The organism is Selenomonas bovis DSM 23594 (assembly GCF_000381005.1).
Lineage (GTDB): Bacteria > Bacillota > Negativicutes > Selenomonadales > Selenomonadaceae > Selenomonas_C > Selenomonas_C bovis.
The window spans coordinates 57319-288004 of record NZ_KB908379.1; the positions used below are offsets into that span (position 1 = coordinate 57319).

At 60.5% G+C, this 230686-nt stretch carries 208 protein-coding genes, 8 tRNA genes, 1 pseudogene, 3 riboswitches and 1 other annotated feature (2 of these 221 running past the window's edge); of the genes and pseudogenes, 31 read left to right on the top strand and 186 right to left on the bottom strand.

Annotation, left to right across the window (positions count from 1 at the left end):
• The 38 genes from lon to argC form a co-directional block, all read right to left on the bottom strand.
• Positions 1-1232, bottom strand: the 5' portion of a protein-coding gene (gene lon, locus F599_RS0100295; RefSeq protein ID WP_019541539.1) for an endopeptidase La. It extends 1120 nt beyond the left edge of the window; only the first 1232 of its 2352 coding nucleotides appear in the window; it begins with the start codon at positions 1230-1232; its stop codon lies off the left edge, out of view.
• 230 nt (positions 1233-1462) lie between these two features.
• Positions 1463-2737 carry an ATP-dependent Clp protease ATP-binding subunit ClpX gene (gene clpX, locus F599_RS0100300; protein ID WP_019541540.1) on the bottom strand — a complete coding sequence of 425 codons (1275 nt, stop codon included), beginning with the start codon at positions 2735-2737 and terminating at the stop codon, positions 1463-1465.
• Between the two features lie 11 nt (positions 2738-2748).
• Positions 2749-3369 (bottom strand): ATP-dependent Clp endopeptidase proteolytic subunit ClpP, encoded by a 621-nt coding sequence (gene clpP / locus F599_RS0100305; protein WP_033368875.1) that lies wholly within the window; start codon positions 3367-3369, stop codon positions 2749-2751.
• A 21-nt stretch (positions 3370-3390) separates the two neighbouring features.
• On the bottom strand, positions 3391-4686 hold the full coding sequence (gene tig / locus F599_RS0100310) for a trigger factor (protein ID WP_019541542.1): 1296 nt from the start codon (positions 4684-4686) through the stop codon (positions 3391-3393).
• A gap of 177 nt (positions 4687-4863) precedes the next feature.
• A complete protein-coding gene (locus F599_RS0100315; RefSeq protein ID WP_019541543.1) occupies positions 4864-5472 on the bottom strand; it encodes a GerMN domain-containing protein in 609 nt (202 codons plus the stop codon).
• Between the two features lie 11 nt (positions 5473-5483).
• Positions 5484-6557 carry an N-acetylmuramoyl-L-alanine amidase family protein gene (locus tag F599_RS0100320; RefSeq protein WP_019541544.1) on the bottom strand — a complete coding sequence of 358 codons (1074 nt, stop codon included), beginning with the start codon at positions 6555-6557 and terminating at the stop codon, positions 5484-5486.
• Between the two features lie 6 nt (positions 6558-6563).
• Positions 6564-6770 carry a DUF3006 domain-containing protein gene (locus F599_RS0100325; RefSeq protein WP_019541545.1) on the bottom strand — a complete coding sequence of 69 codons (207 nt, stop codon included), beginning with the start codon at positions 6768-6770 and terminating at the stop codon, positions 6564-6566.
• Complete coding sequence (locus tag F599_RS0100330; RefSeq protein ID WP_019541546.1) at positions 6767-7720, bottom strand: ComEC/Rec2 family competence protein; 954 nt, start codon at positions 7718-7720, stop codon at positions 6767-6769. Before F599_RS0100330 ends, F599_RS0100325 begins: the two co-directional genes overlap by 4 nt.
• A 29-nt stretch (positions 7721-7749) precedes the next feature.
• Complete coding sequence (locus F599_RS0100335) at positions 7750-8559, bottom strand: Cof-type HAD-IIB family hydrolase (RefSeq protein ID WP_019541547.1); 810 nt, start codon at positions 8557-8559, stop codon at positions 7750-7752.
• Between the two features lie 204 nt (positions 8560-8763).
• Complete coding sequence (locus F599_RS0100340) at positions 8764-9282, bottom strand: cysteine hydrolase family protein (RefSeq protein WP_019541548.1); 519 nt, start codon at positions 9280-9282, stop codon at positions 8764-8766.
• A gap of 239 nt (positions 9283-9521) precedes the next feature.
• On the bottom strand, positions 9522-10352 hold the full coding sequence (locus F599_RS0100345) for a GNAT family N-acetyltransferase (protein WP_169337798.1): 831 nt from the start codon (positions 10350-10352) through the stop codon (positions 9522-9524).
• A 22-nt stretch (positions 10353-10374) separates the two neighbouring features.
• Positions 10375-11196, bottom strand: coding sequence for a formyltransferase family protein (locus tag F599_RS14660; protein WP_019541550.1), 822 nt, complete (start codon positions 11194-11196; stop codon positions 10375-10377).
• A 216-nt stretch (positions 11197-11412) separates the two neighbouring features.
• Positions 11413-12048, bottom strand: a complete 636-nt coding sequence (locus F599_RS0100355; protein ID WP_019541551.1) for a NeuD/PglB/VioB family sugar acetyltransferase — start codon at positions 12046-12048, stop codon at positions 11413-11415.
• 51 nt (positions 12049-12099) lie between these two features.
• The gene (locus F599_RS0100360) at positions 12100-12855 is read right to left on the bottom strand and encodes an SDR family NAD(P)-dependent oxidoreductase (protein ID WP_019541552.1); all 756 of its coding nucleotides are present in this window, start codon (positions 12853-12855) and stop codon (positions 12100-12102) included.
• Between the two features lie 23 nt (positions 12856-12878).
• A complete protein-coding gene (locus tag F599_RS13295; RefSeq protein ID WP_019541553.1) occupies positions 12879-13922 on the bottom strand; it encodes a 3-oxoacyl-ACP synthase III family protein in 1044 nt (347 codons plus the stop codon).
• Complete coding sequence (locus F599_RS0100370; protein WP_019541554.1) at positions 13919-14155, bottom strand: hypothetical protein; 237 nt, start codon at positions 14153-14155, stop codon at positions 13919-13921. Before F599_RS0100370 ends, F599_RS13295 begins: the two co-directional genes overlap by 4 nt.
• A 25-nt stretch (positions 14156-14180) precedes the next feature.
• Positions 14181-14396 (bottom strand): hypothetical protein, encoded by a 216-nt coding sequence (locus tag F599_RS0100375; RefSeq protein ID WP_019541555.1) that lies wholly within the window; start codon positions 14394-14396, stop codon positions 14181-14183.
• Between the two features lie 22 nt (positions 14397-14418).
• Positions 14419-15348: an FkbM family methyltransferase gene (locus tag F599_RS15000; RefSeq protein WP_169337799.1), complete on the bottom strand. Its 930-nt coding sequence runs from the start codon at positions 15346-15348 to the stop codon at positions 14419-14421.
• Positions 15349-15549: 201 nt separating this feature from the next.
• A complete protein-coding gene (locus F599_RS0100390) occupies positions 15550-16398 on the bottom strand; it encodes an AAC(3) family N-acetyltransferase (RefSeq protein WP_019541558.1) in 849 nt (282 codons plus the stop codon).
• A gap of 11 nt (positions 16399-16409) precedes the next feature.
• Complete coding sequence (locus F599_RS0100395) at positions 16410-17162, bottom strand: SDR family NAD(P)-dependent oxidoreductase (RefSeq protein WP_026327707.1); 753 nt, start codon at positions 17160-17162, stop codon at positions 16410-16412.
• A 28-nt stretch (positions 17163-17190) separates the two neighbouring features.
• Positions 17191-17811 carry an SDR family oxidoreductase gene (locus F599_RS0100400; protein ID WP_081626289.1) on the bottom strand — a complete coding sequence of 207 codons (621 nt, stop codon included), beginning with the start codon at positions 17809-17811 and terminating at the stop codon, positions 17191-17193.
• A complete protein-coding gene (locus F599_RS15430; protein WP_020700425.1) occupies positions 17790-17945 on the bottom strand; it encodes an SDR family NAD(P)-dependent oxidoreductase in 156 nt (51 codons plus the stop codon). Before F599_RS15430 ends, F599_RS0100400 begins: the two co-directional genes overlap by 22 nt.
• Positions 17946-17947: 2 nt before the next feature.
• Positions 17948-19012 carry a 3-oxoacyl-ACP synthase III family protein gene (locus tag F599_RS0100410; protein WP_019541561.1) on the bottom strand — a complete coding sequence of 355 codons (1065 nt, stop codon included), beginning with the start codon at positions 19010-19012 and terminating at the stop codon, positions 17948-17950.
• Complete coding sequence (locus F599_RS0100415) at positions 19012-19242, bottom strand: acyl carrier protein (RefSeq protein ID WP_019541562.1); 231 nt, start codon at positions 19240-19242, stop codon at positions 19012-19014. The genes F599_RS0100410 and F599_RS0100415 overlap by 1 nt, the downstream gene beginning before the upstream one ends.
• A 19-nt stretch (positions 19243-19261) precedes the next feature.
• Positions 19262-20608: an ANL family adenylate-forming protein gene (locus F599_RS0100420; RefSeq protein ID WP_019541563.1), complete on the bottom strand. Its 1347-nt coding sequence runs from the start codon at positions 20606-20608 to the stop codon at positions 19262-19264.
• Between the two features lies 1 nt (position 20609).
• On the bottom strand, positions 20610-21308 hold the full coding sequence (locus F599_RS0100425) for an SDR family NAD(P)-dependent oxidoreductase (RefSeq protein WP_019541564.1): 699 nt from the start codon (positions 21306-21308) through the stop codon (positions 20610-20612).
• The gene (locus tag F599_RS0100430) at positions 21305-21598 is read right to left on the bottom strand and encodes a hypothetical protein (RefSeq protein WP_019541565.1); all 294 of its coding nucleotides are present in this window, start codon (positions 21596-21598) and stop codon (positions 21305-21307) included. The genes F599_RS0100425 and F599_RS0100430 overlap by 4 nt, the downstream gene beginning before the upstream one ends.
• Complete coding sequence (locus F599_RS0100435) at positions 21579-22535, bottom strand: GNAT family N-acetyltransferase (RefSeq protein WP_169337800.1); 957 nt, start codon at positions 22533-22535, stop codon at positions 21579-21581. Before F599_RS0100435 ends, F599_RS0100430 begins: the two co-directional genes overlap by 20 nt.
• On the bottom strand, positions 22438-23205 hold the full coding sequence (locus F599_RS0100440) for a formyltransferase family protein (RefSeq protein WP_019541567.1): 768 nt from the start codon (positions 23203-23205) through the stop codon (positions 22438-22440). The genes F599_RS0100435 and F599_RS0100440 overlap by 98 nt, the downstream gene beginning before the upstream one ends.
• A gap of 61 nt (positions 23206-23266) precedes the next feature.
• Positions 23267-23668 (bottom strand): AMP-binding enzyme, encoded by a 402-nt coding sequence (locus F599_RS0100445; RefSeq protein ID WP_019541568.1) that lies wholly within the window; start codon positions 23666-23668, stop codon positions 23267-23269.
• 85 nt (positions 23669-23753) lie between these two features.
• Complete coding sequence (locus F599_RS0100450) at positions 23754-25277, bottom strand: amino acid adenylation domain-containing protein (RefSeq protein ID WP_019541569.1); 1524 nt, start codon at positions 25275-25277, stop codon at positions 23754-23756.
• A gap of 454 nt (positions 25278-25731) precedes the next feature.
• Complete coding sequence (argH, locus tag F599_RS0100455) at positions 25732-27150, bottom strand: argininosuccinate lyase (protein WP_019541570.1); 1419 nt, start codon at positions 27148-27150, stop codon at positions 25732-25734.
• Complete coding sequence (locus tag F599_RS0100460; protein ID WP_019541571.1) at positions 27147-28361, bottom strand: argininosuccinate synthase; 1215 nt, start codon at positions 28359-28361, stop codon at positions 27147-27149. Before F599_RS0100460 ends, argH begins: the two co-directional genes overlap by 4 nt.
• A 23-nt stretch (positions 28362-28384) precedes the next feature.
• Positions 28385-29317 carry an ornithine carbamoyltransferase gene (gene argF, locus F599_RS0100465; RefSeq protein WP_019541572.1) on the bottom strand — a complete coding sequence of 311 codons (933 nt, stop codon included), beginning with the start codon at positions 29315-29317 and terminating at the stop codon, positions 28385-28387.
• A gap of 87 nt (positions 29318-29404) precedes the next feature.
• The gene (locus F599_RS0100470; protein WP_019541573.1) at positions 29405-30604 is read right to left on the bottom strand and encodes an acetylornithine transaminase; all 1200 of its coding nucleotides are present in this window, start codon (positions 30602-30604) and stop codon (positions 29405-29407) included.
• Positions 30605-30618: 14 nt separating this feature from the next.
• A complete protein-coding gene (gene argB / locus F599_RS0100475) occupies positions 30619-31503 on the bottom strand; it encodes an acetylglutamate kinase (protein ID WP_019541574.1) in 885 nt (294 codons plus the stop codon).
• A gap of 14 nt (positions 31504-31517) precedes the next feature.
• Entirely contained in the window at positions 31518-32729 is a 1212-nt protein-coding gene (gene argJ / locus F599_RS0100480) for a bifunctional glutamate N-acetyltransferase/amino-acid acetyltransferase ArgJ (protein WP_019541575.1), read from the bottom strand.
• A gap of 52 nt (positions 32730-32781) precedes the next feature.
• Complete coding sequence (argC, locus tag F599_RS0100485; protein ID WP_019541576.1) at positions 32782-33816, bottom strand: N-acetyl-gamma-glutamyl-phosphate reductase; 1035 nt, start codon at positions 33814-33816, stop codon at positions 32782-32784.
• Between the two features lie 156 nt (positions 33817-33972).
• Here argC and F599_RS0100490 point away from each other — a divergent pair, with 156 nt between their 5' ends.
• Positions 33973-34809, top strand: coding sequence for a transglycosylase domain-containing protein (locus F599_RS0100490; RefSeq protein WP_019541577.1), 837 nt, complete (start codon positions 33973-33975; stop codon positions 34807-34809).
• A 130-nt stretch (positions 34810-34939) separates the two neighbouring features.
• On the opposite strand, the gene F599_RS0100495 is transcribed toward F599_RS0100490, so the two are convergent.
• From F599_RS0100495 to F599_RS0100545, 11 genes are all read right to left on the bottom strand, one after another.
• Positions 34940-35515: a hypothetical protein gene (locus tag F599_RS0100495; protein ID WP_019541578.1), complete on the bottom strand. Its 576-nt coding sequence runs from the start codon at positions 35513-35515 to the stop codon at positions 34940-34942.
• Between the two features lie 413 nt (positions 35516-35928).
• The gene (sdaAA, locus tag F599_RS0100500; protein WP_019541579.1) at positions 35929-36807 is read right to left on the bottom strand and encodes an L-serine ammonia-lyase, iron-sulfur-dependent, subunit alpha; all 879 of its coding nucleotides are present in this window, start codon (positions 36805-36807) and stop codon (positions 35929-35931) included.
• Positions 36808-36816: 9 nt separating this feature from the next.
• On the bottom strand, positions 36817-37482 hold the full coding sequence (sdaAB, locus tag F599_RS0100505) for an L-serine ammonia-lyase, iron-sulfur-dependent subunit beta (RefSeq protein WP_019541580.1): 666 nt from the start codon (positions 37480-37482) through the stop codon (positions 36817-36819).
• Positions 37483-37757: 275 nt separating this feature from the next.
• Positions 37758-38645 carry a 4-hydroxy-tetrahydrodipicolinate synthase gene (gene dapA, locus F599_RS0100510; RefSeq protein WP_019541581.1) on the bottom strand — a complete coding sequence of 296 codons (888 nt, stop codon included), beginning with the start codon at positions 38643-38645 and terminating at the stop codon, positions 37758-37760.
• 157 nt (positions 38646-38802) lie between these two features.
• Entirely contained in the window at positions 38803-41721 is a 2919-nt protein-coding gene (locus F599_RS0100515; protein ID WP_019541582.1) for an insulinase family protein, read from the bottom strand.
• Positions 41722-41966: 245 nt separating this feature from the next.
• Positions 41967-42043: transfer RNA gene (locus F599_RS0100520), tRNA-Pro, on the bottom strand.
• A gap of 121 nt (positions 42044-42164) precedes the next feature.
• Positions 42165-45689, bottom strand: a complete 3525-nt coding sequence (nifJ, locus tag F599_RS0100525) for a pyruvate:ferredoxin (flavodoxin) oxidoreductase (protein ID WP_019541583.1) — start codon at positions 45687-45689, stop codon at positions 42165-42167.
• A gap of 62 nt (positions 45690-45751) precedes the next feature.
• Complete coding sequence (locus F599_RS0100530) at positions 45752-47188, bottom strand: amino acid permease (RefSeq protein WP_019541584.1); 1437 nt, start codon at positions 47186-47188, stop codon at positions 45752-45754.
• Positions 47189-47415: 227 nt separating this feature from the next.
• On the bottom strand, positions 47416-47607 hold the full coding sequence (locus tag F599_RS0100535) for a type II toxin-antitoxin system Phd/YefM family antitoxin (RefSeq protein WP_019541585.1): 192 nt from the start codon (positions 47605-47607) through the stop codon (positions 47416-47418).
• 13 nt (positions 47608-47620) lie between these two features.
• Positions 47621-48574 carry a magnesium transporter CorA family protein gene (locus F599_RS0100540; RefSeq protein WP_019541586.1) on the bottom strand — a complete coding sequence of 318 codons (954 nt, stop codon included), beginning with the start codon at positions 48572-48574 and terminating at the stop codon, positions 47621-47623.
• 226 nt (positions 48575-48800) lie between these two features.
• Complete coding sequence (locus tag F599_RS0100545) at positions 48801-49292, bottom strand: HD domain-containing protein (RefSeq protein ID WP_019541587.1); 492 nt, start codon at positions 49290-49292, stop codon at positions 48801-48803.
• Between the two features lie 217 nt (positions 49293-49509).
• Between F599_RS0100545 and F599_RS0100550 the strand changes: the two genes are divergently transcribed.
• Together F599_RS0100550 and F599_RS0100555 are read left to right on the top strand one after the other, a co-directional pair.
• Positions 49510-51057: a purple acid phosphatase family protein gene (locus F599_RS0100550; protein ID WP_019541588.1), complete on the top strand. Its 1548-nt coding sequence runs from the start codon at positions 49510-49512 to the stop codon at positions 51055-51057.
• A gap of 129 nt (positions 51058-51186) precedes the next feature.
• Positions 51187-52302, top strand: a complete 1116-nt coding sequence (locus F599_RS0100555; RefSeq protein ID WP_019541589.1) for a YibE/F family protein — start codon at positions 51187-51189, stop codon at positions 52300-52302.
• Here F599_RS0100555 and hslO read toward each other — a convergent pair.
• From hslO to F599_RS0100665, 22 genes are all read right to left on the bottom strand, one after another.
• Positions 52250-53128, bottom strand: a complete 879-nt coding sequence (gene hslO / locus F599_RS0100560) for an Hsp33 family molecular chaperone HslO (RefSeq protein ID WP_019541590.1) — start codon at positions 53126-53128, stop codon at positions 52250-52252. The two genes, F599_RS0100555 and hslO, sit on opposite strands and share 53 nt — an antisense overlap.
• 102 nt (positions 53129-53230) lie before the next feature.
• Complete coding sequence (gene yfcE, locus F599_RS0100565) at positions 53231-53788, bottom strand: phosphodiesterase (protein ID WP_019541591.1); 558 nt, start codon at positions 53786-53788, stop codon at positions 53231-53233.
• 16 nt (positions 53789-53804) lie between these two features.
• Positions 53805-54272: a 6,7-dimethyl-8-ribityllumazine synthase gene (gene ribH, locus F599_RS0100570; protein WP_019541592.1), complete on the bottom strand. Its 468-nt coding sequence runs from the start codon at positions 54270-54272 to the stop codon at positions 53805-53807.
• Between the two features lie 130 nt (positions 54273-54402).
• On the bottom strand, positions 54403-55614 hold the full coding sequence (locus tag F599_RS0100575) for a bifunctional 3,4-dihydroxy-2-butanone-4-phosphate synthase/GTP cyclohydrolase II (protein ID WP_019541593.1): 1212 nt from the start codon (positions 55612-55614) through the stop codon (positions 54403-54405).
• A gap of 12 nt (positions 55615-55626) precedes the next feature.
• Entirely contained in the window at positions 55627-56277 is a 651-nt protein-coding gene (locus F599_RS0100580; protein ID WP_019541594.1) for a riboflavin synthase, read from the bottom strand.
• A 9-nt stretch (positions 56278-56286) separates the two neighbouring features.
• Entirely contained in the window at positions 56287-57384 is a 1098-nt protein-coding gene (gene ribD, locus F599_RS0100585; RefSeq protein WP_019541595.1) for a bifunctional diaminohydroxyphosphoribosylaminopyrimidine deaminase/5-amino-6-(5-phosphoribosylamino)uracil reductase RibD, read from the bottom strand.
• Between the two features lie 131 nt (positions 57385-57515).
• Positions 57516-57632, bottom strand: a riboswitch (FMN riboswitch).
• An 83-nt stretch (positions 57633-57715) separates the two neighbouring features.
• Positions 57716-58639 (bottom strand): UDP-N-acetylmuramate dehydrogenase, encoded by a 924-nt coding sequence (gene murB / locus F599_RS0100590; RefSeq protein WP_019541596.1) that lies wholly within the window; start codon positions 58637-58639, stop codon positions 57716-57718.
• Between the two features lie 11 nt (positions 58640-58650).
• On the bottom strand, positions 58651-59133 hold the full coding sequence (gene trmL / locus F599_RS0100595; protein WP_026327712.1) for a tRNA (uridine(34)/cytosine(34)/5-carboxymethylaminomethyluridine(34)-2'-O)-methyltransferase TrmL: 483 nt from the start codon (positions 59131-59133) through the stop codon (positions 58651-58653).
• A 53-nt stretch (positions 59134-59186) separates the two neighbouring features.
• Entirely contained in the window at positions 59187-59918 is a 732-nt protein-coding gene (locus F599_RS0100600) for a 7-carboxy-7-deazaguanine synthase QueE (protein ID WP_019541598.1), read from the bottom strand.
• A 78-nt stretch (positions 59919-59996) separates the two neighbouring features.
• A complete protein-coding gene (queD, locus tag F599_RS0100605) occupies positions 59997-60380 on the bottom strand; it encodes a 6-carboxytetrahydropterin synthase QueD (protein ID WP_019541599.1) in 384 nt (127 codons plus the stop codon).
• Between the two features lie 9 nt (positions 60381-60389).
• Positions 60390-61658 carry a glycosyltransferase family 2 protein gene (locus F599_RS0100610; protein ID WP_019541600.1) on the bottom strand — a complete coding sequence of 423 codons (1269 nt, stop codon included), beginning with the start codon at positions 61656-61658 and terminating at the stop codon, positions 60390-60392.
• Between the two features lie 3 nt (positions 61659-61661).
• Positions 61662-62372, bottom strand: a complete 711-nt coding sequence (pssA, locus tag F599_RS0100615) for a CDP-diacylglycerol--serine O-phosphatidyltransferase (protein ID WP_019541601.1) — start codon at positions 62370-62372, stop codon at positions 61662-61664.
• Positions 62369-63061, bottom strand: coding sequence for a phosphatidylserine decarboxylase (locus F599_RS0100620; protein WP_051081639.1), 693 nt, complete (start codon positions 63059-63061; stop codon positions 62369-62371). Before F599_RS0100620 ends, pssA begins: the two co-directional genes overlap by 4 nt.
• A gap of 143 nt (positions 63062-63204) precedes the next feature.
• Positions 63205-63888, bottom strand: coding sequence for a WecB/TagA/CpsF family glycosyltransferase (locus tag F599_RS0100625; RefSeq protein ID WP_420902053.1), 684 nt, complete (start codon positions 63886-63888; stop codon positions 63205-63207).
• Between the two features lie 253 nt (positions 63889-64141).
• The gene (gene aspS / locus F599_RS0100630) at positions 64142-65947 is read right to left on the bottom strand and encodes an aspartate--tRNA ligase (RefSeq protein ID WP_026327713.1); all 1806 of its coding nucleotides are present in this window, start codon (positions 65945-65947) and stop codon (positions 64142-64144) included.
• Positions 65948-65976: 29 nt separating this feature from the next.
• Positions 65977-67245: a histidine--tRNA ligase gene (gene hisS / locus F599_RS0100635; protein WP_019541605.1), complete on the bottom strand. Its 1269-nt coding sequence runs from the start codon at positions 67243-67245 to the stop codon at positions 65977-65979.
• Between the two features lie 12 nt (positions 67246-67257).
• On the bottom strand, positions 67258-68763 hold the full coding sequence (gene hemZ / locus F599_RS0100640) for a coproporphyrinogen dehydrogenase HemZ (RefSeq protein WP_019541606.1): 1506 nt from the start codon (positions 68761-68763) through the stop codon (positions 67258-67260).
• A complete protein-coding gene (locus tag F599_RS0100645) occupies positions 68760-69212 on the bottom strand; it encodes a Fur family transcriptional regulator (RefSeq protein WP_019541607.1) in 453 nt (150 codons plus the stop codon). The genes hemZ and F599_RS0100645 overlap by 4 nt, the downstream gene beginning before the upstream one ends.
• Positions 69213-69326: 114 nt before the next feature.
• Entirely contained in the window at positions 69327-71549 is a 2223-nt protein-coding gene (locus tag F599_RS0100650) for a RelA/SpoT family protein (protein WP_019541608.1), read from the bottom strand.
• Between the two features lie 98 nt (positions 71550-71647).
• Entirely contained in the window at positions 71648-73627 is a 1980-nt protein-coding gene (gene recJ, locus F599_RS0100655; protein WP_019541609.1) for a single-stranded-DNA-specific exonuclease RecJ, read from the bottom strand.
• 168 nt (positions 73628-73795) lie between these two features.
• Complete coding sequence (locus F599_RS0100660) at positions 73796-75466, bottom strand: hypothetical protein (protein ID WP_019541610.1); 1671 nt, start codon at positions 75464-75466, stop codon at positions 73796-73798.
• A gap of 94 nt (positions 75467-75560) precedes the next feature.
• Positions 75561-76463, bottom strand: a complete 903-nt coding sequence (locus F599_RS0100665) for an ATP-binding protein (RefSeq protein ID WP_019541611.1) — start codon at positions 76461-76463, stop codon at positions 75561-75563.
• A 238-nt stretch (positions 76464-76701) separates the two neighbouring features.
• Between F599_RS0100665 and F599_RS0100670 the strand changes: the two genes are divergently transcribed.
• The 11 genes from F599_RS0100670 (at position 76702) to F599_RS0100720 (ending at position 88860) form a co-directional block, all read left to right on the top strand.
• A complete protein-coding gene (locus tag F599_RS0100670; RefSeq protein ID WP_019541612.1) occupies positions 76702-77466 on the top strand; it encodes a nucleotide-binding protein in 765 nt (254 codons plus the stop codon).
• A 120-nt stretch (positions 77467-77586) separates the two neighbouring features.
• Positions 77587-78909: a nitrogenase component 1 gene (locus F599_RS0100675; protein ID WP_019541613.1), complete on the top strand. Its 1323-nt coding sequence runs from the start codon at positions 77587-77589 to the stop codon at positions 78907-78909.
• Positions 78906-80006 carry a nitrogenase component 1 gene (locus tag F599_RS0100680; RefSeq protein ID WP_019541614.1) on the top strand — a complete coding sequence of 367 codons (1101 nt, stop codon included), beginning with the start codon at positions 78906-78908 and terminating at the stop codon, positions 80004-80006. The genes F599_RS0100675 and F599_RS0100680 overlap by 4 nt, the downstream gene beginning before the upstream one ends.
• A gap of 38 nt (positions 80007-80044) precedes the next feature.
• Positions 80045-82405, top strand: coding sequence for a carbamoyltransferase HypF (gene hypF / locus F599_RS0100685; protein ID WP_019541615.1), 2361 nt, complete (start codon positions 80045-80047; stop codon positions 82403-82405).
• Positions 82406-82474: 69 nt separating this feature from the next.
• On the top strand, positions 82475-82702 hold the full coding sequence (locus tag F599_RS0100690) for a HypC/HybG/HupF family hydrogenase formation chaperone (RefSeq protein ID WP_019541616.1): 228 nt from the start codon (positions 82475-82477) through the stop codon (positions 82700-82702).
• On the top strand, positions 82699-83796 hold the full coding sequence (gene hypD, locus F599_RS0100695; protein WP_019541617.1) for a hydrogenase formation protein HypD: 1098 nt from the start codon (positions 82699-82701) through the stop codon (positions 83794-83796). The genes F599_RS0100690 and hypD overlap by 4 nt, the downstream gene beginning before the upstream one ends.
• Positions 83789-84805 carry a hydrogenase expression/formation protein HypE gene (hypE, locus tag F599_RS0100700; RefSeq protein WP_019541618.1) on the top strand — a complete coding sequence of 339 codons (1017 nt, stop codon included), beginning with the start codon at positions 83789-83791 and terminating at the stop codon, positions 84803-84805. The genes hypD and hypE overlap by 8 nt, the downstream gene beginning before the upstream one ends.
• 154 nt (positions 84806-84959) lie before the next feature.
• Positions 84960-86303, top strand: a complete 1344-nt coding sequence (locus F599_RS0100705; RefSeq protein ID WP_019541619.1) for a nitrogenase component 1 — start codon at positions 84960-84962, stop codon at positions 86301-86303.
• The gene (locus F599_RS13300; protein WP_019541620.1) at positions 86291-87688 is read left to right on the top strand and encodes a nitrogenase component 1; all 1398 of its coding nucleotides are present in this window, start codon (positions 86291-86293) and stop codon (positions 87686-87688) included. The genes F599_RS0100705 and F599_RS13300 overlap by 13 nt, the downstream gene beginning before the upstream one ends.
• Positions 87685-87987, top strand: coding sequence for a hypothetical protein (locus F599_RS0100715; protein WP_019541621.1), 303 nt, complete (start codon positions 87685-87687; stop codon positions 87985-87987). Before F599_RS13300 ends, F599_RS0100715 begins: the two co-directional genes overlap by 4 nt.
• Positions 87988-88044: 57 nt before the next feature.
• Entirely contained in the window at positions 88045-88860 is an 816-nt protein-coding gene (locus F599_RS0100720) for a tRNA 2-thiocytidine biosynthesis TtcA family protein (RefSeq protein ID WP_019541622.1), read from the top strand.
• Positions 88861-89056: 196 nt separating this feature from the next.
• On the opposite strand, the gene dtd is transcribed toward F599_RS0100720, so the two are convergent.
• From dtd to F599_RS0100750, 6 genes are all read right to left on the bottom strand, one after another.
• The gene (gene dtd, locus F599_RS0100725) at positions 89057-89491 is read right to left on the bottom strand and encodes a D-aminoacyl-tRNA deacylase (RefSeq protein WP_019541623.1); all 435 of its coding nucleotides are present in this window, start codon (positions 89489-89491) and stop codon (positions 89057-89059) included.
• The gene (locus tag F599_RS0100730; protein WP_019541624.1) at positions 89491-91161 is read right to left on the bottom strand and encodes a 2-isopropylmalate synthase; all 1671 of its coding nucleotides are present in this window, start codon (positions 91159-91161) and stop codon (positions 89491-89493) included. Before F599_RS0100730 ends, dtd begins: the two co-directional genes overlap by 1 nt.
• A gap of 39 nt (positions 91162-91200) precedes the next feature.
• Positions 91201-91442, bottom strand: a binding site (T-box leader).
• 116 nt (positions 91443-91558) lie between these two features.
• On the bottom strand, positions 91559-92122 hold the full coding sequence (locus F599_RS0100735; RefSeq protein WP_019541625.1) for an acyl-CoA thioesterase: 564 nt from the start codon (positions 92120-92122) through the stop codon (positions 91559-91561).
• A gap of 57 nt (positions 92123-92179) precedes the next feature.
• Positions 92180-92731 (bottom strand): phosphoribosyltransferase family protein, encoded by a 552-nt coding sequence (locus tag F599_RS0100740; protein ID WP_019541626.1) that lies wholly within the window; start codon positions 92729-92731, stop codon positions 92180-92182.
• A 225-nt stretch (positions 92732-92956) separates the two neighbouring features.
• The gene (locus tag F599_RS15305; protein WP_156021898.1) at positions 92957-93841 is read right to left on the bottom strand and encodes a hypothetical protein; all 885 of its coding nucleotides are present in this window, start codon (positions 93839-93841) and stop codon (positions 92957-92959) included.
• A 46-nt stretch (positions 93842-93887) separates the two neighbouring features.
• Positions 93888-95957 carry a polyribonucleotide nucleotidyltransferase gene (locus tag F599_RS0100750; RefSeq protein WP_019541628.1) on the bottom strand — a complete coding sequence of 690 codons (2070 nt, stop codon included), beginning with the start codon at positions 95955-95957 and terminating at the stop codon, positions 93888-93890.
• 379 nt (positions 95958-96336) lie between these two features.
• On the opposite strand from F599_RS0100750, the gene F599_RS0100755 reads away from it, so the two are divergent.
• The 5 genes from F599_RS0100755 (at position 96337) to F599_RS0100775 (ending at position 101551) form a co-directional block, all read left to right on the top strand.
• Positions 96337-96666, top strand: coding sequence for an EscU/YscU/HrcU family type III secretion system export apparatus switch protein (locus F599_RS0100755; protein WP_051081640.1), 330 nt, complete (start codon positions 96337-96339; stop codon positions 96664-96666).
• Complete coding sequence (locus tag F599_RS0100760) at positions 96663-97025, top strand: YraN family protein (RefSeq protein ID WP_019541630.1); 363 nt, start codon at positions 96663-96665, stop codon at positions 97023-97025. Before F599_RS0100755 ends, F599_RS0100760 begins: the two co-directional genes overlap by 4 nt.
• Before the next feature lie 11 nt (positions 97026-97036).
• On the top strand, positions 97037-98569 hold the full coding sequence (locus tag F599_RS0100765; protein ID WP_019541631.1) for a YifB family Mg chelatase-like AAA ATPase: 1533 nt from the start codon (positions 97037-97039) through the stop codon (positions 98567-98569).
• 349 nt (positions 98570-98918) lie between these two features.
• The gene (gene priA, locus F599_RS0100770; RefSeq protein WP_033368902.1) at positions 98919-101390 is read left to right on the top strand and encodes a replication restart helicase PriA; all 2472 of its coding nucleotides are present in this window, start codon (positions 98919-98921) and stop codon (positions 101388-101390) included.
• An 84-nt stretch (positions 101391-101474) separates the two neighbouring features.
• Positions 101475-101551 (top strand) — tRNA-Pro (locus F599_RS0100775).
• 215 nt (positions 101552-101766) lie between these two features.
• Here F599_RS0100775 and F599_RS0100780 read toward each other — a convergent pair.
• The 8 genes from F599_RS0100780 to F599_RS0100815 form a co-directional block, all read right to left on the bottom strand.
• On the bottom strand, positions 101767-104430 hold the full coding sequence (locus F599_RS0100780; RefSeq protein ID WP_019541633.1) for a DNA translocase FtsK: 2664 nt from the start codon (positions 104428-104430) through the stop codon (positions 101767-101769).
• A 79-nt stretch (positions 104431-104509) separates the two neighbouring features.
• Positions 104510-105787: an amidohydrolase gene (locus F599_RS0100785; protein ID WP_019541634.1), complete on the bottom strand. Its 1278-nt coding sequence runs from the start codon at positions 105785-105787 to the stop codon at positions 104510-104512.
• Positions 105788-105894: 107 nt separating this feature from the next.
• Positions 105895-107136 carry an adenosylhomocysteinase gene (locus F599_RS0100790; RefSeq protein ID WP_026327715.1) on the bottom strand — a complete coding sequence of 414 codons (1242 nt, stop codon included), beginning with the start codon at positions 107134-107136 and terminating at the stop codon, positions 105895-105897.
• Positions 107137-107324: 188 nt separating this feature from the next.
• A complete protein-coding gene (gene surE, locus F599_RS0100795; RefSeq protein WP_019541636.1) occupies positions 107325-108083 on the bottom strand; it encodes a 5'/3'-nucleotidase SurE in 759 nt (252 codons plus the stop codon).
• A 4-nt stretch (positions 108084-108087) separates the two neighbouring features.
• Positions 108088-109041 carry a DUF2156 domain-containing protein gene (locus F599_RS0100800; protein WP_019541637.1) on the bottom strand — a complete coding sequence of 318 codons (954 nt, stop codon included), beginning with the start codon at positions 109039-109041 and terminating at the stop codon, positions 108088-108090.
• 139 nt (positions 109042-109180) lie between these two features.
• Positions 109181-109654: a lysozyme family protein gene (locus F599_RS0100805; RefSeq protein WP_156021899.1), complete on the bottom strand. Its 474-nt coding sequence runs from the start codon at positions 109652-109654 to the stop codon at positions 109181-109183.
• Positions 109651-110064, bottom strand: coding sequence for a peptide deformylase (locus F599_RS0100810; protein ID WP_019541639.1), 414 nt, complete (start codon positions 110062-110064; stop codon positions 109651-109653). Before F599_RS0100810 ends, F599_RS0100805 begins: the two co-directional genes overlap by 4 nt.
• 79 nt (positions 110065-110143) lie before the next feature.
• Complete coding sequence (locus F599_RS0100815) at positions 110144-111247, bottom strand: M48 family metallopeptidase (RefSeq protein WP_019541640.1); 1104 nt, start codon at positions 111245-111247, stop codon at positions 110144-110146.
• Positions 111248-111471: 224 nt separating this feature from the next.
• On the opposite strand from F599_RS0100815, the gene F599_RS0100820 reads away from it, so the two are divergent.
• Both F599_RS0100820 and F599_RS15710 read left to right on the top strand, forming a co-directional pair.
• Positions 111472-111918 carry a CBS domain-containing protein gene (locus tag F599_RS0100820; RefSeq protein ID WP_019541641.1) on the top strand — a complete coding sequence of 149 codons (447 nt, stop codon included), beginning with the start codon at positions 111472-111474 and terminating at the stop codon, positions 111916-111918.
• Positions 111919-111966: 48 nt separating this feature from the next.
• Complete coding sequence (locus F599_RS15710; RefSeq protein ID WP_020700429.1) at positions 111967-113133, top strand: D-alanyl-D-alanine carboxypeptidase family protein; 1167 nt, start codon at positions 111967-111969, stop codon at positions 113131-113133.
• Between the two features lie 65 nt (positions 113134-113198).
• On the opposite strand, the gene F599_RS0100830 is transcribed toward F599_RS15710, so the two are convergent.
• Complete coding sequence (locus tag F599_RS0100830) at positions 113199-113423, bottom strand: hypothetical protein (protein WP_019541643.1); 225 nt, start codon at positions 113421-113423, stop codon at positions 113199-113201.
• A gap of 218 nt (positions 113424-113641) precedes the next feature.
• Here F599_RS0100830 and F599_RS0100835 point away from each other — a divergent pair, with 218 nt between their 5' ends.
• Entirely contained in the window at positions 113642-114691 is a 1050-nt protein-coding gene (locus F599_RS0100835) for an AI-2E family transporter (protein WP_019541644.1), read from the top strand.
• A 58-nt stretch (positions 114692-114749) separates the two neighbouring features.
• Here F599_RS0100835 and F599_RS0100840 read toward each other — a convergent pair whose 3' ends face one another.
• From F599_RS0100840 to F599_RS0100850, 3 genes are all read right to left on the bottom strand, one after another.
• Positions 114750-115130, bottom strand: a complete 381-nt coding sequence (locus tag F599_RS0100840) for a universal stress protein (RefSeq protein ID WP_019541645.1) — start codon at positions 115128-115130, stop codon at positions 114750-114752.
• 171 nt (positions 115131-115301) lie between these two features.
• On the bottom strand, positions 115302-116609 hold the full coding sequence (gene thiC / locus F599_RS0100845) for a phosphomethylpyrimidine synthase ThiC (protein WP_019541646.1): 1308 nt from the start codon (positions 116607-116609) through the stop codon (positions 115302-115304).
• Between the two features lie 53 nt (positions 116610-116662).
• A riboswitch (TPP riboswitch) is annotated at positions 116663-116850 on the bottom strand.
• Positions 116851-117161: 311 nt separating this feature from the next.
• Positions 117162-117515: an ASCH domain-containing protein gene (locus tag F599_RS0100850; protein WP_026327717.1), complete on the bottom strand. Its 354-nt coding sequence runs from the start codon at positions 117513-117515 to the stop codon at positions 117162-117164.
• 521 nt (positions 117516-118036) lie between these two features.
• On the opposite strand from F599_RS0100850, the gene F599_RS0100860 reads away from it, so the two are divergent.
• Positions 118037-118112, top strand: a tRNA-Ala gene (locus tag F599_RS0100860).
• A 94-nt stretch (positions 118113-118206) separates the two neighbouring features.
• On the opposite strand, the gene F599_RS15815 is transcribed toward F599_RS0100860, so the two are convergent.
• The 15 genes from F599_RS15815 to F599_RS0100935 all read right to left on the bottom strand — a co-directional run bounded on the left by F599_RS15815 (position 118207) and on the right by F599_RS0100935 (position 129731).
• Complete coding sequence (locus tag F599_RS15815; RefSeq protein WP_019541650.1) at positions 118207-119208, bottom strand: O-acetyl-ADP-ribose deacetylase; 1002 nt, start codon at positions 119206-119208, stop codon at positions 118207-118209.
• A gap of 226 nt (positions 119209-119434) precedes the next feature.
• Complete coding sequence (locus F599_RS0100870) at positions 119435-120649, bottom strand: L-lactate MFS transporter (RefSeq protein ID WP_026327719.1); 1215 nt, start codon at positions 120647-120649, stop codon at positions 119435-119437.
• 72 nt (positions 120650-120721) lie between these two features.
• A riboswitch (ZMP/ZTP riboswitch) is annotated at positions 120722-120806 on the bottom strand.
• Between the two features lie 115 nt (positions 120807-120921).
• Entirely contained in the window at positions 120922-122889 is a 1968-nt protein-coding gene (gene ftsH, locus F599_RS0100875; protein ID WP_019541652.1) for an ATP-dependent zinc metalloprotease FtsH, read from the bottom strand.
• A 16-nt stretch (positions 122890-122905) separates the two neighbouring features.
• Complete coding sequence (locus tag F599_RS0100880; RefSeq protein WP_019541653.1) at positions 122906-123739, bottom strand: Asp23/Gls24 family envelope stress response protein; 834 nt, start codon at positions 123737-123739, stop codon at positions 122906-122908.
• Positions 123740-123788: 49 nt separating this feature from the next.
• On the bottom strand, positions 123789-124613 hold the full coding sequence (locus F599_RS0100885; RefSeq protein ID WP_019541654.1) for a PHP domain-containing protein: 825 nt from the start codon (positions 124611-124613) through the stop codon (positions 123789-123791).
• 22 nt (positions 124614-124635) lie between these two features.
• Complete coding sequence (locus F599_RS0100890; protein ID WP_019541655.1) at positions 124636-124896, bottom strand: stage V sporulation protein S; 261 nt, start codon at positions 124894-124896, stop codon at positions 124636-124638.
• A gap of 336 nt (positions 124897-125232) precedes the next feature.
• Positions 125233-126021: a TIGR00282 family metallophosphoesterase gene (locus F599_RS0100895; RefSeq protein WP_019541656.1), complete on the bottom strand. Its 789-nt coding sequence runs from the start codon at positions 126019-126021 to the stop codon at positions 125233-125235.
• A 17-nt stretch (positions 126022-126038) separates the two neighbouring features.
• Entirely contained in the window at positions 126039-126569 is a 531-nt protein-coding gene (locus tag F599_RS0100900) for a hypothetical protein (protein WP_019541657.1), read from the bottom strand.
• Between the two features lie 62 nt (positions 126570-126631).
• Positions 126632-128167, bottom strand: coding sequence for a ribonuclease Y (rny, locus tag F599_RS0100905; protein ID WP_420902054.1), 1536 nt, complete (start codon positions 128165-128167; stop codon positions 126632-126634).
• Positions 128168-128291: 124 nt separating this feature from the next.
• Positions 128292-129200 (bottom strand): hypothetical protein, encoded by a 909-nt coding sequence (locus F599_RS0100910; RefSeq protein ID WP_019541659.1) that lies wholly within the window; start codon positions 129198-129200, stop codon positions 128292-128294.
• A gap of 65 nt (positions 129201-129265) precedes the next feature.
• Positions 129266-129339, bottom strand: a tRNA-Cys gene (locus tag F599_RS0100915).
• An 80-nt stretch (positions 129340-129419) separates the two neighbouring features.
• A tRNA-Gly gene (locus tag F599_RS0100920) sits at positions 129420-129494 on the bottom strand.
• Between the two features lie 3 nt (positions 129495-129497).
• Positions 129498-129571, bottom strand: a tRNA-Cys gene (locus F599_RS0100925).
• Positions 129572-129577: 6 nt separating this feature from the next.
• Positions 129578-129652, bottom strand: a tRNA-Gly gene (locus tag F599_RS0100930).
• Between the two features lie 2 nt (positions 129653-129654).
• Positions 129655-129731: transfer RNA gene (locus F599_RS0100935), tRNA-Asp, on the bottom strand.
• 419 nt (positions 129732-130150) lie between these two features.
• Here F599_RS0100935 and F599_RS0100940 point away from each other — a divergent pair.
• Positions 130151-130414: a hypothetical protein gene (locus F599_RS0100940; RefSeq protein ID WP_156021901.1), complete on the top strand. Its 264-nt coding sequence runs from the start codon at positions 130151-130153 to the stop codon at positions 130412-130414.
• 143 nt (positions 130415-130557) lie between these two features.
• On the opposite strand, the gene F599_RS0100945 is transcribed toward F599_RS0100940, so the two are convergent.
• From F599_RS0100945 to F599_RS0101010, 14 genes are all read right to left on the bottom strand, one after another.
• Positions 130558-132000, bottom strand: coding sequence for an Rne/Rng family ribonuclease (locus tag F599_RS0100945; RefSeq protein WP_019541661.1), 1443 nt, complete (start codon positions 131998-132000; stop codon positions 130558-130560).
• A gap of 200 nt (positions 132001-132200) precedes the next feature.
• The gene (locus F599_RS0100950; protein ID WP_019541662.1) at positions 132201-134828 is read right to left on the bottom strand and encodes a TIGR03960 family B12-binding radical SAM protein; all 2628 of its coding nucleotides are present in this window, start codon (positions 134826-134828) and stop codon (positions 132201-132203) included.
• A 21-nt stretch (positions 134829-134849) separates the two neighbouring features.
• A complete protein-coding gene (gene rodA, locus F599_RS0100955; protein ID WP_033368910.1) occupies positions 134850-135929 on the bottom strand; it encodes a rod shape-determining protein RodA in 1080 nt (359 codons plus the stop codon).
• Positions 135930-135949: 20 nt separating this feature from the next.
• The gene (gene minE / locus F599_RS0100960; RefSeq protein WP_019541664.1) at positions 135950-136219 is read right to left on the bottom strand and encodes a cell division topological specificity factor MinE; all 270 of its coding nucleotides are present in this window, start codon (positions 136217-136219) and stop codon (positions 135950-135952) included.
• Positions 136220-136234: 15 nt separating this feature from the next.
• Positions 136235-137023 carry a septum site-determining protein MinD gene (gene minD / locus F599_RS0100965; RefSeq protein ID WP_019541665.1) on the bottom strand — a complete coding sequence of 263 codons (789 nt, stop codon included), beginning with the start codon at positions 137021-137023 and terminating at the stop codon, positions 136235-136237.
• 8 nt (positions 137024-137031) lie between these two features.
• Complete coding sequence (gene minC / locus F599_RS0100970) at positions 137032-137703, bottom strand: septum site-determining protein MinC (RefSeq protein WP_019541666.1); 672 nt, start codon at positions 137701-137703, stop codon at positions 137032-137034.
• Positions 137704-137776: 73 nt separating this feature from the next.
• On the bottom strand, positions 137777-139591 hold the full coding sequence (gene mrdA, locus F599_RS0100975) for a penicillin-binding protein 2 (RefSeq protein ID WP_019541667.1): 1815 nt from the start codon (positions 139589-139591) through the stop codon (positions 137777-137779).
• A 75-nt stretch (positions 139592-139666) separates the two neighbouring features.
• Positions 139667-140164 carry a rod shape-determining protein MreD gene (gene mreD, locus F599_RS0100980; protein ID WP_019541668.1) on the bottom strand — a complete coding sequence of 166 codons (498 nt, stop codon included), beginning with the start codon at positions 140162-140164 and terminating at the stop codon, positions 139667-139669.
• Positions 140161-141156 carry a rod shape-determining protein MreC gene (gene mreC, locus F599_RS0100985; RefSeq protein ID WP_019541669.1) on the bottom strand — a complete coding sequence of 332 codons (996 nt, stop codon included), beginning with the start codon at positions 141154-141156 and terminating at the stop codon, positions 140161-140163. Before mreC ends, mreD begins: the two co-directional genes overlap by 4 nt.
• Before the next feature lies 1 nt (position 141157).
• Positions 141158-142198, bottom strand: a complete 1041-nt coding sequence (locus tag F599_RS0100990; protein WP_026327721.1) for a rod shape-determining protein — start codon at positions 142196-142198, stop codon at positions 141158-141160.
• A gap of 71 nt (positions 142199-142269) precedes the next feature.
• On the bottom strand, positions 142270-142959 hold the full coding sequence (radC, locus tag F599_RS0100995; RefSeq protein ID WP_019541671.1) for a RadC family protein: 690 nt from the start codon (positions 142957-142959) through the stop codon (positions 142270-142272).
• Positions 142925-143524: a Maf family protein gene (locus tag F599_RS0101000; protein ID WP_019541672.1), complete on the bottom strand. Its 600-nt coding sequence runs from the start codon at positions 143522-143524 to the stop codon at positions 142925-142927. The genes radC and F599_RS0101000 overlap by 35 nt, the downstream gene beginning before the upstream one ends.
• A 12-nt stretch (positions 143525-143536) precedes the next feature.
• Positions 143537-143806: a DUF4321 domain-containing protein gene (locus F599_RS0101005; RefSeq protein WP_020700431.1), complete on the bottom strand. Its 270-nt coding sequence runs from the start codon at positions 143804-143806 to the stop codon at positions 143537-143539.
• A 166-nt stretch (positions 143807-143972) separates the two neighbouring features.
• Positions 143973-147380 carry a DNA polymerase III subunit alpha gene (locus F599_RS0101010; protein WP_026327722.1) on the bottom strand — a complete coding sequence of 1136 codons (3408 nt, stop codon included), beginning with the start codon at positions 147378-147380 and terminating at the stop codon, positions 143973-143975.
• Positions 147381-147470: 90 nt separating this feature from the next.
• On the opposite strand from F599_RS0101010, the gene F599_RS0101015 reads away from it, so the two are divergent.
• On the top strand, positions 147471-147779 hold the full coding sequence (locus F599_RS0101015; RefSeq protein ID WP_019541675.1) for a hypothetical protein: 309 nt from the start codon (positions 147471-147473) through the stop codon (positions 147777-147779).
• Positions 147780-147863: 84 nt separating this feature from the next.
• On the opposite strand, the gene F599_RS0101020 is transcribed toward F599_RS0101015, so the two are convergent.
• From F599_RS0101020 to F599_RS0101070, 11 genes are all read right to left on the bottom strand, one after another.
• Positions 147864-149528 (bottom strand): ribonuclease J, encoded by a 1665-nt coding sequence (locus tag F599_RS0101020; RefSeq protein ID WP_019541676.1) that lies wholly within the window; start codon positions 149526-149528, stop codon positions 147864-147866.
• Between the two features lie 381 nt (positions 149529-149909).
• Positions 149910-150722, bottom strand: a complete 813-nt coding sequence (locus tag F599_RS0101025) for a class I SAM-dependent methyltransferase (protein WP_019541677.1) — start codon at positions 150720-150722, stop codon at positions 149910-149912.
• A 37-nt stretch (positions 150723-150759) separates the two neighbouring features.
• The gene (mutL, locus tag F599_RS0101030) at positions 150760-152697 is read right to left on the bottom strand and encodes a DNA mismatch repair endonuclease MutL (RefSeq protein ID WP_019541678.1); all 1938 of its coding nucleotides are present in this window, start codon (positions 152695-152697) and stop codon (positions 150760-150762) included.
• Entirely contained in the window at positions 152694-155282 is a 2589-nt protein-coding gene (gene mutS, locus F599_RS0101035; protein ID WP_019541679.1) for a DNA mismatch repair protein MutS, read from the bottom strand. The genes mutL and mutS overlap by 4 nt, the downstream gene beginning before the upstream one ends.
• 102 nt (positions 155283-155384) lie before the next feature.
• The gene (miaB, locus tag F599_RS0101040; RefSeq protein WP_019541680.1) at positions 155385-156725 is read right to left on the bottom strand and encodes a tRNA (N6-isopentenyl adenosine(37)-C2)-methylthiotransferase MiaB; all 1341 of its coding nucleotides are present in this window, start codon (positions 156723-156725) and stop codon (positions 155385-155387) included.
• Positions 156726-157132: 407 nt separating this feature from the next.
• A complete protein-coding gene (tet(W), locus tag F599_RS0101045; protein WP_019541681.1) occupies positions 157133-159052 on the bottom strand; it encodes a tetracycline resistance ribosomal protection protein Tet(W) in 1920 nt (639 codons plus the stop codon).
• Between the two features lie 508 nt (positions 159053-159560).
• Positions 159561-160904: a plasmid recombination protein gene (locus F599_RS0101050; RefSeq protein WP_019541682.1), complete on the bottom strand. Its 1344-nt coding sequence runs from the start codon at positions 160902-160904 to the stop codon at positions 159561-159563.
• Positions 160905-161224: 320 nt separating this feature from the next.
• Positions 161225-162379, bottom strand: a complete 1155-nt coding sequence (locus F599_RS0101055) for a helicase RepA family protein (protein ID WP_019541683.1) — start codon at positions 162377-162379, stop codon at positions 161225-161227.
• Between the two features lie 7 nt (positions 162380-162386).
• Positions 162387-162707 (bottom strand): plasmid mobilization protein, encoded by a 321-nt coding sequence (locus F599_RS0101060; RefSeq protein WP_019541684.1) that lies wholly within the window; start codon positions 162705-162707, stop codon positions 162387-162389.
• A complete protein-coding gene (locus tag F599_RS0101065) occupies positions 162707-163783 on the bottom strand; it encodes a site-specific integrase (RefSeq protein ID WP_019541685.1) in 1077 nt (358 codons plus the stop codon). Before F599_RS0101065 ends, F599_RS0101060 begins: the two co-directional genes overlap by 1 nt.
• The gene (locus F599_RS0101070) at positions 163784-163972 is read right to left on the bottom strand and encodes a helix-turn-helix transcriptional regulator (RefSeq protein WP_016412724.1); all 189 of its coding nucleotides are present in this window, start codon (positions 163970-163972) and stop codon (positions 163784-163786) included.
• 189 nt (positions 163973-164161) lie between these two features.
• Between F599_RS0101070 and F599_RS0101075 the strand changes: the two genes are divergently transcribed.
• On the top strand, positions 164162-164695 hold the full coding sequence (locus F599_RS0101075) for a helix-turn-helix domain-containing protein (protein WP_019541686.1): 534 nt from the start codon (positions 164162-164164) through the stop codon (positions 164693-164695).
• A gap of 210 nt (positions 164696-164905) precedes the next feature.
• Here the strand turns inward: F599_RS0101075 and guaA are convergent, their stop codons facing one another.
• From guaA to F599_RS0101095, 4 genes are all read right to left on the bottom strand, one after another.
• Complete coding sequence (gene guaA / locus F599_RS0101080) at positions 164906-166459, bottom strand: glutamine-hydrolyzing GMP synthase (protein WP_019541687.1); 1554 nt, start codon at positions 166457-166459, stop codon at positions 164906-164908.
• A gap of 185 nt (positions 166460-166644) precedes the next feature.
• Complete coding sequence (locus F599_RS0101085; RefSeq protein WP_026327724.1) at positions 166645-168363, bottom strand: methyl-accepting chemotaxis protein; 1719 nt, start codon at positions 168361-168363, stop codon at positions 166645-166647.
• 118 nt (positions 168364-168481) lie between these two features.
• Complete coding sequence (locus F599_RS0101090) at positions 168482-169522, bottom strand: phosphatase domain-containing putative toxin (RefSeq protein ID WP_019541689.1); 1041 nt, start codon at positions 169520-169522, stop codon at positions 168482-168484.
• A gap of 133 nt (positions 169523-169655) precedes the next feature.
• On the bottom strand, positions 169656-169907 hold the full coding sequence (locus F599_RS0101095; protein WP_019541690.1) for a hypothetical protein: 252 nt from the start codon (positions 169905-169907) through the stop codon (positions 169656-169658).
• Between the two features lie 814 nt (positions 169908-170721).
• On the opposite strand from F599_RS0101095, the gene trpD reads away from it, so the two are divergent.
• Positions 170722-171738 carry an anthranilate phosphoribosyltransferase gene (gene trpD, locus F599_RS0101100; protein WP_019541691.1) on the top strand — a complete coding sequence of 339 codons (1017 nt, stop codon included), beginning with the start codon at positions 170722-170724 and terminating at the stop codon, positions 171736-171738.
• A 127-nt stretch (positions 171739-171865) separates the two neighbouring features.
• Here the strand turns inward: trpD and F599_RS16135 are convergent, their stop codons facing one another.
• From F599_RS16135 to F599_RS0101125, 4 genes are all read right to left on the bottom strand, one after another.
• Entirely contained in the window at positions 171866-173527 is a 1662-nt protein-coding gene (locus F599_RS16135; RefSeq protein WP_211209059.1) for a hypothetical protein, read from the bottom strand.
• Positions 173469-174797, bottom strand: a complete 1329-nt coding sequence (locus F599_RS0101110) for a ShlB/FhaC/HecB family hemolysin secretion/activation protein (RefSeq protein WP_169337801.1) — start codon at positions 174795-174797, stop codon at positions 173469-173471. Before F599_RS0101110 ends, F599_RS16135 begins: the two co-directional genes overlap by 59 nt.
• Positions 174798-175280: 483 nt before the next feature.
• Positions 175281-175616, bottom strand: coding sequence for a hypothetical protein (locus F599_RS0101120; RefSeq protein ID WP_019541693.1), 336 nt, complete (start codon positions 175614-175616; stop codon positions 175281-175283).
• Between the two features lie 34 nt (positions 175617-175650).
• The gene (locus tag F599_RS0101125) at positions 175651-176190 is read right to left on the bottom strand and encodes a peptidoglycan recognition protein family protein (RefSeq protein ID WP_240950734.1); all 540 of its coding nucleotides are present in this window, start codon (positions 176188-176190) and stop codon (positions 175651-175653) included.
• A 487-nt stretch (positions 176191-176677) separates the two neighbouring features.
• Here F599_RS0101125 and F599_RS0101135 point away from each other — a divergent pair, with 487 nt between their 5' ends.
• Positions 176678-177433 carry a DeoR/GlpR family DNA-binding transcription regulator gene (locus tag F599_RS0101135; protein WP_019541695.1) on the top strand — a complete coding sequence of 252 codons (756 nt, stop codon included), beginning with the start codon at positions 176678-176680 and terminating at the stop codon, positions 177431-177433.
• An 88-nt stretch (positions 177434-177521) separates the two neighbouring features.
• Here the strand turns inward: F599_RS0101135 and F599_RS0101140 are convergent, their stop codons facing one another.
• From F599_RS0101140 to F599_RS0101190, 11 genes are all read right to left on the bottom strand, one after another.
• Positions 177522-178154 carry a YigZ family protein gene (locus tag F599_RS0101140; RefSeq protein ID WP_033368920.1) on the bottom strand — a complete coding sequence of 211 codons (633 nt, stop codon included), beginning with the start codon at positions 178152-178154 and terminating at the stop codon, positions 177522-177524.
• A gap of 171 nt (positions 178155-178325) precedes the next feature.
• On the bottom strand, positions 178326-179948 hold the full coding sequence (groL, locus tag F599_RS0101145) for a chaperonin GroEL (RefSeq protein ID WP_019541697.1): 1623 nt from the start codon (positions 179946-179948) through the stop codon (positions 178326-178328).
• Positions 179949-180005: 57 nt separating this feature from the next.
• Positions 180006-180287, bottom strand: a complete 282-nt coding sequence (gene groES, locus F599_RS0101150; RefSeq protein WP_026327726.1) for a co-chaperone GroES — start codon at positions 180285-180287, stop codon at positions 180006-180008.
• Between the two features lie 132 nt (positions 180288-180419).
• A complete protein-coding gene (locus F599_RS0101155; RefSeq protein WP_019541699.1) occupies positions 180420-181001 on the bottom strand; it encodes an ANTAR domain-containing response regulator in 582 nt (193 codons plus the stop codon).
• A gap of 148 nt (positions 181002-181149) precedes the next feature.
• Positions 181150-182562, bottom strand: coding sequence for a sensor histidine kinase (locus tag F599_RS0101160; RefSeq protein ID WP_019541700.1), 1413 nt, complete (start codon positions 182560-182562; stop codon positions 181150-181152).
• A 12-nt stretch (positions 182563-182574) separates the two neighbouring features.
• Entirely contained in the window at positions 182575-183600 is a 1026-nt protein-coding gene (gene tsaD, locus F599_RS0101165; RefSeq protein WP_033368883.1) for a tRNA (adenosine(37)-N6)-threonylcarbamoyltransferase complex transferase subunit TsaD, read from the bottom strand.
• A 490-nt stretch (positions 183601-184090) separates the two neighbouring features.
• Positions 184091-185089: a glycosyltransferase family 2 protein gene (locus F599_RS0101170; RefSeq protein WP_019541702.1), complete on the bottom strand. Its 999-nt coding sequence runs from the start codon at positions 185087-185089 to the stop codon at positions 184091-184093.
• Complete coding sequence (locus F599_RS0101175) at positions 185086-186660, bottom strand: ArnT family glycosyltransferase (protein WP_156021902.1); 1575 nt, start codon at positions 186658-186660, stop codon at positions 185086-185088. Before F599_RS0101175 ends, F599_RS0101170 begins: the two co-directional genes overlap by 4 nt.
• Positions 186661-186810: 150 nt before the next feature.
• On the bottom strand, positions 186811-187992 hold the full coding sequence (gene nrfD / locus F599_RS13315) for an NrfD/PsrC family molybdoenzyme membrane anchor subunit (RefSeq protein ID WP_019541704.1): 1182 nt from the start codon (positions 187990-187992) through the stop codon (positions 186811-186813).
• A complete protein-coding gene (locus F599_RS0101185; protein ID WP_019541705.1) occupies positions 187989-188786 on the bottom strand; it encodes a 4Fe-4S dicluster domain-containing protein in 798 nt (265 codons plus the stop codon). Before F599_RS0101185 ends, nrfD begins: the two co-directional genes overlap by 4 nt.
• A 15-nt stretch (positions 188787-188801) precedes the next feature.
• Complete coding sequence (locus tag F599_RS0101190; RefSeq protein ID WP_244869316.1) at positions 188802-190325, bottom strand: [FeFe] hydrogenase, group A; 1524 nt, start codon at positions 190323-190325, stop codon at positions 188802-188804.
• A gap of 403 nt (positions 190326-190728) precedes the next feature.
• Between F599_RS0101190 and F599_RS14675 the strand changes: the two genes are divergently transcribed.
• The gene (locus tag F599_RS14675) at positions 190729-191733 is read left to right on the top strand and encodes a nucleoside/nucleotide kinase family protein (protein WP_019541707.1); all 1005 of its coding nucleotides are present in this window, start codon (positions 190729-190731) and stop codon (positions 191731-191733) included.
• Between the two features lie 89 nt (positions 191734-191822).
• Here the strand turns inward: F599_RS14675 and F599_RS0101200 are convergent, their stop codons facing one another.
• The 11 genes from F599_RS0101200 to feoB all read right to left on the bottom strand — a co-directional run bounded on the left by F599_RS0101200 (position 191823) and on the right by feoB (position 206334).
• Positions 191823-193754, bottom strand: coding sequence for a TRAP transporter permease (locus F599_RS0101200; protein WP_019541708.1), 1932 nt, complete (start codon positions 193752-193754; stop codon positions 191823-191825).
• A gap of 48 nt (positions 193755-193802) precedes the next feature.
• Positions 193803-194276 carry a DUF1850 domain-containing protein gene (locus tag F599_RS0101205; protein ID WP_019541709.1) on the bottom strand — a complete coding sequence of 158 codons (474 nt, stop codon included), beginning with the start codon at positions 194274-194276 and terminating at the stop codon, positions 193803-193805.
• Positions 194277-194344: 68 nt separating this feature from the next.
• Positions 194345-195316, bottom strand: coding sequence for a TAXI family TRAP transporter solute-binding subunit (locus F599_RS0101210; RefSeq protein ID WP_019541710.1), 972 nt, complete (start codon positions 195314-195316; stop codon positions 194345-194347).
• Between the two features lie 207 nt (positions 195317-195523).
• Positions 195524-196918 (bottom strand): DNA repair protein RadA, encoded by a 1395-nt coding sequence (gene radA, locus F599_RS0101215; RefSeq protein WP_019541711.1) that lies wholly within the window; start codon positions 196916-196918, stop codon positions 195524-195526.
• Positions 196919-197351: 433 nt separating this feature from the next.
• Positions 197352-198299, bottom strand: a complete 948-nt coding sequence (locus F599_RS0101220) for a nitronate monooxygenase (RefSeq protein ID WP_019541712.1) — start codon at positions 198297-198299, stop codon at positions 197352-197354.
• A gap of 475 nt (positions 198300-198774) precedes the next feature.
• Positions 198775-198933 (bottom strand): hypothetical protein, encoded by a 159-nt coding sequence (locus tag F599_RS15725; RefSeq protein ID WP_019541713.1) that lies wholly within the window; start codon positions 198931-198933, stop codon positions 198775-198777.
• Positions 198920-201493: an ATP-dependent Clp protease ATP-binding subunit gene (locus tag F599_RS0101230; RefSeq protein WP_019541714.1), complete on the bottom strand. Its 2574-nt coding sequence runs from the start codon at positions 201491-201493 to the stop codon at positions 198920-198922. The genes F599_RS15725 and F599_RS0101230 overlap by 14 nt, the downstream gene beginning before the upstream one ends.
• Positions 201490-202593, bottom strand: a complete 1104-nt coding sequence (locus F599_RS0101235) for a protein arginine kinase (RefSeq protein ID WP_019541715.1) — start codon at positions 202591-202593, stop codon at positions 201490-201492. Before F599_RS0101235 ends, F599_RS0101230 begins: the two co-directional genes overlap by 4 nt.
• Positions 202580-203128: a UvrB/UvrC motif-containing protein gene (locus F599_RS0101240; RefSeq protein ID WP_019541716.1), complete on the bottom strand. Its 549-nt coding sequence runs from the start codon at positions 203126-203128 to the stop codon at positions 202580-202582. The genes F599_RS0101235 and F599_RS0101240 overlap by 14 nt, the downstream gene beginning before the upstream one ends.
• Before the next feature lie 80 nt (positions 203129-203208).
• Positions 203209-203673, bottom strand: coding sequence for a CtsR family transcriptional regulator (locus tag F599_RS0101245; protein ID WP_019541717.1), 465 nt, complete (start codon positions 203671-203673; stop codon positions 203209-203211).
• A 276-nt stretch (positions 203674-203949) separates the two neighbouring features.
• A complete protein-coding gene (gene feoB, locus F599_RS0101250; protein WP_019541718.1) occupies positions 203950-206334 on the bottom strand; it encodes a ferrous iron transport protein B in 2385 nt (794 codons plus the stop codon).
• 255 nt (positions 206335-206589) lie between these two features.
• Between feoB and F599_RS0101255 the strand changes: the two genes are divergently transcribed.
• On the top strand, positions 206590-208365 hold the full coding sequence (locus F599_RS0101255) for an Rqc2 family fibronectin-binding protein (RefSeq protein ID WP_019541719.1): 1776 nt from the start codon (positions 206590-206592) through the stop codon (positions 208363-208365).
• Here the strand turns inward: F599_RS0101255 and F599_RS16140 are convergent.
• From F599_RS16140 to F599_RS0101310, 10 genes are all read right to left on the bottom strand, one after another.
• Positions 208295-208576 carry a POTRA domain-containing protein gene (locus tag F599_RS16140; protein ID WP_277613080.1) on the bottom strand — a complete coding sequence of 94 codons (282 nt, stop codon included), beginning with the start codon at positions 208574-208576 and terminating at the stop codon, positions 208295-208297. The genes F599_RS0101255 and F599_RS16140 overlap by 71 nt on opposite strands.
• A 505-nt stretch (positions 208577-209081) precedes the next feature.
• Entirely contained in the window at positions 209082-209558 is a 477-nt protein-coding gene (locus F599_RS0101265) for a hypothetical protein (protein WP_026327727.1), read from the bottom strand.
• Between the two features lie 102 nt (positions 209559-209660).
• On the bottom strand, positions 209661-209960 hold the full coding sequence (locus F599_RS16235) for an ADP-ribosylglycohydrolase family protein (protein ID WP_026327728.1): 300 nt from the start codon (positions 209958-209960) through the stop codon (positions 209661-209663).
• Positions 209961-210421: 461 nt separating this feature from the next.
• The gene (locus tag F599_RS0101280; RefSeq protein WP_019541723.1) at positions 210422-211702 is read right to left on the bottom strand and encodes a purple acid phosphatase family protein; all 1281 of its coding nucleotides are present in this window, start codon (positions 211700-211702) and stop codon (positions 210422-210424) included.
• Positions 211703-211898: 196 nt separating this feature from the next.
• Positions 211899-212399, bottom strand: coding sequence for a flavodoxin family protein (locus tag F599_RS0101285; RefSeq protein ID WP_019541724.1), 501 nt, complete (start codon positions 212397-212399; stop codon positions 211899-211901).
• A gap of 154 nt (positions 212400-212553) precedes the next feature.
• A complete protein-coding gene (locus F599_RS0101290; RefSeq protein WP_019541725.1) occupies positions 212554-213195 on the bottom strand; it encodes a flavodoxin in 642 nt (213 codons plus the stop codon).
• 169 nt (positions 213196-213364) lie between these two features.
• Positions 213365-213514 (bottom strand): hypothetical protein, encoded by a 150-nt coding sequence (locus tag F599_RS15455; RefSeq protein ID WP_019541726.1) that lies wholly within the window; start codon positions 213512-213514, stop codon positions 213365-213367.
• Positions 213515-213547: 33 nt separating this feature from the next.
• Complete coding sequence (locus F599_RS0101300; RefSeq protein WP_019541727.1) at positions 213548-214003, bottom strand: carboxymuconolactone decarboxylase family protein; 456 nt, start codon at positions 214001-214003, stop codon at positions 213548-213550.
• Positions 214004-214027: 24 nt separating this feature from the next.
• Positions 214028-214447, bottom strand: coding sequence for a cupin domain-containing protein (locus F599_RS0101305; protein ID WP_019541728.1), 420 nt, complete (start codon positions 214445-214447; stop codon positions 214028-214030).
• Positions 214444-214653, bottom strand: a complete 210-nt coding sequence (locus F599_RS0101310; protein WP_019541729.1) for a hypothetical protein — start codon at positions 214651-214653, stop codon at positions 214444-214446. Before F599_RS0101310 ends, F599_RS0101305 begins: the two co-directional genes overlap by 4 nt.
• A gap of 175 nt (positions 214654-214828) precedes the next feature.
• On the opposite strand from F599_RS0101310, the gene F599_RS0101315 reads away from it, so the two are divergent.
• On the top strand, positions 214829-214966 hold the full coding sequence (locus tag F599_RS0101315; protein WP_019541730.1) for a LysR family transcriptional regulator: 138 nt from the start codon (positions 214829-214831) through the stop codon (positions 214964-214966).
• Between the two features lie 34 nt (positions 214967-215000).
• On the opposite strand, the pseudogene F599_RS14595 reads toward F599_RS0101315, so the two are convergent.
• The 17 genes and pseudogenes from F599_RS14595 to F599_RS0101405 all read right to left on the bottom strand — a co-directional run.
• Positions 215001-216121, bottom strand: a pseudogene (locus tag F599_RS14595) (MBL fold metallo-hydrolase).
• A gap of 238 nt (positions 216122-216359) precedes the next feature.
• The gene (ilvD, locus tag F599_RS0101330; RefSeq protein ID WP_019541732.1) at positions 216360-218015 is read right to left on the bottom strand and encodes a dihydroxy-acid dehydratase; all 1656 of its coding nucleotides are present in this window, start codon (positions 218013-218015) and stop codon (positions 216360-216362) included.
• 214 nt (positions 218016-218229) lie between these two features.
• Positions 218230-219339 carry a 3-dehydroquinate synthase gene (gene aroB, locus F599_RS0101335; protein WP_019541733.1) on the bottom strand — a complete coding sequence of 370 codons (1110 nt, stop codon included), beginning with the start codon at positions 219337-219339 and terminating at the stop codon, positions 218230-218232.
• On the bottom strand, positions 219332-219862 hold the full coding sequence (locus F599_RS0101340; protein ID WP_019541734.1) for a shikimate kinase: 531 nt from the start codon (positions 219860-219862) through the stop codon (positions 219332-219334). Before F599_RS0101340 ends, aroB begins: the two co-directional genes overlap by 8 nt.
• Positions 219863-219865: 3 nt before the next feature.
• Complete coding sequence (gene aroC, locus F599_RS0101345) at positions 219866-221020, bottom strand: chorismate synthase (protein ID WP_019541735.1); 1155 nt, start codon at positions 221018-221020, stop codon at positions 219866-219868.
• 253 nt (positions 221021-221273) lie between these two features.
• Positions 221274-221837, bottom strand: a complete 564-nt coding sequence (gene pilO / locus F599_RS0101350) for a type 4a pilus biogenesis protein PilO (RefSeq protein WP_019541736.1) — start codon at positions 221835-221837, stop codon at positions 221274-221276.
• Positions 221821-223068 (bottom strand): hypothetical protein, encoded by a 1248-nt coding sequence (locus F599_RS0101355; protein ID WP_019541737.1) that lies wholly within the window; start codon positions 223066-223068, stop codon positions 221821-221823. The genes pilO and F599_RS0101355 overlap by 17 nt, the downstream gene beginning before the upstream one ends.
• Positions 223043-223498: a hypothetical protein gene (locus F599_RS0101360; RefSeq protein ID WP_019541738.1), complete on the bottom strand. Its 456-nt coding sequence runs from the start codon at positions 223496-223498 to the stop codon at positions 223043-223045. Before F599_RS0101360 ends, F599_RS0101355 begins: the two co-directional genes overlap by 26 nt.
• Positions 223498-224010, bottom strand: coding sequence for a hypothetical protein (locus F599_RS0101365; RefSeq protein WP_019541739.1), 513 nt, complete (start codon positions 224008-224010; stop codon positions 223498-223500). The genes F599_RS0101360 and F599_RS0101365 overlap by 1 nt, the downstream gene beginning before the upstream one ends.
• On the bottom strand, positions 223994-224386 hold the full coding sequence (locus F599_RS0101370; protein WP_156021904.1) for a hypothetical protein: 393 nt from the start codon (positions 224384-224386) through the stop codon (positions 223994-223996). The genes F599_RS0101365 and F599_RS0101370 overlap by 17 nt, the downstream gene beginning before the upstream one ends.
• Positions 224383-224916 (bottom strand): hypothetical protein, encoded by a 534-nt coding sequence (locus F599_RS0101375; protein ID WP_019541741.1) that lies wholly within the window; start codon positions 224914-224916, stop codon positions 224383-224385. Before F599_RS0101375 ends, F599_RS0101370 begins: the two co-directional genes overlap by 4 nt.
• Complete coding sequence (locus tag F599_RS13335) at positions 224913-225386, bottom strand: prepilin peptidase (protein WP_019541742.1); 474 nt, start codon at positions 225384-225386, stop codon at positions 224913-224915. The genes F599_RS0101375 and F599_RS13335 overlap by 4 nt, the downstream gene beginning before the upstream one ends.
• Before the next feature lie 3 nt (positions 225387-225389).
• Entirely contained in the window at positions 225390-225824 is a 435-nt protein-coding gene (locus tag F599_RS13340) for a type II secretion system protein (protein ID WP_019541743.1), read from the bottom strand.
• A gap of 27 nt (positions 225825-225851) precedes the next feature.
• Positions 225852-227084, bottom strand: a complete 1233-nt coding sequence (locus F599_RS0101390; protein ID WP_019541744.1) for a type II secretion system F family protein — start codon at positions 227082-227084, stop codon at positions 225852-225854.
• Positions 227050-228120, bottom strand: a complete 1071-nt coding sequence (locus F599_RS13345) for a type IV pilus twitching motility protein PilT (protein WP_019541745.1) — start codon at positions 228118-228120, stop codon at positions 227050-227052. The genes F599_RS0101390 and F599_RS13345 overlap by 35 nt, the downstream gene beginning before the upstream one ends.
• A complete protein-coding gene (locus F599_RS0101400; protein WP_019541746.1) occupies positions 228113-229390 on the bottom strand; it encodes a GspE/PulE family protein in 1278 nt (425 codons plus the stop codon). Before F599_RS0101400 ends, F599_RS13345 begins: the two co-directional genes overlap by 8 nt.
• Before the next feature lie 372 nt (positions 229391-229762).
• Positions 229763-230686: the 3' end of an elongation factor G gene (locus F599_RS0101405; protein ID WP_019541747.1), read on the bottom strand. 1131 nt of this gene lie beyond the right edge of the window; 924 of the gene's 2055 nt are visible here — the last part of the coding sequence; its start codon lies off the right edge, out of view; it ends in the stop codon at positions 229763-229765.

Consider the following 230686-nt stretch of genomic DNA (forward strand, 5'->3'; position numbering starts at 1 on the left):
CGAATCCCCTCGAGGATGCGCCCGGGCAGCGAACCGACATACGTCCGACGATGGCCGCGGATCTCCGCCTCATCGCGGACGCCGCCCAACGAGACATGGACGAATCTGCGACCGAGCGCACGGGCGACAGAAGATGCCAGCGATGTCTTGCCGACGCCCGGCGGCCCGACGAGGCAGAGAATAGGAGCTGTCTTCGCCTCAGCGAGCTGATGGACGGCCAGATAATCCAGGATGCGTTCCTTGACTTCCTTCAAGCCGTAATGATCGCGCTCAAGCACCGCCTGTGCTTGACTGATCTCCACAGTATCTTCCGTTTCCTTTGACCAAGGCAGAGCGAAAATCCAGTCGATATAGCCGCGTACGACACTCGTTTCCGGTGACAGCGTGCTGAGCGCATCGAGCCGATCGATTTCCTCCGTCAGCTTCTTGCGTACAACGTCGGGGAACTGCTGCCCTTCGAGCCGTTTCCGATACGCCTCGACTTCCTCTGCCTTGCGGTCTTTCTCACCCAGTTCCTTGCGAATGGCCTTGATTTTCTCCCGCAAGTAGAAGTCCTTCTGCACCTTATTCATCTGCTGACGGACTTCCGTCTCGATTTTCTTTTCGAGCTCAAGAACCTCGAGCTCATGCGCAAGAACGCGGTAGAGCAGGTCGAGCCGCTCCCGCACATCAATGCAGGCGAGGAGTTGCTGACGCACCTGCAGCTTGAGACTCAGATGGCTGGCGATGAGATCCGCCATCTTCCCCGCGCTGTCGAGGATGGCAATGGAGACAAGTGCTTCCTCCGGAATCTTGCCGCTGAGCTTCACCCATTTCTCAAAGGCATCCACAACGCTGCGAACCAGCGCGTCAAGTTCCAGAGATTCCTTGTCCTCCGCGGGATCATCGACATGCTCGAAAGCGATGGCCTCAGCATACTTCTCGAGACTATGGCACTCCGTGATGGTCGCACGGCTGACTCCCTCGACGAGGATGCGCACAGAACCATCCGGCATCTTCATCGAGCGGCGGACCTCCGCTACCGTTCCCACCTCGTAGAGATCCTCCTGACCGATCTCATCCTTTTCATCGTCGCGCTGTGCAACGAGCAAGATTTTCCTGTCCGCGAGCATGGCCTGCTCCAGCGCCGCCACGGAGCGTTCCCTGCCGACATCTAGATTCACCATCATCGCGGGAAAAACCACCATGCCGCGCATGGGCAAAAGCGGCAGGCGCACCGTCTGTTCCGGCATTCTATTCCCCTCCTTGAAAAACTAAAGGAACCGCTGATTAAATGAAGTGCTCCGGATTTACGCGGATGCGCTGTACTCTTCGGAGACAAACCGCAGGCGTAGCAAAGCTACGCTGAGGATGGCAGGGCGACGAGAGGACAGTGCAGACGCGTGAAAACGGAGTGCTGAATTAATCAGTGGTTCCTAAAAACAAGGCGCTGCACTCCGGCAGCGCCCCATGTAATCTCCATTCATGCAGAAGCTTCTTGGTTCTTTCCTGGTTTTGTTTTCTTATCAAGCGTCAGCACGGGATCCTTCTTCTTTTCCACGACCTCTTTCGTGACGCGGCAGGCGGAAACTCCCTCCACGGAAGGCACATCATACATGACATTGCGCATGATGCCCTCGATGATGGAGCGCAGTCCGCGCGCTCCCGTCTTGCGCTGGAGCGCCTCCTTCGCGATAAGCCGGAGCGCTCCTTCGTCAAAGGTGAGCTTGACGCCATCCATCTCGAGGAGCTTCTGATATTGCTTCACGAGCGCGTTGCGCGGCTCCGTGAGTATGTTCACGAGCGCGTCTTCGTCGAGCGCATCGAGCGTCACGACGACGGGCAGACGACCGATGAACTCCGGAATCAATCCGCTCTTGAGCAGATCTTCCGGCAGGACATGTCGCAGGACCTCGCCGATGTTGCGTTCCTTACGCGATGTGACATTGGCGCCGAAACCGAGTTGTTTCTCGCCAAGACGCGACTCGATGATCTTCTCGATGCCGTCGAACGCACCGCCGCAAATGAACAGGATGTTCGTCGTGTCGATGGAGATGAGCTCCTGATGCGGATGCTTGCGGCCCCCCTGTGGCGGTACAGAAGCCGTCGTCCCCTCAAGAATCTTGAGGAGTGCCTGTTGGACGCCCTCGCCTGACACATCGCGGGTAATGGAGGGATTCTCCGATTTACGGGAAATCTTGTCAATCTCATCGATGTAGATGATGCCGCGCTCCGCACGGTCGATATCGTAGTCGGCCGCCTGGATGAGCTTGAGCAGGATGTTCTCGACATCCTCGCCGACATAGCCGGCCTCCGTGAGCGACGTCGCATCAGCAATCGCAAATGGCACGTTGAGGATCTTCGCCAGAGACTGCGCAAGCAACGTCTTGCCGCTGCCCGTCGGGCCGATCATCAGGATATTCGACTTCTGCAGCTCCACATCGTCTGCTGCTTTCATCAGGCCCTTGTTGATGCGCTTGTAATGGTTGTAGACCGCAACGGAAAGCGTCTTTTTCGCCTCATCCTGGCCAATGACATACTGGTCGAGGATGGCACGGATATCTTTCGGCTTCGGTACATCCTTGAGCTCTACCTCTACATCCTCGCTGAACTCTTCTTCGATGATCTCGTTGCAAAGTTCGATGCATTCATCACAAATGTAGACACCCGGGCCAGCTACGAGCTTCCTCACCTGATCCTGCGTCTTGCCGCAGAATGAACACTTCAGCTGCCCCTTTTCATCGCCGAACTTCAACATGATACCACCTCTCAGCTCTCCGCTTTCGTCTTCGAGGACTTGGCCGCCTTCTCCTTGCGCGTGATGACCTCATCAATCAGGCCATAGGCTTTCGCCTCATCCGCCGTCATGAAATTATCGCGCTCCGTGTCCTCGATGACCTTCTCGAGCTTCTGCCTTGTCGTCTTGACGAGGATCTCATTGATGACCTCGCGGATGCGCAGGATTTCCTTCGCCTGGATCTGGATGTCCGTCGACTGCCCCTGCGCGCCGCCGAGCGGCTGATGAATCATAATGCGCGACATGGGGAGCGCGAAGCGCTTCCCCTTGGCGCCTGCTGTAAGCAGGACAGAGCCCATGCTCGCCGCCTGACCGATGCAGATGGTCGAGACATCCGGCTTGATGTACTGCATGGTATCGTAGATGGCAAGGCCAGCCGTCACCACACCACCCGGGCTATTGATATAGAGGTAGATATCCTTGTCCGGGTCCTCAGACTCGAGGAAAAGGAGCTGCGCCACAACGGTATTCGCCACATTGTCATCAATCGGCCCGCCGAGGAAGATGATGCGATCCTTGAGCAGACGCGAATAGATGTCGTAAGCACGTTCCCCGCGGCTTGACGTCTCCACGACCATTGGTACATAACTCATAATTGATACCCCCAAAGGGAATTACTCAGCGAGATTGTCAAAGATGAACTGCATCGTCTTGTTGCGCAGGACGGTAGCAGCCAGATCGTTGAGCCTTCCCTGTTCAGCAATGATTTTCTTGACCTGCTTCGGCGTAGCGCCGTAAGCAGCAGCCATGACCTCGACCTCTTTGTCAAGATCCGCGGCCTCCACCTTGATATTCTCCGCCTTGGCAACTTCCTCGAGCATGAGGCCCGTGCGGACGTTCTTCTCCGCCGTCTCACGATACTGCTCGCGGAGCTTCGCAATATCCGTGCCAGCGAACTGCAGATACTGCTCGAGCTGCATCCCCTGCTGTGCGAGGCGCATCTCCATCTCGCGAAGCATGCGCGTTACTTCGTTGTCAACCATGACCGGCGGGATGTCGACGGTGATGTTCTTGCTCGCCGTCTCGAGTGCCTCTGCCTTGCGGTCGTTCTCTGCCTTGCGCTCCGCGTTCTCCGTGAGGTTCTTGCGGATGTCAGCTTTGAGCTCATCGAGCGTCTCGAACTTGCTGGCCGCCTTGGCAAACGCATCGTCGATGGCCGGCAGTTCTTTATGCTTGATGCTGCGGATCGTGCACTTGAACGTCGCGTCCTTGCCCGCGAGCTCCTTGGCATGGTACTCCTCGGGGAACTTGACGTTTACATCCTTCTCCTCGCCAACCTTCGCGCCGATGAGCTGCGTCTCAAAGCCCGGGATGAAGCTATTAGAGCCAATCTGCAGCGGGTAGTCCTTGCCCTCGCCGCCTTCGAACGCCTCGCCGTCGACGAAGCCCTTGAAGTCGAGCGTCGTGAAATCGCCGTCCTCGACAGCCGCACCTTCCGGAGCCTCGACCATCTTCGCCTGATGATCTGCCATGCGCTTAAGCTGGTTGTCGACATCCTCATCCGTGACCTTGACCTCATCCTTAGCAATCTTGAGGCCCTTGTACTCGCCGAGTTTAACCTCGGGACGCGGTACGACCGTAGCCTTGAATACGACATCCTTGCCCTCTTCGAGCGTCACCGTCTCGATATCCGGACGCGTCACGATGTCTTCCATCTTCTGGTCTTTCAGAGCCTCAGCGAGTGCCTCCGGTGCGATGAAATAGTCAAACGCCTCCTGAAGAACCGTCTGCTTGCCGACGTGCTGCTCGACAATCTTGCGCGGCGCCTTGCCCTTACGGAATCCCGGGATATTCACCTGAGATGCGAAGCGCTTGCAGGCACGCTCCTCGGCCTTGTCGAGCTCTGCCGCTACGACCTCGATGGTCAGGACGACCTTCTGGTTCTCTATTTTTTCTGCTGAAACTTTCATTGTCTGAAAAGACCTCCTGTTTGATTTCTTTCGTCACGACAGCACACCCCTAGAGCATGCTATACAAAGCACATCATATCACAAACGGCACGGAAACACAAGAAAAACGAATCACATGGGAAACGGCATAGAACCGCCGATGCAAGAAGCGCTCCCGCTCTATGCGCACGCCGCCCCTCAAAGCAGCTGCTTCATGCGCGCGAGCGGCTGCGTCAGATCCATGTGACCGCTCAGGGACTCGATGGCCTTGCCGTCGATGAGGATCTGCACGCGCTTCACTTCGGGAAATTCCGTGAGCGTATCGACGATGGAGCCTACGAGCATCTCTTCCCCCGTAGAGCCGCCGACGAAATTCTTCGAGAGCTCCCTGCTGAAGCTCACCTTCGCCGTACCGTCCGCGACCTTGACCGACTGGAGCTTCGCCTGCTTCGGGATGATGACAGTCTGCCCCTTTTCCTGCGTTCCTGCAAGCAGAGACCGCATGACCGCCGTGTACTTATCCTCCTTGTCCGTCTTGATCTTGCGCGAGACGGCGACGAGCTTCGTCCCATCATCGTTTGGATAGTATACCTTGACCGTGAGCTCCTTCGCAGCTGTCTCCTTCTTTTCCCCTGAAGCAGGCTGCCCCGCCCTCGCGCCACTCTCTGTTACGACAGAGGCATCACTGCCGTCCTGTGCACCTTTCGTTGCCGTCTGCGCGCCGCAGCCCGCCACGAGCAACAGGCCGCAGCAAATCACGAGCGGCAGTAGCGCGCCACGAGCGCCACGCAATATCTTCATCATCATACTCCCAACTCCTATCTAGCCGATTCGCTGAAATATCGTCCGATGCCTTTTGCCAGCGCCAGGGCGAGCTCCCTCTGATACGCGTCGGAGGCGAGCAGCGCCTCCTCCTCCGGATTCGTGATGAACGCGAGCTCGACGAGACTCGCCGGCATCGCGGAGTGCTTCATGACGTAGAAATTCGCCTGCTTGACGCCGCGGTTGAAGCGGCCGCCCGCTGCCGCAAGCTCCTCGTTCAGCAGCTCGGCCAGGCGCTCATCACGATCCGTCTTCGGATAGTAATATGTCTCCATGCCATGCGCCCCCGGATTGGAAAACGCGTTGCAGTGGATGCTGACGAAGATTTCCGCCTCCGGCGCATATGCGCCGACATTCACCCGCGCCTGCAGTTCCTGCCGATCCGTGGCATACGGCCCATAGACATCGACATCCGCATCGCGCGTCATCACGACGCGCGCACCAGAATTCGTGAGGATATCCCGCAGATCGCGCGCCACTGCCAGCGTGACAGATGCCTCTGTCACACCATCCGGCCCGACGGCCCCCGTATCGCTGCCGCCATGGCCAGCATCAAGCACGAGGGCGTGACCTGCCACGCCCTCGACGTTCCCCGCTGGCGCAGCCTGCGGCTTCTCGAAGATATCGATGGCAATGCGGCTGGGTTTGCGTGCCCTGCGGTCAGGATCGAGCCGCGTCACCTGGTAGGTGCAGCCCGCGCCCGCCTGCGTCAGGAGCACGCGCACCAACGTATGCCGCGCCTCCAGTTCCTCGATATGGACAGACGAGACATATTTGCTCTTCTGTGCAATCTGCGCCGCAAGCTGGCCGCGCACCGTGTTCGGCAGGTCGAGGACGAGCTCCTTGCGCAGGAAAGTCTTCTCCCTGACCGTATACTCGGCATTCGCCCGGCTGACGCCGATCTCGATGTGCCATGCCGGCCGGCCGTCCACCGTCGTCTCATACGCCTGAAAATAATTTAGTTCATTGACAGGCAGCTGGCGCGCTGCCGACGCTGTCGGCAGTGCGAAAAGCAGCCCGCACAGACAGCAAAAACAAAGCCGCAACACATATTTTATCTGGTCTTGCATAAAAATCTATCCTTCCTCGTGCAGCAGCGACAGCGCCTCGTCCTCCGCCGCCTCTGTTCTTTCCTTGTCATAGCGGATATCGATGGTCACATAATCGCCCTCCTGCAACCCGGACGGCAGATAAGCGCGGGGGAAATTCACTTTCTTCATCTCATCGCCGAGCAGCAGGACGGCCCATGCCTCCTCGAAGCGATCCAAGTAAGCAGAAATCATGATTTCTCCTCCTTCACCTCATAGCTCTTGCCGTCAGACGTTATGGTAATCGTGCCGTTCTTGTCCGTCTCGTAGGTCTTAGCATGGATGGCCGCATATTTCTTCAGCGTCTCCTTATGCGGATGACCGTAGTCGTTACCCGCGCCGCAGGAAATCACGCATGTCTCCGGCTGCACGAGGCGGAGATATGCAGCGCTCGACGATGTCTTGCTGCCATGATGCGGCGCCTTGAGCACCTGGCTCTTCAGCTCACTGCCGTAACGAGCGGCAATGGACGCCTCGGCCTCCTTCTCGGCATCGCCCGTAAAGAGCATCGCGAACTGGCCGAACGTCAGCCGTCCGACTACCGACTCATTGTTCGGATCATGCTTGTAGCCCTTCTGCTGCCCCTTCTGCACGAGACTTTCCTCAGGACTCAACACCTCGAACTGCGCACCGCCGCCGAAATCCAGTACATCCCCGGCCTTGAGCGCATGGTGCGGGATGCCTCTGGCTTTCGCTTTTTTCATGTAGCTGAGATAGAGCTTGGATGTAGACGGCATGCCGTTGTCATAGATACTGCCGATCTCATAACTGCCGTCGAGCAGCACCTCCATGCCGCCGATATGGTCGGCATGCGGATGCGTGAGGATGACCTTATCGATCTTCTTCACACCGGCTTTCGCAAGCTGGGCGCGTAGCTTGTCGCGCTCATCCACATCGCTCGTATCGATGAGGACCGTCTGCTCCTGCGTCTGTATGAGGATGGCATCCCCCTGTCCGACATCGAGCATCTTGATGCTGATGGTTCCCTGCGGCACACTCGTCTGCACCGCGGCCTTCGCACTCCCCTGAGCGGAGGAGGACGTCGATGCGGCGGTGTTGTCTGCCGTCTTGGCAGCGCCGCAGCCCGCAAGCAGCAGCGTCAGGCTCAGCAGCAGGCTAACCCACCATTTCCAACGTTTCTGCAAAACGAATCCCTCCTAAGAAAAATGACATATCACTCGTCACGATGCAAAATCAAATGTGAAATTCCCCAGGCGACGCCGTCCTCGTCGACGCTCGGAACAGTGTAACGCGCAATGGCCTTGACCTCCGGCTGCGCATTGCCCATCGCCACGCTGGTGCCGACAGTCTGCATCATCTCGATGTCGTTGAGGCCGTCGCCGAACGCGATGCTGTCGCGCACGGGGATGGCTAGCGCCTCCAATGCCCGCAGGATGCCGCTGCCCTTCGAGACATCCGCGGCATAGAGCTCCATATTCTTCTTATGATACGGATCCATGAGCCCCGCGAGCCCCGGCAGCGCGAGCAACTGCCGAAACGCACCGCCTCCCTCCGCCTCGAACGCGAGGAATTCCAGCTTGCAAACATCGATATCCTCCAGCGAGAACGAGCGGACGAACCGCCCCACATCGATGCCGATGCCCCGGTAGAACTCCTCCAAGCCGTGGAACTCCGGTCTCAGATACACTTGCCGCGGTCCCTGCAGGATATACTCCACGCCATGCGCCTCCGAGAGCGCCACGATCTCCCGCACACGCGCCCGCGGCAGCGGCTGCTCATAGACGCAGTGCCCATCGACGAACACCGCTGCTCCGTTCATGAGCACATAGCCATCGAAGAGCCCCTGCGTCGTGAGCTCGTCATCGAGATACACGAGCGGCCTCCCGCTCGCAATCAGCGTCCGATGCCCCGCGCGCCGCAGCTCCAAGATGGCCTGTCGCGTGCGCTCTGTCATCTGCGGCCGTCGCCGCATGATATTGATGAGCGTCCCGTCAATATCGAAAAAAACTGCCTTCCTCGTCAAAAACAACCTCCGTCTGCTGTTCGCCACCCCATCTACAAAGATACTGTAACATCTCCCAGCGCAGTCCGCGGATCAGCACGCTAAAGGTCTTATAAGGCGGCGGCACATGGCATCCGCCACGCGGACGCCCAGCGTATGTTCACCGTCTACGATTATAGCAACGACGGGGATTTTTTTCAAGAAACTGCCGCGCACCACGCTGTCTCAGCGCACGATGCGTACCTGGCACATCTTCATGGCCGCGAGCGCATTCTCATGGCTATCCGGCGTCACCCCGGCGCAACAAGAAGCGTCGACCGAAATAGGAATCTCGGGGAATGCCGCCTTGAGGATCATCGCGTTTGCTATGACGCAGATATCCGTACAAAGGCCTGTGAGCTCTATCGCCTCCGGCCGGAGACTGCGCACGGCCTCCGGGAGCGCCAACGAACCAAACGCCGGCTTCTCGATGACAGCTACCGCCCGCGCGACATACGGTGCCAAAGCCGGTGCGATTTCCCAGCCCTGCGATGCCTTGACACAATGTACCACAGGCAGAAGCTTCCCTTCCTGCGTCTCCAGATAAGATGCACCATGCGTGTCCTGGGTGAAAATCAGCGCTGCCTCGCGCTCACGTGCCAACTTCGCCACCAGACGCGGCAGTATGGCCTGCGCCTCCTTCGTACCGAGACTCCCATCGATGAAATCATTCTGCATATCAATGACGACAAGGACTTTTTTCATTTTCTCTTCCTTTATATATTGGCGGGCAAATGCTGCCTTCCTATTTTTTCCGTATTCATCTCATATTCTTCTATTCTTCGACAAGCAGGGATGCTTTTCCTATCGCAAATGGATCAGCCTTTCCATAAGAAACGACATTCTGACCGTATCACTACAAAAAGGTGCGCCAACATGTGTAAACATCTTGGCACACCTTTATACAGACAGCAACTTCACAAGTTTTAACGCGTAAGTGATCCTTATAGCCTTTCCTTAATTTTTCTCTGCTCACGGCTCGCCTCATACACCATAACCTCATCCTGCAAATGATCAAATCTCATTCCATACGCCTGATACATGGATTTTGCTGTATGATTATCATCCCGCACCCAAAGCAGGAAACGCTTTGCATTGCGATTTTCTTCTATATAAGCGCGATAGAGCGCACTTCCTATCCCTTGATTTTTCCATTGTGTCCGACACACCCAATAGCGCAAGCAACAAGTCACTCCATGACGTTCAAAGAATAGAAACGCAGCTGGCGTTGAAATTTCATTAGGCCGATGTACTAATATCTGCCTTTTTTGTATAGCAGATGACAGTTCATAGTCTGTAGGAATTTGTTCGCACAGGGGATCCATATTTTCGTAAAGAATATCCAATAATGCACGAACATCTTCCTGACGTGCAAAATCAATCGATATCGATTGTCTAAAGGAATGCAGGGAACTCGTCTTCCCCACCATCCGAGTCAATGTCCTATACGAGAGAAACCGACATTGCATCAACATTTCCCGCATCGAGCGCATCTCACCCACCAAGTCAACGACAATCTTTCGCCGAAAAAATTTCTGCAAAGCGAGTAAATCATCCATGAACTGCCTAGATTTCACAGCGACGAAGTATAGGTGTAAAAAATCGTTCCTCTCGCGTACGATAAAAAAGCAGTCTGAAAACAATACACCAGTTACTTCATTATGATCGATCCAAGCCCCCGCCTGTTCCCCAGAAATGAAATAATTCGTTTCCCACTCATCCGCCGTATCGCGGATCAAAAATATGCCAGCCTGAAGCTCTTCCAGACGCTTCATCTGCCAACAGATTCCCATTCCCTCAGGCGGCAGACGAGTCGGCTTCCATCCTGTTCCGCAAGAACGTAAGACATCTGCCCCCCCCGGATGCACATTCTTCAAGGGCATAATTTTCGATTTCATAAATCCTATCCTCTAATCGAATCCGCGGTACAGGCATAATGGGTAAGCCGCGATAGTCCATGGCGCGCAAAAACGCATATCCTTTTGCAAGGCTCCAGTTCGTATCATAAAAGCCCTCATTCGGGATATCCGATGACAAGAACAGCTTGCCGGAACTCATAGGAACATGAGGCATACGTTCCTTCTGCAAGAACGATCCTATATGTTGTCGCAGGAGGCTGACTCCGCATGCAGCGCTTTTCATCAAAAGAGAAAGTGCCGTATCATCTGGCTGAATAGGGACTTTTTCTTGCACTATGATCATGCCAGTATCCACAGTGGGGGCTACGAAATGCCAAGTTGCTCCGCCAAACTTTTCTTGGTAAAAAATCTCCCATGTAGGAGCGTTGCGCCCACGATAGTTCGGCAAATAAGCGTTATGAAAATTGATGATCGTAAAATTTTCTTTTTCTACAATTTCTTTCGGGAAAATATAGGAATTATGCGCACTCAACAACAAGATCTTTGCTTCTTGCTGTGATAAAAACAGACGCAATTCCTTCGGGGGCATCCTCAAATAGGGAATCCCCATCTGTCGGCATTGATTCTCTACGGTAGGAATCGCGTACTGCTCTACTGAAAGGCAAGTAATGGGTACTGAAACGCAAGCTTCCGCAAGAATCTGCAAGCACGCTCCCCCCACACGCCCAGTTCCCATGAAATAAATTTGATTGTATGTCATTCATCTACCTCCGTAGAATTCATGCACCATTCTTTTTTGCTATTCCTATCTTATTTTAATTTTAAATTAATGAACAGGGCATTCCGGATTCGCGTAGATGCGCTGTATCTCTCTAGGAGACGAACCGAAGACGTAGCGAGCTAGCTGAGGATTTGTCGACGACGAGAGGACAGCTCAGACGCGTGAAGACGGAGTGCCGAATGAATCAGTGTTTCCTCAAATCGGCATCGCTGGATTACCAAAGACTTTCTGTCCCTTGCGCACGTGCTTAAACACGACACTCCGCGCACCGACAAAAGCTCCGTCATCGACCCGACTATGCGGCAGCGCACAAGCCCCGTCACCCCAGTACGTCTCCCGGCCGATCTGCGCATAGCCACAGAGGCTGCAGCCGCCCATGAAGCAGGAATGATCACCGACTGTAACATCGTGCCCAGCACCGGAATTGCCATTGAAAAGAACATCCTTGCCGATTACAGCATGATCATGAATCGATACGCGTGGACAGAGGATCGTCCCCTCGCCGATCTGTGCAGTTCCATGAACGATGGCCGTCTTGTGAATGAGCGTAAAGAACTTGCCCCCGCGAGCCCTTAGTGCCTCGCTCATTTTCTTGCGCACTGCGGGCGTGCCAACCGCACAGACGAAAACGTCGTCCGGCTGAATCTCATACGACGCAATATCGCCGACGACTGGGAGTTCGAGCTTCTCATACTCTGCTTCCGGCAAACGCACATCTCCATCGAGGAATCCTTTGAGTTCCCACGTTTCGAGATAGCCCAGCGAGTCCTGTGCATGCCAGTACAGTTCTCTGGCAAAGCCGCCACAACCAACGATGATCAATTTCTTCATGACATTCTCTCTTTCTCCACAGCGATTCCTAGAGCACGTACAGCGACAAGTTCACGCCAAATACCCACCATCGACGGGGATCTGCGCTCCTGTCATCCACGACGCGCGATCACTCAGCAGGAAAAGAACGACACCCGCCACATCCTGCGCACGTCCTGCGCCCAAAAGTTCCCGGTCAAGGATGGGCTGCAAATGACCATCAGGAAGCATTTCTCCCCCTTCGCGCGTCATCTCCGTATCAACCCAGCCGGGCTGAATCGTATTCACACGCTGCTTCCTACGTGCAAGTTCCTTCGCAAAGGAATGCGAAGCCGCATCGACCGCCGCTTTGGCCGCACTATAGGCGAAGCCTCCCTTAAGTCCCTCTACAGCTGCCACCGAGGAAAACAGAACGAAACTCGCCGCAGTATGAGAGATGCTTGCCCTCGCGCACGTATGCATGAAATTCACAGCACCCCAAAAGCTCGTATTGACGATATCATGTGCCTTCGCTTCATCATAAAAACGAAGCGTCATGAGTCCGCCAATCCCTGCAGCATGGACGCCGCCATCGATTTTCCCATGCGCTTTGACAAAGGCCTTCACTGCCGCTTCCATCTCTTTCGGCTCGCGCACATCGCAAGCAGCGGGATAGATTCCCTCCGCGGACTCCTCTGCAAGTGCTGAAAGGTTCTCCCTACGCCGCGCAAGAGCCAGGACGCTGGCACCCGACTCGACGAGTTCCAGCGCGACCTGCTTGCCCATACCAGACGAAGCTCCGGTCACCACGAAATTCTTCCCATGAAAATCAAATGCTACATTGCTCATCCAATATTCCCCCGACCATCATGTCACGAGTGAAAATGCTGTGTCGGCAGACAATTCGTATCCTTGAGATTGATGATCGTCGATGCGATCGACAAGCCGATGCCAAAGCCAGAAAGCAGGGAAAGATGGTTTTCACGCCGCTTCCATTCCTCCCCCATCTCCGTGAGCAGCAAGGGGATGGTCGCCGAACTCGTGTTGCCGATCTGCGCCGAATTTGATATGACCTTCTCTGGCGTCGCCGCAATCTGCTCACTCATCGAACGGATGAGGATGCGATTCGGCTGATGGAAGAGATACGCGCCGAGGTCTTCATCACAGACACCTGCGGCATTCATCAACTCGCGCAAATTCACCGGCACATCCTGCATCGTAAAATCAAGGACACCCATACCGTCCATATTGGAGTAATTCCCTGCATCCTCCGTATCAAGGTGACTGTCCTTGTACGACAGGGGATGACGTGCACCGCCGTTGGGGCGGATCAATGCCCGATAGCGCTCCCCGTAGCTCGTGATATTGAAGATCGTCTCCGTGCCTTCGTCCCCCCCAATCAACGTACATGTCCCTGCATCTCCTGTGATGGCGCGCACACCAGGCTCATGCGGAGAAATCAACGGAGTAGCGACATCGCCACAGCAGAGGAGCACCTTTTTGCTGTTGAGGGTTGGCAAAATCGAGGCGGCGAGATAGAGCCCATATACGAATCCCGAGCAGCCTAGATTGATATCAAACGCCACGAGATCCTTGGCTAAGCCCAAACGATCCTGCATCGCGTATGCCGTTGACGGCGCGGTGTAATCCGGTGTCTGCGTCACGAACAGCAAAGCTCCTACCGATGCCCGCTCAACCCCCTGGGCGAAAATCTGCTCCGCCGCCTGCACACAATAATCCGATGTGCATTCCCCAGACGAGGCGATACTGAGCGCACGAAAGCCCGTCCCCTTCTGTAGCCGCTGCAGTTTTTTCTCTGTCAGCACATCCTTCAGGTAATCACACACAGGCAATACTTGATGCGAGATGACGCCCGCGACATACTCTAAACGAATCCCCGATGTCTTTGCAATCATTCCTCACTGCCTCCCGCAAGGACAAAAAGATCGCGCATCGTCTTCGCAGCCTTCACCTGTGCCGGCAGGATGCGCTTCCCCGACGCCTTATTCGCCATTGCAAGAAACGCCACATAACTGAGAGAATCCCACTCCTCGATCTCGTCAAGCGACTGCTCTAGACTAAGTACCCCCTCATTTTCATCTAAATCTAATACATAGGCCATTTCTTCCATGAATTGCTCTTTCGTCATTTGCAATACCATCCTTTCTCGTCACTCACTGCAACAGTTGATAGAGGTCCGCCACGGTTTTCGCCGCTGCGATATCCGTAGCAGCCAGCTTTCCCTTCGCCTTCTCCATCATCTTGGACTGGAACATCAGCTTGGATAGGGAATCCCACTCCTCCAGGCTCTCCAACTGCGTCTCCATCGTTAAATTCTCCTCCGTATCGAGGAGATCCGTCAAAATATCGAGAAATTCCTGTTCCGTCATCGTGTACTCTTCCTTTCCTGATTCAATCCACATAAGCATAAACGACAGTTTCCGTAAAATTCGTTGAGTGGTGATAAATCCTGAGATGATATTCGGGGACGAGCGACTTGATATACAGCGGCAGCTCGAAGTAATCCGTCAGCTTGTGATAAAGCGAGATGGCGAGGTTCGGACGATCGCGGCGGATAATCTCCTGCGCGCCCTGCAAAAGCGCCAATTCCGATCCCTCCACATCCGCCTTGATCATATCGATTCTAGGCTCCCTATCGCGGAAATACTCATCGAGCGAAACGACATGTACGCGATCGATGATTGACGCCTCGTCGGCCTCTGCCTCCGGCACGAGTTTCGTACCGATGGCAAGGTCGCTCATCACGCCTTTGACAAGCGCCATATCCTGCGTAGCCTCGCCAACACCAGCCGGCACGATGGAAATCTGATTGTCATCGAGCGCCCATTCCTCCACGAGTCTCGCTTTCCGATGCTCCAGAGCTGTCCTCTGCTTCATCCCAGGCTCAAATCCGTATATACGACGGAAAATCCCTTGACTGTGCCAGATATATTTCTCGATCGTATCACCGACGAAGGCTCCACAATCCACGAAAACACTGTCCGGCGTAAAGCGATTCATCTCCGGCGGAGTGAAATACTGATCCGGCTGAAACACAGAGAAGACTTCCGCATCGTCAGCGAGCTTGAAACGCACGTTCAAGACGCGCGTAAAGGTTTCGCGGGAGACCTCGTCCTCCAACAAATCATAGACCTGCCGCAATGCCGGCTGCATAAACTTGAAATACGCGCGGTATCGTGAAAACAACTGATAGGACTGACCGTTAAATGCCGTTTGGAAGGGCTTCTCATATCTGTCCTTCAGCAAGAAGACGATGCCATCCCCTTGCTCACACAATGCTGTGCGTAAAGAGAGAACGTCTGCCCCCCCCCGAAAGCACAAACCGCGAGCATCTCGTCATGCCATGCTGTGCAAAGAAGCCCTCCGCTTTCGGGAAATCCTTTGCCTCCCCGACGAGCAGAAGGGGCGTATCCCTTGTGACACGCCGCGCACCGGGACGCAAATCAATTTCCTTGCCACGATAGGCCATGCCATAGACATCCTCATCAAAGATCGACGAATGCATAGATATCATCTCCTTATCTATAAGGCGACCATCTCGCCAGTGACTTCAAATCGGTCATCGAGCGGTCGCGGGTAATCATGCGCGAGCATATAGAGCGGGTCCAGCCTAATCTTCTCGACGAGCAGCGCATAGCTCGCCTTTTCCTCTACGACATAGAGGAAACTATCGCCGCAGGACACCTTCTTTGCCGCGCCTGTATGGAGCAGCGCCTGCTCGAAATCATCCCGATCCGTCGGCTCTACACCCGCATAGCGGACGTAGAGCTCGTACGTCTCCTCTCGCGTCGTGCCGTCCGCTGCCGTAACCTTGCCCGTAAACGCGCGGTTATAGCGATAGGGGACATGAAGCGCATACTCGATGTAGTGCGTATACGTAAAGCACATCGCGGGACGAACGCCAAGGAAGAGGAACTTGACGCGCGCCTCCTGATGGAGGAGGTCGAACGTGCATCCCTTGCCGATGGACTCATGTCCAACTTCTGTCGCCAAATACCTTTTCTCCCCCATCGCCGCGACGGACATCATCGGGTCAAGGGAGCGGACGGCCTCCGGTTGGCGGCGGAAATACTCGTTGAACGCGCCCATCTTCGTCTTGCTCTTCTGTACATCGTAATCTCTGCCATTGGGAAAACTGAAGGTGAACGTCGGCACGATGAGCGTCCCAACGCCAAGCGAGCGCACGGCATCGAGGACGCCCGCCATGATGCCGCGCCTGCCGAGACTGAGATTCGGCTGACCAAACGTCAGATCCGAATGGATGAATAGAACGTCCGCATCCGCCGCCCCACACGCCTCGAGCGCCGCACGCAGTGTCGATCGCGTCACCAGCTGTCCGCTTGCATCCTGAAACAAAACCTGTTCTGCCATGGAATCTCCTCCTAATGTGCCATCCTACCGCCATCAACCGTGAAACACTGTCCCGTGATCCAGCGCGCCTCCTCCGAGAGCAGGAACGCCACCATCGATGCGATGTCTTCCGGCATGCCAAGACCGAGCGTATATCCCTCTGCCACATCTTTCGTCAAGAGATCCGCCCGCGCGGTCAGCTCATCCGCCATGCGGGACGGAACGGCGCCCGGGCGGATGGCGTTCACCCGCACCCGCGGTCCGAGCTCTTCTGCCATCGCCCGCAGGAAGCCCTCAAGCGCCGCCTTCGAGGCACAGTAGAACCCCTGCCCTTTCGCACCGATCTGACTCTGCACACTCGATATCAGGACGACGCGTGTCAACTCTTTCCGGTTGACGTGCCGACTGATGAGCGTCTCGAGCAACGCTGCCGCGGAGAAAAAATTGACCTCCATAATGCGGTGTGCCGTTTCCGCGTCCGCGAGCCGCAGCGGCAGGAGCGGTGCCATACCAGCACAGTGGACGAATGCCTGCACAGAAAGCTGCCGCGCCTGGAGGAACTCCTGGAGCGCCTCCCCCGCCGCCCAGGCATTGTCGAGTTCCCGCGGCCAGAGCACATCCTCCGCACGTTCTCCGCAAAGCGTCCATGTCTCGCGCAGACGCGCCTCGTCCCTGCCGCTGAGGATTAAGGTGATTTCCCTCTCCTTCGCAAGACGGACAGCAGTCGCCCTGCCGATACCAGAGGAAGCGCCCGTGACGAGCACCCTTGTTTGAGAAAATTCCATATATCCCTCTTTCCGAGAAAAGGGACTCCTAGTGTGCCGTCACACCCCCATCCACCGTAAAGCACTGCCCTGTGATGAAACGGGCCTCCTCCGATAATAGATAGCGGATGAGCGCCGTCACATCCGAAAGCCGCGCACAGCCCAGCAGGCTGCCGTGTGCCTCAGGATGCTCACGGAAATCCTGCGCAATCTCCGGCGAGACACCGGCCTTCTCCAAGATCTCTGTGGGCAGTGCCCCAGGACGGACGGTATTGATGCGCACATGCGGCGCCATCTCTACCGCGAGCGCCCGCGCCGCCGCGTCGAGCGCCCCCTTCGAGGCGCAATACGCGCTCATGCCGCTCGTACCGCGGACACTCGCGATGCTCGAGATCAGCACCACACTTTTGAGTGCACTATGATTGACGCGCCTCGCCGTCAGCACGCGCAGGATTTCCAGACAGGAACACACATTGACTGCAAGCACGTCTCGGATCGCCGCGGCATCCATAAGCCGCAGCGGCGAGATGGGCGACACGCCGGCACAGTGAACGAATCCCTTCACTCTGATTTCATTCTCTTCGAGATAGGTACGCAATGATGTCGCTATTTCCGACACGTTGCGCAGGTCAAAGGCATAAGTTTTTGTTATACCCCCCCGAATTCCGATAAATCAAGAAAATGATTGAACGTTCGCCCGCAGGCGATCACCGACTCCCCCTGTCCGCAGAGTTCTCGAACGAGCTCCAAGCCTAAACCGGAAGTTGCGCCTGTCACTAAGGTGAATTCATTTTTCGTCTCCATACTCAAAACTCCACCATCTCACAGAAATCCAGCTGCCCCAGCTCGAGCACCATCGCCCCCCAGGTGAGGCCGACGCCGAAGCCGGCGAGGCAGACTTTATAGGTGTGGCCCAGCAGCTTCTCCCCGACGTTGTAGCAGATATTCGTCGGGATGGTGACGCCGCTCGCGTTGCCGAAATACGTGACGATATTGCTTGGCATTTTCTCGAGCGGCACGTCGATAGCCTGCGCTAGCTTTTCCACCATGAACTTATTCGGCTGGTGGAAGAGGAACCAATCGATCTCCTCCTTCTTTACACCGAGCCGCGCGAAGAGCGATGCGAGGAGCGGCGGCATCTCCGTCTGCACGAAGTTGAAGACATCGGCGCCCTTCATCACGAGGTTATCGAGGCTGCGGCGGTTCCCCTCGCTGTCCTCGTGAAGCACAGCGGTCTCCGGCGTCGAGGGCTGTCGGAAGCCTCCCGCCGGGATCATCAGCGCATCGTGGCGGCTGCCATCCATGCGGATCTCGCCGTCGATGCGCGTCTCCTCCTCCGTCCGCTCGACGACCGTCACCGAGGCGGCATCGCCGATGAGCGGATAGCTGTTGCGGTCCTCCTTTGAGACTTTGTGGCTCAGGACATCTACGTTGATGAGGAGGACTTTCCGCGTCTGCGGCTGGTCGAGCAGGGAGAACGCCTCCATGAGCCCCGTAAGATAGCCGGTGCAGCCCTGGCTGATATCCACGCAGTAGACGTGCGAATCGAGCCCGAGCCGCCCGTGGATCACGGCGCCCGTCGTCGGCATGAAATAGTCCGGCGACTGCGTGACCGTGACGATGGCATCGATCTCCTCCTTACGGAGCTTCCCCTCGTGCAGAAGTGTCTCCACGCCGAAAACGGCGAGGTCCGACGCGCAGACCCCAGGCTCCACGAAATGATGCCTATCATAGCCCATCACGAGCTTGAGCCGCCGCGAGCGCTTCTTGTCCGCCTGGTAGTTTTTCATCTCCTCATCGAACGTCTTGCAGTTCTTCGGGATGACCGTCAGGACACCGGTGATTCTCTTGTTCCGATATGCTAGCTGCATTACTTCGCACCACTCTTTTTGAGAAGCTCTGCCATCGCCGCTACCGAAGAAAAGTTCTCCGGCACAATATCGATTCCCTTGATCTTCACCTCATACTCCTTCTCAAGCATCGCCACAAGCTGGACGATGTCAAAGGAATCGAGATACCCTTCCTCGATGAAATCCACATCCTCGGTGAAATCGAACTCTGGGCGCAAGTCCGCCAAGATTTCTCGTATCTTTTGCTCCATAAAAACTCCTCCTTATCGTTTAGCGCTTCTTCTTGAATCGCTTGGTATACTCCACCTGCTCCATGAGGACCACCCGCACCGGAATCTTATAGGATGCCAGCCGCGTCTTGCAGAACTTGCGCACTTCTTTCTTGATCTCTAGCGGTGTCATCGCGGCATCCCGATGCTTGATCTTGCAGGCGACCGCCTGCCCTGTGATGGGATTGGACTCTCCGTAGACGGTAACGTCCTCCACCCCTGGCATCTGGAGCAGTACTGCCTCCACTTCCTCCGGCATCACCTTTTCGCCGCCGACATTGATCATATCGGAGTTGCGCCCGACGATGCGCAGGAAACCATCTTTCTCCTCGACGAAGTCCCCTGTACGGAACCAGCCGTCTTCTGTAAAGCGCTCTGCTTTGGCATTGAGATAGCCCATCACTTGCGTTTTTGTCCGCAGCCACAATTCCCCATCGACGACTCTATACTCCGTATCGGGATCATCGAATTTCAGGAAGGTACTCGTAGAGGACTTGCTCACCGTGGAAATGATGCCCGTCTCGCTCGTCCCGAAGGTCTGCAGGAAGCGCACATGAGGGAACGCTGCTTTCAGCTTCATCAGCAGCGAGGACGGCATGGGCTCTGTCCCGTAGGTGATCATGCGCAGGCTGGAAAGGTCGTATTTCTCGGCTGCGCCACTGAGTAGCAGCAGATTCAGGAACGTCGGTGAGGACGGCAGGACCGCCACGTGGTAGCGCTCCACCAGCGAGGCGATATACTCCGGTTCCCTTCGCTCCGGCAGAACCATCGTGATATGCATGGTGAGCGAATTCAGCAGCGTATTGATGCCGCCGATATGATCGAACATCAGAAAAATCAGGAACGTCATATTACGCTTGCGCTCGCGTTTTCCCTCATAATGTGCGATCAGCTGCGTCAGATCGTGTACCATTGCTTTCGGTTTTCCTGTCGAGCCGCTGCTGAAAAGGACCAGTCCAGCGTGCCCCCGCTCCTGCAATTTCTGCAGGAGCACCGGGGAATCATGCCGTTCAGTCTCCGACAGGAGACGCAGCGTTCCTCCTGGCTCCTGGATCAATCGATACGCACAGGGGACCTCGGAGAGGCGGCTCTCGATCTCTTCTGGAATGGTCGTTGCGATGGGGATGATCACATTCTTATTTTCCATCATGGCCAGGAACAAGGAGATCGCCGAAAAGGAATAGTCCATGCAGAGAGCGACGACAGCGCCCTCCGGGACTCTTCCCGACAGCCAATGATACTGCTTCTCGATTTCCTGATAGAGATCCTGATAGGTATACGTCGCGCCACGATTGACCACGGCTATGCGCTGCTGAGCGCCCTGGAACTTCTCAATGAACGGATGCAATTCAATTCACCCCGCCTAGATAAAGTACTTGTCCCGTAATGAAATCGCTTTCCGGCCTCAGATAGAAGTCGATTGCATTTTTCACATCCTGGAACGTCCCCAGCCGCTTGATGCACTGCTGGTTCATCAGATTGGCAATTTTCTCCTTCGGCACATTCTTGATCAAATCCGTATCGATTGGCGTCGGTCCAATCGCATTGACCGTAATACCGAACGTGCCGATTTCCTTCGCCAGGACATGCGTCAGCTGTTCCACAGCCGCCTTGGAAGCCGAATAGATGAGTTCCCCCTCCAACTGCAGGGCGACGGCGACGGTCGAATAATTCACGATGCACCCTTTCCGCGCTTTGATCATGTACTTGCTGACTTCCCGCGAGAAAAGAAACGTGCCAGCGAAATTCGTCTCCATGACGCGCTTGGCTGTCGCATACGGGGTCAAGACGAAGGCATTCATGGACGCTGCTCCCGCATTGTTGATCAAGGCGTCGATTCTGTGCTCTTTTTTATAGACATCCCGTACGAATGTTGTTACCGCCTTTTCATCAGCAACATTGAGGCATGTATGGTGGTAATGCGGATGCTCCAAATCTGAAGCACGCCGAGAGCAGCCGTAAACAACATCGCCTGCCGCGAGGTACGATTCCGCCAAAAAGCGGCCGATTCCCTTGCGCGTGCCCGTGATGATCATGACACGGCTCATGCTTTTCCATCCTCCAGTTCACGCTCGATGAAACTGCACAGGGAACCGATGGTACGAAACGGGCTGATACGCGCGGACATCGCTGTCTCAGACGTCAGGGAGATATCTACTCCCTCTTCCAAGAGCGCGCTCTCGATATCGACAACCGTGCTCACGAGACCCACCGAATCCATGATGGAGCTTGCTCCGATGAGGTGCGTATTCTGCGTTACCTCCGCCTTGATATCATTTTCCTCACAGTAGTCGCGGACAACCTGCTCCACGATCTGGTCAATCTTTTCTCTCGTCATCTTCTGCCATTCCCTTCTTCGTGAAAACCATATCTTCCAGCCCATCAAAACGAAAGCCATTGGCAAGATGCATCTTGATCACAGGCGCATTTTCTTCCTTTACGAATAGCGTCACGACGCGCAGCCCTTTCATCAGCCGCAGGGCGTCCCAGTAGACGGCAACACCCGGGAAATCGCCATGACCGCGATACGCCGGGTCCGCGAGCCAATACCTGGCTTCCCCCCGTTTCCCATGTCGTGCGAGCCAAAAGACAGCGACGACACGACCGTCACGACGCGCCGCGAATATCTCACGCCGCTGGATAGCTGCCCTGATCTCTTCGCACGATGGCACGTTCTCCGTCATGACATCGAAATTCCGCTGCAAGAGGCGCGTGATTTCATCTGTCTCCGACGGTCGGGCAAACTTATCTGCAGGAACGGCTAAGTCCTGGAGACGCTTCTGTATGCGCGTCATACGCCGCAAGCGGAACTGCTGCTGAAAGCCGCAATGCGTGAATCCATCTACGAGCTGCACGCGCCCACCTTCGTCTTTATCAGCGATCAGGTCCACCACAAGCGGCAGCGTACTGCATGGAAGGGCGCTTCGCAAAAGCTCCGTTAGAGCGCCAGCGCATGTGCTCCCATAGTAAAGGCGCTCATAGGATGTCCTCGTTTCGATCAAGAGGAAGGCGGTACAGGAAAGGACTGCCCGCACCTTCCCCGCATGGAGTTTCTTCTCCAACTCCTCCGGGGAAAGGAAGTAATCCGTCCGCCAATCTTTCGCTTGACTTCGCAGGAAGGTAAAAGCAGAGAGAACCTCTCGCGAGTCCTTCACCTCCCAGGCGGCGGCAGTTTCCTCAGGCGGCAGAGGAGAGCTGATCTGCCATCCGCGCTCGGGACGGTATGATACAGATGCCCCCCCCGATTGGACATCCGCCAATCTGATAATCTTCAATCTCATAAACCTCCTCTCCCAGGCGCAGTTTCGGCGGCGGCAGGATAGGGAGGCCCCCGTAGTCCAGCGCACGCAGGAAGGCGTAGGCCTTCGCCATCGACCATGTCGGGTCGAGCCAGCCGTCGTTGGGGACCTCGCGGGATAGGTAGAGGCGCCCCGGCGCCGTGATGCGCCTGCGCGAGTACATTCCCGCGAGGATCTCATCGATGTGCTGCCGGAACAGTCGGACGCTCGTGCGCGCCGTCGCCATCAAGAGCTCCAGCGCCGTCATGTCCGAGGTGATCGGCACTCGCTTCTGAAAGGCGATGGCGCCCGTATCCACGTCCGCTGCGATGATGTGCCAGGTCGCACCGCCATATGTCTCGCCGCGATAAATCTCCCACGTCGGCGCGTTGCGCCCGTGGTAGTCGGGCAGATAGGCATTGTGGAAATTGAGCAGCGTGAGAGGTGGGTGCGCCACGACCTCCCGCGGGAAGAGGTAGCTGTTGTGTGCACTCACGAGGAGCGCAGGCTGCGTTCGCGCGCAGAGGAAGTGCGGCAACGCCTCCGGCGTCAAGGGATGGAAGGGCACGCCGAGGCGCGCCGCCGTCTGCCGCATCGTCGGGACGTGCTCCTTTTCCACCGCGAGGCACACGAGCCGCTCGCCACACGCCTGCGCCAGGATGCGCAAACAGTCCGCGCCGACGCGGCCTGTCCCCAGAAGTACACCTGCTCGTAACTGTCTTCTCCCTTTACTTCGATGCGCTGCCGAACCGTTCCGCCAACTGGTGCCGGTCGATCTTGCCATTGGGATTTCGCGGCATGGCGAGCACCTGCTGGAACTCCGTCGGCAGCATGTATTTCGGCAGGACCTTCGCGAGGTCTGCCCGCAGCACGCGGGCAGGGAGTTTCTGCGCGCTTTCATAGATCAGGACAATCTTCTTCTCCTGCTTGCGGTAGAGCACGCAGGCGTTCCTTATCGCCGGCTCACGGAGCGCCGCCGCTTCGATCTCACCGAGCTCGATGCGGTAGCCCATGTGCTTGACCTGAAAGTCCCGCCGCCCGAGGAAGAGGATTTCCCCGTCCTCGCGCTCCTTGCCAAGAAAACGGCAGAGATTGTATATGAGGTTCGTGATCCCTATGTGGAACTCCATCCGCTTCCTTCCCTTCACATACGGCAATCTGCAAGGTCATCACCGCATCACAGGCAGTAAGAATTACCGGACAAGGCGTGGTAGGCTATTGATTTTTCTGTCTCTTATCTTGCGCGTAAGACCGCATGAGCTCCTTCCGATCGAATTTCCCATTCGCGGTCAAGGGCAGACGATCAAGCTGCCGCGTGATCTTGGGCAACATGTAGTCTGGCAACAGGTCACGTAGCGCGCGATAGACTGCAGCAGGCTCTGCCGCTCCCGCATAGCAGAGAACAATCTCCGATGCTTCCGCGTCGTAAAGGCAGACCGCCTGGTGAATGTCCGGCAGTGCCGCAGCAGCCGTCTCGATTTCACCCAGTTCGATCCGATGTCCCATATACTTGATCTGAAAATCTTTGCGGCCGTCGTACATCAGTTCCCCGTGCATATTATAGTGCACGATATCGCCTGTGCGGTAGATGATCTCCCTCTCCTTCCGCAAGGGATTCTGCACAAACACGGCCTTCGTCTTCTCCGGGTTTTTATAGTAACCGAGTGCCAACGATGCACCGCGGACGCAAAGCTCGCCCTTGAACTCCGGCTGCATGATACGCCGATCCTCTTCATCGAGGACGAAGACCGTCTCCGGACGGCATTCCCTGCCAATAGGCAACGGCTCATCATCGCGGAATGGTCGGTTCACGATGTAATATGTACAATCGACGGTGACCTCTGTCGGACCGTAGAGATTGGCAAAGACCGCCTTCGGCAGACGCTTCCGCCAGATATTCAGCTGCTTGTTCGGCATAACTTCCCCGGCAAACAGCACCTTTTTCAGGCAGGAAATATCGCAGTCATTGAGGATGCCAAAATTGGCGACACTGCACAAAACGGACGGCACCCAGAAGACGAGACTGATATGATGATCCCGCACATACTCAAGCAAGCGAATTGGGAAGATGAACGCCTTGCGCGGGATGATGCAAAGCGTCGCGCCGTTCCTGACCGTCTGATAGATATCGAGCACGGAGTTATCGAAAAAGAATGGTGCCTGATTGCCGATGATGTCCTTTTCCGTGACAGCAAATGTCTCGCGAACCCATTCCGTATAGTCCATGACCGACCGCTGCCGGATCGTCACGCCTTTTGGTGTGCCCGTAGAACCGGAGGTAAAGAGCACATAAAGGATATCCTGTTCGGAAACCTTCTCACGAACGCTCGCGAGCAGTGTCTCTTCTATCTCCTGTCGAAGGAGATCCTCATAGAAAAGCACAGGGATTTCCCCAGGATCCATCAATCTCCCCCGGTGTGCCTGATCTGTGATGATGGCAGCCGGGGAGAGCGTCTCAAGAATTTTCGCCTGACGCACCTTCGGCATCTTCGCATCGAGAACCGTATAGAAAGCCCCGGCATACGCGACTCCCAAAAAGGAAATGACTGCCGCACGCGTCTGCCCGAGAAAGACAACTACAGGCGCATGGAATATATTCCGCCTTGCCAAGGCGGTCGCTATGGCGCGCGCCTGCCGACGAAATTCCGCAAATGTCGTCGTTCCCTCTTGATCGATAAGTGCCGTCTTCTCTGAGAATCTCCGCGCCGTCTCATCGAGAGCATCTGTCGTCAGTTTCATCTACCTCTTCCTTTCGTACGGATAAATCGCACTTCATGACAAGTATATGTCACGCAAATATGATCTAACATTCATCTTCTCCGCACTAGCTTTTATTATACTATGAATGTCCCCCCCCACAAGACATTTTCATCCCCACGTTCGTTTCATAAAATCAACAGAATCATCTAGCAATTTTTTGCGTAGATGCGCTGTATCTCTCTAGGCGGCAAGCCGGAAACGTAGCGCCAAAACGCTTCATCGCGTTTTGTGCTGAGGATTGTAGAGTGACGCGGGAAGACGAAGTGCCGAATGAATCAGTGTTTCCCTAAATCTTGTAAGCTGCTGGATATTACCATACCTTTTGTGCAGCCGCCACTTCGATCAGTGGCATTGGCTGGCTTATATTACACACCAAAAAGCCACCGCACAGTGTTTTGCTATGCGATGGCTTTTAGCTACGATATACGTTCGATCAGATTTGTTTCTCTCTTGCTGCTTCAGCGATGCCCTTCTCGCTCGCGAGAAGTTCCTTGGCCGCCTTGAGCTGGAGACTGACTTGCTCGTAGGAAGTGCCGCCGTAGGAGTTGCGGTTCTTGACACAGGTCTCGGGGCGGATGGCTTCTTTGATGTCGGACTCGAAGAGCGGCGAGAGCGCCTGGAATTCCTTGAGTGACATGTCCTCGAGGTATTTTCCCTGCTCGATGCACTGATGCACGGCCGCACCTGCGACAGCGTGAGCCTTGCGGAAGGGCATGCCCTTCTTCACGAGGTAGTCCGCGAGGTCGGTGGCGTTGGAGAAGTCCTCGGTCACGGCCTTTTTCATGACTTCGCGGCGGACTTTCATGCCGCGGATGAGCTGGGCGTAGACAGCGAGGCTGAACTTCACCGTGTCGATGGCGTCGAAGATGCCTTCCTTGTCCTCCTGGAGATCCTTGTTGTAGGCGAGCGGCAGGCCCTTGACGGTCGTGAGCATCGCCATGAGATGGCCGATGACGCGTCCTGTCTTGCCGCGCACGAGCTCGGAAACATCCGGGTTCTTTTTCTGCGGCATCATCGAGGAGCCTGTGCAATGCGCGTCGTCGAGCTCAATGAAGTGGAACTCGCGGCTGCACCAGAGAATGGTCTCCTCGGAGAGGCGCGAGAGATGCACCATGAGGATGGAGGCCGCTGAGAGGAACTCCATGATGTAGTCACGGTCGCTCACGGCATCGAGGCTGTTGCCATAGATCTGCTCGAAATGGAGCTGACTCGCGACGTAGGCGCGGTCGATGGGGAACGTCGTGCCGGCGAGCGCGCCGGCGCCGAGCGGCATGATGTCCGCGCGGCGATAGACGCCCTCGAAGCGCGCGAAGTCGCGGGAGAGCATGGAGAAATAGGCGAGCAGATGATGCGCGAAGAGGATGGGTTGCGCGCGCTGCAAGTGCGTATAGCCCGGCATGATGACGTCACTGTACTTCTCCGCGGTCTCGACGAGTGCCTGCTGGAGGTTCTCGATCTCTTTCTGCACCTCCGTGACCTGGCGGCGGATGTACATGTGCGTATCGAGCGCGACCTGGTCGTTGCGGCTGCGCGCCGTGTGCAGGCGGCCGCCCGCCTCGCCGATGGCCTCGGTGAGACGTTTCTCGATGTTCATGTGGATATCCTCAAGGTCGACGGAGAAATCGAACTTCCCATCCTCGATCTGCTGCTCGATGTCCTCGAGTCCCTTGACAATCTTGTCACGGTCCTCCTCCGTGAGGATGCCGCATTTCGCGAGCATCCGCGCGTGAGCAATGGAACCGCGGATATCCTCATGATACATGCGCTTGTCGAAATTGATGGAGGCCTGGAACTCATTGATCATCTCATCAGTGCTTTTCGAGAAACGGCCTCCCCACATTGCCTTGCTCATTTCTGCGTTTTCTCCTGCATGAGCGCGCGAACCTCGAGCGGCAGGCCGAAGAGGTTGATGAAGCCCGTCGCATCTGCCTGGTTGTAGACATCGTCATGCTCGAACGTCACGAACTCCTTGCTGTAGAGGGAGTACTGGCTCTTGCTACCCGCGGAGATGATGTTACCCTTGTAGAGCTTGAGCTTCACAGAGCCCGTGACCGTCTGCTGCGTGCTGTCAACGAAGGCGGAGAGCGCCTCGCGAAGCTGGCAGAACCACATGCCATCGTAGACGAGCTCGCCGAAGCGGATGGCTGCCTGCTGCTTGAAATGGAACGTCATGCGGTCGAGGCAGAGGTACTCGAGCTCACGATGCGCGTAGTAGAGGATGGATCCGCCCGGGTTCTCATAGACGCCGCGGGACTTCATGCCGACGAGGCGGTTCTCACAGATATCGACGATGCCGACGCCGTTGCGCGCGCCGATCTCGTTGAGCTCGGTGAGGAGCTCGACCGCGCCGAGCTTCTTGCCGTTGACGCCGACAGGAATGCCCTTTTCAAAGTCGACGGTCACATACTCCGGTTTGTCTGCAGCATCCTCAGGCGCTTTCGAGATGAGGAACATGCTGTTGTGCGGCTCGTTCGCCGGATCCTCGAGGTCGGAACCCTCATGGGAGAGGTGCCAGATATTGCGGTCCATGGAGTACGTCTTGTTCTCCGTCGCGATGGGGATGCCGTGCTTCTTCGCGTACTCGATCTCAGAGGAACGGGAGTCGAGGTCCCACTCGCGCCACGGAGCGATGAGCTTGATGTGCGGCGCGAGCGCCTTGACCGTGAGCTCGAAGCGCACCTGGTCGTTGCCCTTGCCCGTCGCGCCGTGGGCGATGGCGTCAGCGCCCTCTTTCTTCGCAATCTCGACGAGCTTCTTCGCGATGAGCGGACGTGCAAACGACGTGCCGAGCAGATACTTCTCCTCATAGACAGCACCAGCCTTGAGCGTCGGCCAGACGTACTCCTCGAGGAATTCCTGCTTGATGTCCTCGATGTAGATCTTCGAGGCGCCGGACTTCAGCGCCTTGTCATGGACGACATCGAGCTCGTCGCCCTGTCCGACATCGGCACAGACGGCGATGACCTCGCAACCATCGTAGTTCTCCTTGAGCCAGGGGATGATGACGGAGGTATCGAGACCGCCGGAATATGCGAGTACTACTTTTTTGATTTTGTCTGCCATAGTGAGTAACCTCTTTTCTTATTTCAGTCGCCCATGGTGAGCGCCATGATGGCTTTCTGCGTGTGCAGGCGGTTCTCCGCCTCGTCGAAGATCACGTCGGCATTCGCCTCGAGAACCTCCTCAGTGATCTCCTCGCCGCGGTAAGCGGGCAGGCAGTGCATGACGATGACGCGCTTGTCCGCGCCCTTGAGGAGTTCCTTGTTGACCTGGTAAGGGGCAAAGATCTTTTTGCGCATCTCGTGCTCCGCCTCCTGCCCCATGCTCGCCCAGGTGTCGGTCACGACGATATCGGCATCCTTGACGGCTTCCTGAGGATCCGTGACGAGCGAGAGCTCCGCGCCCGTCTCCTCCGCGTCCTTGCAGGCGTTCTCGAAGACGGTCGCGTCGGGGCGGTAGTCCTCCGGCGTCGCTGCGACAAAGGTCATGCCGACCTTGGCACAGCCGTAGAGATAGGAGTTCGTCATGTTGTTGCCGTCGCCTACATAGGCCATCTTAAGCCCCTTGAGATTCTGCCCCTTGTGCTCGCGGATGGTCAGCAGATCCGTCAGGACCTGGCAGGGATGCAGAAGATCCGTCAGCGCGTTGATGACGGGAATATCCGCCCATTTGGCGAGCTCCTCCACGCGATCATGGCCGAACGTGCGGATCATGATGCCGTCGAGGTAACGCGAGAGCACGCGCGCCGTATCCTTGATGGGTTCGCCGCGGCCAAGCTGCAGGTCGCGGCTCGAGAGGAAGAGCGCCTGCCCGCCGAGCTGGTACATGCCTGTCTCGAACGAAACGCGCGTGCGCGTCGAAGATTTCTCGAAAATCATGCCGAGCGTCTTGCCTGCGAGCAGGTGATGCTCGACACCAGCCTTCTGCATGGCCTTGAGTTCTTTGGCAAGGGAAAGGATTTCCTCGACCTCTGCGACGGAAAGGTCATGGATGGATAACAGGTCTTTGCCTTTGAGCATGCCATTACCTCCAAATCTTGATATGTTCCATGAAGGTCACCATTGTCCTTCATTATACAACATTGCTTCATGCCTGACTAGGGCCGGTCAGCAGTATTTCGGCAGGACATCGTCGAGCTTCGCGAGGACGTCATCGACCTGCTGCTCTGTGATGATGAGCGGCGGGATGAAGCGCAGGACGTTGCCTGCTGTGCAGTTGATGATGGCTCCCTTCGCGAGGACATCATTGACGATGTCACGGCCAGGGCGCGTGAGCTCCGCGCCGAGGATGAGCCCCGTGCCGCGCACTTCCTTGATGAGCGCGGGGTATTTCTGCTGGAGGCTCAGCAGCTGTGCCTTGAAGTAGCTGCCGACCTTCTCGACATGTTTGAGGAACGCAGGCTGCGGCACGGTGTCAAGCACGACGTTCGCCGCGGCACAGGCCAGCGGATTGCCGCCGAAGGTCGTGCCGTGATCGCCCGGCTTCATCGCGGCTGCCGCTTCCTCGGTCGTGATGAAGGCACCGATGGGCACGCCGCCCGCGAGGCCCTTCGCGAGTGTCACGATGTCCGGCTTCACGCCGTATTTCTCGTAGGCGAAGAACTTGCCGCTGCGGCCGATGCCTGCCTGGATCTCGTCGAAGATGAGCAGCGCGTGGTATTTGTTGCAGAGCGCGCGCACCTGCTCGAGGTAGCCGGGCGCCGGTGTATAGACGCCGCCCTCGCCCTGTATGGTCTCGAGCATGACGGCGCAAGTCTTCTCACTCATCATCTGCGCGAGCGCGTCAATGTCATTGTAGGGAACGTAGTCAAAGCCTGCCGGCAGCGGGCCGAAGCCCTCATGGTAGTGCGGCTGTCCCGTCGCCGTGAGCGTCGCAATCGTGCGGCCATGGAAGCTGCCCAGCGCCGTGATGATCTGCGATTTCTCCGGGTCGAGAGAATGCGCGTATTTGCGCGCGACCTTGATGGCGCCCTCGTTCGCCTCCGCACCGGAGTTGCCGAAGAACGCCCGGTCGAGTCCCGAGAGCTTCACGAGTTTCGCTGCGGCATCTGCCTGCGTCTCTGTATAGTAGAGGTTCGAGCAGTGGATCATCTTGCCTGCCTGACGGCTGATGGCCTCGACGAGCGGTGCGTAGGCGTGGCCGAGCACGTTGACGGCGATGCCGCCGAGGAAGTCGAGGTACTTGTTCCCGTCCACGTCATAGGCATAGGCTCCCTCGCCGTGGTCGAGAACGATCTTGTAACGGCTGAAGACCGGCAGATAGTCCGCCGCATCCTCAGCAAAAACCTTCTCATCTATTTCACTCATAAAACAAAACTCTCCTATCTGACGACCTGTGTGCCGATGCCCTGCGGCGTCAGCACCTCGAGCAGGATGGAGTGCGCGAGGCGGCCGTCGATGATATGCGCCTTGACCGCGCCGGCGTCGAGCGCCTTGAGGCATGCCTCGATCTTCGGGATCATGCCGCCCTCGATGATGCCGGTTTTGATGTACTCCCGCGCCTCCGCCTGATGCAGCGTGGAAATGAAGGTATCCTTGTCATGATAGTCCTTGTAGACGCCTTCGATATCCGTGAGCAGCAACAGCTTTTCCGCGTGGAGCGCGCCGGCGATCTCCGCAGCGACGTAGTCTGCATTGATATTGTAGCTCGCGCCCTCCTCATCGACACCGATCGGCGCGATGACGGGGATGTAGTCATGGTCGATGAGATCGTCGAGCAGACCGGTGTCGACTTTCTCCACCTCGCCGACATAGCCGATATCGACCTTTTTCGCATCATCGCCATCGTAGACGGTCGCGAGCTTCTTCTTCGCGCGGATGAGGCCCGCATCCTTGCCCGAGATGCCGACGGCCTTGACGCCGCGGTGATTGAGCAGGTTGACAATCTCGGAATTCACCTTGCCGTCGAGCACCATCTCCGCGATCTCGACGGTCTCCTCATCTGTGACGCGCAGGCCGGAGACGAAGGATGTCTGCTTGCCGACCTTCTTGAGGAAGCCGGTGATCTCCGGACCGCCGCCGTGAATGATGACGGGGCGCACACCGACGTACTTGAGCAGTGCGATATCCTCCATGACCTTTTCCTTCAGGGTATCGCTCACCATGGCATTGCCGCCGTACTTGACGACGATGGTCTTACCGTAGAACTTCTGGATATAAGGCAGCGCCTCGATGAGGACGGATGCCTTGTCCTCTGCTGAAAACATCGAAGCTCCTCCCATCAGGTGTGATACTCCCCGTTGATCTTGACGTACTCATAGGAGAAGTCACAGGTCCAGACCGTCGCCTCGCTGCCGCCGTCCGCAAGATCGATGTCGATCGTGATGTCGTGCTCCGCCATGACCTCGGCGATCTTCTCCGTATCCGTCTGCGCGCCGACGCCATGCGCATAAACCGGGATGCCGCCGAAGCTCACAACGGTCTTTTCGGGGTCCATCGGAACGCCGGCATAGCCGACGGCGCAGATGACGCGGCCCCAGTTCGGATCCTCGCCAAAGAACGCCGTCTTGACGAGCGGGCTGTTGGCGACGGCCATGCCGACCTTCTTCGCGTCAGCAAAGGACTTCGTCCCCTTGACGTGGATCGTGAGGAACTTCGTCGCGCCCTCGCCGTCCGCAGCGATGCGCTCCGCCATGCCCTGGCAGATAGCGTGAAGCGTCTCGACGACCTTGTCGTAGTCCGCGCCCTTGGCCGTGATCTTCTCATTGCCTGCCTCGCCGTTCGCGAGGACGATGACCATGTCGTTCGTGCTCATGTCCCCGTCGATGGAGATCATGTTGAACGTCGTTTCCACAACGCCGGAAAGCGCTTCCTGCAGGAGCTTCTGATCGATGGCGAGGTCTGTCGTCACATAGCAGAGCATCGTCGCCATGTTCGGACGAATCATGCCCGAGCCTTTCGCGATGGCGCCGAAGCGGACTTCCTTGCCGCCGAGCGTGATGGACGTCGCGCATGCCTTCGTGTGCGTATCCGTCGTGATGATGGCGTTCGCCGCCTTCTCGCTGCCGTCCGCGGCCAGCTCGCTGACTGCCTGCTTGACACCTTTTTCGACCTTTTCCATCGGCAGCGTTACGCCGATGACGCCCGTCGAGCCGACGATGACATCGAGCGGCTCACAGCCGAGTGCCGCTGCCGCGACCTCCTGCGTCTTCGCCGCGTCCGCGTCACCCTGCGCGCCCGTGCAGGCATTCGCGCAGCCAGAGTTCGAGACGACGGCATGCGCTGTGCCCGTCGCTACGACCTTCTTCGACGCGTAGACCGGCGCCGCCGCGACCTGGTTCTGCGTGAACGTGCCGGCGACGACGGCTTCCTTCGCCGTATAGATGACGGCGACGTCGGGATTGCCGCTCTTCTTGATACCGGCCTTGACGCCCGCCGCCTGGAACCCTTTCGGATACGTTACGCCTTTTTTCGCATTTTCTTCACTGAACATGTTGCATGCCTCCTGGAAATCTTAGTGTATATCAGCTATGATTGCTGGTGCATCATGGGTACATCGGAGCAACATCGAGCGCGGTCTTCTCGTCGAAACCGCAAGCGATATTGAAGTTCTGCACAGCCTGCCCGGCTGCGCCCTTGACGAGGTTGTCGATAGCGGAGAGCGCGATCACGCGGTGCGTGCGTTCATCGACATGCCACGCGATGTCGCAGAAATTCGAGCCGCGCACCTCCTTCGTCGAGGGATAGCCGCCGCGCCCGAGCAGTCGGATGAAGAACTCCTTGTCGTAGAGCTTTTCATAGGCCGCGTCGATGAGCTCCGGCGTCACGCCCTCCTTGAGATCGGCATAGCAGGTCGCGAGGATTCCTCGCCCCATCGGCACGAGGTGCGGCGTGAAGTTGATGAGCGTCTCTTCATCGGAAAGATCCGCCACCGCCTGCTCGATTTCCGGTGTATGCCTGTGATGCGCGACATTGTACGCACGAAAATTATCGTAGAGCTCGGGGAAATGGTTCGCGAGCTTCGGCGAGCGCCCCGCGCCGGTGACACCGGACTTCGCATCGACAATGATGCTCTTCGTATCGATGAGGTGGGACTTGGCGAGCGGCGCGAGCGCGAGGATGCTCGCCGTCGTGAAGCATCCCGCATTGCCGATGATCTTCGCGGATCGCACCGCGTCGCGGTAAAGTTCGGCGAGCCCGTAGACGCGCGGCGCGTCCGTATATGTATGCTTCACATGGTACCATTCCTCGTAGACCGCCGTATCATCGAAGCGAAAATCCGCGCCGAGGTCGATGATGCGCACCGGCAGATCGGCAAGCGCTCGCGCGACCTCCATCGCGTGTCCGTGCGGCAAGCCGATAAAGATGAAATCGCTGTCCTCGCCGATGGCCCTGATGTCCTGCATGCTCTCGAGCTTCATGTCGTAGAGTCCTCGCAGATGCGGATAAAGAGAGGCGATCGACTCGCCCGTATGGCTCTCTGACGTGATGTGCACCACATCCGCCTGGGGATGCTGATAAAGAATGCGTAGGAGCTCCGCTCCAGCATAGCCCGTAGCACCTAAGACACTAACCTTCATTCTGGTCCCTCCCGAAAACGGCCTGCGCCGCTTCTTGAATCTGATGTTTATAATTATACGACTTTTATGCATAAAAATGCAAGGGCTTTTTCCATATTTTTCGCTACGATTCGCTTATGCTATAATAGAAGTGAATCCAGCAAAGGAGCATCGTCTATGAAAAGAAACAAGAGACGCCGACTGCGGCCGCTCCGCTTTCTCATCTTTCTTCTGCTCACCTTCTTCCTCACCTTCTCCCTCTCTGGAGGACTCAATATCTTCCTGCCGCGCACCTGGCAGGGCATCGGTGATTTCCTGCCCAAGCTGTCATACCAGCCGCCGGCGGGGCGTTCCGATACGGAGTACCGCCAGATTTCCACACTAGACCGCCTCAGCCGCCTCGTCTTCCTGCGACGCGCCGTCAATGCTCGCGTGGCCAGAGACGACTACGTGCCGTTCGCCAAGCTGTCGCCCGATCTCATCCATGCCGTCGTCGCCGTAGAGGACCGGCGATTCTACGAACATCACGGCATCGACATGGAAAGCATCGCGCGCGCCGCACTCGTGAACCTCCAGTATGGCAGCATCGAGGAGGGCGCGAGCACCATCACACAGCAGCTCGTGAAGAATCTCTTCCTCAGTCACGAGCAGACCTTTGGCCGCAAGGCGGAGGAGGTCCTGCTCGCCCTCGACATGGAGGCCAATTACTCCAAGAACGAAATCCTCGAGCTCTACCTCAACACGATCTATTACGGCAGCGGCTACTACGGCATCGCCGCCGCCGCGGACGGCTATTTCGGCAAGGCACCGCAGGATCTTGCACTGCCCGAGGCCGCCATGCTCGCGGGCATCCCGAACGCCCCCTCCGTCTACTCGCCCTATGTCGATTTTCTCATGGCGAAAAAGCGGCAGTTCGTCGTGCTCGACGCAATGAAGGACGCTGGCTACATCAACAGCGAACTGGCGGAGGAGGCAAAAATCAAGCCTCTAACGCTCGTACAGACGAGGAAGTAAACGGCTTCAAAAACCACCGTGTGCCACAGCGCAATCCCCCGTCGCGGCATATCATCCTGCCGGTCATCGCACCTGTCATAAGACAAGAAAAGAGAGTCCCATCATCTAGTGGGTACTCTCTTTTTCTATCTCATTTTTTCTTGTCAGCCTTCGCGTCTTTCTTCTGCTGCTCTCCGATGGAGCGCTCGAAATTCTTGTAGAACTGCTCGCAAAGGTTCTGGTACGTCGTGACATCATCCTTTTCCGAACGGTTTGCCTGAATCTGGTAGGAATAAAGAAGCTCGTTCGATCCCGCCTTGTAGACATCGAAGAAGAACGACGTGCGGCTGTCGTTCGCGACAGTCAGCACGACATAGGCATCCGCATACTTGCCGGCATTCTCCTTGAACACCTTGGCGGCCTGATGGCGGTCGAGTGCCTTGATATCGACCTTCGTATCCGTCTTGACACTTGCCGCGACTGTATCGTACGGAATGACATACATGCGCGCGACTTTGCTCGCCTCGCTCTCAATCTGGATAAGCTGGTCCATCGTCGGCGCGAGTTTATCCGTCTGCATGTAGAGCGGCTTTGCGAGCGCGAGGCGATGGATGCCCGTGATGTCCGCGCCCTCCACCAGTGTTACCTTATCCGAGTTTGCGAACGCTACCTGCGTACTGAAGACAACGAGGCATAGAACGAGCAGCATCTGCATCAACTTTTTCATGGAAGTACCCCCTGCTTTCAACTTTCACCACTGCGAGGAATTCCGCGGCGCGCAGACGCCGACAGGCTTCTCTGCCGCAAGACCGCTGGCTGCTTATCACCGGAAGATTCCTCGTTCTCTTGGTACCATCAGCGAGTGCTGGTTCAGCTGATCTCTCACCAGACCAGCACTTCTTTTCTTTATTTCTCCCCTGAAGAGAAAAATCCTGCTTCCTCACGAAAGTTTTAGGAACCGCTGATGAAACGGAGTACTCCGGATTTGCGTGGATGCGCTGTATCTCCCTAGGAGACAAACCGGAAGCGTAGCAACCAAAACACTCCATCGCGTTTTGTGCTGAGGATTGTAGGGCGACGAGAGGACAGTGCAGATGCGCAAAGGCAGGGTGCTGAATTCATCAGTGATTCCTTAGGCTATCAGCTGTGCGACGGATAGATCTGCGCGGCGAGTGCCCTACCTGTCTCCGTCGCCGCGAGGCCGCCCTCCGCGGTCTCCTTGAGTGCATGCGGCATCATGCGGCCAATGGCTGCCAGTGCCTCGATGACATCGTCGATGGGGATCACGGATTTTACGCCCGCAAGACTCATATCGGCCGCGAGCATCGCATGCACCGTACAGAACCCATTGCGCTTGACGCAGGGCACCTCGACAAGGCCCGCCACGGGGTCGCAGGCGAGGCCGAGCAGATTCTTTATCGCGAGTGCGCAGGCATTGCCGACGGCCGCGGGCGTGCCGCCTGCAAGCTCGACGAGCGCAGCGGCTGCCATGCCGGCCGCCGTGCCACACTCCGCCTGACAGCCGCCTTCCGCGCCTGCGATCGACGCGTTCTGGTCGATGACCATGCCGATCCCCGCCGCTGTAAAGAGTGCTCCGACGATGGTCTCCTCTGATACACGGCGCTGTTCTCGCGCCACATAGAGTGCCGCCGGCACGATACCGCAGCTGCCGGCCGTCGGGCAGGCGACGATGCGCCCCATGACGGCATTGACCTCACTGACACCGACGGCATACGCCGCCGCGTGCAGGACGCGTGTTCCGAGGTAGCCACGCTCCGCATAGGCGTAGATTTTCTCCGCGTCACCGCCCGTGAGACCGCTCACCGAGTGCTCTTCGTTCTCAATGCCGCGTTCGATGGCCGCTTGCATGACCTCCCAGTTTTTCTTCATCTCGTCGAGCAGCGCCTGCCGCGTTCTCTGCGCGTCGTGCATCTCGTGTGCGATGACGATTTCATGAATGGGGACATCCTTCTCCTCGGCAAGCCGGACAAGCTCGCCAACCGTATGAAAACTGACCATCTAGACCTCCTAACCGACGGGCGGAATGCTGAACGCATTCTCCACATCGCAGACTTCCCGGCACGCTTCGACGACCTCCTCCGCAGGCACGTCATCGAGCTCCATGATCATCATCGCTGTCTCACCGCGATTCCGCCGGGAGACGCGCATGAACGCGATATTGACCTCATAGCGCGAGAGGATCTGCGTCACCTGCGTGATGACGCCGGGCCTGTCGCGATGGATCGTGATGAACGACGGATAGGCACCCGTGAGCTCCACCTCATACCCATCGATGTTCGTGATGAGGATATTCCCGCCACCGACCGACGCGCCGCGCACACGCGTAACGCGCCCCGACGCACCTGTGAGCGCGAGGATTGCCGTATTCGGATGTGCCTGCTCCAAGCTGACGGGCGCGAAACGGTACTTCACCCCCTGTCGCGTCGCGATCTGCAGAGCCTCGCGGATGCGCTCATCATCCGGTGCGAAACCCAGGATGCCAGCGACAAGCGCCTTGTCCGTGCCATGACCGCGATACGTCTGAGCAAACGAGCCGTGCAAGAGAATCTCCGCCTTGACCGGCACCTCTCCGAGCACCTGCCGCGCCATGAGTCCGAGGCGGACAGCGCCCGCCGTGTGAGAACTCGAAGGACCGATCATCACCGGTCCGACGATGTCAAAGACACCATGCATACATCATACACCACCTTGAGAGTATCTCCCTGTTGCGGAGCTTGCCCCGCCCCGATAAAACATCTAACCAGGCACGCTGTGCCTGTATCCCATATCCCTGGGAAGCTGTTACTGAAATGCGGCGTTCCAAAAGTAATTGCTGTGCGTACAAACATCCATTCTGGTCACATAGAAAGAGGCTCCCATATGTGGAAGCCTCTTTGCTTGCATATAGAGCACAACGAACGCCCATTTTGTAGACATCATCCGCCCGTCCTTACAGTAAATCTGACATCTTATTTGAGCAACCCATGTTGTCGGAGCGCGGTTTTAAGCTTCTCCTCATGTGCCGGCTCCATCGGCGAGAGCGGCATGCGGAGCGGGCCCGTCTGATAACCGAGGAGCTGCATCGCCGTCTTCACGGGGATGGGATTGACCTCGCAGAAGAGCGCATCGATGAGATCGCAGTAATCAATCTGCATCTTCGCAGCTTCCGCCGTCTTGCCCTCAAAATAGAGCTCACACATCTTGTGCGTGTCCTGCGGCGCGACATTGGAAAGCACGGAGATGACGCCCTTGCCGCCGAGCGAAAGAATCGGGATGATCTGGTCGTCATTGCCAGAATAAATCGTAAGCGCGTCGCCAACCGCTGCGCGCAGGCGCAGGATCTTCGAGAGATCACCGTTGGCCTCCTTGACTGCCGCGATGTTCGGATGCTGCGCGAGCTTCACATACGTCTCCGTCTGGATGCCCACGCCCGTACGGGACGGCACATCGTAGAGGATAAGCGGGATGTTCACGCTGTCAGCAATGGCCGTGTAGTGCGCGACGAGGCCATTCTGCGTGCATTTGTTGTAATACGGCGTCACGACGAGCAGTGCATCGGCGCCGACGCTTTCCGCGTACTGAGAGAGCTGGATGGCATACGCTGTCTCGTTCGAGCCCGTGCCGGCAATGACGGGGATCCGGCCCTTCACCTGTTCGCAGGCGAACTTGATGACCGCGCGATGCTCCGCATCTGTCATCGTCGCAGACTCTCCCGTCGTGCCCGTGATGACGATGGCGTCCGTACCGCCGGCAATCTGATCCTCGATCACGCGGGCAAGCTCATCGAAATTGATGCCGTCCTCCGTGAACGGCGTAATAAGAGCGACAGCTGCGCCCTGGAAAATCTCTTTTTTCACAAATAGCCCTCCCTATCAGCTTCGCGCAATTTACAATGGAGCCGCACCGAATGACGGCGTGTCCATGTAAGGGCATGCAGGCGGAGTGCGCCCGCAAAGTTTCCTATATTATTGCATGACGAGACTTGAAAGTCAAGGAAGCGCACGCGCTTCCGTCTCAATCCATCACGCGCGTCAACCGCCCGAAGAGCGCGGCGTTTTCCTTTACTTTCTCCTCCGCACCGAAGACACAGATAGCATTCTCGTGCATGCAAGCGTCGATAAGCGGCGCGAGCGCGCGGATATCCTCCTGCCGTGTGCTGAGAATCTCGTCGCGCGACTGCTGACGATCCTCGTAGGTGATGCCGCGCAGGTAGCACTCCGCCGCAGCCTCGCCCTTCATTTTCGGCGTCAATGGCATGTCGACGCCGCTCATCGTGCCGATGATGGACTTGAGCATCTCGCGGTTCGTCGCCTCGAAATGGCGTACGACCTCCGCTGTCCCGTCAAAGACATCAAGCGTCTCCTTGAGATTCGGGTCGCGGTAGGAGCCGAAAAAGAGCTGCCCGTCGCGCCGCAGCCGTGTGAACGCGCCGTATGCACCGCCTTGCACGCGGATCTTCGTCCAGAAATAGCCGTAGCGCAGCAGCGTCTCGAGCACGCGCATCGCGCCCGTATAGGAAAAGCCGAGCTGCTTGAAGTTCGCGCCCTTACCGACGTACTGGACCTGGCTAGCGGAGAGGAAACCGTCGTTTTTCTTCTTGAGCGGGAAATGATACTCCTCTTTAGGATACGCCTCCGCTGGCAGATGTTGGAGGAAATGCCCGAGCTCTGCCTTGGCGGCTGCCGCATCGGACGCAGAGATTGTCAGACTGACGACGAGTCCCTCGCCGCCGAAGAGACGCGGCAACAGGCGTGACGCAGCCTCGCGCAGGCGAAGGAGCGAGGCATCGAAATCCTTGAGGAACGCCTTGACGAACTCATAATACGGCAGCGCGCCCTCATCCTCATACGCGCCCGCCTTCGTGAAATATGCGGCGAGGCGCGAGGCCACGACGTTATGCGCGCTGCGCTGCATGTTCATCTCGATGGAGACCTGCTCCTGCTCGAGGAGTTCCTTCAGGCGCTTCGCGTCCGTAAACTGGCTCTCCATGAGGATTTCCCGCAGCAGCGAGAAGAGCTCCGGCAGTTTGCGCGTGAGCGCCTTTGCCTTCACGCGCAGCTTCGGCAGGAACGTCTCCGGCGCGTCCTTGTAGGTGTAGGCACCAAGGTCGAAGCTCATGCCGCCCGTATGGAGGTTCGCGAGATTCGCGAGTTCCATATAGGAGTGCTCCTGCGTGTCCACGCTGCCGAGCAGGGCGCAGAGCAGATAGGCGTACGGCAGATCCGCCTGCGCGACCCGCGAGGCGTCGAAATAGAATGTGAGGTAGGCGATGCCGTTCGTCTCCACGTCGCTCTCGAGCAACTTCCTGCCTGCAATCTTACTGACCGCGAGCGGCAGCTCGTAAGCCTTTCTGCGAATGTCATCGAGCTTCAGCACAGGAATCGTCGCGAGCGCCTCCGGCGTATCCGGCGTCTGCTGGCGCAGCTTGAGCGCCTTCGTCCCCTCGATGACTGCCTGGATTTCCTCCGCGCTCATCGCCCGCTTGCGCGCCGCGAGCTCTTCTGTCATCACGCGCTCTTTCTCCGCTGCGAGCGTCGTAGACGGTGCGAGCGTCAGAAGTACTACATGCGGATTATCGAGCAGATACGTCTCTATAAGCCGCTCGAAATACCCCTGCGCGAGGCCATCGCGCAGTTCCCTGAGCGTATCCTCATAGAAGAGATAGTCCAGCGCATCGCCGTCATAGAGCCAGCTCCGCAGGCAATGGATATTGTAGATGAGCCCTTTCGGCGCCGAGCCGAAATCCGCCTCGCGCAGCTTGAACTCAAAGCGGTTGAGTGACGCCTCCATGAGCGTTCGGTCGAGCCCGTCTGCTACGAGGCGGCGCAGCGTCTCCATGACGGTCGTGTAGAATTTCTCCTGACGCTCCGCTTCCGAATTGTTGATGATGATAGAGAAAAAAGGCTCCATGAGATCTGTCTCGAACTCTGAATCAACATCCTTGCCGAGATGTGCGTCGATGAGCGCCTTGCGCAGCGGCGCCGCCGGCGTACGGAGCAGGGCATGCTCGAGGATCTCGAATGCGAACATCGTCTTGGCGTCCTGCGCCTCGCCGATCTTCCAATTCAATGACAGGAACGTCTTTTCCCGTGTCTCCTCCCCCGCACTCACCGGATATTCCTGCGCGGCATGGCGCAGCGCGTCGAACGCTGGCTGACGATCGATGTGCGAGGGCACGGGGATGCGGTCGAAGTGCGAGAGATATGCTTCGTCGAGGTAGCGCAGCTTCTCATCGATATCCATATCGCCATAGAGGTAGATATAGCTGTTCGACGGGTGATAATATCGCGCGTGGAAGTCCGTGAACATCTGCTGCGTGAGCTGCGGAATCGCCGCCGGGTCGCCGCCGGACTCATAGTGGTACGTCGTATCGGGATAGAGTGCGGCCATGATCTTGCTCTCGAGCAGATCGTCCGGCGAGGAAAGCGCGCCCTTCATCTCGTTGTAGACGACGCCGCTGTAAGTGAGCGGTGCCTCCGGGCTCTCGATTTCATAGTGCCAGCCCTCCTGCATGAGCACCTGCGGGTTCTCGCGCATCGCGGGATAGAATACCGCGTCGAGATAGACATCCATGAGATTCTGGAAATCCTTATCGTTGCGGCTCGCGACAGGATACATCGTCTTGTCCGGGTACGTCATCGCATTGAGGAATGTATTGAGGCTGCCTTTGACGAGCTCGACAAACGGCTCCTTGAGCGGATATTTGCGCGAGCCGCAAAGCGTCGAGTGCTCGACGATATGCGCGACGCCCGTGTCATCCGTCGGCGGCGTGCGGAACGTGATGGAGAATACCTTGTTGTCGTCCGTCGTCTTCAGATAGAGCATACGCGCACCGCTTTTTTCGTGCGTAAACTCATACGCCGTCACATCCGCCTCGGGCACCGGCGTCTCCCGCAGCAGGCGAAAGCCGTGGTAAGCCTCTTGTATCTTCATGGAAATTCCTCCTTGCTGTCGTTTCAAAACATCCCCATTATACCATAATGTGTACGAACAAACTATACATCGTCACCACCACGCACCATAGAACAGCCTGTTCCAGCAATCCCGTAGCAGGACATACAGCGTGATGCGCAGCATCCTGACCTCCTGCCCTATCCATTCGCAGCACACCCTGCCTCCGCATCCTTGTCAGCCATAAGAAAAAGGCCAGCCCCACGGCTGACCTCTGCTCTCAGAAATGGTCGGGATGACAGGATTCGAACCTGCGGCCTCTTCGTCCCGAACGAAGCGCGCTACCAAACTGTGCCACATCCCGACAACGATGATTATTATACGCTATTTGCAGAAGAAAAGCAAGCATTTTTTTAAACAGGAAACCGCGCACAGCCCCCTGCGGGCCATGCGCGGTTTTTCCTATGACATCTCAGCCAGCAGGCTTATTTGCCAGCAAGCTTCTTGTACGTATTGTAGCGCGTCTCCGCGTCATGCTGCGTCTTCTCGAAGAGCGCCTCTGCGGCCTCCGGGAAGCTGCGCTTGAGGTTGATGTAGCGGTTCTCGCCCATGAGGAACTCCTGGAACTTCGAGAAGTCCGGCTCCTTGGAATCGAGGCTGAACGGGTTCTTGTCCGTGCCCACGAGCTGCGGGTTGTAGCGGAAGTTCGCCCAGTAGCCGCACTCGACGGCGAGCTTGCCCTCGAGCTGCGAGCAGCCCATGCCCTTGCGGATGCCATGGTTGATACACGGCGAATAGGCAATGATGAGGGACGGGCCCTGATACGCCTCAGCCTCGGCAATCGCCTTGAGAACCTGGTTGTGGTCGGCGCCCATGTCGACCTGCGCGACATAGACGTAACCGTACGTCATCGCCATGCGGCCGAGATCCTTTTTCTTCGTGCGCTTGCCGGAGGCAGCGAACTGCGCGATGGCAGCTGCCGGCGTCGCTTTGGATGCCTGACCGCCCGTGTTGGAGTAGACCTCCGTATCGAAGACGAAGACATTAACATCCTCGCCGGAAGCGAGCACATGGTCGACGCCGCCGTAGCCGATATCGTACGCCCAGCCGTCGCCGCCGAAGATCCACTGCGAACGCTTGACGAAATAGTCCTTTTCGTCGTAGATCTTGTTGAGGAGCTCGTCCGCGCCCTTTTCTGCTGCAAGAAGCGTCTCGAGCCGATCCGCGCGGTCACGCGTGCCCTCGCCGCTGTCCATGTTGTCCTTCCAATCCTTCATGGCAGCCTGGAGCTCCGCCGAGCCCTTGCCCGCCTCGATGGCCGCCGCGACATCCGCCGCGAGGCGCGTGCGGCAGGCTTTCGTGCCGAGGAGCATGCCGAGACCGAACTCCGCATTGTCCTCGAACAAGGAGTTCGCCCATGCCGGGCCCTGGCCCTTGGCGTTCTTCGTGTACGGCATCGCCGGCGCGCTGCCACCCCAGATGGAGGAGCAGCCCGTCGCGTTCGCGACCATCATGCGGTCGCCGAAGAGCTGCGTGATGAGCTTCGCGTACGGCGTCTCACCGCAGCCGGCGCAAGCGCCGGAGAACTCGAAGAGCGGCTGCTCGAACTGCGAGCCAATGACCGTCGTCTTCTTGACGGGGTTCTTTTTCGGCGCAACTTTCTCCGTATCGATACCGTAGTCAAAGTACGCCTGACGCGCCTTACCGGCGTCGTCGAGCGGCTTCATCTCGAGCGCCTTGACCGGGCAGACCTGCGCGCAGTTGCCGCAGCCGAGGCAGTCGAGCGTCGAGACAGCGATCGTGAGGTGCATGCCTTTCGCCACGCGAGAGTTCGTCGCAGGCATGCCCTCCGGCGCCTTTGCGAGCTCCTCATCCGTCGTGAGCACGGGGCGGATCGCCGCATGCGGGCAGACGAACGAGCACTGGTTGCAGCCGATGCACTTCTCCGCATCCCAGACCGGCACATTGATGGCCGTGCCGCGCTTCTCATAGGCGGAGCCGCCGACCGGGAACGTGCCGTCCTCCATGCCGTCAGCGAACTTGGAGACGGCGAGCTTGTCGCCCTCCTGGCGGTTCATGACTTCCTGAATGTCCGTGATGAACGCCGGTACGTCGCGTTTCTCCGCCGGTGCGTCCTCCGCCGTCTGCCAGGACGCAGGCACCTCGACCTTGTGCAGCGCGTTGATGCCCTGGTCGATGGCGCCGTGGTTCATGTTGACGACCTTCTCGCCCTTCTTGCCGTAGGACGTGACGACGGCATCCTTGAGGTACTTGACCGCCGTGTCGATGGGGATGATGTTCGCGAGCTTGAAGAACGCGGACTGCATGACCATGTTGAAGCGGCCGCCGAGGCCGAGGCCCTTGGCGATCTCCACGGCGTTGACCGTGTAGAACGCAATCTCATTCTTCGCGATGAAGCGCTTCATCGCGGCCGGCAGGTGCTTCGTGAGCTCCTCGTCGCTCCAGACCGTGTTGAGCAGGAAGACGCCGTGCGGCTTGAGGCCGGCGAGCAAATCATACTGATAGACGTACGACTGCTGCGAGCAGCTGATGAAGTCCGCCTTATTGATGAGGTACGGGCTCGTGATCGGCTGCTTGCCGAAGCGCAGATGGCTCATCGTGATGCCGCCGGACTTCTTTGAGTCATAGGCGAAATACGCCTGCGCGTACATGTCGGTCTTATCACCGATGATCTTGATGGCGCTCTTGTTCGCGCCGACCGTGCCGTCCGAGCCGAGGCCCCAGAACTTGCAGGCCGTCGTGCCCTCCGGCGTGAGGTCGACATCCGTATGACTCGGCGCGAGGCTCGTATGCGTCACATCGTCGTCGATGCCGAGCGTGAAACCGTTCTTCGGCGCATCCTTGGAGAGCTCGTCATAGACAGCGAAGATCTGATCCGGCGTCGTATCCTTGCCGCCGAGACCATAGCGGCCGCCGACGATGACCGGGCTGCGGTCAGAACTGTAATACGCGGCCTTGACATCGAGGTAGAGCGGCTCGCCGATGGCGCCCGGTTCCTTCGTGCGGTCGAGGACGGCGACCTTCTTGACCGTTGTCGGGAGCTGCTTGAGGAAATGCTCCACGGAGAACGGACGGTAGAGATGCACATTCAGGAGGCCGACCTTCTCGCCGTTCTTGTTCAGATAGTCGACGACCTCCTCCGCCGTCTGGCAGACAGAGCCCATCGCGATGATGACGCGGTCGGCGTCCTTCGCGCCATAGTAGTCAAAGAGATGATGCTCGCGGCCCGTGATCTTCGCCATCTGCGCCATCGCTTCCTCGACGAGCTCCGGCAGGGCATCGTAATAGCGGTTGACCGCCTCGCGCTCCTGGAAATAGATATCCGGGTTCTGCGCCGTGCCGCGGATGACCGGATGATCCGGGTTGAGCGCATTGCGGCGGAACTTCTTGACCGCATCCCAGTCGAGGATCTTGCCGAGATCGTCGTAGTCGACCATCTCGATCTTCTGGATCTCATGAGACGTGCGGAAGCCGTCGAAGAAATTGATGAACGGCACGCGGCCTTTGATGGCGACGAGATGAGCGACAGCAGAGAGATCCATGACCTCCTGCACGCTTGCCTCGGCGAGCATCGCGCAGCCAGCCTGGCGCGCAGCCATGACATCCTGGTGATCGCCGAAGATATTCAGCGTGGACGTCGCGAGCGCACGCGCCGACACATGGAAGACACCGGGGAGCAGCTCGCCGGAAATCTTGTAGAGGTTCGGAATCATCAGCAGGAAGCCCTGAGACGCCGTGTAGGTCGTCGTCAGAGCGCCTGCCTGCAGCGAGCCATGCACAGCGCCGGCAGCACCGGCCTCCGACTCCATCTCGATGACGCGAACCGTCTCTCCGAACAGGTTCTTTTTGCCATGCGCGGCCATCTCATCCACATGCTCCGCCATCGGCGAGGACGGCGTGATCGGATAGATCGCTGCGACATCCGTAAACGCATAAGAGATGTAGGCGGCGGCCGTGTTGCCGTCCATGGTTTTCATCTTTTTGCTCATGTTAAAGCTCCCCTCTTTTGATGCATTGTACCAGCGAGTATACAATATACTCTCTACCTCATTTATTTTACATGCCGCTCTCGCGAATGTAAAGAACAGATTGACGGGTTCTCCGCTGCCTGCCGCCGTCCTTCCCGGCTGTGCCGGAAGCCGTACGCGAAATAAATCAGGATGCCCAGCGCGCTCCAGATCCAGAAGCGCTCCCAGGTCATCGACGAAAGGTTGTACATGATGTAGCCGCAGCTCGCAACCGCGAGCAGGCTCATGAGATGGATGGCAGGACAGCGGAACGGCCGGTGCGCATCCGGATAACGGTAGCGCATGACGACGACGCCGACAGCCGAGACGATGAACGCGAAGAGCGTCCCGACGCTGCACATCTCCGCGACGACATGGATGGGCGTAAAGCCAGAGATGAGCGCGACGCCCAGCCCCACGATCACCGTGATGCGGTGCGGCGTCGCGTAGCGCGGATGAATCTTACAGACCGCCTGCGGGATCAGGCCGTCGCGGCTCATCGCGAAAAACGCACGCGTCTGCGCGTACATCATGACGAGCAGCACTGTCGTAAGCCCGGCGATAGCGCCCGTTCCCACGAGCGCCGAGCCGAACCGATAGCCGAGCTCGCGCAGCACATAGGCGACAGGCTCGGCGTTATCGAGCTGCGCGTAGGGCACATTGCCCGTCATGACCGCCGTGACGCCCACATAGAGCAGCGTGCAGACGACGAGCGAGGCGATGATGCCGATCGGCATATCGCGCGCGGGGTTGCGCGTCTCCTCCGCCGCCGTCGCCACGGAATCCACGCCGAGGTAGGCGAAGAATATCACGGCGGCGCCCGCCGATACGCCCGCCCAGCCAAACGGCAGGAAGGGCTCCCAGTTCGTGACGTCGACGGAGGGCGCCGCGAGGAACAGGAAAATGAAGATGGCAAGCAACTTGACACCGACGAGCGCCTTGTTCACCGTCACACTCTCATGCACGCCGCGGATGAGCAGCGTAGAGAGGAACAGCGTGATGAGCACCGCCGGCAGGTTCACGATGCCGCCGTCCGCGGGAACCGCGGTGTACGCAGACGGCAGGTCGATGCCCGCCGTCTTAAGCAGGCCGACGACATAGGCGGACCAGCCGCCCGCCACCGCCGACGCGCCCACGGAATACTCCAGCACGAGATTCCAGCCGACAAGCCAGGCAAAGAACTCACCTACCGACGTATAGGCGTAGGCATAGGCGCTCCCCGCCACCGGCACCATCGACGCGAGTTCCGAGTACGTCATGCTCACGAAACCGCATGTCACCGAGGCAATCAGAAAGGAAAGCATGAGCGCTGGCCCCGCGTATTTCGCGGCCGCTACGCCCGTCAGGACAAAGATGCCCGTGCCGACGATGACGCCGATTCCGAGCAGCGTCACATCGAGCGCCCCCATCGTGCGCCGCAGATGAGAAGCGGCGGCATCCATCTGATATGCTTCTATGCTTTTGGTACGCAAAAACTTCAAAAATACACCCTCCTCACAGGTTGCCTTACGAGTATACATTCTATCATATCTCGGCATAAATAGGAAGTAGTTGAACGAAAAAGAACACAAAAATAAAAAATCACACTCCAACCGATACAACACGGATACAATCGTTCTGTGGCAAGGCCCTTATGTCACATGTAGCAATCCACTCTCTTCCCACGCGACTGCCGCAAATCTCCCGTGACAAAGAAAGGACCGCCACATCAGTCGTGGCAGTCCTGAGCGCTGCGCGCCTCGTAGAGGCTGCGCCGCAGCGCATTATAAGCGTCGAGAGAGAGCAGCACGACATCCTTTCCATTTTTCCGCTCGATGAGGAACGTCTCTCCCTCTTCGGCGGCGCGGTCGGCAATGAGCGTGAACTCCTCCAGAAAGCTCCCCGATGGTACGGCCTCCATCCGCATCCTCCCCTCAGAACATGTCCCGCCGCCAGAGCACATAGGCGGAGGTGACGGAAATCGCGAACGCGATGACCATGATATACGCAAAGCCGAACGGATTCTCCGCGAACGGCACGGGGACGTTCATGCCGAAGAAGCTCGACACGACCGTCGGAATCGCGATGATGATCGTCATCGCGGCCAAGAACTTCATCACGAGGTTCTGGTTATTAGAGATAATGGAAGAAAACGTATCGGCCAGACGCGCGAGGATCTTGCTGTACATCTCGACCATCTCGCGCGCCTGCTTGTTCTCGATGATGACATCCTCGAGCAGATCCTCATCCTCCTCATACGTCTTGAGGATGGGCTGCAGGCTCTGGTTGTTGCGCATGCGCGTGAGCTTGTCGAGCACGGCACCGTTCGAACGGATCGCGGCGTTGAAATACGTCAGGCCCTTCTGCAGCGTCAGGAGGCGCAGGATCTCGCTGTTTTTCATATCGTGACGCAGCTGATCCTCGATCTCGTCAGACGTCTTAGAGATCTGACGCAGATAGCGCAGGAAATACGTCGCGGACTTATAGAGGATCTGGAAGAGGAACCGCGTCTTCTTGTACGTGCGGAAGAGCTTCGCCGTGCGCTCATTGAACTCCATCATCACGGGCGTCTCTTCGAGGCAGACCGTGATGATGTATTCCTCCGTCACGATGATCGCAAGCGGCAGGGCATCATAGCTGTCGCGGTCGCGGCAGACCGGTACGTTCGTCAGAACCATGACGGAGTCGTCCTCGACATCCGTATGGGAACGCTCCTCATCATCGAGCGCTGACCGCAGGAAATCGGGATCAACCTCCGTGAGATTGCTCACGACCTTCAGCTCGTAGGGTGTCGGATCGATGATATTGATCCACGCCCCCTTCTCTAACGTCTTCAGCGTGAGCTCCACGAGCGGACCGCTCTCCATTGATTTGTAGATTTTCAGCATGGATGGCTGTCTCCTTTCGGTCAGGGAAGCGCCATCCCCTCAGACTGCCATCAGGCAGCACAAAGAACAGGACGGCCTCCCCTGTATTCTTTTTTGCATCGCTTGGGCTCCGCTGAGCTAGGGTGGTCGTCCATGTTCCTCACCGTCCTTATTTCTTAGATTAGATTTTATCCGAACCTCATTTTATACCGCTGCTTCCTCTTTGTCCAGACCATGAAAAGAATTTTCAAGCCAGACCATATACCGCATCGAGCAGCCGGATGCCGCTGCGCGTACGGAAGACCTTCGCGCGGAACGCCCTGATGCCCTGCGCGGAGAGCCCATCCTCATAGGCATTGACGAGGAAATCCGCCTCGAGAAGAATCTGGTAATCCAGCCCGTCCACGCCGTCATACGTATGATGATGTGCAATGAGATAGCAGACGCGTTCGATGAGCGCCTCCTCGCAGTCGAGGCTCTCCAGCAGCGCCCGCGCCGGCGCCGGTCCCTCGATCTCCTGATACTTCCCCGCGGCGCTGCCGTATTTCTCTTCCGCCGCATGGATACCGATGTCGTGCAGGATGGCCGCCACCTCGAGCCGCTCCTGCACGTCGGGCGGCAGCTGCTCCTCCCTGCCGATCAGCGCCGCGTAAGCGTGCACCTTGAGAAAATGCTGGATGCGCCGCGCGTCGCCCGCGTCGTACGCGATCATCTTTTTGAGCACCAGATCCAGATTCATCGAAATCCCTCCTCATGAATTGCATGCAAAGTATAACACATCGGCAAAGGCTTCGCAAAATATCGCGCAGCGTATCGCCTGCGCCAATCTGTCCTGTCCATACTGGCGGGCAGGATTTACATCGATTTTACATAGCCGTAACAGCCGCCCGCCCATTTCATGCTAGGGTAGGGAAAGAATCGCTCACTGATGTGAAATGTAGGAGGTCTTCCAAACCATGAAATTTTGCAAAAGCAAGAAACGCATCACCGCCTATGTGCTGCTCGCGCTCTGCGCGGCCACGACGGCGTATGCCGCTACCGAGCATTGGAACGATGCTTCCCTGACGCCCAAGGCCGTCGTCGCGACGCAGGCCGGCGACCAGAACTGGGAGCAGTGGAAAGCCAGCTGGGAAACGATCAAGACAGACTACGAACAGGTCTCTCTCGCCCCCGGCAAGAATGCTTCGCAGATGAATTTCGCCTGGTACTCCAGGGAACAGGCCAAGAACGCGGTAGTCCGCGTCTCGACGCATGAGGATATGTCGGGCGCAGCGGACTACCGCGGCACATCCAAGGAAGGAACGCTCGTCGCCGGCACGCAGTACTATACGAACAAAGTGACGGTGCGCGGCCTCAAGCCGGAGACGACGTATTACTATCAAGTGAAGGTCAACGGCGACTGGAAGCCGGTCGCATCGTTCAAGACGGGCAATCCTGACGACTTCACGTTCATGTATGTCGGCGACCCGCAGATCGGCGCCTCGAAGGGCCAGACGTCGTCGGAGGGCAACAAGCAGGACGGCGAGCTTGCAGCCCGCAACGATGCCTACAACTGGAACAAGACGCTCAACAGCGCGCTCGCCCAGCACCCAGAGATCAACTTCCTCGTCTCCCCGGGCGACCAGATCAATGAGCCCGCGGAGGACCAGTCCGAGAAAAAGATCCAACTGCAGGAGATGCAGTACGCGGGCTACCTCTCCGCCAAGGCGCTGCGCAGCCTGCCGGAGGCCACAAGCATTGGCAACCATGACAGCATGACCATCGGCTACCAGAACCACTTCAACGTGCCGAATCCGTTCACGGAAGAAGCGACGCCGACGGCTGCCGGCCACGGCTATTTCTACTCCTATGGCAATGCGCTTTTCATCGTCATCAACGCGAACAACTACAACGCGGCGGATCACGAGGCACTCATCAAGAAAGCCATCAAATCGAACCCGAACGCGAAATGGCGCATCGTCGTCATGCATCAGGATATCTACGGCAGCGGCCTCGACCACTCCGACTCCGACGGCATCCTGCTGCGCACGCAGCTCACGCCGATCTACGACGCGAACAAGATTGACGTCGTCCTGCAGGGCCACGACCACACCTACGCGCGCACATACCAGCTCTCGAGCGACGGCAAGCAGCATGCGGACTTCGCCGAGTACAAGGTCGCAGGCCAATCCGGTCAGCATCACAACCTCATCAATGCGGCGCTCAAGGACAGCGCGAAGAAATCCGTCTATGAGAGCCAGAACCTCTGCTACACGATTGCCGACATGCGCCAGGGCACGCTCGTGAACCCGAAAGGCGTCTTCTACATGTCCTCGAACTCGGCGACAGGCTCGAAGTTCTATCAGCTCATCCCGCAGCAGCAGGACTACGTCGCGGCACGCAACCAGAGCTGGCGTCCGACGTACTCCGTCATCCATATCACGAAGGATTCCTTCACCATCGACACATATGACGCGGAGACGGGAACCCCCATCGACGAGACGTACCGCATCGTCAAGAACTGATCCTACCTGCCCCCACATTTCTCCATAGAGACTGCTGCGCCTCCCCCTGCATGCGGCAGTCTCCCCATATGACGATATTCGGCCGCACGGATTTTTTCATCCGCGCGGCCTTTGAAATGAGGTCTTTCCATGCAATCACTTTTCAAACGGTTCGGCGTCGCCCTGCTCGCCGTCGCCCTGCTCGCCTTTCTCTTTCATCTCAACGATATCGAAAAGCCACAGCTCGTCAATACGCAGGGACGCAGCTTCGAACGCGCGACGGTCACGGAGATCCTGCGCGACAACCTGCAGGAGAACGGCAGCCACATCGGCGACCAGGTCGTACGCCTGCGCTTCGCGGACGGTGCGGAGGCCGAGGCGAACTGCCCGAACGGCCTGCTCTTCGGCACGGTCTGCACGCCGGGCATGACGGTCATCGCCATGCGCAGCCAGGCGGGCGCGCTCGCCTCCTCCACGGTGTACAGCTACGACCGCACGAAATCTGTCATCTGCTTTCTCGTCTTTTTCTGCGCGCTGCTCATCCTCGTCGGCGGCAGCAAGGGGCTGAAGTCCGTGCTCGCGCTCATTCTGACCTTCGCGAGCTTCCTCTTCTTTTTCTTCCCATTGCTCATGCACGGCGTCGCGCCGATTCTCGCCGCGGTCATCACGGCGACCATCATCCTCTCGCTCACCGTCTGGCTCATCTGCGGGCAGACGAAAAAAGCCCTCGCCGCCGGCATCGCCGCGTTCGGCGGCGTGCTGGCGGCAGGGCTTGCCGCAGAGGGCTTCGGTGCCGCGGCGCATCTCTCCGGCTACAATGTGACGAACATCGAGGCGCTGCTCTTCGTCGCGCAGAACACGCGCATTGATGTCGGCGGCCTGCTCTTCGCCGGCATCCTCTTCGCGAGCCTCGGCGCGGTGCTCGACATCGCGATGGATGTCGCGGCAGCGGTCGCGGAGATTGCAGAGACGCGCCCCGCCTCCTCCCGGGAGCTTTTCGCGAGCGGCATGCGCGTCGGACAGGATGTCATGGGCACGATGGCCGCAACGCTCATCCTCGCCGTCTTCGGCGGCTCACTCGGCGCCTGGGTGCTCGACTACGTCTACGACCTGCCGCTCTTGCAGCTGATGAACTCGAACGGGCTCGATATCGTCATCATGCAGGGCCTCTCAGGCGGCATCGGCGTCATCCTCACCGTGCCGCTCGCCGCATTCAGCGCTGCGCGGCTGCTTTCTCGTAAAGCACCTGGAGCTCCTCGCCCGTGAACGCGTACCGCTCGCCGCAGAAATGGCAGACGACCTCCGCCTTGCCGTCCTCGACGAGCGACTTGAGGTCATTAAGGCCGAGACTCAGCAGCACCTCGCTGATGCGCTGCTTGGAGCAGGTGCAGCGAAAGGCGAGATCCGTCGTCGTGAGATAGTCGATTGAAAAGCCTTGGAGGAGCGCCGCGATGATGCCCTTCGCATCTAGTCCCTGCTCGACGAGGTGGGAGACGGACTGCACATGGCTGAGGTTCTCCTCGAGCCGTCCGATGGTCTCCTCCGTCGCGTCCGGCAGCGGCTGGAGCAGGAAGCCTCCGGCGCCGATGCAGCGGAAGTCCGGATCGACGAGCACGCCGAGGCCGACGCTCGAGGGCGTCTGCTCGGAGTCGTAGAGATACTTTGTCAGATCGTCAGCAATCTCGCCGTCCGTGAGCGCCGTGCTGCCCGTCACGGGGTTGCGCAGTCCCGTGAAACGCGTGACCGTCACCATGCCGTCCGCGCCGACGCCGCCGCCGACGTCAATCTTCCCCTTCGCGTTCAGCGGCAGATTGACATGCGGATTGCCGACCGCGCCGCGCACGAAGCCTTCCGGCACAGCATCCGCCGTCACCTTCCCCAGGGGGCCGTGGCCATCAAACGTGATGGTCACGGCCTCTTTGTTCTTGAGGTTCGCCGCGAAGAGCAGCGCGCCCGTCATCGTCCTGCCGAGCGCGGCGGCCGCCACGGGATAGCAGTCATGGCGGCGGATGGCCTCATTCACGAGGTCGGTCGTCACGGCGGCGTAGACGCGCACGCCGTCCGCCACCGCCTTTACGAGATGATCCTTCATTTTCATTTCTTCCTTTCTGAGCGCGCTGCACACGCGGAAAAAAACTGCCCCATCCAGACGCAGCGCAGGAGGATGGGACAGCAATCGTCATATCATCTGAAATCACAGCTTGCGCTCGGCGAGGCAAGCGCCCGTCGCGAGCTCGAGGATGCGGATGACACCGTCCTCGAGTACAGCGATGGTGTTCTTGCCGTCCTCGCGCTTCGAGAGCGCCGCGGAACCGGGATTGAGGAACACCGTCTGACCGCGCTTCTCAAGGACGGTCGTATGGATGTGCCCGCTGATGAAGAGGTCCGCCCGAAGGTGCCGCGCGAGCGCATCCTTCGCCTCGTCCGTCATCACGGCATCGCCGTGCGTGACGATGATGCGCAGCCCCTCGTAGACGACGTAGGCATACGGCGCGAGTATCGGCAGCTCGAGGCAGCTCGCGTCGACATCGGAGTCGCAGTTCCCCTTCGCGATGACGACGGGCACCGGGCAGCTGTTGATGCGGCTGACAAGCCCCGCGGGGTTGTAATCCGCCTTGCGCGGGTTGCGCGGCCCGTGGTAGAGTACATCGCCCGCGTGGAGGATCATGTCCGCATCCTGGAAATATTTCTCATAGGCGTCCGCCCAGGCCATCTCGTGGCCGTGCGTATCGCTGATGATACCGATCTTCATAGTCCGCGCCTCGCTCTCAATCGATTTTCTTCAGGAGGTTCGCCATCTCCATGGCTGCCATCGCGCCGTCGACGCCCTTGTTGCCTGCCTTCGTGCCTGCGCGCTCGATGGCCTGCTCGATGTTCTCCGTCGTCACGACGCTGAAGATCGTCGGCACGCCCGTCGTCATGCCGACCTGCGCGACGCCCTTCGACACCTCGTTGCAGACGTAGTCGTAGTGCGTCGTCGAGCCGCGGATGACGGCGCCGAGGCAGATGACGGCGTCGTACTTGCCGCTCGCTGCGAGCTTCTTCGCCACGAGCGGGATCTCGAACGCGCCCGGCACCCAGGCGACATCGATATCCGCGTCGTCCGCCTCATGGCGGTGCAGTGTATCGAGCGCGCCGCTCAGGAGCTTGCTCGTGATGAATTCATTGAAACGCGCGACCACGATGCCGAATTTCAGCCCCTTGCCTGTCACATATCCTTCCAAAACATTTGCCATAAAGCTCTCCTCCCTCAACTTTAGCGGAAAATACCATTTCTCGCGTCTCTTCCATTTCTTTCCCAGCGCCATGCCATGCGCCCGCGGCGCAAACCCCGGCGACGCGGCAATCTCCCTGCCGCCTGCCGCATCACTGCAGCTTTTCCTCCTCGAGCAGATGTCCCATCTTGACCTTCTTGACGGTCAGATAGCGCTTGTCGAACTTGTTCGCACGCACCTGCAGCGGCACGCGCTCGACGATCTCGAGTCCGTAGCCCTCGAGGCCCGCGCGCTTCGCGGGATTGTTCGTCATGAGGCGGATGCTCGTGAGCCCGAGGTCCGCGAGGATCTGCGCGCCGATGCCGTAGTCGCGCAGGTCGGGCGCGAAGCCGAGCTCGACGTTGGCCTCGACGGTGTCCGCGCCCTTGTCCTGCAGTTCATAGGCGCGCATCTTGTTCGCGAGGCCGATGCCGCGCCCCTCCTGCCGCATGTAGAGCACGACGCCCTCGCCCTCCGCCTCGATCTTCTTGAGTGCAAGCGCGAGCTGGTCGCCGCAGTCGCAGCGCAGGGAACCGAGCGCGTCGCCCGTGAGGCATTCCGAATGAACGCGCACGAGCACGTTCTTCTTGCCGCGCACGTCGCCCTTGACGATAGCGAGATTGCATTTGCTATTCAGCGTGTTCTCATAGGCATGGATGCGGAAATGACCGTACTTGCTCGGGAAATCGACGTCAGCGACCTCCTTGACGAAGTTCTCCGTGCGCTTGCGGTACTCGATGAGCGACTTGACCGTGATGATGTGCAGTCCGTGCGTCGCGGCGAATTCCTTGAGGCGCGGCGTGCGCATCATGTGGCCGTCATCGTCCATGATCTCGCAGCAGAGACCGATGGGCGCGAGCCCAGCGAGGCGCGCGAGGTCCGTCGTCGTCTCCGTGTGGCCCGCGCGGCGCAGCACACCGCCCTCGACGGAGCGCAGCGGGAACATGTGCCCGGGACGGCGGAAGCTCGCGGGCTTCGCCTTCGGGTCGAGCAGCATCTTCACCGTCTGGCAGCGCTCGAACGCCGAGATGCCCGTCTCCGTGTCATAGGCGTCGACGGAGACCGTGAACGCCGTCTCATGGTTGTCCGTGTTGTTCGTCACCATCGGCGGGATGTCGAGCGCGTCGAGCCGTGCGCCCTCCATCGGCGTGCAGATGAGCCCCTTGGCGTATTTCGCCATGAAATTGATGGCCTCCGGCGTGACCTTCTCGCCTGCGATGATGAGGTCACCCTCGTTCTCGCGATCCTCATCGTCGACAACGACGACCATCTTGCCTGCCTTGATATCCGAAATGGCCTCTTCGACCGTTGCAAAATCCGACATGATGTCCCCTCCTCAAAATCCGTAACGCGCGAGAAACGCCGGCGTGATGCCGCCCGCTGCTTCCGGTGCGGCCGTCCGCCCCGCGTCTTTCGCTGCCATCAATTTCTCCACATATTTGCCGATGATGTCCGTCTCGATGTTCAGCCGGCTGCCCGCCCGCTTGGCGCGCAGATTCGTCACCTCGCGCGTATGCGGGATCAGCGAGACGGTGAAATCCGCCGCCGTGACGGCGGCGACGGTGAGGCTGATGCCGTCGAGCGCCACAGAGCCCTTTTCCACGATGCCGCGCAGCAGCGCGGGCGAGGCCGCGACCTTGAGCAGAAGCGCGTTCCCCTCCCGCCGGAGATCCGTCACCATGCCCACGCCGTCGATATGGCCGCTCACGATATGGCCGCCCAGCCGCGAGGCGAGCGTGAGCGCGCGCTCGAGGTTGACGGGGCTGCCCTTGCGCAGCTCCGCAAACGACGTGCGGCGCACCGTCTCCGGCATCACATCCGCCTCGAAATGTTCCCTGTCAAACGAGGTGACCGTGAGGCAGACACCGTTCACCGCAATGCTGTCACCGAAATGCACATCCTCTATGACCTTCGCCGCATCGATGGCGAGCGTGCCGCCGCCGATCTTGCGGACGGTGCCGACCTCCTCGATGATTCCTGTAAACAAAGCGCCACCTCATTTCCTCACATAGCCGGTGAGGAGCACGTCCTCCCCGACCGTCTCCACTGCGAGCCCTGTGAGCGTGACGGCGTCAGAGAGCCGCTCCGCGCCCGTGCCCTCCACCGGCGTCAGGGCGTCCCTGCCGCCGACGAGCTTCGGCGCGACGAAGGCGTAGACCTTGTCGACGAGCCCTGCCGCGAGCAGGGACGCATTCACGCGCCCGCCGCCCTCGACAAAAACAGAGGAAATCTCCCGCTCACCAAGCGCCTTTAGGAGTGCCTGGGCATCGACCCGCGGCCCCTCGCCGCAGACGAGGACCTCCGCGCCCGCCTGCCGCAGCGCTGCCACACGCTCCTGCGGTGCGCGTGCCGTCACCGCGATGAGCGTCGGCGCCGCGCCGTCCGTGAGGAGCTGTGCCGCGCGCGGCGTGCGCGCCATGCTGTCGAGCACGATGCGCAGCGGATTCTTCCCCTGCCTGTCCGGCAGGCGCGTCGTGAGGCTCGGATCGTCGTGGAGCACCGTGCCGATGCCGACGAGGATCGCGTCGTATCTGTCGCGCAGCTCGTGCACGCGCAGGCGGGATGCCTCGCCCGTGATCCACTGGGAGTCCCCCGTATGCGTCGCGATCTTGCCATCGAGCGTCATCGCCGTTTTGAGCGCGACGAACGGCAGCCCCGTCGTGATCCAGTGCAGGAACACCTCGTTGAGGCGCGCCGCCTCCGCCGCGAGCACGCCGCAGCGCACCTCGACGCCCGCCGCGCGGAGCATCTCCATGCCCCGGCCCGCGACCTTAGGATTAGGATCCTGCATGGCGACGACGACGCGCGCGATGCCCGCCTCTGCCACGGCCTTCGCGCAGGGGCCCGTGCGCCCGTAGTGGGAACACGGCTCGAGCGTCACATAGAGCGTCGCCCCGCGCGCGAGGTCGCCCGCCATGCGGAGCGCGTGGATCTCCGCGTGCGGCGTTCCCGCCTTCCTGTGCCAGCCCTCCGCGATGATGCGGCCGTCGCGCACGATGACCGCGCCGACGAGCGGATTCGGGCTCGTGCGCCCCTCGGCATAGCGTGCGATGCGCAGGGCCTCGCGCATGTAATCTTCATCTGTCACTCTCATCACCTCGCATCGTTTTCTTCTAAGGAACCGCGATGCCTCCGGCGGTTCCGTTCTCCGATGGAATAGGCCACGAGAAAGCAAAAAGCCACGGAGAAAACTCTCTCCGTGGCAAATCTTCGCGAAAAAATCACGACATTCTTTTCTCATCCAGACTATACTGTCGGCCTCGGAGTCTCACCGAATCATGCCCCAAGGGGCTCGCGGGCTATACCGCCGGTGGGGAATCACACCCCGCCCTAAAGAGATGTCCTATTCACGTTTCCTAGTATAACACTCGGGAATGCATTTGTCTCCCCCGCCGTACTGACACCGGGCTTTCCTAGAAAAACGCTCACGCCTCCTCACCGAGGATGCGCACCTCCGGATGAAGCTCGACGCCATGCGCCTCCTTGACGCGGTGCTGCACCTCGCGGATGAGCTGCAGCACATCCGCCGCCGTCGCCGTACCCGTGTTGACGACGAAACCCGCATGCTTCGTCGAGACCTGCGCGCCGCCGACCGTGAGCCCCTTGAGTCCCGTCTCCTGGATCAGCGTGCCCGCGTAATAGCCCGTCGGGCGCTTGAACGTGCTGCCGGCGCTCGGCATCTCGAGTGGCTGCTTCGCCTCGCGCCGCGCCGTGAAGTCCGCCATCTTTTCCTCGATGGCCTCGCGCTCCCCGCGCTGCAATGAGAGCGTGACCTCACAGATGGCCTCGCCGTTCGACTGGAATACGCTGTGGCGATAGCCGAGATCGAGCGCGGCGGCCTGCCGCTCCCTGCAAGCTCCCTGCGGCGTCACAGAGCGCACGGCAGCGACGACGTTCTTCATCTCACCGTCATAGGCGCCGGCGTTCATGAAAACCGCGCCGCCGATGCTGCCCGGGATGCCGCAGGCGAACTCGAGTCCCGTGAGACCAGCCGCAGCGGCTGCCGCCGACACATCCTTGAGCAGGGCGCCTGCGCCCGCGATGATGCGCTCCCCCTCGACGCGGACAGCCGACATCGGATGGTTGAACTTCACGACGGCGCCGCGGATGCCCTTATCGAGCACGAGCACATTCGAGCCGTTGCCGAGGATCGTCAACGCGATGCCGTAGCGCGCGATGAGACGCAGGATACGCGCTGCCTCATCGACACTTGCCGGAAAGATCAGATAGTCGGCTTCCCCGCCGATCTTGAACGTCGTATGCTCACACATGGGCGCGTGCAGCATCACCTGCTCCGGCCGCAGGAAACCACGCAGCTCGCTCACGAATGCTTCATTGATCTCACACATGTGTATCCTCCTCAAATATGCAGCCCGGGGCCGACCTCAGCGAGCTGAGCGAATCCCTGCTGACGGAGTGCCTCATAGGCGACGATGGCGACGGAATTGGAAAGGTTCAGCGAGCGCGCCTCGCTGATCATCGGTATGCGCACCGCACGCTCCCAATGCTCCGCGAGCAGCGTCTCCGGCAGGCCCGCCGTCTCCTTGCCGAACACGAGCAAAGCATCGCGCTCGTAGGCGACCTCCGTGTAGGCGCGCGGCGCCTTCGTCGAGAGGAAATAAAAGGGATGGCCGTGATACATCGCCGCCACCTCCTCGAAATTCTCATGGTAATGGACATTGACGAGATGCCAGTAATCAAGACCCGCCCGTTTCAAGTATTTATCATCTGTCGAGAAGCCGAGCGGCTTGACGAGATGCAGATCAATGCCCGTCGCCGCGCAAAGGCGGGCGATATTCCCCGTATTCCCCGGGATCTCCGGTTCCACCAATACAATATGCAAAGAATGCACCTTCCTCATGAAATGAATGAAAGACTTCCGCTGCGGGAGCCCGTTCAAAGCTGCTGCATCATCCTGTGCGTCTGCGGAATCACGCGCACATTCCGGAGCTGCTGTGCCGCAGCCGCCTGGAGGGCAAGCACGCGCGCGGGCGCGATGGCCTCGCAGCCGCCGAACGGCGTGACGGGCTGCAGAATGAGCAGCGCGTCCGGCGCCTCCTCGCGGATGAGGCGAACGCCCTCGAGGAACTCCTCCTCCCGCGTCTCCGCCGAGAGCACCATCTTGAGATAGAGATCTTTCGCGCGGGCGATGCGGAGGAAGCTCCGATGCGCCTCCCAGACCGGCCGCGGCAAAGCGCTCGGCAGCTTGATGTCCATGCTGATGATGTCGATATCGTCGATGGTGGCCGCGAGCTGCTGCGTGCAGGTGCCGTTCGTCTCGAGGAAGAACGGCGCCGCGACGAGCGGGCGCAGCGCGTGGATGAAATCCGCCTGCAGCAGCGGCTCGCCGCCCGTAAAGCTCACGGCCTGATGCGGCACCTCCCGCAGCAGGCGATTGATTTCCTCCGCCGCCTGCGCGAGCGAGAGCGGGTTCTTTTCCTCGCGGAACGCGCGGCTACCCGCATGCGTCTCCACCTGGCAGACGGGGTGCTTTGCCGGCGCGTTCTCCGTATCGCAGTAGCGGCAGGCGAGATTGCACCCGGCAAAACGCACGAAAACCTGGCGACAGCCAACATACTTGCCCTCGCCTTGGATAGAGGAAAACATCTCGATGATACTGCGCTGCAAACTCCTGGCCTCCTACTCAGAAAAGCGCTGGCTCCTCCAGCGCTTTCAAATCACGATGGCACTCCTGCCTCCGGCACCTCACTCCGGCGTATACGTCACCGACGACTTCGGCGACTCCCATACCGTGATTGCCGCAAGCCGGACAGCCGCTGTCTCCGCAAACGGCGCTTTCGCCGCGAGTGCCTCATAAATGATGCGCGCGAGCTGCTCCGCCGTCGGATTCACGCCCTCAGAAAAGGGTGCCAGCTCGTTGAGATAGCGGTGGTCGAACCGCTCGAGCACCTCACCGAGCAGCGCCTTGACCGTCTTGAAATCGATGAGCATGCCGAGGCTGTCGAGCTCGCAGCCGCGCACCACGGCCTGCACGACCCAGTTGTGGCCGTGCAGGCGCGCGCATTTCCCCGGATAATCCTTGATCTGGTGGGCCGCCTCGAAGGCGCCCTCCACTTTCAGTTCATACATCTGTTCCTGTCAGTCCCTCTCTATGGTCTCCGTATTCTTGACGTTGCCAACGATATCGCGCATACTCATCGCCCGCGTGTGCTGCGTATGGCTCCATTCGTGCTCATTGCGATGAATGAAGCCGAGGAAGATGATGGGAATCCACGAGTAGATGAACACGGGATAGAGCAGCATATAGAGCCACGACTTCCACTTCGCGCGAATCTTGATGAGGATGATCATCGGCAGGATATACTGTCCAAGCATGATGGCCGTCATGAGCTGCGACGGCATGAAATTGTAGATATTCGTATAGAACGGTGGAAACGCGAGCTGGATATAGCTGATGATGATGAAGACGGTCGAAATCATGAGGAAATGCGGCTGCATAAGGTAGATGCACTCATCCCACATGCGGATGTCCTTATGCTGCCACCCCGCCTTGAGCATCTTCGGGATGAAGCGGTTGCCCACGTCGAACTGTCCCTGCGCCCAACGACGGCGCTGGTTCCAGGACTGCTTGAACGTCAGCGGCTTCTCATCGTAAATGATGGCATCATGCGCCCAGCTCGTCTTGATGCCCTCCGCCATGCACTTCATCGTGAACTCCATATCCTCGGTGAGGCAGGTGGCCTGCCAGCCGTGCTTCTTGAGGATCTCCGTATCGAAGCACATGCCTGTGCCGCCGAGGCAGGCGGAGAGTCCGATGTTGGACTTCGCGAGATGCGAGATATAGCAGATGACCCAGAACGCGATGGCGAATGTGCCCGACACCCAGGTATCGTATGGGTTCTTCGCGTCCATATAGCCCTGGATGACTTTATCCCCCTTGCAGAGCCGGTTGTTCATCTCCATGAGGAACTGCGGGTGCACGAGATTGTCAGCGTCAAAGACACAGATGGCATCGTACTGCTTCTCCATCTTGAACAAGCGGTCGAACATCCAGTCAAGCGCATAGCCCTTGCTCTTCTTCGTCGGATGCGTGCGCACATGCACGAGCGCACCGGCCTTTGCAGCGATCTCCGCCGTATCGTCCGTGCAGTTGTCAGCGATGACGTAGATATCGTACATGTCTTTCGGATAGTTCAGCTGCTGGAGATTCTCTACGAGCTCCCCGATGACCGCGTGCTCATTATGCGCCGCTACGACGAGCGCAAACGTCTTGCGCGGCGTCGTGATCTTCTTCTCCTTGCGCCGCCACATGCCGCAGAAGCCGATGACGAAGAAATAAAGCGTGAAGAGGAAAATCAAAATCTGCATTGGCACCATGATGATGTCAAAGGGATGTGTCAAAGTCATGGTTCAATCCTTTTTGCAAAACAGTAAAAACAGAGAGTTCACAATACCGAACGCGGCATACGTCGAAAAAATCGCCACGAAAACCGCCGGCACAAGTGCTGCGCGTCCCGCGTAGAGGATGGCGAGGAACATGAGCGCCGCAAGCACCTTCGCTGCAGCATAGAGCTTGTCGCCGCCGTCCCCCTTGAAATTCGGGTAGTGCAGATGGCTCACCATCAGATAGGCGACAATGGCCATGAGCAGCGGATAGGAAACGCCGAACACCGCAGGATCAACGCCAAGCTGCGTGAAGAGCAGCGTCGTCATCGCGACGATATTGCCGCCCGCCGGGATTGCAAGTCCCATGAAATAGCCATGCACCACGCTTGCGTTCACATTGAAGCGCGTGAGACGCCACATGCCGCAGAGAGCGAAGAAAATCGCGACGGCGGCACCGAGCGCTCCATGCGCGTGCAGGCAGAACTCATAAGCGAGCAGCGCGGGCGCGACGCCGAACGAGCCGAGGTCGCAGAGCGAGTCCATCTCCTTGCCGAACTCGCTCGCGACGCCGAAAAAGCGCGCCGTGCGGCCATCGAGGCCGTCAGCGACGAGCGCGAGCAGAATGAACACCGACCCCCAGAAAAAATCATGATGCAGCGTTGCGAGCATCGAACACATACCGAAGAAAAGATTCGATGCCGTGCAGAGATTCGGAATGATTCTCCGATAATTCATTTCCTTCTGATCCTCCCAAGAATAGTTTTCCCGCCCGTGACCTTCTGTCCGGGCTTTACGAGGACATCGACATCCTCCGCCGGCATGACGACCTCGAGGCACGAGCCGAAACGGATCATGCCGTAGAGCTCTCCCTGCCGCAGCGCATCGTCAAGCGTCACCCACGAGACGATCCTGCGCGCGAGAATGCCGGCGATCTGCTTGACCGTGATGCGCAGACGGCTGCTTTCAATGCCGATGAGGTGGTGCTCGTTCTCGAAGCCGACCTCATCTTTGTACGCGGGGCGGAAACGACCGCAGAAATACTTCTGCAGCTTGATCTCTCCATCTATCGGGCTGCGGTTCACATGTACATTGAAGACCGACATGAAGATGACGACCTTCCGGCACGGCCCCGCGACGAACTCGTCGGGATCGTGCGCGAGCTCCGCAACCTCCTGCACCGTGCCGTCCGCAGGCGAAAGGATCGCCGTCTCATCCCGCACGATCTGGCGCGATGGATTGCGGAAGAAATAGAGGAAATATAACATCAGCACCGCCGGCACCGCCGCCGCATACGGATGCAGACCGAAGCCAAAGAGAACGGCGAGCAGGAAGCATGTGCCGATAAACGGATACCCTTCCCTGACGATTGGAACCAATCTCCCACCTCCTGAAAATGAAGCAGTCCGCACGGATGCCCGTTTCATAAATATAGTGCGCCGCTTCAGAAATCAAACATTGGCACATACACACCCTATTGGCGAATCATGTGCGTCTGCCTTTAAAGCAAAATTACATTCATGCAAAGATTCTCTCATATTATAGAGGATTGTCCTTGGTTTGTCTATTCTTACTTTTTCCTTTTCTGCGCGTGCACTTTAAGCACGAAACGCGGCAGAGCGAGGAGTCGCCCCGCACGCTTCGGCTGCATCATGCCGCGGAAGAGCCACTCGAGCTTCGCGCGCTGCATCCAGCGCGGCGCGCGCTTCATGACGCCCGCCATGACGTCGAACGTGCCGCCGACGCCGATCGCGACCGGCACGCCGAGCTCGCCGAGGTGTTTCGCTAGCCATTTCTCCTGCTTGGGCACGCCGAGGGCCGCGAGCAGGATGTCGGGATGCGCCGCCCTGATCTCCTCGATGATGGCAGGCTCATCCGCCGCCGTGAAAAAGCCGTTGCGCGTGCCGACGATCTCGATGCCCGGATAAAGCTGCTCGGCCTTTTTCTTCGCCTTGTCCGCGACGCCCGGTGCCGAGCCAAAGAAGAAGATGCGGCGACGCTTCGCCGGCGCCTCGCGCATGAGTTCCTGTACCATGTCATAGCCTGCGACTCGCTCCGGCATTGCGTACCCGAGATGATGTGCCGCCCAGACCGTCCCCGCGCCGTCCGGCGTGACCATGGCAGCTCCCTGCAGGATGCGGCGCAGCGCCCCGTCATGCGTTGCCCGCATGAGCATCTCCGCATTCGCCGTAGCGACGAGCACCGGCGTGCGCTTCTCGATGAAGCCATCGATGCGTGCCACGGCTTCCCCCATCGTGATGGCATCCACCGGAACACCGAGGATTGTGACTTTCTTTGGCACGTGATTCCCTCCTCAACCTTGCAACGCCCCGCTTTTACGGGCAGCCAGTCTGCCGCAGGACGCTGCATGCTGCATTATCTTTGTAAGCGGGTACTCCTGCGAACACGAAGCACCCTGAGCATTTTCAAATTGTACCACAGAACGCAGCGGAATGCAAAAAGGGCCGCCCTCCCCAGCCGGGGAGAGCGGCTCTATCGCCGCAGGCTTACGCCTTCGGCGCTTCTTTCTTTTTCGCGACAGCCGTGCGGATGGAGAGCTCGCGCAGCTGCTTCGGATCGACCTCAGACGGCGCGTCGCTCATGACATCGCGTGCGCTCTGGTTTTTCGGGAACGCGATGACGTCGCGGATGGAGCCGCGCTTCGCCATGAGCATCACGAGGCGGTCAAGGCCGAACGCGAGGCCGCCATGGGGCGGCGTGCCGTACTGGAACGCATCCATCATGAAGCCGAACTTCGCGTGTGCCTGTTCCGGCGTGAGGCCGAGCGACTCGAACACCTGCTCCTGCAGCTCCGCGTTGTAGATACGCAGGGAACCGCCGCCGATCTCGACGCCGTTGAGCACCATGTCGTAAGCGTTGGCCTTCACACGGCCCGGGTCGCTCTTGAGGTACTGGATATCCTCATCACGCGGCGCCGTGAACGGATGGTGCATCGCCTTCCAGCGGTTCTCCTCGTCGCTCCACTCGTACATCGGGAAATCGACAACCCAGAGGAAGCGCAGCGCATCCGGGTCAATGAGATTCCGCTCGCGGCCCATTTCGAGGCGCAGCTGGCCGAGCGCCGTATCGACGACGAGGCGCTTGTCCGCGACGACGAGCAGCAGGTCGCCCGTCTTCGCCCCTGTCGCCTCGGCGATCTTCGCGAACGTCGCGTCATCATAGAACTTCTTGAACGGACTCTTGATGCCCTCCGCTGTGTACTGAACCCAGGCAAGACCCTTCGCACCGTAGATCTGCACGAACTTGACGAGCTCGTCGAGACGGCGGCGCGGGATATCCGCATAGCCGTCGACTTTGATGCACTTGACCATGCCGCCGCTCTCGATAACGCTGTTGAACACTTTGAACGAGGAGCCTTTGACGTACTCCGAAATGTCCATGAGCGGCATGTCGAAGCGCAGATCCGGCTTGTCGGAGCCGTACTTATCCATCGCCGTATCCCAATCCATGCGCTCGAACGGCACGGGGATATCGCGATCGATGGCTTTCTTGAAGAGCTCCTTGATCATGCCCTCCATCATCGTCAGGATGTCTTCCTGGCTGATGAAACTCATCTCGATATCGAGCTGGGTGAACTCCGGCTGACGGTCGGCGCGCAGATCCTCATCGCGGAAGCAGCGGACAATCTGGAAATATTTCTCAAACCCCGCCACCTGCAGGATCTGCTTGAAGATCTGCGGCGACTGCGGCAGAGCGTAGAACTCGCCCGGATTCACGCGGCTCGGCACAAGAAAGTCGCGCGCGCCCTCCGGCGTGCTTTTGCAGAGCATCGGCGTCTCGATTTCGAGGAAGCCGTTGCGGTCAAAGTAATCGCGCATGATCTTTGTCACGCGGTGACGCAGGATGATGTTTTTCTGCATCTCGGGGCGGCGCAGGTCGAGATAGCGATACTTGAGGCGCACCTTCTCATCCACATCGATATCATCCTGAATGTAGAAGGGCGGCGTCTTCGCCTTGTTGAGGATGCGCAGCTCCGCGCAGACGACTTCCACCTCGCCCGTCTCGATGTTCGGGTTGATCGTCTCCTCGCTACGCGCGCGCACCTTGCCGCGCACGGCGATGCAGAACTCATTGCGCAGGGACTCCGCCTTGTGGAACGTCCCCTCGTTCATCGCCGCCTCGTCAAAGACGACCTGCACGAAGCCGGAGCGGTCACGCATGTCGACGAAGATGAGTCCGCCGTGATCGCGCCGTCTCGACACCCAGCCGCAGAGGACAACCTCCGTCCCTACGTCTGCCTTGCGAAGCGCGCCGCAATGATGGTCGCGCTTCATGCCCTGTAATGTTTCCATGAAATTCACCTCAGCACTCGCCCGCAGAATCACTGCTTTCCCAGCAATTCCTTGAGCTTCTCTATCATTTTATCAAAGGGAACCTTCTGCTGCTCGCTCTTTGCCATATCCTTGAGCTGCGCACAGGACTCCTTGACTTCCTCTTCTCCAAGGATGAGCGCAAAACGCGCCTGTGCCTTGTTCGCCTGCTTCATCTGCGCCTTCATGCTGCGTCCCGCGTAGTCCATGTTCGCCTTGAGGCCAGCGCGGCGGCATGCCTCGAGCAAGCGGAACGCAGGCGCCTGCGCCGCCTCGCCGAGCGCGACGACGAAGACATCGGATGCCTTTTCCGCCTTCGGCAGCAGATCCTGCTTCTCGAGCGCAAGCAGTACGCGCTCGAGCCCCGTCGCGAAACCGACCGCCGGCGTCGGCTTGCCGCCGATCTCCTCGATGAGTCCATCGTAGCGGCCGCCGCCCGCGACGGCGCTCTGCGCGCCGAGCGGCGCGTACTTGATCTCGAACGCCGTCTTCGTATAGTAGTCGAGACCGCGCACGAGACGCGGATCGAGCGTAAAGGAACCCCCCGCCTCCCGGAGGTACGCCTGCACCTTCTCGAAGTGGTCGCGGCACTCATCGCAGAGGCAGTCCGTGATCTTCGGCGCGTCCGGCATGAATGGCTTGTCAGCGTCTGCCTTGCAGTCAAGGATGCGCAGAGGCGAGCGCTCAAAGCGGTCCTTGCAGTCATCGCAGAGCTCATCGAGCTTATCGCGGAAGAAATCCTGTAACACCTTTCGGTAGACGGGGCGGCATTTCGGACAGCCGACGGAGTTGAGGCTCAGCGAAAGATCCTTGAGCCCGAGGGAGCGCAGGAAATCCATCGCGACGAGGATGACCTCCGCGTCGACAGCCGGATTCTCCTCGCCGAGCGCCTCGATGCCAAACTGGTGAAACTCGCGCATGCGGCCCGCCTGCGGACGGTCGTAGCGGAACATCGATCCGATGTAGAAAAGCTTCACGAGCGAGACATCGCCGTAGAGCTTGTTCTGCAGGTAGGCACGCACAGCAGATGCCGTGTTCTCCGGACGCAGCGTGATGCTCCGCCCGCCGCGATCCGTGAACGTGTACATCTCCTTGTCGACGACATCGGTTCCCTCGCCGATGCCGCGGTGGAAAAGCTCCGTATGCTCGAACATCGGCGTGCGGATTTCCTCGTATCCGTACCGCGCGCAGAGGGAGCGAATCTTGCCCTCGACGTAATTCCAGGCACCAACCTTGTCAGGCAGAATGTCATTCGTGCCGCGAGGCGCATTTGTCAGCATAAAAACGTCCTCCTATTCCCCATACGCTTCCTCGAGCAGAAGCGCACGTTTCTCTATATAATGGTCGATATCGCGCAGGTAGGTCGTGAGATCCTTCGCGTTAAACGCGGACTTCATGCGCTGCCTGCGGAAATCGACGACCTTTGTCGTCGCCGCGCCGCCGATGCCGAGGATGGTCTGATGCTCCTCCATGATCTGAATGTTGTACATCCCCTCCGCGCCGGGGCGGCAGCAGCCGATGTTCTCGAGATCACCGCTCATATACCCCTGGCGATAGAGATAATACGGGCGCATGCCTGCCGCGCGCACATAGCGCAGCGCTGTCTCCGACATGCGCCGCGTCTCCGCGTCATCCGGCAGTTCCACATGCTGCTCCTCCATCATGAGCTTCAGGCGCGAGCCGCGCTTGAGCGCGAGCGCGTGCAGCGTGATGTCATCGGGCGCGAGCGCCACGACCTGCCGCATGGTGTCCTCAACATCCGCAGCCGTCTCGCCCGGCAACCCGAGGATGAGGTCCATGTTGATGTGCGGGATGCCCGCTGCCCGCAGGGCGCGGAACATCTCGACGACCTGAGCCGGCGTATGGCGGCGGCCGATGCGCACGAGCGTCTTTTCCTGCATGGACTGCGGATTGACGCTCACGCGCGTGACGCCGAGCGCACGCATCGTCTCGATCTTGGCCGCGGACATGCTGTCGGGCCGTCCTGCTTCCACCGTGAATTCCCCGCAGGCAGGACCATAGAATGCATTATATACCAAATGCAGCATTTCGGCAAAAAATTTGTCCGGCAGGCTTGTCGGCGTGCCGCCGCCGACATAGATGTTCTGTACGGCAAAGCCGTAGCGGCGCACAGCCTCCCGCGCCGCAGCAAGATCCTTGCGGAAGACCGCCATGAAGACGCGCAGCTGTTCCTCGCCTGGCAGAATATTCGCGGGAAACGAACAGTAGAGACAACGCGTGAGGCAGAAAGGGATGCCGACGTAGATGCTCACGGTCTTCTCCGACGACGTCCGCAGGAAAGGCAGCTGGCGGAACGCCATGGGCACGATGAGCTCCGCCTTTTCCCGGCTGCACGCGTAATCCCGCTGCAGCCGCTCGATGATGGCCGCCTCGTCAAGGCCGCCCGCAATCCAGCGATGGACGATCTTCGTCGGACGCACGCCATGCAATATGCCCCAGGGAGCCTGGGGCATACCGAAATGACGCCGAAAGATATGGTAAAGGCCGAGCTTGAGGATCCGGTGAAACGCCGCCATCTCGCGCTCATCGGCAGCGCCGCCGCCCTCCTCCTCATAGATCTCCTGCGTGCCGTCCCTGCGGAACGCGTAGAGACACACGCTCGCGCGCACGCGTCCGGCCACGTCGTCCGGCAGGCGGCGATAGACGACGGAAAGCTGTGCGTAGTCCGCGAGGGCTCTGCCGCCCACGATCTCGACCTTGAAGAGATTCAGCACCTCTTTCGTGATCTTCGTCAGGACTTCCTGCACGGGATAAATGGTGAGTGTCTGAATCTTCACTGCTTTGCCTGACACTCCTTGCAAACGCCGAAGAATTTCACCTGATGATCGACGACCCGGAATCCCGTCTTCTTCGAGATATCCTGTTCGAGATTCTCGAGCAGGTCGTCGTCGAATTCCTCCACTTTGCCGCACTGTGTGCAGATGAGGTGGTGGTGATGATGGCGCGTCGGATCGATGGTGTTGACCTCATAGCGGCTGCAGCCGTCGCCGAACTCCATCTTCTGCAGGATGCCGAGCTCAGAAAGCAACTCGAGGCTGCGGTAGACCGTCGCGAGTCCGATGTCCACCTTCCGCTCGCGGAGGATATCATGCACATCCTCCGCCGAGAGATGCTTGCCCGGGTGATCGAGGAAAATCTGCAGAACCGTCTGCCGCTGCGGCGTCATCTTATGCTGGCGTTCCTGCAGCTTCCTGCGCAGGTCATCCATCGTAAATGTCTGTCCCATATCATAATCTCCCTTTATAAGGATTCATTGGTTTCAAATAGGATTATTATAGCAAACTTTATGTGCGGCTGTCCACTTGTGAATATTATGCTTCCAGCGGGGGACGCGTGTTGCTCAGTTCGTCGACTTTCCCATCGCGCGCGTGACGCTGTACACATCCTTGAGGCGCCGCAGCTTCGTCATGATCTGCTGCACCTGCTGCGCGTTCTGCACGGAAAGCCCCATGCGCACCGTCGAGGTCTTGTTGCTGCGATTGGGGTTCGCATTGACCGAGGACATATTGATCTTCATCTCAGAGGGAACGGCGAGCAGTTCCGTGAGCACGCCGGTCTTGTCGTTGCAGATGATCTCAAGCTCGACAGTATAATCCTTGTCGAGGCCGACATCCCAGTTCACCTCGATCATGCGCGAGAGATCCGTATCCTTGAGGATATTCGGACAGTCAGAGCGGTGAACGGAAACGCCGCGGCCGCGCGTGATATAGCCCGTGATGGGATCGCCCGGGATGGGGTTGCAGCACTTCGCGAGGCGCACGAGCAGACCGCTCTCTCCCTCGACGAGGATGCCGTGGCTCGATTTCTGCTTCTTGCTGCCTTTTCCTGCCGGCTGCTTGAGCTTTGAGAGGATGGCCGACATATCGGGCGGCGTATGTTCCTGCAGGTCTTTCTTGTGCAGCTCGATGAGCTTCGTGAGCACGCCGTGCAGCGTCGTGCCGCCGAAACCGACGGCTGCGAGCAGATCGTCGGCCGTGAGCACGTTGAGCTTCTCCGCGACCGCCTGCAAACGACCTTCCTTGAGCAGATCATGCGGATCGTAGCCGAGATGCTTCGCCTCTTCCTTGATGAGCTCGAGGCCGCGCGCGATGTTCTCCTCCCGCTTCTCCTTCTTGAACCAGGAGCGGATCTTCGTGCGCGTCTCGCTCGAGGCGACGATATTGAGCCAGTCGCGGCTCGGCCCGTTGTTTGCTTTGTTCGTGATGATGGAGACGATGTCGCCGTTCTTGAGCTTGTACTCGAGCGGTACGAGTTTGCCGTTGACCTTCGCACCCACGCAGTGATGGCCGATCTCCGTATGGATGCGGTAGGCGAAATCGATCGGGATCGAGCCTTTCGGCAGGTCGACGACGTCGCCGTTCGGCGTGAAGACAAAGACCTCGTCAGAGAAGATATCGACCTTGAGCGCCTCGAAATACTCGCGCGGGTCGCTGAACTCCTGCTGCAGGTTGACCATCTGGCGCAGCCAGCTCATCTTCTGGTCAACGGCGCTGCCCGCCGTCGCGCCGCGTCCCTGCTCCTTGTACTTCCAATGCGCCGCGACACCGTACTCGGAGACCTGATGCATCTTGAACGTGCGGATCTGGATCTCGAGCGGATAGCCCTTCGTCATGACCGTCGTGTGCAGCGACTGATAGCCGTTCGACTTCGGCATGGCGATGTAGTCTTTGAACCGGCCTGGGATGGGCTTCCACATCGCGTGAATGACGCCGAGCACGCCGTAGCAGTCCTTGACCGTATCGACGAGCACACGCACGGCGGAGAGGTCATAGATCTCGCTGATGTCCTTGTTATCGCGTTTCATCTTTTTGTAGATGCTGTAAAAATGCTTCGCACGGCCGCTGATCTCCGCCTTGATGCCGGACTCCTTGAGCTTTGCCTTGATTTGCTCGATGGCATCATCGATGAACGCCTGGCGCTCCTGCCGCTTCTGCTTGACGCTCTCGACGAGGTCATAGTACTTCTCCGGCTCGAGGTAGCGCAGGCAGAGATCCTCCAGCTCCCACTTGATATTGGAGATGCCGAGACGGTTCGCGAGCGGCGCGTAAATCTCGATGGTCTCCTTCGCGATGCGCTTCTGCTTGTCCTCGCGCATGTACTTGAGCGTACGCATATTATGCAGGCGGTCGGCGAGCTTGATCATGATGACGCGGATGTCCTTCGCCATCGCGAGGAACATCTTGCGATAGTTCTCGAGCTGCTGCTCCTCCCGCGACTTGTATTTGATCCTGCCGAGCTTCGTCACACCGTCGACGAGCATCGCGACTTCCTTGCCGAACATCTGCTCGACCTGCTCGTTCGTATAGATGGTGTCCTCCACGACATCATGGAGGAGCGCCGCGCTGATGGTCACATCGTCGATGTGTAGCTCCGTCAGAATCTGCGCGACATGCAGGGGATGGATGATATATTCCTCGCCGGAAACACGCTTCTGCCCCTTATGCGCAGCGTTCGCAAGCTCGTACGCGCGCTGGATCAGGCGGATATTCGCCTTCGGCTGATAGCTCTTGACCGCCTCGATGATGGATTCGATGGTAACCGGTTCCTTATCAATGCTTTGCATGGTCCCATCCCTCGCTTCCTCTAGTTTCCAACATAGTATACCTTACCTGGTACAAGATTACAACTCAGCTCTGCCGGGTATAGGAACCACTGATTAATTCAGCGGTTCCTATATTGACGATAACTCGGCGACGCCATGAGGTCGAGCTTCTGCTTGGGCGTACAGAGCTCATAAGCATCTTCCCGAAGCGTCGCGCGCAGGAGGCCGAGCTCTGTAAAGACCTTCAGCCCTTCCTTCAGCGTGAAAACGGAGAGCCTGTGCCCCATCGCCGCGGCAAATCCAGCCGCGAGCCGCTGCGGCTGGAGGGAAAATGATGCCTTCCCCACCGACAGACGATAGAGATAACGGTAGAGATCCGCGAGCATATCGCGGTCAGGATGGACGCGCGCGCCCGCCGCCGGATTGACGCTGTCGACGATGGCCTGCACCCGTCGCTGGCCGCGCCACTCGTTGATGGAGGGGCGATACACGATGTCGAGCGGCTCCGCGTTCACTGTCTCCGCGAGTTCCCCCTGCCCCCAGTAAAGGCAGTCAACGGAGCGGCCTGTCCCATCGACGGAAAATTTCAGATGCTGCCCTTCGCTGCCGATGCGCCGCGCCCCGCTGCCGCGCAGATTCCGGCAGCCAAAGAGCGGCCGTGGGTTGCCCTCGCCATACGGCTCGAGGCGCGCGATCTCCTCCACGAGTTCTGTGGTCACGGAGAGCGGGTCCATCTCGAACTCGATGCGCGCAACGGGCACGTAGTCCTCAGGGCTGAGCCTCTCGCGCGCCACCTTCAAGAACGCCTGCCGGAACGCAGGGATATCCGCCGTGCGCAGAGAGAGCCCCGCCGCCTGCGCGTGCCCGCCAAAGCCCGCAAGATACTGGCTGCACGCCTTGAGCGCCTCATAGATATGGAGCCCCTCGATGCTGCGGCAAGAGCCTTTCGCCATCTCCCCGTTCACGCTGAGGATGATGACCGGCTTATAGTATCGCTCGACGAGCCGCGAAGCGACGATGCCGATGACGCCCTGATGCCAGCCCTCGCCGGCGAGCACGATGGCCGGCAGCTCTGAGACATCCGCTCTTGCAAGCTCATCCTCCGCCGCGCGCAGGATGTCCTGCTCCGTCGCCTGCCGCTCGCGGTTGAGCACATCGAGATGCTGCGCGAGTTCCTGCGCTTCCGCCGCGTCCTGCGTGAGGAGCAGCCGTGCGCCGAGGGTCGCTCGCTCCATCCGCCCCGCGGCATTGAGACGCGGCGCGAGCTGGAATCCGACCTTCTCCGCGCCGACCTGCCCTGCGTCGATGCCCGCAACCTCCATGAGCGCGCGCAGACCGACGCACGATGTTTCCGCCATGCGCGCGAGGCCGAGCCGCACGAACTTGCGGTTCTCCCCGACGAGCGGCACGATATCCGCCACCGTACCGAGCGCCACAAGCTCGAGCCCCTCGCCATAGGCGCAACCCTTGATCGACTGATAGAGCGCCTCGCAGAGCTTATAGGCGACGCCGACACCGCAGAGATTCTTGTCAGGGTAGGCGCAGTCCGCGCGGTGCGGATTCACTACGGCGAGTGCGGGCGGCAGCTGCTCGCCCGGCAGATGGTGATCCGTGATGATGATGTCGAGCTTCCCCGCCATCGCCGCGACATCGTCGACAGAGGCGATGCCGCAGTCGACGGAGATGAGCAAAGTAGATACAGACGCGATCCGCTCGAGCGCCGCCCGATGGAAGCCATACCCCTCCGTAAACCTGTCGGGAATGTAGAAATCGACCGCCGCGCCCAAAGAACGCAGGCAGCCGTAGAGCAGCGCCGTCGATGTCATGCCATCCACATCGTAGTCGCCGTAAATCGTGACGTGCTCGCCGCCCTCTACGGCCCGCCGGATGCGCGCGACCGCGCGCTCCATATCGCGCATGCGCAATGGCTCGTAGAGCTCCTGCCGCGTCTCCGGCTCGAGGAACCGGCGCGCCGCCTCCTCCGTGCGGATCTCTCGGTTCCACAAGAGCCTCGCCAGCGTGTCAGAGACGCCGAGACTGCGCGCGAGCGCGCCCGCCTCCGCCGTCGCATCGGGGAACGTTTTCCATCGTTTCTGCATATCTGCACTTCCAATCTAAATAAAGCAGCCATCTGTCTGCGGCAGACGCAGGCCATGACCGCCATCCACTCATGATGAAACAGAGTTCTTGATGTTCGCCAATCGCCGTCTGGAACAAAGCCGAAGCCATCAGCGACCTATAAAATATAGCCGATTTCATGTCTCAGGTCAACGCCGCAGTTCCCGCTCGATGACAGCGCCCGCACGCCGCGCGATATCCTGGGGACTGCGCAGGCAGAGGAACGCGGTGCCGAAAATCTCCCGCGCCGCCTCCTGCGTCGCCTCCTCGGGAAAGACGCTGTTGACGAGGCCGACGATGCGGACGCCCGCGCGGCGCAGGGCACGGCAGCCAGCCGCCGCGTCGCGCACAGCCGCCTTTCCCATATACGCCTGCGCGAGCGTCCGCCCCTCGGGCAAGAGGCCGAAGGCATCGCCGGGATGCGCGTCCGTGAGACAGAGGACGAGCTGCCGCCTGCCTGCGGGCAGCAGCGGCCGCAGCGCACGCAGCGCGAGCCCGTCGCGGTTCCAGCCGCGCGCCTCGTAGGCAAAGATGCCATCCGCCTGCCGCGCGCCGAACGCCTTGAGCACCGTCAGCGCCGTCACGCGTTCGACGCTCGCGAACGACCAGACCTGCACACGCAACCCCGCGCGCATGAGGCCCTCCGCGAGCGTATACGCCTGAGCGGCAATCAACGCCTGCTGTGACTCGCGGGAGGCGGACGCATCGAGCAGCAGCGTCACATCAAAGTCGCTGCGGGGCCGCTCCTCGCTGCTCGCGAACAGACGCCCGTCGAGTTCGCACGCCCCGCGCCACGCCCAAGCGCTCGTGAACCTTCCCGTCCGCGCGGGAACCAAGAGCGGCTGCCGCCATACAGCAAGCGTATTTCTGACCTGCGCCGCGAGCTTGCGCGCTGCTGTGCGGTAGACCGCGCGGTGCGCCTGATAAAACGACGTGTTCAGAGCGCGAGCCGCCTGCCCCGCGCCTGCCCGCGCGTAAAAAATATGCGTGCGCTGATGCGCTCCCACGCAGATCTCTTCCTCGAACCGCGCGCGCTGCCCCTCAGGGAAATACGGCGCGCCGAACGAGGCAAGCACGCGGCGCCAATCGCCGCCCGCGCGCAGGCGCAGCCCCCGCTGCCCCTCAGCCCCCGCCGTGCCCACATCCGTGCCGCTGCCGCCCGTGCGGCGCGGTGTGTCATCCTGCACGCGCCGCACGGGCAGCAGACGACGCAGCACGGCATGGAGCCACGCGGGCAATGCGATATGCATGGCCTGCCGCAGATGATTCGTCCAGCGGAAGACAAAATAATGGCGCAGCACCTCGTCCATCCGGCGGATCAGTAACGCCGTATCGCGCTCCGGCGGCAGAGAAAGCGCCGCGTAAAGCCGCCTGTCCCACGGATGGTAGAGACGCAGCGGCTCGCCGAGCACCTCACGGCAGCGCGCCGTCTTGAGCGTCTGCACGACGCCTGCCTGCAGCATGCGCTGCTGCAGGGAGACATCCACCGCCCGCAGATCGCACAGATACCGCCGCGCATGCGCCTCGCGCAGTTGCGGCAGCGCCGGCGAGCAGCGCACGGCCTGCGGATAGACGGCAGACTCCAGCGCGAGCCAGCAAAGGTCCGTAAACGTATCGACGAGCAACGAGCTGCCAAGCGACGCAAGATAATCACGCAGGGCCGCCGCGTCATAAAAGCGATGCGTAAAGCCGACAATGGCATTGAGATATGCATCCGGCGTCCCGTCCACATGGAACGCAAGGAACGCGGGCGCAAAATCATAGGCCCCCGCCGCCGTCCACACCTGGTTCTCCGCCCGGCGCCGATTCCTGCTCCGCATCTTTCATCCCTCCTTGCACCACCGGCATCGCTCTACGAAAAATATGTCTGCGAGAAAAGGCAGCGAGCTATCATTCCCCGCCACGCATCAAACCCTACGCAAAAAACAGCTGCGCGGACGTCTCCTGCGTCACATACAGCGCCAGGACATCTCCCGCAAGCTCCCGTTCCTCTGCCTCGATGCACTTGTCGATGAGCCCCATCGTGAGCGCCCGCCACGGCGCCACGCCGCGCGCGATGAGACGCACCGCGGCCAGGAGGCCGCGCAGATCCACCGCCCTGCTCGATATCTCGCCCGCACGGCTCTTCTCCGTAAGCGCGAGAAAAAGTGCGACGAGCACCTCCCTCCCCTCGTTGCTGAGCTGCGGCAGCGCATCACCAAGCAGTGCCGCGAGCCCCGTCTCATCGAACGGCGGCAGGCGCAGCACGAGGAAACGCGAGGCCAGCGCCTCGTTGAGTTCGCGCGTCCCCGCATATCCCTCGTTCATCGTTGCGAGGAACCGCGCGGCAGGATGTACCGCGAGTTGCCCGCTGCCCGGTACCTCGAGCAATCGCCGGTGATCAAGCAGCGAATGGAGCACCGCGAGCGCCTCGTTGCGCGCCATGTTGATCTCGTCGAACACGCAGAACCCGCCGACTGCCGCGCTCTCATAGACAGGGCCGGGGCGGAACTGCACCTCGCCGGCACGGAAGGTATCCGTACCGATGAGATAGGCGGCGTCCGTATTGATGTGCAAGGAAACATTGAACATCGGGCGGCCGAACGCTGCCGCCAGATTCTCCGCAAGCACATTCTTCCCCGTCGCCTTCGGTCCGACGAGCAGCAGATGCTCCCCCGCGAGCAGCGCCGCCACCGCGGCCTCGAAAATCTCCCTGCCATGATAGCGGTACACAGGACTCGGCAGTGCGCGCGTCCCTGTCCAGGGATACTCGTTGCGCCACGAGGCAAGATCGCGCCGCAGCTCCGCGCCAAGTGTAGCCTCCAGCCACTCTTCCATACCATCGCTCCTTCCTCATTGTCTCTTTCTCTTTTCGCGAAAACAACGCAAAATCCTTTTTTCGTTTCTTTCTTTTCTTCGTTCCGTGCCATACATCTCTAAAACCAAGGCACGTACACCACAGACAACGTCATACATTGCCTCCTCGATATTGTACTTTTTTCTTATTCCCTGCGTTTGCTTTTTTTTCAGCGTCAACGTATAATTAAGAAGAATATTTTGACAAGGAGTCATCACTATGCAGAAAATCGCCATTTACGGCAAGGGCGGCATCGGCAAATCGACGCTCACGAGCCACCTTGCCGCTGCGTTCGCGCGGCTCGGCAAGCGCGTCATCCAGATCGGCTGCGATCCGAAGGCTGACTCGACCTCCAACCTGCTGGGCGGCCAGCCGCTCACCTCGGTCATGGGCTACCTGCGGGAACACGACGAGCCGCCGCAGGACCTCGCAGCGATCTCCCGCACGGGCTTCGGCGGCGTGCTCTGCATCGAGACGGGCGGGCCGACGCCGGGGCTCGGCTGCGCGGGCCGCGGCATCATCGCGACGTTCGACCTGCTCGAGGATCTCTCGCTCTTCGAGACATTCGCGCCGGACGTCGTACTCTACGACGTGCTCGGCGATGTCGTCTGCGGTGGCTTCGCCGCGCCGATACGCGAGGGCTACGCGGAGGATGTGCTCATCGTGACGTCAGGCGAAAAGATGGCGCTCTACGCGGCGGGAAATATCGCCGACGCAGTCGAGAACTTCCGCGACCGCGGCTACGCGCGCGTGCGCGGCATCCTCTTCAACCGCCGCAACGTTCCGGACGAGGAGGAGAAAGTCCGCGCGTTCGCCGCGGCGCGCTCGCTGCCCATCCTCGCGGATTTTCCGCGCAGCGACGCCATCAACCGCGCGGAGGAGGAAGGGCGCACCGTCATCGAGGCAGCGCCGCAGCTCCCCATCAGCGAGAAATTCCTCGCGCTCGCGCGGTCATTGCTCACCAGCGAGCCGCAGGAGGCATGATCCGAGGCAGCAGACAGCCGCACAGCGCCCGCTGCGCTTGGAAAAGAACAGACCGCCGCTGCCGACTGCCAGAAGGAGCTTCCCCACCGCCAGAACCGGCATCAGGAAAGGAGCCGCACCATGATTGACACACGCGCAGGTGCAGAGCCTGCCGCCTTTTCTCGTACGGCGGCGGAGCTTGCCGCAGCGGGACCCGCGGGGATTCCCGCGGAGCTCACGACGAGCGGCCACCTCATCTACAACTCTCCCGCCGCGCTCGATTTCAACTCGCCGGGCGCGCAGGGCTTCGGCGTCAAGCGCGCAGGGCTCAGCGTACCCGGCTCCATCATGCTGCTCATCTCACCGCCGTGCTGCGGCCGCAATACAGCGGCGCTCTCCGGCCCCGGCCGCTACGGGGAACGCTTCGCGTTCTACGAGATGGACGAACGTGACATCGTGACGGGCCGCCACCTCGCGCGCATCCCAGAGGCCGCCACCGCATTCGTCGCGAGCCGCCGCGAGCCGCCGTCTGCCGTCATGCTCTGCTGCACCTGCGCGGATGCACTGCTCGGCACCGATATGGAGCGCGTCGCCCGCAAGGCGGAGGCGCGCGTCCATCTGCCCGTGCGCCCTTGCTATATGTACGCGCTCACACGCGAGAGCGTCCACCCGCCGATGGTACAAGTGCGCGAGGCCATCTACAGCCTGCTCGCCCCGCGCCCGAAGGTCGCGACGAGCGTGAACCTGCTCGGCAGCTTCGCACCCTGGGCGGAAACATCGGAGCTCTACGCGCTGCTGCGCGGCTCCGGCGTGAAACAGATCCGCGAGATCGGCCGCTGCCGCACATTCGCGGAGTTTTCCGCTATGGCGGAGGCGAATGTCAACCTCGTACTCGCGGAGGAGGCGCAGGCCGCGGCCGCGCTGCTCGCAAAAAAACTCCGCATCCCCTTCGTCGGTCTGCGACGCTTCTACGCGCCCGGCCGCATCCATCACCAATATCAGGCGCTCTCCCGCGCGCTCGGCGTCACACTTGACGATGCGCCGCTTTACGAGCGCGCCAAAAGCCGCCTCGCGGCACTCCGTGAGGCGCTCGCGGGGCGCCGCGTCCGCCTCGCCGTCGGCAGCCGACTGAACGCAGATCCCTTCGAGCTCGCGCTCGTGCTCAGCAGCGCGGGCTTTACCGTTACGAAAATCTTCTCCACCGTGCAGCCGCAGGATCTCTTCTTCCTGCGCGCGTTCGCCGATTGCTCGCCTCTGACGCGCATCTACTCGAATCTCTCGCCGACGATGGCCGCATTCCCGGATGATGAGGACGCACCCGATCTCGTGCTCGGCGCGGACGCACACTTCTACTATCCCTCGCTCCCCTGCATTGCCTGGAACAGCGAGGAACAGCCATTCGGCTATGACGCGCTGCTGCGCCTCACGGATGCGCTCCTCGAAAAGCTCGGAGGTGTCTCATGAAAGGTCTGCGTCTCTTCCTGCCGCCCTTCGCTCCGGATGACGCGGGAGCGGCCTCGGTCCTCTTCCCGCTCGGCGGGCTCGTCGTCATCGTGGACGCCGGCGGCTGCGCGGGAAATATCTGCGGCTTCGATGAGCCGCGCGCACGCGACGATGGGCCACGCAGCGTCGTCGTGAGCGCCGCTCTGCGCGACATGGACGCGATTCTCGGCCGCGACGACCAGCTCGTCGCGAAAATCGCCCGCGCTGTGCAGTCGTTCCGCACGAGCGGACGATCCTTTCCTTTTATCGCGCTCATCGGCACACCGGTGCCCGCCATCATCGGCACGGACTACCGCGCGCTCTGCCGCCTCACGGAGCAGGCGACGGGTGTGCCGACCATCGCCGTAGCGACGGACGGCACGCATCTCTATGATGTTGGCGCTTCCGCTGCCTATCTCGCGCTGCTGCAACGATTCGCAAACCTGCCTGCCACCGCGTCCCGTATCGCGCGCGGCACACTCGGCGTGCTCGGCGCAACGCCCATGGATCTTGCGGACACGACGGCGGTGCGGCTGCGCGCGCGCCTCAAGGCGCAGGGCTGGCAACACCTCCGCTGCTACGGACTCGACCACCGCCTCTCGCAGTACGCCGCGGCCGCGGAAAATGAGGAAAATCTCGTCATCGCCCCCGCCGGTCTCGCGGCCGCGCAGTGGCTCGAAAAAACGTTTGGCACGCCATACCGCATCGGTTTTCCTCTCATCGATGAGGACCTCGCTGCCAGCCTTGCGGACAGCGCGCTGCCCGCGCAGGCGCAGCGCATCCTCATCGTGCACCAGCAGTGCAAAGCGAACGCGCTGCGCAGATCGCTCGCGCGGCGTTATCCACATGCCGCCATCACCTGCGCGACGTATTTTACGCGCTGTGGCGCTTACAGCCTGCCGCAGGACATCCAGCTGCGCGAGGAGGACGACCTCCCCCGCTGCGCCATAGAGGGCCATTACGATCTCATCATCGCCGACGCGATCTACCGGCGGGCGCTGCCCGCGTACCGCGGCGCCTTTTTCGACTTGCCGCACTTCGCGGCGAGCGGCCGCCTCGCGCCCGCGGACGCTCAGTAGTTTCTTAATCGCGTCGCTTTTCAGAAAGAGGTGCTCCCGTGTCCCTTTACCACAGCAAGATTTACGGCATCGTGCAGGGTGTCGGCTTCCGCCCGTTCGTCAGCCGCCTCGCCGCAAAGTTCGGCATCCGCGGCAGCGTCGCGAACAAAGGCCCCTATGTCGAGATTTTCGCGCAGGGGAGCGACGTCGCCTGCCAGAAGTTCCTGCATGCCATCGAAAACGAGCCGCCGGAGCGCGCCGTCATCCTGCGTGTGGAGACGCAGGTACTCGCCGCCTGCGCTGCGGGCATGGCATTTTCCTCATTCTCCATCATCGAAAGCGCGAAGGAGCGCGGCGATATCTTTGTATCGCCGGACATCGCGACGTGTGAAAAGTGCCGCGCGGAACTCTACGATCCGACGAACCGGCGCTACCTGCACCCTTTCATCAACTGCACGGCCTGCGGTCCGCGCCTCACCATCCTCGAGGCCATGCCCTACGACCGCGAGCGCACGAGCATGCGGGAATTCCCCATGTGCGGCGCCTGCGCCGCCGAGTACCACTCGCCCGCTTCGCGGCGCTACGACGCGCAGCCTGTCTGCTGCAATGACTGCGGCCCTGAGGTCTACCTGTTGGACGCGCAGGAGATACGCGGCGGCGCAGCCATCACGCGGGCACGCGAAGTGCTCGCGCGCGGCGGCTGCATCGCCGTCAAAGGCATCGGCGGCTTCCACCTCGCCTGCGACGCGACGAACGAAGCGGCGGTCGCGGCGCTGCGCAAGGCCAAGCACCGCCCGCGCAAACCGTTCGCCGTCATGGCACGCGACCTCACCGCCGTCCGCCGCGCCTGCCGCATCGAGGACGCGGCGCAGGAGGCGATGCTCACAGGGCACCAGAAGCCCATCCTGCTGCTGCCGCGCCGTGAGGAGGCGCAGCTCGCGCCCTCCGTCGCGCCGGGCAATCCGCGCGTCGGCATGGTGCTCCCCTACGCGCCGCTCCAGATGCTGCTCTTTTCCTATCCCGACGGGCTCGACAGCGCGATGCCTGCGTACCTCGTGATGACGAGCGGCAACCCGTCAGGCGCGCCGATCTGCCATACGGACGAGGAAGCGCGCGCGGCCCTCACGCCCATGACGGATCTCATCCTCACGCACAACCGGCGCATCCGCCTGCGCGCGGACGACAGCGTCATGGACTGGCACGCGGGCCATCCCTACCTCATCCGCCGCAGCCGCGGGCTCGCGCCGCTGCCCTTCTTCGTCTCCGCCGCAACTGGCGGAAAGCGCAGACAGGTGCTCGCCATCGGCGGCGAGCTCAAGAACAGCTTTACGCTCGGCACGGGGGAGCTTTTCTACCCCTCGCCCTATATCGGCGACATGAGCGATCTGCGCACGGTGCTCGCACTCAAAGACAGCGTGCACCTCCTCGCCTCCCTGCTCGAGATCACGCCGGAGGTCGTCGCCTGCGACCTCCATCCGCGCTACAATACGACTGCAATTGCCCATGAGCTCGGCCTGCCCGTCTTCCCCGTCCAGCACCACTACGCGCATATCCTCTCCTGCCTTGCCGAGCACGATGTGTGCGGCCCCGTGCTCGGCGTAGCGCTTGACGGCACGGGCTACGGCACGGACGGCACTGTCTGGGGCGGCGAGATCCTGCGCGCGGACTACGCGGGATTTACGCGGCTCGGCTCCATCGAGCCGTTCACGCAGGCGGGCGGCGACAAGGCCCCGCGCGAGGGCTGGCGCATTGCGGCCGCACTGCTGCAGCCGGCCTTTCCCGACAGCGACGGAGGAGAAACCGATTGGCAGACCCTCGCCGACTGCGCCGTCCACGAGCTGCGGCTTTGCACGGAGCAGGAATTCGCCGCACAGGCGTTCCTGCTCCGCCGCCAGCTCAACTGCGTGACATCGACGAGCGCAGGACGCCTCTTCGATGCTGTGAGCGCGCTGCTCGGCCTTTGCACGCACTCAACCTTCGAGGGCGAGGCGGCAATGGCACTCGAGTTCGCGGCAGAGCGCTTCGAGGCAAAGGGAGGGACGGCCGCGCCGCTCTGTCCCCCGCTGCGCGATGCGGCGGACGGACGGTTCCTGCTGCCGACGCAAGCGCTCTTCCTCACGCTCCTCGCGCGCAGACGAGAGGGCGTGCCATCCGCGCACCTCGCCTATCTCTTCCACGCGAGTCTCGCCGCGCTCATCTGCGCGGGCTGCGAGGAAGGGCGGCGGCGCACGAGGCTTTCCACCGTCGCCCTCTCAGGCGGCGTCTTCCAGAACATCCTGCTGCTGCGCCTCACGGAGCAGGCACTGCGCGCGGCAGGCTTCGACGTCCTCACGCACAGCCTCGTGCCGCCCAATGACGGCGGCATCAGTCTCGGTCAGGCCATCGCCGCCATGTACGCGCTCGGAGAGGAAAACGCCTAGGCCGCCCACTCCACGCGCCGGTGCTGTCATGGTTATCTGTGTAATAATTTAAGAAAGAAGTGTGATTTCATGTGTGTCGGAATCCCAGCAAAGGTCGTCAGCGTCGCGCACGGAACGGCGATCGTCGATGCCTCTGGCGCGCGCCGCGAGGTGTCCGCGGAACTGCTCGCTGCGCTCGATCCCGGTGATTATGTGATGGTGCACGCGGGGCTTGCCATCGCGAAGATTACCTCGGACGATGAGGCGGAATCCGCGGCCCTCCTCGCAGACACCGCCTCCGACGGAGGCCAGCGATGAGCGCGGCCGCACAGGCGCGCCGCGCGCGAGATGCCGCGCGCGAGATCGTCACCTCCTACCGCGGGCCGCGTCTGCGCATCATGGAAGTCTGCGGCACGCATACGCATGAGATTTTCCGCCTCGGCCTGCGCGCGCTCCTGCCGCCCGGCATCGAGCTCATCTCCGGTCCCGGCTGCCCCGTCTGCGTGACGCCTGTCTCCTTCATCGACGAGGCCTGCTATCTCGCGCGGGAATGCGGCGTCACGCTCTGTACTTTCGGCGACCTCCTGCGCGTCCCTGGCACGGCAGGGAGCCTCGCCGACGCGCGCAGCCAGGGCGCGCGCGTCGAGATTGTCTACACGCCGCTCGACGCCGTCGCCTATGCCGCGGCCCATCCTGCGGAGGAGGTCGTCTTCCTCTCCGTGGGCTTCGAGACGACGACGCCAGCAAGCGCCCTCGCCATCAAAAAAGCCGCCGCGCAAACGCTGACGAATTTCTCCCTGCTCGCTGCCAACAAGACCATGGACGCCGCCTATCTCGCGATGCGTGATAGCTGCGATGCCTATCTCTACCCTGGTCACGTCTGCGCCATCACGGGGGCGCGCGTGCCGCGCGCGCTCACGTCACGCGGCATCAGCGGCGTCGTCGCGGGCTTTACGGCGAGCGAGCTGCTCACGGCGCTCGCCGTCATCCTCCGCCGGAGCAGCGCGGCGCCCTTTTTCGTCAACTGTTATCCGCGTGTCGTGACAGAGGAGGGCAGCCCGGCCGCACGCCAGCTGCTCGAGACATATTTCACGCCCGTCGACGCCGAGTGGCGCGGCCTCGGTGTCCTGCCGCAGAGCGGCCTCGTGCCCGCGCCGGCCTACGCGGAGTTCGACGCGCGCAGGCGCTATACCATCCCGCCGCAGGAGGGCCGCACCAACCCTGCCTGCCGCTGCGGCGACATCCTGCGCGGCGCCTGCACGCCCGCCGACTGTCCGCTCTACGGCAAAACCTGCACGCCGGAGCACCCGGTCGGCGCCTGCATGGTCTCGCGCGAAGGCACCTGCGCCGCCTGGTACCAGTACCGCGGCACAAGTGCCGCATCCTCAGGAAAGGAAGACCTCCATGGATAACGAACGCATCACGCTCGCGCATGGCGCCGGCGGTCAGCAGACCGCCGCGCTCATCGAGCGCCTCTTTGCCCGCCATTTCAAGAATCCCGACCTCACGGCGGACGACGCCGCCATCCTCTCGCTCGACGGCACACGCATCGCCATGACGACGGACGGCTTCATCGTCTCGCCATGGCAGTTCCCCGGCGGCAACATCGGCAAGCTCTCCATCTGCGGCACGGTCAACGATCTCTCCTGCATGGGCGCGCGGCCGCGCTATCTCACCTGCGCCTTCCAGATCGAGGAGGGCTTCTCCCTGCACGACCTCGATGTCATCGCCGCCTCGATGGCGGAAACAGCGAAAGCAGCAGGCGTCACCATCGTCGCAGGCGACACGAAGGTCGCCGGTCGCGGCCAAGTGGACGGTCTCTTCATCACGACGACGGGCGTCGGCGAGCTCCTGCCGGGCGTCAGGACGGGCGGTGCGCTCGCGCGGCCCGGCGATGACATCATCGTGACGGGCGACGTCGGCCGCCACGGCAGCGCCATCCTGCTCGCGCGCGGCAGCTACGGCATCGACGCCGCGATCACGAGCGACTGCGCGCCGCTCTGGCCGATGGTTGAGGCACTCTTCGCCGCGCTGCCGCAGAAGGACGCCGTCCACACCATCCGCGATGCCACGCGCGGCGGCGTCGGCACCGTGCTCTACGAAATCGCGCGGGAGAGCAGCGTCGGCATCGAACTCGCGGAGACGGACATTCCCTGCGCGCCCGCCGTGCGCGGCCTCACGGGACTGCTCGGCCTCAATCCGCTCTACCTCGCCTGCGAGGGCCGTCTCGTGCTCTTTTGCACGCCTGAGGCAACCGCGAGCGTCCTGGATGCTCTGCACCAGACCGCGGACGGCGCGAGCGCCGCGCGTATCGGCCGGGTTGCCGCCGCGCCTGCCTGCCGGGTCACCCTCACCACCGAGCTCGGCACGACCGTTCTCCTGCCGCCGCCGAGCGGCGAGCTCCTGCCCCGCATCTGCTGACGCACGTTGCGCGCGCAAGCGTCACAGCGTGCGACCTGCACTCCCCCCTGCCATACAGCCGCCGCAATTCTCACTGCCGATTCTGCGCGTCGTTCTCTCCAAGAGACAGCCGCGCAGAATCGGCGCTGTCTTCACCTGTCAAGAGGATGATTCCATGCTCCAACGCATCCAGCCAGCAAAGAAGCTGCCTGCCCTCCCCATCGCGGAGGCCGCCTATCCCGCGCCGTTCGCGCCGGGACTCGAATACTCCCCCGCCGCGCGCGGCACCTGGAACATCGTCCACACGGGCATGCTCCTGCCGGAGTCTCATCAGATCTACATCTGCGCGGCCGGCTGCCTGCGCGGCGTCGTGCTGACCGCGGCGGAGATGGGAGACGCCTATCGCCGCCGCTTCTCTGCGCTCGAGCTCCGCGAGGACGACCTCTACCGCACGGACCATGAGACGTTTCTCATCGAGGGCATCACGGACATCCTCCGCCGCCTGCCGCGTCTGCCGCGCGCCGTCCTCGTCTTCACGGCCTGCGTGCACCATTTCCTCGGCTGCAACCTCCGCTACGTCTACCAGACGCTGCGCGAGCGCTTTCCCAGCGTCGCCTTTGCCGAATGCGTCATGGATCCCATCCGCCAGACGAAAAGCCTCACGCCGGAGGAACGCGAGCGACGCGAAATCTACCGCCTGCTCCCCTCCGACAGGGAAAAGAACCGCCATCTCGTCAACCTCATCGGCAGCAACCTCGCCCTCACGGCCAAGAGCGATATCAAGGAGCTCGCACACGCCTGCGGCCGCGAGCTCCTCGACCTCACCGAGTGCCATAGTTACGACGATTTCCTGCGCATGGGCGAAGCCAGCGAGAACCTCTATACAAACCCCTTCACGCACGTCGCGGCCCGCGACTTGTTGCGGCGCCTCGGGCAGGATGCGCTCTTCCTGCCGCAGGTCTGGCGCTACGAGGAGATCTGCGACGCGCTCACGCAGCTCGCCGCTTTCCTCGGCGGCAGCTGCCCGGATCTGCGCCCGCGCATCGCCACCTGCGAGCTCGCGCTCAACGCGCTCCACGGCCAGATCGGCGCGCAGCCCATCGCCATTGATTTCACCTTCACCTTCCTGCCCATGAGCCTCGCGCGCCTGCTCATCTCCCACGGCTTCCATGTCACGGAGATCTACGCCGATGCCATCGCCAGGGAGGACGAGGCGAACTTCCGCTGGCTCCAACACCACGCACCGGACATCCTGCTCTATCCGACGAAGCATCCCGCCATGCGCCGCAAGCCGCGCGCGCAGGCGGACGGCGCGCCGCCCCTGCTCGCGCTCGGGCAGAAGGCTGCCTATTTCACCGGTACGCGCTATTTCCTGCCCGCCGTCGAGGGCGGCGGCCACTACGGACTCGAGGCCATCTCCTGGCTCGCCGCCGCCATGAGCCGCGCTGCCCTGCTGCCGCAGGACACTGAGCAGATCATCCGCCGCAAGGGATGGGGAGGTCCGTCATGTCTCTCATGAAAAAAAGCGCGCAAAAAGCGCGCGCCCAGGCCTGCTGCCTGCTGCCAACCTACTCCGCGGACACGTTCGGCGTCTGCTCCGCACTCTTCGAGCTCGGCGGCATGGTCGTCATCCACGACCCGTCCGGATGCAACTCCACCTACACCACGCATGACGAGCCGCGCTGGTATGATACGGACAGCCTCATCTTCATCTCCGCGATGAACGAATACGACGCCATCCTCGGACGCGATGACCGCCTCCTGCAGAACCTCATCGATACCGTGCGTGCGGAACGCCCCCGCTTCCTCTGCCTCATCCCCTCGCAGATCGCCTACCTCATCGCGACCGACCTCCAGGCCATCGCGCGCGCGGTCGAGCGTACGACCGGCGTACCGAGCTTCACTCTGCCGACGAACTCCATGCACGATGCCGAGCGCGGCATCTACCTCGCGCTGGAGGAAATCGCGCGGCGGATTCCACTAAGCTCCGCACGCACAGGGGGCAGTCGTCTGCGCGTCAACGTGCTCGGCGCCACGCCGCTCGACTTCCCCCTCGCGGGAACGCGTCAGTCTCTCGCCGACTTCCTCGTGCAAGCAGACGCTACGCTCCAATCCTGCTGGGCCATGGACTGCACCTATGAGGAACTCTGCACGGCAGCAGCAGCCGACGTGAGCCTCGTCATATCCTACGGCGGCCTCGGCGCCGCGCGCGTACTCCAAGAGCGCTTCGGCATCCCCTACGTCATCGGCGCGCCCATCGGCCCACTGAAAGCGCCACTAGCCGATGCCTTGCACGAGGCAGCCCATCACGCCGTGCGTCGCGCATCCTTCCGCCGCTCAGGTTCAGACACCCCCGCGCATCTCTCCATGACTACCACGATTACCACGCCGCCAAACGTACAGCAGATCCTCAACACAAAGAAGTATCCCGCCGACAAGCCTGCAGCGTCTGAAAAGGAATACACCTGGCCGCAGTCCCTCCTTCCCCTCATGCATGCAGGTGGCAGTAGCGCCCCAAACGCTCCCGCCACCAGCATCATCGGCGAAGGCATCTTCGCAGCCTCCCTCGCTGCCGCGCTCCACGCAGCAGACGGCAGGAACGCGCGCCTCATCGTGCCCACCGCCCATGCCCCCCAGCTCCTGCCGCCAGGGACGATCACCTGTCCCAGCGAGACAGCCCTCATCGCAATGCTCGCCGATACAGCAGTGCTGCTGGCAGATCCGCTCTATCAGGCCCTCTGCCCGCCAGATCTGCCGTTCCTCCCGCTGCCGCACACCGCCTGCTCCGGCAGGCTCTACGAAGCGCAGCAGCGCAACCTCCTCGACGACGCCGCGTTCTCCGCGCTTCTCAAGGAACTCCGGTACAAAGCCCCGTTACAAAACTACGGAAAGGAATCTCCATGATCTTCACCATCGCCCAGACATTCTTCTATGCACTCTGGCAGGCCTTCGGCTACAGCATGTCCACGCTCGGCCTGCACCGCGCAGGTCTGCTGCGCCGCCAGCGTCGCCTGCGCGCCTTCCTCTGGCTCCTCGCCATCAACCTCTGCGGCACCCTCACCTTCGGTGCCGCCGCCTGGCAAAGCGCCTCCCAGCCCGCCGCCATCCTCCTCATCTGCGTCGGCATCCTCATCTTCTGCGTCTGTCATCTGTGGCTGCTCTGGAAACACATGCGGCAAAGCGAGCATGAAAAGAGCCGCTGATTACAGTGTCCATCAGGATACAAACTTATCACACATCAAAAATCTCCGGAGGCTTCTATGAAAATCAACATCCCCCAGCAATATTTCTCTAAACTCATGCGCGCCGTCGTCGAGTTCGAGATGATCGAGGACGGCGATCATATCCTCATCGGCGTCTCAGGCGGAAAGGACAGTATCTTCCTCTGCTACGCGCTCGCCATCCTGCGCGAGCGGCTGAGGAAGGACTTCCGCCTGTCTGCGCTGACCATCAATCCAATGTTCCCGGATACGCCGTTCGATACGGCGCGGATCCGCACGTTCCTCGCGGGACTTGAGATTCCCTATGATGTCATCGATGTCGATATCGCGGGGGCGATTGAGGCGCAGGGCGGCAAGACGCCTTGCTATACCTGCGCCTTTTTCCGCCGCGGCGCGATGAACCGCTACGCGAAGGAACACGGCATGAACAAGATTGCCTACGCGCATCACAACGACGACGCCGTGGAAACCTTCCTCATGAGCCTGCTCTATTCCGGGCAGCTCACGACATTCACGCCTGTGACGTATCTCGACCGCACGGATCTCAAGGTCATCCGCCCGCTGATCTATTTCCGCGAGAGCGAGACACGGGCAGCGGTGCGCTATCACGGGTTCGCACCGGTGCCCTCGCCCTGCCCGCACGATGGGCACACGATCCGCCAGGAGGTCAAAGAGCTCATCGCGCGGCTCTCGCCGGAGATTCCCGACCTCTACGAGCACCTCGCCTCCGGCATGCGCGAGGGCGCGCTCGGCGAGCTCTGGCCCGCGACCAAGACGCGCGATGAGATGAAGGAAACGTATCTGCGCTATATGGGAAAGAGCGCTGCTGCACACGCAGACAGCCGCAAAAAGTGACCGCCTCCCTTCCCCATCGTACACAGAAACCTTGATGTAGACGGTGCATTCTATCATAGTGTGCATCACGTGCCAGAAACCATCGCCGTAAGGATTGCAGCGTTCCCATAGAAGTGATCGCATGCAGACAATATGCAGACAAAAAGAGACCTCATACCACTAAATTTTATGGCATGAGGTCTTTTTATCTACTGCGTCACATCTCGAGGAGCAAGGTCACCGGGCCGTCGTTGACGGAGGCGACTTGCATGTCGGCACCGAAGCTGCCATGCTCCGGCGGAAAGCCGAGATCGCTGAGACAGGCGAGGAAGTATTCGTAGAGCGGCTCGGCACGTTCTGGCGGAGCGGCGTGAGAAAATCCAGGCCGACGGCTCCTGAGATCGGCGTAGAGCGTGAACTGCGAGACGACGAGGATACTGCCGCCAACAGCGCTGATGTCTCGGTTCATACGTCCCGCCTCGTCTTCGAAAACGCGCAGGCGGACGATTTTCTCCGCGAGTTTTTCCGCGGTCTCCCGCGTATCCTCCGGGCCGATGCCGAGCAGGACGAGGTACCCCTGGCCGATGGCGCCCATCTGCACACCCTCGATGGTGACGGATGCCTGCTTGACGCGCGTGAGGACAGCTCTCATTATTTCCCTGCCTTCATGCGGTTGACGGCGCTGAAGAGCGCCTGCAGCGAGGCCGTGATGATATCCGTGTCCATGCCGGCGCCCCAGGTGATCTTGCCATCGGTGCCCGTGATGCCGATATAGGCCATCGCGCGGCTCGACTGGCCGATTTCGAGGGCGTGCTCGCTGTAGGTGAGGTCTTTATACGTCACGCCGAGGTTCTTCTGAATGGCGTTCGAGACGGCATCGAGACGGCCGTTGCCGCGCGCGAGGAACGTCTCCTTCTTGCCGTTGACCGTGACGTCGACCGTGCCGGAACGCGTGCCGTCCGGCTCCTTCTTGAGCAGGAAGTCGATGAGCTCATAGGGCGTATCGACATTGACGTACTCGTTCTGGAAAATCTGGTAGAGTTCATCCGGCATGAGTTCCTTGTGCTTGTGATCCGAGACGCCCTTGACACAGTAGCCGAAGTCCTCGCGCATCTTCTTCGGCATGTCGATGCCGTATTTCTGCTCCATGATGAAGCCGACGCCGCCCTTGCCGGACTGGCTGTTGATGCGGATGACATCGCCATCGTACTCACGGCCGACATCCTTCGGGTCGATGTAGAGGTACGGCAGCGTCCACTTGTCCGGGTTCTTCTCCTCTTTCCACTTCATGCCCTTGGCGATGGCATCCTGGTGCGAGCCGGAGAACGCGGCAAAGACGAGCTTGCCTGCATACGGCTGGCGCGGGCTGACCTCCATGCCCGTGAGGCGCTCGTACGTCTCGACGAGCTCCGGCATATTGGAGAAATCGAGCTGCGGGTCGATGCCGAGCGCGAACATATTCATGCCGACGGTCACGATGTCGACGTTGCCCGTGCGCTCGCCGTTACCGAAGAGCGTGCCCTCGACGCGGTCCGCGCCCGCGAGCAGGCCCATCTCCGTATCAGCGACGCCGCAGCCGCGGTCGTTGTGCGGATGTAGCGAGAGCACGACGCCGTCGCGGTACTTGAGGTTCTTGTTCATGTAGGCGACCTGCATGCCGAACACATGCGGCATGCTCATCTCGACCGTCGCGGGCAGGTTGATGATGGCTTTGTGGTCAGGCGTCGGCTGCCAGACGTCGAGCACGGCGTTGCAGACCTCGAGCGCATACTCAGGCTCCGTGCCCGTGAAGCTCTCCGGCGAATACTCGAACCGGTAGTTCGCGCCCGCCTCCTCCGTGAGCTCCTTGAGGAGCTTCGCGCCGTCGACGGCCATCTGCTTGATCTCGTCCTTTGACTTGCGGAAGACCTGCTGGCGCTGGGCGACCGACGTGGAATTGTAGACATGGACGATGGCGTTCTTGACGCCCTTGAGCGCGTCGAAGGTCTTGCGGATGATGTGCTCGCGCGCCTGCGTGAGCACCTGGACAGTTACGTCGTCAGGGATGAGATCGTCCTCGACGAGGCGGCGCAGGAACTCATACTCCGTATCGGAAGCCGCGGGGAAGCCGACCTCGATTTCCTTGAAGCCGACTCTGAGGAGCATCTTGTAGAACTCGAGCTTCTGATCGAGGCTCATCGGGATCACGAGCGCCTGGTTGCCGTCACGCATATCGACACTGCACCAGATGGGGGCATGATCCGGTGCGTCCTTCTTGAGCCAATCAATGTCCACCGTCGGCGGCAGAAAATAGCCCTTGCTGTATTTCTGATAGTTCTTCATCAAACATCTCTCCTTCCAAATGAAAAAGCCCTCTCATCTCAAAGAGACGAAAGGGCGTGCCTTCGTGTTACCACTCAATTTCCTGCCAAACTGGCAGGCACTCTGCGGATACCAACATATCCTGTCCTTCGCTAACGGGGGACGCTCCGGCGCCGCCTACCAGACATGCCTTCAGCGGGCTGCTTCGAGGTGAGTTCCGACGCGTCTCGCTACAGCCTTCCACCAGCCGACTGCTCTCTCTCCGCTCCGCGCGTCCTACTATTCCTCTGCAACGCATTTACTGTGTAAACTTGTTTCATTGGTTGATAGAATATCACATCTTTTGCACTTTGACAAGGGCCTGGACGAAAATTTTGCAGTGCGGCTGTCACAGCGGCGCTGTACTCCCGCGCGCATGTCATTTTTTCTGCAGTTCCACGACCTTGGCGCCGTGCGCCGCCTCTGCGTCCACAGGTTCGCGCAGCGTCTTCTTCGCGAGATCACGCGCCTTCTGTGCCTCGCGTTCCCGCTTCTTGAGCTGCTTGTGGTGCTCATAGCGCTGGCGGCCTGCCTCGAACGCCTCCCGCGCCTCATCCGTATCGAGGATGAGCGGCGGTACTGCCTTTGGGCGGGAGTTCCGATCGAGCGCCACCATCGTGAAATAAGCGGAGAGCGCTTTCTGGGGCTTGCCCTCATGATCGAGATCCTCGACCTCCACATTGACGGCAATCTCCATCGAGCTGTGGCCGACAAAGACGATATCCGCCGTGCAGGTCACGAGATCGCCGATGAGGATGGGCTGATGGAACTCGAGCTCATCGACGCGTGCCGTCACGACGTTGGAGCGCGCGTATTTCCTTGCGGCCGCATAGGCCGTCGAATCCATCATCTTCATGATCTCGCCGCCATGAACGTTGCCGTTCGGGTTCGCCTGACTCGGCATCATGACCTGGCTGATGACGATGCGGTTATTCTCACTCATTAGGTATGCCCCCTTATTCCTGTATCATCACGCGCAGAGAGCGCGGCCCCGCAGGGCTTATTCCGCCGCAAAGAGCGGCAACGGCGCGAGATAGAGGATATCCGTACGCTTCGCGGCATCTCCCTCCGCGAGCGCCGCCGCCTCACCGATGACCTCGCCGCCCGCCTTCTCGCAGAGCTCGCGCAACGCCTTCATCGAGCCGCCCGTACTGATGACATCGTCGAGCAGCAGCACCTTGCGGCCGCGGAGACGTTCGATGTCCGGCCCATCGAGACAGAGCGTCTGCTCGCCAGCCGTCGTGATAGAGACGTCCTTGACCCAGAGCGGATGCTCCATATAAGCCTTGACAGACTTACGCGCGACGACGTAGCGCCGCTGCCCGAGCTCGCGCGCGAGCTCAGCGGCAAAGGGGATGCCCTTCGTCTCCGCCGTGAGGATGACCTCTGTCTCCTCTGGCACCTTCTTTGCCATTTCCTGTGCGCAGCGCGTGACAAGCTCGACGTCACCGAGCATGACGAAACCAGCGATGGCGAGCGTCTCCGTCACGTTGAGAATCGGCAGCTGCCGCGTCACACCGGCGACGGTCAGCTCATAGTATCGTTTTGCCATATTACATTCATTCCTTTGGGCTGTGATACGCATCATTATATCATCTTTTCCCGGAAAACGGTAGGCGAGAAGCAGCAATTCCAGACAGCAGCCAGGCAATGCCATTTCCTGCGTTGACGCGAAAAGGCGGCCCTTGCCGGACCGCCTCGAGAGCATCGTCGATGCCCTGCGTTCTCTTATACACCTGACGGCAGGAAACGCGCGCAGAAAGACAGCCGCTGCGCCTCAAAAATCAAATCCGTCACCGCCGCCGTCATCATAGCCGCCGTCATAGCTGTCTCCGCCGCCATCATAATCACCGCCGTAATCATCGCCGTCATAACCATCATAGCCGCTGTCATACGCATCGCTGCTGTCGCCATAGCCGCTGCCATCATCGTCGTCGTAGCCGTCATCGTAGCTATCATCCTCTGCGTCGTAGCCACTATCCTCCTCGTCGCCGCCATAGTCGTTCACGTCGTAGTCAGCATCACCGTCGTCATCATAGCCGTCATCATCATAGTCACTGCTATCATAAACATCGGCATCATAACTGCCATCACCGATGCCATCATCATAGTCGGCACCGTCCGCCGCAGCGCCGCCGTCATCCATATCATAGCTGCTATCCATCTGTTGCCGATCGAGCATCTCCTGCTGCCGCGCGGCAATCTCCTGACGGACGAGATCCTGCTGCGCCGCGGCATCATGGTGATGCATGAGCGCCGCGCCGCCGATCGCGCCGGCGACGGCAGCGGCCGCCATCATGCGGCTGTCGTGCGCGCGCTCCTGCGCCTGCGCGCGGCGGGCGGCAGCGAGCGCCTGCCGGTCGTAACGCGCATCCTGCGGCTCTCGTACGCGCGCAGCTGCTGCCGGGTGCGCTGCCTCCTCCGGACGCGCGTGCAGCAGCGAAGCGGCACGCGGCGGCGCAGCGCGTCTGACCGCCTGTGTTGCAGGAAACGGCGCCGCTTCCTGCCCGCTGCTCTTTGCCTCGGCCATTCCTTCGCCCGCAGCCGACGGCCGCAGTTCTTCCTGCGGCGGCTGCTCATGAAGGCTCTGGATGAATTTCCGCAATAAAACCATAAACACGACGGCTGCCGCCGCCAATACCAAAGCTCGTACCATCATCATAACCTCCCCCGCTCTCCGTTCTCACCGGCGCTCTCCTGCCAGAGACTCAGAGCGTCGCCTTATGGCTCAGGTTGATGCGCCCCTTTTCGTCGATTTCCACGACCTTCACCGTCAGCTGATCGCCCACCTGCACGACGTCCTCCACGCGTTCCACGCGGTGGTTCGCGAGCTGCGAGATATGGCAGAGACCCTCCTTGTTCGGCAGGATCTGCACGAACGCGCCGAACTTCAGCAAGCGCGTGACCGTCCCCGTGTAGACCTCGCCGACCTCGACCTCGCGCACGATGTCCTCGATCATCTGTTTCGCCCGCGCCATGGCCGCGGCGTCCGGTGACGTGAGGAAGATATGGCCATCCTCATGGATATCGACATCGACGCCCGTCTCGTCGACGATGCCGCGCACGACCTTGCCGCCCGTGCCGATGACGTCGCGAATCTTGTCCACCTTGATGGTGATGGTCTCAACGCGCGGTGCATACGGGGAGAGCTCGGCCGCGGGCGCGGGGATGCAGGCGAGCATCTTGTCGAGGATGAACGCCCGCCCGCGCTTCGCCTGCGCGAGCGCCGCCTGGAGGATATCGCGGCTCAGGCCGTCCACCTTGATGTCCATCTGCAGTGCCGTGATGCCCTCAGACGTCCCCGCCACCTTGAAGTCCATATCGCCGAGCGCGTCCTCCATGCCTTGGATATCCGTGAGGATGGTGTACGCGTCGCCCTCTTTCACGAGGCCCATCGCGACGCCGGATACGGGCCGCTTGATGGGAACACCCGCGTGCATGAGCGAGAGCGTGCTGCCGCAGACAGAGGCCATCGAGCTCGAGCCGTTCGACTCGAGCACCTCCGAGACGACGCGGATCGTATAGGGGAACGACTCGATGGACGGCACGACAGGCAGCAGCGCGCGCTCCGCGAGCGCGCCGTGACCGATCTCGCGCCGTCCCGGGCTGCGCATCGGCCGCGCCTCGCCGACGCTGTATCCTGGAAAATTGTATTGGTGGAGGTAATGCTTCGTCGTCTCGGGCCCGAGACCGTCGATGACCTGCTCATCGCTGAGCGCGCCGAGCGTCGTCACGGAGAGCACCTGCGTCTGACCGCGCGTGAAAAGCGCCGAGCCGTGCGGACGCGGCAGCAGCCCGACCTCGCAGGAGACGGGGCGCACCTCCTCGAGCCCGCGCCCATCGGGACGGATCTTCTCCCGCGTAATCATGCGGCGCACGACGGACTTCTCGAGGTCGTGGAACGCCATCGCGATCTCCTTCTCCATCTCCGGATACTCCGGCAGGAACTTCTCCATCATATCGGCGGCGATGGCCGCGATATGCGCGTCGCGATCGAGCTTGTCAGGGTTCCGCACCGCCTCGTCGAGGAGCGGCCGCGCGGCGGTGTCGAGCGCCTCTGCGAGCGCCTCAGGCACCTTGAAGAGCCGCGCCTCGCTTTTCAGCTTGCCGCAGGCCGCCTGGATCTCCTGCTCGAACGCCACGATGCGCTGGATCTCCTTGTGTCCGAACAGGATGGCATCGAGCACGACCTCCTCGGGCAGCTCAGACGCCCCGGCCTCGACCATCATAACCGCGTCGGCCGAGCCTGCCACCGTGAGATTGAGCGTTGAGACCTCGCGCTGCGCCGCCGTCGGATTGATGACGAACGCCCCGTCGACGCGTCCCACGCGCACGCCCGCAATCGGTCCGTCAAAGGGAATATCCGACACCGAGAGCGCGCAGCTCGCGCCGATCATGCCCGCGAGCTCCGGCGCGTTGTCCGGCTCGACGGAGAGCACCGTTGCGACGATCTGCACATCGTTGCGGTACCCCTTCGGGAACAGCGGACGGATGGGCCGGTCGATGAGACGCGCGCAAAGCGTCGCATCGTTCGACGGACGCCCCTCACGCTTGATGAAACCGCCCGGAATCTTCCCCGCCGCGTACATCTTCTCCTCATAGTCCACTGTGAGCGGGAAGAAATCGACGCCCTCGCGCGGCTCCTTCGACGCCGTCGCCGTCACGAGCACGACGGTGTCACCATAGCGCACGAGCACCGCGCCATTCGCCTGCTTCGCCATTTTCCCCTGCTCTATCGTCAGTGTGCGTCCGCCCACTTCCATCGAAAAGGTCTCCATCCTGATGCCTCCATATCTCATACATTATCATTTGTTCTCACTCATTTCTTTTCGACGAAATCGCGGGAAATCCTTTTCCGCCTTATGAAAAATGTCCTGTCTCCTATGATCCCTGCTTCCAGGGCGGCCACGCCGCATACTGCGGCCAAGATTCATTATTGACGCTCCATCAGCCAATCGGTATAATGAAAAAATAAGGAAGCGCTGACCAAATGAAGTGCCCTGAATTTATCGTCGACGAGAGGACAGGGTTCTGAATGATCAACGATTCCATAAGGAAATATTACCGAGCCGCTCCCAGTTTCCACAGCGATCAATGGCAGATGGTGCGGGCGAGAAGCGGCAGCCCCCCAAAACAGCACCGAGGCAGGTGAAAGCGATGGAACGATACAAAAAGCCAATGGAAGAGCCGGAGACAGACCCGCAAGCGAAAAAGAAGGCCGTCGCACTCCAGTACGACCAGGCGCGCGACCGTGCGCCGCGCGTAACGGCAAAGGGACGCGGCTATGTGGCGGAGAACATCCTCGCCGCGGCGCAGCGCAGCACGGTTCCCGTCTATCAGAACAAGACGCTCGTCAACATGCTCATGGCACTCGAGCTCGACCGGGAAATCCCACCGGAGCTCTACCACTCCATCGCCGAGGTCATGGCCTACATCTACCGCATGGACCGCGCGCGCGGCGAGCGCCAGCAGGAGAAAAAAGCATGAGCCGTCAGGAACTGGGACAGCGCGGCGAGGAGTGTGCGGTGGCTTTCCTCGAACGCAAGGGGTACCGCATCGCCGCGCGCAACTACCGCGCCAAGGTGGGCGAAATCGACATCATCGCCTGGCAGGACAGGGAGACGCTCGTCTTCGTCGAGGTCAAGACGCGGCAGGGCTGTCTCTTCGGCGCGCCTGCGCAGGCCGTCGACGCACACAAGAAGAAAAAGATCATCCTGACCGCTACGCAGTATCTGCGGCAGAAACGTCTTGGCGACTGTTTCTGCCGCTTCGATGTCATAGAAGTCTACGCTATACCCACTGCGCCTTGGCGCATCCGCCACTACGAGGGCGCGTTCGAGATGTGAGGAGGAGACCTATGTTCGCAAAGTCTTACGGAGCGACGACGCTCGGCGTCGACGGCCTCATCATCGACGTGGAGGTCGACGCGGGGTTCGGGTTCCCCGCGTTCGACATCGTCGGCCTGCCGGACACCGCAGTGCGCGAGAGCAAGGAGCGCGTGCGCACCGCCATCAAGAATTCCGGCATCAAGCTCAAGCAGGAAAAGGTCACCATCAACCTCGCACCGGCGGATATCCGCAAGGACAGCTCGGGACTCGACCTGCCGATCGCCGTCGGCCTGCTCGCGGCGCACGCCGTGCTGCCTGTGGAAACCCTCGCAGGCAATCTTTTCGCGGCGGAGCTTTCCCTCGAAGGAGAATGCCGCCCCGTGCAGGGCGTCCTCTCCATGGTTGTCGAGGCGAAACGGCGGGGCTTTGCCGCTGCTTACGTCGCTAAGGCCAACGTGAACGAGGCGCTGCTCGTGCAGGGCATCGCGGTCTACGGCGTCGGCACGCTCGCCGAGCTCGTGGCACACCTTCGCGGCGAGCAGCCGCTCACAGCGACCGTTCCCGCACCGCCTGCGGAGGAAAGCGCCGGCTGGACAGATGATTTCGCCGATGTGCAGGGACAATACGCGGCCAAGCGCGCGCTCGAGATCGCCGCGGCGGGCGGGCACAATGTCCTGATGGTCGGCGTGCCCGGCTCAGGAAAGACCATGCTCGCGCGCCGCGTGAGCTCCATCCTACCCGCGCTCACACCGGAGGAAGCGCTCGAGGTCACGAAGATCTACAGCATCGCCGGGCTCCTGCCGCGCGGCGGCGGCCTTGTCACGGAGCGCCCGTTCCGCGCGCCCCATCACACGACGAGCATGACGGCGATGATCGGCGGCGGCAGCATCCCGCGCCCCGGCGAAGTCACGCTCGCGCATGACGGCGTACTCTTCCTCGACGAGCTGCCGGAGTTCCAGAAAGCGACGCTCGAGGTACTCCGGCAGCCGCTCGAAGACAGGGAGATCCTCGTCTCCCGCGTGCATGCCTCGCTCAAGTTCCCCTCCTCCTTCATGCTGATCGCGGCGATGAACCCTTGCCCATGCGGCTACCAGGGCGACGAGAGCGGCGGACGTGTCTGCGAGTGCACGCCGGGGGAGATCAAGCGCTACACGCGCAAGATTTCCGGGCCGCTGCTCGACCGCATCGACATCCATATCCGCGTGCCGCGCGTCGCGTACAAGGAGCTCTCCTCGCACAAGAAAGCCGAGCCATCCGCCGCCATCCGCGCGCGCGTCGAGGCCGCGCGGCGCATCCAGGGCGAGCGGCTCAAGGAGTACGGGCTTTTCTGCAACGCACAGATGAACCACGCGCTGCTCCAGCGCCTCTGCCCGCTCGAGCCGCAGGCGCAGCAGCTCCTCGCGGCCGCCTTCGAGAAAATGCATCTCTCCGCGCGCTCCTACGACCGCATCATCAAGGTCGCGCGCACCGTCGCGGATCTCACCGGTCATGAACGCATCGGCCCCGCCGAAATCGGCGAGGCCATCCAGCTGCGCAATGATGTCGGCTTGCAGCTGGAGTGAAACGACGCACTGCCGCCTGCGCAGCTATGAGGCCAGAGGAACCGCTGGGGAAACGAGTCGCTCCCGATTCTTCCGGCGATATATCAGGTTTTGAGGAACCGCTGATTAAGGAACCGCTGATTAAATGAGGTGCTCCGGATTTACGTGGATGCGCTGTATCTCTCTAGGAGACAAACCGCAGGCGTAGCCGAAGCTACGCTGAGGATTTGTTGACGACGAGAGGACAGTGCAGACGCGTGAAGACGGAGTGCCGAATTAATCAGTGGTTCCTTGAGGAAATCAGCCAGACAGCCGCCGCTCGATGGCTGATTTCCTTGCATTTTAGGAGGAACCTTCCTTGGAGAACACCATCCTGACCGCCCAGGTCTTTGTCAATTTGCCGGTCAAGAGCATCGCGAAGCCCTACACCTACCGCATACCACCGGAACTCGCGCAGGTCGGCCCCGGCTGGCGCGTGCTCGTCCCGTTCGGCGGGCGCAAGGTCGAGGGCTTCATCCTCGCGACGCAGCGGCAGCCTGTGGAGGCGCTCGCGGGACTGAAGCTCAAGGACATCAGCGCGACCGTCGACGAGGAGGCCTGGTTCCAGCCCGTCATGCTCGAGGAAGCGCGCTGGATGGCCTCGTTCTATCTCTGCTCGCTCGCGGAGACGATGCGCCTCTTCATGCCGGGAAAGAGCGGCCTCAAGATCACGGTCGCCTATACGGCGGAGGCTGCCGCACACGACCACGTCCTGCTCGGCCAAAGCACCTACCGCGCGCTCTACGACTACATCGCCGCACACGGCCCCGTGCGGCGGCCGCAGCTTGCCAAGGCCTTCCCCGCGCCCTATGACCTCACAACATGTCTCGACAAGCTCTGCGCCTATCATATCCTCCGCAAAGAATACGAGGCGAAAGGGCGCGACGCGGCGCGCTACGAGCGCATCGCCGTGCTGCAGGAGCCGCTGACAGCAGCGCGGCGGCAGGAGTTCTCCCGCCGCAAAGCGCAACTCGCCCTCTGGGAATATCTCGAGGCGCACGGCGGCAGCGTTTCCTTCCAGGCGCTCAAGGACGCAGGAAAGACGACGGCGACCGTGCAGAAACTCGCAGCGGCCGGCATCATCTCTGTGCAGCAGCGCCGCGTGCTGCGCGACAGCTACGCCGCGATTGACAGCACGCAGGAGGCGCGCACGCTCACGGAGGAGCAGGCGGCGGCCGTCCGCGCCGTCGCGCCCTGCATCGAGCAGCGCAAATACCAGGGGTTCCTGCTCTACGGCGTCACGGGCAGCGGCAAGACGCAGGTCTACATCGAGCTCGCGCGTCTCGTGCGCCGCGCGGGGCGGCAGGTCATCGTGCTCGTGCCGGAAATCGCGCTGACGGGACAGCTCGTGCTCGCGTTCAAGGCGTATTTCCGCCAGGACATCATCGTCATGCACAGCCGCTTGACGCTCGCGGAGCGCAACGATGCCGTGCACCGCGTGCGCCGCGGCGAGGCAGGCGTCATCATCGGCGCGCGCTCCGCACTCTTCACGCCAGCGGAGCAGGTCGGCCTCATCATCCTAGACGAGGAGCAGGACATGAGCTACAAGCAGGACGAGTCGCCGCGCTACCACGCGCGCGTCGTCGCCGAGGCCTTCGCGCGCTTCCAGCGGGCGGTGCTCGTCCTCGGCAGCGCGACGCCCTCGCTCGAGACGTACCACCGCGCGCGCACGGGGGAGCTCACGCTGCTCGCCATGCCGCACCGCGTCGGTGCGGTCCCGCTGCCGGAGGTCGCCTGCGTCGACATGCGTCAGGAGCTCCGCCTGGGGAACCGCCACATCATCTCGCGGCCGCTCGAGGCGCTCATCCGCCAGACACTCGCCGCTCACGAGCAGATCATCATCATGCTGAACCGGCGCGGGTACTCGACATTCGTCATGTGCCGCTCCTGCGGCGAGGTCATCAAGTGCCCCGACTGCGGCCTGCCGCTCGTCTATCACCAGCGGCGCGCCCCGCAGGGCGGCGTGCCGCGCGGCCTCCTCCTCTGCCATCACTGCGACATCCGCCAGAGCATCCCCGACACCTGTCCCAAGTGCGGCAGCCGCTACATCAAATATTTCGGCTCAGGCACGGAGAAACTGGAGCAGGAGCTGCGCGCACTCGTCCCTAAGGCGCGCGTCATCCGCATGGATCGCGATACGACAGGCACGAAATTCGCGCATCAGGACATCCTGCGCCGCTTCCGCGCGGGAGAATACGATATCCTGCTCGGCACGCAGATGGTCGCCAAAGGGCATGACATCCCGGGTGTCACCGCCGTCGGCATCATCAGCGCCGACGCCAGTCTCAACATGCCGGACTTCCGCGCGGCGGAACGCTGCTTCATGCTCATCACGCAGACGGCGGGCCGCGCTGGGCGGCGCGTCCGCGGTGCGCGCCGCGGCAAGGTCCTCGTGCAGACCTACAACACCGAGCACTACGCCGTCCAATGCGGCATCCGCCAAGACTACGCGGGCTTCTACGCGCAGGAGATCCAGCTGCGCCGCGCCCTCGGTTATCCCCCGTTCACGCGCCTCATCAAGCTCCTCTTCCAAGCGGAGAGTGAGGCCGCCGCGCGTGAGCAGGCCGCCACTTTCGTCACTGCCTGCCGGCAGGAATTCGGCGCACCTGCCAACGTCACGCAGCCGCGCGCGGAGGTCATCGGCCCCGCCCCCGCACTCGTTGCGAAATTCCGCGGCACCTACCGCTTCGTCGTGCTCATCAAGGCCCGCGATCTCGCGGCCGTGCAAGCCTATCTGCGCAGCTGCCGGCTACACTTGCGCACCGACGTCGCCATCGACATCGATCCGATCACCATGATGTGAAGACGAATCGCTAGCCTGGCCCATACTTTTTAAAATTTTTCTTGACAGAACAAAAAAGATTGACTATAATATCTCTTGTGTTCGCGGGATGTGGCACAGTTTGGTAGCGCGCTTCGTTCGGGACGAAGAGGCCGCAGGTTCGAATCCTGTCATCCCGACCAGGAAATCATAGAGGCATGTCTGGCTCGCAGGAGTCGGCGGCCTCTTTTTTGTTGCACACGGAAGACCGCCGCCGTACCTGCTGCGGTCTACGCCCTCCTGCAAAAGGGGCGCAGCCGCATACAGCATTTCTAAAATAGAGCATCCCCCGGTAAGCAGCTTTCCAGTTGCTTACCGGGGGATGCTCTATTTTCTGGGTTTTTACGCAGAACTTCCGCTACGCGTTTGCCGCGACGGCCTGTTCTACGGCCTGGCGTGCCTCGTCGGCACTCATGAGAATGTCGCGCGGCTTGCTGCCCTGGCTCGGGCCGACGATGCCGAGTTCCGCCATCGTGTCGATGAGGCGCGCCGCGCGCGTGTAGCCGATGCTGAACCGGCGCTGGATGCCGCTTGAGGAGGCAATGCCCGTCGACATGACGCAGTTCACGGCTTCACCGAGGAGCTCGTCGATTTTCGGTTTCTTATGGCCGCCGCTCTTTCCTTCCTCCTCTTCCCGCATTGCGTTCTCCGTAAAGGCGACGATCTCCTCGTTCGTCTCCGCCTCCTGTCCCTGCGAACGAATGAAGTCGAGGAGTTTCTCCACCTCTTCGTCGCTGATGAAAGCGCCCTGTACGCGGCGCGGCTTCGCCGCGCCGACGGGATAAAAGAGCATGTCGCCCTTGCCGAGGAGCTTCTCCGCGCCGCTCGCGTCGAGAATCGTGCGCGAGTCGATCTGGCTTGAGACGGCGAACGAGATGCGTGATGGGATGTTCGCCTTGATGATGCCCGTGATGACGTCGACGGACGGGCGCTGCGTCGCGAGCACCATGTGGATGCCAGCCGCGCGCGCTTTCTGCGCGAGGCGGCAGATGGCGTCCTCGACATCGTGCGGCGCTACCATCATGAGGTCGGCGAGCTCGTCGATGATGATGACGATGGCCGGCATCGTCTCCTCGGGGAAATGCGCGTTGTAGGTCTGCATGTTGCGCACATTGTGCTCCGCGAACTTCGCGTAGCGCTTCTCCATCTCCTGCACGGCCCAGTTAAGGACCGAGGCTGCCTTTTTCGCCTCGGTCACGACGGGCACCATGAGATGCGGGATGCCGTTGTAGTTCGAGAGCTCGACCATCTTCGGATCGATGAGGATGAACTTCACCTCGTCAGGCTTCGCCTTGAAGAGGATACTCGTGATGAGCGTGTTGATGCAGACGGACTTGCCAGAGCCCGTCGCGCCGGCGACGAGCAGATGCGGCATCTTCGCGAGATCGGCGAAGATGGCCTGCCCGCCGATGTCCATGCCGAGGCCGACCGTGAGCTTCGATTTCGCCTTGGCGAATTTCTCGTTCTCGAGCACCTCGCGCAGCCGGACGCCCTCGAGCTCCTTGTTCGGCACCTCGATGCCGATGGCCGCCTTGCCGGGGATCGGCTCGATGCGCACGGAAAAGGCCGCGAGCGAAAGCGCGAGATCCTCTGAGAGGTTCGTGATCTTGCTGACCTTGACGCCGGGGGCCGGCTCGAGCTCGTAGCGCGTGACGGCTGGACCGTGGCAGGCGTTGATGATCTTCGCGTCGACATGGAAGTCATGGAGCGTCTTCGCGAGCGTGCGCGCGTTGTCCTCGATCTCCATCTCGAGCGCCACGCTCTTCTTCTTCACGTTCTTCGTGAGGATGTCTGTGACCTTCGGCAGGACGTATGGCTTCGGCGGCGGTGCGGCGGGCGCTGCCGGCGGATGTTCCGGTGCGTCCTCGCCGGGGAAATGCGCGGTCATGCTGTCAGACCGCGCGAGCGTGCTGTACTCCGGCGCCTTGGCGAGATGCGTAGCGGAGGCAGCGGCAGCACTGCCTGTGCCAGCGGCGGTCGGCACGGCGGCTGCCGCCTCTGCGGCTCCCGCAACACCGGCCGCGGCGAGTGCCGCGAGGCCAGCGCGCGCCGCCGCTTCTTCGTCCGCCTCGTCCTCCTCTGCCGCCATATCCTCCGGCGTCAGCGCAGGCTCCTCTGCGCCGCGCGCGCCGTAGTCGATGGTGAACCGCGGCGGCTCCGGAGCCGTTACTGCAGGCGACTCAGCAGACGCTTCGCGCTCCGGCTCACTTTCCCATGCCGCCATGTGCGAGGCCGGGGGATCCTGCGGCGCAGCAGCAGCCGCAGTCTCCCCCTCATCTGCCGTCTGCTCCGCGACCGGCGGCTCGGAGAACCTGTGGTCCGCAGCCTGGTTGTAGAACGACTGCGCCTTGGCGCGAACCTTTTCCACGACCTGCCCGCCGGCACGTTCCCCGACCTCCGCTACCCTGTCACAGGTGACAGCGACGGCTTTGCCTGCAGCCTGCGCGCCCCGTTTCGCCGTTTCCTCTGTCTTCAGGAGGCCGGCGGCGAGCGACCAGGTCGTCGAGAGCAGCACCGCGCCGACAAGGCCGACGCCGATGACGATGATGGCGCCGTCGACGCCGAAGAACCGCCGGATGATGAGGAGCAGGCCGCCGCCGATGAGACCGCCGCCGCGCGGCAGGCTCTCCGGCAGGATCTCCGCACCCGGTACCGTGACGAAATGATGATATGCCGCGAGCGCGAGCGCGAAAAGCGCCGTGAGACCGAAGAAACGCAGCGAATAGCGGAGGCCGTGATGCTTCGTCATGTACTGCCAGCCGATGAGCAGGATGAGCAGCACGACGAGCGCGGCCCCCACGCCGAAGAGATAATGCAGGCATTTGGCAAACGTCAGTCCCACGAAACCGACATTGAGCCCCGCGAGCCCGCAGGCGGAAATCAGTCCCGCAGCGAAAAAGAGCAGTCCGATGAGCTCATAGCGGCGGCCGGGCGCGGCGGGCGCGGGCTTTCTGCGCGCCGCCTGCCGCTGCGCCTTCGTCGCGCGGGCCGCGGGTTTCTTCGCGGGTGTTTTCTTTTTCAAGGGATCACCTCATAAGGGAAATTTCTCGAGCGGCACCTGCCGCCAGAATCCGCGGGCGCAATGCCTCCCGCGCTGCCGCTCACCGCGTCAGGCGCGCGGCACAGCGGCTCGCCTCGAAAAGGATTTTCTCCTCGTCGAGCGTCTGGAGCGCGCGATGGCGCATGAGGATCTTGCCATCACAGAGCACGGTATCGACATCCGCCGCACTGCCGGAGTAGACGAGCAACGAGACCTCATTGTGCCGCGGGCACCAGGCCGCGCCCTTCATGGAGACGAGCGTGATATCCGCCTTGGCACCGGCTTCCAGGCGGCCGACATCCTTGAGCCCGACGGCCTCGGCACCGTACTCTGTGCCCATCTTGAGCGCCTCAAGCGCGGGCACAGCGAGCGGATCGTAGCTCGTGACCTTGTGCAGCAGGGCCGCGAGCTGGATTTCCTGCAGCATGTCGAGGTTGTTGTTCGACGAGGCGCCGTCGGTGCCGAGCGCGACACAGATCCCCTCCTCGCGCAGGCGCGGCACGGGCGCCGTGCCGCTCGCGAGTTTCATGTTGCTGCCCGGATTATGCGCGACGCGGATATGGTGCTTCTTCATGATGGCGATCTCTTCGTCGTCGAGATGGACGCAGTGCGCGGCGAGCGTGCCGCTCTCGAAGAGCCCCGTTTCCTCCACATAGGCAAACGGACGCTTGCCGTACTGCTTCTCGATCTGCGCAATCTCCGCGCGCGTCTCGTTCATGTGGATATGCACTTCCGCGCCGAGCTGCTGCGCCGCGCGCGCGACCTTTTTCAGGAAGTCCGGCGGACAGGTGTAGGGCGCGTGCGGGCCGAACATGACGGTGATGCGGCCGGCCGCCGCGCCGTGATAGTCCTTGTAGAGCGTGACATTCTCCTCGATTTTCTTCTCGCCGTCAGGCGCTACGCCGATGATACCGCGCGAGAGGACGCCGCGCATGCCCGACTGCGCGACGACATCCGCGACGCGCTCCATGAACGGCCCGTACATATCCGCGAAGGTCGTCGTGCCCGACTTGATCATCTCGACCGCGGCCAGCGCCGCGCCCCAGTAGATATCGTCAGAGACCATCTTCGCCTCGACCGGCCAGATATGGTTGTTGAGCCACTCCATGAGCTCCATATCATCCGCGTAGCTGCGCAGGAGCGTCATCGACGCGTGCGTATGGGCATTGACGAAGCCCGGCACCGCAAGCATATCTTTCCCATCTATGATCTCATCGGCTGCAAAGCCTTCGGGTACCGCGCCGACAGCCGCGATACGCGTGCCGTCGACGGCAATGGATGCCTGCGCGGTCGTCCCGTCCGGGCGGACGACCGCAGCGTCCTTGATGAGTGTCTTCATATCCTTTCCCCCTTGCTGCCATAGGCAAGAAAATGCCGCGGAGGAAGTTTCCCCGCAGCATTTCCTCATAGGCAAAGTCGTCAGAAACCGCGTTCTCAGTGATTCCCTTATTCCAGATTCAGATAGCGCCTCTGCTCCGGCGTGAGCTCGTCGATCTTGACGCCGAGCGCGGCGAGCTTGATGTTGGCGAGCTTTGTATTGATCTCCTCCGGCATCAGGTAGACTTCATTCTTGAGCTCCGCATGATGCTGGAGCAGATGCAGCGCTGAGAAGAACTGCACGCCGAACGAGAGATCCATGATCTCCGCCGGATGGCCGTCGCCAGCCGCGAGGTTCACGAGGCGTCCTTCCGCGAGCAGATAGAGCTTGCGGCCATCCTCCTGCACGAATTCCTCGATGTTCGGTTTCACCGTGCGGCGCGAGACGGAGAGGCCCGCGAGCTCCGGGATATTGATCTCGCAGTCGAAATGGCCAGCGTTCGCCATCATCGCACCGTTCTTCATGCTCTTGAAGTGGCGCTCGCGAATGACATCCTTATCACCCGTGAGCGTGAGGAAGATGTCGCCGATCTTCGCGGCCTCATCCATCGGCATGACGCGGAAACCGTCGAACACGGCCTCGATGGCTTTGATGGGATCGACCTCGGTGATGATGACGTTTGCGCCGAGCCCGCGCGCGCGCATCGCGCCGCCCTTGCCGCACCAGCCATAGCCCGCGATGACGACGTTCTTGCCCGCGATGACGAGATTCGTCGCACGCATGATGCCCTCCCACGTCGACTGGCCCGTGCCGTAACGGTTGTCGAAGAGGTACTTGCAGTACGCGTCGTTCGCCGCAATCATCGGGAACGCGAGCTTGCCCTCCTTCGCGAGGCCGTGCAGGCGGTGCACGCCTGTCGTCGTCTCCTCCGAGCCGCCGTAGACACCAGGTAGGAGCTCGCGGCGCGACGTGTGCAGCGTGTGCACGAGGTCGCCGCCGTCATCGATGAGCAGCATCGGCTTCGTATCGAGCGCGCGGTTGATGAAGGTGAAATACTCCTCCTCCGTGCAGCCGTGCCAGGCGAAGACCTTGATGCCGTCCTCGACGAGCGCCGCCGCCACGTCATCCTGCGTCGAAAGCGGGTTGCTGCCCGTGATGGCGACCTCTGCCCCCGCGTGCGCGAACACCTCCGCCATATAGGCTGTCTTCGCCTCGAGGTGCAGCGTGATGACCATGCGGATGCCCGCAAACGGCTTCGTCTTGGAGAACTCTTCATCAACGGCGCGCATCACCGGCATGAAGTTCTTCACCCACGCGATCTTATCATGCCCCGAGGGTGCCAATTTCATATCACGAATCATAGATTCCATGCAAACGAACCTCCTCAAATGCTGTCATGGCTTTATTCTACTAGTAAATCCCCAAGAGCGCAAGCCGCAGGCGCCGCGCGATTGGCTGGATTTACTGCAAGGGCGGGCGCACAATGTCCACGAAGTGGACGTTTGTGCGTTTAGCTTACTAGTAAATCCCCAAGAGCGCAAGCCGCAGGCGCCGCGCGTCACTTTTTCAGTCCATCCTCGAGCGCGGCGTAGTCCGTGAGATCCGTATGCAGCGGCGTCACGGAGATACCGCCCTGCGCGACCGTATAGAGGTCGGTGTGCGGCCCGTCGTCAGAGTCCTTGATTTCTCCCGCGACGGTGTAGAAGATGCGGCCGTCCGGCTGCACCGTCTGCCGGAACGCATTCTCGTAGTCGCGGCGTCCGAGGCGGCTCACCTGGAAATCCGCCTGGCGGAGTCGCTGCGGGAAATTCACATTGAGGAAGAACGGCACGTCCGCCCGCTCCGCCATCCTCTGCTCGAGGAACGGCACAACGAGCTCCGCCGCCCGCTCATACGCGTAATCCGCCTCGATGTCGAGCGAGATGGCCGCCGCGGCTATCTCGTGCAGGAATCCCTCCATCGCCGCGCCGACTGTACCAGAGTAGAGCACATCCGTCGCGAGATTCGCTCCGCGGTTGATCCCCGAGAGCACGAGGTCGATGGGACGGTTCGCGTCCATCAGCGCCTCGAGATAGAGCTTCACGCAGTCCGTCGGCGTGCCCGCAATGCGCCAGGCCGCCACCGCGCCGAGCTCGAGCGCGACGCCCGGCATCTCCTCCACCTCGATGGGACGATGCACATTGAGCGCATGCGCCATGCCGCTCTGCTCATGCCACGGCGCCGCGATATAGACCTCGTGGCGCGCAGCGCAGGCAGCGGCGAGCGCCCGCAGCCCCTCGGACGCGATGCCGTCGTCATTTGCTATCAGGATGCGCATAGGCTCATTTTTCTCCTTTGTATACCGCATTGAACTTTTCGATCATCTTGACCGGCTTGTAGGACTCCTTTGCCTTGCGCAGGCCCGGCAGCCCCATGTCCTCCTCGCGGTTGATATACGTCATATCCGACCACGCGTGCGAGACGAATCCCTGGTTGATGGCGGGATAGGCGCCGCGCACGTTGGGATCCGCTTTTTCCACATGGATGACGGCCGTGTCACGGTTGAGCTGCTCGCCGAAGGTGAACGCGACGACGCGCCCGTCGATGCGGATGACGCCGCCCTTGAGCGCGAAATCCTCGTAATTGTCGAAAATCTCGTGGATGGCGGCGCGCTCATAGCCGATGAAGGGATCCGCGTCAAGCTCCGCCGCGCGCAGCTGGTACCAACTCTCGAGCTCCTTGCGGCAGGCCGGGATGAGCTCCCGCGTGATGGGCAGATACTCCGCCTGCGGGTAGAGCTTATGGAACGCATTGAGATGGTTCTTCTTCGAGTGGAGTTTCCGCCCCGCGAGCGTGATGAGCTTCTCCGTGAGGTAGACATAGTCCGCGTTATCGCGGTCGTCCGTCACAGCGAACGACGCGCTCTCATACGACGCGAGGAACTGCGCAAAATCCTTCTCAAGTCCCATGAAGGAAAGCGTTTGTCCCTGCGCGCGGAAGTAGGCGAGGAACTTCTCTACGCCCTCGCGCCACTTTTCCTCCGGGCCGAACGGCTGCAGCGCCGAGAGCTTTCCCTCCCATTCGTTCACCATGTAGAGCACGTCGTCCTCCACCGCCCAGCGGATATGGTACGGCGTGCGCCACATGAAGAGATTCGTGAAATTCAGATGACTGTTTTCGTAATATCTGGCACGGAAGAACCGGTCGAGCACCGGCTTATCCTCTTTGCCAAGTTCCTTGAATTCGATGATATGTCGCCCCCTGTTCCCGGCATCCAGAAATGACGCCGACGTCATGCCGCTTCCACGCACGAGACGCAAACGCGACGGCGTATCAAGCCAAGGCATGACGTTATATTAGGAAGCGCTGACCCCCAGCGCTTCCCTTATTGTTTTCCATTATAGCAAGCGTGTCAACGCGCCCTCCGTAACGCACTCACGCAGGAGGCTGCGCATCGCCCCGCTGCGCGGCCGCGACGCCCTGCGCAAGATTGCGCAGCACCTCCGGCGTCACGCTGCCGCGGCCCGCCCGCTTCAAAAGCTGCGCCTCGTGCAAAATCTGCTCGATGCGCCCGATGTATTCCTGTTCCGCCTGCTCCATCACGCGCAGCATCGGATGTTCCAGACCGCGCGAAAAGAGCGCCGCTGCCTCCGACTTCAGATCGCGCAGCGTCTTTTTCTGCGTGAGGAGCTGGCCGATATTCTCCCGTGTGACCTGCGCGAGCGCCGCGTCAATTTTGTCGTGCAGCGCCTGCAGCCGCTGCGCGCCCGCCTTCATCTCCTCGAGCGTCCGCCTCTGCCGCGCGAGGCGGTGCCATTCCTCCGCCGTATGCGGAGCGTGCGCATGTCCGCAGCCGCAGCCGTCTGCCATTTCCCCGTGTGCCTGCCGCTGCCCATCCATTTCCATCAAATCAAAATTCCCTCCAGATGATCCATCTCATGCTGTACGATCTGCGCCGCAAGGCCGGTAAACCGCTGCTGCTTCCGCTTGAACTTCCGATCGCAATACGTCACCTCGATCCACGCATGTCGCCTGACAGGGCGCACGCCATCGAGGGACAGGCAGCCCTCTTCCGCCAGATACGTCTCCGGCGAGCGCGCCGTGATGACAGGATTCAACAACAGCAAATAAGCCTGCCCCGTCCGCACCGCGACGATGCGCTTCGTGATGCCGATCATGTTGGCCGCCATGCCGACGCAGTCCGCCGCGTGGGCCTTGAGCGTAGCGAGCAGGTCATCCGCCGCCTTCCCGTCTTTGCGCGTCGCGGGCAGCGACGGCTGCCGCAGCAGCGCCGTATCCCTCACGATTTCCCGTACCATAGCCTCGGTCAGTCCTCCCCGATTTTTATCATTTTGCAGCGGGACGCGGCTGAGGCAGCCGCGTCTCTCAGGACGGAGCTCATTTGATCTTGTTGAGCCGCTCAGCCAAAACCTCCGGTGACTCATCACCATCGACACAGGTCATGATGGGCTGCGCGCCGAGCTTGACCGTCTGCCCCTCCACGGTCGCAGCCTCCTTGTTATGTCCATTATGATATGCCGCCGCGAGGTTTCCCATGACGAAATACGCGCGCTCCTTCGCCGACATGTCCCCCGCAGCCGCCGGCTTCACGAACTCCTGCTTGTTGACCTTTACAACGCCCTCATCCTTGTCGATGGAGACATGTTTCCCGCTGTACGCCTCGAGCTTTTCCGCGGCTGTATCGCGGCGGGAGGTATCCGATGGATGGTCGCTGCCGCCATACGCCCAATAAAAAATCTCTGGTGTCTTCGAGCCGTTGCTCTTGTCAATGACGCGCTGCCAGATGGCTGCCGTCGCGCCGGGATTATAGTTGGAATGCGTGATGTACTCGAACGCAAGTGCATCCGCCTCCTTTTCCTGCGGCTTCGTGATGCCCTGGTTGTTCCAAGCGTTCGCCGCGAGATTGCCGAGAATCGAGCCGCCCGTCGCTGCCGCGAGCACTGCTGGGCCGATGGAGCGCTTCGCGCCGACGGCTGGATGATCCTTCTGCCCGTGCCCCATCTCGTGACCGAGTACGACAGCGATCTCATCGTCGTTCGTGAGCACATCGAAGAGTCCCGTATTCACGCTCATATCGTGTCCGAGCGTGCAGAACGCGTTGAAGGACTTTTCATTGTTGATGAAATAAAGATACGGCTTGTCGTAGATGGTAGGGTCGACAGAAGCAATCGCGCTTGTGAGGTTCGACATGATGCCATCGAGACGCGCGTTGAGCGCATAGTCTTCATTGACGCCGTACTGATCCTTGATCTGCTGCAGAAGTTCCTGCCGACCTTCCTCCGTGTTATTGTAATACTTGATCTGCTTGTTGAGCTGCGCCGAGTAGGCCGCGCCGCCGAGCAGCGCACCGACTACATCGCCCGTGCTAAACAGCCCCGCGTTCGCCACCGGCATAGGCGCGTACGCAAACGAGCCGGCAAACAGCACGGCGCAGGCGGACAGTGCCGCCGCGATCTGTTGTTTTCTTTTCTTGAAAGACATACCGGATCCCTCCCAGAAACTCATCCCATTCTTTTCTTCTATTCTAAATCATTTTCTTTGATTTACAAGGTCTCTCCTACGATTTTCCGAAATCTGCGCGCTGGAGAATCGCTGATGCATTCGGCATTGCTCCAGCTTCCTTCCATCTTCGGCCCAGCGCCTGCATTGTCGGACAGCTGCTTTCGCGGTATAATAGAGAAAGAAAAAACGTGGAGGTGTTTACCATGCAAGTCCAGGAAATCATGACGAAGGATGTTTTGACCGTGCGGCCGCAGACGACGGTGCGCGAGGTGGCGGAGCTACTCGTGAGCCACAAGATTTCCGGTCTGCCAGTCGTCGATGACGCGGGGAAGCTCGTCGGCATCATCAGCGAGGGCGACCTCATGAGCAAGGAGATCCTGCCGGAGCCGCCGGCGGAGCTTTGCATCCTCGGCGCCGTCATCTATTACAGCGGCCTCAAGGAGTACCAGGAGGCCTTCGCGCGCATGGCCGCGAACACGGCCGAGCAGCTCATGACGAAGACGGTCGTGACCGCCAAGGCCTACGACGACGTAAGCGATGTGGCAAGGCTCATGCGCGACCGCCACATCAAGCGCGTGCCCGTGCTCGACGATGAAGGCCATCTCATCGGCATCGTCAGCCGCCAGGACATCGTGAAGATGCTGCTCTAACGCATCTTTGCCCCCAAAATCCACCTTTGCTTGAAATGAGGTTTTCCCTTGCACATTCTGCACATACTGAGAGTCTTGACCGCCTGCCTGTTCTTTCTCGGGCAGGCTTTCCCATGCCTTCCCGCCACCGCTGCGGAAATCGATGACGCACCGACGATCTCTGCCTCTGCCGCCATCGTCATCGAGGCCTCGACGGGACGCGTGATCTACGAAAAAAACGCGGACGAGCGCCATTACCCCGCGAGCATGACGAAAATGATGACCTGCCTGCTCGCGCTCGCTACGCTCGGCCGCCACCAGGACATCGTCATCTCGCCGCGCGCCGCGCAGACGGAGGACGCGACGCTCGAGGAGACGGCGGGCGATGTGTTCTCCGCGGACGAGCTCATCCGCGGCATGATGCTCGTCTCAGACAACGGAGCCGCCGTCGCCCTCGCTGAGGCCTCCGCTGGCTCCGTCGACCATTTCGTCGCGCAGATGAATGATGAGGCCGCGCGCCTCGGCATGACGGATACGCATTTCGCCAACCCGAACGGCCTCACGCATCCCGACCACTACTCGACGGCGCGCGATATGGCGAAGCTCGCGCGCCACGCCATGACGGAGCGCGCATTTCGCGACATCGTCGATACGGCCAAGGCGCCTGTGCGCTGGACGCTGCCGGCGGGCAAAGTGCGCATGGTCGAGAATACGAACGAGCTGCTCGGCCACTATGACGGCATGAACGGCATCAAAACCGGCTGGACGAGCGCGGCAGGCGGCTGCCTCGCCGCCTCCGCGAAGCGAGGCGGCCTCGAGCTCATCGCCATCGTCATGCAGGCCGAGTCGCCCGAGGCGCGCTTTACGGACGCGCGCAAGCTGCTCGATTATGGCTTTGCCCAGACGAAGCTCCGGCGCGGCATCTCGCGTGACCGCCTGAAGAAGTCCGTCTGGGTGCGCGGCGGCAAGCAGGCGACCGTCGCCGTGCATCCCGTAGAGGATGTGAACTACCCGCTCATCGGCGGCGAGGAAGCCAGCCACTACACCATAACCTACGACCTGCCGAAGATCATCGCCGCCCCCACAAAGGAAGGCCAGATCGTCGGCAGGCTCCTGCTAAACTACGACGGCCAGCCCGTCGGCTCCGTCGATCTCGCGGCGGAAAAGGTGGATGCGGGCATGAGCGTCGGCTCCCTTTTCGTGCGCGTCTTCGGCTGGCTGCTGCCGACACTCTGACCGCCTCGCGCATCCTCGTGATACGCCGCCCACCGCCATCAACGCCGACAGGTACGCGGCAGGAGTCAAAGCGAGCTCTCGCCGAGCCGCGGGTGCCGCGTTGGCTTCAGACTGCGAACGCGGATGAGGCGCAGCGCCTCGCCCATATCGACATCCTCTCGCCCTGCGTCCGTCTCATAGACACAGACAGGCGGCACGGCGCCAACCTCGCTCGCCGGCATATAGACATACTCTCCATTCGCGCGGTCGCCGTAGATGACGCCGCCGCGAAGCTCTGCTTCCACAATCATAGCATATTCCCTCCATCTGATGCACAGCCTGCCAGAAGAGACTGCCGCGGATGGCCGCATCCTCTCCTGCGCCGCTTTTTCTCTATTCTGCAAGCAGGGGATATTTTCCTGCAAGGGGGCGGCTGCGGGGGCTGGACAGCGCAAATCCAGAGACCTCAGTTCACCACCTATGCTATCATATGGTCATATCTTGCAACGAAAGGAGCGTTCCATTCCTCATGACACTACGACCTTACCGCACCTCCATCCTGCTCGCCATCACCTTCACGGTACTCCTGTCGACCTTCTGGTACCTGCCGCAGCTCGCCTTCATCGTCTTCATCTCCCTCCTCCTGCAGCTGCTGCTCTCGCCGCTCGTCGAGCGCCTGGCCGCGCATCTGCCGCGCGGCATCGCCGCGAGCCTCTCTCTGCTCGTGCTCCTGCTCCTGCTCTTCGCACTCCTCACGCTCGTCTCGAGCTCCATCCTGCCGACCTTCACGCGCTTCGTGACGGACTTCCCTGAGATCTCGGAAAAAGTACAGGAACTGCCGCTCTTCAAAAACTCTCCCATCCTGCAGGACGAGCTCGACAATCTCTGGCTCGGGCTCAAGGATGCAAGCGTCGATGCGCTCAAGGGCTCGCTTGCCGTCTTCATCTCCCTCTTCAGCAAGGCCATCGATTTCGTCATCATCCTCTTCGTGACGTTCTATCTGCTCAAGGACGGCGAGACGATCAAGACGTACCTCGCCACGCGGTTCCCTCGGCGCGATTACAGCCGCGTGCTGCACCTCTTCAATGAGATTCTCAAGGCGCTGCGCGCCTACATCGTGAGCCAGCTCATCATCTGCTGCATCACGGCGACCATCGTCTTCCTCTACTTTACGATGCGCGGCCTGCCCTACGCCTCTGTCTTCGCCGTCGTCTCCGGCGTCTGCGAATTCATCCCCGTGCTCGGTCCGACCGTCGCCTCCGCGTTCGGCACGATTCTCACGGCGACGGTCTCGCCGTTCCTCGCGCTGCAGACCATCGGCTTCTACCTCGTGCTCACGCAGGTGAACCACAATCTCGTCTATCCGACGCTCATCGGCAGGACGCTCAACCTCCATCCCATCGCCATCATCCTCGGCATCATCCTCGGCGGCGAGCTGCTCGGCCCCGCCGGCATGTTCCTCGCCGTACCGTTCATCGTCATCTGCAAGCTCGTCATCGAGGACATCTACCACGACCGCACCGTGCAGCGTGAGAAGCTCAAGCGCTCCCGCTGGCTGAACCTCCGCAAAAAAGAATAGCGCACGCGAAAGGCGCGCCAGGCATACTGCCCGGCGCGCCTTTTACGTACGCGTCTTGTCACTTGATGACCATGACCGGAATCGGCGACTCCTCGACGACCTTCTGGCTCACGGAGCCGATCAGCGCTCCCTTGAACAGGCCGAGGCCGCGGCTGCCCATGATGATCATGTCGCTGTGCTCCTGCGCCGCGACGCGCAGGATGGCCTTCGGGATGTTGCCCGTCTCGACATGCTTCGACGCCTTGAGATCATCCGGCAACTTCTCCCAGATACGGTCAAAGACGATGTGGCTCGGGATATCCTTGTTGATGTTGCTCGCCACATAGACGAAATCGAGATCCGCCTTGCACTTCTCAGCAAAGAAGATTGCCTCATCCGTCGCCTTGCAGCCGTTCACCGATCCATCGACCGGAACGAGGATTTTATTGATTCTTCCCATGATGCCAACCTCCTCACGATACCACTTATACAAACGTGCAAAACGAAGAAACTCCGCCCGCACGTCCTTCTTTGTTCTTTCACTAAGAGTATTCGCGATAAAATCAGAAAATCCTCTCGCCACAGAAATTTTTTTCAGAAAACAAGCCGCTGAAAACAGGAACACGCTCTCTCAGTCATTGCAGGGGCATTCGCGCTTGTCGAAATACTTATGGATGATCTCGACCGCACAGTAGTCGCCACACATCGAGCAAGCGCCCTCGTCCTGCGGATTGCGCGCGCCGCGCTTCTCGCGCGCGAGCTCCGGATCGATGGCGAGGTCGATCTGCGCCTGCCAGTCGAGCTCCTTGCGCGCCTGCGCCATCTTGAGATCCCATTCCCGCGCGCCCGGCACGCCCTTGACAAGATCCGCCGCGTGCGCGGCGATGCGCGCCGTGATGACGCCCGTATGCACATCGTCGATATCCGGCAGCGCGAGATGCTCCGCAGGCGTCACATAGCAGAGGAAATCCGCGCCCGAGACAGCGGCGAGCGTGCCGCCGATGGCCGACGTGATATGGTCATAGCCCGGCGCAATATCCGTCACGAGCGGGCCGAGCACATAGAAGGGCGCGTTGCGGCAGAGGCGCTTCTCAAGCTTCATATTCGCTGCGATCTGGTCATACGGCACATGGCCCGGCCCCTCGACCATGACCTGCACGCCGCGCTTCCAGGCGCGGTCGACAAGATTCCCGAGCGTGATGAGCTCCGTGAGCTGCGCGCGGTCCGTCGCGTCCGCCGTGCAGCCGGGACGCATGCCGTCGCCGAGGCTGATGGTCACATCGTATTTCTCGCAGATATCGAGAATATCATCGTAGCGCTCATAGAGCGGATTCTCCTGCTCATTGTGGAGCATCCAGCCCGCGATGAACGAGCCGCCGCGGCTCACGATGTCCATGACGCGCCCCTGCGCGCGCATGTGCTCGATGGCCGCGCGCGTGACGCCGCAATGGAGCGTCATGAAATCCGCGCCATCCTTTGCCTGCGCCTCGATTGTCTCCAGGAGGTCATCATCCGTCATCTCTACGACCGCGCCATGCTCCTTGATGGAACGCACCGTCGCTTGATAGAGCGGCACCGTGCCGACCATGATGGGCGAATGCTCGATGATGCGCTTGCGCGAAAGATCGATATTGTTCCCCGTCGAGAGATCCATGACAGCATCCGCGCCGCATCTCACCGCCTCATCGAGCTTCTTGAGCTCCGGCTCGATATCGGGGAACGTGCTCGACGTGCCGATGTTTGCGTTCACCTTCGTCCGCAGTCCCTCGCCCACGCCGCGCGGCGTGAGATTCTCGTGATTGACATTCGCGCAGATGGCGATGCTGCCTCTCGCCACACGCTCCCGGATTGTCTCCGCCGGGATGCGCTCTTCCTCCGCCACGCGCTTCATCGCGTCCGTGACCTTGCCCTCGCGGGCCAGCTGCATTTGCGTTGCCATGGAAAGACCTCCTAAAAATAAAAATCGCCAGACGGTGGTAACCCCCGTCTGACGTCAAACGTGTGCCACTTCCCTACGCAGGTATTACCCCGACAGGTTCCAAGGGTCGGCCCGCGGGCCTCTCAGCAAGCGCCGCGCACCATGCATGTCCATCGTGCGCGCGCCTCTACGGCATCCAGCCAGCGCTGCGACTGCGTTCGCGCCAAAGCTCATGCCATAAAAAGCTCCCCTAGTGGAATCGTATGCTGTTTTCTCCTCTAGTTTAGCAAAGCGACCGCAAAAATGCAAGGAAGCATCAGCGAAAAGCACACAAATGTCCTCCCATCCGCCACTTCCTGCATCGTCCATCAAAAAACCACTGATACATACAGCACTGGCATGCGCATTGCGCATGGACAGCATGCCACATGTATCAGTGGTTTCTAAAATCGTACGCATGCAGTACGTTTCAAAGAAAACCGCGGCCGCAAGCCCTCCATAGGGGCGAGCGCATCACAAATCTTATCGCCTTGGCGGCGAGGGTAGGACGGCGCCTCCATAGGGGCGAGCGCATCACAAATCCTCGTGTACCTCGGAGAAATAGATGACCGTGACCGTATCTTCCTTGAGTATACGGCGCTTGTAAATCTTCTCGAAATCCTCCACGAGCTCATCGACAGAATTGATTTCCGGGTTCTGGTGGCCGAGATCTGCCGACGTGAGCGTTCCCATTGTCTTCACGCGCACTTTGTCGAGGAAAGCTGTGTAGAGCTTATGCTTCGGCTCCCCCTTCTTGCCCGTTGTGATCCAGACAATGGAGTTCTCTGGGAACTCCGCACTTACGTCACCAAGGCGCACCGTGCAGTTCTTCGTGCGCTCCATCAACATCTTCTTATGCTTGGCCGCCTGAAAATTCAATGCCATCATGATGAACATTCCCCCTATTGCGTTATTTATTATCATCATATAATAGAAGTTCCGCGAGGTCAAGACAAAGCATCCCTGCAAAAAGACTGCCCATACTGGGAAACTGCCTATATGGCAACTTTTGAGGCATTGATGAAAGGAAATCGCCGGGGCTTGCATGCTTTCCCATGCATATAGATGCGTCGAGACGAATGATCGTAAAACGGTAAGAGAAACGAGCAGACCGCGAAAACGACATGAGGAACGCTCCCATACTTCTTCCTTAACGGCACGGCGAAAAAATCGTGTCGTTAAGGAACCACTGATTCATTCAGTCCCCTGTCTTCACGCGTCTACGCTGTCCTCTCGTCGCCCTACAATCCTCAACGTAGCTTTGCTACGCCTCCGGTTTGTCTCCTAAAGAGATACAGCGCATCCGCGCAAATCCAGGGCACTTCATTTAATCAGCGCTTCCTTAAGAAATTTCCCTTGACAAACCCAGATGATTCTTCTATACTATTTATTGTCGTTAGGACAACGACGGGGGCATAGCTCAGCTGGGAGAGCGCTTGCATGGCATGCAAGAGGTCAGGAGTTCGATCCTCCTTGTCTCCACCATAGAGTATATTCGCACGGGTGTGGTTACCCGTGCGTTTTTATGTTTTAAGGAAAGGTTCAGGAATCTGCCGAGAAAAGACATCTTCGCATAGCATCAATCACTACCTGACGCCAGAGCACGATCATATGCCATCTTTGTGCGCTCATCAAATAACACCCAGAGAACTTCCTCGAAGGCATCTGGATACTCTCGTATCACATCCCTCACCGCCCGCACGGCAATCTCTGCCGCCTGGTGCACCGGATAGGCATAAACACCTGTGGAGATGGAGGGAAACGCGACACTACTGATGCCATGCGCCATGGCCAGTTCCAAGGCGTGCAGGTAGCATTCCCGCAGCAGATCTGCCTCACCATGCGATCCTCCTCGCCAAATGGGACCGACCGTATGAATCACGAAATCACAAGGCAGCCGGTAGGCCTTTGTCAGTTTTGCCTGCCCCGTTCTGCAGCCGTGCAGCGTCCGGCACTCCGCCAAGAGCTCTGGACCTGCCGCCCGATGGATGGCGCCATCGACGCCGCCACCGCCCAACAGGCTTTCATTTGCCGCATTGACAATGGCATCCGCGTAATGCCGCTCTGTAATATCACCCAAAACACTCCTGATCAATGTCATAGCTTCATCCTCCTCACTTCGCCCAGTCGCTTCCACAATCAAACGCTGCAAGCCGATCCGGAAAGCTTCATCATTTTCCGGCGTTCGTTTGGCGGCACCCTTGGCGTGAAACCTCTTTTTATGGCAAACATCCTTTGCGTGCCGCATCTTCCTCCCCGCATGGCGCTTCATCAGCAGCTGCTGGATATTCCGATCGGTGTACTGCCAGCCATCCTGATGAATGGCATAGGCACCCTTCCCCAATGCCATTGCCGCAACACCGAAATCCTGCGTCACCACGATATCACCTGCACGGCAAAGGTTAATCAAGGCCACATCCACAGCCTCTGCCCCGACGCTGAGGGTGCGCACCGCGCTGTAATCAGAAACCAGCACATGGCTGGTATCGCACAGGAGCGTTACCGGCAGGAAATGCGCCTGCGCCACTTGTTCCACAATTCGCACGACAGGGCAGGCATCCGCATCAACATAGAGCCGCATTCGCACCCCTCCTCGCCTGAAGATTTTCCTATACTCCCTTGATTGTACTTGTAAATCTCCAAGAACGCAAGCCATAGACACAATGCACTTGCTTGAATGTACTACAAATAAGGACTGAATGCAGATTTCACGCATCCAGTCCTTATGTTCTGAAAGGATTCCCCATACAGACGACATCAGTGACCTGTCCTTATGGAGAGGAATTCCCTTTGAGGGTATGATATTTTCAGACGCAGGCGCGCTCGCAGACATCTGCCGACTGGCGCTTTCCGTAAAGCTTGAGGGTCGTCGCAATCACGAGATTCAAGACAAAAAGCGTAGCGAAAACGAGCAGGATGGCCGTATAGCCCTGCGTGCGTTCGCGCAGCAGCGAGACGAGCGTCGGACCGACGACACCTGCAACGCCCCAAGCCGTGAGCACGCGGCCGTGGATGGCAGAGAGCTCACGCGTGCCGAAGAGATCAGAAAGGTATGCGGGCATGCAGGAGAAGCCGCCGCCGTAGCAACTGATGATGAGCAGGACGAGCAGCTGGAAGACCAGCGCATCGTGCGTGCCGGAGAGCAGCGCAAACGCGCCGATCTCGAGCGCGAAAAACAGCATGTAGGTGAAGCCGCGCCCGAGATAATCAGAGAGCGTCGACCAGAGGATCCTGCCGCCGCCGTTCAAAAGACCGATGATACCGACCATGGACGCCGCCTGTGCCGCATCCATGCCGACGACCTCCTGTGCCATCGGCGAGGCGACCGCGAGCAAACCGATGCCGCAGGTGATGTTGACGAAGAACACCCACCAGAGCGCACCGAACTGCCAGGTGCGCATCGCCTCAGCCGCCGTTGCGCCGCGCAGGCGCTTCGTCACAGTGCCTTTGCCCTCCGGTTGCTCCGGCGCCTTGAGATAGAGCGCCGACGCGCCGATGAGCACCATATAGCAGACGCCGAGGATGAGGAAATTCTCCACAAGACCGAACCGCGCCGTGAGATACTGCATCAGCGGCCCAGCGATGAGCGCCGCGAAGCCGAACCCCATGATGGCGAGCCCCGTCGCGAAGCCGCGGTGATTCGGAAAATACTTGACGAGCGTCGAGACCGGCGTGATATAGCCGACGCCGAGCCCGATGCCGCCGATGACGCCGTAGAAGAGATAGAGCAACGGCAGGCTGCCGAGAGAAAGCGCGAGCGCCGTGCCAAGCATCCCCGCTCCGAAGAAACACATAGAGACGAGGCCACTCCGCCGCGGGCCGTATTTCTCGACATACTTGCCGAGGAATCCCGCCGAGAAGCCAAGGAACAGGATTGCCAGCGAGAACGCCCAAGTCGTCTCGGCGAGCGAGAAACCAAGCTGCGCCATGATGGGCCGCGTGAGCACACTCCAGGCGTAGACGCTGCCGATGGAAATATGGATCCCGACTGCCGCGAGGGCGATACACCAACGATTCCGCATGAAAACCATCCTTTCTGCTGAAAAAGCATACGAAAGAGAGGTTCCATCCAAACAAAAACCGCCTGGACAAAATCTCTCTGCCCAGACGGTCGGCCGTTCCTGACACTATAGTGCACGTGGTAGTCTCCACATGATTCCGTCAGCCCTATAATGCCTATTCAATTCGCTTTCAGTATAGCAGACGCACTCTGACGCGTCAATCCCTCGCAGGAAACTTGCCATGTCTCGCCACGCCGATGCGCAGAAAACTCGCATGCCGCCACCTTCAAAGCTCAGGCATCTGTCTGCGGCGGCTGTCCCTGCTCTGCTTCTGTGGCGGCAGGTATGCTGCCGACGTCTGCTGTCCGGTCATCGTCTACGTGCCTGGCTGATGTCATCGGAACCACATCTTCGCCCTCTGCCGCAGGCGGCTCGGCAGGCTTCTCTTCCCGTTTCAGGATATCCATGAATTCCTGCCCCGTGATGGTTTCTTTCTCGTAGAGATAGGTTGCGAGCTCATCGAGCTTATCCCTGTGCTCCTCGAGGAGTTTCTTTGCGAGGTCGTGCTGGCGCTTCACGAGCTCGACGACGCGCTTGTCGATCTGCTGCTGCGTCGCCGCCGAACAGGTGAGGCTCGTGTCGCCGCCGAGGTATTTGTTGTTGACGGTCTCCATCGCGACCATGTCGAACTCCTCGCTCATGCCGTAGCGCGTGATCATTGCGCGCGCGAGCTTCGTCGCCTGCTCAATATCATTCGCCGCACCCGTGCTGACCTGGCCGAATTTGACCTCCTCGGCCGCTCGGCCACCCGTGAACGTCGCAATCTTGTTCTCAAGCTCCTCGCGCGTGAGGATGTATTTATCCTTCTGCTCGACCTGCATCGTGTAGCCGAGCGCGCCCGACGTGCGCGGGATGATGGTGATTTTCTGCACAGGAGCGCTGTCCGTCTGAAGCGCCGCAACGAGTGCGTGGCCGATTTCGTGATAGGCGACCGTGCGCTTCTCCTTGTCGGAGAGGATGGCGTTCTTCTTCTGATAGCCAGCGATGACGACCTCGACGCTCTCCTCGAGATCCGACTGACGCACGGTGCTCCTGCCATTACGCACGGCGCGCAGCGCGCCCTCGTTGACAATGTTTGCAAGTTCCGCGCCCGAAGCGCCGGCCGCCATGCGGGCGATCGTATGGAGGTCGACGCCTGGCTCGAGCTGGATCTTCTGCGCGTGTACGACGAGGATGGCCTCGCGGCCCGCGAGATCAGGTAGCTCGACTGGTACGCGCCGGTCGAAACGGCCGGGGCGCAGGAGCGCGGGATCGAGGGACTCAGGACGGTTCGTCGCGGCGAGGATGATGACGCCGTTATTGCCCTCGAAGCCGTCCATCTCCGTGAGGAGCTGGTTGAGCGTCTGCTCACGCTCGTCGTTGCCCATGAGGTTGCCGCTGCGTTTTTGGCCAATGGCATCGATCTCATCGATGAAGACGATACACGGCGCTTTTTCCTTCGCCTGCTTGAAGAGCTCGCGAACCTTAGAAGCGCCCATGCCGACGAACATCTCGACGAACTCCGAGCCCGCGATGGAGAAGAACGGCACATCCGCCTCGCCCGCAACAGCCTTGGCGAGCATCGTCTTGCCTGTGCCCGGCGGGCCGACGAGCAGCACGCCCTTCGGCATCTGCGCACCGATGGCGGAGTATTTCTGAGGATTGTGCAGGTAGTCGACGATCTCGGAAAGGTTTTCCTTCGCCTCGTCCTCGCCCGCGACATCCTTGAAATGGATGCCCGCCGACGACGGCACGTAGATTTTCGCCTGCTTGCCGCCCATGCCGAACATCAGCGAACTGCCGCCGCCGCCCGCCTTCTCCATGAGCTTGCGGCTGAAATACTGACCGATGGCGAAGAAGATGAGGATGGGCAGCACCCACGTCATGAAGAAATCGACGAGCGGCGAGGTCTGCTCCTTGATGTCCTGCGTGAATTTCGCGCCGGAATCATGCAGCCGGTCCGCGAGCGTCGGATCGTTCATGATGCCCGTGCGGTACTTCTTCGTATCGTTCGCGTCGGTGAAGAGGATCTGGTTCTCCTGGATCTCGACGCGGCCGATATCCTTGTCCTCGATCATATCCATGAACGTGCTGTAATCCACCTTCTCGAACTGCGCCTGTTCGAGATAGGGCCGTGCCATCTCATTGAAGAGCAGCACGAGGAACAGCATCATGACATAGAAGAGGAGTAGCGGTTTCTTCGGTTCCTTGACTTCTTTCATAGAGGTTCCTTCTTTTTTATCCATTCACATAGAGTGCCTTGACAACGATATTGATTTCGTGGACGACCATGCCTGTCATGAACTCGACGGCACGTCTCGCCTTTTCGCGCGCACCCTCGATGAGGCTCGGGATATGCCCGCCATAGGAGAGCGTGACCTCACAGGCGATGTCGAGGCCTTGGTCTTCCTCCCCCACGTAGCGGTGCTGCACGCGGATATGGCCGACCTTGCTCACCGACTCCTCACGACTGACCACAGCGCGCACGATGTTCTTGATGACAGAGTCATCGATGCTGAGCTTGCCGTAGTAGCTGAACACCGGCCGCACGATGGACTTTTCTCCCAAGCGGCGCCGCTTCGTACGGGAACGCTTGAAAAAGGTCTGGAGGGGATCGACGAGATAGCCGGAAAAATGCGGCTTGAGCTCGATGGTCGGCACGGGAATGATGTGCTTGCCCTGCTTGAGGCGGTAGAAGCGCGCCTTTTCCATCTCAGCCTTTGTCGCGATGTCCTCGATGTGGATGATCTGCGCGATGGCGGGCAGGTGCAGCGCCTTAGTGATCTTGTGCACCATATTCTCCGAGGTGCCAAGCACGAGGATGCGGTGCGGCTTCACGCGGTCGATGGCCGCGCGCACCTCCTCCGCATGGCCCGGCAACACGAAGATGGCGCGCCGCACCGCCATGATGCGGCTCTTTTCCTTTTTCGCCGAATGACCGCCGACGATCTTGCCATCCTTAATGAGGATGCCGTCGTCGATGATAGCGTCCGCCTGGTGCTTGTGAGCGACGAGCAGCGCGCGGTGGCTCTTGCCCGTACCGCTCGGCCCGACGAGTGCGATGACGTCCATAGGGATTTCTCTCCTTACTCACTGCGTCTGACGAGGGGGATATCTCTCCTCACGTCTCCGGTTGGTAAAACGGCTCGGCATAGCGATCCTCGATGGTGAAAATGCCAAGCTCCGTCGGATAGCGCGTAGGGAAACCGTGGAAATCAGACCCCCCTGACGGCAGCAGCTGGTATTTCTCCGCGAGCGCAAGATAATGCGCTGTATCCTCCGGATTGTGCTGTGGGTAGAAAACCTCGATGCCGTCGATGCCGCTACGGCAGATCTCCTCGACGAGCGCGTCATCCCAGATGAGCTTGGGGTGCGCAAGCACCGCCTTGCCGCCCGCCTGATGGATGAGGCTGATGATATCCGCAACCTCCAAACGGTAATGCGGCACATAGGCGGGCTGCCCCTTCTGCAGGAGCTCGGAGAACGCGTCGCGCACCGTTTTGAAATACCCTTTGCTGACGAGCACGCGTCCGATATGCGAGCGGCTGATGGATTTGCTCGCACCGGCCACGGCGAGCACATCCTTCTCGCGGATATCGTAGCCGAGTTTTTGCAGCTTCGCGACCATCTCGCTGAACCGCGTCCAACGCGCCTCCGTCACATCGTTGAGCTTATCCGTAAGCTCACTATTATAAATATCTACATTGAAGCCGAGAACATGGATCTCCCGCGTTGGATGATGCGCCGAAAACTCGATACCGGGGATGACGCGAACGCCCTTCGTCGGATAAAAACCATTCTCATAGAGGTGCGCCACGCCATCGACCGTATCATGGTCCGTAATGGCGAGATAGCTGAGCCCCGCCTGCCTGGCAGCGCTGATCAGTTCCTCCGGCGTGAGCTTGCCATCAGAAAACGTTGTATGGGTATGCAGATCGCTTGGCATTCCAATTTCCTCCTCACGCTCGTCAGCGTGGCTCAACGATAAGTTTCATCGCTGTGCGCTGCACGCCGTCGATCTCGATATCAGTGAAGGCAGGGATACAGATCAGATCGATACCATGCGGCGCGACGAAGCCACGTGCAATTGCGACGGCCTTGACCGCCTGATTGAGCGCACCAGCGCCCACCGCTTGCATCTCAGCACTGCCGGACGCCCGCAGGACGCCTGCCAATGCGCCCGCAACGGAGTTGGGATTCGATTTTGATGACACCTTCAAGATATCCATGAACGGTACATCCTCTCTTTCCATAGCGATTCTGTGGTTGCAGCAGCTGCACGCGTGTGCCGACAAATGCGCCTGCACGCCGTCGTGAAAAAACAGCGCGCTACCATTTCTACATAATTTCACATGCCATTATGCTATATTTTCTACAGAAAACCGAAAAATCCTTCCGTATCGAGAATTTACTATGTAAATCCCCAAGAGCGCAAGCCGCAGGCGCAGCGCGATTGGCAGGATTTACTGCAAGGACGGGCGCACAATGTCCACGAAGTGGACGTTTGTGCGTTGAGTTTACTAAGGAAGCGCTGATAAAATGATTCCCTATCAGACACTACCCGCTCAGGCGTCCCAGTCCTCCAGGATCTGGACACGCTCGATGCCGATCGTCCGGTTCGTCGCATCATCGATGGTCATGATAACCGCCTCATAAGCGGACGGCCCGTCCGCAACCTCGAAGCGCACCGGGCGGCAGGTCTGGAAGCGGTAGAGGATCTTCTCCGTCTCCACGCCAAGCACCGAGCAGCGCGGCCCCGTCATGCCGAGATCCGTGATATAGCCCGTCCCCTGCGGCAGCAGGCAAGCATCCGCCGTCTGCACATGCGTATGTGTTCCCACGACACCGTTAACGCGCCCGTCGAGGTACCAGCCCATGGCAATCTTCTCCGATGTCGTCTCCGCGTGAAAATCGAGAAAGATGAGATCGCATTCCCGCGCCATCTCGCGCAAGAGCTCCTCGACCTTCTGGAACGGGTCGTCGAGCGGCGGCATGAATGCGCGTCCAGAGAGATTCATCACGCCAATATTCTTCGCCTTGAACGGATAGCAGCACCACCCCTTGCCCGGCGCGTCGCCGGGATAATTCGCGGGGCGGATGAGGAACGGCTCCTGATCGATGAACTCCAGCACATCCTTCTTGTCCCAGACGTGATTGCCCGAGGTCACGATGTCCGCGCCTCCCTGGTAGAGCTCATCGAGCGACTTGCGCGTAAAGCCCTTGCCTGCAGCGGAATTCTCGCCGTTCACGACGACGACATCGATGCCCTTCTCCTCGCGCAGCTGCGGTGTGTATTTACGGAACGCTCTGCGGCCGTTTCGGCCGACAACGTCACCGACGAACATGATTTTCATGAAAAAGTCCCCTAGAATTATTGATTGTAGACGACGACGCGGTCGCCCTCGCGGATGCCGAGCAGTTTCTCGTGCAGCCTCTGCTGCCGCATTGTGCCGAGCATGTGGTCGAGCAGATTCTCCTGCTCGACCTCGAAATTCGGATCGAGCGGGTCACGCTCATCGAGCAACAGCGTCTGCGGGAACGCGTCGTAAAGGATATCCGCCACGAGGGAGAGCTCATCGCGCGTGAGCGTCGCCACATCGCGCACCAGATGCAGGAAGGAAACCTTCGGCGTGGACTCCATCTCCAGGTTCACGACGCGCGCGCGCAGACCATTGAGCCCCAGATAGGCGGCAATGCTCTCCGCGAGCAGTTTGCCGATTTCCTGGAAGCGCTCCTTCGTGAGCGCCTCCTCAATGGAGAATGTCAGGCGGATTGTCGCGTCCTCCGGCTCATAGCTCACTTTGGTGATTTCCTCATAACAGACGAGGATGGACGCGAGAAGGCTCACGCCTTCTTTGCTTGGTTTCTGCCGCTTCTTCCTGCGGAATGGAAAGGGAAACATACCTCCCGCCTCCTTTCGATAGCGAAGGGGACGCCACATATCGCAGCATCCCCTGGACTTCTTTATTTTGCGTAGTCAACCACGCGCGTCTCGCGGATGACCGTCGCCTTGATCTGGCCCGGATATTCGAGCTCTTCTTCGATTTTCTTGACAATGTCATGCGCCAGTGCTGCTGCGCCTGCGTCATCGACCTTGTCCGGCTTGACCATCACGCGGATCTCGCGGCCCGCCTGGATGGCGAAGCAGCGCTCGACGCCGTCGAACGATTCGGCAATCTCCTCAAGACGCTTGAGCCGCTTGAGGTACGATTCGAGACTCTCGCGGCGCGCCCCAGGGCGTGCTGCCGACACAGCATCCGCCGCAGCGACGAGGACAGCCTCGACGCACGATGCCTCGCAATCACCATGATGGGAAGCGATGCAGTTGATGACATCCTTCGACTCGCGGAACTTGCGTGCGAGATCCGCGCCGATGCTCGTATGGGAGCCCTCGACCTCATGGTCGATGGCCTTGCCGATATCGTGCAGCAGACCACCGCGCTTCGCGAGCATCACGTCGCAGCCGAGCTCCGCCGCCATCGTGCCCGCGAGATGCGAGACCTCGATGGAGTGGTCGAGCACATTCTGCCCGTAGCTCGTGCGATAGCGTAGGCGCCCGAGGAGCTTCACGAGCTCCGGATGCAGGCCATGGACGCCTGTATCGAACGTTGCCTGCTCGCCTGCTTCCTTGATGCGTATATCGACCTCGCGCTTTGCCTTTTCCACCATTTCCTCGATGCGGGCCGGATGGATGCGCCCATCCTGGATGAGCTTCTCGAGTGCGATGCGAGCCACTTCGCGGCGCACAGGATCGAAGCCTGAGAGAATGACCGCCTCCGGCGTATCATCGATGATGAGGTCGATGCCCGTCAGCGTCTCGAGCGTGCGGATATTGCGTCCCTCGCGCCCGATGATGCGGCCTTTCATCTCATCGTTCGGCAGCGCCACGACAGAGACCGTCGTCTCAGCCACATGATCGGCGGCGCAACGCTGGATGGCAATGGAAAGGATATCGCGGGCTTTCTTGTCCGCCTCATCTTTCGTCTGCTGCTCGTACTCCTTGATTTTCACAGCCTTCTCATGCTTGAGCTCTTCCTCTGTCTCAGCCATGAGGATGGTCTTCGCCTCGTCGGACGTGAGACCGGAGATGCGCTCAAGCTCAGTCTTCTGCTTGGCATGCATCTCGTCGACGGCCTGCTGCGTCTTGTCGATGCGAGACTCCTTGCGCGCGAGCTGCTCCTCCTTCTTCTCGACGGACTCGAGCTTGCGGTCAAGGTTCTCCTCCTTCTGCACGACGCGGCGCTCCTGGCGTGAGATCTCATTCCGGCGCTCTTTCGTATCGCGGTCGAGCTCCTGGCGCAGACGGTGGATATCCTCCTTCGCCTCGAGCATGAGCTCTTTCTTGCGGGCCTCGCCCTTCGCCTCGGCATCCGAGACGATTTTGAGGGCCTCCTGCTCCGCCGAGCCGATCTGCGCCTCCGCGGAACGTTTTCTCGCCATATAGCCGACGGCACCGCCGACGATTACTGCAATGATTACCGCTAAGATTGTTACGATAATAGTGTTCACCCCCTGGTAGGATTTTTGCTTGGATGCAATTTATTTTTGTAGTAGTTTTTGTGGCGTAACTATACCTTTTTATTTTATCAGCCAATCCACCTTGCGTCAATGCGTCAATAAAAAGTCAGTCCATGAGCTCGTGCACGCGCGCGCTGAAGAAATCCAGCCACTCGCCATGGAACCCCACCTCGGAGAAAAGCTCTGCAAGCGATGCCACACGAGGCTGCTCGAGAAACATAGAGAGGCGCTGCTTCTCGATACGGCGCGGGAAATAGAACTCCTCACGCGGCGCATCCGCAGCGGCAAACGCCACCGTATACTCATGATACACCTTATCGGACATCGACTCCGGCGCATGTGTCGAGCGCGCGACACTGGCCGTGAACACCTCAGGCAGCAGGGCGAGCAGCTGCGCACAATTCTCCTGTGCGTGACGCACGACGGCGCGATAGTCCGCGAGCGCCTGCTCCGCTCCCGCCGTATCATCGAGCATGACGGCGCAGATGAGGTCACGTGTCTTCTCAAGCGTCGAGACATCGAATCGCCGCAGCGTCTCTGCGTCGGCCGCGGCAAGCCAGCGGCGCAGCGCCCCCTCCATCGCAAGACGCGCCGCCGTGACCACCAGCGCGTCAGCACGGTGCAGCTGCTGCGCGAGGTTCACCACGCGCTGTGCGGGATCTTCCGACGCGCCGAGACGCTCCTTCGCGCAGGCAGCGCAGTAGCCAACCGCCTCATTGACAAACGGCTCTCCTGCTGCGATGCGCCCCATCGTAGGGAAATCCAGCCCCAACTTGTCGTACGTGCGTCGCTCCGCCGCGAGCTTCCCCTTGGAAAAATACGTATCGCCATGATAGCGGTACGGGACGCGCGTCACCTTGCCGCACGCCGGGCAGCGATACTCCTTCGCCCGCAGATTTACGGCGATGTCGCGCGCGGGATTCGGCTTAAAAAACGCATAGGGCACCGTCTCCACAAAACAATACTCATAAACACTTTCAAGTTGCTCCTTGATTTTTCCTGGCTCATTCACCATACCAGGCACTCCCTTCCGAAAACAACAAAAACCCGGAAGCATTTGCTTCCGGGCGGACCTTCGTTTGGAGGCGACATTCAGAATCGAACTGAAGATAGAGGATTTGCAGTCCTCGGCCTTACCACTTGGCTATGTCGCCAGCAACCAGATGCAACGCTGCATCCCGATATGGACAGTCCCCGCAGCCTGCGCCGCAAACGGGACTTCATGGCAAAAAAATGGAGCGGAAAACGAGACTCGAACTCGCGACCCCCACCTTGGCAAGGTGGTGCTCTACCACTGAGCTATTTCCGCATCTGGAGGCGACATTCAGAATCGAACTGAAGATAGAGGATTTGCAGTCCTCGGCCTTACCACTTGGCTATGTCGCCATAATATGGAGCGGAAAACGAGACTCGAACTCGCGACCCCCACCTTGGCAAGGTGGTGCTCTACCACTGAGCTATTTCCGCATTGGCGACCCGAATGGGACTTGAACCCATGACCTCCGCCGTGACAGGGCGGCATTCTAACCAACTAAACTACCGGGCCATCGTCGCTCTGTTTCAGCGACATGAATTATTATAACCGAGTCATTGGTGTATGTCAAGGGAATTTTTTCAAAAACTGATGGATGAAATGAGGTCCAGGGATTTGCGCGGATGCGCTTTATCTTCCTAGGAGACAAACCGGAGGCGTAACAGAGCTACGCTGAGGTTTGTAGGGCGACGAGAGGACAGTGCAGATACGCAAAGGCAGGGTGCCGAATGAAACAGTGGTTCCTTAACACATGTTTAACAAAAATTTCCCTATCTCGCTCTCCCACCATGATACGATAGATAAAGAAAATATTCGTCAACTGGATGTGGCGCACTGCGGGCACTGCCCAGCAAGGCTGTATCGCTCGGATCGCCGCAAATATGGAAGGGATGGTTCCCATGAAAACAAGCGCGCGCAAAGAGAAACGCCTGATGGCAGAGCATGAGCGATTCGGCTGGTTCGGGCTCGTGCGGCTCCGCGATGTCTATGAATTTGAGTGTTATCTCATGCAGCGGGGCTGGAAGCCCTGCGTGACGCTTGGACGCAGTCTCATGCGTGTGATGCGCGATGGACGCGTCATCGAGGTAGTCTGGGATTCCGAGAAGCGCCAGACATTGACTTCTCGGTACGGCATGGTGCTCTGGTACGATTTCCAGATTTTCGAGAAAGACAAATGGTTCGAGCATCCGCTTTGAAATGACATCCCCACCGTCCTCCTAGCTTGAGATGCGAAAAAGCCGGTGACTGTACGAGCGCATGCAACGCTCGCGCAGCCACCGGCTTGTGTTTTTGCCGATGAAGCGTCCCCCCAGAAACCGCTGAATGAACCAGCGCTTCCTTAACTCTGCTGGAGGATGGCGTAGTTTTCCGGATGGATGCCGGGACGGACGACGACCTTGATATCGGTGCCGTATTCGGCCGCGAGGTTCATCATGAGCTGACTCTGACGCAATTCCTCCGCGACGCTTTCATGAACTTCGATCTCGTAACCGTTCGCGGCGTGCGACTTGTGCTCCATGCGGCGGATATCGCGGCTGATGCGGATGGCGACGGTCTCCGGCGACTCGATGCGGCCGCGGCCCTGACAGGTGGGACACTCGCTGTAGATGATGCTCTCGAAGTTGGAGCGCGACTTCCTGCGCGTGATCTCGACGAGGCCGAGCGGCGTGATATCGATGATGTTCGTCTTCGCACGGTCGTGCTTGACGGCCTCGCGCAGATAGGAGAGCAGCGCTTCCTTCTGACTGTCTTTCTCCATATCGATGAAATCGACGATGATGATGCCGCCGATGTCGCGCAGACGAATCTGCTTGAGGATCTCCGCCGCTGCCTCGAGGTTCGCCTGATAGACGGTGTCACCGAGGCTGGATTTACCGACGTATTTTCCGGTATTGACGTCAATGACAGTAAGTGCCTCCGTCTTGTCGATGACGAGAAAGCCACCTGACTTCAGCGCGACCTGGCGCGCGCCGACGTTCTCAATCTCCTGCTCGATGCCGTATTTCCTGAAAAGAGGTTCTCGGCCCTCGTAGAGCCTGACGCGCGGCGCGAGCTCCGGCAGGCGCAGCTCTACGAGTTCTACGACGCGGTCATAGACGGTGCGATCATCGACGATGAGCTCGTCGACATCGCCGCCGAAGAGGTCGCGCACAATGCGGATGATGAGGTCGGCGTCGCGGTAGAGGAGCGCGGGCGCGCGGCTGTGGCGGTATTTTGCCGTGATGGCATCCCAAAGGCGCACGAGATAAACCACGTCCTCCCGGAACTCCTGCTCCGTGATACCGACCGCCGCCGTGCGCACGATGAGCCCCATGCCTTTCGGCGCATAGCGCACAGCAAGCGCATGGAGACGCGTGCGCTCCGCCTCATCCTCAATGCGGCGGGATAGCGCGATGTAGGCGGCCGTAGGCATGAGCACGAGATTACGTCCCGGCAGCGTGAGATGCGTCGTCGCGCGTGGCCCCTTGATGCCTGTCGCATCCTTGATGATCTCGACGGGCAGGTTCTGCCCGATGTGGATTTTCTGATGCGGCAACACGAGTCCCTGCGGCGCGTCATGCGGCAGGCCGTCCCCGATGTAGAGGAACGCGTTCTTCTCCTGGCCGATGTCGACGAAAGCCGCCTGCATGCCCGGAAGGACGTTCTGCACATGACCCTTGTAGATATTGCCGACGAGGTGCGCGTGAGAGGCGCGCTCCACCTGCACGCTCTCGAGTTCCCCATCCTCAACGCACGCCATGCGCGTTTCCTCGGGTACGATATTCACGAGAATCTGCTTCATCGGTTTCTCCTCTCTTCCCCTCTCGACCAGCGAAAAAATTGGCAGTTCCCAGTCTGCCTGGCTCCCAGCATCCTGCGCCCTCTATCATGTGCAGTTGGAACAAAGACGCCACTGACTAGCCCCTCCGAACGCATCTCACCGCCGCGCAGACACGCCGCAGGCATCTGGCATACCCCACGCGGAACGTTCCCGCCGCGCCCTCAGCCGACGAGGTCGATGAGGTCGCGGCCACGACCCGTGAGCGCCGTGCGGTGGATGTCCGCCTCAGAGACTGCGACGGGCAGGCCGAACTCGTCCGCGAGCACCGCGAGGATCTCGCCCGGCTTGACGCTGCCCGCGTCCCTAAGGATGCGCGTCGTGAGCGTGAGCGTGAGCGCGCCGTCCGCGATTGCCGCTTGGAGCGGTCCACTCAGATACTGCTTGATTTCCTTCTTGCGCGTCTTCTTCGGCGTCACGCGCGTGACGAAGACCTCCGGCGCTGCCGCAAATGCGTCAAGTGCCTGCTGCGCCTTTGTCGCAGCCTTATCCCCGCCCTTGAGCGGCACGTGCACGCGGTAATGCGCGGCGTCGGCCTGCGCCATGAGCGCGACATGCTTGCCGCTTATGGGACGCAGCGCGAGCACGCGCACGCCCGGCGGCAGCTGGGCCGAGAGACGATCGAAGACCTCCGGCTGTGCGAGCGGCTTCGTGAGCGCGAAATCCATATACTCCGCCTCGCTCGAGACGCCGACCGCGAGCGCGGAGCCGAATGCGAGCTTCATGTGGGGATTGAATCCTGAGGAATACGCCATCGGCAGCTTCGCGCGGTCGAACGCCTTGACGAAGACGTCGGCGTACTCGAGGTGAGAGACAAACCGTACGGCCGCGTCCTTCGTAACGCGCGCACGATACCAGTAGACGGGCGGCTGCGCACCGTCCATCTTTTCCGGATGGATGGGCTGTGGGACATACTTTTCCTCGAGCGGGCCGCGCGCCTCCTCCTGCTTCTTGTAGTCGATGACGTGGACGCCGAGGTTCGGACAGATGCCGCAGGCGCTGCACTTGCCGCGGCGGCAGTCCTCAGTGAGCGCGCCCTGCATGGCCTTCTGCCATTCGCGCAGGAAAAATTCCTTGTTCGCGCCCGGCGAGGTGACCTCCCAGGGCAGCGGCTCGTCAAACGCGCGCGTGCGCTCGCTGTAGGCGCGGATGTCGATGCCGCATTTCTCGAATGCAGCGTGCCAGATATCGCTCCTAAAAAGATCGCTCCAACCGTCGAACTTTGCGCCGTCGCGCCACGCCTGCTCGAGCACGCGCGCGAGGCGGCGGTCGCCGCGCGCGAATGCACCCTCGATGACGGAGAGACGCGCGTCATGGTAGTTGAACGTGATTGCGCGGTCCTTGATGTGCTCCTTGAGCAGCTGCTGCCGCCGCTCGAACTCCGCGAGCGGCACCTGGCCGAACCACTGGAACGGCGTATAGGGCTTCGGCACGAAGCAGGCGACGGAAATCGTGACCTTGACGCCGCGCTTGCCCTTGATCTCCGTGTAGAGGTCGACGACCTTCTTCGCGAGGCGCGCGATGCCGATGACATCGTCGTCCGTCTCCGTCGGCAGGCCCATCATGAAATAGAGCTTGACCTGCTTCCACCCCTGACGAAACGCCGCACCGCACGCCGTCATGAGGTCCTCCTCCGTGACGCCCTTGTTGATGACGTCGCGCAGGCGCTGCGTACCAGCCTCCGGCGCGAACGTCAGGCCGGACTTCCTCACCTGCTGCATCTTGTGCGCGAGGTCGATGGAAAAGCTGTCGATGCGCAGCGATGGCAGAGAGAAACTGACCTTCTCGTGGCGGAACTCGTCCATGAGATCGTCGACAAGACGGCCGAGACAGGAATAGTCCGCCGAGGAGAGCGAGGTGAGGCTCATCTCGTCGTACCCCGTGCTGTCGACGAGCCCGCGCGCCATCTCTTTCAAGTGCTCCTCCGTGCGTTCGCGCGCGGGGCGGTAGCAGATGCCCGCCTGGCAGAAGCGGCAGCCGCGCGAGCAGCCGCGGAAGAGCTCTAGCATGACACGGTTGTGCACGACGTTCATGTAGGGCACGATGGGATGCGCGACGCTCGGCACCTTGTCCATATCCTTCACAACGCGCTTGTAGATGACGGGACGTGCCTCCTCCGCGCGCGGCACAAGCGCCCGGAAGCTCCCATCGGCCGCGTACCGCGGCGTATAGAACGACGGCACATAGATGCCGTCGACTGCGAGCAGGCGGCGCAGGAACCCCTGACGCCCATCCGGCATGCCCTCCGCCTGCCACGCCTCATAGACATCGACGACCTCGAGGAGCACCTCCTCGCCCTCGCCCACGACGAAGAAATCAAAGAAATCCGCAATCGGCTCGACATTGTAGACGCAAGGCCCGCCGCCGACGACGAAGGGATCCGCCTCCGTGCGCTCTGCCGCGTGGAGCGGGATGCCCGCGAGGTCGAGCATGTTGAGCACGTTCGAGTAAATCATCTCGTACTGCAGCGAGAAGCCGAGGAACGAGAAGCTGCGGATCTCTGTCTTCGTCTCGAGCGAATAGAGCGGCAGCTGCCGCTCCCGCATGATGGCCTCCATGTCCGTCCAAGGCGCATAGACACGCTCGGCCGCGACATCCGCGCGGCCGTTGAGGATTTCATAGAGGATCGCGAGCCCCAGGTTGCTCATGCCGACCTCATAGACGTCGGGGAGCGCGAGGGCAAAGGTGCAGCGCACCTCGTCAGGGTTCTTGCGGACGGCATTCCACTCCGAGCCCGTATAGCGCGCGGGCTTTTCCACCGACTGCAGGATGCTGGGATCCAGTGTGACCATAAAACTTCTTTTTCCTCCTCATCAAAAGAGCAGCTTCTGTTTTCGCTGGTGAATATTCAAGAGTATCGCGATGGACATGATGTTCGTCGTAAGCGAGCTGACACCGTAGCTCATGAGCGGCAGCGGGATGCCTGTGACGGGCATGATGCCCATCGTCATGCCGACGTTGACGAGCACGTGGAACGCGATCATCGACGTGATGCCGACGGCGAGCAGGCGGCCGAACGTATCCGCCGCATCCCGCGCAATCTGCACGCCGCGCCAGAGCACGACGAGATACAAAAGCAGCAGGAACGCCACGCCGATGAAGCCAAGCTCCTCGCCGACGACGGCGAAAATAAAATCAGTATGATTCTCCGGCAGGAAGTTGAGCTGGCTCTGCGTGCCGTGGAAAAGCCCCTTGCCAAAAAGCATGCCCGAGCCAATGGCGATCTTCGACTGGATGATATGGTAGCCCGAACCGAGCGGATCCACGTTCGGATCCATGAAGACCATAATGCGCATCTTCTGATAATCCTTGAGGAAATGCCAGAGCACGGGCATGGCGGCAAGCCCCACAGCGAAAATGCCGCCGAGGAGCTTCATTCGGATGCCGCTGACGAAAATCATGCCGAAGAAAATCGCCATAAAGACGAGCGACGTACCGAGATCCGGCTGCTTCATGACGAGCAGGAACGGCACGCCGACATAGGCGGCGACGGGCAGGAGATCGCGCAGCGTATTGAGATGGCCGACGCGCTCCTCCAGCATGCCTGCGAGACAGACAATCATGATGAGCTTGCTGAACTCCGACGGCTGGAGGCTGATGGGCCCTATGACGATCCAACGCTGCGCACCGAGTGCCGACTGCCCCACGACCATGACCGCAACGAGCATGATGATATTAAAAATATAGAGCTTTTTGCGGAAACCTGCGAGCATCTTGTAGTCGAAGTTCATGAGAAACGCTGCGAGAGCGATGTTCATGAGCGCGAAGATGCCCTGGCGCTGCACAAACCAATAGCGCTCATCGCTCGGCGTATTGATATGCGTCGCGCTGCCGATGATCACGAGACTCATGATGAGGATGCCCGCAGCCGCGAGGATCAGCGGCATGTCCATGCGCTTGAAGAGTTTCTTGTTCAATGCTTCCCACCGTGCCGCATGTTCGTGACAGGGATATTCGCGACGAGCGCCACCGAGTCTTCATCATCCGCGAGGGTGATATTCATCTCCTGGGGACGAATGTCAAGATACTTTGCGACAACCTCGAGAATATCGTGTTTCAGATGTTCCATGATCTCCGGCGAGACGCTCGCGCGGTCATGGATGAGGACCACCTTGAGCCGATCGCGGGCCACTTTGCCTGATGGCTCCTTCTTGCCGAAAATCTTCATGAGTGCGTTCAGCATGCGTTCTTCCTCCCATCACAAATTAAAAACACGCTTGAGGCGCGAAAAGAATCCCTCTTTGGGGAATGTCATGAACGGCACCTTCTCGCCGAGGATGCGTCCCACGATATTCCGATATGCCTGACCTGCCAGGGAATGATCCATCAGGATGCAGGGCTCGCCGCGATTCGTCGAGGTGACGACCATTTCATCATCCGGCACCTGGCCGATGCACTCGATGGAGAGGATATCATTGATATCCTCCATATCGAGCATATCGCCTTTTTCCACCATCTGCGGGCGGATGCGGTTGACGACGAGCTTCACGTTCTCCTTGTCAGCGCGGCCGAGTTCGCCGATGATCTTGTCCGCGTCGCGCACGGCGGAAATCTCCGGCATCGTCACGACGATCGCGCAATCCGCTGCGGCAATCGCCGTCTGGAAGCCCTGCTCGATGCCGGCGGGGCAGTCGATGAGGATATAGTCGAACTCCTTGCGCAGCTCCGTGCAGAGCTTCACGAGCTCCTCTGGGTTGACGGCCGTCTTGTCCTTGACCTGCGAGGTCGGCAGCAGGAAGAGACTCTCCTGCTTTTTATGTCGGACGAGCGCTTTCTTGTAGGGAACGCGTCCCTGCGTCACATCGACGAGATCATACATGATGCGGTTCTCGAGGCCGAGCAAGAGGTCGAGGTTCCGCAGGCCCGTATCCGTGTCGACGAGCACGACCTTCTTGCCGCGCATCGCGAGCCCCATGCCGAGATTGGCCGTCGTCGTCGTCTTGCCTACGCCGCCCTTGCCGGATGTGATTACGATAACTTCACTCATCTGGTATCCTACCTTTCTATCGGTTCAATGACAATCTGGCCATCCTTGATGGAGGCACGCTCCGGACGCGTAGGCCGCTCACTAGCAGCAGGCGTCTTATCCGGCGCGCGCGCGATGAGATCCGCGATGCGGATCTGCGTCGGCACGAGGCAGTCGGCGATTACGAAAGCCTCCTGGTTGCCGTAGGCGCCGGCATGGACCATGCCGCGGCAGGTACCGCGGATGTCTATGCTGCCGCCCGCGATGATCTGCGCGCCCGGATTCACGTTGCCGCAGACGAGCACGGAGCATTTCGTGCGCACCTCCTGCCCGCCGCGCAGCGTCCTGTTCACGACGACCATCTGCGTCGTCTCTTCTCCAGCAGCTGCCTGTGACGATGCCGCCTGTACGGCCTCCTGCGCGGGCGACGGCCGCTGCGTTTCCGCCTGCGGCGCGAAATGCGCGCGGGAGACGCTGAAGATCACGCCGTTCTCATGGAAAAGGCGGCGCAGCTTCTCCATCTCCTCCTCGGGGAGCGAGCCAGCAAGCGCATGCATGACCGTGCCGCGGCAAAAAAATCCAGAACCTGCCGCGAGCTTCTCGCGGATTTCCGCCTCAATAGCGGCATAGGTGGCACCTGCAGCAAAAAGCAGCTGCAGCCCAGCCTTCGTCCCCTTGATCCTGACTATCTCCTCACTCATGATTCCTACATGTCCTTTCCTGTCAGCTAGACAAATCCATCCCGTTTCTCCCCTGCCAGTGACTGTCGGCATCTCACTTCCCCGCTGCTGCGTCCTGCTGCGCGTCCGGCGCGTAGCGGCCGACATGGAACGCCGCCTCGAGGATCTCGCGGCCGATCGGCACAGCCGACTGCGAACCAAAACCACCCTGCTCGACGATGACTGCCACGACGATGTTCGGATTATCGAACGGCCCGTAGGCAACGAACCAGCCGTGGTCGCGTCCCTGCGAGTTCTCCGCCGTTCCCGTCTTGCCCGCGATATCGACCGGGAATCCCCGGAACGTGCTCGCCGCCGTACCGAATTTCGTCACGTCGTGCAGGCCTTCCTGCACGAGCCGGATGACATTCGCAGGAACCTGGAGCTCTGAGAGCAGTTCCGGCTGGAACTCCTTGATGACATCGCCGTCCTGCGTCTGAATGCGGCTAACGAGATGCGGCTTGTAGCGCTTGCCATCCGCCGCGATCTCCCCCATGACCATCGCCGCTTGCAGTGGCGTCACGAGATTGAACCCCTGTCCAATCGCAGCGTCGAACGTCTCTGAGAGATACCAGTCGCCGTCTTCGAAATTCTTCTTCTTGTACTCGCGGTTCGCGACGAGTCCCTTCGCCTCGTACGGCAGATCGATGCCCGTGCGCTGACCAAGGCCGAACATGCGCGCGTATTTTTCGAGCAGATCGATGCCGAGGCGGTTGCCCATCTCGTAGAAATAGACGTTATCGGAGTGCGCAAGCGCCTCTTGAAAATTGATCCAGCCGAGCGCCTCACCCTCAGCATTGCCCTTCGGGATGATCCAGTGATGGCCGCTGTCGAAAATCTTTTCCTCCGGCGCCACCTTGCCCTCTGTGAGCGCTGCTGTACCCGTGACAATCTTGAACGTGGAGCCCGGCGGATACTCACCGGAAATCGTTTTGTTGTCCATTGGGTGGAACGGGTTATTGTTGAGCTTCGCCCAGTCCTTCGAGGAGATACCGTGCGCGAAGAGGTTCGGATCGAACGCCGGCCGACTCACCATCGCGAGGACCTCGCCCGTCTGCGGATTCATGACGACGGCCGCGGCTGCCGAGGCATGGATGGCCGCGAGCCGGTCGTCAACGGCCTTTTCCGCCGCTGTCTGCAAATCCTTGTCAATGGTCAGTACGAGGTCGTCGCCCGGCACCGGCACCTTGCGGCCGAGGCGCTTGACAGGCTTGCCTGAGACATCCACCTCGACCTGGTCGCCGCCGTCTTCGCCGCGCACATACTTATCGTAGATTTTCTCCAGGCCGAACTTGCCGATGATGTCACCGGACTTATACCCGTCCGCCTTTTTCTCCTCGAGCTCTTCGTCGTTGATCTCGCTCACATAACCGAACGTATGCGCCCCCTCCTGCTTGAGCACGTAGTCGCGAATCGGCGTGTTTTCGATCATGACACCCGGATAGAGTTCCTTCTGCTCCTCGATGATGGACACGATATCTGGCGTAACATCTGTCTTGATGCGGATGGGATTGAAGCCGCTGTGTCCGGCAATCTTCGCCTTGATATCCTCCACCGGCACATGCACGAGGCCAGAAAGACGCTCGATGACATCATCCTTGATGGGCGAGGTGAGCGGCAGCAACGACACAGTGAAGCCCGGACGGTTCGTCACGAGCAGCTGGCCGTTTCTGTCATAGAATGTGCCGCGCGGCGCGACCGCCGGGATGATACGGATGCGGTTGCCGTCCGCGAGCCCCGCATAATACGCCCCCTCATAGATTTGCAGATACCCAGCGCGCCCAATGAGCACGGCGATGACGAGCACCATGAGGATGCCGAGCACGCGGAGTCGGCGGTTGAAGCCGTCGTAGCCATCTTTTTCGACCAAAGAACTTCTCTCCTATTTTTCCAGAATGAACAAAGAACCACTGACCTCCATACATCATTCAGCGGTTCCCATGGTCTATTTTCCTTCCTGCGCCACCCACTCATTGACCTGCCGCGTGAGCTTATGCACGGGGTAGGAGAATACGAGCTGATAAACGATGAGCGGCAGGAGGATATATTCTGCATTCTCCAGCAGATTGAACCGATAGCCCAGCAGCAGCATGAGCACGGCCAGCAGGAAATAATTCGCGACAGCCGCAATGACGGAGGACACGACCGGCAGGAACATCTGCTCCTTGAACACGTGATCCGAGAGCGCACCGGCGATGAAGCCGGCGAGCATCTTCGTGAGCGTATTCATGCCGAGGAAGGTCCCGGATAACAGATCCTGCAGCAACCCCGCAAGAAATCCCGCGAGTACGCCGAGTCGCATACCACGGATGAAGCCGAACGACACGGCGAAAAGCAGCAGGAAATCCGCCGAAGCACCGTGAAAGGCGATGAGCGGTAGCAATGACGCCTGTAGCACATAGAGCAGGAGCACGAAAAGCGCCCATTTCAAAAACGCCTTCAATCGCTCTCACCTGCCTGTACCTGTGCGTCCTGCTGCACCGCTTCCTCCCCACCGGCGGCCTGTGCCTCCTGCGCCTTCTTCTCCGCAGCGGGATCCGTCTCCGTACCAGGCGTCTGCACAGGTGTCTTGAGCGGTTCAGGCGGTGCCTCGCGCGAATTGACGATGACCGCGACATCCTCGAGTTTCTGGAAGTCGACGGCCGGCTCGAGCAGCGCGATCTTCAGGAGACCCGCCTCATCATTCTCGAGCGAGGAGACGATTCCGACAACAAGCCCTTTCGGGTACATACCGCCGAAGCCAGACGTCACGATGATGTCTCCTTCCTCGATATCCGCGTTCTTCGGCACATTGATCATGCGCGGCATCGTGGGATTCGCCGGATCACCCTCGACGATACCGACGACGCGCGACTCAGCGCGCTGCACGAGCGTACCGACGGACGAGCGCGGATCGAGGATGAGCTGGACCTTCGCGTAGTTCGGTCCCGCCTCGATGACGTGCCCGACGAGCCCCTTTTCCGTCACGACCGCCATGTTCTCCTTGACACCATCGGCTGTGCCGCGGTCGATGACAATCATATGTGACCAGCTATCCGCTTCCCGGCCGATGACGCGCGCCGCCACGAGATCGAACTGCATGGCGGCCTGCTTGTAGCCGAGCAGAGCGCGCAGACGCGCGTTCTCCGCTGCATACTCACTCGCCTGGAGATTCTGGATGCGCAGTTGGTCGACCTCGTTTCTGAGCATCTTATTCTGTTCATGCACGGTCGCGATCTCCCAGATATTGCTCGTCACATAACGGAGCTGGCTGCCGACCCAGGAGATGGCTTTCTCGAAGGGTGCGGCAACCGTAGAGACAGACTTCGCAAGTACAGGAGCCTGAAACCGCCCCTGCGCCGCAAAGAAAATGATGCAGAAAACGCTCACGAAAACAAAGAGGAGCGCCCAAGTGCGGCTTTTCTTGTGCCCATCCCGTCTCAGTCTCGTTCCCATCTTACTGTCTCAACTTCTTCGAGGTCATCACGACACGCTTCAGAAGGCCGATGTTCTCGAGCGACTTGCCCGTGCCCTCGCCGACGCAGGAGAGCGCGTCCTCCGACACAAGCACCGGCATGCCCGTCTCCTTGGAGAGGAGCTTGTCGAGATTCGTGAGCAGCGCGCCGCCGCCCGTCATCATGATGCCGTGATCCATGACATCGGCCGCGAGCTCCGGCGGCGTCTTCTCAAGTGTGTTCTTCACTGCTTCGATGATCTTGTAGATCGGCTCATCGAGCGCCTCGCGGATCTCGCTCGCCTTGATCGTGAGCGTCTTCGGCAGGCCGCTCACGAGATCGCGTCCGCGGATGTCCATGCTGCTCTGCGTCTCCGGCGTCACGATGGCCGTGCCGATGTTGATCTTGATTTCCTCTGCCGTGCGCTCGCCGATCATGAGGTTGTACATGCGCTTGATGTACTGGACGATGGCGGAGTCCATCTCATCGCCGCCGATGCGGATGGAGCGGCTCGTCACGATGCCGCCGAGCGAGATGACGGCGATCTCCGTCGTGCCGCCGCCGATATCGACGACCATGCTGCCCGTCGCCTCCTCGACCGGCAGACCCGCGCCGATGGCCGCCGCCATCGGTTCCTCGATGAGGTACGCCTCACGCGCGCCCGCCTGCTGCGCCGCGTCGATGACAGCGCGCTTCTCGACCTCCGTGACGCCGGACGGCACGCCGACCACGACGCGCGGGCGCACGAAGGACTTCGTGTTCATCGCCTTGCGGATGAAATACTTGAGCATGGCCTGCGTCACGTCGAAATCCGCGATGACGCCGTCCTTCATCGGGCGGATAGCGACAATGTTGCCCGGCGTGCGGCCGATCATCTGCTTCGCCTCCTCGCCGACGGCGAGGACATCGCCCGTATCGCTCTTGATCGCGACGACAGAGGGCTCGCGCAGCACGATGCCGCGCCCCTTCACATGCACGAGCGTATTCGCTGTGCCAAGATCGATCCCCATATCATGCGACAAACCACCAAAAAGACTCCACATGTTATCTGAAAACTCCCTTCCAGGAATGAAATGAACCTATGCAACATTGATTTATTCTACCACAAGCCTCTTCATTGTACCATACCTTCCTCTTTTAGGCTAATAAATTTATCGCCTCCGAGAACGATGTGGTCCAGCACAGGAATATCCATGATTCTTCCCGCGTCGACGAGCCGCTGCGTCACAGCAACGTCCTCCTGGCTCGGCGTCGGATCGCCGCTCGGGTGATTATGGAGCACGATGAGCGAGGCCGCCGAATGCTGGATGGCCAGGCGGAAGACCTCGCGGGGATGTACGACCGAGGCCGACTGGCTGCCGATCGAGACATCCCGCATCGCGAGGATATGGTTCCTCCTGTCGAGCAGCATCGCGACGAAATGTTCCCTCTGCTCATGGCGCAGGCGCGGAATCGCATAGCGCGCCGCGTCCTCTGGGCCGTGCACCGCCTCGACGTGCTCGGCCGCCTTCATGGAGAGCCTGCGCCCGAGCTCGATGGCCGCGACGACTGTCGCAGCCTTCGCGAGGCCGACGCCCTTGATTTCGGCGAGTTCCTGCGGCGCCATGTTGACGAGCTCCACGATGCCGCGGTCGCGATAGCGCGCGAGCACCTCCTCCGCGATGTGAAGCACGGACGCCTGTTGCGTGCCCGTGCGCAGCAGGATGGCGAGGAGCTCCGCGTTGCCGAGGCTCGACGCGCCATAGGTCAAAAGCTTTTCCCGCGGCCTCTCATCCGCGGGCAAATCCCGCACCATGACTGTCATAAAGATCCACTCCTGCTCTTTTCGCGAGCTGCGCCAGCGTGCAGAGCGGCAGCCCGACAACACCAGAAAACGAGCCATGCACCGCCTCGATGAAGGCGGCCGCGCGTCCCTGCACAGCGTAGCCGCCCGCCTTGTCGAGCGGCTCGCCCGTCGCGACATAGGTCGCGATATCCTCACGAGAGAGCGGCGCGAAAACGACCTCGGTCGAAGAGGCGTCTGTAAAGACCTCACCGCGTGCATTGATGAGCGCAAGCCCCGTCGTCACCGTGTGGCTGCGCCCGGATAGCGCGCCGAGCATCGCGCACGCCGCCTCCGGCGTGCCCGGCTTGCCATAGATTTCCCCATCGAGCGCGACGACGGTGTCCGCCCCGAGTACCGCGCGGCCCGGACAGCGGCGCGCAACCGCCTCCGCCTTCGCGCGCGCGTTCGCGCAGGTGAGCGCGCGCGGCGTCGCGGCGTCTCGCAGTTCCTCCGCCTCGCTCACCTGTACTTCGAACGCTGCGCCAATCTGGTGCAGGAGCTCCGCGCGCCGCGGCGAACCGGACGCGAGTATCAGCTTCGCCATCCTCATCCCTCCTCAGAATTTCTTGAACGCGACGACGCCGAGCACCATGCCGAGCGCCGCGAGAAGATGCGGCGTGAAGGAGAGCCCCAGCGTCAGGCGGAACACGAAAAGATTGATGTCGAACGGATGAATGGTGAAGATCTCGCTCTCCGCCGTCAGATACGGCACGAGCCCGGAAAACGCGTCGATGCTCTTCATGAGCTCGCCGACCAGGCCGCCGACGATTGCGCCGATGACGACGAAAAGCGCGCACATTCCCACGCTGCGTCCACTGATTTTCATGAAACGACCTCCTACCCTGAAATGTCCAGCGCGCTTTGACTTCCTCACGCCGCCGGTTCGTTCTCAGAAATATCAAATATAATTCATTCTAACACATACGGGCCTCTCCGTAAACGGAAAGGCCCGTACAAATAGAGCGCCATGAAGCTGCGGATGCAGCGATCTCTTACCGCAGGTGCACCGTGTCGCTGCCGAGCAGCTGCTCGAACGCTGCGCGCACATCGTCGCCCTCGCGCAGCCAGTAATTCGCGCCTGTCTTCTGCCAGCGCCCCCCCATTTGGAGATAGACGACGCGGTCGCCATGATACGCCTGGAAGAGTTCTCTGAGCGCGTCGCGCGTCTCCTGCGATTCCTTGCTCTCAGGGATCTTGATGTAGTAGGTGAGCTGATACGACGCAAGCGGCCAGAGATTGTCCGCAAGGAGCTTCACGCCGTCGTCCGTGATGTCCACATGCCCCTGCACGACGACGGCCGTGTCGACGGCGAGCAGGTTCACGTGATCGTAGAACACGCGCGGAAAAACCGTGATTTCGAGACTGTCCGTGAAATCCTCGAGCGTCGCGAAGCACATCGTCTCCCCCTTGCGCGTCGTGATGCGCTTGAGCTCCGTGAACATGCCGCCGACACGCACGACCTGCCGGTCCTTGACCTCACCGCCCGCGAGCATGCGCAGGCCTGGCAGCTGCTCGAGCACGCCCTTGTAGCGATCGAGCGGATGGCCCGTGATGTAGAATCCCGTCGTCTCTTTCTCCCAGGCGAGAATCTCCTCTGGTGACGCCTCCGGGATGTCAGGGAGCTCGAGCTCCGCCGCCTCGTCGAGCACCTCCTCGCCGAAGAGGCCCATCTGGCCGCTCGCGAGATCGCGCTGCTTGCGCGCCGCCTCGCCGAGCGCCTTATCGAGCACCACGAGGAGCTGGCTGCGGCGCGCGCCGAGCGAGTCAAACGCGCCGCAGCGGATAAGGCTCTCGATCGCGCGCTTTGAGAGCGTGCGCGTGCTCACGCGCGAGCAGAAATCAACGAGCGAAGAAAACAGCCCGCCCGCCTGCCGCTCCGCGACCATGCCCGCCAGCGCGTTCTCGCCGACGTTGCGCACGGCCGCGAGGCCGAAACGGATGGCCGCGCCGTCCACGGTGAAATACGCTTCGCTCGCATTGATGTCCGGCGGCAGGATGGGAATGCCCATGCGACGGCACTGCTCGATGTAGCCCGCGACCTTGTCCGTGTCCATGACGCTCGTGAGCATCGCCGCCATGAACTCCTGCGGATAGTGCGCCTTGAGGTACGCTGTCTGCCACGCGACAAGCGCGTAGGCGGCGCTGTGCGACTTGTTGAAGCCATAGTCCGCGAAATGCGTGAGCAGGTCGAAGATCGTATTGGCAAGGCCCATCTCGATGCCGTTTTTCTTGCAGCCCGCGAGGAAGTTTTCCTTCTGATCCAGGAGGATCTTCGCCTTTTTCTTGCCCATCGCGCGGCGCAGGAGATCTGCCTGACCGAGCGTGAAGCCCGCGAGCACCTGCACGATCTGCATGACCTGCTCCTGGTAGAGCACGACGCCGAACGTCTCCTTGAGGATCGGCTCGAGCAGCGGATGCAGGTAATGCACCTCCTTCGTGCCATGACGGCCGCCGATGAAGTCTTCCACCATGCCTGAGCCGAGCGGCCCAGGCCGGTAGAGCGCGACGGTCGGGATGAGGTCGGCGAAGCCCTGCGGCGCGAGGTCCTTCACGAGCGCCGTCATGCCGCCCGACTCCATCTGGAACACGGCGCCCGTCTTGCCCTCGCAGAGCATCTTCGACGTCTCCTTATCTACGAGCGGGATGCTGTTGATATCGAGTGTCTCGCCGCGGTTCTTCTTGATGTTCTTGACGGCATCCGTGATGACCGTGAGCGTGCGCAGGCCGAGGAAATCCATCTTGAGCAGGCCGAGCTCCTCGACATGATCCTTGTCGTACTCCGTGACGAGCGTGCCGTCCGACATGGAGACAGGCACGTAGTCCGTGAGCGGATGACGCGCGATCACGACGCCCGCCGCGTGCGTCGAGGAATGGCGCGGCAGCCCCTCGATCTTGCGCGCGAGATCCACGAGGCGGTGGACATCCTCATGCTCCTCGTAGGCCTTGCGGAAGTCCGCCGACGTCTCGAGCGCCTTGTCGAGTGTCATCTTGAGCTCGTTCGGCACGAGTTTTGCGATGTCTGCGACCTGCGCGTACGGCATGTTGAGTACACGGCCGACATCGCGGATAGCCCCCTTCGCCGCCATCGTGCCGAACGTGACGATCTGCGCGACGTGGTCGCTGCCGTAGCGCCTTTTCACATATTCGATAACCTCGCCGCGCTGGATGTAGTCGAAATCGACATCGATATCCGGCATCGATACGCGCTCCGGGTTCAGGAAGCGCTCGAAAAGCAGATCGTACTTCAGCGGATCGAGATTCGTGATGCCGAGCAGATAGGCGACGATGCTGCCTGCTGCCGAGCCGCGCCCCGGCCCGACGCCGATGCCGTGCTCGCGCGCGTAGTTGATGAAGTCCCAGACGATGAGGAAATAGCTGTCATAGCCCATGCGATGAATGATGTCGAGCTCGTAGTCGAGGCGTTCCCTGACTACTTCCCCCGCGTCAGGATAACGCGTGGGCAATCGCTCCTCGCAGAGATAGCGCAGATATGCCTCATCATCCTTGTGCGGCGCTGGGATAGGATAGTACGGCAGCTGCAGATGGCCGAACTCAAAAGCGACGTTGCAGCGCTCGGCGATGCGCGCTGTATTCGCGAGCGCCTCGGGATGCTCCGGAAAGAGCGCCGCCATCTCCGCTGGCGTCTTGAGGTAGTAATCATCGCTCGAGAAGCGCATGCGATCCGGATCGTCCACGGTCTTGCCCATCTGGATGCAGAGCAGGATATCATGGAACTCGCTGTCCTCGCGGTGCACGTAGTGGAGATCGTTCGTCGCGACGAGGCCAAGGCCGTATTTCTCCGCCAGCGCCGCGAGGCCTGCGTTCGCCTTGCGCTCCTCCGGCAGGCCGTGATTCTGGATTTCGAGGAAGTAATTCTCCTTGCCGAAGATCTCGATATACTCGCGCACGATAGCTTCCGCGCGCTCAGGCTGGTCTGCGATGAGCGCACGCGGCACCTCGCCCGCCACGCAGGCCGAAAGGCAGATGAGTCCCTCGTGGTACTGCCTGAGCAACTCGTGATCGATGCGCGGCTTGTAGTAGAAGCCCTCGATGTTCGCAAGCGAGACGAGCTTCACGAGGTTGCGGTAGCCCGTCTGATTCTCCGCGAGCAGGATGAGGTGATGATACTTGACGCCGTTCACCTCGGCGCGCTCCTTGCGCCCCGTCGGCGCCACATAGACTTCGCAGCCGATGATGGGCTTCACGCCCTGCGCCACAGCCTCCTTATAAAAATCGATGACACCGTACATCGCGCCGTGATCCGTAATCGCGATGGATGTCATTCCCGCCTCCTTGACGGCGGCGATGAGCTCAGGGATACGGCTCGCGCCGTCGAGCAGACTGTACTCCGTATGCACGTGCAGATGCACGAATGCTGGTTCCGCAGCTATGGAAATCACCTCATTTGCAGAAAATCCCGCCGGACGCTTGACGCGGCAAAACACCGGCGATATAGTGAAAGACAAAAGAAAAACGAAAGGACGACTGCCATGCCGAAGGTCACGCGCGAAGACATCCCCAACTGGTTCCAGAAAAAGACGGGGTTCGATGTCGACATCGAAGAACTCAAGAAAGCGGCCGAGCTCGACCGCATCGCCTGCGCCGACGAGCCGATGAAGCTCATGCGCGACCTCTGGGGCATCACGCCGCGCGACCTTGAGCACCTGCTCGGCGCGCCCGCACGCACCGTCGAGCAATGGTTCTATGCCAAGCCCTCGCGCCCGGCCTCCTGGGTCGTGCGCCTCATCGTGGAGAAATGCGCCGCGCTGCACGAAGGGCGGCGCAGCCTGCCCCGCTGAAGGTTGGCAGCGTTTTCTCAGGAACCAAAAAACGAGGATGCAGTTCGTGAACACACGGCTTGCATCCTCTTTTCTTTCCTTACATTACATTTCCATGATGATGGGCAGGATCATCGGGCGGCGGCGCGTCTTGTCGAAGAGATAGCGGCCGAGCGCGTCACGGACATTCGACTTGATCGTCGACCACTCCGTGATCTTTTCCTCCTCACACTTTTCGAGCGCCTGCTCGACGCGTGCCTTGGCCTCATCCATGAGCGCTTCTGACTCGCGCACGTAGACGAAGCCGCGCGAGACGATATCCGGTCCCGCGACGACACGGCTCGTCGCGCGGTCCATCGTCACAACGACGATGAGGATGCCGTCCTGCGAGAGCTGGCGGCGGTCGCGCAGCACGATGTTGCCGACATCACCGACGCCGAGGCCGTCAACCATGACCATACCCGCCTGTACCTTGCCGACGATAGCGCCCTTGTCCTTCGTGAACTCGAGCACGCTGCCGTTCTCCGCGATGAAGATATGGTCCTTCGGCATGCCGAGCTCGCGCGCGAGCTTCGCGTGCTGCACGAGATGATGATACTCGCCGTGCACGGGGATGAAGAACTTCGGCCGCACGAGGTTGTGCATGAGCTTGAGTTCCTCCTGGCTCGCATGACCGGAGACATGGATGCCCTTGTTGCGCCCGTAAATGACGTTGGCACCGAGCTTCAGCAGGTTGTCGATGGTCTTGGCGACGAGCTTCTCGTTGCCCGGAATCGGCGTTGCCGAGATGATGACCGTATCGCCCGGCACGATGCCGACCTTGCGGTGATCGGACATCGACATGCGCGTGAGCGCCGACATCGGTTCGCCCTGGCTACCCGTCGTGATGATGACGATCCGGCTCATCGGATAGTTGCCGATCTCGTCGATGTCGACGATTGTGCCTTCCGGTGCGTTGATGTAGCCGAGCTCAAGCGAAATGTTGACGACATTGACCATGCTGCGGCCAAGCACGGCCACCTTGCGCTTATAGCGCACCGCCGTGTCGATGACCTGCTGGATACGATGGACGTTCGACGAGAACGTCGCGACGATGATGCGGCTGCGACAGTTGTGAAATGCCTTGTCGAACGCCGCACCGACCGTGCGCTCCGACGGCGTATGGCCCTCGCGCTCCGAGTTCGTCGAGTCCGCCATCATCACGAGTACGCCCTTATTGCCGAGCTCGCTGAAGCGGCGGAAATCCGTCATCTTGCCGTCAATCGGCGTATAGTCGAGCTTGAAGTCGCCCGTATGCACGATCATGCCGAGCGGTGTCTTGATGGAGAGGCCGACCGCATCTGGAATCGAATGGTTCACACGGATGAAACCGACGCTGAAGCAGCCGACATTGATGATGTCGCCCTGCATGACGGGATGGAGCATCGAAGAGTCGACGCCGTTCTCTTTGAGACGTCCCTCGAGGATGCCGAGCGTGAGGCGCGTGCCGTAGACCGGAACGCTGATCTGCTTGAGCACATACGGCAGCGCGCCGATATGATCTTCGTGGCCGTGTGTGAGCACGATGGCCTTGATCTTGTCGCGGTTCTCGAGGAGATACGTGATATCCGGAATCACGAGATCGATGCCGAGCATATCCTCCTCAGGGAACATGAGGCCAGAATCAATGAGCAGAATCTCATCCTCATAGCGGATGACCGTCATATTCTTGCCAATCTCTCCCAAACCGCCGAGCGGAATGATTTGCAGTTTTTGATTTCCCTTCGACAAAAATTACACCTCCGAAAACGTGTACATGCCTTGGCATGAAATATATAAACACCTTGTGAATGAACAATTTTAGAAGAAACCTCGCTGCCGCGCCTCCGCGTTCATGGAAGCGAGGACGCAAGATCTCCGAAAGCCGGGCGGCAGGAACCGCCTGCGGCGCAATCTGCCGCAGTCCTCCCAACAGAAAAAGGGCACAAAATAACCGCTCACCAGTGCAGCAGCTACACATGCCGTCCCGTATCTGCCGTTCCTGGAAGAAAATTTTCTGGAATGCCGACGCTTTCAGCACTCCGCTACCGTCCGTTCAATTCATTAGGTTCTATTTTATCATTGTACGAAGGAGAATGCAATAGATTTCATACGGGCGCGACGGTCGTCGCGTCAGGACTTCCCTACGCGCAGAACGCCGTAATGCACGGGGCTGTACTTGCCGCCCACGACCTCCGGGAAGCCGAGCCGCGCGAACTCGCCGCTCTTGCTCGTCTCTTTCATCACGACGCGATGGCGCGCGACACGGCGTGCCTCGGCGATGAGCTCGGGCGTCGCCGCACGGTGATCCGCTGCATAACGCAGCGGGTTGAGGTTCTCGCTCGCGAGCAGCGGATGGCGGAACATCGGATCGAAATAGACGACGTCAAAGCTCTTCGCGGGCTGCGCGCGCAGGAACGTGAACGCGTCGGCGCAGTGCGTCTCGATGCGCCGCATGGCTGCCGTCATCACCGCGTTCTCCCCCGCAAAATGCGCGAGTCCCTCATGCACGACCGCCTCGATGAGCGGGCTCGACTCGATGCCGACGACCCGCCCCTTCTCTCCTGTGACGAAGCTCGCCACGATGGCATCCGCGCCGAAGCCCAGCGTGCCGTCGAGCACCGACATGCCGGAGCGCAGCCCCATGGCCGCCGCCATGTTGTCCCTCTGCCCCTTGCGCAGGTTCTTCACGCGCAGATGGCTCATGTTCGGATGAAAGAAGAGCTCCCCCTCCGGCGTTTCGAGCCGCAGGCCGCCCTGACGCGCGACGAGCAGACATGAGACGCCGTAGCGCGCGCGCAGCGCGTCAGCTGAGAGCGTACCGCGCAGCACATAGGGAAGCGAGAGCTGTGCCGCCGTCTGCCGCGCAAGCGCCTCACTCGCCGCGTGCGGCTTGCGGCTCGTCGTCACGACGGCGCGGCAGCTGCCATGTTGTTCCTGTTCCATTGGTTCCTCCTAGTCTCGCCCGCAGGCCGTGCGCGCATCAACGCTTCTTGAGGTCGAACCCCGTGCGCTTGAACATCTTCGCGAGCTCCTCGCTGCTGAATTTCAGGATCGTCGGCCTGCCGTGCGGACAGGTGAAGGGATACGCCGTCTCCGAGAGTGCGTCGAGGATCATCTGCATCTGCCGCAGGTTGAGCTCATCCCCCGCCTTGATGGCCGCGCGGCAGGCCGTCGTCGCGAGCGCGGCCTTGCGCAGCTCCGCCGCGCTCACACTGTGCATGTCGTGGAGCGAGACGAGGATCTCGCGCACGATGTCCTCCGCCTCTCCCGCCGGTACGTCAGCGGGAATCTCCATGAGGCGGAATTCCCGTTCGCCGCTCGGCTCCATGCGGAAACCGAGCTGAGCGAAGAGCTCCCGGTGCGCCTCGATGAGCGCGCTTTCCCGCGCGTCGAACGAAAGGATCTGGTGCACGAGCAGCTGCTGCGACGGAATGCCGTCCGCAAGCGCTGAGAACTTGTCAAAGAGAATGCGTTCATGTGCCGCATGCTGATCGACGATGTAAAGTCCCTTCGCGTCCCGCGCGATGATATAGGTGAGATCCACCTGGCCGATGGGCTCGATGCCGCCTTCGCCAGCGAACGCACAGAAAGCATCTGCCGTCTCCCGCGAAACCTGCGCGCTCTGCGCAGGTTCCGCGACCTGCTGCGTCACTGTCTCCGCCACGGGATAGCGCACGGCCTGCTTCTCCCGCAGCTGCGCCTGCGCGGCGGCAAAGCCCGGCGCGTCCATTTCGCGGCGCGGCATGGCCGCGGGCCGCGGCGTCGCAAAGGACGCGGGCGCATGTCCCGAGGGCTCCCATGCCTTTCCTGCTCCGCCTGCCTGCCCCGGCGCCGCGGTCGCCGGCACGAAGCGCAGCGGCTCGCTCGTGACGTGCGTCTCCGGATGCTCCACAGCCGCCGCAACCCTCGCGAGGCCGAGATCCTGCGCAGGGCGCACGGCATCAAGCACAGCCTTGTAGACAGCCTTGAAGAGCAGCCCCTCATCCTCGAACTTCATCTCGATCTTCTGCGGATGGACGTTGACATCCACCGTGCGCGGCGGCACCGTGAGCACCAGCACCGCCAGCGGGAAGCCGTTCTTCGGCACGAGCGACTTATAGGCGTTGTCGATGGCCTTCGAGAGCGCGCGACTCTCGACGATGCGCCCGTTGACGATGAGTGTCTGCCAGGCGCGGCTGCTTTTGAGCATCGAAGGCTTCGTGATGAAGCCTTCGATGCGGATGCCCTCCGCCTCATTTGCAAAGGAAAGCGCGAGCGACGCATCCGCGACATGCGCGCCGTAGATGGCCTTGACCGTATCGTAGAGACTGCCGTTCCCCGGCGTCAGCAGCGCCATCTTGTTGTTGTTGAGGAAACGGAACGCAATCTCCGGATGCGAGAGCGCGAGCTTTACGATGAAATCGTTGATGCGCGCCCCCTCCGTATGATTCGTCTTGAGGAATTTCTTGCGCGCCGGCGTATTGAAGAAGAGATCCTCTACCTGTATCGTCGTACCGAGGCTCGTCCCCGTCTCGCGGATATCCGGCGTCTTGCCGCCGCTGATCTCGACCTGCGTGCCGAGATCTGCGCCCGCCTCGCGCGTCTTCATGCGGAAGCGCGAGACGGCGGCGATCGTCGGCAGTGCCTCGCCGCGGAAGCCCAGCGTCCCCACGGTCGAGAGGTCCCCCGCCTCGCGGATCTTGCTCGTCGCGTGGCGCAGGATGGCGAGCTCGGCGTCCTCGCGGCTCATGCCCTTGCCGTTGTCCGTCACGCGCATAAAGCTCGTTCCGCCCGCGAGGATCTCCACTTCGATCTTCGTCGCGCCCGCGTCGATGGAGTTCTCGACGAGCTCCTTGACAACGGAGGCCGGGCGCTCGACGACCTCTCCCGCCGCGATTTTGTTGATGGTCTTGTCATCGAGCACATGGATGATGCTCATGCGCGTCCCTCCTCTCCTTTCGCCTGCTCCTGCAGACGATAGAGCTCATTGAGCGCCTCGAGCGGCGTCATGGTCATGATATCGAGCGAGCAAAGCGCCTCGCGCAGCGTACTGCCGAAAAGTGAGCCCATGCCCAGCGCCGCATCGATCTGCGTGGGCGGCGCAGCAGTCTCCTCCCGTCCGTCTGTCTCGGCGGCCTGCACTTTCTCCTGCTTGGCCTCGAGCGCGGCGAGCAGCGCCTCCGCCCGCTTCGTGACTGTCTTCGGCAGGCCCGCAAGCCGCGCGACATGGATGCCGTACGACTTGTCCGCGGCCCCCGGCACGATGCGCCGCAGGAACGCGACCTGCGCGCCGCGTTCCTTGACGGCGACACAGAAATTCTTGATCTTATCATCCGCCATCTCCGTGAGCTCGTGGTAATGCGTCGCGAAGAGCGTCTGCGCGTGAATCTTCTTCTCGATGTACTCGACGACGGCGCGCGCGATGCTCATGCCGTCGAACGTGCTCGTGCCGCGGCCGATCTCGTCGAGAATCACGAGGCTGTCGCGCGTCGCGTACTTGAGGATCTGCGCGACCTCGTTCATCTCCACCATGAAGGTGCTCTGCCCGCTCACGAGATCGTCGCTCGCACCGATGCGCGTGAAGATGCGGTCGACCGGCGAGAGCACGGCCTCGCGCGCCGGCAGGAAGCTGCCGACCTGCGCCATGAGCGCGAGCAGCGCGACCTGGCGCATATACGTCGACTTGCCCGCCATGTTCGGCCCCGTGATGAGCATGATCTCGCAGTCCCTGTGGTTGAGCTCCGTATCGTTCGGCACGAAGAGGTCGCGCGTGAGGATGCGCTCGACGAGCGGATGGCGGCCGTCCTTGATGGAGATGCCTCCCTCAGGGCGCAGCTGCGGCCGGACGTAGTTGTAGCTCACAGCCGCCTCCGCGAAGCTCCGGAGCACATCGAGCACCGCGATGGCATGCGCCGTCTGCTGGATGCCCGGCAGCTCCTGCTTGATGCGCTCGCGCACCTCCGTGAACAGGCGGTATTCGATCTGGACGATCTTCTCCTGCGCGCCGAGGATCTTCGTCTCGAACGCCTTGAGCTCCTCCGTGATATAGCGCTCGGCATTCGCAAGCGTCTGCTTGCGGATATAACGGTCGGGCACGAGATCCGCGCCGCTGTTGCGCACCTCGATATAGTAGCCGAATACCTTGTTGTAGCCGATTTTGAGCGACTTGATACCCGTTTCCTGTTTCTCTCGCTCCTCGATTTCCTGCAGCATGGACTTGCTGTCATGCGCGATGCGGCGGTACTCGTCGAGCTCCGCATCGTAGCCGTCCTTGATGATGCCGCCCTCGCGCAGCGAGATGCCCGGCTCATCGACGATGGCGCGCGCGAGAAGCTCCGTCACCTCATCGAATGTCATGACGCGCTCCGTCGTCTCCCGGAGGAGCTGCGCTCGCACGTCCGCGAGCGTCTCCCGGATGCCCGGCAGGCACGCGAGCGAGAGCCTGAGCGCCACGAGATCGCGCGCGTTCGCCGTACCGACCTCGATGCGCGTGAGCAGCCGCTCGAAGTCGCGGATGTCCTTGAGTCCGTCTGCGAGTGCCCCGCGCAGGCCGAAATCCTCTACCATCTCCTGCACGGCATCGAGACGCCGGTCGATGGCGACAATGCTCAGAAGCGGAGCCTCCAACCACTGCTTGAGCAGACGGCTCCCCATCGCCGTCTCCGTGAAATCGAGCACATCGAGCAGCGTGTCCTTCTTGCCGCCGTCGCGCAGGTTGCGCGTGACCTCGAGGTTGCGTAGCGTATACGTATCGAGCACGAGATTCTCGCTCGCGTCGAGATATGTGAGATGCGAGATATGTGAGAGATCCGTCATCACGGTATCATGCAGGTAGTCGAGCAGCGTCGCGACCGCCTCCTGCGCGGCCCTGTCCTCCGGGCGCTCGTCTGCCGTGAAATGCTCGACGAGACGATCCTCGACCTGCGCCGAAATGCCCGCGAGCTGCGTATACGTACACTGCGGGAGGCGCAGTCCCACGAACGCGTCGAGCTGCTTGCGGAACGAAAGCTCCCCTGCCAGTAAGAGTTCCGACACCTGCCGCCGATAGAGCTCGTCGAAGAGCGTCTGCAGGCGGCTGCCGCCCGTATAGATGCCGTAAAAGCACTCGCCCGTCGAGATGTCTGCGCCTGCGAGGAGGATGCGCTCTCCTTGTTCATAGAGGAGCGCGATGTAGTTATTCGCCGCATCCGTGAGCACGGACTCAGAGAGCACCGTGCCCGGCGTGACGATCTTGATGACCTCGCGCTTCGTGAGCCCCTTGGCCTTCGGATCGCCGATCTGCTCGGCGATGGCGACCTTGTAGCCCTTGTGGATGAGCTTGTTGATATAGCTCTCCGCCGCATGGTAAGGGACGCCGCACATCGGCGCCTTGTCCTTGTTCCCGCTGCGGCTCGTGAGCGTGAGTCCCAGTTCCCGTGCCGCGAGCTCCGCATCCTCGAAAAACATCTCATAGAAATCCCCCAAGCGGAAGAAGAGAATCTCATCGGGATGCTGTTGCTTTGTCGCCTGGTATTGCTGCATCATCGGCGTAAGTTCCACGTTTCGGCCTCCTCTGCCATTCTGCCGCCCGCACGGGCAGCAACGGCAGGGCCTCCAGATCTGAGGCCCTGCCGCATATCCGCGGGCTCAGCGGCTCGCCACCGTTTCGCCCTTGAGCACCCACGTCTGCGGGTGCGTGATGTTCACTTCCACAAGATCGCCCGGCTGCTCTGCGCCGTGCGGGAAGAGCACGAGCTTGTTCGTGCGCGTCCGCCCGCTCCAAACCGCCGCGTCATGCTTGCTCGGTCCCTCGACGAGCACCTCGAGCGTACGGCCCTTGAGTGCCTCATTCTTCTCGCGGCTGATGGCATCCTGCACCGTCATGAGCCGCTCGAGCCGCTCATGCTTCAGCGCCTCCGGCACTTGGTCAGCCATTTCCGCCGCCGGCGTCCCCGAACGCTTCGAGTAGAGGAACGTATAAGCGGAATCATAGCGAATCTCCTCGAGGAACGCGAGCATCTGCACGAAATCCTCCTCCGTCTCGCCGGGGAACCCCACGATGAGGTCCGTCGTGAGACTGACCTCGGGCAGCGCCGCACGGATACGCCCGACGAGCGCGCGATAGTCCGCCACCGTGTAGATGCGGTGCATCGCCCGCAGGATGCGGTCGCTACCGTACTGCACGGGCAGATGGATGTGCTCGCAGATATGCCTGCCGGTCCGGATCGTCTCGATGAGTTTGTCCGAGAGGTCCTTCGGATGCGATGTCATGAAGCGCACGCGCTCGATGCCCGGCACCGCGTCCACCATCTTGAGCAGGTCGGCAAAATCGGCCAGCTTGTGATCCTTGCCGTAGGAGTTCACGTTCTGTCCGAGCAGCGTGACCTCCTTCGCCCCCTGGCGGACGGCCTCGCGCACTTCGGCGACGACATCCTCAGGACGGCGGCTGCGCTCACGCCCCCGCACATAGGGCACGATGCAATACGTGCAGAAATTATTGCAGCCATACATGATGGGCACCCAGACGGAGAACTTGTTCTGGCGCGCGACAGGCCCGCCCTCGGGAAGTTCCGTCTCGCCTGGCTGCACGTCGACGACATGACCGCGCTCCGCCGCGATCTCCTGCACGACGCGCGTGAGCTCATGCACCTTGTTCGTGCCGAGCACAAAATCGATATGTGGCGCGCGGCGTATCAGCGCCTCGCCCTCCTTCTGCGCCATGCAGCCCGTGATGCCGAAGATCAGCGCGGGATTCTTCTCCTTGAGATGCTTGATCTCACCGATCTTCCCATAGACGCGGTCCTCCGCGCTCTCCCTCACACAGCAGGTGTTGATGAGGATGAGATCCGCCTCTGTCATCTCCTCTGTCGGCTCATAGCCGATCGTCTCGAGCTGCCCCTCCATGCGCTCCGCGTCACTGACGTTCATCTGGCAGCCGTAAACGAGAAGCTTCGCGTAACGGTGCGCCTTGCCGTCCTTCACTTTCATTCTGTCATCCGTCCTTTATCCAGCCATAGTCGATAGATTATTATAGCAAAGCGACCGCCGTTTGTCCATTCTGCGATGGCAACCCGGGATATAAACTCCCCGCACATAGACACCGCTGAAAGAAAGGAAAACACCCCGCAGGTCTGTACCTGCGGGGTGCCAGCATATCATCATTCAAACTCGTTGTTGGGCATCGTGTTTAACGGATTTTGCTTCATAAATTTGATACCTCATTTTTTTGATTATTTGATGTGTCCATATTATCCAGCCTATACGATGGGCTGTTATCAAATTGTTATCGGTGGTGATAACGGGGGGTAGCAGGGTTGTTGTTTTCTCTGGTGGTTTAAAACTACATTTTACCACGAAAGGCAGGGAAATGCAATAACCATCCTTGCTGTGGCGTATCAAGGAATCTTACTGAACATATGGCGCACCTTATCCAAACGGCTGTTTGGACGACGGGGCTGGATGACTGGCTCGCCGACAGTGGCCTGATACCCTTTCAGTTCCGTCAGGCACACGCTCTGCCCGTTGGTGTAAAAGGCCAGATCAGTACGGTATGCCTGTATACAGCGGGCGGGAATCTCGCCAGTAAAGACAACTTCATCCTTTTTTACCTGGGCCGTTTCGATGGTGGCACAGTATTTCGGTGCATCATGATAAGCCCTGGAAAGGTATTCCTGGGGCGCATAGAGGGTGAAGGAGAGATAAGGTTCCAGCAGCTGCGTCCCCGATTCCTTCAATGCCTGTTCCAATACAATCGGGGCCAATGAGCGGAAGTCCGCCGGCGTGCTGACTGGACTGTAATAAAGCCCGTATTCAAAGCAAATCTTACAGTCCGTTACGTTCCAGCCGAACAAGCCCTGCTCCAGCCCGTAACGGATACCATCCCTGACAGCGTTTTGAAAACTCTGGTTCAAGTATCCCAGCGAAACCCGGCTCTCGTATTGTACGCCGGAGCCAAGCGGGAGTGGTGTAACAGACAGTCCGATAGATGCCCAAAACGGGTTGGGCGGCACCTCGATATGGATGGTGTGGCTGGCTGCTTTGAGCGGCCGCTCCATATAAATGACGGTGGGTTCCTTTACCACTGTTTCAATCTTGTATTTTTCCGACAGCAAAGCGGAAACGACCTCCAACTGCACCCGGCCCAAAAAAGAAAGAATGATCTCATGGGTGATGGAATCCACTTCGCAGCGCAAAAGCGGGTCAGTATCCGCAAGTTGCGTAAGAGCGTCCAGCAGCCGTTCTCTTTGCGCTGCCGTTTTCGGCGCAATCGTCGTCCGCAGCATGGGGAGGGGGGCCTCGCGCCACCTTTTACGAGGGAGCCGGGTTTGATCCCCTAATACATCGTTTAACCTCACGCTGTCGCTGGGAAGGATAACAATTTCGCCCGGATAAGCGGTGTCTGTCCGAACAATTTCCCCTTTGGATGGAATACGCATCTCTGTGATTTTCAGCTTTTCTCTCCCGGCCAGGGCCACCGTATCCCGCAGGCGCAGCGTTCCGCTGTATAGCCGCAGATAGACACGCCGCTGGCCGCAATCGGTGTACTCAACCTTGAAAACGCTGCCGCATAGGGTGGCGCTCCCCTGTTCCCCAATCGGTTGGAACAGTCCTGTCACCGCATCCATCAACGGTTGAATGCCAAGGCCCTTTTTGGCGCTGCCATGATAGACCGGAAACAGGGAGGCTTCTTGAACCCGCCGCTGTTCCTCCCGCGCAAGTTTTTCCTGGCTGATTGGTTCTCCTGCGATATACTTTTCCAATAATGCATCGTTATTTTCGATGACCGCATCCCATGCTTCTATGTCGGTATTTTCCTCCAGGACTATTTCCGGGGACAGCGACACCGTCTGCTTGATGATAATATCGGCGGAGAGCTTATCCCGAACAGACTGAACCACGCTCTGCAAATCAACGCCAGCCTGGTCGATCTTGTTGATAAAGATAACGGTGGGAATGTTCATTTTCCGCAGGGCATGGAACAGAATACGGGTCTGGGCCTGCACGCCATCTTTCGCGGAGATCACCAAGATGGCCCCATCTAAAACAGCCAAAGAGCGGTACACCTCCGCCAAAAAATCCATGTGGCCGGGCGTATCCACAATGTTAACTTTACATCTGTGCCACTGGAAGGAAGTGACTGCCGCTTGAATGGTAATCCCACGCTGCCGCTCCAAAAACAAGGTGTCCGTCCTCGTTGTCCCTTTTTCGACGCTCCCTGGTTCTGAAATGGCTCCACTGGCATATAGCAGACTCTCCGTCAAGGTCGTCTTTCCAGCGTCTACATGGGCAAGAATCCCGATATTGATAATGTTCATGTCTATCCTCCATACAAGGCCCGAATGGGCGCAAAAATCCCCAGCGGCAAATACTTTTACCGCTGGGGATCATGACTTCGGATACATAGAAACGCATTCAGCTAACATGAGCCGTTATCCGTCACGATATTTGATAAAAAGGCAAAAGCATTCTTAAATTGGGTACAAAAACCAAGCCCCTGCAAGGGGCAATTATTTTTGTGCCCATTATCAAATTTTATTTAAGAATACCTTGCCGCATGTTGAATAGACTCCTCAAATCAGTATGACAGCAGTATAGCATAGCACACTCTAAAATGCAAGAAGTTTTTACCCGCTGTCCCAAATAAATCAGGAGGGCATTCACCGGGACACCCTCCGATTTGGGGCCTCATGCGCAAATAATTTCTGTGTCCACGATTTCCGCCGCACACGCCCGAATATTGTTAGTCCCTCTGCAACTCATACCACAGACCGTTGCCCTCGTCAAAGATGTACTTTTCCATGAAATTACCTCCATTTTTTGTGATTATCGTGCGCCTACCCTCATTTTTGACCTTGCACCCCATTTCCGCTCCTTTTCGACCTGTTCCTGCTGGTAAGCTGCCTCCAGTATCCTGTCCGCCTGTTCCGGGCCAATGGCCCGTCTGACCCGCTCATAGTCCCTGACTTGCCCTTTCAAGCCGTCCCTCTCGGCACAAACCTCATAAATCCTGGCTGACAGGGAGCCGTTCTTACTGACCTCACGATCATAGGCGCTCTGCAACCGCTCAAACTTGCTCTTGAGGTCGAAGTAGGCCCGGTAGACGGAGCGCAGCACCTTGACGATCTTCTCCCAAAGGGGCTTGGCCTTTTTCTCCCGGTAGGACTTGGCCGATTCCAGCGGCCCCGCCTCCGGCAGCGTCCGCTCCGGGTCGTCGGAGAAGTCCGCCGCCAGTTTCTCCATGCCCTTGAGCAAGGGCGTTACATCGTCCAGCTTAGCCCTGGCCTGGGCCGCTTTCTTCTCAGCTGATGCTGCCTCCTTATTCTTTTTGTCGGCCTCAACCTGGGCCAGCGCCGACACCTCTTGAAGCTGTGCAAGCCGTTCCTGCTCACGCTCCGTCTTGAACTGCGTAACAGTCAAATGTTCTTCGGAACTACCACGTTCCCCACGCTCTACATCGTCATAGCCAGCGGAGCGCATATGCTCAAAGAAATCATCTTGCAGGACACTGTACGACTTTCGTAGAACGGGTTTGCCCTTAGCTGTGCGTAACGGCTCCCCGGTGGTTTCGTCCAGAATGGGCTTGGACGCCCACTTCTTGCTCATGCTCACCTGCATGATCGTTTCCTTGACCTTGCCCACCAGGGACTTGTCCTTGCACCGCTTTGTCCAGCGTATCTCCTTCTCCACTACCGGGATATAAACCACATGGAGGTGGTAGTGGTACACGTCCTCCCCCAGCGCCTCGGACATGGCCCGGTTGCGCTCGTCAGCGTGCATGACCGCCGACAAAATATACTGCTCTCCGCCCACGATTTTGATTGCGGCTTTGTATGCTTCGGTGTAAAATTGTTTTGCAAAGTCATAGCCGCCGTGGTTGTAGAAGTAAGCGGAGTTTACGTCAAAGACCAGCTCACCATATCGAAAGGCATCCTCCTTGATACCACGAGTGGAAATCACGCCATCAGCCTCCATTCGAGCAAACATCTCTCGATACCCGGCAGACGGGGTTTTGAAATGGACATTGAGCGGCGTCCGCTCCAGTACAATGTCCTGATTGACATAGGAATCCTTCTCACGCTCGTTGTGCTGCTGGGTGTTACCGATCTTGGTTTCGGTCAGCCTCATATTTCTTGCGTTGGTACGGTCAATACCGTCGCCTCTCGCCATAGGCAAAAATCCTCCTGTTTCAGATGTTGGGTTGTTGAAAGAGGACGGGGGTTCGGGGGAGGCACTTCCTGCGGGAAGTGTAATAACCCACTATGACACTTTCATCCCTTCGGTCTGCAAAGTGTCGTGGGCTCTCCGAGGGGGTGTGGGGGCTTTGCCCCCGGCAACTGCGGTTGCCTCCCCCAGCAGGGCCGCCCTTTGAAAAGGGCACCCTGCACCCCGCCTAAACTTTGCTGCTCCCCGTGACAGCCGTGACGACCGTGACGATGTTTCAGACACCGCCGCCACTCTCAAAAAAGCCGTCACAGCCGTCACGGTCGTCACGCCTGGGACGGTTCCAGCGTCAGGCTGATACTTCTCCCGGCGTGGCTCCTGCTGTTCTCATAGCGGATGTGGTAGTCTGTCAGCAGCTTCCCGGCCCGGACGTTTAGCCGCATCGCCAGGGCGTTGGGCTTCATGTCAGTCTGGAGCGCCGCTACCAGCTCGGTGGCCGTACCACCCCAGGTCGGCTTCTCCACCGTCACAAGGGCGGCTATGGCCTCCAGCACCGGGTCGGGCGGCTCTGTCCATGCCTCCGTTTCCGTACGCTCCAGCGTCCATATCAGCCGTTCCTTGTCCTTGGTAAGATAGAATCGCTGGTCTTGCTGGTCACGCCCGGCCACGTCCAGAACGGCGCTGCCGTCTGTCCGCTTCTCCTTTTGAAGAAGAAAGGCCCCGTCCGCCGCTCCGAGCAGGCCGTTGGTGCCGGAAATCATATCGAACTTATCATCGGCCTGTTGTTTGCGGGTGTGATGTACCAGCAGGAGGCAGACGCCGCAATCATCGGCAAGGCGTTTCAGTTTCCCCACCACTTCGTAATCATTGGCATAGCTGTACTTATCCCCGCCAGCCTCCCGGATTTTCTGGAGAGTGTCAATGATAATCAGCTTGGTGTTCGGGTGTTCCCGGACGAACTTCTTTAGCTGTTCCTCCAGGCCAACGCCAAGCTGTTTGGCGTAGACCGCAAAGAGCAGATTGTCGGTGCCCTCTGTGCCGAACATTCGGTATAGCCGCCCCTGCAAGCGGCGGTGGTCGTCCTCCAACGCCAGGTAGAGGACAGTCCCCTTGTGAACAGGATAGCCCCACAGGGGGAGGCCCATGCTGACATGGTAGGCAAGCTGAGCCATCAGGAACGACTTGCCCACCTTGGGCGCTCCCGCAAAGAGGTATGTCCCAGGGTAGAGCAGACCGTCAATGACGGGCGGTCTGCTCTGGTAGATGTTCTGGTAAAGGTCGTTCATAGAAACTGTGTGGAGGTAGGCCGGGTCGCTCATGCGCCGCATATCTCGGAGCATTTCTTCCAAACTTTCCTCTTGGGGGTTGTTTTCAGCCGTTTCCTCTGCTATACTTTTGGCAGTTGTTTGTGAAATGGGCTGTTCCCCGTCTGTTGGCGCAGACGGAACCGGGACAGTCCTTTTCGTTTCTCTGGAATCCATCAATCTATCAATCCTCCTTCATGCCGCCCAGCGTCACTGAGATAAGGTCAATGGTGGCGAGAAGTTCATCCCCCACGTCGCCCCCGGCCTCAATGCGCCGCAGTTCCCCCAGGACGGCGGCGAGTTGGTCACGCAGGGCCTTGTAGACCCTGGGATTGCCCTGCACCACCACGGCCCGGTCTAAGAGCCGCCGGGTGATGTAGTCCTGCTTCGTCAGGCCAGAGAGCCGCACAGCGGCGTCAATCTGCTTGTTTTCCTCCGGGGATACCCGGAAGGCCACGGTCTTGTTCCTCCAGCGGTTGTGAGTGTCCAAATTCTTAGCTGACATTACGCTCCCATCCTTTCAAAGTCCAATTTGTCTGCCATTTCCGTCTGCTTGGACGGAAACAGGTGGGCGTAGCGGTAGGTGATCTCGATACTCTCATGCCCCACGCGGTCAGCAATCGCCACAGCGGAGAAGCCCATGTCAATCAGAAGTGAGATGTGCGAATGCCGGAGGTCGTGGATTCTGATACGCTTGACCCCTGCCGACTTCGCCCCTCTGTCCATCTCATGGTGGAGATAGCTTTTCGTGATGGTGAAAATGCGCTCCTTCTTCTTGATACCGTAGAGCATCCCCAGGTAGTCCTTCATCTCGTCACAGAGGAAGTTGGGCATTTTAATGGTGCGGTTGCTTTTCTTCGTCTTTGGCGTGGTAATGACGTCCTTGCCGTGGAGCCGCTGATAGGACTTGCTGATTTTCACCGTCCCGGCCTCAAAGTCAAAGTCTGCCGGGGTCAGGGCCAGCAGTTCCCCCTCCCGAATACCACACCAGTAGAGCATTTCAAAGGCGTAGTAGGAAACGGGCTTGTCCATCATGGCATCTGCAAACTTCTGGTACTCCGCTTTCGTCCAGAACAGCATTTCCTTCCGTTCCTCTGACCCCATGTTCCCAGCCTTGGCGGCGGGATTGGAGCGCAGCTCATAGAAGCGGACAGCGTGATTGAAGATGGCGCTAAGCTGGTTGTGCAGGGTTTTGAGGTAGGTAGCCGAGTAGGGCTTGCGCTTCTCGTCCCGGTAGGCCAGCAACTCGTTCTGCCATGCGATCACGTCCTTGGTGGTGATCTCGCTAATCTTCCGCTTGCCAAAGTAGGGCAGAATTTTCTTCTGGATGATGTTCTCCTTGGTCAGCCAGGTGTTCTCCTTGAGCCGGGGTTTCATATCCTTGGTGTAAAGCTCGGTAAAGGCTTCAAAGGTCATATCCAGGTCGCCGGAGGTCTGCATCTGGAAACTGCGCTCCCACTCCTGGGCCTCCCGTTTGGTGGCAAAGCCACGCTTGCACTTCTGTTTGCGCTCCCCCGTCCAGTCCTGATACCGCACCATGACGTACCATGTTCCTCTTGCTTCGTCCTTAAAGACTGGCATTTAGTTCCCTTCCTTTCTGGCCCCGTAGAGCCGTTCGTTGAAATACTGGCGGTTGACCCGCCCTGCGATGGTGATGAAGCCCTTGTCCTTCAATTCTTCGTTGAGCTGCCGGATGAGTTTATAGGCGTAGGGCTTCGATACACCCAGCTCGTCCGCAACTTCTTCCGCCCGGATGAATCTGTTCTCCATATGGATTCCTCCTTTCTTTTGATTTAACGCTATTTGCTTAACGTAGTCCTATTATACTAACTCTATTCCGTTATGTCAAGACCTTCCAACGAGAAAATATAAACAAATTTATTTATTTTTCTCTTGACTGGTCTAAACATATCTGTTATACTTCAAGTGTCCCCATTACATAGATTGGAGTTGGCAGTTATGGCGATTGGTGAACGTATTCGTTTCTTCCGCAACATGAAGGGCATCACACAGAAGTATCTTGGCATGGTGGTGGGTTTCCCGGAACGCTCCGCCGATGTGCGTATGGCACAGTATGAAACCGGGAGCCGCACCCCCAAGGCCGACCTGACAAAGACCCTGGCTGACTTCTTTGATATTTCCCCTGATGCCCTGACCGTCCCTGACATAGATACCGACATCGGCCTGATGCACACCCTCTTTGCTTTGGAGGATATTCGGGGGCTGACTATTGGGGAGATTGACGGCGAGGTTTGTCTGCGTCTGGACAAATCCAAAGGCAAGACCTATGCCAATATGCTTGATATGCTGTCCGCCTGGGCGGAGCAGGCCAAGAAGCTGGAGGCCGGGGAGATCACCAGGGAGGACTATGACCGCTGGCGGTACAACTACCCCAAGTACGACACCACCCTGCGGTGGGCAAAAGTTCCCTCACAGGAATTGAGTGATTTCCTGGTGGATGCACTCAAAGATAGCCCCGATACTGATGAATAGACAGCAAAAGCCCTTACCGACGTTGCCATCGGTAAGGGCTTTCTAATATGGTTGTCCTCACTTATAAGCCGCAAAAGAACATTCTTTACCCGCAATCCACTGGGGATACAGAATGATACGGCCTATGGGGAGCGTTATCAAATCGTTATCAAAAGAGAGATATAAAACCGCAAAATCGTTGTGCCGCAACGGGTTCGGAGTTTCAAAAACTCACTCCCACTCGATCGTCGCCGGCGGCTTGCCCGTGCAGTCGTAGAGCACGCGGTTGACGCCCTTGACCTCGTTGACGATGCGGCGCGTGACCGTGGAGAGCACCTCCCAGGGGAGCTGCGCACTCTCCGCTGTCATGAAGTCGCTCGTCTCGACGGCGCGCAGCGCGATGGCGTAATCGTAGGTGCGGCCGTCGCCCATGACGCCGACGGAGCGCATGTTCGTGAGCGCGGCGAAATACTGGCCGAGCCCTTTGTCCGCACCGGCCTTCGCGACCTCCTCGCGGTAGATGGCATCAGCCTCCTGGACGATCTTGACCTTCTCCTCCGTGACCTCGCCGATGATGCGGATGCCGAGTCCCGGCCCTGGGAACGGCTGGCGGTTCACGAGGTAGTCGGGGATGCCGAGCTCGCGGCCGACGGCGCGCACCTCATCCTTGAAGAGCAGGCGCAACGGCTCGACGATTTCCTTGAAGTCCACATAGTCCGGCAGGCCGCCGACGTTGTGATGGCTCTTGATGACGGCGGACTTGCCGAGGCCGCTCTCGATGACGTCTGGGTAGATCGTGCCCTGCACGAGATAGTCGACGGCGCCGATTTTCTTCGCCTCTTCCTCGAAGACGCGGATGAACTCCTCGCCGATGATCTTGCGCTTTTTCTCCGGCTCCGTCACGCCCGCGAGCTTCGCGTAGAAGCGGTCCTTGGCGTTGACGCGGATGAAATTGACGTCGTAGGGGCCGTCCGGTCCGAAGACCGCCTCGACCTCATCGCCCTCGTTCTTGCGCAGGAGGCCGTGGTCGACGAAGACGCAGGTGAGCTGCTTGCCGATGGCCTTCGAGAGCAGCACGGCCGCGACGGAGGAGTCCACGCCGCCCGAGAGCGCGCAGAGCGCGCGGCCCGTGCCGATCTTTTCCTTGAGCTCGGCGACAGTCGTCTTGACGAAGGAATCCATCTTCCAATCGCCCTGGCAGCCGCAGACATCGTAGACGAAATTCTTGAGCATGGTCTTGCCCTCGGCAGTGTGCATGACCTCGGGATGGAACTGCGTTGCGTAGAGGCGCGCCTCGGCGTTCTCCATCGCCGCGACGGGGCAGACAGGCGTCCTAGCCGTAGCGGTGAAGCCTGCGGGCACATCCTTGATGTAGTCCGTGTGACTCATCCAGCAGATGGTCTTTACCGAGACGTTCTGAAAGAGCTTCGAACCGCGCGCCGTGACCTCGACCTCGGTCTTACCGTACTCAGAGACCGGTGCCGTCTCGACCTTGCCGCCCAGGAGATGCGCCATGAGCTGCGAGCCGTAGCAGATGCCGAGCACGGGGATGCCGAGGCGGAAGAGCTCCGGGCTGCACGTCGCGGAGTCCTCGCGATAGACGCTGTTCGGGCCGCCTGTGAGGATGATGCCCTTCGGCGCCATCTCCTTGATGGCATCGAGGCTCATCGTATTCGGATGCACCTCGCAGTAGACGTGATCCTCGCGCACGCGGCGCGCGATGAGCTGATTGTACTGGCCGCCGAAGTCCAGGACCAGGATGAGTTCATTTGCAGGCTTGCTCAATTCAATGTTCCTCCCTCAAATATCATAATCTTCTTTTGATTATAGCACAGCTCCCCGCGCTGCGACAGGGGCGGTGCGGCAAAAATGCGGCAGACGCGCAACAGAAATCCCCATGCGCGGCCCTTTTGTGCCCGTACCTACAACGAAGGAGCCACCGCCTGCGCGATGACTCCTTACCGTCTGGATCAATACTGAAATTTTTGCAGGGAATTCGTGAGCTCCTGCGCGAGCTTCGAGAGGCTCTCGCTCGCCGTGGCGATCTCGCCCGCGGAGGCGGACTGTTCCTCGGTGGCGGCAGAGACGTTCTCCATCTCACTCGACACCGTCGTGCCCTGCGCGTCGATCTCCTGCATCTGGCCAGCGATGTTGTTCGTCTCGTCATTGACCTTCTTGATCTCCGTCGCCATCGCGTTCGCTTCCTTCGAGACGCCGTCGACGAAGACGCGGATCTCCTCGAACGCCTGCTTGAGGTTCTCCACGGAGGCGGCGCCCTCGGCGACGGCCTGGCTGCCATCCTGCATGGAGGCGACGGCCGCGCCCGTGTCCTTCTGGATGGCGGCGATGAGGTCGGCAATCTTCTGCGCGGCCTGCGCCGATTCCTCGGCGAGCTTGCGCACCTCGTCCGCGACGACGGAGAAGCCGCGGCCGTGCTCGCCCGCGCGCGCCGCCTCGATGGCGGCGTTCAAGGCGAGGAGGTTCGTCTGCTCGGCGATGGAGCCGATGGTCTCGACGATGGTGCCGATCTCCTGCGAGCTCTTGCCGAGCTTGTCGACGATCTGGGCAGACTGCTGCACCGTCGTTTCGACGCTCTTGATGCGCGCGACTGAGCCCGCGACGGCCTCGCTGCCCTTGTCGGCGCGCTCGTAGGCTTCCTGGGCATGCGCAGCGACGCGTTCAGCCTGATGGTGCATCTTGCCGACGGAGTCGTTTGCCTCCGTCACGGCCTGCGTGCCCTTCTCGACCTCGCCCTCCTGCGCCTGCACGGCATCCGCCGCGCGCTGCACAGACTCCGCGACCTGCGTCGACGCCTGCGCTGACTGCTCGGAGCTCGCGGAGAGCTCCTCGCTCGCCGCCGCGATCTGGCTCGCGGAGTCGTTCGTGTCGTGCATGAGCTGATTGAGGCCCACCTGCATCTCGGCGATGGTCGTCGCCATGGCGCCGAACTCATCGCCGCGCGTCACCGTGCGCTCGACGAGACGGAAATCGCCGTTCTTGAGGTTCTCGCATGTCTTCTGCATGGCGTGGAGCGGGCCCGTGATCTCCCGCGAGATCCACATGGCCGCACCGACGAGCACGATCATCGCCACGATGCCCTCGATGAGCATGTTGCGCGTCGCCTCGCCCGCCTTCGTGAGGTTGCGCTGATAGACCTCTTCCGCGTTGTCCGCGATCATCTGCTGGAGCTCTTTGATCGGCTTGCCGACCGCCGTACTATTTGCCTGCCCCTCCTTTAAGTAGAGCGCGCGTGCCTCGTCGTTCTTTCCCTCCCTGACGAGCGACTCGATCTGCTTGCCTGTCTGGTAGAGGTCGCCCCAAGCCTTGTTCGCTGCCTCGATGCGCTCCGGCACACCCTCGATTCCCTTCGCGTTCTCCGTATAACCGTCCATGAGGTTGTGGAAGCGGCTGTTGATATCCTCGATGGTCTTGACGTTCTTCTGCTGCGCCTCCGCGTCCGCACTGTCCGCGAGGTTCAGCTCATGCGTCTGCATGTCGCGCATGAGATACTTCATCTCATCGACCGACTGCATGCTCTTGAGCTTCTGGTTATACATCTTGCTCATGCGGTAATTCGCCTGGTCGAGCATGCTGTACCCCGTATAGCCGACGGAGAGCAACGCGACCGCCGCGATAACCGCGAGAATGAGGATCTTGAACGAGACCTTGATATCGTTGATCCACCCCATGAAAACCATCCTTTCTTCCCTTTTTGCCGTCAATCATCCCTGACCGGCGCAGCATCCGCCGCCGCGCGTCCCGTGCGGGCAGCGCCATTTCCCTGGCTCCGGGCCGCCGCCCGCGCCTTTATGCCTTCGCCGGATGGCTCTTGAGCCAGACCGACCACGGCGTCTGGTAGCCATCCGCGCAGTTCTCCTGCACATAGCGGTAGAACTGCTCGATCATCACGATCTTTTCCCTATAATATTTCGTCTTCCAGCTATCTTTATCCTTCGTCTTGATGGGGAACTCCCCGTAGTAGAAACCGCCGATCTCGTGCTGGCGATAAAGGATGTCCTTGAGCGATACGGACGGATTCTTCAGCATATCCGTCATGACCATGAACGCCGTCGTGCGGCCGACACCGGCTTCACAATGGAAATGGAGCCACGCACCCTGCGGCAGCGTGCGGTAAAACGCGAGGAAGCGGTCGATGTTCTCCGGCGTCGGCCAGACATGATCCGTCGCCGCGATGCGGAAATAGCGCATCCCCGCGGCCTCGGCGACTTCCTGTTCCGTCTGCACCTTCTGTACGCGGCGGACTTCGCCGCCTTCGGGGAGCTTGTGCTTGCCGAGCGGCGCGATGTAGACCGTTTTGTGGAGCGCTGCGTGCAGGCGGTGCCGCTCGTCGGCGAGCGCCTCATGCTGGCTCTTGCCGAGATTTGCCCAGTCGCGTTCGCCGTACCAGCTCACGGGGATGCCGTCGAGATAGCCGTGCGACTCCTGCCGCAGGTCAACATCGTAGATAGGGCCAGCCGTCTTCTCCCGCAGCTTCGCGACGACATTCTTGAGCTGCGCCGGCGTGAACGCGGAGCTGCCCGAGATATGGAGCGCATCCATGCCCTCGCGCGACGGTACATACGCGGCGTCGAGATGGAACTTCTTATTCGGTGCGCGCAGCGCGTCAGCCGACGTGCGGAAATTACGCGGCAACGCCTCCTTGCCGTCGTTGTCGAGGCGCCAGACAAAGCCCTCGAAGTCCTGCGGCCGCTCCGCGCGCGCGTAGCTCCCAACGGGCTCCGTCACCGTCTGCTCCGGCGCCTTGGCCGCGTCGGCCTGCGGCAGCATCCAGATGGATGCCCCGACCAAGAGACTGCAAAGAATGGCATGCTTCTGCCAGCATTTCATAACAACTTACTCCTTTACTCTATCCGCGCGTCTGCGCGGAATCCCAATAGTTAGGAAGCACTGATTCATTCAGCGCGATTGTCCGTCGTGCAGCACCTCTTCCACCGCTTCGCGGTTCCCCTTCTCATCCACTTCAACAGGAAGTGGTAAAATCCTGCATGAATCGGTGATTCGTCTTCGCCTTGAGCCGCACCTCCGCCTTGACCGTGCCATGCCTCTCCTGATCGTACATATAGCCCGTCTTCGTCGAGCCGGACCAAACGATGTCCGCGCCCTTCTTGGCCTTGCTCGTCTTTTCCTTTTTCTCCTGCTTCGTCTGCGCTGCCGCAAGCTGCTGCTCGAGCGTATTGAGCCGCGCCGAGAGCGCCGCGATCTCCTCCTTCATCTGCGCGACCTCCGCGGCCTGTGCCTCATCCTCTGGTGCAGCGCTCACGGCTGCGGACAGGCAAACGGCAGGGTCAGAGCCATCGTCAGAGCGGTAACATTCCTTTTGTTGATAAATCCTTTTCCTTCTCATTTTCTAAGGAATCACTGATTCATTCGACCCCCTGCCTTTGCGTATCTACACGATCCTCTCGTCGCCCTGAAATCCTCAGCACAAAACGCGATAGAGCGTTTTGGCTGCTACGCCTCCGGCTTCTCTCCTAGAGAGATACAGCATATCTTCGCAAATTCAAGGCACCTCATTTCATCAGCGCTTCCTTAAATGAAATTCCCCATAATTTCAACCTTTTCTCTATCCGCGTTAAGTATAACGCAACTCCTCCGTCATGTTCAATCGGAAGTTCTTCTCATTTCACGGGAAATCCATCCCGGATTCACACGTCTTTAGGAGCAACTTCCCGCAAAAGGTACTCCCCCTTGACAACTTTACATCTCCGTGCTATCCTCATAAGCAAATCAAACCGATGAGGCGGAGATAGCGTCAGCCATGCCCCGAAGAGAGTCCGCGCTGCTGGGATGCGGATGGAACAGGCTGCGCGCGATGGGCCGCGGAGGGCGCTGGGAAAGGCCTCGCCGAGTACTGAGCGACGTGTTGGCGGCATACGTCAGTTGCCGGGAGTGTGATAGCACTCCGTGAGCGCATGGTTTTCCATGAAGCAGGGTGGCACCGCGAGCATTCGTCCCTGGTAGTTGTATCTTATGACTGCCGGGGACTTTTATTTTGCAATCGCCTCCGGCTGGAAGGAGCGTTTCCCATGATCAAAGAAGCCATTGAGAAAGTCGTCAGCAAGCAGGACCTCACCTACGACGAGGCCTACACCGTCATGAACGAGATCATGAACGGCGAGACGAGCCAGGTGCAGAACGCCGCCTACCTCGCGGCGCTCTCGACGAAGAGCGCAAAGGCCGAGACGATCGACGAGATCTCCGGCTCCGCCGCCGCCATGCGCGACCACGCGCTCCAGGTCGAGCACGACATGGACGTCCTCGAGATCGTCGGCACGGGCGGCGATCACGCGGGCAGCATCAACATCTCGACGACGGCCGCGTTCCTCATCGCCGCCGCGGGCATCAAGGTCGCGAAGCACGGCAACCGCGCCGCCTCGTCGAAGTCCGGCGCCGCCGACTGCCTCGAGGCGCTCGGCATCAACATCAGCCTTTCGCCGGAGAAATGCGTGGAGCTCCTCAAGGAGATCAACATCTGCTTCCTCTTCGCGCAGAAATATCACGCCTCGATGAAATACGTCGGCGCCGTGCGCAAGGAGCTCGGCATCCGCACGGTCTTCAACATCCTCGGCCCGCTCACGAACCCGGCGCACCCGACGACCATGCTGCTCGGCGTCTACGACGAGTACCTGCTCGATCCGCTCGCCCAAGTGCTCATGAGCCTCGGCGTGAAGCGCGGCATGGTCATCTACGGGCAGGACTGCCTCGATGAGATCTCGCTGAGCGCGCCTACGAGCGTCTGCGAGTTCAAGGACGGCTGGTTCAAGCGCTACGTCATCCAGCCGGAGGACTTCGGCTTCACGCGCTGCAAAAAAGACGACATCAAGGGCGGCACGCCTGAGGAGAACGCCGCCATCACGCGCGCCATCCTCGCGGGGCAAGAACAAGGGCCGAAGCGCGACATCGTCCTCCTGAACGCCGGCGCCGCCATCTATCTCGGCGGCAAGGCCGCAAGCATCGCAGACGGCATCGGCGTCGCCCGCTCGCTCATCGAAAACGGCGCGGGATTCAAGAAAATCGCGGCATTCGCGAAGCTCTCGCAGTGAGGCGAGACTCGCAGGGCATCAAGAGAAAAACGGCGTATCATTCGCTGAACTGCGAACGGTACGCCGTTTTTTATCTGCATAAGCTTTTCCTATCAGAAAAAGCCTATCTCCTCATTCTTCCTACGGCTTAGCCCTCTGTGGCAACCGCATCCACCGTAACAGGCGAAACAATGTCCTCAGAGAAACGCGACTGCTGCATCTCTACCGGTTCGGCCGCAGCAGCTGCCTTCGCAATCTGATTCTGCGCGGCCTCATCCTGCTTGCTCTGCGCGTCGAGACCAGCCTGCTGCGTTGGCTCAAAGTTCTTAACGACCACAACGAGCAAATCGTTCTTCGTCTCCGCGCTCTCCTGCGTCGCCTGGATGGCCTCGACATAGCCCTTGAGCTGGGCGACCTTCTCCGTCTCCGTCATCGTGCTGCGGCTGAGCTTCTCCGCCTGTTGCTTTACAGCTGCGGCTGCTTGCTGCGGGTTCTCCTGCAGCGCTTTCGTCATATCCGCCTGGCCCTGCGCGATGTTCTTTGCGATGTCAGCCGCCGGCTGCGGATCCGGCGTCACCACGGACGGCTTGCTCGGCTTCGTGCCCGGGTCGCTCGGCTTCGTGCCCGGATCGCTCGGCTTCGTGCCCGGATCGCTCGGCTTCGTGCCCGGGTCGCTCGGCTTCGTGCCCGGGTCGCTCGGCTTCGTGCCCGGGTCGCTCGGCTTCGTGCCCGGATCGCTCGGCTTCGTGCCCGGATCGCTCGGCTTCGTTGTCTCGATGAGCTTCTTGTCCGGCGCAAACAACGTCTTGGATGCGTCATATTTGACATTCTTGCCGATATTGACCGGATCGCCGTCACCCTTGAGGCTATCATCTGTCATTTCGACAGTCTTGCCCGCAGCGAGGAAGACCTTGCCCGCCTTGCTCGTCAGTGAGGAATCCCCATCGACCGTCACCGTATGACCGAACACACCGACGCCATCATCACCGCTGAGCTTCGTGTCCTTGACATTGACATCCATGCCAGCGACGGCCTTGTTGACATAGGGGCCGTCATCCGCATCCGTATACGAAGCGCGGGCACTGACATCGACGAAACCATCGTCACCCGTCGCAGTCAGGCGGGATTTCTCCACCGTTATCTTGCCGCCGCTGAGCTCGATGATGCCCTGATCCGTGAGCGTCGATCCGGAGACCTCCATCGTGTTGTCCGGCGTTGCCGTCCAGCTATCCGATGTGCCATTGACTCTCTTATAGGTATTCACCGCGTTGATGGCGAGGGCTTCGTCGTTCGTCGTGCTGAGAACAGAATCCTGCAGCTTGACCGTCTTACCATAGGCCATGACAGTGCCATAGGCCGAGATATTCACCTTGTCCATCGTGAGATTGCCTGTCTGATTGACGGAGCCAATGACAAATCCATTCGTATTATCATCGGTCAGCGTCACATTCTTGGCTGCCGCAATGCGGACAACACCGTTCGAGCCGTACGTATGGTCCGTCGGCGTGCCTACTTCGAGTTTTGTATTGGCAAGGTTGATATTGGAGCCGACCAGCGTTGCGTCCTCATTCGAATGAAGCGTCGAACCACTGATCGAGACATTCGTTGCGTCAGTACCGTTGACGGTATTGCCACCGTTCGTATAGCTCTTTCCCGCAACGACCTCGAAATCCCGCGTCGTCAGCGTCGAGCCAGTCACATCAACCTTGCCGCCGATGAGCGCCATCGGGCCTGCGGCACTCAGTGTTGCGTTACTGACTGAAATGCGCATGACTCTGGCAGCTGTCGAGATCGTCGTAGATTTTGGCATAGCTCAGCGTGCCGAACCAGCCGTTCTCCTTGTCGAAATAGAGGTAGCTGAGACCGCAGCTCGCGAGGGTTTCCCCCGTGAGCTCGCCGTTGTAGCTGTGATTATTGACGAGCCGTCCGAAATCATTGAAGAACACGAAGCGCTGGTGTTTCGCAAACTCCGGCGTGTAGACCTCGAAACTGCCGACGTAGCCCTTGTCCGCACTCGCCACACGCTCTTTAAAGCCGCGGATGCTCGTGCTGCCGCCCGCGCCGATCTGTTCCGTCGTCACGACATTGCTCTTCGTGTACTGCCCGTTCATCCGCAGGCCGACGATCCAGTTCGCGGGCAGGCGATACTGATAGTTGAAGCTGGCCTTGATGAGGTTGAACTGCTTGTCGCTGCCGTAGCGATAGGCGTTGAACTTGTCCTCATTGCCGTTGATGTTGCCCGTATAACCGAGGCTCCAGGCGAAGAAATCAGAGGGACGACGCAGGATATCCGCGTAGGAGACGGAGGCCGTCGTGACCTCGAAGTCGACGCCGTCGTGCAGGAGACGGCTCCCGGCATAGTCGTAGTCCTGCGCGTTCTTGTAATGCTTGTAGTCGATGCCGAAATCGAGGAAATTCTTCCGCGCCTGCGTGTATTGGAAATTGTGCTGATAGTGCGCTCCTACCGTCTGCCCGCGTCCTGTCGCACTGATGCCGAGGCCGCTGAAGTTCGCGATCTGCCCCAGATCGACATCAGAGTAGCTGTAAGTGAAATAGGCCGAATCGCCTGCCTGTGGGAGCAGCGCGCGGTAGACGAGCGCCGCCTGCTTGACATCGTCCCAGTGGCCGGGAGATGTGACGAAGGCGACGCCGAGGTTGTCCGCACGCCCCGTCAGATTGCTGTTCGTATAGGAAGTGCTCATACGCCAGTCACCGGTGTAGTCGTCACCGGCATTGTTGACATTGACCGCGACATGCGCCGCCTGGTTCTCCTTCACCGCCACGGTGAGGTGATAGTGCCCATCCTGCTGGCGTACAAAGTCCGCCGTCAGTTCCGCGGCATTCGTGTCGTTGACGAGCTGGAGCTCTCTGGAGAGCTCCGCCACATCGATCTTGCTCTCACGCAGCACTGGCACCATGCGGCGGATCATGCTCTCGCTCCATTGCTGGTTACCAGAGATCGTCACACTGGAGACATCCATGACCATCGACGCCGCGGCATGCCCGCAGGGTGACAGCATGGAAGCCGTTCCCAGGCAAAGGCCCGCGGCAATCATGAGGGACAATCCTTTTCTCCTCATAACATCTACATCCTCTCTACTCCCATTCCCCATGCAAAAAATTGCTATACAACTGAGCGTCATCTGATTTGCACAAAGGAAACCTCCTGAATGTATCAGCAATTTTTAAATGAGAACTTTGACTTTTACCATTTCATCTTAACATAGTTGTCCCCCCCCGCAAGACAAAAGCACATGAACAGCAGAGGAATCCGCCTTGTTTCACAGACAACTTCCCCAGAAACAGAAATCAGCCCACCGCGCAGGCTCACAAAGAGCTGCCCGATGGGCTGATTCACAAGATTTTTAGCCGACCACCGCGCAGATGCGCGCGGCACGCTCAAGGAACCGCTGATTAAATGAGGTGCCCTGAATTTGCGTAGATGCGCTGTATCTCTCTAGGAGACAAACCGGAGGCGTAGCAGAGCTACGCTGAGGATTTGTCGACGACGAGAGGACAGTGCAGATACGCAAAGGCAGGGTGCCGAATTAATCAGTGGTTCCTCAAAAGAAGAGCAGCAGCACCGCTCCAAAGAGCGTCACGAGGCTGAACGCACGCATCCCCCGCGCGAGCGGTACGCCCGCTGGGCCGAGCACGAGGGGCAGCAATCGGTGCAGCTCGTAGAGCAAGAACGCGATGCCGAACATCACGAACGGCACGACGAAGACCGCGATACCGTAAAAGAGGACGAGCACGGAGAGCACCATGCTCAGCACCTCGCCACGCGTATAGGCGGTACGCGGCCGTGCCGGCCGATCGAGCGCCGCCCTGCTCTGGCGGTTCCCCAGCGCATCGGTCAGTTCCTCGTCCTGCGAAAACCAACGATAGTGAAAGCTCATGCCTCTTCCTCCTCCCCAGCTCACCGCGCGCAATTTACATATAATATGACTGCACGCCCGCAACCACATCCGGCAACATCGCATAGAGGTTCTCGCCGGGGCAGGCCGTCGCGTTGAAATCGCGATGTCCCTTGATGGTCTCGCCGCTCGGCCGCAGGCCATACAGGCGGCAAAGCACTGCGACGAGACGCTCCGCCGCGTCGATCTGCGCCGCCGTCGGCTCGTTCGTCTCGAAATTACCGACGATGTTCACGCCGATGCTGTGCCAGTTCTCGCCGTAACAATGCGCGCCTACGGTATCGCGCGGACGCCCGCGCTCGATCGTGCCGTCCTTGCGAATCAGATAATGATAGCCGATGCCCGCCCAGCCGTTCGCGAGGTGCCATTGATGCACCGTCGCTGCCGAGACATCGGCATTCGTATTACCGATGTGATGGAGGATGATGACATCCGTCTGCTCACGGTTCGAGAGCGAACGAAAGGACAAATACGTCTCCTTCACGCGGATGCCCATCGCCGCTCCCCCTGTCTGCCATGCAGCTTCCGCAGAAAGGAGCGGCACTGTCAATGGCAAGAGAATAGCCCCTGTCGCGCCTAAAACAACTCGCTTGATAAAATCCCTTCGCGTCATATTTCTCATCTCTGAACGGAGAATCACTGCCTTTCCTGCCAAGCACTGACATCGCAGCCACTCAGGCGAACCATCCCGCCTCTACCAGAAATCAGCGCTTTCTTCATCATTTCATTATAGTTTCCTTTTATGAAATTTTACAGGATACTCCTGTAGCATATTTCACATTCCGCAGCATATTTCACTTATCCTTCACTTCTCCGTACAAATTCCGTACGAATTATAGAACAATGTTCCGATTTCTTGTTTTGTTGTTGCTTTTTATTTTGTTATCTATTATAATTAAGAATATAATAATTAGATATATCTTTTATAACATAAGTCTCTAGGAGCGCGCCTCGATAGGCGCAGCGCGATTGGCTGATTTCACGGAGAACAATGCACCGTATTCATAAGTGCTTGTAGCTGATAAAGGAGTGTGCTTGCCATCATGTTGGGTATCGAACGGCGTCGTCAAATCATGGAAAAACTGAACAACGAACAGAAAGTCTATGTTGCAGAACTTGCGAAGCTTTTCAAGGTGACGGAGGAGACCATCCGCCGCGACCTCGAAAAGCTCGAAAGCAAGGACCTGTTGCGCCGCAGTTACGGCGGTGCTGTGCTAAGCGAGCACACGAGGGAAGACATCTCCTTCCTCAAGCGCAACACCATCATGAGCGAGAACAAACAAATCATCGCCAGCAAGGCCGCTGCGCTCGTGCACGACGGTGATAGCCTCATGATCGACGCCAGCACGACATGCCTCGCCCTGCTGGCCCGTCTGCAGCAGAAGAAGGATCTCACCATCATTACCAACTCTGCCCGCATCCTGCACGACTATTTTTCCTCTCCGCACCATCTCATCTCCACAGGCGGGACGCTGCGAAAAAACTCTTGCGCGCTGGTCGGCCATATTGCCCAGGGAACGCTCCGACACTATAACGTCGATCTCGCTTTCATCAGCTGCAAGGGTCTCAGCAAAGAACGCGGCATCATGGAATCCAACGAGGACGAAAGTGTCCTCAAGGAATGCATGGCATCGCAAGCCGACCGGACCATCCTGCTCGCCGACCATACGAAATTCAGCCAGACGGCGTTCGTGCATTCCTTTGACTTCGATCACATCCAGACCATCGTCACAGATGAGCCGGTGAGCAGCGGCTGGCGCACGTTGCTGGAAAAGAAACACATCGATCTGCTCGACTGAGCATGCTCTTCTCCTGGCGTCTTCCACAGGTGCCAAGCCCCATACGTCTCTTCGCTACCGAAGGGGCGTATGGGGCTTTTCGCGCGGCTCAGGCGACCGGCACAGCGACAACCTGTATCCCCGCCCGCTGCAGCTTGCCGGTACCGGCCGTCAGGTTCGTGAGCTCCTCACAGACGGCTGCCGCTTCCTCCTCCCGCAGCAGCAGGGGAATCATGACATCCTCCGCATATTCCTTTTCTCCCGTGCGAATCTCCTCCTGACGCAGATAATGTTCGACGGCGGCCAGAAGCGGATAGCTGATACGGAGCTGTACGACGCAGAACGGTACCATCTCTACAATATCAGCGACAGAAAGCCCCAGCATCGCACTGTGATGATAGGCCCTGATGAGTCCGCCCGCCCCGAGCTTGATGCCGCCGAAATACCGCGTGACGACGACGACGACATCGGTGAGTCCCTGCTGCTTGATGGCCTCGAGCATCGGGTTCCCCGCCGTGCCGCCCGGTTCCCCGTCGTCGTTCGACTTCTGCTTCGCGCCCTCTGCACCAAGCACATAGGCGGAGCAGTTATGACGCGCATCAAAGAATTCCTTTTTCCTCGCCTGGATGAAGGCGCGCGCCTCCTCCTCGCTCGCCGCATGGCTCACATGCGTGAGAAAGCGCGATTTCTGTATCTCATAGGCGGCCTCGGCCGTCCCCTGGATTGTGCGATAGCTCTTCATCATCCTTTACCACGGACCATCCTTCCTTTTCCTCTCCCAGTACCTCTATTATAAACAAAGTCTTCCCGCGCCGCAATCATCTCAGGCCTCGCCTGCCTCTGCATAAAAGCGGACACACAAAAAGGACTGCTCTCGCAGTCCCTTCTGTGTACTCTATCATAGGGTCTTCACTTACATCATGCCGGGCATGCCGCCAGCCGGTGCTGCCGGTGCCGCCGGATGCTCTTCCGGCTTGTCGGCGACGAGCGTCTCCGTCGTGAGCACCATCGAAGCGATAGATGCCGCGTTCTGGAGGGCGCTACGCGTGACCTTGGCCGGGTCGACGATGCCGGCGCCGATCATGTCGACATACTCGTTCTTGAGCGCGTTGAAGCCGACGCCCGTGCCAGCCTTCTTGACGTTCTCGACGACGACGGAGCCTTCGAGACCCGCGTTGTCCGCGATTTGGCGAACCGGCTCCTCGATGGCGCGGCGGACGATGTTGACACCGACCTTCTCATCGCCCTCGACCTCGATCTTGTCGAGTGCCGGCTGGATGTCGATGAACGTCGTGCCGCCGCCTGCGACGATGCCCTCTTCCACAGCGGCGCGCGTTGCGTTCAGAGCATCCTCGATGCGGTACTTCTTGTCCTTCATCTCGACCTCGGTCGCTGCGCCGATCTCGATGACGGCAACGCCGCCCGCAAGCTTTGCGAGACGCTCCTGGAGCTTCTCCTTGTCGAAGTCGCTCGTCGTCTTCGTGATCTGCTGCTTGATCTGCGCGACGCGCTCAGCGATGGCGTCCTTGTCGCCCTTGCCGCCGATGATCGTCGTCTCGTCCTTCGTGGAGACGATCTTGTGCGCCTGGCCGAGATCCTCAAGCGTCACGCTGTCGAGCTTGCGGCCGAGTTCCTCGCTGATGACACTGCCGCCCGTGAGCGTTGCGATGTCCTGCAGCATGGCCTTGCGGCGATCGCCGAAGCCCGGTGCCTTGACCGCGAGAGCCTTGAACGTGCCGCGGAGCTTGTTGACGACGATCGTCGTGAGGGCCTCGCCGTCGACGTCCTCAGCGATGATGGCGAGCTGCTTGCCGGATTTTACGACCTGCTCGAGGATCGGCAGGATGTCGTTGATCGCGGAAATCTTGCGGTCCGTGATGAGGATGTACGGATCGTCGAGCGCAGCCTCCATCTTGTCCGTATCCGTGACGAGGTACGGGGAGATATAGCCGCGGTCGAACTGCATGCCTTCCTTGACGGAGAGGTTCGTCTTCATCGTCTTGGATTCCTCGACCGTGATGACGCCGTCCTTGCCGACCTTCTCCATCGCCTCGGCGATGAGGCTGCCCGTCTCCTCGTTCGCGGAGGAAATCGTCGCGACCTGTGCGATGTCCGCCTGGCCCTCGACCTTCTTGGACTTCGCCTTGATCTCATCGACGAGCGCCGTGACGGCCTTGTCGATGCCCTTCTTGATGATCATCGGGTTCGCGCCGGCTGCGACGTTCTTCATGCCCTCGTGGATCATGGCCTGCGCGAGCAGCGTCGCCGTCGTCGTGCCGTCGCCAGCGATGTCGTTCGTCTTCGTGGCGACTTCCTTGACGAGCTGGGCACCCATGTTCTCGAACGGATCCTCAAGCTCGATGTCGCGCGCGATCGTCACGCCATCGTTCGTGATCGTCGGTGCGCCGAACTTCTTGTCGAGCACGACGTTGCGGCCCTTAGGACCAAGCGTGACCTTGACTGCGTTTGCGAGTGCGTCAACACCGCGGCCGAGCGCGCGGCGGGCTTCTTCTTCAAAAAGAATCTGTTTTGCCATCTTGTAGTTACCTCCAGGAATCTATACGAATATTTACTGTCTTTCCCTGCTTGCGAATCAGAGCACAGCGAGGATATCGCTCTCGCGGACGACGAGATAATCCTTGTCGTCGACCTTGACTTCCGTGCCGGAATATTTGGAGAAGATGATGTTGTCGCCGACCTTGACCTCCATCGGCGCACGCTCACCGTTATCGAGGAGCTTGCCAGCGCCAACGGCGACGACCGTGCCCTTCTGCGGTTTCTCTTTCGCCGTGTCCGGCAGCACGATTCCGCTGGCCGTCTTGACATCGCTTTCCGAAACTTCAATGACAACTCTTTCGCCCAATGGCTTAATCATATATATCTTCCTCCTAACATGGATTTGCATCTTTCTGTTAGCACTCACACTGCCTGAGTGCTAACTACAATCCTTATACTACCCTCTCTTAGTCAAAATGTCAAGGATTTCTTTTTGACTTTTGCTTTTGCTTCATTTCACAGCGGCGCGCACGATGGCCTCAGCGACTTCCTTGACGGTCAGGCGTTTCGCCATCGCGTACTGCTGGATGCGGCGATAGGCTTCCTTCTCCGTGAGGTGGTGCACTGCCATGAGGACGCCCTTCGCGCGGTCGAGCGTTTTGCGCATCTCCAGCGTGTCGCGCACCTTGTCGAGCTCCGCCGAAAGATCCTGCATCTCCTCCCAGCGCGAGAGCGCGATCTCCATCGCGGGGAAGAGGTTGCTTTCCTTAACCGGCTTCACGAGATAGGCGAGCACGCCGGAGTTCTTCGCGCGCTCGACAATCTCGGGCTGACTGTACGCGGTGAGCAGCAGCACGGGCGCGATACCCTCGTCGGAGATTTTTTTCGCTGCTGTGATGCCGTCCATCTCCGGCATCTTGATATCCATGATGACGAGGTCCGGACGGCGCGCGCGCGTCGTCTCGACGGCATGCCAGCCGTCGACGGCCTCGCCGACGATCTCATGACCGGCGTCCTCCAGCATCTCCCGCAGGTCCATGCGGATGATGGACTCGTTGTCCGCAATGACGATGCGCAAGCTTTTCTTCTTCATGATGCTCTCCACTCCATTCAGGTGCTTGGAATATGACGGCTCCCCACCGCGGCGCTTTCCCCTGCGCCGCCCGCACGTTATCCATGATATATCTTTCTCTTATCTTTATCAGTCTAGTATGAGAATCTGAAATCTCTCTATGATTGTACTACGATTCCTTTTTCGGAATACGGATGGTCACGCGCGTCCCGCCGCCCTCGCGGTTCGCGTAGCGGATCGTGCCGCCGAGATCGCCCTCGATGAGCGTGCGCATGATCGAGATGCCGAGTGATCTCTGCTTCTCCGGCTGGAATCCCTCCGGGAGGCCGATGCCGTCATCCTCGAACTCGAGCAGATACCCATCCTCCTCTGCGAGCGTGAGGCGGATATACCCTGAGGAACGCCCCGCAAAGCCGTGCTCCGTCGCATTGAGCACAAGCTCGTTGAGCACGAGGCCGATGGAGCTCGCATAGCTCGACGGCAATATGAGCTGCTGCCCCGCACACTCGGAGTGCAGCTCGAACGCACGGTCGACCATGCTCATCGCGACGAGGTCGAAGATATGCCGCGCGACTTCTCCGACATCGATGGTCTTCTCTCCCTGCTCGGAGAGGAACTCATGCACGACGGAGATGGAGAGGATGCGGTTCACGCTCTCCTGCAGCGCGTCCTTGACATCCGAGGACTTCGAGCGGCGAGCCTGCATGCGGAGCAGGCTCGCGATCATCTGGAGGTTGTTCTTCACGCGGTGATGGATCTCCTGGATGACAGCGGATTTCACCTTGATTTCCTTGTCCTTCTCCCGCACCTCGGTGAGGTCGGAGACGATGACGATGCGGCTCAGCAAGTGGCCGCCCTCCATGAGCGGCAGGTTGCGCTCGCGGATGATGAGCGCGCCGGCCTCGATCTCACGCTCCCAGGGCCGGCTCGTCTCCTGCGACTCCTTGCGGATATGCTGCGTGATCTGTCGGTCGAAAAGGTGCGCGCCGACGAGGCTGCCGACGCCGAGCACGCGAAAGATGCGCAGGGCCGCCGTCGTCGCGAACGTGATGCGGTTGTACTGATCCGTGAGGACGATGCCGTCGCTCGCGCTCATCGGCGCGAACATCTCGGCGTTGAGATGGCGCCGCGGATTGCGCAGCAGCAGGCGTGCGGCGGAGAGCAGATGCTCGTAGCCGTCCGACTGTGCCATCTCGCTCGTCGTCTCGAAGCACACGAGGCCGAGCAGCCCCGTGCCGTCGACGAGCGGCTGCACCATCATGTCGATCATGCTGCCGTAGTTCCACTCGCGCTTGCCGCGGATGAAATGGCGCGACTCCACGGCATGGCAGAGCACCGGCTCCTCCATCGCGCGGATGACGCGCCCCTCCGCCGTGCCGTCCGGCGGCAGGTAGACCGTGCGCGGCCACTCCTGCGCCGCGATTACGAAGGCCTTCCTGTCCTTGGTCTGCAGATAGAGGCGCACGCGCGCATGCGCGAGATCGGCGAGGAAGGGAAAGAGCACGAGCAGCCGCTTGAGAAACTCCTGCTGCACGGCCGTGAGCGTCGTATGCGCCCGCGCAAGCGTCCCAAAATCATCCATGTGTCTCCCTCCTCAGCGATCCGAAAGGCCGAGTCCCGGCACGGCATTGAGATAGAGGTCGCTGACCTCGCCCGCCTGCGCCTGATAGTAGCCGCGGCAGCCGATCATCGCCGCGTTGTCCGTGCAGAGAATGCGGTCGGGGAAATAGAACTGCACACGGCGTCTCACCGCCTCCTCCCGCAGGCGCGCCTCAAGTCCGGAGTTCGCCGCGACGCCGCCCGCGAGCACGAGCGTCGAGAGACCGGCTGCCGCAACGGCCTCGAATGCCTTGTGTACGAGCACCTCGACGACCGATGCTTGGAACGAGGCCGCGATGTCGGCCTTTGCAAGCTCATGCCCCTTCATGCGCTCGCTGTTGATGTAGTTGAGCACGGCGGACTTGAGTCCGCTGAAGCTGAACTCATAGTTGCCCTTCTCCTCGAGCGCGCGCGGGAAGTCGATGACGGGACGCCCCTCGGCCGCGAGCTTGTCGATCTGCGGACCGCCGGGATACGGCAGGCCGAGCACACGCGCCACCTTGTCGAACGCCTCGCCCGCTGCGTCGTCGCGCGTCTGCCCGAGCATGCGGAAATGATTGTAGTCGTCGACGCGCACGAGCGCCGTGTGGCCGCCCGAGACGACGAGCGCCACGAACGGCGGCGCAAGCTCCGGCGATGCGAGGAAATTCGCGAAGATATGCCCCTCGAGGTGATTGACGCCGATGAGCGGCACGCCGAGCGAAAACGCGAGCGCCTTTGCCGCCGAGACGCCGACGAGCAGCGCCCCCACGAGCCCCGGCCCGTAAGTCACGGCGACCTGGTCGATCTCCTGGAGCTTCACGCCCGCCTCGCTGAGTGCCTCGTCGATGACGGGCATGATATTTACGATATGCTTGCGCGAGGCAATCTCCGGCACGACGCCGCCGAAGCGCTGGTGCACGGGGATCTGCGTCGAGATGATGTTCGAGAGTATCTCGCGTCCGCCGCGCAGCACAGCCGCCGACGTCTCATCACAGCTCGACTCGATGGCCAGCGTCAGTTTTTCCTTTTCCAATCTCATCCACGCTCCATCCGCTTTGGAATCATCCTTTCCGCTGAGAAAAGCAGCAGAAAAAATACTTTTTTTCATTGTACTATGTATCGGAAAGATGTCAAGACAACGCAGCATCCGGGCCGCGGCATCATCTGTCTCCCTCTTGGAATACATCACTGCACCCTACGCGCGCTCTCAAACACACACCAAAAGAGCCTCCATCCGATCATCACTCCGGAAGGAGGTTCTCCATTTCGGTAGTAAACTCAACGCACAAACGTCCACTTTGTGGACATTGTGCGCCCGTCCTTGCAGTAAATCCAGCCAATCGCGCTGCGCCTGCGGCTTGCGTTCTTGGGGATTTACATAGTAAACTCAACGCACAAACGTCCACTTTGTGGACATTGTGCGCCCGTCCTTGCAGTAAATCCAGCCAATCGCGCTGCGCCTGCGGCTTGCGCTCTTGGGGATTTACATAGTAAACGACTACCATCTCTTTAGGTTCAGTATAATATTGTTACCTTGAAAAATCAAGGGGACGCAGGTGGCGCGCGACTGCCGCATCCCCCTGCTCGTCCGGCATCTCATCCGCATGCTCCGGCTCTATGAGGTAGAGCGGCCGCCCTTTCACCTCGCGGAAGATACGTCCTACATATTCTCCCAGCACACCGAGCACCATGAGCTGCGTGCCGCCGAAAAAGGACAGGCAGACCATGAGCGTCGACCAACCCGCGACCGTCGTACCAAGGAGTTCCTCGTAGAAGACATGCGCGAGCAGCGCGAGGCTCACGAAGAGGCTCAGCACACCGATGTAGAACGAGATGCGCAGCGGCACGATGGAGTTGCCGAGGATGCCGTCGAGCGCGAATTTCGCCATCTTCTTCAGCGAGAACTTCGACTGCCCCGCATAGCGCTCCGACGCGACGAACCGCACCTGCACCTGGCGGAACCCCATCGCGCCCACGAGCCCGCGGATGAACCGGTCGTGCTCGCGGTAGCGACGGAACGCGAGCACGACCTCGCGGTCCATGAGGCGGAAGTCCGAGCCACCCGGCTGGATGGGCACGGCGGAGATGAGGTTGAGGAACTTGTAGTAATATTTCGAGGTGAGCCGCTTGAACGCGGAGACGCCCTGCGTCGTCTCGCGGATGGTCTGCACGACCTCGTAGCCCTGCGCCCAGAGTGCGAGCAACCTCGGCAGGAGCGCGGGCGGATGCTGCATATCGCCGTCCATCGTGATGACGGCATCACCCTCCGCGTGGTCGAGCCCGCAGGTCAGAGCCGCCTGATGCCCGTAGTTGCGCGAGAGGAAGATCGCCCGGACGTGCGGCTCCCGCCGCTCCGTCTCGCGCAGCACGCGGCAGCTCTCCGCGCGGGAGCCGTCGTCGACGAAGAGGAGCTCATAGCGATAGGGCAGTCCAGTCATGGCCTCCATGACGGCGCGCGTGAAATGCGGGATATTGTCTCCTTCATTATAGACCGGTACCACGATGGTCACCCGTTTCTGCTCCATCATTGCCTCATCTCCTCAGATGATGTCTCCGCAGCTGTGCGGCGCAGGAAGAGTTGCGTGCCGTTCTCCGCCCGGCCGAGGAATTCCCAGTCGCCCGCGAGTTCCTCGTGCAGCGTCTCCTCTGTGATTGCGACGCCGTCTTTCCTGTTCCTATCAGTCAGCAATAACACATACCTCTGCGTCGGCAGATCCTCCTCGGCGAGGAACGGCATGACATTTTTCTCGTTCCAGCTGATCTCCCCACGGCCCGGCTGCTCGCGCAGCACCTCGCTCCTTGGCCGCAGGCAATAAGGCACGAGGCCGGAATAGTAGACGAGCGAGCACGAATACTCCCGCCCATACGAGACGAGGAGCGGCCGCTCGCCCGTCTCCGCCGCAATGCGCTGCTCTGTCTCTGCGAGCAGCGCCGCGGCCTCCCTGCCGGACGCCTTCTCCATGAACGGCGGCGCGACGAAGCAGGCGAGCACGACGAAGATCGTCGTCATGCCGCCCGCGAGCAGACGGAAAAGCTCCCGGCGCGGCGCGAAATAACGCGCGAGCAGCAAGGAGAGCGGCAGCAGATACGGCAGCGTATAGGTGACGTACTTCGTCGCGAAGCACTCAAAGACCGCGAATACCGTGACGGCCCAGACCACGAGGAACCGCATGGCTGACGTCTGCGGCAGACGCAGATCGCGCCGCCATACGCGGCGCACAGCAGCCGGCAACGAAGCGAGCGACCAAGGAAAGAGCCCTGCAAGATACACCAGCACGTAGAAGTACCAGACATCGTCGCGCGGATGCTCCGATACCGTCGCGCGCAGTACATTGTGCACGCCGAGGAACGTATCGAGGAAGTCGCTGCCGTGCAAACGTACCATCGGGTAGTACCAGATGGCCGCGACAGCGAAAAAGAGCGCGAAGCCCGCGAGGATATGAGGGCTCCAAAGCTCGCGCAGGCGACGCTCCCAAGCGAGGAACAGCAAGATGATGAGTCCCGGCAGACAGAGGCCGATGGGCCCTTTCGTGAGCACGGCGACACCCGCGAGGAAGAACGCGAGATAGTACCAGCGGACGCGCCGCTCCTCGTAGCCGAGATAGAAGGCGATGAGCATGCCGCTCATCGAGACGAAGAGCGTCATGTCCGTGATCACCGCGTGCCCGAGATACCAGAGCTCGACCGATGTGCCCATGAGCAGCGCCGCGACGAAACCGATGCGTTCCCCATAGAGCCTGCGTCCGAACCAGTACGTGAGCAACAGGCTGACCGCCGAAAACATTGCCGGGAAGAACCGCGCCGCAAACTCCGTCTGGCCAAACAGCGAAAACGCCGCGATGAGTTCCCAGTAAAAAAGCACGGGCTTGTCATACCAGTAGTGACCGTAGATGCGCGGCGAAATCAGGTCACCCGCTGCCATCATCTCCTTGGCTGTCTCCACATAGTTCGATTCCACGGAATCCGTGATGGCCATCGCCCCATTCCCCACGAAATAGACGAGCACGGCAAAGAGCAACAGCAGCGTCAGATGACGCCGCGTAGTCTCTTCTCCAGACGCTGCCTTCCTGTGCCCACGAAAATCATCCAGCCAACGCATGCCTTCACGCCCCCCATAATTTTTTGCATACGCCTATTCTAGCTTAATGACGCAGTGGATTCAAGTAAGTATTCCGTAACACGCAATCGCGCGCACAAGAAAGGGCGCCGGCCGCCCTGCGGCGAGCCTGCGCCCTCCTGCCCGGCTATATCAGAGCAGGTCTGTCTTATGTAAGATATGATGCTGCGTTGCGCGGCGAGCGCCGAGGACATTGAAGTTCTCCACGATGAGCCCGTAGGCGAGACAGCCGACGGAGACGAGCCCGATGCTCACGGCGAACTCGAACACCGATGGGAAATAATCGCCCGACTTGTACATCGCCGTGAACACGCAGTTCATGCGGTTGAGCACGACGCCGAGCACCACGAGCCACGAGTAGGCGAGCAGGCCGTATTTCCGGTGCGCGAGCGGACTGAAGATGATAGCGAGCGGGACGAGGATGCCGCCGACCATCTCGAGCAAGTAGAGATTGCTCTGCATCGAGCCCTGGAACACGAGCCCCCACTGCCCCTGGCGCGTGATATCGAAGAGCTTGAGCGCGAGATAGACGAGCATGATGCGGCCGCCGACACGCGTGAGCTGGAGCATGATGTTCTGATCGATGGTATGCGCGTAGTTCCGCCGCGCGAGATCCGACTCCACGTAGACCATCGCCGAACCGACGAAGAATGAGGAAATGAGGAAATAGAGAGGCAGCAGCGGACTCCACCAAAGCGGGAACATCTTGCTCTTCGCGATGAGGAACAGGCCGCCGAGCGACGACTGGTGCATCATCGGGAAGATGAGGCCGATGATGACGAGGAACGGCAGCGCCTTGAGCACATAGGGATGCAGGAACTTGAACATGCGCTCCGTGATGACCTCGTGGAACTCGAGCGTGAGGATCGTCGTGTAGATCGAGATGCACCAGAAGACCTCGAAGAGCACGGAGGTATAGCCCCAGGAGACGAACGGCCGCCAGAAATGCGGCCAAAGGCCGATGTCGAGGAAGAGCCCCGCCATGACGAGCAGATAGCCGAGCAGCGACGTGAGCAGCGCGCTGCGCGCGACGACGCCGTATTTCTGGTACTTGAACCCGCCGACGAGCAGCGCCGTCGAGTAGCCGCCGCCCGCGAGCGCGACGCCGCAGAGCACGTCGAACGAGATCCAGAGCCCCCAGGGCGTCTCATCCGTGAGATGCGTGACGTATTGAAAGCCCGTCAAAAGGCGCGTGACCGCCACGCAGCCCATGAAGGCGACGAGCGCGAGCAGCACGAGGCGCGCGGGCGTGATCGTGAAATCCCAGCCGAGGATGCGATAGCAGCGATACATCTCAGGCAGCTTGATCTTCATATCCTTCCATCCCCTTCCTCTTTCTCCTCCGGCGTCCGCTTCGCGTTTTTCTCCCTGCGATGATGGTAGAGCGAAAGCCCCGCGAGGAACAGACCCCAGGCCGCCGCGAGGAACGGCACTTTCGAGAGGTAGGCGTGCGTGTAGGTGCTCGGCGGAATCTCCTCGAGCCCCATCTTGAAGCCGAGCTTTTCAAACGGCTGATCGGAGAGGTAGAGCCACTGCGTGCCGCCGAGCTCCTTTTCGCCGTAGACGTAATCCACATAGCGCGGATCGTTCGCGATGATCTCATGCGCGCGCGCGAGGAGCGCCTCACGGTCGCCATAGATGAGCGCGCCCGTCGGGCAGGCGCTCACACAGGCGGGGGCGTCGCCATCCTTGAGGCGGCTCACGCAGAACTCGCACTTCGTCACGAGCGGCAGCGGCTCATCCCACTGATAACGCGGAATCTCGAACGGGCAGGCGATCATGCAGTAACGGCAGCCCACGCAAAGCTCCGGCACATAGACAACCGCATGCGTATCGGGATCGACGCGCAGCGCCTTGGAAAAGCAGGCCGAGGCGCACGACGGCTCGAGGCAGTGCAGGCACTGCTTCTTCACGAAGCGCGTGTACGCCTTGCCATTTTCCGCCTCGACGTGCTTCTCCTGGATGACCGTCCAGTTGTCGTCGTTGAGATCCTTTTCCTTCTGCGGTCGGCTCTTCTTCCTGCCGTAGGGCAGCTTGTTCCAGAGCTTGCAGGCGACGCTGCAGCTCTCACAGCCGATGCACTTCGTCAAATCCACTAAAACGGCCATGTATCTCCCTCCTCATCACGCCTTCGCCTGTGTCTCGCGGTCGAACAGGCGGCCGCTCCTGTCCTCGAAATGCGTATGGAGCAGCTGCTCCGCCCGCTCGCTGAGCGGCGCGCCGTAGAACGCGCGATAGAGCGTCTGCACCTCCGCGTTCTCGTGACTCATGCGCCGCGGCGCGCCCTTGTCCTCCGCGTAGAGCGCCTCCATGCGCTTCCTGCGCACCGCCTCATCCGCGGGGAACTCGCTCTTCGGCTGGCCGCCGCCGCCGAGGCAGCCGCCCGGACACGCCATGAACTCGATGAACTGCCAGCGGCTCCGGCCCGTGCGCCGCACCTCCTCGAGCACGCGGCGCGCGGCCGCCATCCCGCTCACGACGGCCACATGCACCATGCCGACGCCCGGCACCTCAGCCTGGGCCTCCTTGATGGCTGTGAGGCCGCGCACGGCCTGCCAGGAGAGGAGATCCGCCGGAGGCTGCCGCTTCGTCGCGAAATAGTAAAGCGAACGCACAGCCGCCTCTGTCACACCGCCCGTCGCCGCGAAGATGCGGCCCGCGCCCGAGCTCTCGCCGAGCACGGAATCATACGCGGCGGGCGCGAGCGCGGAAAAGTCGATGCCGTGCCGCTTGATGAGCCGCGCGAGCTCCCGCGTCGTCAGCACATAGTCGACATCCGCGAGACTGTCCTCACTGAGCTCTGCGCGCTGCGCCTCGAATTTCTTCGCCGTGCAGGGCATGATGGAGACCGTCACGATCGACTCCGGCGCAATCCCCATCTTTGCCGCGTAGTACGTCTTGACCGTCGCGCCTAGCATCGCCGCCGGCGACTTGCAGGTCGAGAGATGGCCCATGAGGTCGGGATAGAAATACTCGCAGAACTTCACCCAGCCGGGACAGCACGAGGTGAAATGCGGCAGTTCCTCCTGCTTTGTCGTCAGACGCACGAGCGCCTCGCTCGCCTCCTCCATGATCGTGAGGTCCGCGCCCGTGCAGGTATCGAACACGGCGTCGAAGCCGAGCGCCTTGAGCGCCGCGACCTGCTGCGCACTGACGACGGCCCCCGGCGCGAGTCCGAACTCCTCGCCGAGCGAGACCTTCGTTGCCGGTGCCGTCTGCACGACGACGTATTTCCCATCGTCGGCGAGCGCCGCCTCGACCTCCTGCAAGGCGGGCCGCTCCGCAATCGCGCCCGTCGGACACCAGAGCGTGCACTGGCCGCAGCCGATGCAGGCCGTCTCATCCTTGATGGGCAGGGGATAGTAGCCGTGCACGCTCATGACCTTCTCGCACGCCTCGATGCACTGGCCGCAGAGGATGCATTTCTCATCGTCACGCACGATGGCGTCATTCTCCGGCGCGATGGCGACGCGTCCCTTGAGCTGCGCGGGGAAATCGCCGCGCCCGTGGTACTGATCCGGCATCCAGCCCTCGCCGCCCGACTGTTTCTGCTCGCTCGCGCATCCTGAGGCCAGGACACCGAGACCGAAAAGGCTCGTGCCCGAGGCAAGCTTCAAGAACTCCCTGCGCGAAATCTTCTGTGCCATGCCGGTCATCCTTTCTCTCCATCATTTAGAAAATTTATACCTTCATGCCTTTTTATAAATTACATGAATTGATTGACAAATTCTATTCTGTGAAACATCATACCACAATCTAATGGATATTTTCCAGTAAAAAATATGATATTTCGCGTATTTTCTACAAAAATACGATGATTTATTGCTAAATTGTGATTTTCGCACTTCTTGTTTGTCACCTTTTCACCATAACTATTAGAAAACCGCCGGGCAGCAGCTGAGACGAGACAGAAACGGCAGGCGCACTGCCAGTGGAATCCGTAGGAGCGGAAGAAAACACGGTTCCCCGACAGGATATCCCTTGGTCTTTGTCGAAAGGTAGTAGCAGATAGAACGAAATATATGCAAAAGACGAAAGGAGTGATTCTCCATGACAGCAAAATCCTGGCGTAGCTGCCGCGTGACCATCAACGGGCGAGTGCGCAAGCTCTCCTACAGCGACGACGCCATCAAGAAACTCTTCCTGCCGTTCCTCCAGCGCCTATCCGACCTCTCGCGCCGCGAGGGGCGCCGTATCGTCATCTACCTCGCAGCCCCCGCCGATACAGGCAAGACGACGCTCGCGCTGTTCCTCGAGCGGCTCTCTCTGCTCGGTGCCGCGAGCGGCCTATTGCCGCTCCAGCGCCTCGGGCTCGAGGGCTTTCAGCGGCAAGCGGACGAGCTCGACGCTGACGACAAGCCCCTCTCTCCCTACGGCCCAAAGGCGTTCGATACCGAGGAACTCACGCGCAAGCTCGCCGCCCTCGCTGCAGGAGAGGAACTGCGCTGGCCTGTCTTCGACCGTGCGCGCCACGAGGCAGTGCCTGATATCACGCCTGTGCGCAAGCCCATCGTGCTCGTCGAAGGCTGCTGGCTGCTGCTCAAGCGGGACGGCTGGGAAAATCTGCGCTCCTTTGCCGACTACACGCTCGCCATCATGGCGCAACCGGAGAGCCTCGCCGCGCGCACGACGCAGCGCCTCATCGCGCGCGGGCTCACGCCGCGCGCGGCGCACGAGCGCTACGACCGCGACTACCGCCCCGCCATCATGCAAGTGCTCACGGACTCCTGGCCCGCGGACGAGACCTGGATCTACAGCGCGGACGGCGACTACCAGCCGCAGCCAGACCGCCTGCGGAACTACCGCGCGAAACAGAAACACACGCAGATGGATTTCGACTCCGTGAAACGGAAAGACGAGCCGATCTTCCGCGCCTACGAGGAGCAGATGACGAAGAGCGGCGGCCAGACGTTCGCCCTCGGCTACCAGCAGGGACTCGAGACGGCGCGCCGCAACATCCTGCGCCGTCTCGCAGGCGCCGGCGGCATGGGGCGTGAGGCGCTCATGGAGACGTTCCACATCACGGAGGCAGAGCTCGACGATCTCCTCTCCTGACAACAGACAAAACGAGGCGGCTTCCCTGCTTTTGAGGAAGCCGCCTCGTTTTGATTTGTATGGGGATATGCCCTTTCAGAAACCCCTGCTCACGCCGCAGCGCGCTGCGCCTTTTTCCTCTGCCACTGCGAGACGAGTACGAGCGCGAAGAGCACGAAGCCAGCGATGTCCGTCAGCATGCCCGGCTTGATCATCATGAGCCCGCCCGCGATGAGGATGATGCGCTCATAAGCGCGGCAGTTGTCCACGAGGTAGCCGATGAGCGCCGAGGAGAGCGCTACCATGCCGATGATGGCCGTCACAGTCGCGAGCAGCACGTTGCCGATGGTCGCGTCGACCATGAGGATGACAGGCGAGAGCACGAACATATACGGGATGATGAACGCCGCAATCGCGAGCTTCGAGGCATTGATGCCCGTTTTGAGCGCGTTGCCGCCCGCGATGCCCGCGCCGGCGAACGCCGCGAGCGCGACCGGCGGCGTGACATCCGCGATGATGCCGAAATAGAACACGAACATGTGCGCCGCGAGCACGGGAACGCCCATCTGAATGATGGCCGGCGCCGCGATCGTCGAGGTGATGACATAGTTCGCAGTCGTCGGCACGCCCATGCCGAGCACGATGGCCGTGATCATCGTGAAAAAGAGTGTCGGCAGCAGCAGGCCGCCCGAAAGCGCGAGCAGGCCGGACGCGAGCTTGAGCCCGACGCCCGTCTTCGTGACGACGCCGATGACGATGCCTGCCGAGGCGCAGGCCACGAGCACGGAAAGCACGTTGCGCGCGCCCTTGTCAAGGCCGCGCACAATCTCGATGGGCTTCATGCGCGTCGATTTCCGAAGCGCCGAGCAGACGATGGAAAGCACGATGGCGACGAGCGCCGCGCGCATCGGCGTGTAACCTGAGACGAGCAGATAGACGATGACGACGAGCGGCAGCGCGAGGTGGCCGCGCTCGATGAAGAGCCTTCCGAACTTTGGCAGCTGCTCGCGCGGCAGGCCCTTGAGGTTGCTGCGCTTCGCCTCGAAATGCACGCCGAGCCAGACGCCTGTGAAATAGAGCAGCGCCGGCACGACGGCAGCCTTGACGATATCGATGTACGGCACGCCGACGAACTCCGCCATGAGGAACGCTGCGGCCCCCATGACTGGCGGCATGAGCTGACCGCCCGTCGAGGCCGCCGCCTCGACGGCACCCGCGAAGTTCTTGTGATAGCCGAGCTTCTTCATCATCGGGATGGTCAGCGATCCCGTGCCGACGACGTTTGCAACCGAGCTGCCAGAGACCGTGCCCATAAGGCCGGACGAGAGCACGGCGACCTTCGCGGGGCCGCCGCTCGCCCACCCCGCAATGCTGTTCGCGAGGTCGATAAAGAATTTCCCCAGCCCCGTCGACTCGAGATACGCGCCGAAGAGGATGAAGAGGAAGATGAACGTCGAGGATACGCCGAGCGGAATGCCGAAAATACCCTCCGTCGTGAAATAGAGATGACCCACGAGCTGGTTGAGCGTGAGACCGCGATGCGCGAGCACGCCTGGCATATACGGCCCCGCGAACGCATAGGCGATGAAGCAGAGCACGACCGTCACCATCGGGATGCCGACGACGCGCCGCGTCGCCTCCACGACGAGCAGGATGCCGATCAGGCCGACGGCGAGATCCGGCGTCGTCACCGTGCCGGAGCGCAGCACGAGCTGCTGGTACTCCAGCACGATGTAGGCGGGCGACGCCGCGCCAAGGATAGCGAGCACGACATCGAGCGGATGCACCTTCGTGCGTGACCAGCGCTTGCGCGACGGATAGAGCAGATAGACGAGCGCGAGGCCGAAGCCGAGGTGCACGGCGCGCTGCAGCTGCGCGTCGAGCACGCCGAACGTCGCCGTGTAGAGCTGGAAGATGGAAAACGTAATCGCGAGTGCCGAGACGAACTTCGCCATGAGGCCCGTGTACTGCATCGTATCGGCATCGCTGTCGTATTTCTTGAGGACCTCCTCCGCGAGCTCTTTCTCTGATTTTTCACTCATACATAACATCCTTTCAGAAGGAATCTTTTCAAAAACACCGCAGCATGCTCAGCGCAGCGCCTCGTAGCCCGGCGCGATACATAGATCCACGCGCGTTCCCGGTGGGAACATCTCGTAGAGGCGCAACGCCCCCGCCTCCGTATAGAGCGTGAGCTGCGTCCCGACGCCTGTACGCAGGGAGACGCTCCTGTAATGGCGATCCATGTGATCGAACACGAAGAAGTCTCCCTCCTCGTGAAACTCTCCCTCGCTGAGCCAGAACGGCAGGCCGACGCCGAACGACTGGTAGCGCGTCGAGCAGAGGCGCAGCTCCCGCTGCTGCCCATCCGCCACGAGATTCTCGAGCACCGGTGTCTTCTGCACGGAGTGCATGAACCATATAGAAAACGGTTGCGGGCGCTCAAGCGGCAAGGCGAGAAGCGTATGCCCCCCGCCTCTCACGAGGAAGACCGGCTGCAGGAGCTGCACGAAGATGAGCAGGCAGCCTGCCGCGAGCGCCGTGAAAATCTTTCTTTTTTTCATGGAGAAAGGGCGGGCAAGCGCCCGCCCCTGCCTTCTTTCTTTAGGAAGCGCGAATCAGCGCTGTTCCTTTACTTGCTTTCCTCGAAGAACTTCTTCGCACCGGCATTCATGTCGAGCGGCATGCCCTTCTCCGCGTTCTCCTTCGAGATGAGCTTGCCGACGGAGTGCGCCGCCTGCAGACGGTCGAGGTTCGAGAAGATGGCCTTCGCAATCTCATAGCCGAGCTTGTCATCCACCTTGTCGTTCACGACGAGCATCGACATGACAGAGATCGTCGGAACCTCCTCATCAAAGCCCGCATACGTGCCAGCAGGAATCTTCGTCTTCGTATAGAACGGATACTTCGCGATCAGCGCATCCGCCTTGTCGCCGTCGATTGGTAGCAGGCGGATCTTGTTCTGCGAGGAGATATCCTGCACAGATGCCGTCGGATAGCCTGCCGTGAGGAAAGCCGCGTCGACGTTGCCGTCCTTGAGCGCGCTGGCCGCCTCGCCGAAGGAGAGGTACTGCACGTTGATGTCATCATAGGTGATGCCGTACGCCGCGAGAATCTGGCGGGCGTTCGCCTCAGCGCCCGAGCCGGCGGCACCGACAGCCACGCGCTTGCCCTTGAGGTCGGCGATTGCCTTGATGCCCGAGCTGTCGAGCGTCACAAACTGGCAAGTCTCAGGATAAAGCGTCGCGATGCCCTTGAGGTTCGTGACCTTCTTGTCCTGGAACATCTCCGTGCCGTTCACCGCGTAATAGGTGAGATCGTTCTGTACGATTGCCATGTCGACCGAGCCGTCCTTGAGCATGTTGATATTCGCGACCGTCGCGCCTGTGCTCTGCGCGCTCGCATTCATGCCCTCGATGTTGTTATTGAGAATCTCCGCGATGGCACCGCCGATGGGGTAGTAGGTGCCCGCTGTACCGCCTGTGCCGATATTGAGGAATTTCTTCTGGCTTGCCTGGTCACCGCCGCAGCCTGCCAGGAGCGCCGCCGAGACGACGACCGCCAAGCCCGCAGCCAAGACTTTTTTCATGGAACCGAACTTCATGGATATCCCTCCAAATCATTCATGTAAATTTCTTATGAAATCTATACAGATTATAGCATAGTACAGTGTACACTCGCAAGGGATATTCCAGTTATTTTTCATAAAGTGTTCAGTTATATTGTATACATGCGTACAACGAAACCGTTTTGTTCATTTCATCTCAAACTAATCGCATTTTCCCGTTGCCGCGCTTCAGCGCGAAACTGATCAGCCGCGCTCCTCGCGCGGCATCGCGAGCTTGAGTGCCTCGCCAATGGTCGCCGCGCCATAGAGCGTGATGCCGGAGACGCCGTCAGCGATCTGTTCGTAGTTCTTGCGCGGCAGGACGACATGACGGAAGCCGAGCCGCTTCGCCTCATGCACGCGCAGCTCCGCCTGCGAGACGGCGCGTACCTCGCCGGAAAGGCCGACCTCGCCGAAGACGATGGTCTTCGGCCGCAAGAGGCGTCCCGCGAAGCTCGACGCCATCGCGACGCAGATGCCGAGATCCGCCGCGGGCTCATCGATACGGATGCCGCCCGCGACCTTCACGTAGACATCGCAGGCGCCGATCTGCAGGTGGACGCGCTTCTCGAGCACGGCGAGCAGGAGCTGGATGCGCTTGATGTCGACGGCGTCTGATGTTCGGCGCGGCGGCACGTAGGGCGTCGGCGCGACGAGCGCCTGCAGTTCGACGAGCAGCGGACGCGTGCCCTCAACGGTCGGTATGATGACCGTGCCGCTGTCCGCCTCGCGCTCGGAGAGAAAGAGCTTCGACGCGTCCGGCACATCGACGAGCCCTGCCTCGCGCATCTCGAAGAGACCGAGCTCGTTCGTGCTGCCGAAGCGGTTCTTCACCGCGCGCAGCACGCGGTACTCTGCGTTGCGCTCTCCCTCGAAATAGAGCACGGTGTCGACAATATGCTCGAGCACGCGCGGCCCCGCGAGGCTCCCCTCCTTCGTCACATGACCGATGAGGAATGCCGCAATGCCGTGCGTCTTCGCGATGCGCAGGAGCGTGCAGGCGCACTCACGCACCTGCGAGACGCTGCCGGGCGCCGAGGCGATGTCCGGGCGCAGCATCGTCTGGATGGAGTCGATGACGAGCAGCGCGGGATGCGTGTTTTCGATATGCGCCTCGATGGTCTCGAGGTTCGTCTCGCTCACGACGAGCAGCGTATCCGCGAGCGCGTCGAGGCGGTCGGCGCGCATGCGCACCTGCCGCGTGCTCTCCTCGCCCGTCACATAGAGCACCGTCTTCCCCTGCCGCGCGACCTGCGCGCACGCCTCGAGCGTGAGGCTCGACTTGCCGACGCCCGGATCGCCGACGATGAGCACCATCGAGCCCGGAATCACGCCGCCGCCGAGTACGCGGTCAAGCTCCGGCGAGCCCGTCGTGAAGCGCGGCAGGTCGCGCGTCTCAACCTCCGCGATAGGCTGCGGCTTCTGCGCGTCCGAGAGCCCGAGGCGCACGCCGCCCTTCCCCGCGCCCTGCGTCTCCTCCGGCACGATCTCCTCCACCATCGTATTCCAGCTGCCGCAGCCCGGGCACTTGCCGAGCCACTGCAGGCTGTCATAGCCGCACTCCTGACACACATACCGCGTCTTTTTCTTTCTCGCCATCCTGCGCCTCCTACCCATATGAAAAACATCCACGCGCATCCCTCATCCCTGCGCACGGACGACCTGGAACACGTCATGGCACAAGCTGAAGCTTCTGCTTCAATGCTCTTTGCAAAGTCTGTGAAAAATTTTACATGAAAAATTGCAAGTGCAAATTGTTCTTGCGATTCCACTTCCTGTACTTCTTTCGCCCTAAGGTATGAGGCAAATATCGACCAGCACTCCTTGCGGATGCGCTCACATATCCACTGGATGAACGGTTCGCAGTCATCGCGATCCATTTTGCAAGGCGTTTGGAGCGCCTGCGATTCGCCGTGCAGGCTTCCTGTCAGCGTCTGGCGGTACATCCGGGACTGCGGCCACAATTATGACCCCATCCATAACGGACGAGGTTTTATGGCGCATTCGATAAGGGATTCCCCGAGACGCCTGCTTACGATATCGAGATGGTATTGGCACGGTCGAGCGCGTCCTGCGCCTCGATGATGATGCGGTTGATGATCGTCTCGACTGGCTCGATTCTATCGAGCGGCAGAAGACTCTGCCCAGCCTGCATCATGCCGTTCTCAGTATCGCCGTCGACGGCGGCCAGTTTGTTTGTCCCCGTCGCCAGTTTCAGCAGTTCTTCCTTCGATGTCTTACCCTCATATTCCATCTTCACAAAATTCTCGGAGAACTTGTTTTTCAGACCGCGCACCGCGCCGCCGATCGTCAGTCCCGTCACAATGGAGTCAGTATCGATCGCCTTGAGGAGTTTTTCCTTCATATTCTGGTGGACAGGGCATTCCTCGGCGACAAGGAAACGCGTCCCCATCTGTACGCCTGACGCCCCCATAACGAGCGCCGCTGCCAGTCCGCGACCATCGGCGAAACCACCCGCCATGACGACGGGAAGACTGACTGCAGGAATGACCTGCGTCATGAGCGGCATGGTTGCGATCGAGCCGATGTGCCCGCCCGCTTCCATACCTTCAACGACGATGGCATCCGCTCCCTTTTCCTCGACGCGCTTGGCAAGCTTGACATTCGGCACAACGGGAATGACCTTGATGCCAGCCGCATGGAGTTTTTCAAAATAGGGCACGGGATTGCCCGCCCCGAGTGTGACAAAGGCCGGCTTTTCAGTGCAGATGACATCGACGATCTCGTCTTTGTTCGGCGCCATGAGCATGACATTGACGCCGAACGGCTTCTGCGTGAGCGTACGACAGCGGCGAATCTCTGCCTGCGTGTATTCCGTCGTGCGCCCGCCCGTCGAAATGATGCCAGCTCCACCGGCATTCGATACGGCAGCAGCAAGCCCCGCGTCGGAAATCCACGCCATTGCGCCTTGGAGGATCGGATACTGGATACCAAGAAGTTCTGTCAGTCGTGTTCCCATAATAAATCGTCCTTCCTGAAGAATGATATTTTTCAGCTTCTTTTGCGGATGGCCGGGCTACAATCAAGACAATTTTATCACGAATATGTCACGCAAAGAAGGGAAAATTCAAGGAACCGCTGATTAAATGAGGTGCCCTGAATTTGCGTAGATGCGCTGTATCTCTCTAGGAGACAAACCGGAGGCGTAGCAGCCAAAACGCTCCATCGCGTTTTGTGCTGAGGATTGTAGGGCGACGAGAGGACAGTGCAGATACGCAAAGGCAGGGTGCCGAATGAATCAGTGGTTCCTCAAGTACAATTCGCCGTGCAGGCTTCCTGTCCGCATCTGGCAGTATATCCGGGGGGGTGGCCACGATTGCTCTTGCGCGGCGGTGTGCCGCGCTTCAGTTCATGATGCTGTATCTGCGATGAGAAAAGCAACGTCCCAAAAAAGGCAGCGCCTACGCCTTTTCCGACATAGGTGCTGCCCTTTCTCATTTGCCGTTTTTCATCTGCTGTCTCTCGCGCTGCCTGCGCCGCACACGGCGCACGCAGGCGCGGCCGAGCCAGACGAGCGACCAGAGGAGATTCGCCGCGAGATTGCCGAGGCGCGCGGTGCGGCCACGCGGCGCGAGGTGATTACGCCTCCGCATGGACGCCTCCGGTGCCTGCCGGCTCCTTTCCGGCAGTCCCGCCTGACGCGCTGCCGCCTTTGGCATGCGCGGCCTTCGCGTGCGTGCTGCCAGCGGTGGCTTTGGCCGCCTTCGCCTTTTTCACCTTGGCGACGAAATCGAGCGCATCGCCGGTCTTCTTGACGTAGATGGTCTCTCCCGCCTTGAACTTGCGCGCGAGGAGCTGCTCGGCGAGCGGATCCTCGATGAGGCGCTGGATGGCGCGCTTGAGCGGGCGCGCGCCGTACTTGAAGTCGGTGCCCTGCTCGACGAGCTTGTTCTTCGCCGCGGGACTGATCTCGAGCGAGAGGCCGCGCTCCGCGAGGCGGTCCTTGACGCCGCGCAACAGGATGTCGACGATCTTCGCGAGCTCGGCGCGGCCGAGCGGATGGAACACGATGAGCTCGTCGATGCGGTTGAGGAACTCCGGCTTGAAGATGCGCTTGACCTCCGCGAGCACGCGCTTTTTCGCGCTCTCGTTCCTGTCCTCGTCCGTCTCCTCCTTCGCCGCGAAGCCGAGCGCCGGCGGCGCCTGCCGCAGGAAGTTCGCGCCCGCGTTGCTCGTCATGATGATGACCGTGTTGCGGAAGTCGACCGTGCGTCCCTGCCCGTCGGTGAGACGGCCGTCCTCGAGCACCTGCAGCAGCAGGTTGAAGACGTCAGGATGCGCCTTCTCGATCTCATCGAGCAGGATGATGCTGTACGGCTTCCTGCGCACGGCGTCCGTGAGCTGGCCGCCCTCCTCGTAGCCGACGTAGCCCGGAGGCGCGCCGACCATGCGCGAGACGGAGTACTTCTCCATGTACTCGGACATGTCGAAACGCAGGATGCTGTCCTCGCTGCCGAAGAGTACTTCAGCGAGCGTGCGCGCGAGCTCGGTCTTGCCGACGCCCGTGGGACCGAGGAAGAGGAAGGATCCGATGGGGCGCTTCGGGTCCTTGAGGCCCGCGCGCGCACGGCGCACGGCCTTCGAGACGGCCTTGACGGCTTCCTCCTGCCCGACGACGCGGCGCGTCAGCACGCGCTCCATGTGAAGCAGGCGGTCGGACTCCTTCGCCGCGATGCGGCGCACGGGAATCCCCGTCCAGAGCGCGACGACGTCCGCGATGTCATTTTCCGTGACCGTGATGGGGCTTTCCTCCTTTTTCTCCCAGCGGCTCTTCGCCGCCGCGAGTTCCTCCTTCAGCTTCTGCTCGGCGTCGCGCAGATGTGCGGCGCGCTCGTAGTCCTGCGAGGTGATGGCGGCCTCCTTGTCGTTTGTGAGGCGCGAGAGCTTTTCGCCGACCGCCTTGACCTCCGGCGGCTGCTCGACCATCTTCATGCGTACCTTGGACGCGGCCTCATCCATGACGTCGATGGCCTTGTCCGGCAGGAAGCGATCCGTGATGTAGCGATGGCTGAGCTTGACGGCAGCCACGATGGCATCGTCCTGGATGGTCGCGCGATGGAACGCCTCATACTTGTCACGCAGTCCCTTGAGAATGGCGATGGCATCGTCGACGCTCGGCTCCTCGACCATGATGGTCTGGAAACGGCGCGAGAGCGCGGCATCCTTTTCGAGGTGCTTCTTGTACTCATCGAGCGTCGTCGCGCCGATGATCTGAATCTCGCCGCGCGAGAGCGCGGGCTTCAGGATGTTTGCGGCGTCGAGCGCGCCCTCGGCAGCACCCGCGCCGACGAGCGTATGCATCTCATCGATGAAGAGGATGACGTCGCCCGCACGACGGATCTCGTCGATGACACCCTTGAGGCGCTCCTCGAACTCGCCGCGGTATTTCGCGCCCGCGACGAGCGAGGCCATCGAGAGGGACATGACGCGCTTATCCTGCAGCATATAGGGCACGGTGCCCTCGACGATGCGCTGCGCGAGCCCCTCGGCGATAGCGGTCTTGCCGACGCCCGGCTCGCCGATGAGGATGGGGTTGTTCTTCGTGCGCCGCGAGAGGATCTGGATCACGCGCTGGATCTCCTTTTCCCGTCCGATGACGGGATCCATCTTCTCCTGCCGCGCCATGTCATTGAGGTTCCGCCCGTAGCGGTTGAGCAGCGGCGTCGCGTTCTTCCTGCCGCCTGACGCCGCGCCCTGCACGTCGGCGTCTGGGTGCTTCGCATCGAGCATGTTGTAGACGGCCGTGCGCAATTCCTCGAGGTCGACACCCATCGACTCGATGACGCGCGCGCCAGCACTCGACTCGTCGCTCAAGAGGCCGAGCAGGATATGCTCCGTACCGACGTAGTTATGGCCGAGCCGCTGCGCCTCGCGCATGCTCATCTCCATCGCGTGCTTCGCGAGCGGCGTGTAGTACGGGTTGTCCGACGGATACTGCTCCTCCTGCTCGAGCACGTTCTCCACCTGCTGGCGCACGGCGGCAAACTCGAGGCCGACGGCACCGAGCGCCTTGGCCGCGATGCCCTCCTTTTCATGCAGGAGGCCGAGCAGGATATGCTCCGTACCGATATAGTCCTGCTGGAGCTCCTGCGCCTCATACTGCGCGAACTCGATGGCATGAACCGCGCGATTCGTAAATCTTCCCTGCCTCATGCCTGCTGCCTCCCTTCGCCCGGATGCGCGGCGAGCGCCTTGCGCACCGTCTCCGCGCGCAGCTTGTCGAGCTCGCCGCTCGACATGTTTTCCGTTCCCGCGAGAATCTCGAGCCAGCTCGTGCGGCTGCCGATGAGGATCTCCGGATAGCAGTCGGCGGAGACCTCTTTGATGAGGCGCATATCGATGCCGAGCCGCACCTTGGAAAAGAGCGTGAGGACCTCCTTCTCCGTGAGCAGCCGCGCATAGCGCAGCGTGCCGTAGGCGCGCCAGATGCCGTCCTCGAGATGCTCCTTCATGTAGAGCGAGAGCGCCTTGCGCGCGCGGCGCTCGTGCGCGATGATCTCCGTCACGGCGCTCTTGAGGTTGTCGATGATCTCCTCCTCGCTGAAGCCGAGCGTGAGCTGGTTCGAGACCTGGAAGAGGTTGCCTACGACCTCCTTGTCGTCGCCGTAGAGCGCGCGCAGCGAAAGACCGAGCTGCTGCGAGATATTGATGATGTTGTTGATGTTGCGCGTATAGACGAGCCCCGGCAGATGGAGTACGACCGATGCGCGCAGGCCCGTGCCGAGGTTCGTTGGACACGACGTGAGATAGCCCATCTTCTCGTCGAACGCGAGGTCGAGCTGTCCTTCGATGGCGTCATCGATAGCGGAAGCGAGCGCATAGGCCTGCTCGAGATCGAGCCCCGCGCGCATGCACTGGATGCGCAGATGATCCTCCTCGTTGACGAGCAGGCTCACGCTCGCGTCATCGGCGAGGAAGGCCACGCGGTCCTGCGGGTTCTTCACAAGATTCTCCGTGATGAGACGCTTGTCGACGAGCACCTCCCGCTGCAGCTTCGTGAGCTTGTCCATCGCGTAGCGGCCAAAATGCCTGTGCGCCGCGTCCGCCACGGCCGGGATCGCGCCGTCTGTGAGCTGCAGCACCGCCGCGAGCTGCTCGAAATCCGCCCGATTCGGGAACGGGATCTTGCGGAAATTCCGCGCGAGCCGGATGCGGCTCGAGAGTACGACATCGCTCTCCGGTGCCTGGCTCGTGAGCCATGGCAGGCGGTTCGCGTGGAAAACATCCTGCGTGACCGAATTATCTTGCGGCATCTGCCTCGCCCCCTTCCTCCTGCATGAGCTTCTTCTCGAGCGCGCGGATCTGGTCGCGGTACTCCGCCGCCTGTTCGTACGCTTCCTTTGCTACGGCGTCCTTGAGCGCCGCGCGCAGCACCTCGATCTCGTGCTTCGTCTCGAGGCGCCCGCCCGTGCGGTGCGGGATCTTGCCGCTGTGCACGCTCGAGCCGTGGATGCGCCGCAAGAGCGGCTCGAGTTGCGCGCGGAACGTATCGTAGCAGACGCTGCAGCCGATCTTGCCCGTCTGCTGGAAATCGCGATAGCGCATGCCGCAGTTCGGACAGACGAGCTCCTCCGCCTCGGGCGTGTCCTCCTCGCGCGGACGCGGCGTATTGCTGAACACTCCTTTCAGAAAATCATTCACCGACATCGCGCGCTCCTGCGGCGCGAACATCGTATTGCCGTATTTCTGGGCACAGTCCTCGCAGAGATTCTTCTCCACGCGGCCGTTCGGTCCGATCTGCACGATATGGACCACGGCCTCCTTCTTGCCACAATCATCACAAATCATTCGATATCCTCCCTCTGCGAGCTGGCATTCCCTGCGGATATTGCCACACCTAGGAAACCACTGATTCATTCAGCGGTTCCCTACGAGAATTTCTCCAGCGTCAGGAAAAGCGACTGGATCATCTGCACTTTCTCCGCGACATCCATCGTCGGCGAGTGGAACAGGCCATCGATGACCTGCATGCAGAGCGCCGCCTCACGCTGCGTGATGAGCTCATGCTGCTGCAGGTAGTGGAGCATCCCCTCCACCTCTCCATACGTCGTATCACCTGTGATCTTGCTGCGCATATCGGCATAAATGAGATTCTTCACCTGCTGCCGGTCCGGCACCTGCACGATGCGGATATAGCCGCCGAGGCCGCGCCGCGACTCGACGACGAACCCCTTGTCCTGCGTGAAACGCGTCGACAGCACATAGCTGATCTGCGACGGCGCGCAGGAAATCTTGTCCGCGATATCCGTGCGCCTCAGTTCCACCTTGCCATCCTGCTGCTGCGCAAGCTGCTGACGGATGTATGCCTCGATCAAGTCTGCTATGTTGCTCATACAACCACCTTCTATTTTAGATTGACTATTTGACTTTTGCTCGACTCTATTATATGAAACATACACCCATTTGGCAAGAGAAAAATGCAGGCCGCCCCCTCCGCAGCCGAAAGCCTGCGGAGGGGCACAGACAGACAGAGGGCGCCTCGTATGCAGAGGCACCCTTGAAAAAGGAAAGCCGATGCAGCAAGCGCCGCGCCGGCCTTCTCGATATTTCGCCAGAGGTTGCTGAGGGATAGCTGCTGCGGCGCGATATGCTGCCAGCAGCCGCGTCACTCAGGACAAGCCGAACAAGCCGCCGAGACAGCGGACGAGGAACGCCACGCACCAGGCAATCACGCACTGCGTGACCACCGTGTAGAGCGCGTTTCTGCCGCCGGACTCGCGCTTCACGGTCGCGATGGCCGCGACGCAGGGCGTATAGAGCAGCGTGAACACGAGGAACACGAGCGCCGTGAACGGTGTGAAGAGCGCCTGCAGCGCGTGGATATCCTCGCCCGCGAGCACCGTGAGCGTAGAGACGAGCGTCTCCTTGGCCGTGAAGCCCGTGAGAATGGCCGTCGCGACACGCCAGTCGCCGAAGCCGAGCGGCGCGAAGAGCGGCGCGACCAGGCGACCGATGGACGCGAGCAGGCTCTCGTCCGGCGCCGCCGCGGGATTGAGCTGTCCGTCAAACATCTGCAAGAACCAGATGAGGATGGACGCCACGAAGATGATGGTGAACGCCTTGACCACGAAGCCCTTCGCCTTGTCCCAGACGAGGCGCACGACGCTTTTCGCCGAGGGGATGCGGTAGTTCGGCAGTTCCATGACGAACGGCACCGGCTCGCCGCGGAACTTTGTATGATCGAGCACGAGCGCGTAGAGAATGCCGCAGAAGATGCCGAAAAGATAGAGCCCGATCATCACTGCCGCCTGCAGATGCGGCGGGAAGAACGCCCCGATGATGAGCGTGTAGATGGGCAGCTTCGCGCTGCAGCTCATGAACGGCGTGAGCAGGATCGTCATCTTCCTGTCGCGGTCGCTCGAGAGCGTGCGCGTCGCCATGATGGCCGGCACCGAGCAGCCGAAGCCGACGAGCAGCGGCACGATGCTGCGCCCGGAAAGTCCGATTCTGCGCAGCAGCCTGTCCATGACGAACGCCACGCGCGCCATGTAGCCCGTATCCTCGAGAATCGAGAGGAAGAAATAGAGCGTCACGATGGTCGGCAGGAAGCCGATGACCGTACCGACCCCCTGCAGCACGCCGTCGATGAGGAGCGCGTGCATGACGGGATTGACGCCCGCCGCCGTGAGTCCCGCGTCGATGGCATCCGTCACGCTGCTCACGAGCAGCTCCATGAGCGAGGTCAGCCATGCCCCGATGCCGTTGAACGTCATGAGGAAGATGAACGCCATGATGCCGAGGAAGATCGGGATGGCCGTATAGCGTCCCGTGAGCAGGCGGTCCATCTGCATACTGCGGCGATGTTCCCGGCTCTCATGCGGCCGCACGACCGTCGTCCGGCAGAGGCGCGTGAGAAACGCGAACCGCATGTTCGCGAGCGCGGCCTCCGCGTCGAGGCCGGACTCCTGCTCCATGACGGCGGAAATCTTATCGTAGATGACCTTCTGCTCGGGCGGGATGGCGAGCTTCGCCTCGATGAGCGGATCATGCTCGATGAGCTTCGTCGCCGCGAACCGCACGGGAAGCCCCGCCTTCTGCGCGAGCGGCTCTATAAGATGCGCCATCGCGTGGATGCCGCGGTGCACGGCCGCCACGGGATCGGCCGGATCCTCGCTGTCCGCGCAGAAATCGATGCGCGACGGCTGCTCGTGGTTGCGCGCCACATGCAGCGCGTGCTCGACGAGCTCGTCGATGCCCTCGTTCTTCGCCGCGGAGATCGGCACGACAGGGATACCGAGCGCCTGCTCTAGCTCGTTGATATGCACCGAGCCGCCGTTGCCGCGCATCTCATCCATCATGTTGAGCGCAAGCACCATCGGGATGCCGAGCTCCATGAGCTGCATCGTGAGGTAGAGATTGCGCTCGAGATTCGTCGCGTCGACGATGTTGATGATGCCATCAGGATGCGTATGCAGCAGGAAATCACGCGTGACGATCTCCTCATTCGAGTACGGAGAGAGCGAGTAGATGCCCGGCAGATCCGTCACGCGCGCCTCGGGATGCAGGCGCATCTGCCCATCCTTGCGGTCGACCGTCACGCCGGGGAAATTCCCCACATGCTGGTTCGCGCCTGTGAGCTGATTGAAGAGCGTCGTCTTGCCGCAGTTCTGATTGCCGACAAGCGCGAACGAGAGCGGCGCTCCCGCAGGGATCTCCGTCGCCTTATCATGGCGGTGATAGCTCGGGGCGCGGTCGAACTCCCCGCGGCCCGGATGCGGGATCGAGCGGTGCGTCTCGCGCGGTGTCTCCTCCGCCTGCCGCGCCGCCGCGCGCACATCGCTCACGACGAGCAGCCGCGCCTCATCGAGCCGCAGCGTCAGCTCATAGCCGCGCACCTTCACCTGGATCGGATCCCCCATCGGCGCGCGCTTCACGAACGATACCTCTGCACGCGGCGTGAGCCCCATATCGAGCAGATGATGGCGCAGCGCCCCCGTGCCCTGCACCAGCGCGATCACCGCAGCCTGCCCCGGTTGCAATTCATCGAGTGTCATCAATCCCCTTCATCCTTTCCCCTGCTGCCGCCATCAGTTGCGGCATACGAACCTTCTCTGTCTATTCCTATCATAAAACATCTTTATCCCGCCTGCAACCCGTCGCAGCAGCGAAGGAAAGTCCCCTGCTGCCAGGACGCACGCCCCGTTATTTGACCGCCTCCCAGTGCGATGTTATACTTTTCTATAAATAAAAAACACGAAAGGGCGCACTGATGCCATCAGCGCTCCCGGAAGAAACGAGGAAGATACCCTATGAGCCTTGACGGTTTCTCCATGCATGCGCTCGTCAAAGAACTCAGCCGCGCCCTCATCGGCGGGCGCATCGACAAAATCACCCAGCCGAACAAGCAGACCATCATCCTTTCCGTGCGCCAGCCGGGCAGGAACTACCTGCTCCACATCACGACAAATCCCGCGAATCCCGCCGCGCACCTCCTCGAGAAACCGCTCGAGAACCCGCCGGAGCCACCCGTCTTCTGCATGGTACTCAGAAAACAGATCGAGACCGGCCGCATCGCCGCGCTGAGACAGCACGGCCTCGACCGCCTGCTGCTCCTAGACATCGACACGCTCGCTGCGGGCGGGCGCATCACGACAAAGACGCTCGTGCTCGAGCTCATGGGCAAATACAGCAACATCATCCTCGTCGAGGACGGCATCATCCTCGACGCCCTGCGCAAGATCGGCACGACGAGCAGCCGCGTGCGCACCGTTTTGCCCGGAGATGCCTACGAGCTGCCGCCCATGCAGGACAAGCTCGACCTCTTCGCATCTCCGCTCGCGGACATCCTCGCGCGCGTCAGACAGCAGCAGGAGCTCAAGCTGCAGAAAGCCCTGCTCGCCGCCTGCATGGGCTTTGGCCCCGTCTCCGCCCGCGAGGCGGCATTCCTCGCCGGGCTTCCGGCAAATCTCCTCGTGCGCGAGATGGATGCGGCGGACTTCGCCTCGCTCGGGCAGGCACTCACTGAGCTCAAGGAAGCAGCGGACGCGGACGCCCCAGCCCCCGCCATCGTGACCGACGCGCATGGGAAGCTGCTCGCCATGGCGGCGTTCCCGCTCCACTACCTCACGGAGGGAAAGGCGACCAGCTACGCGAGCCTCTCCGCCATGCTCGACGCCGCCGACCGGCTCGCAGGCAGCTACGTCCTCCCCGACAAAGACCGCTTCACCCGCCTCGTGAAGAACGAGCTCCACCGCGCGCAGGCAAAAATCGGCAAGCTCGACGAGGAAATCGCCGCTGCCGAGAATGCCGAGGACTGGAAGATCCGCGGTGACAACCTCATGACCTATCAATACCAGTACCAGGATCATGCCGACAAAGCCATCACTGTGGCGAACATCTACAGCGAGACCGGCGAGCAGATCACCATCCCGCTCGACCAGCGCCTCACGATCATCGGCAACATGCAGGCCTGCTACAAGAAATACGACAAGCTCAAGCGCGCGCAGAGCCTGCTCGCCGTGCAGCGCCGTAACTGCGAGGAAAATATCGCCTACCTCGAGAGCATCGAGGCGAGCCTCCTCTCCTCCTCGAGTCTCGCCGAGATCAACGAGATCCACAACGAGCTCGTCGCCGGCGGCTATCTGCACGAAAAGCCGAAGAAAAAGAACAACGACAAGCCCGCCAAGCCCTTCCAATTCACCGCTCCCGACGGCACGGCCATCCTCGTCGGCAAGAACAACTACCAGAACGACCGTCTCACCTGCAAGACGGCAAGCTACAACGACACCTGGTTTCACACGAAGGACATCCCCGGCTCTCACGTCATCCTGCGCAACGGCGGCCAACCGCTCACGGATGAGAATCTCCTGCTCGCCGCCATGCTCGCCGCCCATTTCAGCAAGGCGCAGAGCGGCTCGAACATCCCCGTCGACTACACGCAGATCCGCTACGTGAAAAAGCCCTCCGGCGCCAAGCCCGGCTTCGTGATCTTCACGAACCAGCAGACCGTCTACGTCACGCCCGACGAGGAGCGGCTCGCGCGCGTCCTCGAGCGCGAAAAGAAAAGCCCGAATCATCAAGGGTAATCGATCCGTAAACATTGCACCCTTGCATTACATTTAGCACAATGCCTGTAAACCCAGGCTTCTCCGAGGGTATCAGCGGAACTTTGGCATCCTTTAAAGGCAGTCGCTTCATCTGCTCCAATCCCTGCTCAATGTCGCGGAGATTAAGGAACCGCTGATTAATTCGGCACCCTGCCTTTGCGTATCTGCACTGTCCTCTCGTCGTCGACAAATCCTCAGCGTAGCTCTGCTACGCCTCCGGTTTGTCTCCTAGAGAGATACAGCGCATCTACGCAAATTCATGGCACCTCATTTAATCAGCGGTTCCTTAAGAATATCTCCCTCTCGGAAAGGGAATGCCGACTTCCAATAGACTTCCTTGCCGCCATCAGCAAAGCGAACTTCGCCAATCCGTCCTTCCGCCAGCATCAGCCGCAACTCCCCATAGAGTTGACTTCGGCATGCGGCGGACTCGTCGCCATTCGAAACAGAGGACCCGAAAAGTCTGGTACTGGACTTTTCGGGCCCTCTGTTTTTATCGAGATACGATCCTTGCCAATAGATTTCGCTACACTTGTAGCAACAATCCTGAAGTAGATATTCGGTTAGCCTGACGTTGAAGAACCGTGTTCCCAACTCAAAATGGAAAGGGTCCGGCGCTTTGACCCGCCGACCTTTCTATGTCTGATGGCAGCATAAGCCATCTATACCTGCAAGCACTGTCACTGGGAAGGCAATTAGCCCAGATAGCCCATCTCTATCTCGTCGACACGGCTATTCTCAATCTCAAAGACGAGCCCGATGCTCTGGTCTTCATCGCAGTAGTAGATGTACTTATCCCCGCGGATCTTGTCGGGTTCACCGTAGGCTGCCTTGACGGCGTCAAGGGTGGAGCCGACTTCGATGTTTGCGGCAGTCTTGATGCCATTGTGGCGGGAAATCTCGACGTGGCGTGCGTAACCGTCGACGAACTTCAGCTCGAAGGAATCGCCGTACTCGTATTCCGTTACCTCGCCATTCCACACCGTATGGTGCTTCGTCTCCACCTCTGTCGGCGCGCCGTACACCTGCCGGACGTAGTCCTCAGAAGCTCCGTATTCAATGCCGCCAGCGACGAGTGCCGATGACGGGACAGCTGCAGAACAGACTGCCGCGCTCATCGTCAGAACAGCACCAGCAGCCAGTGAAGGAATCCATTTTTTCATCATAATCATCTCCGTTTCCATGCATCTAAATAGAATAAAATTTTATTTTATTCTACAGAACCTGCATGAAAACTGCATGGAAAGAAGCTTGGAAGGCTGTCTCAAAGGCCGTCACAATGACCTGCAATGGCGCGTCGAGGGCTGCACGGCGGCTTCGCGCAAGCCCTCGGGGATGCCGTAGCAGGCCTCAGCGAGGCTGCCAGCGATGGCGGCGATGGTATCACTGTCGCCGCCAATCGAGATGGCATTGCGGATGGCGTCCTCGAAGTCCGTCGAGGGGAAGAATGTAATGGTGTTATCCGTCGGACGGCACTTCGGATGGAATAGCGTGAAATCCTTGTGGCGGTAATTGAGCCACTCAAACCGCGATAGTGTAAAATCAATTGAAGAAGGCGTCCATGCCGTCCTCAAAGCGGAACTGGCAAGATTTCTCGGCTATGAGAAGCACAGTTCCGGCGCGAAATCAACATGTCGATTCGTTGGAAACCACCATCATCCAACTCTACCAACGCTGTGTCAATATGAGAGGCATCATCAGTTTGTGTGGAGAAATTCCCAGCCTGCTAAGCAGCTTCATAATCCCATGGCAACCTTACATCAATGTCGGAGCAGCGGAGCATAATCATATCGATCATGTTGTCTATATTACGAAATCCGTAGGCCATGTAAACGATGCGGACAAGGCCCACGAAGCGTGCGGCTGGATTTGCATCAAGTTCAGCCCGCATCCTGCTCATGATGGGGCCGATGGTATTCCAGGAAATCCTGAGCAAAGAGGAGGCAGCGGTTTTCGTGCAGGACAAGGAGAGCCAAGTGGCCAGCTCCTCAAATTCCTTTATATGAACCGGCTTCTCTTTCGCGGCTTGCCGCGCTCATTTCCTCAGCGTCGCCTCATCGATCTGCGCGCCGTCCGGCAGGAAGCAGCGCACGGAGAGCGCAGCGGAGTCCGCCGTGAGCGTGAGGTAGTTGTCCGTCTCCGGCTGCGGCGCGACATATGTATCGAGCGCGTGATCCACCCAGAGCCCCGGATAGCGCACGTTGCCCGCCACGCCCGTCAGGATGTAGAGCGGGCCCTTCTCGTCGCGGCGGAAATCCTTGATGTGGCCGCGGTTGCGGTACGTATGGAGATGCGCGGAGAGCACGAGGTCGATGCCTGCCTCATCGAAGAGCGGCATCCACGCTTTCCCCTCATCGGAGAATCCCTCCTGCCGCTCCGGCCGGCTGCCGATGCGGTACTGCAGGGGGTCCTTGTGCATGAGCACGACGTTCCAGGGCTTCTGCGACTTCCGTACATCGTCGCGGAACCACGCCTGCTGGCGCGCGAGGAGCTCTGGATGCCACTCCTTCTCCTCCTCGTGCTGCGTGTCGAGCACGAGGAAATGCACGGGCCCGTAGTCGAAGGAATAGTAGCGGCGGTCGTCCTCCGCACTCCCGTTCCCCGGCACGGCGAAATAGCGCAGGTACGCCAAGGGCTCCCGCACCTTCCACGCCTGGTTGTACGTCTCGTGGTTGCCGAGCAGCGGCGCCACGGGGATGCGGTCGGCAATGCCGTCCACCGCCTCAAACCAAGCGCGCCACTGCCCGTGGTCCTCCCCGTTGTCGACGAGGTCGCCCATGTTGATGAAAAACGCCGCCTCCGGCACGCGCGCCGCCGCGTCCTGCGCCAGGTGACGCCAATCCGAGTAATCGTTCGACTGCGAGTCGGGGAAGACGAGCGCGGTAAACGCCCCACCGCCGTCCGTCTGAAGCGCGTGCCAATCGCCCGCCTCGCCGCCCACGGACACACGATACTGCTGCGTACTGCCGGCCGTCAGCCCCGTGACCTGCGCCGTGTAGAGATACGACGACACGCCATCATCCGTGAAGGACTCCTCCTGGGCGGGGAAGGTCTTACCGTCCCTTGCACCGCCCGAGAGCTCCACCATCGGCGCGGTGAGCTGCACGGGCGACTGCCACATGATCGTCCGCGCCGTGGCATTGTCGCTCGCCGCCACCTGCCGCAGCGCCTGGACCTTGTCCCCGCCGAGCACCGCCGCCGCCTTATCCCGCACCTCTGGCAGGTCGAGACCGCGCGAAAACGCCCAACCGCCCCCGCCCAGCAGCGCCATGCCAGCGCAAAGCTGCAAGAACTGCCGCCGTGAGATCTTCTTCATCACTACCACCCTTTTCCCTGCCTCTGCTTCGATCTTTGCTTTCATCTTACCAAGTCATAGTGATTGCTCCTTCGTTGGTGATTTATTACAGAGCCATTCTAGCATGAAGCGTCACTATGGATTTTATTTTTTGATTAACTGTTCAAGTTCATTTTACAACGGACCCTCGAGAGATCTTTCATCGCTGCTTCCTCCTTCAAGATAAGAACGCCTTCGCTTCAGCGAGCCAGGCATCGACCTCTTCCTGTGCCGTCACCTGCTGACTGCCGCCCGTCGAGTCGAACTGCACCGTCATGGACGGCCCTTCCGTGGCTCCCGCGCACGCTGCCGCCATATCTTTGAGCGTATGACCTGGCCAGCCGCCATGCGTCTGGAAGAAGATGACCTCCTTGCCGCTGAGGTCATGGTCATGGAAAAAGCTTTTGACCGCCGGTGCCATCGTATACCACCAGGTCGGGGTCCCCACAGCAACCACCTCATACTGGGAAAGATCATGCGCGAGCGGCTGGATTTCTGGCAGAAAACCGCTCTCCACCTCTCGCTTCCCCTGTGCCACGACCTCCTCATAGCTTCCCATATAAGGATGTACCATAGAAATCTTTTCGAGATCTGCCCTCGTCGCGCGTTGAAGTTCACCAGCAATCTTCTCCGTGTTGCCATTGCTCCAAGTGTAATAGACAATCAATACCTTCTTCATCGCATTTCCGCCTCTCCCTTCATCGTCTCCCCCCTTCTCCCGCCGTCCACGCCAACAACGGACGTTCAGAGAAGGGCATGGGAAACGCCAAAAGCAGGAACCCACGTCGCTTCGACACTTCCTGCTCCTGGCTGCAAACGCTCTGATCCGTTCCTTATTTTAGCGACTTCGCCCACTCAGCGACCTTGGCATCGTCAATCCTGCCCGTGAAGCAGGTGCCGTCTTCCCAGTCGCCTTTACTCCCTGCCATCTCCTTGAGCAGCTGTCCGCTGCTGCCGAGCGGCGAGCTTGCGGCCGTAGCGAACGTCACGACATGCTTGCCCGTGAAGTCGTTGCCCTTGACGAAGGCATTCATCGGCCAAGCGGCGATACCCCACCAGATTGGATAGCCGATGTAGACCGTCTCATAGTCCGCCCAGTTGTCCGGCATCGTCTTCTTCAGCGTGATCTTGTCGCGCAGGGTATCATCATCGTGTTCCTTGCTGACGCGGCTGTCCGGATTGTTGTAATCGAAATCGTCCTTCGTGTACTTCTGCGTCGGCTCAATCTTCATGAGGTCGGCATCCTTGGCCTTCGCGAGGTCTTTCGCGACCTGTTCCGTCCTGCCCGTATCCGAGTAATAGACGACGAGCGCTTTCTTGCCTGACGCCTGCGGCTTTTCCGACGAGGAGGCAGTGCTCGACGCTGCCTTCCCGGACGATGCCGCCGCGCCGGAAGACTCATCGGCTCCGCAGCCTGCCACCATCACGGCGAGGAGGGCACCCATGACGAGCGCCAGGATCTTCTTGACTTTCATACGTTCCGCTCCCTTTCTCTTTCATCAGCGAAGTGCTGACACGTCATTCCTCATTTGTTCACAGATACATCATACGAACGCAAGCAACGAACGTACAGTTCCGATTTCTCATAGCAGCATACGCGCAGCGCATAGAGAAGACTCCCTGCCCCTGTGAGACCCGAGTCACTCACTGACCATTCACCCACGCTGCGAGCCTGCTGTCCGAAAAGCCGTTGAGCATCTCTCCCGACTGCCAGTCGGCCTCAGGGCAGACGCGCTTCGATTCCTCGATGGTCCTGTCCATGCCGGTGACCTTCAAAAATTCCCTGCGGTTCATGGCATCCTCCCGCTTCCTTCTCCTTGCTGCGCGTTACTCCGCGTAGATCTCCTTGGCATAGCGGAACGCCGCCCACGCCTTCGGCCAGCCGCTGTAGAAGCCGAGCTGCGTGATGACCTCGACCATCTCCGCCTTCGTCACGCCGTTCTTCTTCGCCTCGCCGATGTGATACTTGAGCGAGCTGTCCGTGAGGCCCTGCGCGACGAGCGCGGAGACCGTCACGATGCTGCGGTCGTGCAGCGAGAGCACATCGTTCTTGCTCCAGACCTCACCGAAGAGGACATCATCGTTGTAGCGCGCGAAGTCCGGCGCGAAAGCCCCGAGCTGATCGCGGCCTGCTGTCTGCACGACCTTCACGGCCTTTTTCTGCGTTCCATTCTCATTCTGCTGTTCCATTGCACTTGCCTCTTTCATCGAAAATCCACTGCCGATGAGCATGATCCCCGTGAGCAGGGCTGCCACGACTTTCTTCTTAGCGTTTCTCTTCATACCTGACACCTCACACCTTGCGACTCACGGCAGCGCTTCGTACGCTTCCGGATTGACGGCCTCGCACCATTCATTGCTCGTCTCCTCGCCCGGCACCTCGATGGCGAGATGCTGGAAGGCGCTGTCCTTCGCAGCGCCGTGCCAATGCTTGACCTCCGGTGGGATGTGGACGACATCGCCGGGCCTGAGCTCGCGCGCGGGCTTGCCCCATTCCTGGTACCAGCCACGGCCAGCGGTGACGAGGAGCATCTGCCCGCCGCCCGACTTCGCGTGGTGGATGTGCCAGTGGTTGCGGCACCCCGGCGAGAACGTCACATTCCCGACGGCGACCTGCTCGAGCGAGAGCATGTTCAGATAGCTCATCCCATCGAAGTACTGCGCATAGCTGACATTCTCCCCGCCGATGGCGAAGGGACTTGCCTGCTTGATCTCTTCAAGTGTCATACGATGTCCCGTCCTTTCCCTCGCTGTTCGAGTTCAAAAATCATGTAATCGAGGCAGGAAAGCTTTTCCTGCTGCCGGTGCAGTTCATCGACCAGACGACGCCTGTGCCGCTTCAGGTAGCAGAGGCGCGCCGCGTCGTCAGGCAGGGCATCGTACTCTGCCTGACAGGCGGGGGAGCAACTAGCATCAAGGAGTTCCTCATGCATCGCTTTCCCTCCTTCCCTCTCTTGATGGTTCTATCATAGCAAGCGCGGTGTAAAATGTGAAATGCTTATGTTTTAGCGACTAAAATACATTTTTCGTATAATATTGGTTGTAAAAAAACGCCTCTGCCTTGTAGAATGGAGACAGAGACGTAAAAAGGAAGAGAGGCGTATCCTCATGGAACTTCGTACCCTTTCGTATTTCCTGGCCGTGGCGCGAGAGCAGAACATGACCGAGACCGCCAACGTGCTGCATGTGACGCAGCCGACGCCGTCGAGGAAAAGCTCGCCCATGGGCTCATCGATTTCGCCGTGATGATCGAGCCGTGCCCGCGAAGTGATTGCCTGTCCTACCCCCTCCACCAATCGGAGGTGTCCGCGGGGGAAGCGAGGTCGATGAGCGCGCCGATCTTAGGCGTCAGGAGCCGATAGGAGCGCCCGCGGCTCGCCTCCTCGAGGCGCACCATCGGCTCCTGCCACGGATGGCGCGCCAGGGCGAACTTGCTGTTGTGCGCGGGGATGACGAGCCGCGCGCCGACGTCATCGCAGGCCTGTGCTGTTTCCTCTGGCAGCATGTGGATCGCATGCCAGGCGAGGTTGTACTGGCCGTTCTCGGCGAGCACGCAGTCGAAGCCGCCGAACGTCCTGCCGATGTCCTGGAAATGCGCGCCGTAGCCGCCATCTCCCGTGTAGTAGAGGCTGCGCTTCGGCGTGAGGAACGCCATGCCGCACCAGAGCGTCACATTCTGCTTGAGGAAGCGCCCCGAGAAATGCTGCGAGGGCAGGATGTGGACGGAGAGCGTCTCTTCGAGCTTGATCTCCGCCCCCCAGTCTTCCTCGTGGATGCTCTCTGCCGGGTAGCCCCACTGCTCAAGTAGGCACCGACGCCGAGCGGGCAGACGACCTGACGGACTTTGGGCTTGAGCGCCATCACCGTCGAATAGTCGAGGTGGTCCCAATGGTCATGGCTCAGCGCGAGCACGTCGATCTCGGGAAAGTCGTCCGCCGTGTAGACGTTCGAGCCCGCGAACGCGCGATTGATGCACCAGAGCGGCGAGGCATAGCTGCTGAAGACGGGATCGATGAGGATACGATAGCCGCCGAGCTGCACGAAGAAGCTTGAGTGGCCGAGCCAGACGACGGCATCCCGCTCGCGCGACAGCGCCGAAAGGTCTGTCTTCTGCGTCGGCAGCGGACCATCGGGCACGAGCCCCGTCTTATCGCCGAACAAAAATTTCCACGTGGCGACGAGGCGGTTCTCGTGCTCCCCTTCCTCCTCCGACATAACTGAGACGGGCACGAGGTTCTCAAAATGGTCGCCATGGTAGTGCGGCGAGGCCTGCATGCGCCTGAGGCGTTCGCCCGTCGGTAGATTGCCAAACTTCGGCAGGTGAACATACGCATACGCGCCACCTGCTGCCGCCGTGCCGAGCAGTCCCAGCCCAGCCACAATGAATTCACGTCTTGTCATCGCTGGTATCCTCTCTCATCCTCTAAGTCCGAGTCACGCCACAGAAGATTCGCAGCTGCGACGCCGACGTCCCCATCATAGCAAGATTTCTCCGGAAGGTCAATTTCCTCCGCAAACCTGCAGAAAGCCAGATGCGCGCACATCTGCTTCGCGCGTATCGCGTCTCGCCCTGACACGAAAAAGCTGCCGCAAGAGATACGCCTCATGCGGCAGCTTTTTTTCGCTGAGTTGCTCTAGATTACGCCTTCAGCACCGCGCCCGTGCTCGCGGATGTCGTGAGCTTCGCATAGCGGGAGAGGTAACCCGTCTTGATCTTCGGCTCCGGCTGGTGCCAGTTCGCCCTACGCCTTGCGAGCTCTTCGTCGCTGACCTTGAGCTCGAGGCGGCGGTTCGGGATGTCGATGACGATGACGTCGCCGTCCTCGATGAGCGCGATCGGACCGCCTTCCATTGCCTCCGGCGAGATGTGGCCGACGCACGCACCCTGGCTCGCGCCGCTGAAACGACCGTCCGTGATGAGGCCGACCTTCAGCCCGCGGCCCGTGATGACGGCCGTCGGGTTGAGCATCTCCTGCATGCCCGGACCGCCCTTCGGTCCCTCGTAACGGATGACAACGACGTCGCCGTCATGAATATCGCCGGCCATGATAGCATCGCAGGCCTCTGTCTCGGAGTTGTAGCATTTCGCCTTGCCCTCGTAGGTGAGCATGTCATCCGCCACGGCCGACGCCTTGACGACGGCGTAGTCCGGCGCGAGATTGCCCTTGAGGATGGCGATGCCGCCCTCCTTGCGGTACGGCGCGTCGACGCTGTGGATGACGTTGCGGTCGAGCACCTCGGCATCCTTGATGCGGTCGCCGACCGTGCCCGTCACCGTGAGCGCGTCGAGATGGATGAGGTTCTTCGTCGCGAGCTCATGCATGACGGCGGGGATGCCGCCCGCCTCATCGAGGTCGACCATGTGATGCTTGCCGGACGGGCTGAGCTTCGTGATGTACGGCGTGCGGCGCGAGATCTCGTCAAAGAGCGGCGCGGGCAGGTCGATGCCCGCCTCGTGCGCGATGGCCGTCAGATGCAGCACCGTGTTCGACGAGCCGCCGATGCCCATGTCGACGGTGATCGCGTTCTCAAACGCCTCGCGCGTGAGGATGTCGCGCGGCTTGATGTCCTTCTTGAGCAGATCCATCACGACGGCGCCCGCGCGCTTCGCGAGCAGGCGGCGTGCGCCCGTGTAGGCCGCGGGGATCGTGCCGTTGCCCGGCAGGCCCATGCCGAGCACCTCGGTCAGCGAGTTCATCGTGTTCGCCGTGAAGAGGCCCGCGCAGGAGCCGCAGCCCGGGCAGCACTTCGCCTCGAGCTCGTGCATCTCCGCGTCCGTCATGTCGCCCGCCGCGTATTTGCCGGCCGCCTCGAACGCCTGGCTCACGCTCACGTCGCGGCCATGGAAGCGGCCGGGGAGCATCGGGCCGCCGGAGACAACGACCGCCGGGATATTGAGCCGCGCCGCCGCCATGAGCATGCCCGGCACGACCTTGTCGCAATTCGGGATGAGGACGAGTGCATCAAAGCCGGAAGCCATCGTGACCGCCTCGATGGAGTCGGCGATGAGCTCGCGGCTCGCGAGCGAGTATTTCATGCCCGTATGGCCCATCGCGATGCCGTCGCAGACACCGATGGCCGGGAACTCCAGCGGCGTACCGCCGGCGGCCGCGACGCCGAGCTTTGCAGCCTCGGCAATCTCGCGCAGATGGATGTGGCCCGGGATGATTTCATTGAAGGAATTGCAGATGCCGATGAGCGGCTTCTTGAGGTCCTCCTCACCGTAGCCGTTCGCATGGAACAAAGAACGATGCGCGCAACGCGTGGCGCCTTTCTTGACAATATCGCTTCTCATAAACAACTCTCCTCACTATCAAATGCGGCCGCGGTCTCCCGCAGCCTGCGGCAGGAGTCCCCCGCCGCGCTGGTGTTACTGATTTACAATTTTACACTTTTTATATAAAGAATTCAAGCGGCCGCAATGAAAAGTTTCCGCGGCAGCGCGCAGGCGCAAAAGGGCGCGGCCACAGGCTCATCCTGTCGCCACGCCCTGCTGCTGTGCGCTTTCATCAGTCGCGCCTGAGCACGCTCGCCATGGCCTGACGCACGACATTCTCTGGCACATCACTCCTGATCTGCGTATGACCGATGCGATCCATGAGAACCCAGTGGACCTTGCCGTTCACGGTCTTCTTGTCGTGAAAGATCTCCTCGTACATCTTATCTTCCGTGCAGCCCTCCGCCTGAGTCGGCAGGCCGAGCGAAGCGATGAGCGCTGTCGTGCGCGCAGCCGTCGCCGCATCGATGAGCCCGAGCTGGCGGCTGATATCTGCGGCTCCGACCATGCCGATGGCGACGGCCTCGCCGTGGTTGTAGCGCACATAGCCCGTCTCCTGCTCGATGGCATGGGCCATCGTATGGCCGTAGTTGAGGATGCGGCGCAGGCCCGCCTCCTTCTCGTCCTGGCTCACGACAGCGGCCTTGATCTCGCAGGAACGCGCAATCATATGCACGGCGGCCTCAGGCGCGAGCGAGAGCACCTCCTGCTGGTGCTGCTCGAGGAACGTGAAGAACGCCTCATCATAGATGATGCCATACTTGACAATCTCCCCAAGTCCCGTGGAGATCTCCCGCGCGGGCAGCGTTTCCATGAGCGCGAGGTCGATGAATACAGCGTCCGGCTGATAGAAACAACCGATGAGATTCTTGCCGAGCGCGTGGTTGACGGCCACCTTGCCGCCGACGCTCGAATCGACCTGCGCGAGCAGGCTCGTCGGCAGCTGGATGAACGGCACGCCGCGCATATAGGTGCTCGCGATGAAACCAGCGAGGTCGCCGACGACGCCGCCGCCGAGCGCGAATACCGGCGACTTGCGATCAAGCCCGTGCTCGATGACCGCCGTATAGATGCCCTCCGCCACGGCGAGAGACTTCGATGGCTCGCCCGCGGGAACGGTGTAGATGAAGGGAGACAGCCCTGCTTGGCGGAGCGTCTTCGCCGTCTTTTCCCCATAGAGCGGCCCGACGTTCGTATCGGTCACGATGAGCGCTTGTCGCGAGTAGTCCCGCTCCTTGACGAACGCGCTGAGCCGCGCCGCGAGTCCGCGGCCGATCACGATATCATAGCTGTCTTTTCCCAGTGCGACGCGCACGACGCGCGCCGTTCCTTCCTCATGCATGCAAAACGCCCCTTCCCCGCAGGAACCGCACGATGTCGTCGACCACCTGGAGCGGCGAGAGCTCGCTCGTATCAACGGTATAATCCGCATGTGTGTAGAGCTGCGCGCGCTCCTGCATCAGCTGTTCGATGGCCTTGCGGCGGTCGCCCGCGTCCCTGCCGTCAAGCACGGGCCGCTGTCCCTGCGTCATGGTCCGCTGCAGGATGGTATCGACATCCGCCTGCAGGCAGACGACGACGCCGCCCGCGCGCAGCGCCTCCATATTCTCCTGGCTTTTCACCGTGCCGCCGCCCGTCGAGATGACCGTATTGCGGCGCTTTGCCACGCGCGCGACCATCTCACGCTCGCGCGCGCGGAAATACGCCTCGCCATGGCGCTCGAACATCTCGGGGATGCTCATGCCCGCCTCCGCCTCGATTTTCTGATCGAGATCGAGAAAGGAGAAGCCGAGCCGCTGGGCGAGCGAACGTCCCGTGCTCGTCTTGCCCGTGCCCATGAATCCGATGAGGACGATGTTCTTCATGGCTCACCAGTCCTTCTCTACGCGCTCATTGTAGGCGGAAAGCGCTGTGCGCACATCCACCATCGCGTCGCCGCCGAACTTCTCGACGATGGCCTGCGCGATGACAAAGGCCGTCATCGCCTCGCCGACCACGGAGGCCGCCGAGACAGCACAGGCATCGCTGCGCTCCTTGCAAGCGAGCACGGGCTTCTTCGACGCGATATCGACGGAGTGCAGCGGCTGCATCAGCGTCGGAATAGGCTTCATGACCGCGCGGACGACGACCGGCTCGCCGTTCGTCATGCCGCCCTCGAGTCCGCCCGCATTGTTCGTCCGGCGATAGACATGCGTGCCCTCGATGTACATCTCATCGTGCATCGCGCTGCCCGGCTGATCGGCATAGCGGAAGCCGGCGCCGATCTCCACGCCCTTGATGGCCTGGATGGACATCATCGCGCCCGCGAGCCGCGCGTCGAGCCGACGATCCCACTGGATATGAGAGCCGAGTCCGACTGGCACGCCGCGCACGATGACTTCGAACGTGCCGCCGAGCGTATCACCCGCTGCCATCGCCTCGCGGATGCGCGCTTTCATGCGCTCCTCCGCCTCCGCGTCGCAGCAATTGAGCTCAGACTCCGTCCTGCCGATGCTCATGACATCGATATGGTCGGGATTGACAGCCACGCCGCCGATCTTTGTGACATGAGAGACCACGTCAATGCCGAGCGAGCGCAGGAATTCCTTGCAGAGCGCACCGACCGCGACGCGCATCGTCGTCTCCCGCGCACTCGAGCGCTCGAGGATATCGCGGATGTCGCTGCGCGCGTATTTCTTGCAGCCCGTGAGGTCGGCATGACCGGGACGCGCCGCCGTGACCGGCTCTCCGGACGGCGCGCCGAACGCCGCCATGCGGTCCGTCCAATTCGCGAAATCACGGTTCACGACGCGCAGCGTGATGGGGCCGCCCAGCGTCTCCCCGAAACGCACGCCGGAGAGAATCTCCGCCTTGTCCTTCTCGATCTTCATACGGCCGCCGCGCCCGTAGCCCTGCTGGCGCCGCGCCAGGTCGCGGTTGATCGCCTCGATATCCAGCGCCAGCCCCGCCGGCAGGCCCTCCAGAATGGCCGTCAGGCAGGGGCCGTGAGACTCTCCTGCCGTCAGGAAGCGTAATTCACTCATTCATGCCACCTCATTCTCTCAAAAACAATGCGCACAAATATCCGCTTCACGGACATCGTGCGCCGCTATTAGCAAAATCAGCATTTTCTCTAGTTTACTATGTAAATCTCAAGAGCGCAAGCCGTCAGGCGCCACGCGATTGGCTAGATTTACTGCAAGGGCGGGCGCACAATGTCCACAAAGTGGACGTTTGTGCGTTGAGCTTACTATGTAAATCCCAAGAGCGCAAGCCGTCAGGCGCCGCGCAAAATATTTACGACGCATCTTTCCCGCCTGGAAGCGCGAAGACCGCCACGAGCAGTTCACAGGTGAGCGGCTCGCCCGTGCCGCCGCTCTGCACCTTGATGCCGCGCACCTCGACGAAACGGCCGCCGATACGCAGGGAGGCCATATCCTGGAGGAAGTCGAGCAGCGCGAAATAATCTCCCGCGAGCCGCACGCGCACGGGCAATTCGCGGAGACCAGCCGCGCCGCTCACCGCGGGCTGCGGCGCAACGTCGAGGAGCGTGAGCGAGCGTGCGGCGGCCTGGCGCTCGAGATGGCTCAGGAACGGACCTTGCGCGAGCGTCTCCGGCAGGGCCTGCGCGAGGAACACATGGCGCTTCTGCTGCTGTTCCTGCACGACCTTCTGATCGGCATGCCCATTCGCGAAATTCGCTGCCGCTATCTGTACGCGGCGCGCCTCATCACATGCCTGCCGCGCCGAAGCGCGCGCCCGCTCGAGTGGCAGATGGACGAAGTACACCCAGCCCGCCAGCAGCCAAGCGAGCAGGCAGAGCAGGCCCGCGAGCTTTTCCTTTTCATTCCATCGATGCATGCGCTGCCTCCTCTCCCTCGCGCACGTCCCTCGCAGGCTCCTCTGCGGGGGCAGCGAAAGGAATTTCTATGGTGAAATCGATTCCGCCATCACTGCGGCGCGTCGAACCCGTGAGCGCCGCGCCGCTTCCTCCCTCGCCTGCCTGCGCCTCAAAGCCGGCCAGATAATCCGCGAGCGCGTCATACGTCACCGCCTCCCCTTTGATCTGCAGGCTTTGCTGCGGCTCGAGAGAGAGCTCCGTGAGACAGACGCCTGCCACATTGCGCGTCCCGAGAAAGGAAAGCACTGCCGCAGCCGGAGGGCTCGCCGCAGATAACGAGCGCAGGGCATCATCGCGCCGCGCGATCCACGCCTCCTCAGCGCGGAAGTCCTCCATGCGGTTTGTCTCGGCACGGGAAAGCGCGACCTCAGCCTGCAGCTGCCGCGCCTCCCGGCGCGCGGCGTAGAGGCGATAAATATCCGCACTTGTGACGAGCAGGAGTACGGCAGCTGCGGCCGCGACTGCCAAGCCGGCGATGCGGCGCAGATCGAGGCCTCTGAGTCTGACCGGAGCAAAGGGGAACGCGAGTCCCGGCGTCGGCAGCGCCTGCACGAGGATGCCGGCACCGTAAATGGCGCGGCTGAATCGCTCATCCCAGCCGTGAAAAGCGCCATCCGCCTCCAAGAGTGTCGGCACGAGCGGCAACACGGTCTCCTCCCAACACAGGCGGTCTGTCTCAACGAGCAGACAAAAGGATGCCGGCGGCGCAGCCGTTGCCAAAAGCTGCAAGCCCGCCGCTGCAAACGCACGGCGGCACGCCTCCGCCTCGCCCACCGCCACAGCGGCGACTGCATAACTACCCTGCTCCTGCCGCGCATAAGACGTAAAGAGCGGCGCGCCGCCAAAAGGTTCCCGCGCCGCCATCTCCCAATGCGCGGTCTGCCCGAGTTCCCTGGTGGGGAGCGCTGGCAGCTGCATCTCCTCTACATAGACGTCCTCCGGCGGCATGGCGAGCACGACAGGCACATCCTCCCAGCCGCTGCGCGCGAGAAGCACCGCCGTTTTCTCCGCGATGCTTCCCGCACGATCCTCCTCCGGCGCAAAAAGCACGCTCTCGAGACAAGCGACCTGCCATCCCCCCACCGTTTTCTCAAGACCAGCGAGATAGAGCAGCCCGTCTTCTGCCGCGACGCCCGCGATGCGCCGCAGCTCCTCATGCAGCCAGTCACGGCATCCAGCCCAGCCATACATAGCCCGCCCCCTCCTTTCTCATGCGCGCCCGCACACGGAGCTCGGAGCGCGCGGGTATCACGCGATCTTTCCCGCCTGCTGCCACCACATGCGCTGTCACCACGATCATGCCATTTCCCGGCTCCCTCATATCCTCTGGGCGCGCCTGAACGGAAACCTTGCAGCCATCCTCTGTCGACCGTTCCACAACGAGTGAGCACCCTCCCCGCGGGATCACCTCTCCTGCACGCGCGCCACCTGCCTCGAGCTGCGAGGCGGCCCGCTCCGCCTCGCTCTGCGCGAGCAGGCGCAGGCGCACCTCATCCTCATAGCCGCGCCCCGCCTGCGCCTGCTGACGCTCGAGTGTCAGCAGGCCGCAAGCCGCAAGCAGCATGATGCCGAGCATCATCATACCAAGCACGGAAGTCATGCCGCGTTCCGCCCGCCGCATCAGCGTCCCCCCTGCGCGGGAAACTCCGCAGTCTGCTCCACACGATGCCCTGTCAGCAGCGATCGACCCACGAGACGCAGATGATAGAGCCCGTTCGGCAGAATCCGGATAGAGAACTCGTCGATGGCGACATTGCCGACGATGCTCTCCCCCGTCAGCGGCTGAAAACCGCCGAGATTAATATGACCACGATAAAGCTTCTTCAGCCCGTCCACTTCGTGTAGGCGGTAAGATGTAACGCGCCAGCCGGAGAGATCGCTGGCTGCCTTGCGAAACTCCAGCGTCTGTGCATGCGCCGTTCCGCTCATACGCACGCTCTGCGCCTCCGCTGCATCCGTGAGGATCAGCTGCAGGGCGGTATGGACCTCCTCGGACAGCTCGAGATCCGCCTTCTCCGCCAATACCATGTGCATGTATTGGAAAAAGAACGCACCGATGCCGAGCAGAGCTGCCATCCAGAGCGGCAACGCGATTCCCAGCGCGAAGAAGCCTCGCTCACCTTCCTTTGCCATGTGCACCCACCCATTTCCCAAGCGTCAGAGATGCGGCCTCGCCGCGCACCTCCCAGAAGACACTGGCCTGCAGCTGCCAGCCCGCGGCGTCCGGCACGATCTCTCCCCTCACCTCATAGGCGCGCGCATGGCGCGCCAAATCCTCGGCAGGCCCAAGCCAGCCCGTGCGGACTGTCTCACGCGGCAGCGACAGCCGCGCTGACGTCTCGAGCTCGACGAGCTCCTGCTGCGCGAGATGGACCGCCGTCTGACGCGCAGTGCTCGCCGTGCGCAGCGCCGCCGCCTGACGCGGCAAGATGAACATCGCGGCCATCAGCGCCAGGAACACACCGAGCAGCGCCGCCTCCAGCATCAAGAATCCCTGTTCCCGTCTCATTTTCCCTCCACGCGGATGCGGCCGACCGCATCGACGATGACCTTCTTCCCATGCGCCCAGTCATGGTCATACGCCAGGACAAGGCTCAGCGTATTCTTCGTACCGCCGTTGTAGCCAAACGAAACATTGTCGTACCTGCCGCTACCGAACGTCTCTCTCCCCGCCCTGGCCGGGTCGAAAATAGCAAGGGAAATGCCCTGCGGGAGATGATACATCCGCACCTCATCCACCTGGATCACGTTCCCCGCACCGCGCTTCGGAATCTCCAGCCAGTACCGCCCGCCATCCTCATCACAGCGGAAAGTCGGCCGCGGCAGCATGAAATCCTCTGACTCATACCGCATCACCGCCAGCCGCGAGGACTGCCGCAGCAGGCGCAGCTCGCCCGCCAGGCGCTCCGCCTCGCAGGACAGCTGCGCCTGGCGGTACCACTCTGTATAGCGCGGCAGGAATCCCGCCAACAAGAGGCCGAAAAGCGTCAGGAAGAGCAGCGGGTACAGGAGGACATACCCCGCGGAATGCGTTTTCATAGGAACACCTCGCAGTAAAAGCGGACGATGCGCTCTCCAGACACCAGCCCCAGCAAGCCGCCGGCCGCGAGGAAGGGGCCGAACGGTAGCGTCGCACGCCGCCGCACGCCGCGGCAAAGCAGGAAAAGTGCCGCGAGACTGCCGAGGAAGAATGCTGCGAAAAGCGCGGGCAGAACGGCCGGCATACCCGTCCAGGCACCAATCGCGGCAGCGAGCTTGACATCGCCGCCGCCCATGCCACCGTGGCTCAAGCAGCGCACCAGATAAAAGAGACCACCGCCGAACGCAGCGCCGGCGAACGACACGGCAAGCGGGGAAAGCACACCGGCCGCGCTCAGCAGGATGCCCAGCGCGCCGAGCGGCAGGACCAGGCGGTCCGGCAGATACCCCGTACGCACATCCACGACGGCCAGACGCAGCAGGACGATGCCGTAGACAAACGCGGCGAGCAGAAAAGTCAGCCGCTCCATCACTCACTCTCCCTTGCCGCTGCCGACACTGCCTGTGCTGCTGCCGCGCGAGGGCAGGAAGGACTCCGCAGTCTTGTCATCGCACGTCGCGCGCGGATTGCCGTTCGTCTCTTTCTTCAGCAGATAGGCTGTTCCCTTGACCTCATGCTCTGCACCATCGAGAATGACCGTGCTGCCAGTCGGCGGCTTGACGCTGCCGATGTTCTCCACATATGCCTCGAGCACTTTGATGTCCCCGGCCGCCGGCGGCTTTCCCTTCTCTGCCTCGTACATCACGGCCGCCGCATCGAGCATCTGCAGATCGGCCGCCACCTTCTGCGTGCGACTGACCGCCAGCACATGGGAGACCTTCGGTGCCGCGACCGCTGCGAGCAGGCCGATGACCGTCAGCGCGAGCATCAGCTCGATGAGCGAATAACCCTTTTCGTTTCCAAGCATCTTGCCACCTCCAAGCGCCTGCTCGCTTCAGACGAGCAGCATCATATCGAGCAACGGCAACGATACCGCCGCTACAAAACCACCAACGAGTGCGAAAACAATGAGATACGCGAGCGGCTCCGCAAGTGCTTGGAGCCGCGCCGCATGATGCTCTGCCATCATCTCCGCGTAGTCCGCGCCGTGATCGAGCATCTCCTGCAGGCAGCCGCTCGTCTCACCTACGCGCAGGAACTCGAGCAGAAGCGGCGGTAGCGTCCGCTCATCCGTGAGGAGCTCCGTGAGCGGGAATCCCTGACGGATGCCGGCTGCGACAGCGAGGAGGCGCTGCCGCATATACCGACTCCCCGTGACCGACGCCGCCTCTCGCGCCGCCTCATCGATCGAGATGCCACAGGAAACGAGCATCGAGAGAGCGCGCAGCACCTGCAGCCACAGCACCTCCCTGCGCAGCTCGCCGAAAAACGGCAGAGAAAGCCGCAGCCGTTCTGCCCTGTCAGCAACGCGCGGCAGTCGCAGCAACAAGAGCAGCAGCACTGCCGCCGCGATGGCACAAGTCAGAAGCAGCGGCCATGACGCCTGCACGAACGCGCTCCATGAGAGTAGCAGCCGCGTCGGCCAGGGCACATCCGCGCGCAGGCTCAGGATCAGAGAGGAGAGTGCCGGCAGCACGACGAGCGTCAGGAAGATGCCGAGCCCCACCGTCTCGATGAGCAGCACCGACGGATAGAGGAGCGCTGTCTTGAGCTTCTCGCGGCTGCGGCACGACTGCTCGAGCCACGCTGCGAGCTGCTGCATCATCTCCGGCAATCGTCCCGACCGCTCACCGACACGCACGAGCGCGGCGGAAAGTTGGGAGAACACCTGCGGCCGCGCCGCCAGTAGCTCCGAAAACGTCCGGCCCGCCGCAAGTCCTGCCGCAAGCTCCCGCAGCAACACGGCATAGCCGTCTGAGCGGCTGCCCGCAAGCGACTGCAGACTCTCGTAGAGCGGCAGCCCGGAGCGAAGCAGCACGGCGAGCTGGCGGCAGAGCAGCGCCTCTTCCCCGCGCCGCCGCACCAGGAAACGCCGCCCGAGGATTGCAGGACGACTGATGCCCTGCCGCAGGCACAACAAGGGGCTCTGCCGCCTCGGCTGCAGCGAAGAGACGAAGAGCCCCCTCTCCCGCACCGCAGCGAGCGCCTCGCGCGCCGTGTCCGCCGCAATCTCACCTGCGACCTCCGCGCCGTCAAGGCGATGCGCCCGATAAGTAAACACCACCATCCTGCATCCCCTCCATGAGCTCCTCATACCCGCAGCGCGTGAGCTTACCCGCCTGCAATAACCGCCTTCCCTCCGCCGCGAACGTCGTCATGCCCTCGCGCCGGCCCGCTAGCATGGCCGAGGGAATCTGGCGCTCCTCGCCGTCATGAATCATACGGCAGATCGCAGGCGTCCGCAGCAGCACCTCGAACACCGCCTGCCGCCCCGCTGTCCCTGCAACGAGCCGTTGTGCGGCTATGGCCGTCACTGCTGCCGCGAGTGCCGCCCGCGCCGCCGCCCGTTCCTCCGCGGGGAAGAAATCAGAGAGCCGCTGCACCGCCTCCGCCGCCGTCCGCGCATGCAGCGTCGAGAGAACGAGCATTCCCGCTTCCGCCGCCGCAAGTGCCGCCCGGACGGCCGCGACGTCGCGCAGCTCCGTCACGAGCAGGACATCTGGATCCTCGCGCAGCGCACTGCGCAACGCCTCAGGAAACGAGAGGAAATCCCGGCCGAGCTCTCGCTGATGGATGAGGCTTCCCGCCGACTCGCAGAGATACTCGATGGGGTCCTCGAGCGTGATCACATGCAGGCCGCGGCGCTCGCTGGCCGCGGCTGCAGCTGTGAGCGCCATGAGCAGCGATGCCAATGACGTCGTCTTCCCCGAACCGACGCGCCCCGTCACAAGGATGAGCCCGTGTCGCACCTGTGCTAGCGAACAGAACCCAGGCGGCGCGCCGATCTCCGTGAGCGAAGGAATGCGCGCGGGCAGCAGACGCAGCGTCAGCGCCACAGCGCCCCGCGCGAGATACGCGTTCCCGCGCAGCCGCCGCCCCGCGTGCGTGAACGCGAAATCCATGCCCGTGCGCGCCTCCCGGAGGCGTGCGCAGACATCCCCGCGCGCATCGAGCCACGCCGCAAGCTCCGCCGAGGAGACTGACGACATAGGCTGGAGCCGCCCCGCCACACGCAGGAACGACGGAGCTCCTGCCGTGAGATGGAGATCCGATGCCTCGCGCCGCACCATCTCATCGAGGAGAAACATCATCGCCTCAGCCATAGAGCACGCGCCTCACTTCCGCTGCCGTCGTCAGCCCCGCGAGCACCTTCCGCCGCCCGTCCGCGCAAAGTGACTGACACCCAGATTGCGCGGCCAGGTCACGCAGTTCCGCCAGGCTACTGCCGCGCAGGAGCGCACGGCGCAGCCCGTCGTCGAGCACGAGCACCTCCTGCAGCGCCAACCGACCGCGGTACCCCGTCCCATGGCACGCCTCGCAGCCAGTGCCACGCCGCACCGCGCGCCCCGCCAATCCTTCATCGCCCAAGAGCAGCGCCTCCTCCACAGAGAGCGATACCGTCTCGGCGCACGCGGGACAGGCGCGCCGCACGAGACGCTGCGCGACCACGCCCTTAAGCGTCGCCGCCAAGAGGTACGGCGCGAGTCCCATCTCGAGCAGACGGTACATCGCGCTGCAAGCATCCTCCGTATGCAGCGTTGAAAAGACGCGGTGCCCCGTCAGCGCCGCCTGCAGGGAAAGCTCCGCCGTCACAACATCCCGCATCTCGCCGACGACGATCGTATCCGCATCGAGACGCAGCACATGGCGGAGCGCCTCGGCGAACGAAAGGCCGCCCGCCTCCCGGATCGGCACCTGCGTCACTCCGGACAGACGATACTCCACAGGATCGTCGAGCGTCACGATACTCCCCTGCGCCGACTGGAGCTCCGCCAGCACTGCATAGAGGCTTGTCGTCTTGCCCGAACCCATCGGCCCCGCAAAGACGACAAAGCCTGACGGCGCGCGGCAGAGAGCGCGCAGCACTGCCGCATTCTCCTCTGTGAAGCCAAGATCTCCGACACGGCGCACCTCGCCGCCATGCGCGAGCAGGCGCAACACAAGGCATTCGCCCTCCACCGTCGGCATCGTCGCCACGCGCACATCGCTCTCTCGCCCCTCGTGTACGAAAGAAAAGTGGCCATCCTGCGGCCGCCGCTGTTCATTCAGCACGAGCCCCGCGAGCACCTTGACACGCGACAAAAAAACGGCATAAACCCTTTTGGGAAAAGGTTCATGCCGTTCTTGAAGAAGCCCGTCCACACGGACACGGATGCGCACGCCGCCCGTCTGCGGCTCGAAATGGAGATCACTCGCGCCCTCCGTGAGGGCTTCGCCGAGCGTGAAATCGACGAGGCGCTCGACAGCCGACACCGAGGGAAGTGCACGCGCGGAAGCAGAGCCACCCGCGCGCATCGAAACGCGCTGCAGCCCGATCTCGCGCAGCACCTGCTGCACGAGCTGGTGAAACAGTTCCGCCTGCCGTCCCGCCATGTAGATCCTCCGCTATAACATCCTGTCGCCAAGGAACCGCCAGAAAAATCATCAGCTCCCTGAGGAAACAACGCACGCCTCATGATGTTCCTCCGGCAGACAGCCATGCGGGCAGGTCTCCCAGCAGCACCATGCGACAGACATAGCACGTGAGCATCTGCCCACGCAATTGTCGTAAGAGCGATACACAATATCCGCCAAGCGGACGTTTGTACATAAGTTATTATAGCGAAGAATAAAGAAGGTTTCAATAGATTCTATGACAAAAAAATAGAAAATACAAATATCTTCGAGGGAAATTTAAGGAAACGCTGATTAATTCGGCACTTCCTTAAGAAAATGGCTGCTTTTGCATGTAATTTGCGAACAAAATCATTTTGCTTCAAGAATCTCACGCGCCTGCCGCTCTGGCATCTCCTCATAGCGCAGGAACGAGCGCGTGAAGGTACCGCGCCCCTGCGTCTGAGAGCGAAGCTCTGTCGCGTAACCGTAAAGCTCCGCCTCGGGCACGACGGCATGCAGGACGGTCGTATCCTTGCCGCTCATCTCCGTGCCGAGGATGCGAGCGCGCTTGCCATTGAGCCTGCCGATGACATCCCCGAGGTAATACTCCGGCGTCGTGACCGCGATCTCATCGAGCGGCTCGAGGAGTACGGGATCTGCCGCGAGGACGGCCCGGCGCAGCGCGATGGCCGTCGCCGCCTTGAACGCCGCCTCGGAGGAATCGACGGGATGATAGGAGCCATCCGTGAGACGGACGGCAACATCGACGACGGGGAATCCCGCGAGGATACCTCCCGCGAGCGTCTCCGCCGCGCCCTTCTCTACGGCTGGAATGTACTGGCGCGGCACGCTGCCGCCGAAGATCGACTCGCTGAACGCGTTGCCCGTGCCCGCTTCCTGCGGTTGTACCTCCAGCACGACATGACCGAACTGCCCATGCCCGCCGCTCTGCTTCTTGAATTTCCCCTCGGCCTGCGCCGCCTTGCGGATGGTCTCGCGATAGGCCACGCGCGGGCGGCCGAGCTTCAGCTCCACATGGTATTTGCGCGCGAGCTGCTCCGCGAGCACGGTGAGCTGCATCTCCCCGAGCGCCGCCACTACGGTTTGCTGCAGCGCTTCCTCGCGGTGCACAGCGAGCGTTTGCTGCTGCTCCCGCTCTTTCGCTAAAGCTGCGAGCAGCTTGTCCGCTTCCTCCTTCTTCTCCGTCACGACGGCCATCTCGAGCATCGGTGCGGGGAAGTCCGGCAGCTCATAGAGGATCGGAGCATCCTTCGCCGCGAGCGTATCGCCTGT

Excerpts from the sequence above, each read along its gene's own strand:
- clpX (WP_019541540.1), bottom strand. The coding sequence starts at position 2,737 with ATGTTGAAGTTCGGCGATGAAAAGGGGCAGCTGAAGTGTTCATTCTGC.
- clpP (WP_033368875.1), bottom strand. The coding sequence starts at position 3,369 with ATGAGTTATGTACCAATGGTCGTGGAGACGTCAAGCCGCGGGGAACGT.
- tig (WP_019541542.1), bottom strand. The coding sequence starts at position 4,686 with ATGAAAGTTTCAGCAGAAAAAATAGAGAACCAGAAGGTCGTCCTGACC.
- F599_RS0100315 (WP_019541543.1), bottom strand. The coding sequence starts at position 5,472 with ATGATGATGAAGATATTGCGTGGCGCTCGTGGCGCGCTACTGCCGCTC.
- F599_RS0100320 (WP_019541544.1), bottom strand. The coding sequence starts at position 6,557 with ATGCAAGACCAGATAAAATATGTGTTGCGGCTTTGTTTTTGCTGTCTG.
- F599_RS0100325 (WP_019541545.1), bottom strand. The coding sequence starts at position 6,770 with ATGATTTCTGCTTACTTGGATCGCTTCGAGGAGGCATGGGCCGTCCTG.
- F599_RS0100340 (WP_019541548.1), bottom strand. The coding sequence starts at position 9,282 with ATGAAAAAAGTCCTTGTCGTCATTGATATGCAGAATGATTTCATCGAT.
- F599_RS0100345 (WP_169337798.1), bottom strand. The coding sequence starts at position 10,352 with ATGAAGCGTCTGGAAGAGCTTCAGGCTGGCATATTTTTGATCCGCGAT.
- F599_RS14660 (WP_019541550.1), bottom strand. The coding sequence starts at position 11,196 with ATGACATACAATCAAATTTATTTCATGGGAACTGGGCGTGTGGGGGGA.
- F599_RS0100355 (WP_019541551.1), bottom strand. The coding sequence starts at position 12,048 with ATGAAGAAATTGATCATCGTTGGTTGTGGCGGCTTTGCCAGAGAACTG.
- F599_RS0100360 (WP_019541552.1), bottom strand. The coding sequence starts at position 12,855 with ATGAGCAATGTAGCATTTGATTTTCATGGGAAGAATTTCGTGGTGACC.
- F599_RS13295 (WP_019541553.1), bottom strand. The coding sequence starts at position 13,922 with ATGATTGCAAAGACATCGGGGATTCGTTTAGAGTATGTCGCGGGCGTC.
- F599_RS0100370 (WP_019541554.1), bottom strand. The coding sequence starts at position 14,155 with ATGACGAAAGAGCAATTCATGGAAGAAATGGCCTATGTATTAGATTTA.
- F599_RS0100375 (WP_019541555.1), bottom strand. The coding sequence starts at position 14,396 with ATGACGGAACAGGAATTTCTCGATATTTTGACGGATCTCCTCGATACG.
- F599_RS0100390 (WP_019541558.1), bottom strand. The coding sequence starts at position 16,398 with ATGGCAGAACAGGTTTTGTTTCAGGATGCAAGCGGACAGCTGGTGACG.
- F599_RS0100395 (WP_026327707.1), bottom strand. The coding sequence starts at position 17,162 with ATGGAATTTTCTCAAACAAGGGTGCTCGTCACGGGCGCTTCCTCTGGT.
- F599_RS15430 (WP_020700425.1), bottom strand. The coding sequence starts at position 17,945 with ATGGAGACGAAAAATGAATTCACCTTAGTGACAGGCGCAACTTCCGGT.
- F599_RS0100410 (WP_019541561.1), bottom strand. The coding sequence starts at position 19,012 with ATGCAGCTAGCATATCGGAACAAGAGAATCACCGGTGTCCTGACGGTC.
- F599_RS0100415 (WP_019541562.1), bottom strand. The coding sequence starts at position 19,242 with ATGGAGCAAAAGATACGAGAAATCTTGGCGGACTTGCGCCCAGAGTTC.
- F599_RS0100425 (WP_019541564.1), bottom strand. The coding sequence starts at position 21,308 with ATGAGCCGTGTCATGATCATCACGGGCACGCGCAAGGGAATCGGCCGC.
- F599_RS0100430 (WP_019541565.1), bottom strand. The coding sequence starts at position 21,598 with ATGACGAGAGAAAAGATTGACCAGATCGTGGAGCAGGTTGTCCGCGAC.
- F599_RS0100445 (WP_019541568.1), bottom strand. The coding sequence starts at position 23,668 with ATGGAGTTCCACATAGGGATCACGAACCTCATATACAATCTCTGCCGT.
- F599_RS0100450 (WP_019541569.1), bottom strand. The coding sequence starts at position 25,277 with ATGAAACTGACGACAGATGCTCTCGATGAGACGGCGCGGAGATTCTCA.
- argH (WP_019541570.1), bottom strand. The coding sequence starts at position 27,150 with ATGAGCAAGGCAATGTGGGGAGGCCGTTTCTCGAAAAGCACTGATGAG.
- F599_RS0100460 (WP_019541571.1), bottom strand. The coding sequence starts at position 28,361 with ATGGCAGACAAAATCAAAAAAGTAGTACTCGCATATTCCGGCGGTCTC.
- argF (WP_019541572.1), bottom strand. The coding sequence starts at position 29,317 with ATGCTCAAAGGCAAAGACCTGTTATCCATCCATGACCTTTCCGTCGCA.
- F599_RS0100470 (WP_019541573.1), bottom strand. The coding sequence starts at position 30,604 with ATGAGTGAAATAGATGAGAAGGTTTTTGCTGAGGATGCGGCGGACTAT.
- argB (WP_019541574.1), bottom strand. The coding sequence starts at position 31,503 with ATGTTTTCAGCAGAGGACAAGGCATCCGTCCTCATCGAGGCGCTGCCT.
- argJ (WP_019541575.1), bottom strand. The coding sequence starts at position 32,729 with ATGTTCAGTGAAGAAAATGCGAAAAAAGGCGTAACGTATCCGAAAGGG.
- argC (WP_019541576.1), bottom strand. The coding sequence starts at position 33,816 with ATGAAGGTTAGTGTCTTAGGTGCTACGGGCTATGCTGGAGCGGAGCTC.
- F599_RS0100490 (WP_019541577.1), top strand. The coding sequence starts at position 33,973 with ATGAAAAGAAACAAGAGACGCCGACTGCGGCCGCTCCGCTTTCTCATC.
- F599_RS0100495 (WP_019541578.1), bottom strand. The coding sequence starts at position 35,515 with ATGAAAAAGTTGATGCAGATGCTGCTCGTTCTATGCCTCGTTGTCTTC.
- sdaAA (WP_019541579.1), bottom strand. The coding sequence starts at position 36,807 with ATGGTCAGTTTTCATACGGTTGGCGAGCTTGTCCGGCTTGCCGAGGAG.
- sdaAB (WP_019541580.1), bottom strand. The coding sequence starts at position 37,482 with ATGCATGGTGTCTTTGACATCGTCGGACCGGTGATGATCGGTCCTTCG.
- F599_RS0100515 (WP_019541582.1), bottom strand. The coding sequence starts at position 41,721 with ATGAAGATACAAGAGGCTTACCACGGCTTTCGCCTGCTGCGGGAGACG.
- nifJ (WP_019541583.1), bottom strand. The coding sequence starts at position 45,689 with ATGAGCAAAAAGATGAAAACCATGGACGGCAACACGGCCGCCGCCTAC.
- F599_RS0100535 (WP_019541585.1), bottom strand. The coding sequence starts at position 47,607 with ATGGAGGCCGTACCATCGGGGAGCTTTCTGGAGGAGTTCACGCTCATT.
- F599_RS0100540 (WP_019541586.1), bottom strand. The coding sequence starts at position 48,574 with ATGCTGAAAATCTACAAATCAATGGAGAGCGGTCCGCTCGTGGAGCTC.
- F599_RS0100545 (WP_019541587.1), bottom strand. The coding sequence starts at position 49,292 with ATGAATCTGGATCTGGTGCTCAAAAAGATGATCGCGTACGACGCGGGC.
- F599_RS0100550 (WP_019541588.1), top strand. The coding sequence starts at position 49,510 with ATGAAATTTTGCAAAAGCAAGAAACGCATCACCGCCTATGTGCTGCTC.
- F599_RS0100555 (WP_019541589.1), top strand. The coding sequence starts at position 51,187 with ATGCAATCACTTTTCAAACGGTTCGGCGTCGCCCTGCTCGCCGTCGCC.
- hslO (WP_019541590.1), bottom strand. The coding sequence starts at position 53,128 with ATGAAGGATCATCTCGTAAAGGCGGTGGCGGACGGCGTGCGCGTCTAC.
- yfcE (WP_019541591.1), bottom strand. The coding sequence starts at position 53,788 with ATGAAGATCGGTATCATCAGCGATACGCACGGCCACGAGATGGCCTGG.
- ribH (WP_019541592.1), bottom strand. The coding sequence starts at position 54,272 with ATGGCAAATGTTTTGGAAGGATATGTGACAGGCAAGGGGCTGAAATTC.
- F599_RS0100575 (WP_019541593.1), bottom strand. The coding sequence starts at position 55,614 with ATGTCGGATTTTGCAACGGTCGAAGAGGCCATTTCGGATATCAAGGCA.
- ribD (WP_019541595.1), bottom strand. The coding sequence starts at position 57,384 with ATGAGAGTGACAGATGAAGATTACATGCGCGAGGCCCTGCGCATCGCA.
- murB (WP_019541596.1), bottom strand. The coding sequence starts at position 58,639 with ATGTGTGAGATCAATGAAGCATTCGTGAGCGAGCTGCGTGGTTTCCTG.
- queD (WP_019541599.1), bottom strand. The coding sequence starts at position 60,380 with ATGTATGAACTGAAAGTGGAGGGCGCCTTCGAGGCGGCCCACCAGATC.
- F599_RS0100610 (WP_019541600.1), bottom strand. The coding sequence starts at position 61,658 with ATGACTTTGACACATCCCTTTGACATCATCATGGTGCCAATGCAGATT.
- pssA (WP_019541601.1), bottom strand. The coding sequence starts at position 62,372 with ATGAATTATCGGAGAATCATTCCGAATCTCTGCACGGCATCGAATCTT.
- F599_RS0100620 (WP_051081639.1), bottom strand. The coding sequence starts at position 63,061 with ATGAAACGGGCATCCGTGCGGACTGCTTCATTTTCAGGAGGTGGGAGA.
- F599_RS0100625 (WP_420902053.1), bottom strand. The coding sequence starts at position 63,888 with ATGGGGGAAGCCGTGGCACGCATCGATGGCTTCATCGAGAAGCGCACG.
- aspS (WP_026327713.1), bottom strand. The coding sequence starts at position 65,947 with ATGGAAACATTACAGGGCATGAAGCGCGACCATCATTGCGGCGCGCTT.
- hisS (WP_019541605.1), bottom strand. The coding sequence starts at position 67,245 with ATGCTGACAAATGCGCCTCGCGGCACGAATGACATTCTGCCTGACAAG.
- F599_RS0100645 (WP_019541607.1), bottom strand. The coding sequence starts at position 69,212 with ATGGGACAGACATTTACGATGGATGACCTGCGCAGGAAGCTGCAGGAA.
- F599_RS0100650 (WP_019541608.1), bottom strand. The coding sequence starts at position 71,549 with ATGCAAAGCATTGATAAGGAACCGGTTACCATCGAATCCATCATCGAG.
- recJ (WP_019541609.1), bottom strand. The coding sequence starts at position 73,627 with ATGCAGAAACGATGGAAAACGTTCCCCGATGCGACGGCGGAGGCGGGC.
- F599_RS0100660 (WP_019541610.1), bottom strand. The coding sequence starts at position 75,466 with ATGCGGAGCAGGAATCGGCGCCGGGCGGAGAACCAGGTGTGGACGGCG.
- F599_RS0100665 (WP_019541611.1), bottom strand. The coding sequence starts at position 76,463 with ATGGAAGAGTGGCTGGAGGCTACACTTGGCGCGGAGCTGCGGCGCGAT.
- F599_RS0100670 (WP_019541612.1), top strand. The coding sequence starts at position 76,702 with ATGCAGAAAATCGCCATTTACGGCAAGGGCGGCATCGGCAAATCGACG.
- F599_RS0100675 (WP_019541613.1), top strand. The coding sequence starts at position 77,587 with ATGATTGACACACGCGCAGGTGCAGAGCCTGCCGCCTTTTCTCGTACG.
- F599_RS0100680 (WP_019541614.1), top strand. The coding sequence starts at position 78,906 with ATGAAAGGTCTGCGTCTCTTCCTGCCGCCCTTCGCTCCGGATGACGCG.
- F599_RS0100690 (WP_019541616.1), top strand. The coding sequence starts at position 82,475 with ATGTGTGTCGGAATCCCAGCAAAGGTCGTCAGCGTCGCGCACGGAACG.
- hypD (WP_019541617.1), top strand. The coding sequence starts at position 82,699 with ATGAGCGCGGCCGCACAGGCGCGCCGCGCGCGAGATGCCGCGCGCGAG.
- hypE (WP_019541618.1), top strand. The coding sequence starts at position 83,789 with ATGGATAACGAACGCATCACGCTCGCGCATGGCGCCGGCGGTCAGCAG.
- F599_RS0100705 (WP_019541619.1), top strand. The coding sequence starts at position 84,960 with ATGCTCCAACGCATCCAGCCAGCAAAGAAGCTGCCTGCCCTCCCCATC.
- F599_RS13300 (WP_019541620.1), top strand. The coding sequence starts at position 86,291 with ATGTCTCTCATGAAAAAAAGCGCGCAAAAAGCGCGCGCCCAGGCCTGC.
- F599_RS0100715 (WP_019541621.1), top strand. The coding sequence starts at position 87,685 with ATGATCTTCACCATCGCCCAGACATTCTTCTATGCACTCTGGCAGGCC.
- F599_RS0100720 (WP_019541622.1), top strand. The coding sequence starts at position 88,045 with ATGAAAATCAACATCCCCCAGCAATATTTCTCTAAACTCATGCGCGCC.
- dtd (WP_019541623.1), bottom strand. The coding sequence starts at position 89,491 with ATGAGAGCTGTCCTCACGCGCGTCAAGCAGGCATCCGTCACCATCGAG.
- F599_RS0100730 (WP_019541624.1), bottom strand. The coding sequence starts at position 91,161 with ATGAAGAACTATCAGAAATACAGCAAGGGCTATTTTCTGCCGCCGACG.
- F599_RS0100735 (WP_019541625.1), bottom strand. The coding sequence starts at position 92,122 with ATGAGTGAGAATAACCGCATCGTCATCAGCCAGGTCATGATGCCGAGT.
- F599_RS0100740 (WP_019541626.1), bottom strand. The coding sequence starts at position 92,731 with ATGGCAAAACGATACTATGAGCTGACCGTCGCCGGTGTGACGCGGCAG.
- F599_RS15305 (WP_156021898.1), bottom strand. The coding sequence starts at position 93,841 with ATGATGATGGTACGAGCTTTGGTATTGGCGGCGGCAGCCGTCGTGTTT.
- F599_RS0100750 (WP_019541628.1), bottom strand. The coding sequence starts at position 95,957 with ATGGAGACCTTTTCGATGGAAGTGGGCGGACGCACACTGACGATAGAG.
- F599_RS0100755 (WP_051081640.1), top strand. The coding sequence starts at position 96,337 with ATGGAACGATACAAAAAGCCAATGGAAGAGCCGGAGACAGACCCGCAA.
- F599_RS0100760 (WP_019541630.1), top strand. The coding sequence starts at position 96,663 with ATGAGCCGTCAGGAACTGGGACAGCGCGGCGAGGAGTGTGCGGTGGCT.
- F599_RS0100765 (WP_019541631.1), top strand. The coding sequence starts at position 97,037 with ATGTTCGCAAAGTCTTACGGAGCGACGACGCTCGGCGTCGACGGCCTC.
- F599_RS0100785 (WP_019541634.1), bottom strand. The coding sequence starts at position 105,787 with ATGAAGACACTCATCAAGGACGCTGCGGTCGTCCGCCCGGACGGGACG.
- F599_RS0100790 (WP_026327715.1), bottom strand. The coding sequence starts at position 107,136 with ATGGAATCTATGATTCGTGATATGAAATTGGCACCCTCGGGGCATGAT.
- surE (WP_019541636.1), bottom strand. The coding sequence starts at position 108,083 with ATGCGCATCCTGATAGCAAATGACGACGGCATCGCGTCCGAGGGGCTG.
- F599_RS0100800 (WP_019541637.1), bottom strand. The coding sequence starts at position 109,041 with ATGACGTCGGCGTCATTTCTGGATGCCGGGAACAGGGGGCGACATATC.
- F599_RS0100810 (WP_019541639.1), bottom strand. The coding sequence starts at position 110,064 with ATGGTACGGGAAATCGTGAGGGATACGGCGCTGCTGCGGCAGCCGTCG.
- F599_RS0100815 (WP_019541640.1), bottom strand. The coding sequence starts at position 111,247 with ATGTCTTTCAAGAAAAGAAAACAACAGATCGCGGCGGCACTGTCCGCC.
- F599_RS0100820 (WP_019541641.1), top strand. The coding sequence starts at position 111,472 with ATGCAAGTCCAGGAAATCATGACGAAGGATGTTTTGACCGTGCGGCCG.
- F599_RS0100830 (WP_019541643.1), bottom strand. The coding sequence starts at position 113,423 with ATGATTGTGGAAGCAGAGCTTCGCGGCGGCGTCATCTACGGCGACCGC.
- F599_RS0100835 (WP_019541644.1), top strand. The coding sequence starts at position 113,642 with ATGACACTACGACCTTACCGCACCTCCATCCTGCTCGCCATCACCTTC.
- F599_RS0100840 (WP_019541645.1), bottom strand. The coding sequence starts at position 115,130 with ATGGGAAGAATCAATAAAATCCTCGTTCCGGTCGATGGATCGGTGAAC.
- thiC (WP_019541646.1), bottom strand. The coding sequence starts at position 116,609 with ATGGCAACGCAAATGCAGCTGGCCCGCGAGGGCAAGGTCACGGACGCG.
- F599_RS0100850 (WP_026327717.1), bottom strand. The coding sequence starts at position 117,515 with ATGATGGCATTGAATTTTCAGGCGGCCAAGCATAAGAAGATGTTGATG.
- F599_RS15815 (WP_019541650.1), bottom strand. The coding sequence starts at position 119,208 with ATGCGGCTCTATGTTGATGCGGATGCCTGCCCTGTCGTGCGAATTGTG.
- F599_RS0100870 (WP_026327719.1), bottom strand. The coding sequence starts at position 120,649 with ATGCGGAATCGTTGGTGTATCGCCCTCGCGGCAGTCGGGATCCATATT.
- ftsH (WP_019541652.1), bottom strand. The coding sequence starts at position 122,889 with ATGAAAGAAGTCAAGGAACCGAAGAAACCGCTACTCCTCTTCTATGTC.
- F599_RS0100880 (WP_019541653.1), bottom strand. The coding sequence starts at position 123,739 with ATGGACGTCATCGCACTCGTCGGGCCGAGCGGTACGGGCAAGAGCCAC.
- F599_RS0100885 (WP_019541654.1), bottom strand. The coding sequence starts at position 124,613 with ATGCCAAGCGATCTGCATACCCATACAACGTTTTCTGATGGCAAGCTC.
- F599_RS0100890 (WP_019541655.1), bottom strand. The coding sequence starts at position 124,896 with ATGGATATCTTGAAGGTGTCATCAAAATCGAATCCCAACTCCGTTGCG.
- F599_RS0100895 (WP_019541656.1), bottom strand. The coding sequence starts at position 126,021 with ATGAAAATCATGTTCGTCGGTGACGTTGTCGGCCGAAACGGCCGCAGA.
- F599_RS0100900 (WP_019541657.1), bottom strand. The coding sequence starts at position 126,569 with ATGTTTCCCTTTCCATTCCGCAGGAAGAAGCGGCAGAAACCAAGCAAA.
- F599_RS0100910 (WP_019541659.1), bottom strand. The coding sequence starts at position 129,200 with ATGGTGAATGAGCCAGGAAAAATCAAGGAGCAACTTGAAAGTGTTTAT.
- F599_RS0100940 (WP_156021901.1), top strand. The coding sequence starts at position 130,151 with ATGGCAGAGCATGAGCGATTCGGCTGGTTCGGGCTCGTGCGGCTCCGC.
- F599_RS0100945 (WP_019541661.1), bottom strand. The coding sequence starts at position 132,000 with ATGAAGCAGATTCTCGTGAATATCGTACCCGAGGAAACGCGCATGGCG.
- F599_RS0100950 (WP_019541662.1), bottom strand. The coding sequence starts at position 134,828 with ATGGTCACACTGGATCCCAGCATCCTGCAGTCGGTGGAAAAGCCCGCG.
- rodA (WP_033368910.1), bottom strand. The coding sequence starts at position 135,929 with ATGGACATGCCGCTGATCCTCGCGGCTGCGGGCATCCTCATCATGAGT.
- minE (WP_019541664.1), bottom strand. The coding sequence starts at position 136,219 with ATGCTGAACGCACTCATGAAGATTTTCGGCAAGAAGGAGCCATCAGGC.
- minD (WP_019541665.1), bottom strand. The coding sequence starts at position 137,023 with ATGAGTGAAGTTATCGTAATCACATCCGGCAAGGGCGGCGTAGGCAAG.
- minC (WP_019541666.1), bottom strand. The coding sequence starts at position 137,703 with ATGAGTGAGGAGATAGTCAGGATCAAGGGGACGAAGGCTGGGCTGCAG.
- mreC (WP_019541669.1), bottom strand. The coding sequence starts at position 141,156 with ATGGGAACGAGACTGAGACGGGATGGGCACAAGAAAAGCCGCACTTGG.
- F599_RS0100990 (WP_026327721.1), bottom strand. The coding sequence starts at position 142,198 with ATGTGGAGTCTTTTTGGTGGTTTGTCGCATGATATGGGGATCGATCTT.
- radC (WP_019541671.1), bottom strand. The coding sequence starts at position 142,959 with ATGACAGTCATGGTGCGGGATTTGCCCGCGGATGAGAGGCCGCGGGAA.
- F599_RS0101000 (WP_019541672.1), bottom strand. The coding sequence starts at position 143,524 with ATGGCGAAGCTGATACTCGCGTCCGGTTCGCCGCGGCGCGCGGAGCTC.
- F599_RS0101005 (WP_020700431.1), bottom strand. The coding sequence starts at position 143,806 with ATGAAAATCAGTGGACGCAGCGTGGGAATGTGCGCGCTTTTCGTCGTC.
- F599_RS0101015 (WP_019541675.1), top strand. The coding sequence starts at position 147,471 with ATGCCGAAGGTCACGCGCGAAGACATCCCCAACTGGTTCCAGAAAAAG.
- F599_RS0101025 (WP_019541677.1), bottom strand. The coding sequence starts at position 150,722 with ATGGAACAGGAACAACATGGCAGCTGCCGCGCCGTCGTGACGACGAGC.
- mutL (WP_019541678.1), bottom strand. The coding sequence starts at position 152,697 with ATGAGCATCATCCATGTGCTCGATGACAAGACCATCAACAAAATCGCG.
- mutS (WP_019541679.1), bottom strand. The coding sequence starts at position 155,282 with ATGATGCAGCAATACCAGGCGACAAAGCAACAGCATCCCGATGAGATT.
- miaB (WP_019541680.1), bottom strand. The coding sequence starts at position 156,725 with ATGAAAGTGAAGGACGGCAAGGCGCACCGTTACGCGAAGCTTCTCGTT.
- F599_RS0101050 (WP_019541682.1), bottom strand. The coding sequence starts at position 160,904 with ATGGCGAGAGGCGACGGTATTGACCGTACCAACGCAAGAAATATGAGG.
- F599_RS0101055 (WP_019541683.1), bottom strand. The coding sequence starts at position 162,379 with ATGGATTCCAGAGAAACGAAAAGGACTGTCCCGGTTCCGTCTGCGCCA.
- F599_RS0101060 (WP_019541684.1), bottom strand. The coding sequence starts at position 162,707 with ATGTCAGCTAAGAATTTGGACACTCACAACCGCTGGAGGAACAAGACC.
- F599_RS0101065 (WP_019541685.1), bottom strand. The coding sequence starts at position 163,783 with ATGCCAGTCTTTAAGGACGAAGCAAGAGGAACATGGTACGTCATGGTG.
- F599_RS0101070 (WP_016412724.1), bottom strand. The coding sequence starts at position 163,972 with ATGGAGAACAGATTCATCCGGGCGGAAGAAGTTGCGGACGAGCTGGGT.
- F599_RS0101075 (WP_019541686.1), top strand. The coding sequence starts at position 164,162 with ATGGCGATTGGTGAACGTATTCGTTTCTTCCGCAACATGAAGGGCATC.
- F599_RS0101085 (WP_026327724.1), bottom strand. The coding sequence starts at position 168,363 with ATGGGGTGGATCAACGATATCAAGGTCTCGTTCAAGATCCTCATTCTC.
- F599_RS0101090 (WP_019541689.1), bottom strand. The coding sequence starts at position 169,522 with ATGAAATGCTGGCAGAAGCATGCCATTCTTTGCAGTCTCTTGGTCGGG.
- F599_RS0101095 (WP_019541690.1), bottom strand. The coding sequence starts at position 169,907 with ATGAAGGAGGAGATCGCGGCGCTCTCGGCGCGGCTCAATACGCTCGAG.
- trpD (WP_019541691.1), top strand. The coding sequence starts at position 170,722 with ATGATCAAAGAAGCCATTGAGAAAGTCGTCAGCAAGCAGGACCTCACC.
- F599_RS16135 (WP_211209059.1), bottom strand. The coding sequence starts at position 173,527 with ATGCCAAAATCTACGACGATCTCGACAGCTGCCAGAGTCATGCGCATT.
- F599_RS0101110 (WP_169337801.1), bottom strand. The coding sequence starts at position 174,797 with ATGAGGAGAAAAGGATTGTCCCTCATGATTGCCGCGGGCCTTTGCCTG.
- F599_RS0101120 (WP_019541693.1), bottom strand. The coding sequence starts at position 175,616 with ATGAGCTTTCACTATCGTTGGTTTTCGCAGGACGAGGAACTGACCGAT.
- F599_RS0101135 (WP_019541695.1), top strand. The coding sequence starts at position 176,678 with ATGTTGGGTATCGAACGGCGTCGTCAAATCATGGAAAAACTGAACAAC.
- F599_RS0101140 (WP_033368920.1), bottom strand. The coding sequence starts at position 178,154 with ATGAAGAGCTATCGCACAATCCAGGGGACGGCCGAGGCCGCCTATGAG.
- groL (WP_019541697.1), bottom strand. The coding sequence starts at position 179,948 with ATGGCAAAACAGATTCTTTTTGAAGAAGAAGCCCGCCGCGCGCTCGGC.
- groES (WP_026327726.1), bottom strand. The coding sequence starts at position 180,287 with ATGATTAAGCCATTGGGCGAAAGAGTTGTCATTGAAGTTTCGGAAAGC.
- F599_RS0101155 (WP_019541699.1), bottom strand. The coding sequence starts at position 181,001 with ATGAAGAAGAAAAGCTTGCGCATCGTCATTGCGGACAACGAGTCCATC.
- F599_RS0101160 (WP_019541700.1), bottom strand. The coding sequence starts at position 182,562 with ATGGATGATTTTGGGACGCTTGCGCGGGCGCATACGACGCTCACGGCC.
- tsaD (WP_033368883.1), bottom strand. The coding sequence starts at position 183,600 with ATGAGATTGGAAAAGGAAAAACTGACGCTGGCCATCGAGTCGAGCTGT.
- F599_RS0101170 (WP_019541702.1), bottom strand. The coding sequence starts at position 185,089 with ATGATGGAGCAGAAACGGGTGACCATCGTGGTACCGGTCTATAATGAA.
- F599_RS0101175 (WP_156021902.1), bottom strand. The coding sequence starts at position 186,660 with ATGCGTTGGCTGGATGATTTTCGTGGGCACAGGAAGGCAGCGTCTGGA.
- nrfD (WP_019541704.1), bottom strand. The coding sequence starts at position 187,992 with ATGAAGATCAAGCTGCCTGAGATGTATCGCTGCTATCGCATCCTCGGC.
- F599_RS0101185 (WP_019541705.1), bottom strand. The coding sequence starts at position 188,786 with ATGGCCGTTTTAGTGGATTTGACGAAGTGCATCGGCTGTGAGAGCTGC.
- F599_RS0101190 (WP_244869316.1), bottom strand. The coding sequence starts at position 190,325 with ATGGCACAGAAGATTTCGCGCAGGGAGTTCTTGAAGCTTGCCTCGGGC.
- F599_RS14675 (WP_019541707.1), top strand. The coding sequence starts at position 190,729 with ATGACAGCAAAATCCTGGCGTAGCTGCCGCGTGACCATCAACGGGCGA.
- F599_RS0101200 (WP_019541708.1), bottom strand. The coding sequence starts at position 193,754 with ATGAGTGAAAAATCAGAGAAAGAGCTCGCGGAGGAGGTCCTCAAGAAA.
- F599_RS0101205 (WP_019541709.1), bottom strand. The coding sequence starts at position 194,276 with ATGAAAAAAAGAAAGATTTTCACGGCGCTCGCGGCAGGCTGCCTGCTC.
- F599_RS0101210 (WP_019541710.1), bottom strand. The coding sequence starts at position 195,316 with ATGAAGTTCGGTTCCATGAAAAAAGTCTTGGCTGCGGGCTTGGCGGTC.
- radA (WP_019541711.1), bottom strand. The coding sequence starts at position 196,918 with ATGGCGAGAAAGAAAAAGACGCGGTATGTGTGTCAGGAGTGCGGCTAT.
- F599_RS0101220 (WP_019541712.1), bottom strand. The coding sequence starts at position 198,299 with ATGGGAACACGACTGACAGAACTTCTTGGTATCCAGTATCCGATCCTC.
- F599_RS15725 (WP_019541713.1), bottom strand. The coding sequence starts at position 198,933 with ATGCGGAGGCGTAATCACCTCGCGCCGCGTGGCCGCACCGCGCGCCTC.
- F599_RS0101230 (WP_019541714.1), bottom strand. The coding sequence starts at position 201,493 with ATGAGGCAGGGAAGATTTACGAATCGCGCGGTTCATGCCATCGAGTTC.
- F599_RS0101235 (WP_019541715.1), bottom strand. The coding sequence starts at position 202,593 with ATGCCGCAAGATAATTCGGTCACGCAGGATGTTTTCCACGCGAACCGC.
- F599_RS0101240 (WP_019541716.1), bottom strand. The coding sequence starts at position 203,128 with ATGATTTGTGATGATTGTGGCAAGAAGGAGGCCGTGGTCCATATCGTG.
- F599_RS0101245 (WP_019541717.1), bottom strand. The coding sequence starts at position 203,673 with ATGAGCAACATAGCAGACTTGATCGAGGCATACATCCGTCAGCAGCTT.
- feoB (WP_019541718.1), bottom strand. The coding sequence starts at position 206,334 with ATGACACTCGATGAATTGCAACCGGGGCAGGCTGCGGTGATCGCGCTG.
- F599_RS0101255 (WP_019541719.1), top strand. The coding sequence starts at position 206,590 with ATGAGCCTTGACGGTTTCTCCATGCATGCGCTCGTCAAAGAACTCAGC.
- F599_RS0101265 (WP_026327727.1), bottom strand. The coding sequence starts at position 209,558 with ATGATTATGATGAAAAAATGGATTCCTTCACTGGCTGCTGGTGCTGTT.
- F599_RS0101280 (WP_019541723.1), bottom strand. The coding sequence starts at position 211,702 with ATGAAGAAGATCTCACGGCGGCAGTTCTTGCAGCTTTGCGCTGGCATG.
- F599_RS0101285 (WP_019541724.1), bottom strand. The coding sequence starts at position 212,399 with ATGAAGAAGGTATTGATTGTCTATTACACTTGGAGCAATGGCAACACG.
- F599_RS0101290 (WP_019541725.1), bottom strand. The coding sequence starts at position 213,195 with ATGAAAGTCAAGAAGATCCTGGCGCTCGTCATGGGTGCCCTCCTCGCC.
- F599_RS15455 (WP_019541726.1), bottom strand. The coding sequence starts at position 213,514 with ATGAACCGCAGGGAATTTTTGAAGGTCACCGGCATGGACAGGACCATC.
- F599_RS0101300 (WP_019541727.1), bottom strand. The coding sequence starts at position 214,003 with ATGAAGAGAAACGCTAAGAAGAAAGTCGTGGCAGCCCTGCTCACGGGG.
- F599_RS0101305 (WP_019541728.1), bottom strand. The coding sequence starts at position 214,447 with ATGACACTTGAAGAGATCAAGCAGGCAAGTCCCTTCGCCATCGGCGGG.
- F599_RS0101310 (WP_019541729.1), bottom strand. The coding sequence starts at position 214,653 with ATGCATGAGGAACTCCTTGATGCTAGTTGCTCCCCCGCCTGTCAGGCA.
- F599_RS0101315 (WP_019541730.1), top strand. The coding sequence starts at position 214,829 with ATGGAACTTCGTACCCTTTCGTATTTCCTGGCCGTGGCGCGAGAGCAG.
- ilvD (WP_019541732.1), bottom strand. The coding sequence starts at position 218,015 with ATGAGAAGCGATATTGTCAAGAAAGGCGCCACGCGTTGCGCGCATCGT.
- aroB (WP_019541733.1), bottom strand. The coding sequence starts at position 219,339 with ATGCATGAGGAAGGAACGGCGCGCGTCGTGCGCGTCGCACTGGGAAAA.
- F599_RS0101340 (WP_019541734.1), bottom strand. The coding sequence starts at position 219,862 with ATGAAGAACATCGTCCTCATCGGATTCATGGGCACGGGCAAGACGAGC.
- aroC (WP_019541735.1), bottom strand. The coding sequence starts at position 221,020 with ATGAGTGAATTACGCTTCCTGACGGCAGGAGAGTCTCACGGCCCCTGC.
- pilO (WP_019541736.1), bottom strand. The coding sequence starts at position 221,837 with ATGCATCGATGGAATGAAAAGGAAAAGCTCGCGGGCCTGCTCTGCCTG.
- F599_RS0101355 (WP_019541737.1), bottom strand. The coding sequence starts at position 223,068 with ATGTATGGCTGGGCTGGATGCCGTGACTGGCTGCATGAGGAGCTGCGG.
- F599_RS0101360 (WP_019541738.1), bottom strand. The coding sequence starts at position 223,498 with ATGCGGCGGGCGGAACGCGGCATGACTTCCGTGCTTGGTATGATGATG.
- F599_RS0101365 (WP_019541739.1), bottom strand. The coding sequence starts at position 224,010 with ATGGCAAAGGAAGGTGAGCGAGGCTTCTTCGCGCTGGGAATCGCGTTG.
- F599_RS0101370 (WP_156021904.1), bottom strand. The coding sequence starts at position 224,386 with ATGAGACGGGAACAGGGATTCTTGATGCTGGAGGCGGCGCTGCTCGGT.
- F599_RS0101375 (WP_019541741.1), bottom strand. The coding sequence starts at position 224,916 with ATGAAAACGCATTCCGCGGGGTATGTCCTCCTGTACCCGCTGCTCTTC.
- F599_RS13335 (WP_019541742.1), bottom strand. The coding sequence starts at position 225,386 with ATGGAGCGGCTGACTTTTCTGCTCGCCGCGTTTGTCTACGGCATCGTC.
- F599_RS13340 (WP_019541743.1), bottom strand. The coding sequence starts at position 225,824 with ATGCTTGGAAACGAAAAGGGTTATTCGCTCATCGAGCTGATGCTCGCG.
- F599_RS0101390 (WP_019541744.1), bottom strand. The coding sequence starts at position 227,084 with ATGGTGGTGTTTACTTATCGGGCGCATCGCCTTGACGGCGCGGAGGTC.
- F599_RS13345 (WP_019541745.1), bottom strand. The coding sequence starts at position 228,120 with ATGGCTGAGGCGATGATGTTTCTCCTCGATGAGATGGTGCGGCGCGAG.
- F599_RS0101400 (WP_019541746.1), bottom strand. The coding sequence starts at position 229,390 with ATGGCGGGACGGCAGGCGGAACTGTTTCACCAGCTCGTGCAGCAGGTG.